The following is a 163,061-nucleotide window of genomic DNA, read 5'->3' on the forward strand; positions in this document are numbered from 1 at the left end:
CCCGCGTCCGGCTCGGAGAAACCCTGACAGAAGACGTACGCGCCGGACAGGATCGGCTCCAGGAAGCGTTGCTGCTGCTCGGGGCTGCCGTGCGAGACGATGGTCGGTCCCACCATGCCCAGGCCGATCACGTTGCCGTGGTCCGGCGCCTCCGCCAGCGCGCTCTCCTCGGCGTAGATGCCCTGGTAGGTCGGGGGCAGTCCGCGTCCGCCGTAGGCGGCCGGCCAGGTCAGCCCGGTGTAGCCGGCCGCGTGCAACGCCTTGGTCCAGTCGCCGGGTGCGCCGCCGTCGCGGTGTCGGGGCACGTGCTCGGCCAGCCAGGCGCGCAGGTCACGGCGGAAGGCGGCCTCCTGCGGGGTGTCGCGCAGGTGCATCCCTCAGCCCTCCCGCGCGGTGACGGCGCGCGCCGGGTCGCGGTAGGTGCTCACCCCGGCGCCGAAGTACCGTTCGCGCAGTGTCGTCTCCGCCGGGTCGTACGCGGTCCGGAACAGGCCCCGCCGTTGCAGCTCCGGCACCAGCAGGTCGCAGATGTCGTCGATGCCGTCCGAGGGCGGGCTGGGGATCAGGTTGAACCCGTCCACGTCGGCGACGGTCAGCCACTGCTCCATCCGGTCGGCGACCTGCTCGGGCGTGCCGAACAACGTCACCGGGGCGTCCACCCGGGGGCGGCGGGGACGCGAGACCAGATACTTCACGTCCCCGACGGTCCAGGTGCGGTCCGGGCTGAGCTTGCGCAGGAAGCCGAGGAACGAGTGGCTGGCCTGGCTGCGGATCTCGTCCACCGGGGTCTCGTCGGGGAAGGCGGCGAGGTCGATGTCCATCCAGCCGCACCACTTGGCGAGCTGTCCCTCGCTGCTCCACAGCGTGTTGTACGCCTCGGCCTTGGCCTTCGCCTCGGCCCGGTCCCGCCCGATCATGACCATGCCGCCCTGCAACGCCTTGACCATGCCCGGGTCCCGGCCGTGCCGGGCCGCCGCCGCGCGCAGGGCGGCCACCGGCTCCGCGCCCGAGGCGGGATCGGCCAGGGTCAGGAAGGCCACCTCGGCGTGCCGGGCGGCGAACTCGATGCCCCGGGGCGAGGAACCGGCCTGGTAGAGCACCGGTGTGCGCTGCGGTGACGGCTCGCACTGGTGCGGACCCCGGACGCTGAACCAGCGGCCCTCGTGGTCGATCTGGCGGACCCGGTCGGGGTCGGTGAAGATGTCGCGTTCGGCGTCGCGGACCACCGCGTCGGCGTCCCAGCTGTCCTCCCAGAGGGCCCGGGCGACCTGGACGTACTCGTCGGCCCGCTCGTAGCGCTCGTCGTGGTCGAGGTACTCCCCGAGGCCGTTGGCGGTGGCCGAGCGCAGGTAGGAGGTGACGATGTTCCAGCCGACCCGGCCACCGGTGAGGTGGTCCAGTGAGGAGAAGAGCCGGGCGCACTCGTAGGGGGAGTGGTAGGTGGTGGAGTAGGTGATCGCGAAGCCGAGGTGCCGGGTGGCCGCCGCCGCGGCCGACAGCAGCAGCGCCGGGTCGATCGAGGGGATCTGCACCGCGTGCCGTACCGCCGGTGCCCAGGAGCCCCGGTAGACGTCGTAGACGCCGTGGATGTCGGCGAAGAACAAGGCGTCGATGCAGGCCGCCTCCAGTTGCCGGGCGCGGGAGATCCAGTACTCCAGCGACCGGTATCCGGTGGCCGTACGGTCGCCGGGGAGCCGCCACATGCCCTTGAACTGCGGTGACGGCGAGCACTGGGTGAACACGTTCAGATGCATGCCCGGTTCCTCACATCCGTTCCGGCCCGGTACGGGCAGCGCGCTGCCAGGTGACGACACGCTACCGGTTGTCGACGACAACACGCCACACCCAAGATACAAGTGAAGCATCTATGATGCGTCATGTGCCTAAACTCAACGGCAGGAACCACGTCAACCTGACCGTCCGCGACCTGGATCGCAGCACCGAGTGGTACTGCCGGGTCATGGACTTCACGCCGGTACGCGACGCGACGCCGGCCGAGTCCGGGTTCACCTTCCGCACGTTGGTGCACCGGGGCTCGCTCTCCTCGATCGTGCTCGGCCAGGCCGTCGAGCCCGACCCGGCCCCCTTCGACGAACGCCGGGTGGGCCTGCACCACCTGGGCTACCACGTGCCCGAACTAGCCGACCTGGATCAGTGGGCCGCGCACCTGGACGCCGTCGGCGCCGAGCACTCCGGTGTCCGCGAGCTGTTCCTGGAGGCCGGTTACGGCATCTGGCTGCGCGACCCGGACAACATCTGGCTGGAGTTCTACTGGCTCAACGCCGACTACTTCATGAACCGGCTGCGCCAGCAGCACCGGGCCGATCGGGCGGCGCGGCTGGCCGCCGACCGGCAGTGATTGTCGGGTCTTGCCGAACACAACACACACTATGGATAGTGGGTGCGGACCGACGACTTGGAGAGCGACGTGGAAGAGACCCGGAACAGCGTCTACTGGCACGACACCGAGCCGGTCGAGGTCGGCGAGCCCCTCGACGGTGACGCGAGCTGCGACATCTGCATCGTCGGCGCCGGATACACCGGCCTGTGGGCGGCGCACTTCCTCGCCGAGGCCGAGCCCTCGGCCGACATCAAGGTGCTGGAGGCGCAGGCCGTGGGCGGCGGCGCGTCCAGCGCCAACGGCGGGTTCGTCGGGCTGACCGCGGGCAAGGTGCTGCGCCGTTTGCTCTGGTACTACGGCCGGGAGAAGGCCGCCGGTGTCTACCGCAGCGGCGCCCGGTCGATCATCGACATCGGGCGGTTCTGCCGCCAGTACGGCATCGACGCCGACTTCGCGATGAACGGCGTGCTCCAGGTGGTCACCGACCGCAAGCAACTGGCCCGGCTCGAACTCCAGGTCAAGCGCAGCGAGCGTACCGGCCTGCGGGGGTCGTTCAAGCTGCTGGACCGCGACGAGGCGCAGCAGCGCATCGGCTCCCCGCAGGTGCTCGGCGCGCTGCGCACCACCGGCGCGCTGGTCAACCCGCACCGGCTGGTGCAGGGCCTGGCCCGCGTCGTGCGCGAGCAGGGCGTGGACATCCACGAGCGGACCCCGGTCACCGAGGTCCGCAAGGTCGGCGGACGGTACCGCGTCACCACCCCCACCGGCACGATCACCGCCAACGAGGTCGTCCTGGCGACCAACGCCTGGCAGCACAGCTTCGCCCAGACCCACACCAAGGTCATGCCGGTGTGGAACTACCTGATGGTGACCGAACCGCTGACCGACGCGCAGCTCTCCCGGGTCGCCTGGCCCGGCCGGGAGGGGGTCAGCAACTCGCTGTCCTTCGCCCACGCCGCGCGCCTCACCGCCGACAACCGGGTGGTCTGGTCCGGCGGCCGGTGGTACTACTACGACCAGCGGGACACCGACCGCTCGCACCTGCGCAACGACGCCGCCCACGCCGCCCTGCGGGAGTCCTTCGCCCGCTTCTTCCCGGCCTGGCGGGACGTCCGGTTCAGCCACGCCTTCGGCGGCCCGATCGGCTGGAGCCGCACCTTCATCCCGCAGTTCGGCCGCACCGACGACGGCCTGGTGTACGGGCACGGCTACACCGGCAACGGGATCGCGCCCAGCCACACCGGCGGCAAGATCCTGCGGGACCTGGTGCTGCGGCGGGACACCGAGTACACCGACCTGGCGTACGTGACCGTCAACCAGCCGAAGTTCGCCAAGGGCGCGATGGGCGACAAGGGCGCGCACCTGTTCATCTGGCGGCAGGAGACCGGGGACCGGCTGCCGCTGATGCTGCCGCACCCGGCCGCGCTGGCGCCCCGGTCGTTCTTCGCCGGCCGTGCCGCACGCCGGGCCGCCGGCGCCAGCCGCTGATCCCGCGCACCGCACCCGCAGCGGCCCGGCCCGACGACCGGGAGCCACAGCGAACAGTCGGCCCGGCCGGTCACCACCGGCCGGGCCGACTGTTCAGCTCCGGTCGGTGGTGTCGAACAGCCGGCTCTGCCCGACCGCGAGGTCCCAGAGGGTGTCCGCTGGTCGGCCCGACTCGGCCCACGCCTTGCGGGCCAGCTCCACCGGGGCCAGCACCGGCTCGGCGGAGAGCGCGAAGGTGCCCCAGTGGATGGTGAGCATCCGTTCCGCGCCCAGGTCGCCGCAGGCGCGGACCGCCTCGGCCGGGTCCATGTGCAGCGGCTTCATGAACCAGCGCGGACGGAACGCGCCGACCGGCAGCAAGGCCACGTCGATGCCGGGGAAGCGCGCGCCGATCTCGGCGAAGGCCGGCCCGTACGCCGAGTCACCGGCGAAGAAGACCCGGTGGGTCGGTGCCTCCTCGCTGGTCATCAGCCACCCGCCCCAGAGGCTCTGGCAGGTGTCGAACAGGCCCCGCCGGCTCCAGTGGTGCGCCGGGGTGAAGTCGAACCGTACGCCGCCGACGACGGTCGACTCCCACCAGTCCAGCTCGACCACCCGGCGGAAACCCCGCGTCTGGAACCACCAGGCCAGCCCGGCCGGCACCAGCACCGGAGTATCCCGGGGCAGCCGGCGCACGGTGGGCTCGTCGAGGTGGTCGAAGTGGTTGTGGCTGATCACCACCGCGTCGATCGGCGGCAGCGACTCCCAGCGCACCCCGGGCGGGGTGTACCGGCGCGGCGTACCCGGGATCTTGTCGGCGAAGACCGGATCGGTCAGCACCGCCCGGCCGCCGATCTGCACCAGGCAGGTGGCGTGCCCGATCCAGGTCACCGCGGTCTGTCCGGCACCGACCCGGGGCACCGCCTCGTCCACCACCGGCACCCGGCCACCGGTCGCGCCGACCGGGTGGGTGCCGCGCTCGCGCATCAGCCGCAGCACCGCCGCCGGGCCGGGCACCGGGTGCGTGAGACGGTCGGTGAAACCACCGGGCCAGGTACGCCCCCGGGGCGCCCCGGTGAGCCGGGCGAGAGCGCGGTGCACGGCACGTGGTCGGTACACGGGTTCCTCCTCGGGTAATGGGGTCGGCACCGGCCGCCGGGCCGTGGCCTGCGCATCGGCGTCACCCCCGCCGGTGCGCGGTGAGCATCAGGTAGCCCAGGCAGGACTCGGCGACCGCCTGGAGGTCCAGGACCGCGTTGCCGAGCTGGCGCAACACCCGGGGCCCGTACGTGCCGGCGAGGCGCTCGCGCTCGCGCGCCACCGCCTCGCGGGTGGCCTCGTGCGAGCGGCGGACGTGAGCCCCGGCGTCGAAGACGTCGACCACCTCGAAGCCGGCCGCGCGGACCAGCTCGACGTAGTCCGGTGCGGTCGGCGGCGTCGACATCGGCATCCCCGACCAGATCCGTGCCTGCGCGTCGTCCATCGGCCGGACCAGGGTGAGTTCGGCGAGGACGAGCCGCCCGCCGGGGCGCAGCACCCGGTGCACCTGGCTCAACGCGGCGGCCTTGCCCGGCACGTGCACCAGCACCTCCAGCGCCAGCGCCGCGTCGAACCACCGGTCCGGGTACGGCAGGGCGGTGGCGTCGGCCCGGGTGAAGCGGACCCGGTCGGCCAGGCCCTCCTTCTCCGCGAGTTCCCCGGCGCGCTCGACCTGACGGCCGGAGAGCGAGACCCCGCTGACCTCGGCGCCGGTCACCCGGGCCACGTGGCGGCTCGGGCCGCCCGTGCCGCAGCCGATGTCCAGGACGTGGTCGCCGGGCCCGACCGCGAGCCGACCGGCGAGTTCGTCGTTGAGTCGTGCCTGGGCCTGCGCGACGCCTGCCGGGTCGTGCTCGTCGGACCAGTAGCCGTAGTGCAGGTTGTCGCCGTAGACGGCGTCGAGGAACGGGCCCATCAGGTCATAGAACAGACCGACCCGTTCGGCCCGTGTTTCTGGATCTTCGGTCACCTGCGACCTCCCCCGTGGATTGACGTTTCTCAGCATAGTGTCCGTCGTTTGCGACAAACACAACACTGTCTTTATGTAGCTTCTAGGCCGCCGGTGGTGTCTTCGTTAGGCTGTGCGCAGAACCCACACCGACTGACGACGGAACGGACGGTGGACCGACCGATGAGCAACTCTGCCAAGGTGCTGGACCGCGCGGAGCGCATCGCCGAGGAGGTGCTGTTCCCGGCGGCGGAGAAGGTCGACGCCGCCGACACGGTCCCGGGCACCCACCTCGACCTGCTCGCCGCCGAGGGCTTCTACGGCCTGGCCGGCCCGCCGCAGTTCAGCGAGATGGCCGCCGAGGAGACCGCCACCGCGGCCCGCGCGTTGGAGATCATCGCCAGCGGATGCCTCACCACGGCGTTCGTCTGGGCGCAACACCACAGCGCGGTGATGGCGGCGACGCACAGCCAACGGCCGGGCATCTCCGACCAGTGGCTGGAGCCGCTGTGCCGGGGCGAGCGACGCGCCGGGCTGGCCATCCTCTCCGCCACCCGGCCCGGCCCGGCGGCGGTACGCGCCGAAGCGGTCGACGGCGGCTGGCTGCTGCACGGCACCGCGTCCTGGGTGACCGGGTGGGGCCTGGTCGACACCCTGTTCACCGCCGCCCGGGACACCTCGGACACGCTGGTCTGGTCACTGCTGGACGCCACCGAGAGCGACACGCTCAGCGTCACGCCGGTCGACATGGTCGCGGTGTCGGCGAGCCGCACCGTGCAGGTCACCTTCACCGGCCACTTCGTGCCGGAGCACCGGGTCACCGGCGTCGTCCCGCACGAGGTCTATCTGCAACGCGACCCGGCGACCCTGCGGTTCAACGGGTCCCTGCCGCTGGGCGTGGCGACCCGCTGCGCCCGCCTGATCGGGCCGAGTCCGCTGGACGCGGCGATCGACGAGTGCCGGGCCGCCCTCGACGCCGCCGGCCCGCAGGAGCTGCCCTCGGCCCGGGGCGCGGCCGCCGCCCTGGCCCTGCGCGCCGCCGGACTGCTGGCCACCACCACCGGCAGCGCGGCCGTGCTGCGGCACCGCCCGGCCGAGCGGCTGATGCGGGAGGCGCTGTTCCTGCTGGTCTTCGGCACCCGCCCGGGCATCCGCGCCGACCTGCTCGACCGGCTGCACCGAGGCTGAACCACTCGCTGACCACGCGCCCGGGGTACGGATCCGTACCCCGGGCGTCTGTCGGTCAGGACGCGGTGAGGACGTCGGTCACCACGGCGGCGGTCGGGGTCACCGTGTCCGGGTCGGTCACCGCGAAGTGGTCGCCGGGCACCTGCCGACGGGTCGTCACGGCACCCTCGGGCAGCCGCTCGCCCAGCGGCACCAGATAGCCGCCGGCTGCGCCGCCCAGCGCGGTCCGGGCCTCCAGCAGGTGCACGTCGAGGCCGGGGGCCGCCGGGACCGGGTAGCGCACCAGCGCCCGGGTGTGCGCGGCGAAGACCTCGAACAGCCGCTCGGCCGAGTCCAGGCCCAGCGACGCCAGCGCCGGACGGGCGGCGGCCACCTGCGGCCACGCCGCCCGCAACGCCTCCACTCCGGAGGCGTCCGGGCCTACCGCGGCGTCGTCGGACACCTCGCCCCGGGTCACGTCGGTCAGGAACGCCCGGACCAGTTCGGCGGCGCTCGGCTCGGCGGGCGCACCGGGCGGACCGACCCAGGGGTCGATCAGCACCGCCGTGCAGGTGCGGCCCGCCTCGGTCAATTGCCGACCCACCTCGTACGCCAGCACCGCGCCGAGCGACCAGCCGACCAGGCGTACCGGGGCGTCCGCAGGCAGCGCGGCGGTCAGCTCGTCCCGGTAGGCGCGGGCCAGCTCGGTCAGGGTCGGCGGCACGGTGGCCGTACCGTCCAGCGCGGGCGACGCGACCCCCAGCACCGGCCAGCCCTCCGGCAGCCGCGCGACCAGCTCGCGGTAGCAGAGCAGGTCGCCGCCGACCGGGTGGATCAGCACGACCGGCGTGCCGTCGCCGGGGGCCAGCGACTGCACCGGCGAGGACCGGGCGACGCCGTCCCGTTCGTCGAGCAGGCGGGCCAGCTCGGCGACGGTCCGGTGCTGGTAGAGGGCGGCCAGCGGGAGCCGGCTGCCGAACTCCCGCTCGACCCGGTTCATCAGTTGCGCCGCCTGCAACGAGCTGCCGCCGAGGACGAAGAACGGGTCGTCGACGCCGACCGAGGGCAGGTCGAGCAGGTCCGACCAGAGCGTGGCCAGCCGCCGCTGGGTGGCGGTGTGCGGGGCGCGGAACCGCCCGCCGCTCGGTGCCAGCCCGGCCGCGTCCGCGACCAGGGCGGCCCGGTCCACCTTGCCGTTGCCGGTCAGCGGCAACGCCTCCCGCACCTCGATCACCGGCGGCACCAGGTACGCGGGCAGCGTCGCGCCGAGCGCCGCCCGGACCTCGTCGGCGAGGTCCGGCTTCGCCGCCTCGGCGGCCACGAAGGCGACCAGCGACGCACCCCGCTCGCCCCGGCGGGCGACCACCACGGCGTCGGTCACCCCCGGCTGCGCCACCAGCGCCGCCTCGATCTCGCCCAGCTCCACCCGAAAGCCGTTGATCTTCACCTGCGGGTCGTCGCGGCCGAGGAACTCGATCACCCCGTCCGGGCGGTACCGGCCCAGGTCGCCGGTGCGGTAGAGCCGCTCACCGGTGACCGGGTGGGTGACGAACGCGGCGGCGGTCAGCTCCGGCGCGTGCAGGTACCCGTCGGCCAGCCCCCGCCCGGCGATGTACAGGTCACCGGGTACCCAGTCCGGCCGGTGGGCGAGTCGGGAGTCCAGGACGTGGAAGCGCTGGTTGCGCAGCGGCCAGCCGTACGGGACGCTGGTCCACTCCGGGGGCACCCGGGCGGGCACGTCGAACCAGTTCGACCAGATCGACGCCTCGGTGGCCCCGCCGAGCGCCACGCACCGGGCCCTCGGGGCGATCTCGGCCAGCTCGCGACCGAGGGACAACGGCACCCAGTCGCCGCTGACCATCGCCGTCCGCAGCGCCTCCGGACGCTCCCGGTCCGCCGCTGCCCGGACGTAGTCGACGAACATCGCCAGGTAGGCCGGCACCGAGTTCCACACCGTCACGCCCGCCCGGACGGCCAGCTCGTGCAGGTGCACCACCTCGCGGGCCTGGCCCGGATCGGGGACGACCACGACGCCGCCGACGGCGAGCAGGCCGAAGACGTCGTACACGGACAGGTCGAAGGTGAACTCCGAGACGGCCAGCACACGGTCGGCGGCCCCGACACCGAAGCGGGTGTTCACGTCCACGATGGTGTTGGCCGCGCTCTGGTGACGGATCATCACGCCCTTCGGCGTGCCGGTGGTGCCGGACGTGAAGATCACGTATGCCAGCGCCTCCGGCTCGTCGGCGGCCTCGGCGTCGGGCAGGTCACCCGACGGCAGGTCGGCCAACCGCCACCGGAGCGCGTCGGCGGGCGCCCCGTCGAGATCGTCGTCGGTGTCGCCGAGCACCGCGGCCACGCCCGCCCCGGCGAGGATCTGCGCGCGGCGCGGCAGCGGCCAGGCCGGTGCCACCGGCACGTAGGCCGCGCCGGTCATCAGGACCCCGAGCAGCGCGGCGATCTGGTCCACGCCCCGGTCGGCGACGACCGCGACCAGGTCACCCGGGCCGCGTCCGGCGGCCCGCAGCGCGGCAGCCACCACACCCGCTCGCGCTCGCAGCTCCCGGTACGTCACGGTGCCGGCGGAGGTGACCACCGCGTCGGTGTCCGGGGTGCGGCGGGCCTGGGCGAGGAAGCCGCCGTGCAGGGTCTGCGCGGCCACCTCGGCGGCGGTGTCGTTGACCTGCGCCCGGACCGCGAGCTGCTGCGCCGGGGTGAGCCGGTCGCCCCGCGCCGTCGACCAGGCCGCGTCGTCGCCGCCCAGGTCGACCAGCAGGGCCCGGTACGCGGCGAACATCTCGTCGACCATGCCGGGCGGGTAGAGCCCGTCGGCGGTGTCCCAACTGAACACCATCTCGCCGTTACGCATGAACACCTGGTGGTCGAAGGCGACCTGTGGGGTACGGACCAGCGACTCGCGGCGCTGCCAACCGAGCAGCTCCAGGAAGACCGGGTCGGTGTCGGAGCCGAGCCCGAGCATGCTGGTGAACACCACCGGCATCCGAGCACCGGAGACCGTCCCGGAGCGGCGGTTCAGCTCCCGGATCACCGACACCCCACTGAACGCGCCGTGCGCCATGTCGCGCAGCATCCGGCCCCGCAACGCGGCGGCGTCGGCGGCGAAGTCGCTCTCCCCGCCGGCCGGTGAGCACTCCAGCAGCAGCGTGCTGGCGAAGCTGCCGATCAACTGGGACACGTCCGGGTGCAGATTGAGCCGCTCGCCGTACATGATGTTGACGGTGAACCGGTCCTGGCGGCTCCAGTGCCGCAGCACCCGGGCGAACGCGGCGGCCACCGCCATCGTCGGGGTGAGCCGACGGCGGCGCAGCGCGGCGGAGAACGCGTCGGTCACCGCGACCGGCAGCGTGAAGACGCGCCGGATGAGCGGGCCGTCGTGCCGTCCACCCCGGCGCAGCGGCAGCTCCGGCGCGCCGGGCAGGTCGTCGAGCCGGTCGGTCCAGTACCGGCGGGCCGCCGCGTACTCCGGGCCGTCGCGGCGCTGGTCCAGTTCCCGGCGGTACCGCTCGTAGGTGAAGTCCAGCGGCGCGAGGTCCCCACCGGCGAGCAGGGTGCGCAGCTCCTGGGCGAAGACCTCCCCGGACTGGCCGTCGAAGACGATCAGGCGCCCGGCCATCTGGACCAGGTACTCCCCGTCGTCGCACCAGACGAGCATCCGGAAGGCCGCCGGTCCGGTCAGCGGCGGCCCGTCGCCGGAGAGTTCCCGGCGGCCGGCGGCCAGCAGTTCGGCGCGGCGGTGGGCGGGTTCACCGCGCAGCGACCGGACCGACAGCGGGGACGGCGGGTCGTCCAGGATCCGCACCTGGCCGTCCTCGCCGACCGCGCAGCGCAGCATGGGATGCCGGCGGACCAGGGCCTGCACGGCCGTGGCGAACGCGTCGGTGTCGAAGGGAGGTGCGGCGTACTCCTCGTAGAACAGCGCGGGGCCGCCGAGCTGGAAGTCACCCAGCTCGCCGATCAGGTACGCCTGCTGGAGGTCGCTGAGTCCGAACCCGGTTGCCGTGAGCTGGTCCATCGTGCTCCTCGCTGGGGTGGCCGGCGGTCAGCCGACCGTGAGCTGTTCCCGTACGGCCGCGAGCAGTTCCGCGGGCGTCGGGCGGTCGAAGACCTCGAACAGGGGCAGCGAGACACCGAACTCCTCGGCCACGTGGTGCACGAGGGCGGCGGCGGCCATCGAGTCGCCGTCGAGATCGGTGAAGAAGTCGGCGTCGTCGGTGACCGACTGCTGGAAGATGAACTCCCAGACCTTGCGCATTCTCTGTAGGTCGTCCATGCCAGGCTCCTCGTCGCTGATCGGGGGCACAGCCGGTCGGGGGCTCACACGATGGCGCGTAGCGCGAGCCGGGCCAGGGGCGCCGTCCGGTCGATACGGTGCTCGTAGTGGTCGGCGCCGGTGGCGACCGCGCTCACGCCCCGCACGCCGATGAACCGCAACGGTTCCGGCTCCCACCGGCGGGACGCGTTGTCCACCCAGCAGAGTCGGGTCTCCGGGCGGCTGACCCCGGCCACCAGCGCGGCCAGCGACCGGGCGGCCAGGTTGCTCAGCGCGATGCCCTCGCCGCCGTAGCCGCCCGCGTGCCCGAGCCCGGTGTCCCGGTCGTAGACCACCTCGGGCTCGGTGTGCCGGTGCAGCCCGTACACCCCGCTCCACCGGTGCGACACCGGCACGTCGGCGAGGTCGGGCAGCAGCTCGGCCAGGGTGCGGCGCAGCCGGTCGTGCGCCCGACGGTCGGCGGTGCGGCCCCGGTCGGTGGCCGAGCCGAACCGGTAGTAGGCGCCCCGCCCGCCGAGCACCAGCCGGTCGTCGAGGGTGCGTTGCAGGTAGCCGAACTGGTAGCGGCCGTCGGCGACGGTCCGGTGGTCGGTCAGGCCCAGCCGCTGCCAGGTCGCCTCGTCGAGCGGCTCGGTGGCCAGCACGTACGAGTGCAGCGGCAACACCCGGCGGGCGTGTCCGGGCAGCCGGCCGGTGTACCCCTCGGTGGCGCAGAGCACCGACCGGGCGCGCACCGTGCCGCAGTCGGTGACCAGCAGACCCGGGGCGATCCGCAGGGCCCGGGTCTGCTCGGCGACGCGGACCCCGCGACGTTCGACGGCGGCGAGCAGGCCGCGCGCGATGCGGGCCGGCTGCACGGCGGCGCAGTGCGGCGTGTACGCGGTGGCGCGTACCCCGGTCAGTCCGATCTGCGCGGCGGCCGAGGGACCCACGGTGAGCGTGAGGCCGGTGATGCCGAGCTTGTCCCGCACCTCCTGCCAGCCGCGCAGCCGGTCGACCTGCGGCGCGCTGCGGGCGACGTAGAGCGAACCGTCGTGCCGCCAGTGCGCGTCGATCTCCTCCGCGGCGAACACCCGGCGCAGCTCGTCGAGCGTGCGTTGACCGGCCCGGTACAGCCGCATCGCGGCCATCGGCCCGTGCCGGCGGATCAGACCGGGCAGCAGCGCCGGCATCTCGGCGGTGCACCAGCCCCCGTTGCGGCCGGAGGCCCCGAACCCCGCCCGCCCCGCGTCGACGACCACGATGGACAGCTCGGGTCGGTGCACACTGAGGTAGTACGCGGTCCACAGGCCGGTGTACCCGGCGCCGACGATGGCCACGTCGGCGGTGGTGTCGCCGTCCAGCGGCGGGCGGGGGGCGAGCTGGTCGGCGGGCAGCCCGTCGAGCCAGAGCACCCGGTCGGCGGTGCCGGTGACCGACGGTGGGCGGGTCACGCCGCCGCCACCTCACGGGCCAGCGCCCGCCGGTCGATCTTCCCGACCGGCGTGTACGGCAGCGCGGGCGCGATGTGCAGCCGGTCGGGCAGCTTGAAGTCGGCGAGTCCGCGTTCACGCAGGAAGTCGTGCAGATCCCCGAGGCCGGGCGGGGTGTCCCGGGCGACGATCACCGCGCAGGTCTTCTCGCCGAGGCGCGCGTCCGGCACCGGCACCACGGCGGCGGTCCGCACCGCCGGATGCGCGATCAGGTGGGCCTCGACCTCGTCGACGGAGATCTTCTCGCCACCCCGGTTCACCACGTCCTTGATCCGACCGGTCACCACCAGCCGCCCGGCGGCGTCGCGGCGGACCAGGTCACCGGTGCGCAGGAACCCGTCGGCGGTGAAGACCGTGCGGTTGTGCTCGGGCACCGCGTAGTAGCCGCGCAGCGTGCACGGACCCCGGGCGAGCAGTTCGCCGACCTCGCCGTCGGGCACGTCGCGGTCGGCGTCGTCCACCACCCGCAGTTCGTCGGCGGGGCTCAGCGGGGTGCCCTGGCTGGTGGCGGCGGCCTCGTCGCCCTCGTCCGGGCGGGTGAAGCAGAGCACCCCCTCGGCCATCCCGAACCAGTGGGTCAGCGTGGCGCCGGTGGCCGGGCGCACCCGGCGGGCCACCTCCGGGCTGAGCGTGGCGCCACCCACCTCGATGACCAGCTTCGACAGGTCGGCGCCGAAGATGCCGGCGGTCTCGGTCCAGACCGGCAGCAGCGCCGGCATCAGCGTGGTCAGCGTGACCTGCTCGGCCGCGACCAGCGGGAACACCTCGTCCGGGGCCGGGCTCGCGGCGAGGACGGCCCGACCACCGGCCCGTAGCGCCCCCAGCACGCCGGGGCAGCCGAGCGCGGCGTTGTGCGCCACCGGCAGCGCGGCCAGGTACGCGCCGTTCTCGTCGAAGCCCATCGCCTCGGCGGTGGCGCGCAGTTGGAACGCGTAGTCGTCGTGGGTGCGCGGGATCAGCTTGGGCAGCCCGGTGGTGCCGCCGGAGAGGAGGAAGAACGCCACCTCCGACGGGTCGGGGGCGGGCAGGTCCACCGGCTCGGCGTCGACGTCGCGCAGCGCGGTCAGCTCCTGCGGCTCGCCGGCCACCAGCACGTGCCGAACCGAGGGCACCGCCCGGCGTACCGCCCGGGCCAGATCACGGTGGTCGGTGCCGGCCACCACGTCGGGCACCACCAGCGCCACCGCGTCGGCGTACTCGGCGAGATAGACCAGCTCGGCCCGGCGGTGGGCGGGCAGCGCCAGCACCGGCAGCGCGCCGAGTCGGAAAAGCGCCACACACGTCACTACGAAGTCGGGGGTGTTCGGCAGTTGCACGACCACCCGGTCACCCGGCCCGACGCCGAGCGCGACCAGGCCGGCGGCCAGCCGGTCGGCGCGGGTGTCCAGCTCGCGGTACGTGTGCCGGCCGTGCCGGGTCACCACCGCGATCCGGTCCGGGTCCCGTGCGGCCCAGGGTCGTAGCAGGTCACCCAGCACTTCGCCGCGCCAGATACCGTCGCGGCGGTAGCGCTGCGCGAACTCGTCGGGCCAGGGGACGCATCCGGTCAGCATGCTCGGCCTCCAGGACGTGCCATCGGGGAAGCTACCCGCCGGAGCGGACCGCCCGACGCTATGCGACGTTTCTTCTCTCGCGCAAGTGTCTGTTGTTTCTGGTCGGCGAATCCTACATGCGTCATCTATCGTGGGCGTGCCCCGGCCAACCCGAAGCGTGGGAGAAGACGATGTGGATAGTCGTGGACTACGACCGCTGTGACAGCCACGGGGTCTGCGCCGACAGTGCCCCGGAGGTGTTCGAGATCCGGGACGACGACTTGATGTACGTGCTGGTCGAGCAGCCGTCGGCGGAGCAGTTGCCGCAGGTCGAGACCGCGGTACGCGGCTGCCCGAAGCTCGCCCTGTCGTTGCGGGGGGAGTGAGCGCCGTGGCGGAGGCGGTGATCGTCGCGGCGGCGCGTACCCCGATCGGTCGGCGGGACGGATGGCTGCGCGGGCTCAAGGCGGTCGAGCTGCTGCGGACAGTGCAGCGGGAGGTGCTCGACCGGGTCGACCTGCCGGCCTCGGCGGTGGACCAGATCATCGGCGGATGCGTCACCCAGGTCGGCGAGCAGAGTCTGAACGTGACCCGCAACGCCTGGCTGAGCACCGGGCTGGACCCGGAGGTCGCCTGCACCACCGTGGACGTGTCCTGCGGCTCGGCGCAGCAGGCCAACCACCTGGTCTCCGCGCTGATCACCGCCGGGGCGATCGACGTCGGGATCGCCTGCGGGGTGGAGTCGATGACCCGGGTGCCGGTGGGCACCAACCTCTACCAGGGCCCCGGCCACTACAAGACCGACGACTACCCGTGGGACGACCCGCCCAAGGCGCAGTTCGGCGGCGCCGAGCGGATCGCCGCCAAGTACGGCGTCGACCGGGCCGCCGCCGACGCGTACGGGCTGCGGTCGCAACGGCGCGCGGCGGCGGCCTGGGCGCAGGGACGCTTCGACGCCGAGGTGGTCCCGGTCCGCGCCCCCGGCCCCGACGGCGACACCGTCGAGGTGACCCGGGACCAGGGACTGCGCGAGAGCACCCCGGACGGATTGGCCGCGCTGAGGCCCACCGTCGAGGGCGGCGTGCACACCGCGGGCACCACCTCGCAGATCTCCGACGGCGCGGCGGCGATCCTCTGGATGTCGGCCGAACGGGCCGCCGCGCTCGGGTTGCGCCCGCGCGCCCGCCTGTTGCACCAGGTGGTCACCGGCTCCGATCCGGCCCTGTTGCTGGAGGGGCCGGTGGTGGCCACCCGAAAGATCCTCGACCGGGCCGGGATGCGACTGTCCGACATCGACGTCGCCGAGGTCAACGAGGCGTTCGCGGCGGTGGTGCTCGGCTGGACGGCGGCACACGACGCCGACCCGGAACGGGTCAACGTCAACGGCGGCGCGATCGCGCTGGGTCACCCGCTGGGCGCCTCCGGCACCCGGTTGTTGGTCAGCGCGCTGCACGAGCTGGAACGCACCGATCGGGAACTGGCCCTGGTCACCATGTGCTGCGGTGGCGCGCTGGGCACCGCCTCGATCCTGCAGCGGATGTGAGCGCGGTGCACGGGCACGACGCCGGGGACTTCTATCGCGAGGCCCGCGACGATCTGGCCGGACCGCTGGACGGGATCCGGGTGTTGGACGTGACGAAGGTCTGGTCCGGCCCGCTGACCAGCGCGATCCTCGCCGACATGGGTGCCGACGTGATCCGGGTGGAGCTGCCGCACGGGCGCGACGGCGAGGTGCCGCCGCGGATTCCCGGCACCGGGCTGTCCTGGTTCCGGCAGACGGTCAACCGGAACAAACGCAGCGCCGGGCTCGACCTGCGCGAGACGGCCGGCCGGGAGACCTTTCTGCGGCTGGTCGCCACCGCCGACGTGGTGGTGGAGAACTACCGCCCCGGCACGCTGGACGGATGGGGGGTGGGCTGGGCGCAGTGCCGGGCCGTCCGCCCCGACCTGGTCTTCGTCTCGATCTCCGGCTGGGGCCAGTACGGCGAGCGGCGGACCGAGGCGGCCTACGACCCGATCATGCAGGCGGCCAGCGGGTGGATGGCGCTCAACGGGCCACCCGATGCCGGACCGGTCCGGGCGCCGACGTTCCTCGCCGACGAGTTGGCCGGCCTGCACGGGGCGATCGGCGCGCTGGCCGCCCTCTGGCACCGGGCGCGCACCGGCGAGGGGCAGCACGTGGACGTGGCGATGTTCGACGCCATGCTCGCCGGCAGCGCCGGCCTGCACACCCTCGCCGCCGCCGGGCGTCCACCCGAGCGGTGGGGCAACCAGACCGACTTCGTGGTGCCGTCCAACGTCTACGACTGCGCCGACGGGCAGATCTATCTCGCCGTCGCGCTGGACCGGCACTGGCGGGACCTGGCCGAGGCGATGGACCGCCCGGAGCTGGCCCGTGCCCCCGGCTTTGGGCGCGCGGCCGACCGGCTGGCCAACCGGGTCGAGGTGGACGCCGTGGTGGCCGGGTGGTGCCGGGGGCGGCCGGCGGACGCCGTGGTCGCCGAGCTGGTCGGGCGGGGTCTGACCGTCTCCCGGGTCCGCACCGTGGCCGAGGTGGCCGCCGATCCGTACCTGGCCCAGCGGGCGATGCTGCAACCCACCGTGCTCAGCGACGGCAGCACCGCTCCGATCGTCGGTCCGGCGGCGAAGTTCTCCCGCACTCCGACCCGGGTGCGACACGGTGCGCCGGCCCCGGGGCAGCACACCGCGCAGGTGCTCGACGAGCTCGGTCTGGTGCCCGTCGAGGTGGCAAAAAAAACATACGACACCACTTGCTGAGCCCGTTGCCGGTGGGTCAGTATGTTGGCGCGGAACAGATACAACATACGCGTCAGTGGAGTGTTGTATCGCGTTCGGTCGGCAGTCGTCCGACAGGGGAGGTTGGCTTGACCACTCAGCTTCGAGCTCTGGTGACCGGCGTCTCGCGGGGAATCGGGCGCGCGACGGCGCTGCGGCTCGCCGAACAGGGCTACGCGGTGGCCGGTTGCTACAGCACCGCCAGCGAGGCGGCGGCCAAGACCCGGGCCGAGGTCGCGGCGTTCGGGGTGCCGGTGCACTTCGCGCCCTGCGACGTGACCGACCTGGCCGCGGTGGAGGCGTTCGTCGGCGCCGCCGAGGACGCGCTCGGGCCGATCGACTGTCTGGTCAACAACGCCGGCATCACCCGGGACAGCCCGTTGGTGCTCTCCAAGGAGGAGGACTGGTCGGCGGTGATCTCGACCAACCTCACCGGCACCTGGAACTTCTGCCGCGCGATGACCTTCCGCTTCATGAAGCGTCGGGCCGGCGTGGTGGTCAACATGTCGTCGGTGGCCGGTGTCTACGGCAACACCGGCCAGACCGCGTACGCCGCCAGCAAGGCCGGGATCATCGGGCTGAGCCGCTCGCTGGCCAAGGAGGTGGCCCGGTACGACATCCGGGTCAACGTGGTCGCCCCCGGCTTCATCGAGACCGACATGACCGACGCGCTCTCCGGCAAACTGCGCGAACAGGCCCTCGGCCAGATCGCCCTCCGTCGCTTCGGCCGCGCCGAGGACGTCGCCGACCTGGTCGAGTTCCTCTGCTCGCCGCGCGCCGGGTACATCACCGGTCAGGTGTTCCAGGTCGACGGGGGGATCACGTTGTGAGCGCCCCGGCCGTCACCACCCGCCGCTGCCCGCCCGGCGCCGCGCCGTTGGCCGCCGTCGACGACCTCCAGGTCACCGCCGTCGGTGAGCACGTCGAGGTGATCGCCGCGGTGCCGGTCCGCCCGGACGACCCGAACCTGTGCGGTCACTTCCCCGGCTTCCCGGTCTTCCCGGGCGTGTTCGTCCTCGAGGCCCTGGCGCAGGCGGTCGACATCGCGTTGCGTGGCGCCGGCCGGCCCCGCCTGCGTACCCGGGCGGTCGAGGCCGTGCGGTTCCTGGCGCCGCTGCTGCCGCCGGACCGGTTGACCCTGGACATCAAGGCCGTCGCCGACGGGCCGGACCGGTGGGTGGTGACCGCCTCCGGCCGCCGCGACGACGGCACCGTGACCGTGACGATGCGCGCGCGCTTCGACGGCGGCGACCTGGTCGAGCCGACCGGGCCCGACCAGTCGGGCTCGCCCACCGTCAGCGGGGGAGGGCTCGGGCACCACCAGGTCCGGGCACTCCTGCCGCAGCGGTACCCGCTGCTGCTGGTCGACCGGGTGCTGGGGCTCGCGCCCGGTGACCGGATCGAGGCGGTCAAGACGGTCACCGCCACCGAGCCCTGCTACCGGGCGCTGACCGACGACGCGCCGCCCGGCGACTACGCCTATCCGGCGTCGCTGCTGGTGGAGTCGCTCGGGCAGACCGCCGCCCTGCTCTGGCTCACCGGGTCGAACACCCCGGTCGGCGACGAGCACGTGTTGATGTTCGTCGGGGCGCGCGACTTCACCTTCGACGGCGTCGCCTACCCGGGCGACGTGCTGCGTCACGTGGTCCACCTGGAACGGGTGATCGCCGACACCGCCTTCGCCACCGGCGAGACGTACGTCGGCGACCGCCGCATCGCCCGCGTCGGGACGCTGATGGCGGCCCGACGCCCGCGTACGGCGCTCACGGCCACGGCCGGCGCCGAGACCGCCACCTCGGGAACCGTCGGCGTCCCCACCGGCCGGGAATCCTCCCGGCCCGGGGTGCCGCCGGCTTCGTCAAACCTCCGCTGGAAAGGCTGACCTGTCATGACGCAGACCGACCCCCGCATGGCCGAACTCCGCGAGATCGTGGCGGAGGTGCTGGAGCTCGAGCCGGAGGAGCTCACCGAGACCGGCGACTTCGCCGAGGACTACGAGGCCGACTCGCTGCGGGCGATCGAGATCCTGGCGCGGATCGACAAGAAGTTCAAGATCGAGATTCCGCAGTCGGAGTTGCCGCAGCTCAACAACCTCAAAGCGGTCTACGACGCGGTGGTGCGTCACTCAGCCGACCAGGCCTGAGCATGAACCGGGTCGTGGTGACCGGGCTCGGCCCGGTGTCCAGCATCGGGATCGGCGTCTCCGCGTTCACCGACGGCCTGCGTGAAGGCCGATCCGGCATCTCGCCGATCCGCAGCTTCGACGCCAGCGGTTTCCCCCACCGCAACGCCGGTGAGGTACCCGGGTTCCGCCCGGAGGCGCTGCTGAACCGGATCGACGTGGCGCGGTGGGGGCGGTCCGCGCAGTTCGCGGCCGCCGCCGCACGCCTGGCCCTGGCCGACTCCGGTCTGGACCCAGCGGCGGTCGCGCCGGAGCGGGCCGGGGTGGTGGTCGGCACCACCAGCGGCGAGTCGGTGGTGGTCGAGGCGGTGACCGCCCAACAGGTCGAGTCCGGCTTCGAGGGCATGGACCCGGACCTGCTGCGGCAGGTGGCGGCGGGTCGGCTCGCGCACGCGGTGAGCACCGAACTGGATCTGGCGGGGGAGTCGCTGACTCTGGCCACCGCCTGCTCGGCCAGCAACTACGCGATCGGCTACGCGTACGACATGCTGGCCACCGGTGAGGCGGAGGTGATGTTCGCCGGTGGCGCCGACTCGGTCTGCCGCTGGGCGCACGCCGGCTTCTACCGTCTGGGGGCGCTCACCGCCGACGCCTGTTCGCCCTTCGACCGGGACCGCTCCGGCATCCTCACCGGCGAGGGCGGGGCGATCCTGATGCTGGAGACCCTCGACCACGCCCGTGCCCGGGGCGCACGGATCTATGCCGAGGTCCTCGGGTACGGCGTCAACTGCGACGCCAACCACCCCGTCGCGCCGGACCGGGGCAGCATCGCGGCCTGCATGCGCGCGGCCCACCGCAACGCCTCGGTCAAGCCGGCCGACGTGGACTACATCTGCGCCCACGGCACCGGCACCCCGGCCAACGACTCGGTGGAGGCCCAGGCCATCTTCGACGTCTTCGGTGACCGGGTGCCCCCGGTCAGCTCGATCAAGTCGATGATCGGACACACCATGGGCGCGGCGAGCGGCTTCGGGGCGATCGCCGGGACCCTCGCCATCGCGCACGGATTCCTGCCGCCCACGATCAACTGGGCCAATCCGGACCCGGCCCTGGCCGGGCTGGACCCGGTGCCGAACACCGCCCGGCAGGCCGGTGTCCGGGTGGTGCAGAACAACGGGTTCGCCTTCGGCGGCAACAACGCCATCGTCCTGATCGGAGCCGTCGAATGAGCGGGGTCGTGATCACCGGATGGAGCGCGGTCAGCCCGGCCGGGGTGGGCCGTACCGCGCTGGCCGAGCGCCTGGCCGCCGTCGCGGCGGGTGTCCCGGCCGGCGTACCGGGCGAGCCGCCCCGGGCCGAACCGGTCGACGTGACCACGCTGAGCGACGAGCCGTTGCCCACCCCGACCGGACACGCGCTGGTCGACTTCAACGTCCGCGACCACCTGGGCCGCAAGGGCACCAGCTTCTACGACCGGGCCACCGCGCTGTCCGTGGTGGCGTGCGGCGACGCGTTGCGCGACGCGGGCGTGGAACTGGACGACACCAATCGCGCCCGGCTCGGCCTGGTGCTCGGCACCTCGCTGGGCAGCTTCCGCTCCACCAGCGACTACACCCGGGAGACGCTGGTCCAGGAGAAGCCGTACCTGGTCAACCCGGTGCTGTTCCCCAACACCGTGATGAACTGCGCGGCCGGGCAGGCCGCCATCCGGCACGGCCTGCGCGGAGTCAACGCCACGGTGGCGACCGGTTCGCTGGCCTTCCTCGACGCGCTGCGCTACGGCAGCAACGCCATCGCCCGGGGCTACGTCGACGCGATGCTGGTCGGCGCGGTGGAGGAGTTCAGCCCGCACCGGGCCTGGACCACGTGGCTGACCGGGCGCCCCGAGCAGCCGGTGCCGACCGGGGAGGCCGCCGTGGTCTTCGTGCTCACCCGCGCCGAACAGCCCGCCTGGGCCGGCGTGCGCCGGGAGGCCGAGGTGCTCGCGCTGGCCACCGCGTACGGCCCGGGTGGCGGTCCGGCCGCCGACCGGGCGTTGACCGGATGCGTCTCCCGGGCGGTCCGTCGCGCCGGCGTCGACCCGGCCGAGGTGGACTACGTCCTGACCGGCGAGACCGCCGAGGACGACACCGACGAGTTCGACCCGGCCTGCGCGGCGCTCGGCCAGGTGCCGACCCGGATCCGGGCCAGCCGTCTCTTCGGGCGCTGCGATGCGGCCACCGGCGGGCTCGCGCTGGCCACCTTCCTCGCCACCGCACCGGCCGGCGACACGCCGCGCCTAGCGCTGATCACCTCGCGCAGCCCGGACGGCGGCACCGCTGCCGCCATCGTCAGGGGGTGGCCGGGTGCCGGCGCGTCTGACCGCTAGCGAGCTGCGTACCTGTCTCGGCGACGGGGACCGGACATTCGCCGGCCTGCTGGCCGGGACCAGCGGGATCGGTCCGCTGCGACACGGCGCACCGACTGCCCTGAACGTCGCCCACGGCTACCACATCGACGACGGCGCGGAGCGGGTCTTCGCGGCCAGCCGCTGGGTGGCCGAGTGCGCCGCCCGGGCGGTCGCCGCCGGTGCGCTGGACCCCCGGCGTCGCCGCGTGGTCGCCCTGGTCGGCACCGGCCTGCGGGAACTGGCCGCGGTGGAGGCGTACGCCACCGGCGGTGACGCGTTCGCCGCCCACCGGCTGCACTTCGGCGACGCGGTGCACGCGGCCGTGCCCGGCCTGCGGGAGGTGGTGACCGTCAGCAACGCGTGCAGCGCCGGTGGGCACGTCCTGGCCCTCGCCGAGGACCTGCTCATGCTCGGTGACGCCGACGCGGTGCTGGTCTGCGGCGTCGACGCGACCACCGAGTCGATGCTGGCGATGATCGGCCGCGTCGTCGACCACCCCACCGAGACGGTACGGCCCTTCGACGCCGACCGGCAGGGTGTCCTGCTCGGCGACGGCGCCGCCGCAGCCGTGCTGGTGCCCGACGACGACACCCGACCCGCGCTGGCCCGGGTGGTGGCCACCGGCCTGTCCTGCGACGCCCACCACGAGACCGCCCCGTCGGTGGCCGGGATCACCCGCGCGATGCGGGACGCGCTGGCCCGCGCCGGCCGGGAACCGGCCGAGGTCGACCTGGTCGTGGCGCACGGCACCGGCACCGCCCTCAACGACCCGGCCGAGTGCGAGGCGCTGCGGCAGGTGCTGGTGAGCGGCGGCGCGGACCCGCTGGTGACCGCCGTGAAGGGCGCCACCGGCCACACCTCCGGGGCCGCCGCGCTGGTCAACCTCGACGTGGCGCGCCGCTGCCTGAGCCAGGGCCGGGTGCCCCCGGTGGTGGGGTTGCGCCGTCCGCTGCCGGAGGGTGCCGGTCTGCGGTTTCCCACCGAGGCGACCGGGCACCCGGCCCGGCTGGTCCAGTCCGACGCGTTCGGCTTCGGCGGCGTCAACGCCGTCACCCTGGTGGAGGCCCCGTGACCAGCCCATTGATCGCCCCCGGCCCGACCCGCTCCACCGGCACCGCCGCCCCGGTGACGATGCGGGTGGCCGGGTGGAGCCTGCACCTGCCCGAGGCGGACGGTCTCGCCGCCGACCTGGCCGCCTGGTCCGACACGTCGGCGTCGCGGCTGACCGCCACCCTGGCCGACGCGGTGCCCGCCGACCGCGCCCACCAGGTCCTCGGCCGCAAGGGCCTGCTCTACAAGGAACCCGCCACCCGGCTCGCGCTCTGCGCGGTGCACCGCGCGCTCGGCCTGCCGCCCGGCCGCCACCCGCCCGACGGCGTCGACCCCCGGACCGCGGTGGTGGTCGCCGGCAACCTCGGCAACGTCGCCACCGTCGCCGACCTGGCCCGCACCGTGCACGCCGAGGGCGGTCGCGCGGTCAGCCCGCTGGCCGCCCCGAACGCGTCGAGCAACGTGGTGGCCAGCACCGTGGCGCTCTGGTTCGGTCTCGGCGCGGCCAACCTGATGGTCTGCTCCGGCGCCACCGCCGGCCTGGACGCGGTCCGCGCGGCGATGCTGCTGCTGCGCGCCGGACGGGCCGATCGGGTGCTGGTGGTGGGTGCCGAACCGGCCGACGAGGTGGCCACTGAACTGCACCAGGCGGGTCGCCCGGCTTTCCCGCTGCGCGCCGGTGCCGCCTGCCTGGTGCTCACCACCACCGCCGCACCCGGCACGGGACCCGTGCTCGGGCCGTCCGACGGGCGGGCCGCGTACCGCCGGATCGGGCCGGGCGGCTTCGACCCGGCGGCGTACTGGGGGGACTGCTACGGCGCGGCCGGCGTGGTGAACCTGGCGCTGGCCGCGACGCTGCTGGACGCCGGAGCGCCCGGCCCGGTCGCGGTCGCCTGCGGCGACGACACCGACGGCGTACGCGAACTGCTCCTCGACGCCGCCCCCGGAGCCGGCCGATGATCCCGGCCCCGAAGCGACACGAGCTGACCCCCGGCGCGCCCGGGGGAGACCTGGTGGTCCTCGCCCACGGCCTGGAGGACTCCTGGGAGTCGTGGCGGCCGCTGGCCCGGGCCTTCGACCCGCGCTGGCACGTGGTCGCCCTGGACCTGCCGTGGCGGGCCGGTAACGACTACCGGTGGCGTCGCCAGGGCAGCCCGGCGCAGTGGCTGGCCGCCGGGCTGGCCGGGCTGCCCCGCCCGGCGGACACCATCGTCGCGCACTCCTTCGGCGCGAACGCGACGCTGGAGCTGCTGGCCGGAGGCCAGCCGGCGGCCCGCGCGACGGTGCTGATCTGCCCGCTGTACTGCCCGCCCGAGCAACCGATCACCTGGCAGGTCTTCGACCGGGCCCGGCGTACCTTCGACCGGCACGTCCGCGACGGACTGCGGCTGCGCGTCGGCGCGCGACTGCGCAAGCTGGACGCCGCGTTGCTCGACGCGATGTTCGCCAAGGCCATCGACCGGATCGGGCCGGCCGGCTTCCTCACCGTCTTCGACCAGTTCGTCAGCAGCGGCGGGTTGGCACTGACCACGGTGGACATCCCGACGTTGATCCTGGCCGGCGGGGCCGACCCGACCCTGTCCCCGGCCGCCGCCGCCACGCTGGGCCGGGACATGCCCCGGGCCACCCTGCTGGTGCACGAGCACTACGACCACTTCTGCCACGTCCGCCACGCCGACGAGGTCGCGGAGCAGGCCGCCCGGTTCGTCGGTGAGGCGAACCGGGTGACGGTACGTCCCTGACGACAGGAGCAGCCACCATGACCAGTGCGCCCACCGCCCCGCTGACCGTCCTGGTCGGGCGACCCCGGTACGAGGGGGCCAACATCCGCACCTGGATCGGTTTCAAGCACTTCATCTATCTCGTCGAGGAGGCGGTGCTGCAGTGGCTGCGGGACCGTGGCCCCGGTGCCCGCGACCTGTTCCACTCCCATGGCCTGGGCGTCGAGATCGTCGACTGCTCGGTGCAGTTGCCGGCGGTGCTGGAGGTCGACGACGAGGTACGGGTGGAGGTCACCGGCGAGTCCGCCGATCGACTGGCGGTGCGGATGACCGTGTTCCGCGACGACCGCGAGCAGGTGGTGCTGCGCGGCAAGGTCCGGGTGGCGCTGGTCGTCGAGCCCGCCGCCACCACCTCCGCGCCCGCCCCCGCGCACCTGGCGGACCTGGTGGTGCCCACCCTCGGGGCCGCCGCCACGGTGACCCGCCCCGACCACCGGCCGATCCGTCCCGGCGAGACGGTCGCCGACGTACTCACCCCGGTCGGGTCCCGGTCGTTCCTCTGGAGCTGGCGGGCGCCCTACTTCTACTGCCACTTCTCCGACCGGGTGCAGCACTCCGGCTACGTCCGGGCGCTGGAGGAGGTGGTGGACCGCTTCCTGGCCGCCCGAGGCATCTCGGTGGGTCGGCTGGTCCGCGAGCGCTCCTGGATCCCGGTGGTCTCCCGGGCGCGGGTCCGGATGGTCGAGGCGGCCCGGATGGAGGAGGACGTGCACACCGTCCTCACCGTCACCGACGTGCTGCGCGGGGTCATGTTCGACGCCCGTATGGACTGCTACGTCCGGCGCGGCGAGCGGCTGGTGCACACCGCGACCGCGAGCATCCTGCACGGGTACGCGATCAGCGCCGGCCCGAACGCCGGCGAGCTGGCCGAGTTCGACGACGAGGTACTGCGCGCGCTGGCCGGCGGTGTGGCATGAAGAAACGGCCCCGGCTGTACTTCTCCTTCCGCAGCCCGTACAGCTGGCTGGCGGTGCACCGGCTGCGTGCCGAGGTGCCGGACCTGTTCGCGCAGGTCGACTGGTACCCGTACTGGGACCCGGACGAGAAGACCAACGCGGCACTGGCCGAGCGGGGCGCCGAGCTGCACTACGTGCAGATGAGCCGGGCCAAGCACCGCTACCTGCTGGTGGACACCAAGCGGCTGGCACAGCGGGCCGGGCTGCCGATGGCCTGGCCGATCGACGTGGACCCGTGGTGGGACCTGCCGCACCTGGCCTGGCTGCTGGCCCGCCGGGCCGGTCGGGCGGTGCCCTTCTACGACGCGCTGGTGGCGGCCCGCTGGGAGCGGGGCGAGGACATCTGCACCCCGGAGGTCGTCGCCCGGGCCGCCGTCGAGGCGGGCGTCGACCCGGTGGCCGCACAGAACGCCCCGCAGGACGAGACGCTGCGCGCGGAGGGGGTCGACTGCCTGGCCGCCGCGTACGACGACGACATCTTCGGCATCCCGTACCTGCGCGTCGGTCGGCACCGCTTCTGGGGCCTGGACCGGGTGGACCACTTCCTGGCCGAATGGCGACCGGAGAGCACGCCCACGGCGGACCCGAGCCCCGCCGTACCCACGGCGGTGCTGGCCGGTGCCGCCGTGCCGGCGGCGGTGCTCGACGGTGCCGCCTTCGACACCGACACCGCGGGAGGTTGCGGATGACCGGGCGTACGCCGGCCGAGGAACGCCTGCGTCGGCAGCGGCAACTGGCGGCGACCTGCCGACTCTTCGCCCGTTACGGGTTCGACGAGGGCGCCGGGGGCCACGTCACGGCCCGCGACCCGGAGGACCCGGACCGGTTCTGGATCAACCCGTTCGGGATGCACTTCGGACACGTGCGGGTCAGCGACCTGCTGCTGGTGGACGCGGGCGGGGAGGTGCTGGAGGGCACCGGGCGGATCAACCCGGCCGGGTACGTCATCCACTCGCACGTGCACGCCGCGCGTCCCGACGTGGTCGCCGCCGCGCACACCCACTCCACCCACGGGCGGGCCTGGTCGGCGCTGGGCCGGCCACTGGACCCGATCACCCAGGACGCCTGCGCCTTCTATCAGGACCACACCGTGTTCGCCGACTACACCGGCGTGGTGCTCGCCGACGAGGAGGGCAAGCGGATCGCCGACGCCCTCGGCGACACCAAGGCGGTGGTGCTGCGCAACCACGGGCTGCTGACCGTCGGCGGCTCGGTGGCGGAGGCGGCCTGGTGGTTCATCGCCATGGACCGCAGCGCCCAGGTGCAGTTGCTGGCCGAGGCGGCGGGCCGACCGATCCTGATCGGCCCGGACGAGGCCGCCGAGACCCGGCGCGTCATCGGCACCCCGGGGATCGCCCGGCTGAACTTCCGGCCGCTGTACGCCGACATCGTGCGGGCCCAGCCGGACCTGCTGGACTGACCCGGAGGGAACGCGATGGCCGTACTGCTGAGGGACCTGGCCGGGGCCACCGGTGCACCGGCACTGACCGACGCCGACGGTGAGCTGGACTGGACCGACCTGGACGCGCGGGTCAACCGGTGGATCCGGCTGCTGCGCGCCGAGGGGCTGCGGGTCGGCGACACCATGGCGGTGGTCTGCGGCAACCGGCGGGAGACGTTCGAGGCGCTGCTGGCCGCCCTGCACACCGGCGTGACGGTGGTGCCGGTCAACTGGCACCTGACCGCGCCGGAGATCGCGTACCTGCTGGCGGACTCGGAGAGCCGGCTGGTGCTGACCGAGCCGGCCTACGCGTCCGTGGTGGACCAGGCGGTGCGGACCGCGGCCGTGCGGGTACGGCAGCTCGTGACGGGGGAGCACGACGTCGGCGACGCGGTCGCGGTCGAGCCACGACTGGCGGTTCTGGCCGCCGACGAGCCGCCGGAGCAGGTGTGCGGCTCCACCATGCTCTACACCTCGGGCACCACGGGTGCGCCCAAGGGGGTCCGCAACGGACTGTTCCGCGCCGAGGCGCCGTTCGGGCGGGTGGAGCGGCTGCTGGCGTACGCCGGGCACGCCCTGCACGTGCCGGCGCGCGGCGCGGTGCTGCTGGTCGGCCCGTGGTATCACTCCGCGCAGCTGTTCTTCGCGCTGCTGCCGCTGCTGCGCGGCAGTCGGCTGGTGCTGCACGAGCGCTTCGACCCGCAGGCGTTCCTGGCCGCGGTGGCCGCGCACCGGATCACCGCCTGCCATCTGGTGCCGACCCAGTTCGTCCGGCTGCTGCGGCTGGACGAGGCGGTCCGGGCCGCCGCCGACGTGCGCAGCCTGCGGGTGGTGTGGCACGGCGGCGGGCCGTGTCCGGTCGAGGTGAAACGACAGATGATCGAGTGGTGGGGGCCGGTGGTGGTCGAGTACTACGCGGCGACCGAGGCGGGCGTGGTCACGCTCATCGGCGCCGAGGAGTGGCTGCGTCGGCCGGGCAGTGTCGGTCGACCGGTACCTCCCAACGAGGTGGTCATCCTTGACCCGGACGGGGTGGCGCTGCCGCCCGGCCGCCCGGGGCGGGTCTTCGTCCGCCGGGCCGGGGGGAAGACGTTCGAGTACCACAACGCCCCGGAGAAGACCCGCGACGCGCATCTGGGTCCCGGCGTCTTCACCTACGGCGAGACCGGTCACCTGGACGAGGAGGGTTACCTCTATCTGACCGGACGCGCCCGCGACCTGATCATTTCCGGTGGGGTGAACATCTACCCGGCCGAGGTGCAGGCGGTCCTGCAGGAGCACCCGGCGGTCCGGGACGCGGCGGTGACCGGGGAACCCGACGACGAGTACGGCGAGCGGGTGGTGGCTGTGGTCGAACTCGATCCGCACCGGCTCGACCCGGCCGCCGCCCCGCAGGTGCTGGAGGCGTTCTGCCGCCGTTCGCTGGCCGGGTTCAAGGTGCCCCGCCGGTGGCGGTTCGTCGCCGAGCTGCCGCGTGACGGCACCGGCAAGCTCCGCCACGACGTGCTGCGTGAGCTGCTGCGTCCGCAGACCACGGCGGGACGCTCGTGAGCCCGGTGACGCAGCGTCCGGACGTGGCGCACCCGGCCACGTACGGCGTCGAGGTGCCGCACACCGAGTTCGCCCGGATGCGTTGCGAGGAGCCGGTCTCCTGGGTGCCCGAGCCGGCGCTGTGGCGGCGGGGCGGCGGCGGCCGGATGCTCAGCCAGGGATCGGGCTTCTGGGCGGCCACCAGTCACGAGGCGGTGGTCGCCGCGTCCCGGCAGCCGGAGCTGTTCTCCTCAGGGCGCAAGGGGGCGTTCCTGCCCGACCCGCGAACCGCCGCCGACCTGGAGCAGGCCCGCCAGCTTCTGGTCAACATGGACGCGCCGCAGCACTCGCGGATCCGCCGGCTGGTCACCTCGGTGTTCACCCCACGGGCGGTGCGCGCACTGCACGACAGCGTCGCCGCCCACGCCCACGACCTGGTGCGGCGTGCGATCGCTGCGGACGAGTGCGACGTGGTTGCCGATCTCGCCGCCGAACTGCCCCTGCTGGTCCTCGCCGACCTGCTCGGCCTGCCACGCGAAGACCGGCACCTGCTCTACCGGTGGAGCAACAACCTGGTCGGCTTCGACGACCCGGAGTACGGCGGCGGCGACGTGGAGGCGTACCGCACCACCTTCGTCGAGGCGTTCCAGTACGCCCTCACGGTGGCCGGTGAGCGGCGTCGGTCGCCCAAGGACGACCTGATGACGCTGCTGGCGACCAGCGAGGTGGACGGCCGACGCCTGACCGACCGTGAGTTCTGTAGCTTCTGGCTGCTGCTCGTGGTGGCCGGTAACGAGACGACCCGACACCTCATCTCCGGTGGCGTGTCGGCACTGCTGGCCGCGCCGGCGCAGCGGGACCGGTTGGCGCGGGACATGTCGTTGTTGCCGACGGCGACGGAGGAGTTGTTGCGGTGGGTCACGCCGATCATGCAGTTCCGACGTACCGCCACTGAGGACACCGAGTTGTGCGGTCAGGCCGTCGCCGAGGGCGACAAGGTCGTGCTCTGGTACGTCTCGGCCAACCGCGACGGTGCCGTCTTCGACGACCCGGACGCCCTGCGGCTGGACCGGAATCCGAACCCGCACCTGTCGTTCGGCATGGGCCCGCATTTCTGTCTGGGCGCGCATCTGGCCCGGCTGGAGGCACAGGCGATGCTGCGGGAACTCGTGCCGCACCTGGCCCGCTTCGAGGTGACCGGACCCGCCGTCCGGCTGGAAAGCAACTTCGTGAACGGCCTCAAGTCATTGCCCGGACGCTTCATTCCGGACGGCTCCGCCGGGCCTGACAGAGCGTGAAGCAAGTGTTAACTACCGACGGTGATATCGTCATATGCCGGGTCGCTTCTGTGAGTAGGCCGCTCAATCCGCTAATCTGGTGTGAAGCGTTCAACCACCACACTGCCGGAGTGTGCAGTGTGATGTGACGAACAGCGGAGGGTGGCGATGAGTGACTACACAATCACGATCCGGGCCGAGGGTGCCGACACGGAAACCGTTATCTGTGTCGACATCGACGATGCCACGCCGCGCGTGGTCGAACTCGTGATGCGTGCCGGCAGCGGCATCTCGGCGCCGACGCTTCCCTCGTTCGACCTGAATCTCTTACTGCGCGCGCTGTTCCCGGCCGGCGGCGCGCCGGTGACTCCCGCCTCCGTCGTCGAGTCGCCCACCGAGGTCTCCGCCACCGAGCAGTCCTTCACCCCGGCCACCGGCAACCGGTCCGTGCGCTCCGGCGCCAACCGCGCCGGCTCCGGCACGACGCGACGCCGGACCGAGGCGGCGGTGCCGAAGGGGCGGGTCTACCGGCGCATGCCGGAGGACGTCGTCGAGGTCTTCAACCGCACCGGCACGGTCACCGCGGTGGCCGAGCACTACGGCGTGCCCCGGCACACCGCACAGGGCTGGATCGGCCGGCTGCGCCGCCGGGGCGGGTTCTCTGCCGCCTCCTGACACGTCCGTCCACCGGTGGCCGCGAGACGGGCCGCCGGTGGACGTGGGGCGTCGCCTCGGGCAGACCGTGCCGACTGCGCGCGGACTCAGACCGTGACGTGACCGGCGGGACTGCGCTGCGCCACCACCTCGGCGTCGACCTCCGCCGTCGCCAGGGCGGCCTGCCGCAACTGCGCCACGGCCTCGTCGAGGCTCTCGAAGATCGGGAACACCCCGTCGAGCTTCATGGTGTGCAGCACCGTGCGGATGAACCGCGACGGCGCGGCCAGGCACAGCCGTCCGCCCCGCTCGCGTACCTCCCGGTGGGCCCGCACCAGCAGACCGAGTCCGGCGGAGTCGATGACGTGTACGCCGTCCAGGTTCACCACGACCGTCCCGTGTACGTCGACCGCCTGCCGCAGCGCGACGCGCAGCGCGTCCTCGGGACCGGTCACGGCCTCGCCGCCGACGGCGACCACGGGCGCGTCGTCGGCACCGCCGAGGCCGATCGGCGTACGGTCGGCGCGCGGGGCCGGGCCGGCCGGCAGGGCACTGCACCGGGGGCAGCGGTGCGGACCGGTGGCGAACGGGGAACCGCTCCACCCGTGATCCGACACCAGCGTCCAGACCACCTCCGCGTCGGGCAGCACACACGCGGTGCCGGTGGTGGTGTCCCCGCAGACGTCGCAGATCAGGGTCATCAGGTTGTCGTCCGGTACGACGGTCATTCTGCTTCCTCTCCGGTGCCGCAGCCGTGCGGCTGGGACACGGACTCGGGGCGTCGGTGCGGTGCGCCGCCGCCGTACGGACTTCTCAGAGGGAGTCGGAACGTTCCTTGCCGGCGGTGGCAACCACGATCACCACGCCGACCGCGGCGAGACCGGCCTGCGCGACCAGCCCCAACAGGCTGAATCCGCGGAGGCCGGCGAGCCAGGCACTGATCGCGCCGAGCAGCGCGATGACCGCGCCGATGGTCATCGTGAGCCAGAGCGGCACGGCGGGACGGCCGGGGACGACGAGCCGGCCCACGGCACCGACGACGAGACCGACGACTAGGGCCGCGGCGATCCCGGCGATGGTCATGCTGCTCCTCGTACTCGCGATGTCGGTGCGTCGGCGACGGTGGGTCAGGTGCGTACGGTCACGGCCGCCCGGCCGTACCCGGCCGGCTGCGGTGTGACCTCCGGCGACGCGGGCTGCCGGGGCGGCACCACACCGGGTGCGGCCGGTGTGGTGCCGGTCGGTGTCCCGGCGTCGCCGCCCGGCTCCGGCGCGGTCCCGCCCGCGCCGTGCACCGGCAGGATCTGGTCCAGCCGGGCGGTCCGCAGGATGCGGGTGATGCGGGGGTTGGGGTTGCGGACCGCCAGCACCCCACCGAGGCGCACCATCCGTCGATGCACGTCGAGCAGCAGGCCGATGGCGGCGGCGTCGATGTGCCGGCAGCCGGCCAGGTCGATCACGACCTGCTGGGGGCGCAGGGCCAGTAACTGGTCGAAGACCGCGCCGGTCTCCGGCAGGCAGGCCAGGTCGAACTCGGTGATGGACACCTCGACCAGCGGCACCGCGCATTCGGGGCGTCGTGGCGTGGTCACGTCGAGGGCCCCCTTCCTGGTAACCCGAGGCCGGTTCTCACCCTGCCCAGCGGGCTTGGCGGGCACCGCGCGGACGTATGACAGTTGCGTGACAAAAGCCCCGCAGGTCGGTGGCGGTTGGCCGCCCGGTCAGGGCTTGGGGATGATGCCGGTATGACAGCGGTACTGGTGATCGAGGACGACGACCGGATCCGGTTGGCGCTGCTGCTCGCCCTGGAGGACGAGGGCTACGAGGCCCGGGGCGCGGCCACCGCCGAGGAGGGCCTGCGCTCGCAGCGCCGGGACCCGGCCGACTACGTCCTGGTCGACCTGATGCTGCCCGGCATCGACGGCTTCGAGGGCATCCGTCAGCTCCGCCGCGACGACGACGTGCCGATCGTGGTGGTCAGCGCCCGCGACGACACCCACGACATCGTCGCCGCGTTGGAGGCCGGCGCCGACGACTACGTGGTCAAGCCGGTGGCGATCAAGGAGCTGACCGCCCGGCTGCGGGCCCTGCGCCGCCGGGCCCGCACGGTGGCGCCGGTGGAGGCGTCGGTGCCGGTGCTCGCCTTCGGCGAGCTGGAGGTCAGCCCGGAGGCGGGGGAGGTACGCCGGTCCGGTGCCCCGGTCGCGGTCACCCGCACCGAGTTCCGGCTCCTCTGCGAGCTGGCCGAGCACGCCGGGCGGGTGCTCTCCCGGCAGCAGTTGCTCAGCCGGGTGTGGGGCTACGACACCGGCGACGAACGGCTCGTCGACGTGCACGTGGGTCGGCTCCGCCAGAAGATCGAACTCGACCCGGCCAACCCCCGGCACCTGGTGACGCTGCGCGGGCTCGGCTACAAGCTGCAGAGATGAGACCACGCCTCGGTCTGCGTGCCCGGGTCACCGCGGCGTTCGCCGTGGGCGCGCTGTCGCTGTCCGCCTCGATGGCCCTGGTGTCGTACGAGCTGACCCGCCGGACCCTGCTCGACGAGCGGGAACGCACCGTGCTGCGGGCGGCGTACTACGACGCGGAGGTGGTCCGGGCGGGCCTGGCCACCGACGAGCCGGACGTGGCGGAGGCGCTGCGCGCACTGGACACCGGCACCAGCCGACGGGCGGTGCTGTATTTCAACGGCGAGTGGTACGGCCGGCGGGCCGACACCGGCACCACCCCGGCCATCCCGCAGCGGTTGCAGGACCTGGTGATGGCCGGCGAGCCCGCCGTGCAGCGGGTCCGGGTCGCCGACCAGCCGGTGGTGCTGGTGGGGGTGCCGTTGTCGGACTCGGCGGCGTTCTACGAGATCGTCTCGCTGCGGGAGCTGGACCAGACCTTCCAGGTGCTCGCGCTGGCGCTCACCGCCGTCGCGATCGTGGTGGCCGGTTCCGGGGCGGCGCTCGGCTGGTACGCCACCCGGCACGGGCTGCGCCCGCTCACCGCCGTCGCCGACGCCGCCGAGCGGATCGCCGCGGGCGACTTCACCACCCGGCTCGCGCCGGACACCGACCCGGACCTGACCCGGCTCTCCACCTCGTTCAACCGGATGGTGGACGAGTTGGCCCGCCGCATCGACCGGGACCGGCGTTTCGCCGCCGACGTCAGCCACGAGCTGCGGTCGCCGTTGCAGACGCTCGCCGCGGCCGCCAGCGTGCTGAGCAAGCGGCGGGAGAACCAGGACGAGCGGACCACCACCGCCGCCCGGCTGGTGGCCGACGAGATCGCCCGGTTCCAGCAGCTCGTCAACGACCTGCTGGACCTGGCCCGCAGCGATCAGCCGACACATCGGGAGCCGGTCGACGTCGGCGCGCTGGCCCGGCAGGCCTGCCGGGACCGGGACCTGCCCGAGTCGATGGTGCACCTCGCCCCGGACACCCCGGCCACCTGGCAGGTGGACCGGCGACGTGTCGCGCAGGTGTTGACCAATCTGCTCGACAACGCCGAGAGCTACGGTGCCGGCCCGGTGGCGGTGTCGCTGTCCCGCGACGGTGACACCGGCGTGGTGGAGGTCGACGACGAGGGACCGGGGGTGCCGATGGAGGACCGGAAGGCGATCTTCGACCGCTTCGTGCGCGGCCGGGCGGCCAACTTCCGGGGTGGCGGCGACGGCACCGGCCTCGGCCTCGCGCTGGTGGCCCAGCACGCCGCCGCGCACGGCGGTGACGCCACGGTCAGCGACCGTCCCGAGGGCGGGGCGCGATTCCGGATCACGCTGCCGGGCAGCCTCGGATGAGGCGTACCGCCCGGCGGGTCTCGGCCGCCCTCGTGCTGACCCTGGTCGCCGCGTGCGGGGTACCCGCCGAGGACCAGCCCCGGACCGTGACGCCGCCGCCGGGCCCGTTCCCGTACACCGCGACGGCCGCCCCCACCTCGGCGGAGACCGGGGCCCTCACCGAGTTGCTCTACTTCTCGCGCGACGACCGGCTGGTGCCGGTGACCCGCCGGGTCGACCGGGTGCCCACCCCCGACGAGCAGCTCCGCGACCTGCTGGCCGGGCCGACGCCGGGGGAGCGGGACGACGGTGTCGGTAGCGCCCTGCCCGGGGCGCTGAGCACCGCCGTGGTGCAACTCGTCGGCGGGCAGGCCCGGGTGACGGTCACCCCCGCCGGCGCCGACACCGGCCGCAGCGACGAACTGCTCGCGTACGGGCAGATCGTCAGCACGCTCAGCGCCCGCCCCGACGTGTCGGCGGTGATCTTCCTGGACGGTGACGGCACCCCGCTGCGGGTGCCCCGGGCGGACGGCTCGCTCTCGGCGGATCCGCTCACCTCCGCCGACTACGCGGTGCTCGTCAGTCCTCGATGACGGGAGTTCCGCAGCTTCGTGACGGTTGCGTGACAAACGCCTCAGGCCCCGGGCGGTGGCGTTTGACCGGTATGGCGGCAGGGGCACCACGTCGTCACACCAAAAGCGCGAAGGGACGGCTCTCGTGGAAATCACCGGCTTCTTCATGGCCATCGTCATCGGTCTGGTCATCGGCGCGCTCGGTCGGCTCGTGGTGCCGGGCCGGCAGCGGATCCCGATCCTGTTGACGATCCTGATCGGTATCGTGGCCGCGATCCTCGGCACGGTGGTGGCCGGACTGCTGGGCGTGGACGACACCGCCGGCATCGACTGGATCGAGCTGTTCATCCAGGTGGCCTTCGCCGCGGTCGGCGTGTCGATCGTCGCCGGAGCGTACGGACGCCGACGCTGATCCTCCTCCTTCGTCGGCCCGTTCCGGGGTGTTCCCGGGGCGGGCCGACGGCGTTTGGCGATTCGGGTGACCACCGGACGCACGTACGTCATGACGGCTCGTATCCTTTGTGCGACCCGTCATGCGTACGACCGAGAGAGGACACGGCGTGAACGACCGGACCGAGACCTTGGAGTTCCAGGCCGAGGCGCGTCAACTGCTCCAGTTGATGGTCCACTCGATCTACTCGAACAAGGACGTGTTCCTCCGCGAGTTGATCTCCAACGCCTCGGACGCGCTGGACAAGCTGCGCCTGGCGTCGATGGTCGACAAGGATCTCGACGTCGACACCGGCGACCTGCACATCGCCCTCGACGTCGACCGGGACGCCCGCACCCTGACCGTCCGGGACAACGGCATCGGTATGACCCGCGACGAGGTCGTCTCCGTCATCGGGACGATCGCCAAGTCCGGCACCGCCGAGCTGCTGCGCCAGTTGCGCGAGAGCAAGGACGCCGGGGCGTCGCAGGACCTGATCGGCCAGTTCGGCGTCGGCTTCTACGCCGCCTTCATGGTGGCCGAGAAGGTCGAGCTGGTCACCCGGCGGGCCGGCGAGAGCGGCGGCACCCGCTGGGAGTCCGACGGCGGCGGCACGTACACGGTCGAGGCGCTCGACGACGCGCCCCAGGGCACCGCGGTGACGCTGCACCTTAAGCCCGTCGACACCGAGGACAACCTGCACGACTACACCGCCGAGTGGACCGTCCGCGAGATCGTCAAGCGGTACTCCGACTTCATCGCCCACCCGATCCGCACGACCGTCGAGCGGCCCGGCACGGACGACGCCCCGGCCACCACCGAGACGGTCACGCTGAACTCGATGAAGGCGCTGTGGGCCCGCCCGCGCAGCGAGGTCGAGCCGGCCGAGTACCACGAGTTCTACAAGCACGTCGGCCACGACTGGGCGGATCCTCTCGAGACCATCCACATGCGGGGCGAGGGCACCTTTGAGTACGACGCGCTGCTGTTCATCCCGTCGCACGCGCCGTTGGACCTCTTCGCCGCGCAGGGCCGTCGGGGCGTGCAGCTCTATGTCAAGCGCGTCTTCATCATGGACGACTGCGACGCGCTCATGCCCAACTACCTGCGCTTCGTCAAGGGCGTGGTGGACGCGCACGACCTGAGCCTGAACATCTCCCGGGAGATCCTCCAGCAGGACCGCCAGATCCGCGCGGTGCGTCGCCGCCTGGTCAAGAAGGTGCTGGCCACCGTCAAGGACCTCAAGGCCGGGCAGCCCGAGCGCTACCGCACCTTCTGGACCGAGTTCGGCGCGGCGGTCAAGGAGGGGCTGGTCGACGACACCGACAACCGGGACACCCTGCTGGAGATCCTCTCGGTCGCGTCCACCAACGACCCGGAGGAGCAGACCGACCTGGCCGGCTACGTGAGCCGGATGAAGGACGGCCAGACCGACATCTACTACGCCACCGGCGAGCACCGGGCCACCATCGAGAACTCTCCGCACATGGAGGCGTTCCGGGCCAAGGGCTACGAGGTGCTGCTGCTCACCGACCCGGTCGACGAGGTCTGGGTGGAGCGGGTCGGCAGCTACGACGGCAGGGAGCTGCGCTCGGTCGCCAAGGGCCAGGTCGACCTGGACACCGAGGAGGAGCGCACCGAGGCCGAGGCCGAGCGGGAGCGACAGCGCACCGAGTACGCCGCCCTGCTCGACTGGATGGGCGGGGTGCTGACCGAGTCGGTGAAGGAGGTCCGTCTCTCCTCGCGGCTGACCACGTCACCGGCCTGCGTGGTCGGCGACGCCCAAGACCTCACCCCGACGCTGGAGAAGATGTACCGGGCGATGGGCCACGAGGTGCCGAAGGTCAAGCGCACCCTGGAGCTGAACCCTGGACACCCGCTCGTCTCCGGCCTGCGCAAGGCCCACGAGCAGGGCGACAGCGAGACGTCCCTGGCCGAGACCGCCGAACTGTTGTACGGCACCGCCCTGCTCGCCGAGGGCGGCGACCTGGCGGACCCGTCCCGCTTCGCCCGGATCCTCGCCGACCGCCTCGCCCGCACGCTGTAGTCGGTCACCGGAACGCGGGCACCGGGCGTGTGCCCGCGTTCCGGTACGTCAGGTCTCCCGCCCGTGCGAGGCGGCACCCGTGTTCCCGCATGTCGGCGTCGGCGGACAGTTGGGGCCAGGCGTGGACTCTCGGGCGGCGGGGTATTGCGGCGGCCATGAGCGCGAGTGTGGTGGTGGACCCGGACCGTCCGCCGGCCCCCGACCTGGCGGTCGGCACGGTGGCGGTGGTGGCCCATCGGAAGAAGACGCTGGGCGGCGGCCTCGACGAACTGCGCGCCGCGCTGGTCGGCGCGGGAGTGCGGGACCTGCTCTGGTACGAGGTGCCCAAGAGCCGCAAGGCGCCGAAGAAGGTGCGCAAGGCCCTCGACCAGGGTGCCGAGCTGATCTTCGTCTGGGGCGGCGACGGGATGGTGCAGCGCTGCGCCGACACCCTTGCCGGCACGCAGACCCCGATGGCCATCCTGCCGGCCGGCACCGCCAACCTCTTCGCCGGCAACCTCGGCATCCCGGAGGACCTGCCGGAGGCGGTACGCATCGGCCTGCACGGTCGACGCTGCCGCCTCGACCTGGGACGGCTCAACGGGGAGCACTTCGCGGTGATGGCCGGGGCAGGGTTCGACGGTGACCTGATCCGGGAGGCGGACCGGGACATGAAGGGTCGGCTCGGCCGGCTCGCGTACGTCTGGACCGGCCTGCGTCACGTCCGTGGGGAACTGACCCGGACCCGAATCACCGTCGACGGGGACCTGTGGTTCGAGGGGGACGCGAGCTGTGTGCTCTTCGGCAACGTCGGCACCATCACCGGTGGCATACCCGCCTTCGACGACGCGCGCCCCGACAGCGGCTCGCTGGAGATCGGTGTCTCCACCGCCGGCGGTGCCGTCGACTGGGCGCGCACGCTCGGCAAGATGGCCACCGGCCGGTCCGAGGACTCGAAGTTCGTCCGGATCACCCGGGGTCGCAAGGTCAGGGTCCGCTTCGCCGAGCCGAAGACGTACGAGATGGACGGTGGCGCCCGGTCGCGGACGAAGCGTCTCAAGGTCAGGGCCGTACCCGCCGCACTGACCGTCTGCTGCCCCGACGAGGAGGCGGTGACCACGCCACAGTGAGGCGGCGTTCCTTGCACCACACGACGGCGGCGGCGACGAGGCAGACGGTGGCGGCGAGGACGAGCGGTGGCCGGCCGCCCAGCAGGACGGCGGCGGACCCGAGCGGGATCGCCGCCGCGATCGGTCCGAACATGATCGTGTTGGCGGTCGCGGCGGCCCGGCCCAGCAACTCGTCGGGGCTGTGCGTCTGCACGGCGGTGACGGCCGCGACGAGCGCCCACGGCAGGCCGACCCCGGCCACCACCGAGGCGACGACCACCGCCGGCCACCAGGGCAGACAACGGCCCAGACAGCTCGCGGCGAAGAGCGCCACGCCGCCGACGGCGACCGTGGTCGGGCCGAACTTGGCGATCAGCCGACCGGCGATCAGCCCTCCGACGATCGAGCCGAAGCCCTGCGTGCTGAGCAGGACGCCGAGGAAGGTCGCCGGCAGGCCGAGATCGTCGGTGACGACGGCGTACCCGGCGGCGGTGGTGAAGCCGGACGCGGCGATCGCCACGCCCGCGAGGATGACCGGCAGTCGCGTCGACGGCGACGCCCACAGGACCGCGAGGCCGGCCCGGACACCCGGGCGGCGGGACGCGGTTGCCGGTGCGGGACGCCGTAGCCGGAGCAGGGCGTACAGGGCGGCGACCAGGGCGGGCAGGAGTGCGGCGAGCAGCGCGACGAGGTGTCCGCCCTGCCAGGCGTACAGACCGGCGCCGGCCAGCGGGGCGACGAGTTTGACGCCCTCCTGGGCGCTGGACCGCCACCCGTTGACGTGACCGAGTTCGTCCGGTGACAGCGCGGCGGGCAGCAGCGCACTCTCGCCCGCGTCGACGAGCACGTACGCGACGCCGTACACCGTGGAGACGCAGAACAGGAGCCACACCTGCCCGGGTCCGCGTACGGCCAGCAGGGTCGGCAGGACGGCGGCCAGGGTCAGGTTGACCACGATGACGAGCGGTCGTCGGGGGAGCCGGTCGACCAGGGCACCGCACCAGGGTCCGGCGAGGGTGGGTGCGTAGACGCAGAGCCCGGCGAGCGCGGCGAGGCTGCTGGACCGGGTCAGGTCGAGGATCCAGATTCCGGAGACCAGGGCCATGGCGCTGCCACCGCAGCCGGAGATCACGGAGATCGTCACGAACAGGATCGCGTTGCGCCGCACATGCCGCTCCCGGATTGAGTCGAGGTGACTCATAGCCTCAACCCTTGAGTCGGCCAGGGGCAATAGCGTCGCGGGTCGTCAACGGGTCGTTGACAGCGCGGTGTCCAGGTGTCGCGCGATGGTGCGTACCGGGTTCGGCAGTCGACGCCCGGCCCGGCGGAGGTCGGCGGCGACGTGTCCGGCCAGGTCGTACAGGGCGCCGGGTGCGGCCTCCAGGGCCAGCGTCGTGGTGTGTCGGGTCAGCGTGGCTCCGGGAAATCGGCCGTCCCAGCGGCGATCGGCGTCGATCCAGCGCTGCAACCCGGTGAGCAGGGCGCGAAGCGCGGCGACCTCACTCGGCCAGCGCCGGTCGGACTCGACCCGCCGCGCCCGACGGCGGGCAGCCAACCGCTGGCGACGTTGCTCGGCGGCCTGCCGGCTACCCAGTCCGAGCGCCTCGGCGATCTGCTGCCAGGCCGCGCCGGACTGCCGGGCGCGGTCGATGAGATCCAGCTCTGCCTCGTCCAGTCGGTCACGGGCGGCCGGGACGCCGGCCAGGTCGCCGAGCGGATCCTGCACGTGTCAACGTTACCTTGACAGGCCGGTGCGGCGGGTCGCCCGGCGAGCGGTGCCGGGGCGACCCCCGCGCTCAGGCGGCGGCGGAATCGCGGCGCGCGCGCTCCGCGGCCCGACTCGGCAGTGCCGGCGACGTCGACCACCCGACCTGCTGCGTGGGTGCCTGTGGCGCGTCCGCCGCGCCGCCCTGGGCCAGGCTGAGGGCACGCTGGGCCTGCTGCCACGGCTCGCACGGCCACTCCCGGCCGGCGCAGAGCAGGTGGGCGCAGTCGCCGTCCTCGGCCGGTGCGTGCGCGTCGGCGACGTGTAGGGCGAGCCGCCACAGCAGCGGATCTGTGACGTGGTCGGGACGCTCGTCGGTGGCGTTCGGTCGGCCAGTGGTGTATTCGGACATGCGTGGTCCCCCCTCGTTGTCGAGCTTCCCGTTCCTGGTCTCCACTCTGCGCGCAGGTCAAACGCCCACCGGGCGAGAAGCATGTGACCAAGTCCGGCTCTCGGAACGATTGACACGCGTCGCTTGTTGCGTGAAAGTTGTGCGCAATCGATCACTCTCCACATTCGAGGTGTGACGCTGCGCAGTCGGTGACGCGGGCGGCGTCCACTCCGGACGCTCCGTGCTGGCCGCCGCCAGCGAGCCGAAGCTCGGGGCGAAGCCCACCCCATCACCTTCCGCGCGCCGAGAAGGGGCCACAAGCCTCATGTCTGAGTTCCGTACCCGTTCCCCGTGGCGACGCCGGATCGCCGTCTCCTCCGTGTTGGCGGCTGGCGCCGCGGTGCTGCTGGTCAGCCCCGCCGCCGCCATCGTCCCGCAGGCCACCGCCCCGACCGCCAGGACCGCCACCACGATCGACTCGGGCGCGTCGTCTCTGCCGCCTGTTCTGCAGTCGCGCTTTGCCGGAGCCGGCACCACATCGTCGTCCGACGGCTCGGAGGCGGTGCGGTCGACATCGGACCGTGCTGCGGCGCGCGACCGCATCGTCCGGCCGCTGCCCACCGTCTCACCGGGATCGCCCGGTGCGTACAAGGTGGTGACCGGCGAGCTGTATCCGCGCCACGTCGCCTTCGAGCAGGTCAAGGGCACGCCGGCCGGCCATTCGGTGTGGCGTGTCCTGTACGGCATGAAGTATGTGGGCGGACTCGTCGGTGAGACCGAGGACGTCGAGTTCCAGATCCTGGATCGCGAGGGCAACGGCACCATCGACAGTGCCGGAGTCTTCGCGGGCACGCTGGACGGGCTGGAGGGCGGGTTCGTCTTCGAGTCCGAGGGCAAGCAACTCGCCGACGGCACCTTCACGATGAACTTCGTCATCACGCCGGGTACCGGTTACGGCAAGCTCGCCGGGGTGAACGGAAGCTTCACGGTGGTGGCGACCCGCGACCACTGCGGACCGAGGGATACCCCGGAGACGTGCGAGACCATGGTCTCGTACAGCCTCGGTTACAGCCTTCCGTAACCCGGAAGCCGCGCCCGGCGCCGCGTTCGGCCCTTCCGCGACGGTGGGTCGGACGCGGCGTCCGTGCTCAGCGGGGGTACGCGGTGGCGATCGTCCATACTCCGGGACGATTGACAGATGACCTTCGCCAGGTGAGAGTGGTCCGCAACCTGATCACTCCTACCTCTCGATGTGTGACGCTGCGTAATCGGCGATGCGGGCGGTGTCCATGTCGGACGCACCTGGCCGTGGTTGTCACCGGAGCTGAGACAGCCCAGGACAGGTGCGAACCCCCACACCCCCACCGCACGCCGAGAAGGGGCCACGAGCCTCATGTCGGAGTTCAGTACCCGTTCCCGGTGGCGACGCCGGGTACCCTTCTCCGCCGCGCTGGCCGCCGGCACGGCCGTGCTGCTGCTGGTCAGTCCGGCCTCTGCCGTGGTGCCGCAGACCGCCGCGCCGGGCGCCGAGACCCCCGCCGACCTCGGCCGGCTGGCAGACGAGCAGACCAGCGTGATCGAGGTGGTGGTAGCCGACACCACCGAGCTGGACGCCCTGGTGGCTACCGGCGTCGACCTCGACCACCACGTCCACCACACCGACGACGGCATCGTGGTGCACGCCGTGGTGACCGGCAACGAGGTCGCCACGCTGACCCGGGCCGGCTTCACCTTCGGCAAGGTGCTGCACACCGAGGAGGACGCGCAGGACCGGATCGCCGAGCGGGAGGCGACCATCGCCGCCCACCTGGCCGACAACCGGGAGTTCTCCGGAGCCGCCGTCGCCGCCCGGTCCGCCGCCTCGGACGTCAAGATCATCCGTGCCGACTACTACACCTCGGGCACCACTGCGGTGCTGTCGGTGGAGGCGAAGTGGGCGCAGGGACAGACCGCCGCCACCGCGCTGACCGTCGAGCGGGACAGCGGGCCGGGCACCGAGTTCGGCTCCGGCGGTACGCAGAACATCACCCGGTTCGTCGACGCCGGGGTGTACCTCTACCACCGAGGTGCGGCGCAGGTGACCAGCCGCCCGGACTACGTACGGATCACCAGTCCGACCGGTGACGTGGCGGTCGCCAAGGTGCACGAGTGGCTGCCCATCCCGGACACCGACCCGGAGGGGCCCGGCTACCAGAAGGACTTCGTCACCAGCTACCTGACCCCCACCGAGCTCTACGACCGGATCAAGGCGATGTCCGCGCAGTACCCGGAGATCTCCGAGATCGTCGAGCTGCCGCACAAGACCAACGGCTACCGCCGCAAGGCGCAGGCCGTACTCGGCACCGCCAACGCCAGCCGCGTCGGCGTCGACTCGCTGGCCTGGGGGCACCAGGGCGGTAACGACATCACCGTCGAACTGGCGAACCCCGGCACCGCGAGCGCGTCCCTGACGGTGACCGTCACCGGCAACCAGGTCCGCGTCGGCCTCGCCACCGACGCCGCCGGCACCGTCACCAGCACCGCCGCCGAGGTGGCCGCCGCGCTCAACGCCCAGGCGGGCACGCTGCTCACCGCGTACACGTACCGCGGCAACGCGGGCACCGGTGTGGTGGCGCCGGCCGCGCCGACCGCGCTCTCCGACGGCCTGTCCGCGCCGACGACGGTCTCCCGTGACCCGCACGCGGTGTACGCCATCCGGATCGGCAAGCACCGCGACGGCTCCAAGATGGGCGTCCTGGCCTACGCGCAGGAACACGCGCGGGAGTGGGTGCCTCCGCTGGTGACCATCGAGACCGCCGAGCGGTTGCTGCGCAACTACGCGCACGACGCGAACACCCGCGAGCTGGTGGACAACCTCGACATCTGGATCGCGCCGTCGATCAACCCGGACGGCGGGCACTACTCGTTCTACGACTTCAACTCGCAGCGCAAGAACATGACCAACCACTGCACGCCGGAGACCTCCGGGGACTTCCTCGGCCGGACGTCCTGGGGTGTGGACAACAACCGCAACTACACCGAGTACAGCCTCTTCGACGGGTACTCGGGCGCGTCGACGAGCTGCACCAGCGGCACGTACGCCGGGCCGGACGAGCTGTCCGAGCCGGAGAGCCGCAACGTCGACTGGCTGGCCTCCCGGCCGAACGTCAAGTTCTCGATGAACCTGCACTCCTCGGGCAACTACTTCATGTGGTCGCCGGGCTCGTACGCCACTCCGGGCCGGGTCTCCGCCCCGCGTCCGACGCTGGCCGAGGAGTCGCTGTTCTGGGGTGCGTCGTCGCGGATCCTGACCTCCATCAAGCGGCACCGTAACCTCGCGGTCACCCCGGCGCGCACCGGCCCGATCGCCGACGTGCTCTACTCGGCGGCCGGCAACTCCGGTGACATGCTCTGGTACAAGTACGGCATCTACGCCTGGAACTTCGAGGTCGGCACCTCCTTCCAGCCGACCTGGACCTCGGCCCGCGAGGAGACGATGGAGTTCTCCAACGGCCTGGTCGAGATGCTGCGGGTGGCCCGCGACTTCGACACCGACGAGTCGGCGCCCACCAGCTCCGTCGAGGTGGCCACCAGCGCCACCGAGGGCTCGGTCGACGTGACGTTCTCCACCAGCGAACCGGCGGCGGTGTTCTACACCCTCGACGGCAGCCGGCCGACGTTCGAGTCCACCCTCTACGGCTCGGGAGGCATCCGGGAGGGCGGCGAGACGCTGACCGTCCCGGTCGGCACGACCGTGCACTGGTTCTCGGTAGACGCGGCGGGCAACGTGGAACGCGGCTACCAGCCCGACGGCCAGGACGACAACTACAACCGCAAGCGGCTGACCGACCCGAACGCCGAGCCCGAGGTGCCGGTGACGGTCACCGTGCAGGCGCGGTGTGTGGCCGGGAAGGCGTACGTGGCGGTGCAGGCGCGTAACGATCACGACGGTCCGGTGGACGTGGTGTTGGAGAGTGCGTACGGGCAGCGGTCGGTGTCGGCCGTGGCGTCGGGTGCGAGCGCGTTCCAGCAGTTCACGACCCGTGCCGCGTCGGTCCCGTCCGGCACCGCGACGGTCCGGGCCACCGGCACGGTCGACGGTGAGAGCGTCACCACCGTCGTCACCGCCGACCACGCCGCGGTCAACTGTGCCGCCGACCCCCGCCAAGCCCAGTGACCGCGAACGACACGGAGATGCAGATGAGAACAGACAATCGGAAGCGGTTGCTGGCGGCGGGTGCCGCTGGGGCCTTGCTGGTGGGGTCGGTGGCGATGGCCGCGCCGGTGTCGGCTGACCCGGGTGACAGCGGTGACGTGACGGTCACGGTGGAGATCGAGGAGTTGGTGGAGCCGGGTGTGTTGGCGATGTCGATCGCGGGTGATGCGGTGGCGTTGACCGAGGACGGGTCGACGTTGTTGGTGCGTCAGTTCGTCGGCGGGTTGCCGACGGTGACGGTGACCGACACGCGGACTGCTGACGAGGTGCCGGAGGGTGCGGCGTGGGCGGTGCTGGGTAGTGCGACGGACTTCACCGGTGGTGCGGGTCAGGAGCCGATCGGTGCCGGTCACCTGGGGTGGAAGCCGCGTCTGGTCGACGGTGGTGACACCGGTCTGGTCAGTGAGGGTGAAGAGGTCGTGACGGTGTTGGACGAGCCGACGCAGCCGGGTAACAACGTGGGTCTGGTCGACCAGGAGTTGCTGGTCTCGACGTTCGACTCCGGTGCGGTCGCGGGTGGGGCGTACTCGGTCGACGCGGACCTGTTCCTGCGGACCCCGGCCGACGTGGCCGCGGGTGAGTACACCTCGACGTTGACCCTGTCCCTGTTCGAGTGATCCGCTGAGGGCGGGGCCGCCGAGCCGTGGCGACCCCGCCCTCACCACTGCGGCCGTGACCTGGCCGAAGGGCGACCCCTGCGGCGACGGGGGAGCGGTAGGCGCGATGATGGACGGGTGAAGATCCTGTCGATCCAGTCCTCGGTCGCCTACGGCCACGTCGGCAACTCGGCCGCCGTGTTCCCGCTGCAACGGCTCGGGCACGAGGTCTGGCCGGTGCTGACCGTGCACTTCTCCAACCACACCGGGTACGGCGCCTGGCGCGGACCGCTGCTCGCGCCCGCCGACGTCGCCGAGGTGATCGCCGGCATCGCCGACCGTGGGGTGCTCGGCGACGCCGACGCGATCCTCTCCGGCTACCAGGGCGACCCGGCGATGGGCGCGGTGATCCTCGACGCCGTGACCCTGGTCAAGACCGCCAACCCGGACGCCGTCTACTGCTGCGACCCGGTGATGGGCGACGTCGGCCGAGGCATGTTCGTCCGGCCCGGCATCCCCGAGTACCTGCGCGACGTGGTGGTGCCCCGAGCCGACATCGTCACCCCGAACCAGTTCGAGCTGGAGTTCCTCGCCGGCCGGTCGACGCACTCGCTCGACGACGTGCTGGCGGCGGTCGACGTGGTACGCGCCACCGGACCCCGCCACGTCCTGGTCACCAGCGTGCTGCACGGCGACGCACCGCCCGACTCGCTGGAGGTGGTGGCCGTCTCCGACGAGGGCGCCTGGGCGGTGACCACGCCACTGCTCCCGATCAGCCCGAACGGCGGTGGCGACGTCACCGCCGCGCTCTATCTGGCGCACCTGCGCAGCACCGGATCGCCCGCGACGGCGCTGGAACGCACCACCGCCTCGATCTTCGCGGTGCTGGAGGCGACCCTGGCGGCCGGCACCCGCGAACTGCAACTGGTCGCCGCCCAGGAGGCGATCGCCGACCCACCGGCCCGGTTCCCCGCCCGCCGGTTGCGGTGACCCCAGCGCACCACTGCCGGTGACCGCAGCGCGCCGGTTGTGGTGACCCCAGCACCGGAGGCCACCTCCCCTGGCTCGTGGGGAGGTGGCCTCCGGCGGGACCGGGGCCGGGGGAGGACGGCCCCCGGTCCGCCTAACCGGCGCGGCAGGACGCCAGGACGCCCACCACGCCGACCCCCGGGTCACGCACCGGCAGTCGGGTGGACGCGGCCGGGCAGCGGGGGACCGTGAGGTCGTAGATGCCCCGACCGAACGTCGCCGCCGTGAGCTGCCGCGACGGCTCGTGGTACCGCAGGTACATCACCGCCGCCTTCGGCAGGGCGGTGCCGAGCGCGGCCCACTCGCCGCCGTTCCACGCCGACACGAACACGCCCACGTCGGTGCCGACCAGCAGCAGACCGTCGGCCGTCGGGATCACCGAGTTGACCGGCGCGTCGGGCAGGCCCCGTCCGATGTCGGTCCAGGTCCGGCCGCCGTCGCGGGTCATCATCACGTGCGCCCGGTCGCTGCCGGACCGGAAGGCGGAGAAGGTGGCGTACGCGACGTTCGCGTCCCGGGGGTTGACCGCCACCCGGGTGACCCAGGTGCCGGGCAACTGGGCCGGGTCGACCTGCTGCCAGGTCGCACCGAGGTCACGGGTCCACCAGAGCCGGCCGTCGTCGGTGCCCACATAGAGCGTGGCGCTGTCGCTCGGTGCGGCGGCGACGGTGGTGATCGTGCCCCACGGGTAGCCGGACGGGTCGTTGGGGCCGCCGCCGGTCAGGTCCGGGCTGATCGCCGTCCAGGTCCGGCCGTTGTCCGTCGACCGGTTCACGATGTTGCCGGCGTAGTACATGACGTTCGGATCGTTCGGGTCGAACTGGAGCGGGGTCAGCCAGTTGCGCCGCTGCGAGGTGGTCTGGCCCGTTCCGATCGACTGGCGCGGGGTGCCGCCCGCGTTCTCCGACCGGTAGCAGGCGCCGTACTGGCTGCACCCGAAGACGATGTTCGGGTTCTCCGGGTGGATCAGGGTCTGCAACCCGTCACCGCAGCCGATCGCGTTCCACGGGCCGCCGACGCCGTTGTAGCCCCGGTTGCAGCCGTTGTCCTGGGTGCCGCCGACCTTCAGGCTCGGATCGGTCTGCGCCACGTCGACGGTGTAGAACTGGGTGTACCGCTCGTCGACGGCCTTCACCCACCCGCCGGCGCCGTTGGTCTGGGAGCGGTAGACGCCACCGTCGTTGCCCAGATAGACCCGGTTCGGCACCTTCGGGTCCCAGCGCATCACGTGCTGGTCGGCGTGCACACCGCCGACGGAGGAGAAGCTCCGTGCGCCGTTGGTGGAGCGCATCAGGTTGACGCCCATCAGGAACACGTGGTCCGCGTCGCCCGGGTCGACGAAGATCTTGCCGAACCACCAGCTGAACGTCGACTGCGACGCCTGGCTGGTGCTGACCGGCGTCTGCGTCCAGGTGTCGCCGCCGTCGTCGGAGCGGTAGAACGCCCGGAACGGGCCGAGTGCGGTGCCCACGTACGCGTACAGGCGCTGCGGGTCGCTCGGTGCCAGGGTGAGTCCCCAGCGGCCCTGGTCGGCGTCGGTGGGCAGGCCGGTGGTCATCCGCGCCCAGGTCTCGCCGCCGTCGTCGGAGCGCCACAGGCTGGAGCCCGGACCCCCGTACGTGCGCTGGTGCGGCTCGCGCAGGTGGTCCCACATCGCGGCGTACACCCGGTCGGGATCGGTCGGGTCGATCACGACCTCGGTGGCGCCGGTGGTGTCGTTCGGCGGGGCGAGCACCTGCCGCCAGGTGTCCCCGCCGTCGTCGGTCAGGTAGACCCCGCGCTCGCCGCCGGGCACGAACAGGTTGCCGCTGGCCGCCGCGAAGACGCGGTCCTCGTCGCTCGGGTCGACGGCGAAGCGCCCGATGGCGTGGCTGTCGGCCAGGCCGACGCGTTGCCAGGTCGCGCCCCGGTCGGAGGAGCGGTAGACGCCGTCACCGCCGAAGGTGATCGACCCGCCGCCCGGCTGCGCCTCACCGGTGCCGGCGAACAGCACCCCGTCGCTGGTCATCGCGATCGCGCCGATGGCCTGCGCCCAGCCGTCCGGCCAGGCCGGGGTGAAGGTGGCCCCGGCGTCGGCGGAGCGCCACACCCCACCCGAGGCGGCGGCGACGAAGATCTGGTCCGGGACCTGCGGATCCACCGCGATGTCGACCACCCGGCCACCGATGTTGGCCGGGCCGAAGAAGGACCAGGGACGTTCGGCCAGCGGGCGGTAGGCGCTGCGGGTCCGGGTGGCGAGCCGGTCGGCCTCGCCGCGGGCCCGGGTGTACTTGACGACCGACAGGTCCCGGCTGCCGTCGCTCATCCGCTGGGCGGTCATCCACTCGTCGGGGACCTCCATCGGTCCGGTGGGATAGCTGGTGGCCAGCGACGGGGCGGCCGGTGGGACGGTGGCGGACGACGCCGTCAACGCGACCGTGGCGAGCAGCGCGACCAGCGCCGTCGCCGTCAGCCCGCGATGTCGCCGGACGAAGGTGGCCCTCATGTGGTCTCTCCCGATCCGAGCGCGGAAAGTGCTGTGTGCGCAGGCTAGACAGGAGATCGGCGAACGTCACCGAGCAGGTGTCGGGAAACGCGCCGTCCGGTTAGGACATCTGTCGAGGTCGATCAACCACCGCTGCGGAACTCGGGCAGTCCGGCGTCGTCGGAGTCCGGGCCGACCATCACGGTGAGCGTGCTGCCGTCGGCGCAGAGCGCCGAGGCCCGCAGGTACATCCGGCGCTGTTCGGCCCGGGTCAGCACCTCGGTCTCGAAGATCTCGTCCTCGATCTTCAGCAGGTCCACGTCGGCCCGCTGCTCGTAGTGCGCGCGGACGTCCAACGGCGACATCCGGACGGTCGCCTCCACCGTGGTCAGCACGCCCTGCCGCACCACGGCGGTGACCCGGGCGCCGTCGGGCAGCACCAGGCCGGGCACGTCCGCCTCGACCTCCGGGTCCTCGTCCAGCGGCACCCGGTCGCAGCCGGGCAGGTTGGCCAGCAGGTCCCGTGGTCCGCCGCCGGGCGTCTCGGCACCGCCGCAGGCGGCCAGCACCGGCAGCAGCACGACGGTGACGGCGAGGTGACGCAGTCTCACCGCAGCAGGATGCCAGCTCATCGGGGTACCCGCCAGCGGCGGACGGCGAGCAGCAGCCCGGTGATGATGGTCGCCGTGATCAGCATCAGCACGATGGTGACCAGCGAGCCGTACGCGAAACCGGAGAACTCGAACGCCTGGTCGAAGATGTAGACCGGCAGGTAGAGCGTGGCGTTGGCCGGTCGCCCGTCGGTGAGCACGTACGCCGGGACGAAGTTCACCTGGAGGGTGAGCACGATGTCCCGCACCGCCAACAGCACCAGCACCGGGGCCAGCAGTGGCAGGGTCAGTCGACGCAGTTGCCCGAACGGCCCGCACCCCTCCAACGCCGCCGCCTCGTACAACCGACCGGCGAGCAGCCGCCGGGCGGCCAGCACCACCACGAAGCCCTCGCCGATCGGGAACGCGAGCATCAGCACCACGCCCACCCGGGCCGTCGTCGGGTCGGCCAGCCAGTTGTAGCCGTCGTGCCCGAACAGCCCGAGCATCTGGTTCAACGGCCCGTACAGCGGGTTGAGCACCCAGAGGAACAACACCGCCAGCGCCACGTCCGGCACCACCGTGGGCAGGTACACGGCGGTCCGGAACCAGCGACCGCCGACGCGCGGGGCGGCGAGCAGCAGACCCAGCCCGACCGCCGCGACGAACCGCAGCGGCACGGCCAGCGACACGTGCACCAGCGACGCCTCCAGGCTGTCCAGCAGGAACCGGTCGTCGAGCAGTCGGCGGACGTTGGCCAACCCGACGAACTGCGGATCACGGGTCAGGCCGGTGTGGTCGGTGAACGCGTACCCGACGTTGAGCAGCGCCGGCACCGCGATCAGCAGGACCACCGCGACCGCGTACGGGGCGAGGAACACCCAGCCGGTCAACGACGTGCGGGTACGCCTCACCGGCGCCGCCCGTCGGCCGCGTCGAACAGGTGGCGTCGGTCGACCCGCAGCCGGATCTCGTCACCGGGCCCGACCCCGGGGCGGGGACCGGTGCGGACGGTCAGCCGGGTGCCGTCCGGGCAGCGGGTCAACAGGATCGCCTCGCTGCCCAGCGCCTCGACCGCCTCGACGGTGGCGACGACCGGTCCGGCGTCGTCGCGCACCAGGTCCTCCGGGCGTACGCCGACAGTCAGCGTCGGATCGCCGCCGAGCACACCGCCGCCGGGGACCAGGTTCATCGGCGGGCTGCCGAGGAACCCGGCGACGAAGGTGTCGGCCGGTGCGTCGTACACCTGCTGCGGCGGGCCGACCTGCCGGATTCGCCCGTCCGCCAGCACCACCACCCGGTCGCCGAGGGTCATCGCCTCGTGCTGGTCGTGCGTCACGTGCACGGTGGTGGTGCGCAACTCCCGGTGCAGGGCGAGCAGGTCCGCCCGGGTGGCGAACCGCAGCGGCGCGTCCAGGCTGGCCAGCGGCTCGTCCAGCAGATAGACGCTGGGGTCGCGCAGCAGCGCCCGGGCCAGCGCCACCCGTTGCCGCTGGCCGCCGGACATCTGGTCCGGGTAGCGGTCGAGCAGGTCGGCGATGCCAAACCGCTCGGCGGCGGCCCGGGCCCGCCGGTCCGCCTCGGCGCGCCGCACCCGCCGTACCCGCAGCCCGAAGGTGAGGTTGCCGTGCACGGTGAGGTGCGGGAACAGCGCGTAGTCCTGGAACACCATGGCCACCGCGCGGCGGTGCGGCGGCAGCGTGGCGACGTCGACCCCGTCGAGCAGGATCCGGCCGGCGTCCGGCCGGTCCAGCCCGGCGATCAGCCGCAGGATGGTGGACTTGCCCGAGCCGGAGGGCCCGACCAGGGTGAGCAGTTCCCCGGCCCGTACCTCCAGGTCGACACCGTCGACGGCGACGGTGCGCCCGTACGTGCGGGTCAGCTCCTCCAGCCGGATGACACCCTTCACTTACCCACCGGCAGGTCGAACAGCGGGCGGACGGTCTCCTCCAGCCGACGCAGCCCCTCCTCCCGCTCCACCCGGCCGTAGAACACCTCCTCCAGCAGGGTGTTCGTCTCCTTCTCCACCCGCGACCAGGTGCCGGTGCGGGGCGTGGCCCGCAGGTGCGGTTCGGCGTCGAGGAAGACCTGCGACGAGCGGGGCGCTCGGGCCGGATCGAGGAAGGCGGGGGAGTCGGCCACGTCGAGTCGGGACGGCACGGTCCGCCCCGACTCGGCCAGCACCCGCTGCCCGGTGGCGCCCATGGCGTACTCGATGAACCGCCACGCCGGCCGGTGGTCCGGCAGACCGGCGCTCATGCAGTACGCGTCGCTGTGCAGGATCGACGCCGGCACGCCACCGGGGGCCACCGGCAGTGGCGCGGCATCCCAGGTGAACCCGTCGATCGTCCGCAGGGTGGGCACGGCGACCCGGCTGTTGAGATACATGCCGAGCGTGCCGCGCAGGAAGCGGGCCTCGCTCGACTCGCTCTGCTCCTCCGCGTCCGGCGGCACGACGCCGTGTCGCAGTCGCAGGTCGAGGAACCAGTCCACGGCCGTACGGGCGGCCGGGTCGTCGCGCAGCGTCAGCCGGGTCGGCCGGTCCGGATGGTCGACCAGCTCGCCCCGGTTGGACCAGACGAACGGCGCCAGCCGCGCGACGGACGCCTCCACGCCCACCCCGTACCGGCCGTCGCGGGTCAGCGCCTTCCCGGCGGCGAGGAAGTCGTCCCACGTCCAGCCGGGGCGCGGGGTCGGCACACCGGCGGCGGCGAACAGGTCGGCGTTGTAGTAGACGACCAGCGAGGACAGGTTCTGCGGCAGGCAGGTCAACTCCTCGCCGTCGAACCGGAACGCGTCCAGGGCCCGGCTGCTGAAGTCGCTCTCCCGGATGGTGTCGCTGCCGTCCAGGTAGGACTGCGCGGGCTCGATCGCGCCCTGCGCCGCGAACTGCCCGTACCGGCGGTAGTTGAGCAGGAACACGTCCGGCGGGCGGCCCCCGGCGAACGAGGTGGTGAGTCGCGCCATCAGCTCGTCCTGGGTGGCGACGGGGGAGAGCGTGACCGGGACATCGGGGTTCGCCGCGGTGAAGCCGTCGACCAGGGTGTGGTAGCCGGCCACCTCCTCGGCGTCGCCGAACAGCACCACGGTGATGCCACGGCGTTCCGCCGCCCGCTCGCCGGCGGTACAGCCGGCGGCGACGAGCAGGACGGTGAGCAGGGCCGCACACGTGCGCCACCGGGTCGGGGTCATCGGCGTCCTTTCGGTCGAAGCGCCGCCAACGGGTCGTCGGCGAGCAGGACCCGCTGGGCGAGCAGGAAGACCAGCACGCACGGCGCGGTGGCGACCACGCTGCCGGCCATCAGCAGCGGCCAGTCCGTCGGGTTGAGCAGCAGCAGGAAGCGCAGCCCGAGCGGCCAGGTGTACCGGTCACCGCTGGTGAGATAGAGCAGCGGGTCGATGAAGTTGGACCAGTGGAAGGTGAATGCCAGCACCGAGACCGCCAGCGTGGCCGGTTTGACCTGTGGCAGCGCCAGCCGCCGCCAGATGGTCAGCCAGCCCGCCCCCTCCAGACGGGCGGCCTGCAACTGGCTGTCGGGGATCCCGCCGAAGCTCCACGCGTACAACAGCACGAGGAACGGGCTGACGGCCAGCGCCGCCGGCGCCAGCAACGGCAGGTACGTGTCGACCACCCCGGCCAGCCGGAACACCTCGAACCGCGTCGCCCAGACCGCGGTGACCGGCACCAGCAGCAGCACCAGCAGCCCGGTCACCGCCCGCCGCCGCCCGCCCCGGGACAGCAGCCGCAGCCCGAAGCCGCTCAGCGAGGCGACCAGCACGGTCAGCGGCACCGCCAGCGCCACCACCAGGGCGGAGTTCGCCAGATAGCGGAATATCGGGATCAGCTCCGGCAGGCGGGTGTACGCGGCCGTGGTCGGCGCGGCCGGCCACCACTCCAGCGAGCGCGGTGGCGGGGCGCCGGTGGGGCGCAGCGAGCCGACCACCATGAACCACAGCGGGGCGACGAACACCAACGCGACCAGGGTGGGCAGCAGGTACCGGCCGAGCCAGCGTGCCCTCACCGCGTCGCCCCCTCCCCGCCGTCGCACCGGACGCCCCGGGTCCCGCCGAACCTATGGACCGCCGCGTCGACCGGTCATCGGTCACCTGTCGGAGATCTCCGCCTCCGGTTGCTACGCCTGTCGGAGTCGACCGTCACTCCTCGCCGCCGTGCCGCTCCGCCAGCCGGGCCAGTTTCAGCGCCAGGTGCAGGCAGAGCCGCTCGCCGCCGTCCTTGAGGTCGGTGCCGGCAAGCTCCTCGATGCGTTGCAGCCGGTAGTAGAGCGTGGTCCGGTGCAGTCGCAGGTCGGCGGCGGTGGCGTGGGCGTTGCCGGCCCGGTCCAGGTAGTGCTCCAGGGTGGTCAGCAGCGTGCGGTGGCCCGGCGTGGACACCAGCCGGGCCAGCCCCGGGTGGACGTCGGCCACCGTGAGCTGCTGCTCGCCGAGCCGGGCCAGCACCCGGTAGACACCCAGGCCGGACCAGGCGACCACCCGGCCCAACGCCGGCAGTTGCGCACCGACCCGGGCGGCGTGCAGCGCCTCGACGTACGACTCGACGACGTCGGCCAGCCGTGGCCTGGTCCGGCCGACCCCGACCACCGTCCGCTCCACGGAACCCAGGCTGCGGGTCACCTGTTGCAGGTCGTCGTCGAGTTGCCGGGCGGCCACCTCCGGCGTCGGCCGACCGGCGGCGGGTTCGGCCGGCAGCAGGAGCACCCCGTGGTCGTGCCGGACCAGGTGCAGCGCCTCCCGCGTACCGGCCCGACGGCGCGCGGCCACCAGCGACTGTTCCAGCGCGATCCGGGCCCGTTCGTCCGGCTGCCGTTCCTCGGGGGCGACGAGCCGGGCGACCAGCGCGGTCCGTGGCCCGTCGGCGTTGATCATCCCGGCCTCCAGCAGCGCCCGGACCGCCTGGTCGCGGCTGCCCGGACTGTCGGCGAGCAGGGTCCGGGCCGCCTCGGTCTCGCTCTGCGCGGCCAGCTCGCCGAGCAGGTTCTCCCGGTACAGCGCCAGTGACAGCTCCTTGAGCAGGCCGGTGGCCGCCAGGTCGACCTCGGTCATGGTCCCGTCGGGGTCGATGAACCAGACGAAGCCGAGCAGCAGGTCGTGGTGACGCACCGGGACGCAGAGCCGGGGCAGCAGGTCCAGTTCCGGGCTGGCCGGGGTGCGTACCGCCCGGCGGGCGTCGGTGATGCCGAGGCCGCGCAGCCAGGCGATCACCTCCGGCGCGGTCTGCCGCCGCAGGATCGACGCGCGGCGGACCTCGTCCATCAACCCGGTCTGTTCGCTGTAGACGACGACGCGTTGCCGCCGGTCCTCGATCAGTGCGGGACGGCCGACGTGGGCGGCGACCGCGTCGACGATGCGTTGCAACTCGCCCCGCACCGCACCCCCTCTCCCACGCCGTTGCGCCGGTTCCGGCGCACGGCATGATCGAATCTTGTCTACACCGGTGGAGAGCGTCGGGCCAGGCCCATTCGTTACGGATGCGTTTCCGCCCGCGCCCACCTGGACCGGTCGCGGCACTAGCCTTACCGACTATGAGCATCAACGTGTGGAGCTACCTCACCGAGTACGAGGCGGAACGCGAAGAGCTGCTCGAAGCTGTCGACAAGGTGTTCAGATCGGGTCAACTGGTGCTCGGGGCGAGCGTGCGGTCCTTCGAGACGGCGTTTGCCGCGAAGCATCAGCGCAGCCACTGCGTCGGCGTCGACAACGGCACGAACGCGCTGGTGTTGGCGCTGCGCAGCCTCGGTGTCGGGCCGGGGGACGAGGTGATCACCGTGTCGAACACGGCCGCCCCCACGGTCGTCGCGATCGACGCCGTCGGTGCGACTCCGACCTTCGTCGACGTACGGCACGACACGCAACTGATGGACGTCGGGCAGTTGGCCGCCGCCGTCACCGACCGCACCCGCTGCATCCTGCCGGTGCACCTGTACGGCCAGGCGGTCGACATGCGGACGGTCAGCCGGGTCGCCCAGGAGCGGGGGCTGGCCGTCCTGGAGGACTGCGCCCAGGCCCACGGGGCCCGTCAGGACGGCCGGATCGTCGGGTCGTTCGGTGACGCGGCGGCGTTCTCGTTCTATCCCACCAAGGTGCTCGGCGCGTACGGTGACGGCGGCGCCGTAATCGTCGACGACGACCAGGTGGACGCCGCCCTGCGGCGACTGCGGTACTACGGCATGGCGGAGCGGTACTACGTCGTCGAGACGCCCGGGTTCAACAGTCGCCTCGACGAGGTGCAGGCCGAGATCCTGCTCCGGAAGCTCTCGCGGCTGGACCAGTACGTCTCGGCCCGGCGCGCGATCGCGGCCACCTACGACGAGGCGTTCGCCGGAACGGACCTCGGACTACCCACCGTGGTGCCCGGTAACGAGCACGTCTACTACCTGTACGTGGTGCGGCACCCCGCCCGCGACGAGATCATCCGACAGATGAAGGAGGCCGGGATCATGCTGAACGTCAGCTATCCGTGGCCGGTGCACACCATGAGCGGGTTCACGCACCTGGGACAGGAGGTCGGCTCGCTGCCGGTCACCGAACGACTGGCGAACGAGGTCTTCTCGTTGCCGATGTACCCGACGCTGTCGGCGTCGGACCAGGCCCGCGTGATCGACGAGCTGCGCACCGTCCTGTCCCGGCTGTGAACACCACCGGTCAGCTCACTGGTCGACTCGCTCGAAGACCGAGATGACGAGCGGGCTGTCCGACTCGACCGGGGTCCGCTCCCAGTCGCACCAGCGCTCACGCAACCGCAGCCCGGCGAGCCGAGCCATCAGGTCGAGTTCCGCGGGTGATACCCCACGGCCGTCGAACGGGACGACACGCATCAGGTTCTCGCCGTAGATGATCTCGCGGATGTGGAACTGCTGCGACAGCGGGTCGACCTGGTAGGCCCAGAGCACGGTGGCGTTCTCGCCCAGGTGCGCGGGCATCACCCCAAAGTCGCCGGGTGCGCGGGCGAAGGTCTCCAGTACCAGCAGACCGTCGTCGGTCAGCATCTCGGCGGCGTTCAGGACACACTGCGTCTGTGCGTCCTGGGTGGTCAGCAGCAGGAAGGTGTTGTCGAGACACGCGACGAGCCGGTACCGGCCGTCGACCGCGATCTGCGGCAGTTCGCTGAGCGCGGTCCGCACCGAGTCGCCGCCGGGCTTGCCGGCCAGGGTCTTCAGCATCGCCGTCGAACTGTCCACACCGGTCACGGCGAGCCCGCGAGCGGCGAGGGGGATCGCGACCCGGCCGGTACCGACGCCCAGTTCGAGGACGGGCCCGCCCTCGGCCAGGTCGGCGAGGGTCGTCACCATCGAGTCGGGCGCCTCGGCGCCGTAGACGAAGTCGAAGAGTTCGGCGTAGCCCTCTCCGTACGTTTCTGCTGCCATGTCGGCTCCTGCCAGTGAGGGGTCGGGATTGGAATGCCCCGTGCACACATCAGCACACCCGACGGACCCTCCACAAGGGGCTGACACCGATCACCCGGAAACCACGCGGGGCGCCCGGAAACCGATCCGTCGTGCGATCAGTTCCGAGTGCCCCGACCTGGTGAAACTGCCAGACGCGACGTCCGGCCACCATTCACACCCGTCAACGGGTGTCGTGCTGTGGTCCTATTCCGCCGGCGGCTCGTACTTCGGGTTCTCCCACACGAAGTTGACCTTGTTGCCGGCCGGGTCCACGATGTCGACCAGCTTGATGAAGTCGAAGTCCTGGATCTCGCCGGTGGGTACGCCCGCGCTCGCCAGGCTGGCGACATGGGCGTCGATGTCGTCCACACCGATCACGATGTTGGTCTTGCCGGTGGTCTCCGGATCCAGCGAGACCTGGATCCACGCGTTCTCCGCGATCTGCCACTCCGCGACGCCCTCCTGGGGCTCGACGTCGGGGTCGCGCCCGATCCACTGCTTGTACCAGGCGACCGCAGCGGCGTGATCGGAGACCGGCAGAACCGCCGTGACACTCTTCAGGTTCGGCACGTGGGGCTGTCCCTTCAGTTGATTGCTCGTCAATTCCTACGCCGCGCAAGACGGTAGGCGAAGGTGTACGTTAGCAGCGTTTCATGCATTTCGCCTGGGTCGCCGGACGACAATGTCGCGTGTCGCGACCGCGCGCAAACACGCACTGTCGACAGTGTCCGTACTGGTCGGACCGGCGATCTCGCACCCGTGACAGTGGGTGACCGCGAGCGCCGCCGCACCCGAGTACGGGGGTGCGGCGGCAACGTCGAGCGAACCTCTGCCCGGTGTCGGGTCAGTCCGTGACCACCCGGCGTAGGGCGGTCTCGGTGAATACCTTGATGGCGACGACCTCGTTGTCGGCGTTCGCCATCGGAACGAGGCCCTCCTGGAAGTAGGAGAAGCCGATCGGCGGGACCTTGTTGACCGTCGCGAACATGTGCGCCGCGTCCGGGTTGTGCAGCGTACCGATCGGCGTCTCGACGGCCAGGAAGATCATCTGGTGGCTGCGCACCGTGTCACCGGCGGCGAAGTCGATCCCGAGCGGGATCTCCAGACGGCCGACCGACGGCGGCAGGTTGACGTCGAACGACCGCCCGACGCCGAGGGCCACCTTCTGTCCGGGGAACAGCACCTGACTGGTCGCCTCGGCCCGGTAGGACTTGATCTCGAGGTCGAGCCGGAGGGCACCGTTGAGCGTGAGCACCGGGTCGTGGAGCTGGATGACGCAGGGCGACTCCGGGAACTCGAAACGCTCCCGCGGCATCGTCGTGTCGTTGGGGTCCTTGCCGGCGACGACCTCGATCGTGGTCTGTGCGATCGCGTGGTAGCCGCGGCTGCCGTCGGCGAAGGTGCGCCGAGGCGTCATGACCTCGAGCACCTGGCCGGCGCGGCCCCGCAGGGCGGCGGCCGGGTCGGCGATCTCGCTGGGGAGATCGCGGTCGAGCTCTTCGAGGAGCATGTCACCGATTTTGATCATCTCTTCGACCTTTCGTGCGAGTCGTCTTGACGGGTGTGATTGCTGCCGGCCGGCGGTTCGCTCGTAATCGCAACCCTAGGAGCGCATCGCGGAACCGGGCACCGGCTAATCACGCCAGTCGATCCGACAGGCACGCCAGAAAACGTGGCGCACCTGGGACGCCGACCGGCGCGGCTGCGACTCGGTCGGGGTGATCCACGACGGGCGCCAGGCTGAGCCGGTGGTCAGCGCCTAGCATCCGCTACATGCCTTGCAGAGCCTGTGGCGACGCGGTGACGCAGTTCCTGGATCTGGGCCGGCAACCGCTGTCCGACGCATTCCGAATTCCCGACGATCCCTCCGAAGAGTTCTGGCTCCACCTCAGGGCCGTGGTGTGCCACGGTTGTCACGTCGTCCAACTCGCCGACCCGGTCCCGGTCGAGCGGATGTTCCACGAGGAGTATCCGTTCCGCACCTCGTCGTCGCGGCGAATGGCGTCCCATTTCGCCGCGACCGCCGAACGCCTCGTCGCCGGGTTGACCTCCCCGGACCCCTTCGTCGTCGAGATCGGCAGCAACGACGGCACCATGCTCGCCACCATCGCCGATCGCGGCATCCGACACCTCGGCGTCGACCCGGCCGCCAACATGGTGGACGAAGCGGTGGCCCGCAGGGTCAACGCCCGGGCGGAATGGTTCGACGCCGCCACCGCCGACCGGATACGCGACGAGTTCGGCCCCGCCGACGTGGTGTACGCGGCGAACACGATGTGCCACATACCCGACCTGCACGGTGTCTTCACGGGCCTGGAGACGTTGTTGGCCACAGACGGTGTCGTCGTCTTCGAGGATCCCTATCTCGGTGACGTGTTGCGTCTCGGCTCGTTCGACCAGATCTACGACGAGCACTTCTATCTCTTCTCGGCCACCTCGGTCGCGCGCATCGCCGAGTCGCACGGGTTCGCGTTGGTGGACGTCGAGCACCTCGGGGTCCACGGTGGAGAACTGCGCTACACGCTCGCCCGGGACGGGCGGACCGCCGCGCCCACCGTCGGCGCGCTGATCGCCGCCGAGGAGCGGGACGGGACGCACGACCTGCCTCGGCTGGAGGCGTTCGCGGCCGGCGTCGCCGACCGCCGGGAGCAGCTCCGGGACGTACTCGTGGCGCAGCGGAAGGTCGGCCGGAGCGTCGCGGGGTACGCCGCGACCGCGAAGAGCGCCACGGTCCTGAACTACTGCGGCATCGGGCCGGAACTGCTTCCCGTCGTCTACGACACCACGCCGGAGAAGCAGGGCCGCACGACTCCCGGTTCCCGCATCCCGGTCGAGCCGTTCCCGCAGGATCTCGCCGACTACCCGGACACCTTCCTGCTCTTCGCCTGGAACCACGCCGACGAGATCGTCGCCAAGGAGCAGGAGTTCGTCGACCGGGGCGGCCGGTGGATCCGTTACGTGCCGGAGGTGCGGGTTGGTTGACCGTCGGGTGGCCACCCCGTCGCATCTCGTCGAGTCGCGTGCAGATCCGTCCCTGCTCGACGAGATACGACAGTGGCGAGAGGCGATGGGTCGCACCCGGTACGCGCGCCCGTCGAGACTTCCGCTCGATGCCGTACCGGGCTGGAACACCGGCGTCGGGGAGGCGGCGCTCACGCATCGCACCGGCCGGTTCTTCGCCGTCCGTGGGCACCGCGTGCGTACCGAGGACGGGCGGCACTCGTGGATGCAGCCGATGGTCGACCAGCCGGAGATCGGCCTGCTGGCGATCGCGGTGACACCGTCGGACCGGGGCTACGCGGCGCTCGTGCAGGCGAAGGCCGAGCCCGGCAACATCAACGGGATCCAACTGTCGCCGACCGTGCAGGCCACCCGGAGCAACCGGGAGCGGGTGCACGGCGGCCGACCGGTGCCGTACCTCGAACTCTTCGATCCCGCGACGGCCGACGTCATCGTCGACTCGCGGCAGTCCGAGCACGGCGGCGTCTTCTGGCGGAAGCGGAATCGGGTAATGATCGTCCGGACACCGCGCTTCGAGCCGGGTGTCGGCTTCCGCTGGATCGAGCTCGCCGACCTGCTGGCGTTGCTCCATGACGACGACCTCGTGCACGCCGACACCCGTGCCGTCCTGGGGTGTGCGCCGTGGACGCTGCCCGGTGAGTTCGCCGTGTCCGGGGCGCGGTTGCCGGTCCTGCCCCGGACCCTGGCCGGTGCCGCCAGGTGCGACGTCCGGCCGCTGGCGCGTTGGCTCTCGGCCGAACGCGCCCGGCAGTCGTCCGTCTCCGTCCGTGTCGCCCTGCCGGACCTTCAGGGCTGGCGCCGGAGCGCCGACGCGCTCCGGCGCGACGACGGTACGGGTTTCGAGGTCGTCGCCGTCAGCGTCGACGCGGCCGGACGCGAGGTCGACCAGTGGTGCCAGCCGATGGTCCGGCCGGTCGGTCTCGGTGTGGTGGGCCTCGCCGTCGCCGACCGCGACGGTGAACTCCACCTGCTCATGCAGGCCCGTCCCGAGCCCGGCCTCGTCGACGACGTGGAGTTGGGCCCGACCGTGCAGATCGCGGGCGGCGAGACGCCACGATCCGGCGCGGAGGCGGAGCTGCTGACCCTCCTGCTCGACAGCCCGGCGGAGGCGGTCCTGTTCGATGCCGTCCTCTCCGACGAGGGCGGACGCTTCCTGCACAGTCGCTGCCGGCATCTCGTCACGGTGGTCGACCACCACGACGCCCCGCCGGGCTTCCGGTGGTGCCCGGTCAGCGAGGTGATCGCCATGCTCGTGCACAGCCACCAGGTCAACATGCAGGCGCGCAGCGCGCTGGTGTGCCTGGTCGGCGCGGTCGCGGGGGAGTCGCTGTCGCGCCCGACCCCGCTGCGGCACCGGGCCGCGCGGACCGCCGCGTGACGCCGCGGAGCGGCTGACCGCCCGCAGCGCTGGGCTCGGCTGCGGTGCGGCCCCCTTCGCCCGCAGGGCCAGCCACGGCACGGCTCGGCCCGCCCACGGCGCTCGGGCACGATGTGGACGTCGGCCTCCGCGATCAGCCGGGCGTCACCGGCGGCTCGGGGCCGCCGACACGGTCGCGGGAGGCTGCCGGTCCACACGGTGCGCGGTGTCGGCCAGGACCGCCCGGGTTGCGGTGCCGTTGCGGACAGCGGACCGGCCGTCGTCTGCCGCACGCTGCCGCATGGCGTCCATGGAGCCGTCGAGGAGGCCGTGCCGCGCGGCGACCACCACGGCCTCGTGCCGGTTCGACACGCCGAGCGTGCGGTACAGCTCCTGGAGGTGCCGGAACATCGCCCGGGTCGAGAAGTTCTCGTGGCTGGCGAGGCGTTCGACACTCCATCCGCTGGCGAGTGCCGCGAGGCGCAGCACGTCGGACTCGTCCACCGACAGGTCCGCCTCGGTCCGTCCGGGGCGGCTGAGCAGGTCGACGGCGACCGCCCTGGGCAGCCGGACGGCACCGGCCCAGGTCGCTTCGAGCGCGGCCACGATCTCGTCCGGTGACGCCGCATAGTCGACGACACCCCAGGCACCGGCGTCGAGCGCGCGCCGGTAGTCGTCGGCGGCGGGGTCCACCAACAGGGCGAGCAGTGCCACCGCGTCGTCGTGCGCCCGTAGCGCCGCGAGCACCTCGATGTCGGACTCGCTGCGGATGGAGAGCAGCACCGCTAGGCGGTACTCGGTCGGGTGGGCCGCATGACGAAAACGCCGGATCCAGGCGTAGCAGTCGCCCGGCTCGGCCGTCTCGTAGCCGGCGTTGTCGAGTTCGCGTGCGATGCCCTGCCGGTAGGCCGGGATCGGATCGCGGATGGCGCAGACGTGCCGTGGCCTGCTCATGCCGATCGCTCCGGAACCGGGAGTTCGGTGCGCAGCCGATGCTGCCACGCCACGTAGCCGCCGTCGCGGCTGGTGTCCCGCCCGGGTGGCGCGAGGCACCGGTCGGTGACCGTGGTGACCCAGCCGGCGTCGGACCGGTCGAGCTGGTCGAGGAACCGCGCGAAGCTGCGGGGCGAGGCTTCCCGGCGCGCGGTCAGGCCGAACGCCAGGCCCTGGAGGAAGGCACGTCGCTCGCTCTCCTGATCCGACGGTGCCGCCGGGATACACCGCATCCGGCGCATTCCGGCGAAGGCGGTCGCCAGGCCGAGACCGGCGTGCAGCTCCGGACGGAGCGCAGGGGCCAACCGGGCGCTCTGGTCCTCGATGACCTCCGGTCGACCACCGGCGACGAACCAGAGCGCCCGACCGTAGCCCTGTGACCACAGCGTCCGGTACTCCGGCTCGGGGAAGGGGCAGGGCACGTCGAAACGCGGTGGCTTCGCCTTGAGGAAGCACGTCGCGAACGCCATGCCGTCGATGCCGAGGCCGGTGAAGAGACCGTCCTGCCGCCAGAGCGGACTGCGTCTCATCGCCCGCGCGGCGAAGGGCCGCACGGCGTACCACCATCCCCAGCCGGCGAAGATCAGATACCGGTGGCCGGGCAGCGTGGCGAGCAGGTGGTGATGCGCCGTACGCGCCCGACCCGGATAGAGCGTTCCCGCCGCAGCGAACGCCATCGCGGCGCCCTCGACGTAGAAGGGCGCGAGATAGTCGTCCGCCATGCCGTCGACCCGCGCGCTCACCGCCGCCGGATCGTACGTGCGCAGCGTGTCGTTGAAGCCGGCCGCGAACTCGCGGCTGATCGCCCGGACGAGGTCGCCCACGGCGGCGTCGACCGGCGTGAACAGCGCGAGCCGACGGTCCAGCCGCTCGTCGGTGAGTGCCATCCGGGCCGCGACGCGCGACCGTACCCGTTCGCCGGTGCCGGTCATCGGCGCGCGTTCTCGGCGTGGACCCGCTCGATGAACCCGACCGCCGCGTCGTCGATCGGCGGCACCGTCAGCGTCCGGGCCTGCAACCGGCGGGCCGCCCGCCGGTACGCCGGATCGCCGAGGACGGTGGTGGTCGCCGCCGCCACGTCCTCCGGGGTGAAGCTCGTCCAGTCCAACTGCACGCCCATGCCGTGCTGCGTGAACCGCTCGGCGATCTCGAACGCGTCGAAGAGCAGCGGCACCGCGACGACGGGCACACCGTTGACGATCGCCTGGCGGGCGGTGGCCGGGCCGGCGTGGGTGAGCAGCATGTCGATGGAGCGCATGAGCAGCGCCTGCGGCACCCACTCGACGACGCGGACGTTGTCGGGCACCGGGACGCCTTCGATGATCTCCTTACCGTGCCAGTCCAGCCCCTTGCCCGTGGAGACGATGACGTTCGCGTCGACGGCGCCCATGCCGGCGATCACCTTGGCCAGCGGCGGCCCGTAGGAGGGGATCGTCGAGGCCGCCGTGCCGAAACTGGCGTAGACCAGCGGGCGCCCGTCGTCGACCAGGTCCCCGATCCACTCCGGCAGCACCTCGCCGCGTCGGACGCCGTCCACCCGGACGGTGAACACGTTGGGCAGGTCGAGCTCTTCCGGCGCGAAGCTGGGAGACAGCATGTTGAGGTGTCCGTAGGCGTACTGCCGCAGGCCGTCCGGGTCCGGCGGCAGCCCGAACTGCTTACGGCGGCGGTCGAGCGCGGCGACGACACCCTTGCCGAGCATCATGCCGTTGAAGTCGAGGACACCGACGGTGACGTGCGGCAGCCCGGCCCGTTCAGCGGCGAGATATCCGCCGAGTTCGCCGGTGTCACGCAGCACGATGTCGGGATTCCAGTCCGCGATCGCTCTGGCGACGTCCTCGCCCATCGCGACACACGCCTCTCCGCAGAACAGTTCGGCCATGAAGTTCTGCGTGAAGTCCTCCATCTCCTCGGGGAGGACGTCACCGTCGAGGCTGTCGAGGAAGTCGCCGACCCAGTCCGGACCGGCGGTGATGTGCTCGATGCCAAGCGCCTCGACGGTGGCGGCGAAGCGCGCCGACACGGCGATGGCGACGTCGTGCCCGCACCGCTTCGCGGCCTCTGCGACGGGGATCATTTCCAGCAGGTGGTCGTGGGCCGGCAGACTGCAGAACAGCAACCTCATGGCGAGTCGTTCCTCCGTGGTGAGTGGTGCGGTGGGCGGTGGGCGGAGACGGGGCTCGTCATCGGCCGGCTCCGCCGCCCGCGAGACGAACGACGGCGAGATGCGCGGATTCCATCGCGCCGTCGAGGAAGGGATGGTCGATGACGTCGACACCGGCGACGGCGATCCGTCCGACACCGTCGGCGAGCCGACGCTTGTCCTCGGTCGCGGCACTGCCGTCGCCGGGACGGTCGCGCGAGGTGGCGTACCGCGCGTAGCCGTGCGGCCAGACCTCGACGCGGACGTCCACGATGTCGCGGTCGGCCACGAAACCACCGGGTGCGAGCGCCTCCGCCAGCAGGCTCCGCAGTTCGGTGGCCATCTCCCGGCGTGCCGTCGCAGCGCGTAGCCGTCGACGCCCGGCGGCCGCACCGGCGGCGGGCGCGGTACCGGCCTCGGTGAGCGCGCCGAGCGCGGTCGCGGTCGTGGGGTCGTCGGGCGACGCGGACGGTGCGCAGGCGCCGATGGTGACCGGGAACTCCAGCCCGGCGATCTGCCAGGTCGGGTGGCCGGGCCAGGAGAGCCGGGAGATGCCGAGCGACTGCCAGGCACGCCAGTTCCGCACCGCGACGGAGGCCGACACGATCGGGTACCGGCCGAGGCAGGCGGCGGTGGCCCGCTGCTCCGGCCCGAGTTCCGGGACGAGCCGCGCCGTGGCGTGGGCGGGGGCGGCGACGACGGCGGCGCGGGCCCGGTATGTGGTCGTGGCCGCACCGGCCGCTGTCACCTCGACCAGGACCGTGTCGGGACCGTCGTGGCGCAGCGCGGTGGCCGTGGCGTTCAGGCGGATCCGCACCTGATTGCCCGGCCGGTCCAGCGCGTCGACGGACATCTCGGCGGTCAGCCGGTCGTCGACGGTGTCGGCGTCGAACAGGTCGGGGACCAGGTGATGGGCGAGGGCCCGGGCGACGGTGGCGTTGCCGTCCGGGAACCGGAAGATCGGCGGGTCCAGGTGGGGGAAGAATCTCGCGCCGGTCCGGGTCAGCCCGGCCCACGGGACGCCGCCGGGGCGGACAGCGATCCCGTCCAGGCCCAGGTATCCGATCAGCGCGGCGTCCAGGGCGGGATGCTGGTCGAACGTCATGCCCGACTGCGCGGACGTGCTGTACCGCAGGAACCGGTGGGTGTCCTCGTCGAGCGCGGCGAAGTCGCGAAGCACCTCGTCACAGCTGCGCCCTCGGAGTGCGGCGAGCTTCTCGTCGTCGGTCCTTCCGACCAGCCAGTCGGTGGGTTCGTTGACGAGCGCGGCGACCTCCGGCCTGGCCCGTGGCGCGATCGGCGCGTCGGCGAAGTCGGCGGCGGCCGACGGGCCGTGGGCGACCAGGTGGCTTCGCCCCCAGATCGACGCGGCGAAGGCGAAGCCGTGCCCTCCGGCGCCCCGGTCGGTGTAGTGCGCCGCCACGGTGTCGGAGTGGAAGCGGTCGACGTCGACGCCGACGGTGGACAGGGCGGATCGTACGGCGGGGGCGAAGGCGGAGGGGAAGGTCAGTTCCTGTGCGCCGCCCGGCGAGACGAGTCGGCGGCCGTCGACGTCGAAGGTGTGCTGGATCGCGGGTCCGCCGAGCCGCGGACCGGCCTCGACGATCAGCACCCGCGCGTCCCGGTCGACCTCGGTGACCCAGTAGAAGGCGGCCGACAGTCCGGCGACGCCACCACCGACGACGATCAGGTCGACGTCGTGGGTGGGGTCGGTCGGCGACCCGGCGTCCGTGTTCGTCATGGTCAGCCTCCTGCTCGCGGCGCGACGACGGTCAGCGGCCGACCCGACGGGTCGAGAGTCCACCGGAGGCCGGCCGAGAACGTGCCCGGCGCCCGCTGCTCGGCCCACTGGTCGCCGACGAGGGTGGCGAGGTCGGACCGGTGCGGCGTCCAGTCGAGCACCGCGCCGGCCGGACCCAGGTCGCAGGCCGGTCGGTCGTTGACGTCGGCGCGTACCGGCAGATGTCGGCGCGGTACCCGCCGCCGGGTGACGTGTTCCACGGCCGCGATGACGGCGTCGATCGTGGACAACCGGCCGCTGCCGATCTCGACGGCCCGGTAGCCCGCGACCGGTCGGCGGGCGGCGCAGACGACCGCCCGCGCGGCGTCGAGGACGTGCAGGTAGTCGCGGCCCGACGACCCGTCGCCGTAGACGTCGAACGGCCGGTTCTCGTCGGCGGCCCGAAGCGCCGCCGCGACGATGCCCCGGTCGGTCGGCGTGCGCGGCCCGCCGAGCGCGTTGAACCGCAACGAAACCCCGCAGCCGTACGCCTCGACGAGGCCCTCGGCGATCAGCTTCGACTCGGCATAGGCGGCCCGGTCGGAGTGCCGTCTGGTGTCCGTCGGGCCCAGGCCGTTGACCATCGCGGTCGACGCGAACACGACCCGGCATCCGCTGGTGGCGGCGACGGCGTCGAGGAGCAGGCGCGTCGCGTCGACGTTGCACCGCGCGTAGGTGAGGTCGGTACGTCGGCCGGGCTGCAACGGCGTGGCGGCGGCGAGATGGCAGACGGCGTCGACCTCGGCCACCGCCCTGCGTAACGCCCGACCCGTTCCCGCCCCCGCCACGCCGAGTTCTCGCCCGGGAAAGGTGGTGACGTGGTCACCGAGTGCGGCGAACCCCTCGGCGACCCACCTGCCGAGGACACCCGTCGCCCCGGTGACCAGGACCCGCACCGGACGCGCGGCGGCCTCCGCCTCGACGGCCGGTACGCGACCGAGGCCATCCGGCGTCCGCAGCGCCCCCCGTCCGCTCACGGCGCGGCCTCGGCGGCGGCGACGGCCACCATCACCAGCTCGGGGCCGGCGGTGTTGACCTGGATCTCCGCGTCGATCCCGGCGGCGTCGAAGTGCGCCTGCCAGGCTGCCGCGGGATAGAAGCGGCTTCCCCGCCGACCGGCGTCGGCGGGCATCGGCAGGAGGTTGAAGATGAACTCCTGGTGCACGAGGTCGCCGGTGGCGCAGAGCGACTCGCTGAGCACCAGCGCGCCGCCGGGGCGGACCAGCGACCGGAGGTGGCGCAGTGTCGACGGGATGTCGGCGGCCACGTGCAGCGCGTTGACGGCGAGCACGACGTCGTGGCTTCCCGGAGCCAGGCCCTGGTCGTCGGCGAGGTCGAAGTCGAACCGGCGGAACTCCAGGCGTACGTGGGGCGGGGTGTTCCCGCTGTGCCTGCGGCGGGCGCCGACCAGGAGGCTGGCGCTCATGTCGGTGACGGTGTAGTCGTAGGCGCCGCGCAGGTCGTCGGGCCACTGCGCCAGCAGGTGCGCGGTCGCACCGCCGGTGCCGGCGCCCACCTCGAGGATCCGGGTGCCGCCACCGGTCCGCAGGGTGTGGCTGACCGCCGCGCCGGCGGCGGCGTTCAGCGGCCGGTACAGCAGGTTGTCGGACTGGAAGTAGCCGTGCCACAGCCGCATGCCCGGACCGGCGAGCAGGATCTTGCGGCCGGAGAAGGTGCCGTCCAGGAACCGGGGGTACGCGCCGGCGGCGTGGCGCAGCAGGTCGACCGTTGGCGCGTGGGCGTCCGTCGACGGGGCCGCCGCCGACGCGGGCCGGGCCAGTGTCCGGCGGTCGGCGGCCCGGCGTAGCCAGTCGACGCAGTGCCGCCGATGGTCGTCGGTGGGTTCCACCGTCTCGGGATCGAGCGTGTCCAGGATCGACTGTGCGAGGTCGCCGGTCACCTGCCACGCGTCGGCGCACGCGTCGAGGTACGCTTCGTCCACATAGGCGTCGACGTGGCCGGTCTGGGTCTGGGTCTGGGTCTGGTCGGGCATGTCAGATCGACTCCAGGACGATCGCGCCGTAGAACCCGCCGAAACCGACGGCGGACTTGACGGCGTACCGGACGTGTCTCGACTCCCAGGCGGTGGGGAGGTCGAGGCCGTGGGCGGACCCGGCGCCGGGCGTCCCGGGTACCCGCCGCTCCGCCATCGCCTTGAGCAGCAGGGCCGTCTCCAGCAGCGACGACCCGCCGAGGTTGTGCCCGACGTACGGCTTGAGCGGGAGGCACACCGGTTGCCGGCCCCGGTCCGGCCAGAGTCGCCGGATCGTCCTGGCCTCGTAGGTGTCGATCATCCGGATCCCGGTGCCGTGCGGCACGACCACGTCGACGTGCTCCGGGTCGAGGGCCGCCTCGCGCAGCGCCCGCCGGATGGACCGCTCCTGGTTGGCGCTCGCGGGGTGGGGTGCGCTGACCCGCCACCCGTCCTGGGTGAACCCGGCACCGCGCAGGCGACCGTAGATCCGGGCACCACGGCGTCGGGCGTGCTCCTCGTCCTCCAGGACGACGGCGGCGCCACCGTCGCCGAAGACGGTGCCGGAGGCTGCCGGGTCGAACGGCCGGGGGATACCGTCCGTCGCGTAGAGGTGCATGTCGGCGAACCACCGGAACTTGCCCGAGCTGAGCGGGTCGTCGGAGGCCACCGCGATGGCCAGCGGGTTGCGGCCCAGCCGGATCTGGGTGGCGGCGTTGTCGATCGCGGTGAGACCGGACGCGCACGCGGAGTTGACGAAGCCGCACTCGCCGCCGATGTGCAGCGCGCGAGCGACGAGGTAGGGCGCGAGGAACGTGTTCAGCGCGAAGATCTGCTCCGACAGGTCGGTGTAGTCGGCCTGCGCCGTGGCCTCGTCGGACACCGCCCCGTACAGCGTGCGGGCCAGACGCTCCACGCCCGGGTGTTCGTCGGCCACCACCAGCCCGACCTCCCGCAGGTCGAGGTCGGAAAAGGACCGCAGACCGGCGTCGTCGATGGCGAGTCCGGCTGCGGCGACCAGGTGTTTGATGTCGCGTTGCCGGTCGATGCCCTCGCGTTCGAGTTGGGCGCCGTCGACGTACGTCTCGGTGACGTCCGCGAGGCGGTAGTCCGGGGCCATGAAGACCTTGAACTTGCCGTCCTCCGGACGCGCGGAGGGCAGCTCGACAAGCTCGGCGCACGGCGGGTCGGCCTCGATGGTCCGCCAGGTCTGCTCGATGCCGATGCCACCGGCGCTGACGACGCCGAGTCCCGTGATCACCACTGGCCTGGTCATTCGCGCCTCCTATGCGGTCAGCCCACCGTCGACCACGAAGGTCTGCCCGGTGATGTATCGAGCGCCGTCCGAGACGAGAAAGCTCACCAGCGGGGCGATGTCCTCCGGCTCCGCGAAGCGCCGCAGCGGGATCCGGCTCAGATAGGCGCGCTTGACAGCGGACGGCAGGTCGGCGGTCATGGCGGACTCCACCAGGCCCGGCGCGACGCCGTTGATGGTGACGCCGAACTGCCCGAACTCGCGGGTCAACGCACGGATCATCGCCTCCATGCCGCCCTTGCTCGCGCCGTAGTTCGCCTGGCCCGCCACGCCGGCCCGCCCGGAGACGGACGAGATCAGGATGATCCGGCCGAACCCGGCGCGGACCATGTCCGCCCCGGCCAGCCGGACGAACTGCATCGCGCCCCGCAGATTGGTATCGAGGACGTCGGCCCAGTCCTCGTCGGCCATCTGCAACAGCGGCCGGTCGCGTCGGATCCCGGCACAGTAGACGAGGATGCCCGGCGGCCCGAGCGCCTCGACGAAGCTCTCGTAGGTCGCGCGGACGGCGCTCGGGCTCCGCGTGTCGCACCGGCTGCCGACGCTGTCCAGGCCCGCCTTGTCGGCGTGGGCCAGCAGGTCGCGCATCGCCTCCTCGTTCGCGTGGCAGGTGAGCGCGAGACGGTGGCCGGCGTCGACGAGGGTGGTGGCCACCGCTCGTCCGATGTCGCCGCTGGCACCGACGAGGAACGTGGTCGACCGCGTCGTCCGGCCCACGGTCGTCGCGTTCGTCTCGACCGCTGGAGGGGCCGTCATCGCGCGACCGCCCCGGCCGCGACCGCGTCCGAGACACCGACGACGCCGTCCGCCGTGCCCGCGACGTCCCCCGCCGTGCCTGTCGCGACGTCCCCCGCCGTGTCTGCGGCGACGGGCTGCGGGGCGAACGTGTTCGCGAACCCGACGAGGGCCGCCACACCGCCACCGTCGCCCCCCTCGGACGGTCCCGGCCGCGCCGCGACGCCGGCCCGGTGCAACTGCGTGGCCAGGGGCGCCAGGTGACTGCCCCCGAGGGCAGCCGGGTCCATGCTGAGAGCGATGAAGGCGGCGACGGTGCCGGTGCCGCCGTCCGAGAGCCGCTGCGACTCGAAGCCGCCGACGAACACGATGTCGGCGCTGCCGTCGACGAGCAGCGCGCGGGCCGTGTCGAGCGCCGACCACACCGAGTCGGTACCCGCGCTCACCACCACGCTCGGGCCACGGCACTGGGCGGCGATCGCCGCGTTGCCGGCGGCGGCGTTGTGCACGGTCATCGGGAAGAGCGCCGGGTTGACGAGGTGGTCACCCCGGCGGATCGACTCGTCGAGGAACGCGTCGATGTCCGGGCCCGCGCCGGTCTCGGTGCCGAGGGCGATGCCGCGACGCTCAGGGGCGGGCAGCTCGGCTCCGGCACGGTCGAGCCACGTCTGCAAAGCCTGGACCACGACGGCGGAACGCGCCGACCGGTATCGGCGGACGAGGGCGGGCAGATCGCTCGACGGCGCCGGGGCAGCGGTGAGCGGTGCGAACCGGCCGAGATCGAAGGTGGCGGCGACTGCCGCCCTGGCACAGTGGATCTCGTTCGTCATGCGGTGGCCTCCTCGTACGTGGGCCGCCGAAGGCCGACACAGGTGTTGTTGCCGCCGAAGGCGAACGCGTTGTTCAGCACCAGGTCGATCCGGGGCGCGTCGTCCTGACCGCCGGTCGCCGGCCGGACGCCGAGCGAGGTGCCGGCGTCGTCGAGGCCCCACTGCGGGATCGTCCGCTGGTGCGCGAGCACGAGCGCGCAGGCGACCGCCTCGATCGCGCTGGCGGCGCCGAGGGAGTGCCCGATGAGTGCCTTGATGGAGCTGATCGGCGGGTGGGACCCGGTGAAGACCTTGCGGTAGGCGGCCGCTTCGGCGGCGTCGTTCTGCGGTGTGCCGGTGCCGTGGGCGCACACGTACGCGACGTCGGAGGGGTCCGCGCCGGCGATCGCGGATCGCATCGCCCGGGCCACACCGTCGCCGGACAGGTCCGGTGCCGCCGGGTGTTTCGCGTCGCAGGTGAGGCCGTAACCGGTGATCGTCGCGCGCACCGGTACGCCACGGGCGACGGCGTGCGCGGCCGACTCCACGACCAGGACGGCGGCGCCCTCGCCGAGCAGCAGTCCGTCCCGGGCGTCGCTGAACGGGCGACAGCGCTCCTGCGCCATGCCGCGCATCCGCGAGAAGCCGGTGAAGGCCATCCGCGAGAGCGCCTCGGCCCCGCCGCACACCACGACGTCGGCGGAGCCGTCGGCGACGAGCTGTGCGGCACGGATCAGCGCCATGTTGCCGGCGGCGCACGCCGTGACGAACAGCTCCACCGGTACCGACCCGCCGAGGTGCCGCGCGATCCGGGTACGCAGTGACCCGTCCACGTCCAGCGATCCGGGCCGACCGGCGCCGCTGCGCACGACCTCGCGCCGTGCCCGCTCGTGGTCGGCGACGTCACCGACGGTCGTCCCGACCAGCACGCGGTCCGGCCGGACGTCGCCGAGCCGGGCATCGGCGATCGCCTGGTCCAGCGCCGCGAGCGCGAACGTCGCCGTGCGGTCGCCGTCGAGCCGGTCGGCGTCGACGGTCTCGAAGCCGGATGTCCAGGGCCCGATCTCGCCCGCGATGTGGTTCGGCAGGTCGTCGGTCGGGAACAGCGACACCGTACGGAATCGGGGTGTGCCCTGTTGCAGGCCCTGCCAGAAGTTCGTGGCACCGATGCCGGCGGCGCTGACGACGCCGAGACCGGTGACCACGGGTGTCCTGGCGGTCATGCGGCCGCCAGGGAATCGGCGAACTCGACGACCTCGTTGATGGTGTCCAGTTGTGGGGTCTGGTTCTCCGGCAGGATCTTGCCGAGGTGTTGTTCGACGTGGGCGATCAGCTCGAGGCGACCCAGCGAGTCGACCCCCAGTTCGGCGAAGGACGTGTCGAGTCCGATCTCGTCGGGCTCGGCCATGACCAACATCGCGACCGTCTCTCGAAGTGTCTCTGCGAGTTCCACTGTTTCTCCTTTCGGCCCGCCCACCAGCGCGTGAACGCCAGGACCAGGTGACGACGAACGCACTCGGGACCCGCTACGTCGCGTGGTTCGTGGCGATCTTCGGCGAGCTTCCATCGATGCGGGATTCGGTGGATGCGGTACGGGACGCACGCCGCGCTGTGATCCACAGACCGGCTCCGCGGCAGGCACTGACGATCGTGAGCGCGAAGAAGACGCCGAAGGCCACATGGAAGAGCATCAGCACGCCGTAGACCGCGGCGACCGAGAGGCCGAACGTGATCTGACCGGACGTGGATCTCGGCGTCGTACCAGGGTCGGTGATCATGTAAAGCGTGAAGAGCAGCAGCGCCATCCCGGTGAGCGGGGACATCGCGGCGGGGAAGGAGGTGTCGTCGGTGAACACCGCGCGCAGCGCCGCCTGGACGGTGAAGCCGCCGATCCAGGCGAAGATCAGCGGGAGCTTGCCGGTGAAGATGAAGTTGATGAACAGGCCCAGGCAGGCGAGGAAGGCGGGGAGTGCGATGTCGCCGAAGTGACCGAGGTTCTCGGTGAACTGGTACGGCGGCGCGATGCTGACGGTGCTCGCGTACAGCACCAGCATCACCGTGATGCCGAAGTTCGAGGGGTTGAAGAAGTGCTTGTCGCCCCGCCCGGTCCGGACCCGGAAGATGTACTTGCTGCTGATCGTGACGACCGCGGCGACGACGAACAGGTCGAGACGGTCGCTGATGAACAGCAGCATCGCCAGCGCGAATCCGCTGATGTGCGCCGGCAGGAGGAAGTTCACCAGCGACAGGACGCGCTCGCGTCGGGTGGGCGCCTCGGTACGCGCCAGGTACGCCGGCCGCCGCGCGTCCCGCCTGGCCACGAGCGTTTCGAGCGCGATCTCGGTCAGGTAGCACATCAGGACCACGAGGATCATCTGCGCGATGGTCTGCTCGAAGCCGAGGAACAGATGGCCGACGATGTTGAGGACCATGATCGCGACGGCGAACCGACGCAGCGCCGCGAGCCGCAGCTTCGCCGGGTCGGTGGGCCGCATCTTCGCGGGCAGGTCCCGAAGCCGGGTACGGGGTGGCGCCGTCGGAGTGGGGAGCGTCAAGGTCCCGGTCATGGCAGCACCACCGTGTGCCAGCCGCGGCCCACCCGCACCTCGGCGTTCTGGACCGTCCCGGTGGCGTCTCGCCAGGTCAGTGCCACGGTGTTCGTTTCACCCGCGTCGTCGCCGAGGCCGAAGTGGACATCGGTGCTGCTCTGCCCGCTGTGCCCGTTGCCGCCGTCGACGTAGGAGCGGAACGACGTGCCACTGGGGGTGGTGACGGTGGCCGTGGCGCCCATGGCGGCCGCGCCCCGCACCTCGTGCGTGGCCCGGAGACCCGCGAGCACCTGCGGCGTACCCGTCGAGGTGCTCTCGGTGCTCCGCAGGATCCGCAGGCCGATGAACCCGTCGCAGCCGTCGCAGTCGTTCACGACCAGCCGGGCGTCCGCCCACTGGTTCGCCTCGATCCAGTCCAGGTCGCCGTCGCCGTCGATGTCGGCCAGTGCGATGCCCCGCATCACGCCCCCATCGTCAAGGCCGGAGGATTCCGCGACGTTCGCGTACCGGCCGTCGTCTGTCGGTGTCATGACGACCCGAGGTGCCGCACCGCTGATGTCCGCGTCCCTCAGGTCGGGCCAGGCGCGGGGGTTGGCGATCAACGTGTCGTTGGAGAGTGCGAGTTCCTGGATCTCCGGCCACCGGTTCACCGGGCCGCGCACGAAGCCGGTCGCCTGCAGCAGCTCGACCCGTCCGTCGTTGTCGAGGTCACCGATCTTGTTGTCCCAGGAGAAGGCGGTGCGGGCGAGCCCGAGGGCTTCGGCTCCCGGCCGGAAGGTGGGTACGCCGTCGTTCTTCACGCCGTCGCCGAGGAAGAGCAGTTGGCTCTCGAACAGGCCGTACTCGTGGGTGATGTTGCTGACGTAGACGTCGTACTCGTTGTCGCGGTCGACGTCGGCGATCGTGACGCCCATGCCCTTGAAGGAATCCCGGCCGATCATCGTCGACCGTGGGTTGAGCAGTCCCTTGTTGCCGCCGTCGACGTTCTCGAACGCCAGCCTGCCGTCGACCGACCGGTTGACGAAGAAGCGGTCGGGGCCGAAGTCGTTCGCGACGTACAGCTCCGGTAGCGCGTCGCCGTTCATGTCGGCGGCGGCCACCGCCAACGTCCAGCCCCGCGAGTGATCGTCGGAGAAGGCGTCCGCGACGAGCTCGTACGAGACGGCGGGGAATCCGCCCCGGCCGAGCAGCACATAGTTCTTCCCGCCGTTCATCGCGCGGGACAGTGAGTCGTTCATGTCGACTCTCTTCGGCGACCCGGTGTCGAGGAGTTGCGCCCCGTCGGCGAAGTAGTTGCCGATGAAGATGTCCAGGACGCCGTCACCGTTGAGGTCGCTGAAGACCGCGGTGTTCGTGTACCAGTCGAGGTCGGCGCCCCCGTGGAGCACCTCGTGCGGCGCGAACGTCATGCCGCCGGAGTTCAGATAGGCGACCGGTCCGCGTCCCCAGAAATAGACCAGGGCGTCCGTCCAGCCGTTCCCGTCGAGGTCGGCGAGTCGACAGCCCATCGGGGCCTGGGTGTCCTTGTCGTAGGCGAGTCGCTGTCCGGCGGGGCCCGGTGCGATCCCGTCCTGGTCGAGCAGCGTCACCACGGGGCTGCTGGTCTTCGTGGTCCGGTCGATCTGGTGCACGCTGACGGAATCCGATCGTGGGTCGACCAGACAGACCTCGTTGGCGTACGCGTCACCGTCGAGATCGGCGACGGCGGCGCCGGCGCCGACCGAGCTGATCCACGGCGCGATGTGGTCGACGGAGGCATTGACCTGGCGGACCATCCGGAGCGGATCCACCGCCGGCGCAATAGGAGTGACACTGAGGGCAAAGGGTTCGGCGCTCGCCGAACTCGGGGCGGACGGGACGACGAATCCCAGCGTTATCGCGACGAGAGGAACCGCGACAAGCGCCGCTTGGTACATCGGTCGTCCCTGGAAACCTATCGGCATCGCACTCCCAGTTCTCAAGTGCCAGCCCACCTGCAGCGAGAAACCGGAGGAACTGCTGGCGTCGCGTTCGCTTGAGCGGAAGACAACGGTGGCGTCCTGGACGCGAAAAGCGACCACCGCAGCCATGACAATCAACCTTGACGGGACCGTCCACTGTGGGTGCCGCCGTCCTTCGGCGGAACTTCCACACTGGTGGTTATCCCACAGGTGAGACGGCCGGCGCAAGTGGGACGGAGCCTCCTGAGCATCGAGATGCGACTATCGTCAACCAAAATTCAGCCCCTCTGACCAGGGGAAACACAGCAGATGCAAGCGCTGAACGATCGTTTGCGAAGACGACACCCCGCACTGTCGAGTACCTTGTCCGCAGCGGCGAACCGCCTCCGTGTCCGGTCAGGCGAGGGGGCGGCGCTCGTCCGGCGTCGCGTGCCGGCCAGTACGCGACGGAGGCATCACTTCGTTTGCCCGCAGCCGATCGCCCCTTGCTTTCGGCCGCGCAAGTTGCTAAATCTCAGAGGCTCGATACGGCACCCTCCACTGAAGGGAGTCGATGGTGCCAGGGATCAGGACACAGGTCGTGTCAAGGCGCTTTACGTCGCCGAGATTCGTATGATCCGGCATCGGATCACCATTTCGGAAGCGCGGATCGGGGCACCATCCATATCGGTTTCGAGAACCGGGAATCACCCATCGACGGTGATGGGTCGTCATCTCGTCCACCTGGCGTCGCCCGTTCGTCAACCACCCCCGACCTCCGAGAACCCGTGAAGTGAGGACTCCGATGAATCGGCTCAACTCCCAGTACCACCGTCCGGCGCTGCTGCTCTTCCTCGTCATCGTGGTCGCGCACTGGGCCGAGCATCTCGTCCAGGCGTTCCAGATCTGGGGCCTGGGATGGACCCCTGCCGAGTCCCGTGGCGTCCTCGGGATGCCGTTCCCGTGGCTGGTCACGGAGGAGTGGATGCACTACGCCTACGCGCTGATCATGCTGGCCGGGTTCATCGCGCTGCGCCCCGGCTTTACCGGTACGGCGAAGACCTGGTGGACCGTCGCCCTGGGCATCCAGGTCTGGCACCACTTCGAACACCTGCTGTTGCTCATCCAGGTGCAGTCCGGCACCACGTTCTTCGGCCAGGCCGGGCCGGTGAGCATCGCCCAGCTCATCGTGCCCCGGGTCGAGCTGCATCTGTTCTACAACGGCATCGTCTTCCTGCCGATGGTCGTCGCCATGTTCCTGCACCGCCGCCCCGGGCCGGACGAGGCGGACGAGATGAACTGCACCTGCGCACCCCGCGAACTCACCGGCGCCGGCGTCTCATGAGATCGCGCCACCGGCGGTGGGGCCTCGCGGCGGGCGCGCTGATCGGCACCGTCGGGGTGGCGCTGGCGCTGCGTCAGGGCGAGCCGGGCGCACCACCGGTGGCGCCCTCGTCCGGTCACCAGCACGGTGCCCCGCCCGATCCGCTCACCAGCGCGGTGCTCGCCCTCAACGTGATGGTGCTGCTCGTGCTCGCGGTGCTGGCACGCTCGTGGCCGGCGGGCGTCCGCCGGACCGGTAAGACCCGATCGATGTGGCGCTACTCCGAGCAGGACCAGGAGACGCGGCCGGCCGACGAGGAGCCGTCGGCCGACCCGTCGACGACCTCGTCCCGATCGGAGCGACGATAGGGGCCGGGGCAGGATCGCACGGCACGGTCCGGGACACGGTCAGAGGTGGTCCCGGACCCAGCCGGCGAGCAGCCGCGCGCACTCGTCCACCGACTCCTTCCAGCTCCGGTCCGCCCCGGCACCGGCCTCGTCACTGACCTGCTTGACCAGCCGCACCGGGACGCCGAACCGCAGCGCCGTCGAGGCCACCGCGTAGCCCTCCATGTCCACCAACTGGGCGCGTGCGGCCAGTTCGGCGCGCGCCTCGTCGTCGGCGATGAACCGGTCGCCGGTCGCCAGCACCGGCCCGTCGCCGCCCAGCGCCAGCGGCGCCCCGACGCTCTGCCCGGTCAACCCGCGGAGGAACTCCGTGTCCAGGTCGTGCTGGAGCACACTGCCGACCTGGTGGGTGCCTGTCCAGTCGGGGTGCAACGCACCGGCCGTTCCGAGGTTGACTACCGCCGACGGCAGCGGGCCACGGGCCAGCGTCGCCGCCACCGCGACCGCCGCGTTCACCTTCCCCATCCCGGTGAGCAGCACCGGCAGGCGCGCATCGAGGTAGACGGCCTCCTCGGCGATGGCCAGGACGAGCAACGGACGGTCCGGGCTGATCGTTCCGCGAAGATCCATCCGGCGATGGTAGCGGCCGTCTGTGACCACCCCGTTGCCGGCGGCCACGGCCGGACGGGGAGCAGTCAGCGTGCCGCCACCGTGGCAGCGGCGGCGGCGAGCAGGGTCCGCAGCTCGGCGTGCGGAAACCCACCGGTTGCCGGGGCCCCACGGGTGCTGTAGAAGTCGCGCTTCTGCCCGTCCTCCTGGACGGCCCACCGATTGCCGGCCTCGTCGCTCTGCCAGAGCACGTGCTGACCACGGAAGTCCGCACCCTGGAGCCAGTCCGTCCCACGCGGCCAGTAGCCGTCCCACCCCGGCGGCCGCAACGAGGTGTACGCCGCCTCCACCGCCGCCACCGCCGCGTCCACGTCGTCGTCGGCGAAGACCGCGGCATACCGGCAGAGCAGCGCCAGCGGTGCCCCGGGATGCGAGTGGCCCGGATCGAGGGCGGCGATCGCCCGGCAGATCAGGTCGAGTTCCGACCAGCGCAGCGCGTACGGGTGCCAGTGCGCCAGATCGTCCCAGCCCAGCTCGGCCGGCTTGGCCGAGCCCGGCACGACGATCTCCAGACTGTGGAAGTCGATCCCGACGTCGGCGGTCAGCAGCAGGCGACATCCGTCGCCCACCTCGAACTCCGCGTCCGGGCTGTCGTCGTCCTCGTCGTCAGGTTCGTCATCGAGGTCGTCGTCGAGCAGGTCGCCGAGCCGGTCGGCGCCCGCGCCGTCCGCGTGGGCGAAGGTGTAACGAGCCCAGAACGAGGGACTGTGCAACGACTCGGACAGGGGTGCGGAGGTGGCCATCGCACGATTCTCGTCGAGCGGTACGACACGATGCGGGAGGGTGGTCACGCCACCGCGCGCAGCGCCCGAGCGAGTCGGCGGACGGCCTCGTCCATCACCTCGGGCGGGGCGGCGGCGTAGGTGAGGCGCAGGTGCGGCGCCGGTGGTTCCGCCGCGTACCAGGGGCGTCCGGGGAAGACGACGACCCCTTCGGCGGCGGCGGTCGCGGCCAGCGCCACGTCGTCGGTGCCGTCGGGCAGACGTACCCAGAGGTGCAGACCGCCGCGCGGCACGGGCTGCCCGGCCAGGTCCGGCAGGTGCCGACGCAGCGCGGCCAGCAGCGCTTCGCGACGGGTACGCAACGCGGTCCGCAGCGTCCGGCGGTGTCGCGCCCAGGCCGGTGCGGTGACGACCTCGATGGTGGCCTGCTGCAACGGCCCGGCGACGAAGAAGTCGTCGAGTAGTCGGGCCGCGCGCAGTCGGGCACCGGCCGGACCCCGTGCGCCGATCGCCGCGACCCGCAGACCGGGAGCGGCCGACTTGGTCAGCGACCGCAGATAGACGACGTGCCCGTGCGGGTCGTCGGCGGCCAACGGTGCCGGGGCCACCCCGTCGAGCGTGAGATCACGGGCGTAGTCGTCCTCGATCAGGAATGCTCCCGCGTCCCGTACCGCCTCGGCGACCGAGGTTCGCCGGTCGGCCGCCAACGTGGCACCGTGCGGGTTGGCGTGCAGTGGCTGGCAGTAGAACAGCCGCGCGCCGGTCCGGGCGAAGGCGGCGGCGAGCTGGTCGGTGCGTACGCCCTCGGTGTCGGCGGGCACCGGCACCACCCGCAGCCCGGCGGCCCGCGCGGCGGCCAGCGCACCCAGGTAGGTCGGCGACTCGACCAGCAGGGTGTCGCCGGGCGCGGCGAGCGCCCGCAACGCCGTCGACAACGCGGCCTGCCCGCCCGGACAGATCACCATGTCCTCGGCGCGCAACCCGGTGCCCGCCTCGCGGGCGAACCAGGCCCGCAGGTCCGCCCGCCCCTCGGTCGGACCGCGCTGCCACGCGGCGGGCTGCCGGGCGGCCCGCGCGAGCGCGGCACCGAGCGCGGCGGCTGGCTGCAACTCCGCGCCCAGGTACCCACCGGACAACGGGATCGCGCCATCCGGCGGTAACGCCAGTAACGCTTGCAACTCCTCCTCACCGGCCGGGCGAGGGCCGAGCGCCACCGTCTGCCAGGACAGGTCGGGTGTCGGTGGCTCGTCCGGTCGGGCGGCCACGAAGGTGCCTCGGCCGGACCGCGCCTCGATCAGCCCTTCGCCCACCAGCTGCCGGATGGCCTCGGCGACGGTGACCGGCGACGCGCGGTGCCGGGCGGTCAGCTCGCGCACCGACGGCAGCCGTGCGCCGGGCTCTGCGGTCGCCACCAGCCGCCGCAGGTCCAGGACAACGCGAGCGGATGCGTTATCGTGATCCATGAGAGCACAGAGTAGCGGTACTGTCCGCACGGCGATAACGGTGGACCGGCCGCTCGGCCTCGCCCTCGGCGCGCTCGGCGTCCTCGCCTTCTCCCTGTCACTGCCCGCGACCCGCGTCGCCGTGCAGCACCTCGACCCGTGGTTCGTCGCCTTCGGCCGGGCCGTCGGTGCCGCGCTGCTCGCCGGGGCGTACCTGCGACTCACCGCCGCCCCACCACCCACCCGCCGCCAGTGGCGACGCCTGGCGACCGTCGCCCTCGGCGTGGTCGTCGGGTTCCCGCTGTTCACCTCGCTGGCCCTGACCACCCAGACCGCCGCCCACGGTGCCGTCGTCGTCACCGTGCTGCCCGCGATGACCGCCGTGTTCGCGGTGCTGCGCGCCGGTGAACGCCCACCGAGGCGCTTCTGGCTCGCCGGTGCCGCCGGACTGCTCGCCGTCCTCGCCTTCCTCGTCGCCACCGGCACCGTGCACGGCGCCCTGTCCCTGGCCGACCTCTATCTGCTGGCCGCCGTCGTCCTCTGCGGCCTCGGCTACGCCGAAGGCGGCGCGCTCGCCCGCGAACTCGGCGGCGCCCGGACCATCTGCTGGGCCCTGCTGCTCGCGCTGCCGGTCACCCTGTCCGTCACCGCCGTCGCCGCCGTGACCCATCCGCCCACGGCCGACGCCGCCGCCTGGTCGGCCTTCGGCTACCTGACCACCGTCTCCATGTTCCTGGGCTTCTTCGCCTGGTACGCCGGACTGGCCCGGGGCGGCATCGCCCAGGTCGGCCAGATCCAACTCGCCCAGCCGGTGCTGACGTTGCTCTGGTCCGCACTGCTGCTCGCCGAGACCGTGAGCGCAGCGTCGATCCTCGCCGCGCTGGTCGTGCTGGTCTGTGTCGTGTGGACCCAACGCACCCGCGTCCCGGCCGGGTGAGCGGTCGTGGGCGGTCACGCAGCGGCCGGTGCCAACTCTGCCGGTGCTGTCTCTGTCGGGGGCACCGGCAGTGGCCTCGGTCGCGCGCCCATGCCACCGTGTCCGCGTCGGTTGCTGTCGAGCTGACCCGTTCGTGCTGTCGAAATCCAGGCCACACACTCCACATCGATCGGACCGAGGACCGCACGGCGGATGACCTCGTCCGGTCGCCATGCTGACCCCACCCGACGGGGACGAGGGCTTCGGCTGGATCCTGACCGGTGACACCGAACTGGCCGACCCTATCGGTCAGACCGAACGGGAACTGGCGGTCACGCTGGCCCGAGCCCTCGGCGTACGGGCGCTGGTCGACGACGTCGGCCCGCCTGACCGGGCCGACGTCAGCCGCTACCTCGGAGATTCAGCCAGACCCCCTGAACCGCCGCTGGCCGCGTCGATCTCGTCGGATTCGTACGTCGTCTCCACCGGACGTTGGATCTGGATCAGCGAGGCCAGGTAGTCGCGGGTCTCCGGGTCGGTGGAGTACAAGACGGTGCCCTTCATGCCGCGCGTCATGAGCACCTTGTAGGTGTTGCGGATCAGCCGGTCTGCCTCGTCGTCGGTGAGCGCCTTGCGGCTGCGGAACGCCGGGTCCTTCGACTCCACCCGATCGGTGACCAGGCGGCCGTCCCGAGCGACCAGATCCGGCCCGAGGATGACGCCCGACCACGCGTACTCGAAGCCCTGCGCCGTGTAGACGCAACCCACCTGGCCGAATCCGTTCGGATCGGTGGCCCAGAACGCGCTACCAGGTGCCTCGCCTACACTGCGGTCGCTCTTGACGTTCCACGGCCGCGCCCAGCCTCCGATCTGCACGTCCGCCACCAGGGAGTCGTCCGGGCGCGGGTCGCTCCACGGCCAGCAGTAGCCCGCCGACATGCGGGCGGTCTCCCCGGCGGCCTGGTGGCCGGACAGGAACGCCTCCATCTCCTCGGGTGACTCCGCCAGCCGCAGGTCGAACCGGCCGTCACCGGTCCAGACCGTGGGCGCTCCGCCGTCGAGGCCGAGCAGGTCGAGGACCCACTGCTCGTACGCGTCGCTGCCGCCGCACCGAAACTGGTCGTGCAGCCGAACGACCTCGACGTGCAGGTCGAGTTGCGCGGCGTACGCGGAGATGACCTCGACGTTGCCCAACTCGCCCGGCTTGACCACCTGGTGCTCGTCGAGCAGGAAGACCGGCACCCGTGCCGCCGCGATCAGCTCGTCGATCTGGGGGCGTGCCTTGTCCCGCTTGGCCTTGGGCGTGAACCGGTTGACCGACGTCTCCCGGATGCGGTGTGCCTCGTCGCAGATCAGGACGTCGAGCCCGTTGCGCTCGGCGGTCATGAAGCTGTTGAAGTAGCCGAACAGGTTCTTCAGTCGCGAGGAGCCCTTGCCGGCGTACTTGCGCAGGGTCTGGGTGAACGACCGGGAACCGGTGGCGTGCATGACCGACCGGCTCTGGCGGGCCAGCTCACCCAGGACCGACAGGGCGATCACGCTCTTCCCGCTGCCGGGACCGCCCGACACCACCACGACCGACTTGTGGTCCCCGGCACGGGATCGTTCCACGGCGTGCAGCACCAACTCGTACGCCAGACGCTGCTTGTCGATCAACGGGAAGTGCGACCGCTGCTTCAACTCGGCTGCCGCGTACGACAACAGGTGCTTGCTCGGTCGGACGGCGCTGGTGAGGAACCGGTCGGCGGCGGCCGCGCCCGACGTGGGGGCCAGGTGATTACGCAGGTAGTCGAGGAACTGGCCGCGCCGCTGCCTGGTGAAGATCCGGCTCTGCTCGGTGGGCCTGAGGCGGAACAGCTCCTCCACGTCCCGGTCGACGGCGTTGTGCAGGTACGCGGCACCCGCGATCGGGTTGCGTCTGCCGGAGAGCACGCCGAGGAAGTCGCCGAGGTACTCGCAGTAGCCACCGACCTGCACACCCGGATGCACACGCGGCTTGTGGACGTGCTCGACGAGCACCAGCCGGTCGGACCCCTCGAAGGACTCCGCCCGCGACCACTGCTTGAGTTCCACCACCACGTAGGAGTCTTCGTCGGTCTGTGGGTGCGTGCCGGCCAGGACCACGTCGACGCGCTTGCTGGTCAGTGGGAGTTGGTACTCGACGAGCATCTCGACCTGGCCGAGTCCGGCATCGACCAGATCCTGACCGAGCACCGGCAGGCTCCGCTCCCAGGATCTGCGTTCGGCTGCGCTCACCCTACGGCCGATCTGGTCGATGATGCGATCGGCGAGATCGCCGTTGGCGGCGTGACGGAGAAGCCCCTCGGCGGAGGTGCGGAACGTTGACAACACTTGCCCCCGGGCAGCACGAAATGATCGTGCGCATGGGGGGCGTGTCCGGTCGCCGCCGGAAGCCCGTCGTTACGCGCCTGTACGCGCCGGACTTTAGCGGAGAGATCATTTCTCCGCACGCACCGCTACCGCTTGGCCGCCGAACCCTTCGCCTCGCTGACGGGATAGCGGGTGGCGACCTCGGTGAGCTTGTCCCGGGCGGCGTCCTCCAGGTCGATGTCGAGGACGTCCGCGAGTCGCGTCAGGTAGATCATCACGTCGCCGATCTCCGCGCGTACGCGGGCACCCGCCTCGGCGTCGGCCATGACCACGCTCGCCTGCTCAGGGGTGAGCCACTGGAACTCGGCCAGCAACTCGCCGACCTCGCCCGCGAGGGCCATGGCGAGGTTCTTGGGCGTGTGGAACTGCTGCCAGTCCCGTTCGTCGGCGAAGGCACGTACCCGCTCGGTCAGGTCTTTCACCGAGGCATGCTCTCACGGCCGACCGCACGTAACAGGAACGCTTGACGACGAGCCCACACTTGTCTGGACCCATACCGTCGCCCCCCTACAGATCGACAAGGCCGCTTCGGAGGAGGATCGAGATGCGAGAGATCACCGTTCAGCTCAGAGGACGTGTTGAGCCCGAGCAGTACGCCGACATCGTCAATGCCATCTGGATGCAGTTAAAGGCGATCGATTGTGATTTCACCGTCACGCCAGATGACCAGGTTGACCCGGCTGAACTCGACGAACGCTGGGACGACTACAGCAAGGTGTCCTGGGAGAAGGGTGGTCGAGGCGGCACGCCGCAGGCCGTGTCGGCCGGGGCCGCCCAGACAGTCACCCGGACTTGTCGCACCCCGAGTAAGTAACGAAGCCGGTGCGAGCCAACAAGAGGGCGGGAACCAATGACCTGCCCATCGAACGCGCCTGTGTCAACTGCGGCCAGGCCGTCCACGGTCGGGCCAACTCGCGGCATCGTGGCCCCGACGTCGCCTGGTTCGTGCACTGCCACCCATGTGCTGCCCTGGTCGAAAACCAGATGGAACCGCTCGAAGTGCTGTCGGGGGGAGCCGTCGACATCCACCAGTGTCGTGCCTGCGGTTCTCAGCGCGTCTGCCGGAAGGGCTGGCGGACCCGGTGCCACGTCTGCTTGGACGAGCGGACGGCCGGCCCGGCCCTCGCGGCCGGTGAGCAGTTGTTGTCCCGGCTCCTGTACGAAACTGCCCTCGCGGACCAGGTTCGCCGGCTGTCTGACCTCAACGCGGCGGAGGTCATTTCCGTCCGGGTCGCTGCCGAGTTCCAGGCGGCGATCGCGCTCGGCGAAGAGCTTGATCGGTGTCGCCGTGACGGCTGGACCGATGTAACCGGAGATGTGCACGGCCTCCCATGGTTCGGCGGACGGCGAGGCACCTCCTCCCACGGAACTTGGGGCGTCCATGCCGGCTGTGGCGCATGGCAGCGTATTCGTGGACAGAGCTGTCCAGAGTGCCCACCGGAGCCGGGGGACCGATCGTTCGCTGCCCTGCGGGACACCTCCTACCTGCTATACCTAGTGCGGCATCGCGGGTTGCTGAAGTTCGGCGTCGGCGGCGCGCACCGGGTGCGGCAGCATCTGCTGGCGGGGGCGGAGGTGGTGGAGGTTGTCGAGGGTCGTCATGCTGATGTCATCATCGCCGAGGCAATTCTGAAGCGGCAGAAACGGGAGGCGGCGGTACCACTCAGGTTCTGGCGTACCCGGCGAATGCCGACCTCGTTCGGGGCTGGCACAGAGGTGGTACGGGCCAACACTGGTATCTGCCTCGCAGAGGTCCTGACGGGCGGCCGAGACGTCACCGACCGCTTCGCACGTCGTATCCGGTAGTGCATCGAGATAGGGCATCGACGATGCAATGCTTCGGGCGGGTGCCCCGCGCTACTCGTCGCTCGGGGCGGAATCAGGATGCCTTCCGGGACGTACGGACGAAGGCGTTCCAGGCGGCGGGGGAGAAGGTGAGGGCGGGCCCGGCCGGGTTCTTGGAGTCGCGTACGGCGACGAGGCCGGGGAGGTTGTCGGCCACCTCGACGCAGTCGCCGCCGTTGTCGCCGCTGCGGGTGCTCTTGCGCCATACGGCGCCGGTCAGGTCAGTCATGCCGCATCTCCCCGATGAGCCTCTTGATCATGTCCTTCGATTCTGCCTCGCCGAGGGTGAGGTCTACCAGACCTTTCCAGGTGTCCTCATAGGCCCGAAGTTCATCAGGCTTGTCGAGGTAGAGCGCCCCGGTGAGCGACTCGCTGTAGACGACCGACGGTTCGGGAAGAGTCCGGCCGTTGTTGGTCGCCGGGAAGTCCAGGATCACGAACGAGCCGGCCACTGCTCCGGGGTGCGGTCCGGCTGCCAGCGGAGCCACCCGCACGGAGACGTTCGGTAGCTCCGAGACATCGAGCAGGTGATTGAGTTGTCCACCCATCACCTCGCGGCTGACGACCATGCGGCGAAGCACTGCCTCGGAGAGCACCGCGTCCAGCCGTGGCGGCTGCGGCAGCCGGCGCTTGAGTAGGGCCTGTCGTTGCAAGCGAAGATCCACGGCTCGCTCGCGTTCTTCGGCGTTCAACCGGCTGCCAGGACGGTAGAGCCCGAGCGCATAGTCGCGCGTCTGGAGGATGCCGGGAACCAGGGATTCGTCGTAGCGGCGCAGGTGGGCGGCGGCGGATTCCAGGCCGACGTACAGCTCGAACCAGCTCGGCACCGCGTCGCCGTACGCGTGCCACCAGCCCTTGGACTTCGTCTCGGCGGCCAGCCCGCGCATCGCGTCGGTCATCTCCGGCGACACGCCGTACAGCTCGCACATGGCCTTGACGTCGAGGATCCGGACTGACCCCATGCCGCATTCGAGGCGCCAGATCTTCTGCCGGCTGTACTCCAGCGCCTCGGCGGCGGCGTCGAGGGTCACCCCGGCCTCGTTGCGGTACTGGCGCAGCAGTCGGCCGAGCTGGCGGCGCGGCACGGTTGATCCGATGTCCTCGGGCATTCGCACACTCCCTGGTTCCGGTACGCAACACTGCGTCACCCGTCTCTGTAACTCATAGGGGTTCCGACAAAGAAAGTCAATGCATAAGCGCGAAATCCAGCCTTGGAACGTTGCGAACCAATTGCGGAGTGTCGCAGGATGACCACAGCGCGGCGGCCGGACGATCCCCCCGGACGGCCGCCGCAGCGCACATCCCCCGTTGACCAGCCCTGGTGCCGTACTGCGCAGTGAAGCTGCGGTGTCAGGGCGGGGTGGGTCGCCCGCCGGGGTGGGTGGGCGACCCACTCCATCCAAGACGTGGAAAGGCAGGCGACATGCCGAATCAGCGACCCTTTCCGGCTGGTGGGGCGACCTATCGCTCCGCCGAGTACGCCGGTCTGTTGCCCTGGCAGGTGCGTGGGCGCCGATTCCGTCGCGCCCGGCTCGGGCGGCGTGGCCTGGCGGCTGACGAGGTGTATGCGTTCCTGGACCGCGTCGCCGGTGACCTGGGCGCCCTGCGCGACGCGCTCGCCGAGAGTCGCCGCGAGACCGCCCGAGTCAAGGGCGCACTGCGCGACTGGCAGTCCGCGCAGGCCCGGGCTCGGGGCTACGACCGGTGAGCCGGCGGTACGTCATCCACCTGCCCGTGGTCGCCGCCGACCTGCCCACCGCGCAGCGGTTGGCCCGGGTGATCGGCCGCTGGACACTGATCATGCCGTGGGCCGACCCGGCCGAGACCACCGTCTCGGCCGAGGACGCCCAGGGCGTACGCCATCGGGTCTTCTGCGACCTGCCGCTGCCCGGCGGCCGGCGTTGCCTGCTGCACGCCGACCACGACGGCCGCTGCGCCCGCCGCCTGCATCGGTAGGCGTCGACCTCATTCACAGTCGCGGGTCGAGGGCGCTCTGGTGAGTCGGGCGGCGATGGCCTGCGCCAAGGGTAGGCCGATGAGTACCAGCAGGCCGGCGGTCGGCGAGGCGAGCGCGGTCAGGGTGGCGGCGGCGAAGGTCACGCAGAGCGCGACCGGCGCGGCCAGGGTCCGCGCGCTCGACTGACTCTTCGGGGCGCGCAGGTGGGGGTGGCGGTCGACCCACCATGCCTGGGTCAGCGCGAGAAGGCTGATGAGCAACATGTTGCTGAGATAGAGCACCGCCGAGTCGGTGCGCAGGTGTGTCTCGACGAAGAGTCGCGCGGTGGGGAACGGCAGGAAGACCACTGCCATCAGCCATGCCGTGTTGAGCAGCACGAGGGGCTCGTCGTAGTCGACGAGCTGTTCGTAGAGGTGCCGGTGGGTTCGCCAGAACAGCGCGATGACCAGGAATGACACCGCGAAGGAGAGAATGTCTCCGAGGTGTGCGGCGAACAGTTCGGCCACCGACTGCCGAGCCGTGCTCGCGTCGGCGAAGTTGACCAGGGGGAGCGCCAGCAGGGTCAGCGCGATCGCCACGGCCCCGTCGGTGAAGGCGGCGGTGCGTTGGAGGGTGCGCTGCCGCCGTTCCCGGAAGTCGGGAACCTGCCGTGGGTCGGCGCAGCCGGCGTCCTCGTTCATGCCCTGATTGTGGCGAATCGGACATCCGTTGGTGTCGCGCTTCCTCGCCTTGCCGTGGCGGGAGCGCGGAATGCTTGGTGTGCGCAAGAGTGCGGTGACCGGTCGGGCGGGTGTTACCAACGGGCTACGTCGATGAAACACGCCACTGAGATCGTCGTCCATCGATCTGGCGAGGGAGGCGGCAATGACGACACCCACCACGCGACGGCAGTTCCTCCAAGCGGTCGGGGTCTCCGGCGGCGCCGGGGTGCTCTACGGGACGATGGGCGCGCTCGGGTTGGCACCCGCCGCGCAGGCCGCGCCGCCGTTCCGGGCGCCGAACCGGTCGGACTTCACGCTGACCGGCCGGTCCGCGACGTCCGTCGTCGTGCTCGGCGCGGGCATCGCCGGACTGACCACGGCGTACGAACTCGGCAAGGCGGGTTACCGGGTGACCGTGCTGGAGGCGCGGAGCCGCCCGGGTGGGCGTAACTGGACGGTGCGGGGTGGCACCAGCGAGACCGATCTCGACGGGCACACCCAGCGCGCCCGGTTCACCGGTGGGCAGTACATGAACGCCGGTCCGGCGCGGATCGCCCAGCACATGGTGACCATGGACTACTGCCGGGAACTGGGCGTCCCGGTCGAGATCTTCGGCAACCAGAACGCGGACGGCTACTACTACAACGAGGACGTCGGTCCGCTCTCCGGCACGCCGATCCGGCACCGTGAGGCGAAGGCGGACGTCTACGGGTACGTCTCCGAACTGCTCGCCAAGGCCACCGACCAGGGTGCGCTCGACGGGCAGCTCACCGCCGACGACAAGGAACGGCTGTTGGAGTTCCTGCGCGGGTTCGGTGCGATCGGCGGCCGGGTGGCGGGGAACCCGGCGGCGAGTTGGCGGTACGCGGGCACCAACCGCCGGGGCTACCTGGTGGAGCCGGGCGCGGGCAACGAGACGGGTACGCCGAAACTGACCCCGCACTCCCTGCCGGACGTGCTGGCCAGCGGCGTCGGACGGTACTTCTCCTTCGAGTTCGGTTACGACCAGGCGATGCTGATGTTCCAACCGGTCGGCGGCATGGACCGCATCGCGTACGCCCTGGAGGAGGCCGTGGGGCGCGGACGGATCAGCTACGGTGCGGAGGTGCGGTCGATCTCGAACACCGGCTCCGGTGTCTCGGTCGTCCACGCCGGACCCGGCGGTCGGGTGCGGACCGTCACCGCGGACTTCTGCGTCTGCACGATTCCGCCGCCGGTGCTGGCGAGGATCCCGTCGAACCTGTCCCCGCCGGTCCGGGCCGCCCTCGGCTACGCGGTGCCGACCGCCACCGGCAAGATCGGGTTGCAGTACCGGCGGCGCTGGTGGGAGCAGGACGAGAACATCTACGCCGGCATCACCAACACCAACCTGGACCTGTCCGCGATCTGGTACCCGTCCTACGGCTACCACGGCGCGAAGGGCCTGGTCATCGGCTACTACAACTTCGGTGCCAACGCCCAGTCGTACGCGGCCCTGCCGCCCGCCGAGCGGGAGGCCCGCGCCGTCGCCCAGGGGGTGAAGATCCACGGCGAGGCGTACCGCAGCGAGGTGGAGGCGTCGTTCTCGGTGGCCTGGGAGCGGACCCGCTACAGCGAGGGCGGCTGGATGTCCTGGCCCTCGCGGACCAGCGGCGGGCACTACGGGCGTCTGCTGGAGCCGGACGGTCGGGTCTACTTCGCCGGTGACCACCTCAGCCACTACATCGCCTGGCAGGCCGGTGCCTTCGAGTCGGCCCGCAAGGTGGTGTCCGACCTGCACGCCCGCGTGATGTCGAGCTGAGCTGTCCGACCCCTCCTCGTCAGCCCGCCGGGCGGACGAGTGCCGCGCCCGCCGGGCGGATCCTGTCGTACCCGGCGGGTATGACCGTCAGTGAACGGTCCGGCGTGGCAATCGGGGTTCATCGGACACGACAGGAGAATGGCGACATGGCCACACGACAAAGAACAACACACCAGGTCGGCACGAAGCGCCGGGGAGAGCCGCGATGACCGGTGTACGGGTGCTGGTCGGCACCCGCAAGGGCGCGTTCGTGCTCACCTCGGACGGTCGACGCGCCGACTGGACGGTCGACGGGCCACACTTCGGCGGCTGGGAGATCTTCCACCTCACCGGCTCACCGGCCGACCCGGACCGGCTCTACGCCTCGCAGTCCGGCGGCTGGTTCGGGCAGTTGATCCAGCGCTCCGACGACGGCGGCAAGACGTGGGCCACCGTCGGCAACGACTTCGCGTACACCGGCGAGGTCGGCGAGCACCTCTGGTACGACGGCACGCCGCGCCCGTGGGAGTTCAAGCGGATCTGGCACCTGGAGCCGTCCCGCGACGACCCGGACACGGTCTACGCCGGTGCCGAGGACGCCGCCCTCTACGTCTCAGCCGACGGCGGCCAGAAGTGGACCGAGCTGACCGCGTTGCGGACCCACCGGACCGGCCCGTCGTGGCAGCCGGGTGCGGGTGGCCTGTGCCTGCACACGATCATCCTGGACCCGGTGCACCCCGGCCGGATCTACACCGCCATCTCGGCGGCGGGCGCGTTCCGCAGCGACGACTCGGGCGCGAGCTGGCTGCCGATCAACAAGGGCCTGCGGTCGGGGGAGATCCCCGACACCGACGCCGAGGTGGGCCACTGCGTCCACCACATCACCCAGCACCCGTCGCGGCCGGACACGCTGTTCATGCAGAAGCACTGGGATGTGATGCGCAGCGACGACGCCGGTGCGAACTGGCGTGAGATCAGCGGCGACCTGCCGTCGGACTTCGGGTTTCCGATCGCGGTGCACGCGCACGAGCCGGAGACGATCTACGTCGTACCGATCAAGAGCGACTCCGAGCACTACCCGCCGGAGGGGCGGTTGCGGGTCTACCGCAGTCGCACCGGCGGCGACGAGTGGGAGCCGCTGACCGACGGGCTGCCGCAGTCCCACTGCTACGTCAACGTGCTGCGGGACGCGATGGCGGTCGACACGCTCGACGAGTGCGGCATCTACGTCGGCACCACCGGCGGACAGGTCTACCACTCGGCGGACAGCGGCGACACCTGGGCGCCGATCGTCCGGGACCTGCCACCGGTGCTCTCCGTGGAAGTCCAGGTGTTGCCGTGATCCGGGTCGTCCTCCCGGCCCACCTGAAGACCCTCGCCCGGGTCACCGGCGAGGTGCGCCTGGAGGTGGCCGGTCCGGACGGCGGGCCGGCCACCCAGCGGCTGGTGCTGGACGCGTTGGAGGCGCGCTACCCGATGCTGCTCGGCACCATCCGGGACCGGCACAGCGGCAAACGTCGCGCCTTCGTCCGCTTCTACGCCTGCGAGGAGGACCTCTCCCACTCCCCACCCGACGCACCGCTGCCCGAGGCGGTGCTCACCGGCGCGGAGCCGTACATCGTCCTGGGCGCGATGGCCGGGGGATAGCCGCCCTCCGCGATGACCGGGGGACAGCGGGGCTCACAGCCCACGGGCGAACAGCGCCAACCGTACCCGGTTGGGGCTGCCGGTCTTGGTCATCAGGCTGGTGATGTGGGTCTTCACCGTGGTCACACCGATGTGCAGGCGCTCGCCGATCTCCGCGTTGGACAGTCCCTCCGCGACCAGGTCCAGCACGTCCTGCTCCCGAGTGGTCAGGCCGTCGACCGGTGCCGGGGTCTCGGCGCGGGCGTGCACGGCCCGGGTCACCAGACGTCGCAGCACGTCCTGGCTGAACGGGCTGTCGCCGACGGCGGCCCGTCGGACGCCGTCCAGCAGTTCGGTGGGCGGTGCGTCCTTGAGCAGGAAACCGCAGGCACCGGCGGTGAGCGCCGGATAGAGATGGTCGTCGTCGCCGAACGTCGTCAGCACCAGCACCCGGGTGGCGGGCCGGTCGGCCAGGATGCGGCTGGTCGCGGTGATCCCGTCGACGCCTGGCATGCGCAGGTCCATCACCACCACGTCGGGCACCAGCCGCGCGGCCATCGTGATCGCCTCGCGGCCGTTGTCGGCCTCACCGACCACCTCGATGTCGGGCTGCGCGTCGCAGAGCATGCGCAACCCGGCGCGGATCAGATGCTGGTCGTCCACCAGCAGCACACGGATCATGACGCCTCCCTCGCCTGCGGCACGTCACGGTCCGGCGTGGCGGGCAGGACCGTACGGACCCGCCAGCCGCCGCCGGTCGGCCCGGCTTCCAGGTGGCCACCGAGGACCTCGACCCGTTCCCGCATCCCGGTGATGCCGTGGCCGCCGCCCGCCGGCACCGTGGTCGGCACCGCGCCGCGCCCGTTGTCCGTCACCTCCAGGTGCACCGCGCCGTCGACCACGCTGACGCTCAGCCGGGCCAGCGCGGCGGCACCGGCATGTTTGGCGACGTTGGTCAGCGACTCCTGGGTCAGTCGCAGCACCGCCAGACCCCGGACCGCGTCGAGTGCCGCGACCGCCGGGTCGACCTCCGCCTCCACCGTCACCCCGGCCTGACGGGCCCGGTCCACCGCCGCGCCGATGGCCGCCGGGACCGCCGACGGTTCGATCGCGGTGAGTGCCGCGTCGCCGCGTACGCCGTCCGGGTCGCGCAGCACCGCGACCAGTCGGCGCAGGTCGGCCAGGGCGGCGCTGCCGGTGCCGTGCACGTCGTCGAAGACCTCGTCCACCCGTGGATCCAGGTCGGTCAGCACGTGCCGGGCCACCCCGACCCGCAGCACCATCGACGCCACGTGGTGCGCGACGACGTCGTGCAGTTCCCGCGCGATGGCGCTGCGCTCGTCGGCCCGGGCGGCGCGGCTCTCCGACTCGCGCCGCCGCTGCTCCTCCTCGGCGCGTTGCTGCGCCTGCCGGCCCAGCTCCTGCGTGGTCCGGATGACCAGGCCCAGCAGCACCGGCACGCCGACGTCCACCAACAGCCCGGACGCCGCGGAGAGCAGCCACTCGACCGGTTCGCCCCGTACGCCGGTCAGGTCGACCAGGGCCAGCAGGCCGGTGCCCCACCAGACCGTGCGGGTCCGGCTCGCCCGCACGGTCAGCTCCAGCAACGCCCACCCGGCGCCCACCTGGTTGATCATCACGTCGTCGATGACGTGGATCGCGACCGCCAGCAGCGCCACCTGCACCAGCAGGTTGCCCACCAGCCGGCGGAACAGCAGCAGTCCGGCGGTGAAAGCGGCCACCGCGAGGACCAACTGCGTGGTGGTGGGCGTACCGGCGTGCAGCCCACCGAAGGAGAGGTAGAAGATGCCCGCGATGATGACCAGGGCCATCCGCACGCGGGCGTCCCGCGCGTCGAACAAGCGACCCAGCCATCCCACGGTGACCAAGCCTAGGCCCTGCTGTCCGACGGCGAGATCGGCCGTGTCCAGCGGGTACGCACCGCCAGATAGACGGCCAGCCCGATCGGCCCGAGCAGGATCGTCGACACCAGCACCGGCGCCATGACCAGCGTGGGCACCCGCCGCTCCCGGCTGTCCCGCCACGCCCACGCCCCGACGAACAGGTCGAACGCGATCATGTGCGCCCAGGCCGCCGCCGCACCGTCGTCGGTGCCGAGCAGGTCACGGATGCCCTCCAGGGTCGGCGAGGCCACCGCCGGCAGCACGTCGCCCAGCGCGGGGAGCACCAGCACCGTGTAGATCACCAGCACCGGTGCCACGATCAGTGGCGAGGCGATGATCCGGCTGGTCATGTGCCAGCGCGGCAGCAGGATCATCAGCGCCCAGAAGGGCGCGGCCAGCGCGAACGTCAGCGTGAACAGGGCGCCGGTCACACCGTCACCTCGACCCGCTCGGTGTCGGCCTGCTCCGGACCGTCGGCGGGCGCTGCCACCGGCTCGGGTCGACGTCGCCGCACGAGCACCGCACCGACGGCGACCACGGTCGCGGCCAGCAGCGCCACGGCAGCGCCCAGGGTCAGCGCGTCCGGATCCAGCAGCGGCTGCCCGCGCAGCGCCTGCCAGGCCAGCAGCAGCGTCCCCACGCCGTACGCCGCACCGGCGACCACCAGCAGCCGCACCTGGTCACGCTGATCCAGTCGCTCGTTGCGGAACCGACCCAGCAGCAGCGCCAGGACCGGCAGCACCTGCAACGCGTGCATGCCCACGAAGTGCGGGATCCGCAGGTCCCCACCGGTGGTGCTCCAGCCCAGGATCGGCAGACCGGGGCCGCCGTCCGGCACGCCGACACTGTGCGCCCCGGCGATCCCGGCGACAGCCGATTCCGCGCCGTTCATCGTCATCGGGACCGCAGTCAGCATGCCGAGCAGCGTCAGACCCAGACCCAGCCCCACCGCGTACCGGCCGACCCGGTCGGGGATCGGTCGCCGCAGCACCGCCACACCGATGACTATGTGCGCGACCATCAGCACGTTGATCGCTATCCCCATCGCCTGCCAGAGGGCGGCGTTCAGCGGGCTGCTCACGTTGAAGTGGCTGGTGGTGCCGCGCAGCACCTGCCCGACGATGATCGTCATCTCCACCACCCCCATGGCGACGATGACGGTGCCGGCCCATTCCGCGACCCGGCTGCGCCGGGGCAGCAGGGTGAGCATCCAGGCCAGGGTGGCGCCGTACAGCATCAACGAGACGGAGAACTTCAACGGCTTGAGCCAGATCGGCGCGCCGGTCAGGACCCGGGGATCGGCGAAGACACCGACGGCGCAGACGACGGCGAGGACCGCCATCGCCGAGACGAAGACCAACAGGGGACGGTGCCAGGGTGCCCGAAGGGGCATCGCGGGAGTCATGTCCTGATGCTGTTCGGGCGGCGACCCGGAAGCGCCCGACCAGCGGCCCCACCTGCGGCCGTCGGTCCGAGCGGCGTCTCCTACCCAGGTCGGAGGTGGCTCCCGTACCTCCGGCCAGAGCCGGGGGAGTGCCCCCTGCCGCGGACGCGATCCGCGTACGCTGCCGGGCATGGTCACCCGACCGGACGCCGCACCCCGCTTTCCGGCCCTGCGGGCGACGGGCCGGGGTCCGGCCTGGTACCGGGGCGACTGTCATCTGCACTCGACGCTCTCCCACGGCGCGGATCTGAGCGTGCCGCAGCTCGCGACGGCGGCCCGCGCGCTCGGGCTGGACTTCGTCGCCACCACCGAACACGACACGGTCCGTGGCCATGCGCAGTGGGCCCCACCCCACTCCGGCGACGATCTGCTGGTGATCCTCGGGCAGGAGGTCACCACCCGCACGGGCCACTGGCTGGCCCTCGGCCTCCCACCGGAGCAACACGTCGACTCCGGCTACGGCATCCGCGACGACACCATCGAGCGCCACCTGCACCGGGTACGCCGCACCGGCGGACTGTGCGTGCTGGCCCACCCGTACGCGCCGTACCCGTCGGGGACGTCTGCCTACCCGTACCGCTGGTTCGACGCGGTGGAGGTGTGGCACGGCCTCTGGTCCTCGGACCTGCCGTGGAACGCCGACAACGAGGCCGCCCTGGCCGAGTGGGGACGCACCCTGGCCCACGATGTCCACCGGGGACGTTGGCGCCCGGCGGTCGGCAACAGCGACACCCACCTCGCCGGCCAGCTCGGCACACCGCACACCGTCGTGTTCGCGCAGGATCTGAGCATCGAGGCGATCCTCGCCGGCCTCCGCCAGGGCCGCAGCTGGCTCGCCGAGTCGACGCGCGTCCACCTTGAGGTCGAGGCGTCGACCGCCGACCGCGTCGCCGCCGTCGGCGAACACCTACCCACCGGCGGTGAGCAGGTCACGGTACGCGTCCAGGTGTCCGGCGTACCCTCCGGTGTCGTCACCCTGCACACCGAACGCGGCACCGTGCACCGCGAGGCGCTGTCTCCCGACGGAACAGGTACGGCCCGGTGGCACACCACGGCGGACGAGGCCGGCTACGTCCGCGTCGAGATCCGCCACCCCACCCGCCAGATGGCCGCCCTCACCAACCCCATCATCCTGACCTGAGGCGCCATCGTTGCAAGCGCTCAGCACCGAACGCATGACGGCTTCGATGGTCACCCTTCACGGTGATGGCGGCTGACGAAAGGATTCCCAGAGGTCTCGGGCCTCGATATCCGGGGAGATCCCACCCGCGAAAACGCGATAGCCGATCTGGGAGTTCCACCCTGCGAGGAGTAGGTCGAGTCCTTGAAGCAGCAGTGCCGGCCACTGAATCTTCCCGGTCATCTCCTCGAACAGGTGCATGGCCTCATCGAGCTGGGCCTCGGGATCACGACCGGTGTACCCGACGTCCCAGACGAGGTGGTAACCATCGATCACGGATTCCTCGTCGGGATCCGTCAGTGGATATCCGTAGACATTGCGGTGGATTTCACCACCTATCCGACCGAGCCGTCCTCGGGACGCGGGCCTGCCCAAGAAGATGCGGCCACCGTCGTCGGTGGTCTGTTCGAGGTCGAGGAGGGTAGCGAGTGCGGCGGCCGCATCAGCGACCTCAAGGTCGGTCCGAAGGAAAATGTGTTCGAAGGTTGCCATGATCTGCCCGATCTCAGGGGAAAGTGATGACGCGGCCGTCGCCGAGGATCATGCGGACCTCAGCCGGCATCTGCTGCCCGTGAGCGCGAGCTTGTCCAGCAGCCCGACCGTAGCCCCGTCGTGCATCCTCCTCGGTCAGACCGACCTGCCGACCGTCCAACACCGCCACTCCGTCGGCTCCTGTCTGCTCGCCAGCCTCGATGATATTGCGACGGACACTGCCACTCCCGCTTCCGGCAAGTGTTTTGAACTCGGTGACCAATCCCGGGTCGAAAGGGTCCGCCCGCACCATGGCATCCGGGTTCTTGAGGTGGCGCACATCGTCAATGCGTTCCCGGGGATGAACCATGCTGCCGTCTTCGGCCAGACGGCCGGCGATCGACCGTTCTTTGTCCTCGAACAGTCCTTTGGGGTCGACAACTCCCGGCCGGAAATCGCTGCCGAGAGGGCCGTGATGCTGACCGGGGTCGAATGCCGTCGAACCGGGCTTCGGATCGTAAGCATGCATGCCACCCGGACCGGCTGGAGAGTTTGGCGAGCGCTGGTGCCCCAATCCGGTCCGAAGGCGGTCCAGGGCGCGCTTGAGGTGGTCGATGAGGTCGGCGAGGCGGCGGATGTGGGGGATGATCGCCCGGAGGCTGTTCAGCAGGCCGCGCAGCAGTTTCGCGATCCGGGCCGCCCAGGACGCGACAAGTGTGGTGACCTGCTCCACCACCAGCGGGGTGGCCAGTCCGGCGGTGGCGACGAGTTCGGCGGCGTACACGGTGAGGCGGGAGACGCAGGTGGCGATGGCGTCGCGGACCAGGAGCCGGACGGCGGCGACCAGGCCGGCGGTGCCCTCGGTGATGGCGGCCATCGTGTCGGCGCCCTGGGCCAGGCCGGTGACGGCCTGGTGTTGCTCGGCGGCCCAGGCGCGGTAGGCGTGCCCGGCGCTGCCGTCCCAGCCGGTCACCTGGGTGCGGACGGCGTCGGTGAGCCCGGTGGCCTCGGCGCGCAGCGACGCGGCGACGTTGCGCCAGGTCTGGGCGTGTGCGGTGATCTGCGCGGGGTCGCCGGCCAACCAGTCCAGTGCCTCGCTGAGCGGCTTGACGTGCTCGATGAGCCAGGCGACGCCGTACTGGAGGAGAGCGCCGACCGGGTCGGAGACGAAGGCGAGGGCGTCCAGGCCGGCGCTGACCACGCCGAGGCTGCCGTCGATCCAGCTTCCTTCGCGTACCCCCTTGGCGATGAGTTCGATGTCCTCGCAGATCCAGACGCCGGCCCAGGCGCTGGGCGTGACCGGCGTCGGGGCGGCGACGAGGGGGTTACCGGTCACGCCGGTCCCGCACCCGGTCGAGCCGGTGTCGGGCCCGTGCGTCGGCGGCCCGGTAGTGGTCGACGCCGGTGCGCAGGCGGGTGGCCGTGTCGCGGACCGAGGTGGTGGCGGTGCCGATCCCGTCGACCAACACCCGTTGCAGGCCGTCGAGCAGCGTGGGCATGATCGCGCAGAGCTGCCCGTACGCGCCGGTGTCGAGCCGGACCTGCTGCCCGGCGCGGCGGGCGGTGTCGAGGGTGTCGGCGTGCCGGTCGAGGCGCGTCGCGTGGGTGGTCAGGTCGTCCGGGTCGACCCGGAGCGGGTCATCGGTCGGCATCCGGGTGCCCTCGCCCGTCGCCCAGCCGCCGCCGGTAGGAGTCGACGACGGCCTGTCCCGCCGGGTCGTCGCCGCCGACTGTCTCGCGGGTCGTCGCGGCGACACGGCGCAGCAGGTCCGCGTGTGCGGCGCGGGTGGCGGCCACGATCAGGCGCGCGGTGTGGGCGGCGGGGTGCTGGCGTACGAGGTCGTCAAGCCGCAGGTCGACCAGGAGCCCGGCCGAGTCGACGGTCACGGTGACGGTGCGGTCCGGACTGTGCGCCGTGCCGGTGAGCGCCGCGACCCGGGCCGCCAGCGACTGGGCCCGCCGCGCCCGGTCGGCGACGGCGGACTCCCACTCGTCGAGGCGGCGCTGCGTGGCGTCCAAGGCCGCCTCGTCCGCCCACACGCGACCCTCCCCAAGGGACACCACCGCAGAACGCCGCCACGTTACCAACCGGTGGCGCTGCGTGCTGTCCCGCGTGGCTACCGGGCGGCGACGACCCGTTCGGCGAGGAACGCCTCCCAGGTCCGGGTACCGACGGTGGCGTCGCGCAGCGTCAGGTTCGCCCCGTCGCGGTAGGCGCGTCCCGCCTTTCCGGGCAGGCGGACCGGCAGGGTGAGCCGACGTTTCCCGCTGGCCCGCAGATAACCTCGGATCAGTTCGCCCGTGGTGTGCACCTGAGGGCCGACGATGTCGGGCACCAGACCCGCCGGGGTGCCCAGGGTCAGTTCGGCGAGTCGGTCGGCGACCTCGCGGCCGTCCACCGACTGCAACCGCAGGCCGGGCAGCGGGACCACCGGCAGGGCGGTCAGCTTCTGCGCCATGGTCAGCACCAGGTCGTGCAGTTGCGCGGCCCGCAGCACGGTCCAGGGTAGGCCGGAGCCGCCGATCGTCTCCTCGGCGTGCAGCTTGGTCCGCATCCAGGCGAGCGGGAGCCGGTCCGCGCCGACGACCGAGACGAGGACCAGATGCCGTACGTCCGCCTGCCGGGCGGCGTCGACCAGGGTACGGGCCAGCGTGTCGTCGCCCTGCTGGCCACCGGCCAGGTGCAGCACGGTGTCGACGCCGCGTACCGCCCTCTCCACGCCCTCGCCGGTCCGCAGGTCGGCGCGGACGTGCTCGATTCCGGGGACGCTGTGGCCACCTCGCCGGCTCAGCACGCGGACCGGCCGGCCGGCGTCGCGCAGCAGCGGGGTGACCAGGCGGCCCAGGGTGCCGGTACCGCCGGTGACCAGGATCGGTGGGTTCATCGTCTCTCCCTGCGTCGCGACCGCCCGTCGTGCGGTCGGCTACCGTTCGTGGCTTCACCGGGCTCGACCCCGCGCGGACGACGATGGTGACCGGGTGATCGGCGTCGTCACATCGGCGGGCTCGGCGGGGTCGAGTGGGTGGACCCGGAGGAGGGCGAACGATGATCGAGTCTGATCGGCTGGCCGCGCGGTTCGAGGAGCAGCGGCCGTACCTGCGGGCGGTGGCCTACCGGATGCTCGGCTCCCTGGGGGAGGCCGACGACGCGGTGCAGGAGGCGTGGTTGCGGCTGGCCCGTACGGACGCCGCCGCGCTGGACAACCTGCCCGCCTGGCTGACCACGGTGGTGGCGCGGGTCTGCCTGAACACCCTGCGGACCCGTCGGCGTCGCGGCGAGGAGCCGCTCGACGCCCGGGTGCCCGATCCGGTGGTCAGCCCGGAGGGCGCCGACGACCCGGAGCACGCCGCGGTGCTGGCCGACTCGGTGGGGCTGGCGCTGCTGGTGGTGCTCGACACGCTCGGCCCGGCCGAGCGGCTGGCGTTCGTCCTGCACGACATGTTCGCGGTGCCGTTCGACGAGATCGCCCCGATGATCGACCGGACGCCGACGGCCGCGCGTCAACTGGCCAGTCGGGCCCGTCGCCGGGTACGCGGGCAGTCGCCGTTGCCGGACACCGACCTCGCCCGTCAGCGCGAGGTGGTCGACGCGTTTCTGACCGCCGCCCGGGACGGCGACTTCGACGCCCTGGTCGCCGTGCTGCACCCGGAGGTGGTGCTGCGGTCGGACGGCGGTGCCGGTCGCGCCCGGTTCACCACCGTGATCAGGGGTGCCACCAGCGTCGCCGCCGAGGCCACGTCGTTCGGCCGGTTCTCGCCGTTCGCCCGGCCGGCGCTGGTCAACGGCACGGCCGGGGTGGTGGTGACCGCCGCCGGTCGACCGTTGTCGGTGATGGCCTTCACCGTCGTGGGCGGACGCATCGTCGAGATCGACGTGATCGCCGATCCGGAGCGCCTGGACGTGCTGGATCTCGCCGCGTTCACCGACTGACGCCGGGCGGTCAGCCGAAGCTCGCCAACCGGAAGGCCACGAACCCCACCAGCGCGAGCGGCACCGCCGTGGCCAGCGCGACCAGCCGCTGCCGGGCGGTACGGCCGACCAGGGCCACGACCAGGACGCCGAGTACCGCGTTGATCAGGGCGTTCCAGAGCGGTTCGATGCCGTAGCTCGGGTGGTTGATCCGTCGCGCCTGCACCAGCGCCTCGGCGAAGAGTACGGCGGCCGGCAGCGCCGTCCCGATCACCCGCCACCACCCCGATCCGCGTGCCCAGACACCGCCGACGCCGAAGATCACTCCGGCGAGTACGCCGAACGCCATCCAGATCAGCGAGGTGGTCGCCCACAACACGGCCCAGTCGTCGCCCTGGATGAGTGCCGCCGCGACGTAGTAACTGGGCACCGCGACGACGAGCCCGACGGCGGCGCCGACAGCCGCCCGGACCGGGCCGGAGCGGACCCAGAACCCGAAGGCGAACGCCGCCACCGCCCACACCGCGCTGGAGTTGCCCAGGTTGGCGAAGGGATACGGCACGTACTTGATCCACACGAAGTCGAGGAAGCCGAGCAGGAAGCCGCCGAGCACGGCGACGAGTGCCACGCGTCGGTGGTCGGGGGCGGGTCGCATGACGAGGGAGCATACCCGGTATGCAGCAGCCCGCCCCCGGGTGGGGAAGTGGTGCGGGCGCTGGTCAGCGCGGTGCGGCGTACGCCAGCGGCGCGCTGACGTCGTCCCAGGTGCCGATCAACGCGACCCCGGAGGCCGTCGCGCCCGCACCCGGGCGGCGGACCACGGTCAGCTCGACGCCGTCCGTGACGATCACGGCCAGATCGCCGTCCACGATCGACCGCACGGCACCGACCGGAGGCACCCCGGCCGCCGGAGCGTCGCTGGCGATCTCCATGTTCGGCGGGCGGACCTGCCGCCCGCCGTCCTCCTCGAAGTACTCCTCGGCCTGACCGGCGTCGGCGAGCACCGCGTCGGCGAGTGCGGCGGCGTACACCGGGTCGCCGCAGGCGTCGTAGACCCACCGCCGGCCCAGCGCCGAGTGCTCCATCGTGCCGACCAGCCAGTTCTCCGCGCCGGCCAGCGGCTCGCCGCGATAGGTGAGCGGCACCTGGTGCACCGGGCCGGTGCCGACGCGCACCAGCAGCGTCTCGATCCCGACCTCACCGGCCGGATCGTCGAAGCGGTACGCGCCCACGCGGACCACCTCGGCGTCGGCGTCCCCGCGATACCAGACGCGGCCGGGCAGCCACGTCGCCAACAGTTCCAGTTTGGTGGGGCGCAGTTCCGCCCGGTGCAGCAACGCCATGCCCGCATCGTACGGAGGCCCGCGCCGCTGATCGTGGCGGTGTGACTGCCCGCCACGCCGTCGCGCCCACAGCCACACCGCCACGATCAGGAGCCCCCACTCACCGTTGGTCGTTCCGCTCGGAAGTGGCGGTAGGGTGTCGAATCGACCTCCGAGTATCCGTAGGGGAAGATCATGCGCAGAACGGTTCCCGGGTCGGCCACGAACTGTGGAATGGGGACGTGAACCAGCCACTGCGCCCCGGTGACCCGGTGCGGCTCGGCGGGTACGACCTGCTCGGCCGGCTCGGTGAGGGCGGGATGGGTGAGGTGTTCCTGGCCCGGAACGAGCAGGGCCGGCAGGTGGCGATCAAGATGATCCGCCCGGATCTCTCCGACGACGGCGAGTTCCGGGCCCGGTTCCGCAGCGAGGTGAACCAGGCTCGTCTGGTGCCGCCGTTCTGCACCGCCGAGGTGCTGGACGCCGATCCGGATCACGATCCGCCGTACCTGGTGGTGGAGTACGTCGACGGGCCGAGCCTCGCCCAGGTGGTCCGGGCGCAGGGACCACTCGGTGCGGGCGCGCTGCACAGCATGGCCGTCGGGGTGGCGACGGCGCTGGCCGCGATCCACGGCGCAGGGGTGATCCACCGGGATCTCAAGCCGGCCAACGTCCTGGTCGCGTTGGGCGGCATCAAGGTCATCGACTTCGGTCTCGCCCGTGCCTTCGAGGCGACGAGTCAGCACACCCGGACGAACCACATGGTCGGCACCATCGCGTACATGGCACCGGAGCGGTTCGAGACCGGGCGGGACCGTACGGTCGGTCCGGCGGCGGACGTCTTCGCCTGGGGTGCGGTGGTCGCCTACGCGGCCACCGGGCGTACGCCGTTCGCGGCCGACTCGCCGGCCTCCACCGCGATGCGGATCCTCAGCCAGCCGCCGGACCTCACCGGCCTCGGCGGGCCGTTGCGCGGGTTGGTCGAGCGGGCGCTCGCAAAGGACCCGGCGGAACGTCCCACCGCCCGGGAACTGCTCGACGAACTGTTGACGACCGCACCGTCGTCGCGCGAGGCCGACCGCATGCTGGCCGCCGCGGCGTCGGCATCCGCCGTCTCGTCGGCATCCGCCGTCTCGTCGGTGTCGGCGGTGAACGACGGTGCAACGCCCGGCCGTGGGAGCGACGCCCCGGTGGCACCGAAGCCGGTGTTCGACGGTCGGGTGAGGAAGCGGCGGGGCCGGCTGGTCTTGGTCGCCACGGTGGTCGCGGCGACGCTGCTGGTGCCGGCCGTGCTGGTCGGCCCGCGTCTGGTGCGTGCCGTCCTCGGTGGTGCCGCGACCTCTCCCGGGCCGTCCGTCTCTAGGAGTCTGGACCCGGTGCCCGCCGGCTCGGGCAGGCCGAGGACGTCGTTGGATCCCGTAGAGGCCGCCCTGGGCATTCTCAACGGGCAGCGTCGGACCCTGCTGCATGTGGCGGAGATCGACCGCGACCTGTCGGTGGACGGCGACGGCAGGGTCCACGTCGGTGACGGCACAGGGCCGGAGGCCGTCTTCGTCCTTCAGCCGTTCGGCGTCGACTACATGATCAAATCCTTGAATCCCGAGATCGCCCACCGGCCCTGCCTCGGGGTGAAACGCCAGCCGAGCACGTCCTCCTCGCTGGTGGGCGCCGATTGTGTGGCGACCCAGGCGACCCTGTTCAGCATCAGGCCCCTCGAGGAGAGCAAGGACGATCAGGGGCGCCCCACCCACGTGCTGTACAACGAGGAGCACGGCTTCGTGCAGTGGAGCCGCAGCCGCAAGGTGATCTATGTGGAGTTCATCGGCGACGGCGAGGTCGACACCACGTTCAGCCTGGTCGACCGAGGGGCCGTCTGATCCGTCCGACCGGCCGGTCCGGACCGGTGGGGCGCGGTCGGCGTGGACATGCCGACCCGGGGTGGATCGGGTGGACCGCGCCGCCCCGGGTCGGTCCCGCTGCGGTCAGGCGGGCTCGGGCGTGGTGGTGAGCATCGGCTCGGGTTCGGGGGTGACCCCCTGCTCCCAGATCGAGGACATCTCCTCGAACGCGTGCTCCATGATCTGCACCATCGCCTCGCGCGCGGTCTCGCCGTCGTGGCGCTGGATCGACTGGGCGACGTCCGCGTGCAGTTGCAGTGCCTGCTCGTGGGGGTAGTGCGGCATCAGGTGGTAGTGGTGGCGTCCGATGAGGACCTCGGCGACCAGGTCCTGGAGCTTGACGAACATCTCGTTGCCGGAGGCGCGCAGCACCCGCTGGTGGAACTCGATGTCGAGGTCGAGGAAGCGCTTCTCGTCCCCGGCCTTGCCGGCGGCCCACAGCTTGGCGGCGAGGCCCACCAGGTCGCTGGCCTCGTCGTGGTCGACCCGGTGGGCGGCGAGCCAGGCGGCGTGCGGCTCCACCGCGGTCCGCAGCTCGGTGATCGACCGGATCTGGGCGATGCGGCCGACGGAGGCGAGTCGCCAGCGGATCACCTGGGGATCGAAGACGTTCCAGTGGTGGGCCGGACGGATCATGACACCGACCCGGCGGCGGGTCTCGATGAAGCCCATCGACGCCAGCACCCGGAGGACCTCCCGGATCACCGAGCGGGACACGGCGTAGCGGTCCACCAGGTCGTCGATGTTGAGCACCGCTCCGGAGGTCAGCTCACCGCCGCAGATGGCCGTACCGAGGTGGTCGAGGACACGGCCGTGCAGCCCGTTCTCGGTCCGGGTGGTTTGGGCGGGTGTCACCCCGGGTGAGGGAACCTTCACGGCTCGGATCATATCAGTTAGGTCTCCCCCTTGTATAAGTCTGCTTTTTCGGCCTAACATCCGGACGTTAAGCGGATGTAACAGCCCGAGGTCGCGCCCGTCCCCCCGAGGCGTCGGCCAGGACAGAAGGAGAGACGGACGTGGGACGTCGATCAATAGTTGGGACATCTCTGGCGGTCGTGGCCGCCATGACCCTCTCCGCCTGTGGCGGTGGTGGTGAGGACAGCGGCGCGTCGGACACCGTGCGCGTGACGCTGGTCAACCACGTCTGGACCGAGAACATCCGGAAGGCGCTGCCCGAGTTCGAGCAGCAGACCGGTCTCAAGGTCGAGGTCACCCAGCTCGGTGAGGACCAGCTGTCGGACCAGTACAACGTGAAGCTCAACGCGGGCTCGGACGACATCGACGTGATGATGTACCGGCCGCTGCAGGAAGGCCGGCTGTTCGCCAAGAACGGGTACCTGGCCGACCTGACCGACAAGGCCAAGGACAGCTCGGACTTCGACTTCGCCGACTTCCAGGACGCCCCGGTGAGCGCCACCACCTACGAGGAGAAGGTGGTGGGCATCCCGATCATCACCGAGCAGCAGGTGCTCTACTACCGCAAGGACTTGCTGGAGAAGTCCGGCTTCAGCGCCCCGCCGCAGACGCTCGACGAGCTCAAGGCGCAGGCGACCAAGATCCAGGCGGACAACCCGGGCGTGGCCGGCTTCGTGGCCCGGACCGGTAAGGCCGCCGCCGTCACCCAGTTCTCCAGCTTCCTCTACAGCTTCGGCGGCGACTTCGTCGACGAGGCCGGCAACTCCGCCGTCAACAGCGAGGCCGCCAAGCAGGCGTACGCCTTCTACGGCGGGCTGCTGCGCGAGCAGGGTCCGGCCAACATCAGCACCGACATGAGCTGGTCCGAGGCGATGGCCATCTTCACCCAGGGCCAGGCCGCCTTCTACCCGGAGGCCAACTCGCTCTACGCGAACGCCACCGACCCGAGCAAGTCGCGGGTCTCCGAGAACGTCGGGTTCGCGCCGTTCCCGGCCGGTCCGGCCGGCTCCAAGCCGTACAACATCCCCTCGTGGGGCCTGGCGATCAACGAGGCCTCGGGCAACCAGACCAACGCCTGGAAGTTCATCGAGTGGGCGGCCGGCAAGGAGCAGTCGCTGGAGCAGCAGAAGGCCGGCACCCCCGGCGCCCGCGCCTCCGTCTTCGAGAACCCGGAGGGCACCTCGACCTACCCGGAGGACATGGCGCAGGCGATCACCGTGAGCCTCGCCAACGGCGTGGGTCACGACCGGCCCGTGGTCGAGCGCGTGGCGCAGGCCCGGGAGATCGTCGGTCAGCCGATCGTTGACGCCATCACCGGTCGGGACGCCGCCGCCTCGGCGGACACCGCCCACGAGGCGTTCCAGAAGTTCCTGGACGACGAGGCCCGCTAGGTCCGAGCGCGGGGGTGGTGGGGCCGATCGCCCCGCCACCCCCGCCCGGCCTTCCCAACACGGAGATCTGATGTCAGCAGTCAGCGCCCCCGAGCGGGCGACCAGTAGCGCCTCTGTCATGCCCGACACGCCCGGGTGGGCGCGTTGGGCCAACGACCATCGCAAGTGGCTCTTCGCGGCCCCGGCCATGGCCTTCGTCGCCGCGCTGATCATCTTCCCGCTCGCCTGGACGGCGTACCTCAGCCTCACCGACTCCTCGGGGTCGGTCCGCGCCGAGTCGGAGTTCATCGGTTTCCGGAACTACGTCGACGTCCTCACCGACACCGACCGGTTCTGGCCCGCCGTGGCGCGTACCGGTGCCTTCACCGGCGTCGCGTTGCTCGTCGAGGTCGTGCTCGGCATGGCGATCGCCCTGCTGCTGTGGCGGCCGTTCCGGGGCGAGAAGTGGGTCCGCGTCGCCATCCTGCTGCCGCTGGTGGCCACCCCGGTCGCGGTCGGCATGATGTGGCGGCTCATCTTCGACCCGAACATCGGTCTGGCCAACCAGGCGCTCGGCTGGGTCGGCATCGGCCCGCAGCCGTGGCTCGCCGGTCAGCACACCGCGTTGCCCACCACGATCTTCATCGACATCTGGCAGTGGACGCCGATGGTCGTGCTGATCCTGCTCGCCGGGCTCACCTCGCTCTCCGACGAGCCGCAGGAAGCCGCGATGATCGACGGTGCCAGCGCCTGGCAGCGCTTCCGGCACGTCACCCTGCCGCTGCTGATGCCCACCGTGATCGTCGCGGTGCTGCTGCGCGGTATCGACGCGCTGAAGACCTTCGACATCCTGTACGCCACCAAGGGGCGCGGCGGCGGTTCGTTCAACGAGGTCGAGACGCTCAACGTGTACGCGTACGGCCTGAGCTTCGACTACAACGAGTACGGCCTGTCGTCGACCGTGTTGATCCTGTTCTTCCTGCTCATCATCGCCCTGATGTGGGTCCTCACCGCGCGCAAGAAGAAGGAGGAGGGCCGATGAAACCGGGTAAGGGTTTCAAGATCTTCCGGGTGGTCGCGCTGATCGTCGTGGTGCTGTCGCTGGTGGCGCCGCTGATCTGGATGGTCGCCGCGTCGTTCAAGACCAACGTCGACATCTACGACTCCAGCAAGGCCCTGGTCTTCACGCCCACGCTGGACAACTACAACACGGTCCTGCAGCAGGCCAACTACGTCCAGTTCATCGTCAACAGCCTCTGGGTGGCGTTCGCGGCGACGACGCTGTCGTTGCTGCTGGGCGTGCCGGCGGCGTACTCGATGAGCCGCTTCAACATGAAGAAGTCGGCGCTGGTCGTGCTGATGGCCCGGATCATCCCCGGCGTCTCGCTGCTGGTGCCGTGGTACTACGTCTTCTCGAACCTGCGCATGGTCGGCGGGTTCAGCGTGCTGATCCTGAGCCACATGTTCGTCTCGCTGCCACTCATCGTCTACATCATGATGGGCTACTTCGACGGCCTGCCGGAGGAGTTGGAGGAGGCCGCGCTGGTCGACGGGCTGACCCCGATCGGCGCGTTCCGGCGGATCACCCTGCCGCTGTCCGTCCCGGGCATCGCCACCGCCGGCATCCTGTCCTTCATCTTCTCCTGGAACAACTTCATGTTCGCGCTGGTGCTCTCCGGTGCGAGCACGAAGACCCTGCCGGTGGCGATCTTCGACTTCGTCGGGTACGCCAGCATCGACTGGGGCGGCCTGATGGCGGCGACCACGGTGGTCACCCTGCCGATCATGCTGATCGCCCTGTTCGTGCAGAAGTACGTGGTCTCCGGTCTCACCGCCGGTGCGACGAAGGGCTGACCCGATCATGACCACCATTGCCCGCGTCGAGACCTTCCTCGTCGCACCCCGCTGGCTGTTCGTCCGGGTGGAGACCACCGACGGCATCGTCGGCTGGGGCGAGGCCACCTGCGAGGGCCGCTCGGAGACCGTCCGCACCGCCGTCGAGCAGCTCTCCGAGCTGCTCGTCGGGCAGGACGCGCTGCGCATCGAGGACCACTGGCAGGTGATGACCAAGGGCTCCTTCTATCGCGGCGGGGCGATCCTGGCCAGCGCCGTCGCCGGCCTGGACCAGGCGCTGTGGGACATCGCCGGCAAGCGGTACGGTGCGCCCGTGCACCAGTTGCTCGGCGGACCCGTCCGGGACCGGATCCGGGTCTACGGCTGGGTCGGCGGTGACGAACCGAACGAGGTCCGGGACCACATCGCTGCCCGGGTCGAGTCCGGCCTGACCGCGGTCAAGATGAACGCGTCCGGGCGGATGAGCCCGCTCGCCTCCGTCGCCGAACTCGACGCGGTGGTGCAGCGCGTCGCCGCCGCCCGCGAGGTGCTCGGGGACGAGCGGGACGTGGCCGTGGACTTCCACGGCCGGTTCACCCTGGCCAACGCCCGCCGGGTCGCGCCGCTGCTGGAGCCGTTCCGGCCGCTGTTCCTGGAGGAGCCGGTGGTGCCGGAGAACTCCCACCTGATCGGCGAGTTCGTCCGCTCCACCAGCACGCCGGTCTCCACCGGGGAGCGGCTGTACAACCGGCAGGAGTTCCTGCCGGTGCTCCAGGCCGGTATCGCGGTCGCCCAGCCGGACCTGGCGCACGCCGGTGGCATCACCGAGGTACGCAAGATCGCCGCGCTGGCCGAGACGTTCGACGTGCAGCTCGCCCCGCACTGCCCGCTCGGGCCGATCGCGCTGGCCGCCTGCCTCCAGGTCGGCTTCGCCACGCCGAACTACCTGATCCAGGAGCAGAGCATCGGCATCCACTACAACCTCGGTGCCGAGGTGCTGGACTACTGCGTCGACCAGCAGCCGCTGACCTTCGTCGACGGGTACGTGCAGCGGCTCACCGCACCGGGGCTGGGCATCGAGATCGACGAGCAGGCGGTGCGGGCGGCCGACAAGCGCGGCCACGCGTGGCGCAGCCCGATGTTCCGGCACCCCGACGGCTCGTACGCGGAGTGGTGACCATGACCTTCGATCTCACCGCCGAACTCACCCGTTCCCGGGTGCTGGCCATCATCCGGGGCACCGACACCGCCGCCGCCATCGCCGCCGGCACCGCCCTGCTGGCCGAGGGCGTACGCGCGGTGGAGGTGGCGCTGACCACCCCGAATGCGCTCGATGCCATCGCGGCCATCCGGGCCGACGCCCCGGCCGACACGTTCGTCGGCGCCGGCACGGTGCTCACCGTGGCCGACGTGGCCGACGTGGCGGCGGCCGGCGCGCAGTTCGTGGTGACGCCGGCCGTGGTCGAGTCGATCGCCGAGGCGGCCCGGCGGGGCCTGCCGGTGGCGGCCGGCGCGCTGACCCCGACCGAGGCGTACACGGCGGTGCGGTCGGGGGCGAGCGTGGTCAAGCTCTTCCCGGCCTCGGTCGGCGGACCCGGGTACCTCAAGGCGCTCCGCGACCCGTTCCCGGACATCCCGTTCGTCGCGGTCGGCGGGGTCGGCCTGGCCGAGATGCCCGGCTACCTGGCGGTCGGCGCGATCGCCGTCGGCGTCGGCGGCCCGCTGGTGGGCGACGCCGCCTCCGGCGGCGACCTCGACGCCCTCCGCGACCGCGCCCGCCGCTACCTCGACGCGGTGCGTTGACATGGGCGAGCGGGGGCGGGATCTGCTCACCATCGGTGAGGCGCTGGTGTCGTTGCGGTCGTCCGGCCCGCTGGCGGCCGGCGGGCCGTTGACCATGCACCTGGCCGGTGCCGAGTCCAACGTGGCCATCGGGGTGGCGCGGCTCGGTCACCGGGCGGCCTGGGCCGGTCGGGTCAGCGACGACGAGCTGGGCGAGTTCGTGCTGCGGCAGTTGCGCGCCGAGGGCGTCGACACCACCGACGTACGGCGGGACCCGCAGCGCCCGCCCGGGGTGATGTTCCTGGAGCGGCGGACCGCCGACCTGTCCCGGGTGCGTTACCTCCGGGCCGGTTCGGCGGGCGCGGCGCTCGACGTCGACGACCTGCGTGCTCCGCTCGCCGCCGGGGCACGCCTGCTGCACCTGAGCGGGATCACCCCGGCCCTGTCCGAGGGCGCGCGGGCGGCGGCGAGCTGGGCGGTCCGCACCGCGGCCGAGTCCGACATCGCGGTCAGTCTGGACGTCAACTACCGGGCCGGGCTGTGGTCCCGGGAGGAGGCTCGGGCGACCCTGACCCCGCTGGCCGGGTACGCCTCGGTCGTGGTGGCCTCCACCGACGAGCTGGACCTGGTCGCCGAGGCCGGGGCCGACGAGCGCGACGCCGCCGCCGACCTGCTCCGGCGGGGCGTGTCGACGGTGCTGGTCAAGCTCGGCGCCGACGGCGTCCGCGCGTACACCGTGGACGGAGTGGAGCACGTGTCGGCGGTGCCGGTCACCGCCGTCGACACCGTCGGTGCGGGTGACGCGTTCACCGCCGGCTATCTTTCCGGGCATCTGGACGGGCTGGACCTGACCGACCGGCTCCGGCGCGCGGTGGCGCTCGGGGCGTTCGCGGTCGCCGGACACGGCGACTGGGAGGGCCTACCCCGCCGCGACGAGTTGTCCCTGATCACCGGCAGCGCCGCCGGCACCACCCTTCGCTGAGCATCACCTGCGAGAAAGGCACCCCTCGTGAAGATCGTCGCTGCAGACGTCATCGTCTCCAGTCCGGACCGCAACTTCGTCACCTTGAAGATCACAACCGAGGATGGCATCACCGGCCTGGGCGACGGCACACTCAACGGGCGTGAACTCTCGGTCGCCTCGTACCTGCGCGACCACGTCGTTCCGCTGCTGATCGGCCGGGACGCGCACCGCATCGAGGACGCCTGGCAGTTCCTCTACCGCTCGGCGTACTGGCGGCGGGGACCGGTGACCATGGCCGCCATCGCCGCGGTGGACGTGGCGCTCTGGGACATCAAGGCCAAGGCCGCCGGGATGCCGCTCTACCAGCTGCTCGGTGGCGCGTCCCGCACCGGCATCATGGCGTACGGGCACGCCTCGGGGCGGGACCTGCCGGAGCTGTTCGACTCCATCCGCGCCCACCTCGACGAGGGCTACCGGTCGATCCGGGTGCAGACGTCGGTGCCCGGCATCAACGCCGTGTACGGGGTCGCCGCGCAGCCCAGCACCGGCGGCAAGCGCTACGACTACGAGCCGGCCCAGCGCACCCCGCTGCCGGCCGAGGAGGACTGGGACACCCGCGCGTACATGCGTCACCTGCCCGGGGTCTTCGAGGCGGTCCGCAACGAGTTCGGTCCGGAATTGCCGCTGCTGCACGACGGCCACCACCGGATGACCCCGATCCAGGCCGCCAAGCTGGGCAAGTCCCTGGAGCCGTACGACCTGTTCTGGCTGGAGGACTGCACCCCGGCGGAGAACCAGGAGGCGCTGCGGTTGGTGCGTCACCACACCACCACGCCGCTGGCCATCGGCGAGATCTTCAACACCGTGTGGGACTACCAGACCCTGATCCGGGAGCAGCTCATCGACTACGTGCGCTCCGCCGTCACCCACACCGGTGGCATCACGGCGATGCGCAAGCTGCTCGACTTCGCGGCGCAGTACCAGATCAAGTCCGGCATCCACGGCCCGACCGACATCTCGCCGGTCGGCATGGCCGCCGCGCTGCACCTGGACCTGGCCATCCACAACTTCGGCATCCAGGAGTACATGCGCCACGGCCCGCTCACCAACGAGGTGTTCCGCCAGTCGTTCACCTTCGCCGACGGCTACCTGCACCCGGGCGAGCAGCCGGGCATCGGTGTCGAACTCGACGAGGAGGCCGCCGCGCGGTACCCGTACCAGCCGGCCTATCTGCCGTTCAACCGGCTGATGGACGGCACGGTCCATGACTGGTGATTCAGCGACCCGGCACATCGTGGTGATGGGGGTGTCGGGCGCGGGCAAGACCACCGTGGCCCAGGGCGTCGCCGCGCTGACCGGGCTGGTGTTCGCCGAGGCCGACGAGTTCCACTCCGAGGCCAACGTGGCGCGGATGCGGGCGGGCGTACCGCTCGACGACGACGCCCGGTGGCCGTGGTTGCGGGCCCTGGCCGGGTGGATGGCCGACCGGCACCGGGAGGGCGTGTCGACGGTGCTGGCCTGCTCGGCGTTGAAGCGTTCCTACCGCGATGTGCTGCGGCAGGGCCCGCCGAGCGTCGACTTCGTGCACCTGGACGGTCCGACCGAGACGATTCGGCAACGGATGTCGCTGCGGGCCGACCACTACATGCCGGCGAGTCTGCTGGACTCGCAGACCGCGACGCTGGAACCGCTCTGGCGCGACGAGCGCGGCGTGGTGCTCGACCTGCAACTGACCACCGGGGAACTGATCGAGGCGGCGGTACGGCGACTCGGCCTACCGGTGCGTGACCTGGCCGCCGGCGTACCTGCGGTGGCCGAGCCTCCGGCGTAACCCGTCGGACGGCGCGTGGGGGGCGGTGGTCCCGGCTTGTCCCGGCCGGGCCACCGCCGTCCGCGTTCCTCGGGCCGGTTCGCCGGGGCGGCCGGTCGGCGGCGCGAGGCGATAGCACGGGCCGGACGGCACGGGACGGGTTTTCGCGTTCCCAGGACCGGGCTCGGACCGCCCGGTCACCATCAGCCGGACGGGGACGCGACGGCAGGTGGGCGGACGTGCGGGAGACAGCGGTTGATCCGATCGTCGGCGGCGAGGACGGCAGCCTGGCCGACCGGGTGTGGCGCAACGCGGCAGAGGACCCGGACGGCGTGCAGTTCGTACGCCCCGACCCTGATCCTCGGTCCTGGCCGGTGCGGCGCTCCGGGCGCGGCGGCCCGCTGCCGGTGACCTGCCGGCAGTTCCGCGACGACGTGTCGGCGCTGGCCCGGGGTTTCCTCGCGGTCGGCATCGCGCACGGCGACCGGGTGGGGCTGCTCAGCCGGACCCGGTACGAGTGGACCGTGGTCGACTACGCGCTCTGGTCCATCGGCGCGGTGACCGTGCCCATCTACGACACCTCCAGCACCGACCAGATCCGCTGGATTCTGAGCAACTCCGGTGCGGTCGGCTGCGTGGTGGAAACCGCGGACCATGCCTCCACGGTGACCGGACTGCGGCCGGACCTGCCCGAGCTGCACCAGACCTGGCGCATCGACGCCGGCGACCTGATCACGTTGACGGCCCAGGGTCGCGCCGTGGAGGCCGACGAGGTGGACCGCCGCCGCGCGGCGGTGACCGGCCGGGACATCGCCACGATCGTCTACACCAGCGGCACCACCGGCGCGCCGAAGGGCTGCGTGCTGACCCACTGCAACATCTCCACCGACATCGGCAACGCCACCGCCGTACTGCCCGAACTGCTGCACCCAGGCGCGTCGACGCTGCTGTTCCTGCCGCTGGCGCACGCCTTCGCCCGGCTGATCCAGGTCGGCATGGTGCACAGCCGGGCCACCATGGTGCACAGCGCCGACATGTCCGGCGTGCTCGACCAGCTCCGCCGCTTCCGGCCCACGTTCATCCTCACCGTGCCCCGGATGTTCGAGAAGATGTACGACCAGGCGCGGCAGACGGCGCAGGACGGTCACCGGGGCGTGCTGTTCGCCCTCGCCGAGAAGGTGGCCGTTGGGTACAGCCGGGCCCTGGACCACCCGGGCGGGCCCGGACTGCCGCTGCGCCTGGCCCACCTGGTGTTCGACCTCGTCGCGTACCGCCGGCTGCGGGCCACCCTCGGCGGGCGGTGCCGGATGGCGATCGTCGGCGGGGCGCCGCTGGGGGAGCGGCTCGGACACTTCTTCCGGGGCGCGGGCATCACGGTGCTGGAGGGGTACGGGCTGACCGAGACCTCCCCGGCCCTCGCGGCCAACCTGCCGACCGCGATCCGGATCGGCACGGTCGGTCGGCCGCTGCCCGGGGTGCGCGTCCGCATTGCCGACGACGGGGAGATCCACGTCCGCAGCGATGTGGTGTTCCCGGGGTACTGGAACAATCCCGAGGCCACCCGGGAGGCGAAGACCGACGACGGCTGGCTGCGCACCGGTGACCTCGGTCGGCTCGACGACGACGGTTACCTGCGTATCACCGGCCGGACGAAGGAGATCATGGTGACCGCGGCGGGCAAGAACGTCGCGCCCGCGCCGATCGAGGAACTCATCCGCGCGCATCCGCTGGTGAGCCAGTCGATGCTGGTCGGCGACGGTCGCCCGTACGTCTCCGCGCTGGTCACCGTCGACCCGCAGGCGTGGCTCCGGTGGCGGGAGAGCCACGGGCACTCCGGCGCCTCGCTGGCGTCCCTGCGCGACGACCCGCGCCTGCGCGGCGAGATCCAGCACGCCATCGACAAGGCCAACCGCACGGTCTCCCGCGCCGAACAGGTCAAGACCTTCCGCATCCTGGTCCGGGACCTGACCGAGGCCGACGGCGAGCTGACCCCCACCCTCAAGATCAAAAGGAACGCCGTCGAGTCCCACTTCGCCGACGACATAGCCGCCCTCTACCCCCAGCCCTGACCCCCACCCCCAGCCCACTCCCGTCCCCGCCCCCCCCCAGCCCACTCCCGTCCCCGCCCCCCGCCCCGCTCTCGCCTCGTTGATCAAGGAGTTTTGGCCCTGTCGACGCGCGGATCGTGACCCAAACTCCTTGATCAACTCGGACGGGGGTGGGGTGGGGTGGGGCGGGGGGAGAGGGGAGGGGAGGGGGCGGGGGTTGAGGGGGGAGTTGTCAAGCGGCGGATGGACGGATTCGGTGTCGGTATCTGACAGCCGGATGATCGTTTTCGGCCTACGGTTCACGCACCCGCTGCCCCGGAGGAACCAGAGTGTGCGTCGACACGGCCATCCGCGCCGAGATCAGAGTCTCCATCCAGGACCGTCGTGCGACCGACCGGGCCGCCGGTCACCTCGCCGCCGGTGTGTTGATCGACGGCGATCAGGTGCTCGTACCCGACCCGCCGAAGTCGCTGCTCGACCCGCACGCCGACCTCGAAGTCGTGATCTTCCCCGCCGGACTGGCCGAACACCTGCCGATCGAGGTGGCGCCGGTGTGGAAGTGGCGGCGGTTCGGGCTGACCGACCGGGCGCCGCTGGCGCTCGTCGCCGCCCTCGGCCGGACCTCCGGCTATCGCACGCAGGTCGGTGCCGCCGACCCGGCCGCCCTGGCCGAGGCGATCGAGGCCGCCGGTGGTGACCTGTGGGAGGCGCTGCGTCGGCAGGAGATCGTCCGGGACGATATCCACCTGATCGACGACGACCTGCTCCGTCGGGCCGGTGAGCTGGAGCAGGCCCAACGCGAGCCGCGCCGCGCCGAGCACCGGTTCGACTCGCTGCGGGAACTGACCGGCGGCTTCTGCATCCTGTTCTGCTTCTGCCAGCCGCACGGCCCCCGATGACCACCCCACCCAGACCTCCGACCACCACCGGGTCCCCGCCCACGCAGGCAACCCCGGCACCCTCGGCCGTGGACCCGTCGGCTGGGACCCGCCGACCGGCCGGGCGGGACGTCCTGGTCGCCGCGGCGGTCTGGGCGCTCGACCTGGCGCTCTTCTCCACCGCCGGCTCCGACCTGGGTCGGGCCGGACCCGACGGTTCGACGCTCCTGCTGGTGGCGTTCGCGGCGCTCGCCCCGGCCGCCCTGCTCTGGCGTCGCCGGGCACCGGTCACCGTGTTCGCGCTGGTCTGGGCGCTCGGCCTGGTCGGCACCGCGGTGGTGCCCGGCTACCAGCCGGTGCTCGGCGTGCTGGTGGCCCTCTACGCGGTGGGCGCCCACGCAACGGCCGACCGCGCCTGGGCCACCGTCCCGGCGCTGGCGCCGTACCTGGTTATCGCCGCCAACGAGGCGTGGCTGGCGGGACGGGAGGACGCCGGTCGCCGTACCGCCGTCTTCGTCGGGCTCGCCCTGGTCTACGCCACGGTCGTCGCCGGGACGTGGGCGCTGGGTCGGTGGGCCGGCAGCAACCGGCGTCGGCTCGCCGCCGCCGAGCGGCTGCGGGTGGTCGAGGCGCAGCGGGCGGTGACCGACGAACGCGCCCGGATCTCCCGAGAGTTGCACGACATCGTCGCGCACAGCGTCACGGTGATGTTGTTGCAGGCCGGCGGCGCCCGCCGGATCGTGACGACCGACCCGGACCGGGCCGGTCAGGCGCTGGCCCACATCGAGCAGGCCGGTCGGCAGGCCGTGGAGGAACTGCGGCGGATGCTCGCCGTCATCGCGCCCGGTGACCCTCCGGCACCCGCCGAGGACCGGCATCCGGGGCCCGCCGAGGTCGACGAGCTGGTGGTCCGGATGCGGGACGCCGGACTGCCGGTCACCCTGACCGTCGACGGCTCACCGCGACCGGTGGACCCGAGCGTGGGCCTGGCCGCCTACCGGACGGTGCAGGAGGCGCTGACCAACACCGCCCGCTACGCCGGCCCGCAGGCCACCGCCACCGTGCGACTCACCTGGGGCGACGACCTGGAGGTCGAGGTCCGCGACACCGGCGGCACGGCGACCGGCGGACTGCCGTCCACCGGGCGGGGCCTGCTCGGCCTGCGCGAGCGGGTCGCCGTGGTCGGCGGCGAGCTGGCCGCCGGGCCGCTACCGGGCGAGGGCTTCCGGGTGTACGCGCGCCTGCCGCTGCGCGCCGCACCGACGGTGGCGGTGACCTCGTGATCCGGGTGCTGCTCGCCGACGACCAGCCACTGGTGCGGTCCGGGATCGCCATGCTGCTCGCCGCCGAGGCGGACATCGAGGTGGTCGGCGAGTGCGACGACGGTGCCGCCGCGGTCGAGCTGGCCCGCCGGATACGCCCCGACGTGGTGCTGATGGACGTGCGGATGCCGGGCACCGACGGGGTGGCCGCCACCCGCCAGATCACCGCCGACACGGCCGAGGTGCGGGTACTCGTCCTCACCACCTACCACGTGGACGACGCGGTCCGCGCCGCGCTGCGGGCCGGCGCGTCCGGGTTCCTGCTCAAGGACGCCGTACCCGACGAACTGACCCTGGCGGTCCGCGCGGTCGCGGCCGGGGAGGCGTGGCTGGACCCGGCGGTGACCCGGGCGTTGCTGACCGAGTTCGCGGCGCTCGGCGAGCACCGCGCGCCCACCACCGCCGAGCTGGGCCGGCTCACCGACCGGGAGCGGCAGGTGCTGGTGCAGATGGCGCACGGGCTGTCCAACGCCGAGATCGCCGCTCGGCTGCACATCGGCGACGCGACGGTGAAGACCCACGTCGGCCGGGTGCTGATGAAACTCGGACTGCGCGATCGTGCCCAGGCCGTCGCCGCCGCCTACCGGGGCGGGCTGATGCCGCCGGTCTGAGTGGACTCGTCGGCGCGCGCCGCCCAGCCCGTGGAGATCAGCAGCAGTGCCGCGCTGTAGGTCGTCATCACCAGCACCCCGTGTGCGGGCAGCGTGGTGCCGGCCGCTCCGAGGCCGATCAGCAGGTCCGAGACGAGGAACAGCGCGGCGCCGACCGCGACCCGGCGGTTGACGCCGGTCGCGGTCGCGGCCATCAGGCTCAGCGCCAGGCCGTACCCGAGCACCGGCCAGCGCAGGTCGCCGAGGCGCGGCCACAGCAGCGCGATCGCGCCCGCCCACAGCAGCAGGTATCCGGCCAGCGCGGGCACCGGCGGCCGCCGATGCCGGACGAACGCGGTGATCAGCGCCAGTTGCGTACCGAGGAAGCAGCCCATCCCCACCAGGAACGCGGCCTCGCCCGGCACCAGCAGCGCGATGTCACCGGCGGTGGCGAAGACCAGCGCGAGAGCGACCGGACCGGTCTGGCCGCGTACCCGCCACAGCCACACCAGCAGCAGCGGCGCGAGCAGCGGCTTGGCCAGCCACTGCACCACGGTCGCGTCGACCGCCACAGCGACCAGCTCCACGACCGCCACCACCAGGAACGCCCAGAGCCAGGGCGTGCCGCGCCGGGTACGCGCCACCCGGTCCACTCGGTGCGTCGGGCCGGTGGTGTCCGTCGGCCCGTTCCTGCGGCCAGCGGACGACCGAGTGGCGGGGCCGAATGCCATGCCGGGCAGTGTGCCCAGTGCACATCCACTCGTCAACTGGTGGGAGCAGTCCGCCCCAAGTGTCATTGTCGCGACACATCGAGCAGTCTGTGATCGGAGCATCGCTGTGGGTTAGTGTCGTTCGCGTTCGCCGGTCGTGACGTACGGCACCGACCTTCTCCGACGTCCGTGTCACCGAAGCGGACCGGCCCGACGACACAGGAGCCTCAGTGCAGGTCACCCCGCCGGTTCACCGCGCCCGCTGGAGCGACATCGACTGGATCGTCGACCTCGTCACCGCCGCCGTCGCGCCGACCGCCGCCGGGGCGTGGCTCGTACCCGATCGGCGACGGCGCCCCGCCGTCCTCGCCGCCGTGGCCCGGATCTGGGTCGAACACGCCCTCCTCTTCGGTGACGCGTTCCTGCTGGCGAACGGGGCAGCGGCCAGCGTCTGGTTCCACCGGTACCGGCCCATCCCGCCACCGCCGCGCTACGACGAGCGGCTCGACGACGCCTGCGGCGGGCACGCCGGACGCTTCCGCCGGTTCGACGAGGTTCTCGCCGCACGACGCCCCGAGGAACCCCACCAGCACCTGGCCCTGCTCGCCGCGCCGCCGGACGTCGACCGGGTGGGGCAGGCGGCCACGCTCCTCGCCGGGAGTCACCAGTGGATGGACACGCTCGGGCTGCCCACCTACGCCGAGGCGCACCACGGTGCCGACCGCCGCCTCTATCGCCGCGCCGGCTACCAGGAGCGGTGTCGCCTCGTCCGGGCCGACGGGCACCCGGTGACCGGGCTCTGGCGGCCCGCGCCGCAGGCTTACCACGACCGGCTCTCCGACGTCCGGTCCGGCGCGGGCATCGCCGCACCCCGCGCCAGCGCGCTCCCCGACGCGGACGCCCGGCTCGTCCGGTGACCGGGCTGTCGGCGGCTCGACCCGGTCACGGCACCGGTCCTCGGACCCGCCCGGCCCGCGCCGCCCGAGGTCAGGGGTCGGGCAGCAGCGGCATCTCCGGGCCGGTGTCGCGGCCGAGCAACGCGCCACGGGTCAGGGCGGTCGAGCCGAACCGGTCCCGGACCGCGTCGACCGCCGCGTCCAACTCCGCCGTGGGCGGCGCGGCGTGCCAGGGCAACGTGAGTTGTACGTGCCCGTCGCCGAGGTTGCCGACCGCCACGCCGATCAGCGTCACGCCGCGCCGCTCGATCTCGGGCAGCGCCGCCCGCAGCAACGCCCGTGCGGTGCCGAGCACCGTGACCGTGTCGGCGGTCGGCTTGGCGAGGGTGCGCGAGCGGGCCGCCCGGGTGTAGTCGGCGAACCGCAGCCGCAGCGTGACCGTCCGCCCGGTGCGGGTGCTCGATCGCATCCGTCGGGTAACCCGGTCGACCAGCCCGGCGAGGACGGCGTCCCACTCGGCCGGACCGTGCCCCGCCGCGCCCAGCGCGTGCTGCGCGCCCATCGAGCCGCGCCGTCGGCCCGCCTGCACCCGGCGTGGGTCGCGGTTGTGGGCCAGGGCGTGCAGGTGCCGACCGACGCCCGCGCCGAGCAGGGACACCAGGGTCGCCTCGCCGAGCCGGGCCACGTCGCCGACGGTCCGGATGCGGTGTCGGCGGAGCTTCGTGGCGGTCACCGGCCCGACTCCCCACAGCCGGTCGACCGGCAGCGGATGCAGGAAGGCCAGTTCCTCGGCCGGCGGCACGACCAGCAGCCCGTCCGGCTTGGCCACGCCGCTGGCCACCTTGGCCAGGAACTTCGTCCGCGCCACCCCGACCGTGATCGGCAGCCCGACCTGCTCCCGCACCACCTCGCGCAAGCGTGCCGCGATGTCGGCCGGTGCCCCGGCCAGTCGCCGCAGACCACCCACGTCGAGGAACGCCTCGTCGATCGAGAGCCCCTCGACCAGTGGGGTGGTCCGCCGGAAGATTTCGAACACCGCCCGGCTGGCCGCGGTGTAGGCCGCCATCCGGGGCGGCACCACGACCGCCTCCGGGCAGAGCCGGCGGGCCTGCGCCCCGCCCATGCCGCTGCGGACACCCCGGGCCTTGGCCTGATAGCTGGCGGCCAGCACCACGCCGCCTCCGACGAGCACCGCGCGACCCCGCAACCGAGGGTCGTCACGCTGCTCGACCGAGGCGTAGAACGCGTCCAGATCCGCGTGCAGGATGGTGGCGTCGACCGACACGCCGCCATCATCGCACACATGTACTAAAACAAGCGATGGCCTGCGGTGATGCGGTCGGTCAGAGCGCTCGGGAACTCATCTGCGGGCGGTGCGCGACGGGGGAGCGCTGCCGCCCTGGGGGGCCTCGGTGGACATCAGGTCCACGATCGCCTTCTGGTCGGCGGCCGAGGGCAGGCCCCAGTCGGGCTGGTAGCCGTACACCTCGCGTAGTGGGGTGGAGCTGGTGCGGCCGCCGAGGATCTCGACGGAGTCGGCGTCGATGAGACCGGGGTGTTCCACCCCGCAGGCCTCGGCCACCTTCATCAGGTCGCGCCGCAGGGTCTTGATGTAGTGCGCGGCGCGGTCGGCCTTCGACGTCGGGTCCAGGCCCCGGGCCAGCCAGGCGTTCTGGGTGGCAACCCCGGTCGGGCAGCTGTCGTCGTGGCACTTCTGCGCCTGGATGCAGCCGATGGCCAGCATCGCCTCCCGCCCGACGGCGAGCATGTCGCAACCGAGTGCGAACGCGACCACCGCGTTGTCGGGCAGGCCGAGCTTGCCGGCGCCGACGAAGACCACCTGCTCGTGCAGGCCACGCTCGGCGAAGATCGGATAGACCCGGGCGAAGCCCTGCTGGAACGGCAGCGACACGGAGTCGGTGAAGATCATCGGTGCGGCACCGGTGCCGCCCTCGCCGCCGTCGACGCTGACGAAGTCGACGCCCCGGTCGGTGTCCCGCATCAGGTCCGCCAGCTCGGTCCAGAACCCCAGGTCGCCGACGGCGGACTTGATGCCGACCGGCAGGCCGGTCTCGGCGGCCAGCAGCTCCACCCAGTCGAGCAGGCTGTCGCAGTCGGAGAACTCGGCGTGCCGGGACGGGCTCACGCAGTCCCGGCCGACCGGGATGCCCCGGGTCTCGGCGATCTCGGCGGAGACCTTCGCCGCCGGCAGCAGCCCGCCGAGGCTCGGCTTGGCGCCCTGGCTGAGCTTGATCTCCAACGCCCGGACCGGGTTGGCGGCCACCACGTCCTTGAGCCGGGCCAGGTCGAACCGGCCCCGGTCGTCACGGCACCCGAAGTACGCGGTGCCGATCTGGAGAATCAGCTCACCGCCGTTGCGGTGGTACGGGGACACCCCGCCCTCGCCGGTGTTGTGCAGGCAGCCGGCAAGGGCCGCGCCCCGGTTCAGTGCCTCGACGGCCCGGCCGGACAGCGAACCGAAGCTCATTCCGCTGATGGACACCACCGACTCGGGCCGGAAGGCGCGGGCGCGACCCCGGGCCGCGCCCAGCACCTTGGCGACCGGCAGCCGTACGTCGTGGCCCATGGTCGGGATCGACGGGGGGACCGTGCGTCCGAACGTGCGGTGCTTGATGATCGGATAACCGGCGGTGTACTCGATGTCGTTGTCGGTGCCGAACCCGAAGTAGTTGTTCTCCTGCTTCGCCGAGGCGTACACCCAACGACGCTGGTCACGGGTGAACGGGCGTTCCTCGTTGTTGCCGGCGACGATGTACTGCCGTAGTTCCGGCCCGATCGACTCCAGCAGGTAGCGTGCCCGGCCGAGCACCGGGAAGTTGCGACGCAGCGCGTGTTCGCGTTGGAGCAGATCGCGTGCGGCGAGCGCGGCGAGTGCGGCGACGGCGGCGGGTACGGCGTGACGAGCCCATCTCATCCCGCCACACTTTCCGGCTCCGGGCCAGGTCAAACGTCCCGGCTCAGTCACGGACCAGGGACTGCCGCACCACCCCGCCGACGATCGCGCACCAGGTGCCGGTGTCGACGGTGCCGGTGCGCGGCAGGCGGTGCAGCGCCTGGAGGTCGCGTACCGCCCGTCGGGTCGGGTCGTCGAGCACACCCGTCGGTGCCACGTCCGCGTACCCCTTGACGGCGAGCAGTTCCTGCGCGGCGGTGACCGGCCGCCCGACGACGCCTCGGCCCAGGTCCGGGGCGAGGGTCTCCCAGGTGGCGGCGGTCAGCGTGGCGTCCACGTCGACCGGGAGCCCCTGGCGGGCCTGCCAGTCCTGCACCGCCGCCACGGTGGCCGGGTCGAAGGTGCCGGTCGGCGCGACGGGGTAGCCGTGGTGGGCGAGCAGGTGCTGCGCCACGCGGACGGTGGGGGCGTTGGCGAAGCGCCACACGTCCGGCCAGCGGCGGCCCGGTATGTCGCGCCGTGGCGTGCCCAGGGCGTGGAAGACCCGGCGGCGCAGCGTCGGGAACTGTCGGTAGAAGGCCGCGCCGGGACACTGGGTGGTGCGGAAGTCCCAGTGTCCGAAGATGTCGTGCGCGTGCAGACGGTACCGGCGGCAGACGGCCACGCAGAGCCGCACCAACGAGTCGAGCAGCGCGGCCGGCGGGGTCTGGTCGACGTACGTGCCCTCGTTCTCGATGCCGATGGCCCGCCCGTTCTCCCCGGGGCAGTGGGCGGCGATCATCTGCCGGTCACCGGCTCGTAGTCGATCCAGACTGCCGTGCCGGCCCTCCAGGACGTGCCCGCCCCGGCTGACCGTGAAGTGCTGGCCGGTGTCCGACCAGCCGTTGCCGTCGACGTGCAGGTCCTGGCACTCCCGGGCGAGCGCGACCGCCCGTTCCCGCGAGTGGTCGGTGACGTTGGGGAAGGCCATGTGGTGCACGATGATCTTGTTGGTGGGTGTCGCGCTGACCGCCAGCGGGCCGGTCGGCGGGCGGGCGCCCCACTCGTCGCAGTCGATGATCCAGTCCAGGTCGTCGCCGGCCCGGGCCGGTGTGGGGCGGGCGAGGCCGGTCCCGACGACGGCGACCGTGGCGGCGCCCAGGCCCGCGCGCAGCATCGTCCGGCGGTCCCACTCGGTGTGCTCGGCAGGCATGGCGTCTCCTCCGGGATGGGCGCGGGTGTGAAAACCAGCGCCACGAGAAACTCCTGAGGTGGAGGATATTGCCGGAGCCGTGCCCGGCGCCAGAGGTCGACGGACGTCGACATCCGGACCCGCCGTGGCGATCGCGCCGGAGGTGTTGACCCGAGGTGCTACCTCTGACGGCGTGTCCGAGACCGACCATCGCGCGGCGACCGCCGGATCGTCCGGCGGCCACCTCGTCGATCGGACGAGCCGTCGGGCGGCCACCCGGCCGACGACGGCACCTGTCGGGCGGATGGTCCCGCCGCCACGGGCGGTCACAATGAGCAGCGTGCCCACCCTCACGCTGGGCGGAGCGCGGGGAGCGGCGACATGACCGGATGGCAGGTTCCCGGATACACCCTGGTCCGGCGGCTCGGTGCCGGCGCGTCCGGCACCGTCGACCTCGCCGTGCACGACGTCACCGGCACCCCGGTCGCGATCAAGTACCTGACCGGGCAGCTCCACGACGAGCTGTTCCGGTACGCCTTCCGGGACGAGGCCCGACTGCTGGCCGAGATCGACGACCCGTACGTCTGCCGCCTCTACGAGTACGTCGAGGCACCCGACGGCGCGGCCATCGTGATGGAGTTGGTGAACGGCGTCTCGCTGCGCCAGATGCTGCGCGCGCAGGGCCCCACGACACCCGAGTCGGCGCTCTGTGTCCTCAAGGGATCACTGGCCGGGCTGGCCGCCGCGCACGCGCACGGGGTGGTGCACCGCGACTACAAGCCGGAGAACGTGCTGGTCACCGCCGAGGGCACCAGCAAGTTGGCGGACTTCGGCATCGCCATGCCGGTCGGTGCCGACGCCGGTGGCAGCGTCACCGGCACCCCCCGCTACATGGCCCCCGAGCAGTGGACGGGCGCCCCGGCCGAACCGGCGTGCGACATCTACGCCGCCACCGCGACCTTCTTCGAGTGCCTGACCGGCCGCCCCCCGTACGACGGGGGCGACCTGGCCACCCTGCGCCGACAGCACGCGCGTGCGCCGATCCCCACCGACGGAGCCCCGCGACCGGTGCACGGGCTGCTGCGGCACGGCATGGCCAAACGTCCCGCCGACCGGCCACAGCCCGCCCGGGTCTTCCTCGCCGAACTGGAGGAGACGGCCGTCGGCGCGTACGGGGCGGAATGGGAGGAGCGCGGGCTGCGCGAGCTGGCCCAGCGGGCCGCGCTGCTGGCCGCCCTGTTTCCGTTCCCCGACGGCAGCGGTGGCACCGTCAGCGTGGCCACCACCACGCTCGGCGCGAGCACCGCCGACGACGGCTCCGGCCGCCGACCGACGTCGCGGCGGACCGGCCGGGCCCGGGCCGCGCTGGTCGGCGGTGGCCTGGTGGCGGCCATGCTGGTCGGCGGCGCCGGGCTCGGCTACGCGATGGAGGAGCCGCCGGTGCCGACCGGTGCGGCGTCCGAGGCGACCACCGACCTGACCGGTTCACCCGCGCCGACCGAGGCCACGCCGACCCCCACGCCGACGCCCGGACCCACCGCCACTCCCACCCCGACGTCCGTCACGCCCCCCACCCCGACCGGCGGCACCGCCACGGCCGACCCGACCGACTCGCCCGCCCCCACCGGCGAACCCACACCGTCCACGGCCGATCCGTCGCCGTCGACGAGCACCAGCCCGCCGCCGCCACCGGACGTCACCGCACCCACCGTCGGTCGGGTCGCCGCGAGCCCGACGACGCTCGATCCCGCCGGCTGCCCGTACGGGCCGACCGCGAGCACCGTCACCGCACTCGTCCAGGACGACCGCACGGACGCCGACGACCTGCGGGTCCGCGTCCGCTACACGATCGAGAAGCAGACGTACGAGCGGCGGATGGCCCCGGCCGGCGGCAACCGCTTCCAGGGCGTCCTCGCGGACCTGCCCCGCCCCGGGAACACCGCCCGGATTCCGGTGACGGTGGTGGCGACCGACGCTGCCGGCAACACCACCACCGGTGACCCGACGTACGTCACCCTCTACTCCTACTGCACGCCGGGCTGACCGGGCGCGTGCACCACCACGACCCGGGAGACCCGCCGTGACCCAGCCCGACGATCCGACCCACGCCCTGCCGCCCCAGCCGGTGTCACCGTCCGACGAACCGACGATCCGCTGGGCCGACGGCGATCCCACCCGTCTCGGCGTCACGGCACCGTGGGCCACCTCGGACCTCGACGCCACCCAGGGGGCGACCTACCCGCCGCCCGGCACGACCACTGCGTACCCGGCAGGGACCCCGACGGTGCGTACGAGTGCCGCGTGGGGTGGTGCGCTCGCGGCGCCGACCACCGGACCCGGTGGTGAACTGCGGTTCGGGCCCGGCGTGCCCGCTGCCCCGCCGTCGGCCCCCGCGTGGCCGACCCCCGGACCGGCACCGCGCCGCAGGTCCCGCTGGCGTCGCTCGGTGTCGGTGCTGTCTACGCTGCTCACCCTCGCGCTGCTGGCGGCGGTCGGGCTCTGGATCTGGCAGCGGCTGCACCCCCTGGAGATCAGTGGCGTCAGCGTGGCGGTGCCGCAGCCGGCGGGGCAGCGGTGCGACGTCACCGTCGACGTGGTCGCCACGGTACGCACCAACGGCCGCCCGGGCACCGTCGAGTACCAGTGGCTACGGTCCGGGAGCGCGCCGGGGGCCCTGCTGACCGAGCGGGTGGGCCCGGGGCAGCGGACCGTGGAGCTGACCCTGCGGTGGACGTTCAGCGGGGTGGGCAGCACCACCGAGACGGCCACCGTGAACGTCGTCTCGCCCTCGTCGGCGCAGGCGGTCACCGAGGTCGCGTACTCCTGTCCGGGCTGAGCGGCGGACACCCGCGACGTTTCTCGCGCGACGCCCGGGGGTAGGTCGGGCCGGACCGACCGACCGCCCGTGCAAAGGACCATTGGATGCGAGACAACTTCGGCGATGCGGTGGGGGACACCCTCCGCGCCATACTCCTCTTCCTTCCCAAAGCCGTCGCCTTCGTGGCGATCCTGGTGGCCGGCTGGCTGATCGCCAAGGCGGTGCTGAAGCTCGTCGGCCGGCTGCTGGAACGCGTCGGCTTCGACCGGGCGGTCGAACGTGGCGGCATCCGTCGGGCGCTGGCCCGCTCCCGGTACGACGCCAGCGACATCGTGGCGCGGCTCGCGTACTACGGGATCCTGCTGCTCACCCTCTACCTGGCGTTCGGCATCTGGGGGCCGAACCCGATCTCGGACCTGATCGCCGGAGTCATCGCCTGGCTGCCGAGGGCCTTCGTCGCCATCGTCATCGTGGTGGTCGCCGCCGCCATCGCCAGCGCCGTCAAGGACCTGATCTCGGGTGCCCTCGGAGGACTGTCGTACGGTCGGCTGCTGGCCACCATCGCCTCGGCGTTCATCCTCGGTCTCGGCATCATCGCGGCGCTGAACCAGATCGGCGTGGCCACCGCCGTCACCACTCCGGTGCTGATCGCGGTGCTCGCCACCGTCGGCGGCATCCTCGTCGTCGGGGTCGGCGGCGGGCTGATCCGTCCGATGCAGAACCGCTGGGAGTCCTGGCTGTCCCGCGCCGAGGCGGAGTCGCGGACCATCGCCGAGCACGCCCGCGCCTATTCCGCCGGCCGCCGCGAGCGCGAGGAGCAGGCCGCCCGGGAACGTGAGGCGGAGGCGGCCCGGGAACGTGAGGCGCAGGCCGCCCGCGAGCGCGAGGAGCAGCGGATCGCCGCCGAGCGGCGGCTGGCCGAGTCGGCGGCGGCGCCCGTACCGCCCGGTGGGGCGACCTTCGGCGCGCCGGCCGCCGACCCGCCGCCCGCCACGCCGGTGTTCGCGACCGGAACGTCGTCGGGCACGCCGGTGGTGGACGACCCGGAGGCGACCCAGGTCGTCACCCCGCCCCACGTCGGCTCCGACGCCACCACGGTGATGCCGCGTCAGTCCACGGCGGCCCCTGAGGACCCCGACGCCACCACCGCGTTCCCGCGTCAGTCGGTGGCGGACTCCGACGACCCGGAGGCCACCACGGCGTTCCCGCGCCAGTCCACGGCGGGCCACGACGACCCGGATGCCACGACCGCGTTCCCGCGCCAGTCCGCCGCGACGACCGACGACGCGGACACCACCCAGGTCACGTCGACCGGCCCGACCGTGCCGGCGCCGCGAACCTCGGCCGACGAGAGCGAGTCGACGATCATCCTGCCGAAGTCCGACGACCAGCCCGGTCGCTGAGCCGACGGCGTCACCTCGCGGGACGGGACCGACCGGTCCCGTCCCGCGACGCGTCCGGCAGTCCTCGTCTCCGGGCAAAGCCCCGCCGGAGCCCGCAACGGGGTGGCACCGGGTGGTGCCGCCGCCTACGATCACCGCATGACCTGGCGACATTGATGCCTTGACCGAGGCCGGGGGCCGCCCTCGGACGCCGTGCACACCGGTGTCCGTAATCGCCCCCACCCATCCGGACGGCCTCGATGACCCTCGCTTCCGCCGCCGGCCGTCGCCTGGCGGCCACTCTCTACGCGTACACGTTCCTCACCGACCTGATCCTGCTCTACCCGGTGTACGTGCTGCTCTTCTCCGACACCGGGCTGTCGGTCGGGCAGATCTCCTCGCTGTTCGTGATCTGGTCGCTGGCCGGTCTGGTGTTGGAGGTCCCCGCCGGTGCCTGGGCCGACGCGACCTCCCGACGCCTGGTGCTCGCCCTGGCACCGCTGTGCAGCGCCGTCGGCTTCGGCCTCTGGACGGTCCTGCCGTCCTATCCGGCGTTCGCCGTCGGGTTCGTGCTCTGGGGAGCCGGTGGTGCGCTCGCCTCCGGCGCGCTGGAGGCGCTGGTCTTCGACGAACTCGACCACGTCGGCGTCGCCGACCGGTACGCCCGGACCATCGGTCGTGCCCGGACCGCCGGCACCGCCGGGGTGCTCGGGTCGATTCTGCTCGCCGGTCCGGTGCTCGGGCTCGGCGGCTACCCGGCGGTCGGCGCGGCCAGCGTCGCGGCCTGCCTGCTGGCCGCCGCCGTCGCGACCCGACTCCCCGAACACCGGCGTCCCGCCGCCGAGCCTTCCGAACCGGACGAGCCCGGCTGGTGGCAGGGGCTACGGCTGGGCGTCGCCGAGGCGCGCGGCAACCGGCCCGTACGCGCGGCGGTGCTGCTGGTGGCGGTCGTCAGCGCGATCTGGGGCGCACTGGAGGAGTACCTCCCACTGGTGGCCCGGGACACCGGCGTCGCCCTGACCACCGTGCCGTTGTTGCTGCTGGTGGTCACTCTCGGGCAGATGGCCGGTGGGCTGCTCGCCCCGGCCGGGCAGCGGCTGCGCACCGGCGGGTACGCCCTGCTGCTGGCCGCCTCGGCGGTGGTGCTGGCGGCGGGGGCGCTGCTCCACCGACCGGTGGGGTTCCTGCTGGTCGCGGCTGCGTTCGCCGGTTTCCAACTCGCCTCGGTGCTGGCCGACGCCCGCCTTCAGGCCCGGATCAGCGGCCCGGCCCGGGCCACCGTCACCTCGTTGGCGGGCACGCTCACCGACCTGACCACGATCGCGGTGTACGTCGGCTTCGGCCTGCTCGCCACGGCCACGGACACCGCGTGGGCGTTCGCCCTGGCCGTCGTGCCGTACCTGCTCGTCGCGGCGGCACAGATGCTCCGCGCGGGTCGGACCCGACGCGCACCGGCCGACGACCCGTCCGCCCGGATCGACGCGTGAGCGTGCCCGGCTCAGGGCCGCTCGGCGTCCAGATAGACCCAGCGGCCGTTCTCCCGGACGAAGCGGCTGCGTTCGGTCACCGTGCCGGGATCGCGGCCCTCGCGGTAGTGGGCGCGGAACTCCACGGTCCCGGTGCTGTCGAACAGCCCGCCACCGCCGGTGCCGACGATCTCCAGCCCGGTCCACCGCTGCGCCGGGTCCAGGTGCAGGCGGGGTGGGCGGGTGCGGGAGTGCCAACTGCGCAGCAGGTAGTCCCGATCACCGACGGCGAACGCCGCGTACCGGGAGCGCATCAGCGCCTCGGCCGTCGGCGCGTCCGCCTCGCCACGGTGCAGCCGCCCGCAGCAGTCCGCGTACGGCATGCCCTGCCCGCATGGGCACGCCCCGGTCACCTCGGTCCGCCTGTTCCGCTTCGCCACCTCGTCATCCTCTCGGCACCGGACCCGACGGGTGACGCCGGGGGCGTGGCGCGTCCCGGACATCGGGGGAGGTGGATGGTATGGTGCGCCGATCGCGGTGCACGCCGCCGACATGCCGTACGCCGAGTCCGGCACTCCGCCGCCGAGGGATCCGACCGTCGCCGGTGCCCGGCTGTTCGGCCGCCTCGCCGGGGGCCGCTTCCCGGCCTTCGAGGTGGCGCAGCCGTTGACCGACGGGGACCTGCTCGATGTCGGCGGGGGACTGCGCGTCGTGCACACCCCCGGCCACTCGCCGGGACACGTGTCGCTGCTGCACGAGCCGACCCGGGTGCTGATCACCGGCGACGCGCTGTTCAACGTGGCGGGCATCCGGTGGCCGGTCAAGGCATTCTGCACCGACTTCGAGATGACCCAGCAGACCGCCCACGTACTCGGCGAGCTGGCGTACGACGCGGTCGCCTTCACCCACGGTCCGGAGATCACCGATCGGGCCCGCGAGCAGGTCCGGGGCTTCCTCAGCCGACTGTCCGACGGGTAACGCGCCGGTCAGCGGGTCCGTGCGCCGCGCCGGCTGCCGAACGACTCCATCGTGGTCGCCTTCCGTGTCGGCCTCGGCGCGCTCGCCGCCCGGGACCGCGCGGCGGTGGCCTGGCTGGCCGATGTCTTCCGGGTCGCCGCCTTCTTCGTGGCGGTCTTCGTGGCCGGTGCCCGACCACCGGTGGCCTTGCCCGCCGGTGCCTTCCTCGCCGCTGTCTTCTTCGCTGCGGGCGCCTTCTTCGCGACAGCGGCCTTCTTCGCGGCGGTCGCCTTCGCGGTGGGCCGCCGGGTCGGACCCGCGGTGGCGGAGACGGCCTTCTTCCGCGCCGTCCGGGCGGAGGTCGCCGCTGTCGTACCGGTCGTGGCCTTCCTGCCGGTGGCCTTACCGGCCGCCGCCCTGCTGGTCGTCGTCTTGCGGGTGGCTGTCGTGCTGGTGGCTGCCTTGCCGGTCGTGGCTCTGCCGCCGGTCGTCTTGGCGGTCGTCTTCCTGGCGGCTGCCGTCCCGGTGGACCGCTTCGCCGCCGTGCCTGCTCCGGTGCTCTTCCTGATCGCTGCCTGGGCCATCGTTGCTCCTCGGGTCTGCCGTGGACGCTCAGGTCTTCCCGGCGTCCGGATGGTCGAACGAGTGCCACCAGTCGCGCGGGCGCACACGGTGCGGGCGCACCGTGTCGGGCTCACGCGGTGCGGGTGGCGAAGACGATCACGTTGTCGGGGTACTCGCCGCGTGCCGGGTCGAACCGGCCGCCGCAGGTGATCAACCGCAGCCCGGCCAGGCCGCCGGGGCCGTAGACCAGGTCGGTGGGGAACCGCTCCTTCGGGTACGCCTCGACGGCGTCCACGGTGAAACGGGCCACCGTCGCGTCGACCCGGGCGATGTGGACGGTGTCGCCGGGACGCAACCGCCCCAACTCGAAGAAGACGGCCGGGCCGTCCCGGGAGTCGACGTGACCCACCAGGACCGCGTTGCCGATCTCACCCGGGCTGGCGCCCGGCCGGTACCACCCGGCGACCTGCGGGCGGTCCAGCGGCGGCACCTCCAACGCGCCCAAGGCGTCGGCGGCGACCGGCACCAGCGGTGCGCGTACGCCGATGGCCTCGATCCGCACCTCGACGGGGTCGGCACGCGGCAGCGGCGGCAGGCTCGGCGCGGTGCCCGCCCGCTGCGCAGCGCCGTCGGGCTGCGGCGGTCCGGCCGGCATCCGTCCGAGCCCCACGCCGACCAGCGCCACCCCGACGGCCGCGACCAGCGCGATTAGCACGCGTCCCCCGTGGTACGCCCGCACGGTCACCTCCGCTCACGGATGTCGGACGGTCGGCGGGACACCTGTTGTGCGGTGTCCCTCGGGTGCCCGCACCGTGGCGTACGGCGCGGGCACCCGTCGCAGGATGGATGGAGTGCTGGCGCGTCAGAGACGCGCGGCGGCCTCGGCGTGCCGGCGGCGACGGGCCAGGATGACGCCGCCACCGAGCGCGGTGGCGATCAGGGTCGCCCCGGTGGCCAGGGAGCCCAGTCCGTCGTCGCTCGTGCGGCCCCCGGCCTGGGCGCCACCGATCGGGGTGACCGTGAACGTGGTGCTGCCGTCCGAGGTGCCGTCCCCGCAGGTGGCGGCCACCGTGTACGTGCCGAGGGTGAAACCGGCGGTGAACAGTTCGGCGCTCAGGCCGCCGCCGGCCGCGGCGGTGGTGGAGCGGACGTTCTGGTCCCGGTCGGGGCCGGTGACGCGGAACAGCGCGTCTCCGGTGCTCGGGTTGCAGGTGGTCGCGGTGAGCACGACGGTCCCCCCGACCGGGGTCGTCGCCGGTGACACCGTGGTGTCCGCCCATGCGACTCCGGGCATGAGCAGCGCGCCCAAGGCGATGCTGCCCGCAGCCGGTACGAGAACTCTGGTTGCCTTCATACGCGTCTTCCCTCACTTTTCGTCCGCTGACTGCGTGGGACGTCGTTCGGGTGGCCAACTCCGCGACTAGCACCGGTGTGCCCAACACTAGGTGGGCTTGGGATCCGATCCGGTGAAAATGAGAAATCTTCGTTGCCGTCACGTGTCCGCCCCACCGACTCGGGCGTCGCGGAAGGTCCCGCCACGATCCTGGCGGGCACCTGCATCCGGTCGATGTCCGCCTGCCGCACGTCGTGACCGCTGGGCGGAAGGCGAGGTCGGCGCAGTGTCGCGCCGATCGTGGCACCCGTCCGTTTCCCCACCCGGCCCCCCACCCACCCGGCCCCCCACCCACCCGGCCCCCCACCCACGCGGCCCCCCACCCACGCGGACCCGCGCTCGCCGAGTTGATCAAGAGGTTTGATCCGTGGATCCTCCGGAATCCACGCCAAAACTTCTTGATCAACGGGGAGGGGTGGGGGACCGGGTGGGAGGGCTGCCGGCCCCGCCGGAAGCGGGGAGGGGGTCTGCGCCGTTCGTGGTCGTATGTCCGGTTCTCAGGTTCGGGTGGGCGGGTGCGGGGCGGAATCGGGGTGGGGTCGGTGGCGTTGTAACCCGGTGGCTGGCCGAGCAGGACCCCACCCCTGGCGGGTGGTGGGCGGAGGCCGGAATGGCCTGGCCCGGTCGGTCGTTGTACCTGGTCCCGACGCCGCAAGGGCCTCCCGGATATCCCCCCTCGGGGAATGGTTCGGCCCGGCAGGTGGTTGTGCATTGACCCGACGCAAGGTTCGGTGAATCCCCCTCGGATCTGGTGCGTCGATTCCCTCTTCTTCTTAGCGCCTGACGGCGTTCGCGTCGCCCTTCCTATCCCCCCTGGTGGGTGGCGTCTACCCCCGAATGGAGCTGTGTCATGAACTCGAAGCTGCTGCGTAAGAGTGTTCTGGGTGTTGCTGGTCTGGCGTTTGCTGGTGGTGTGTTCGCCGGCCCGATCGCGCAGGCTGACGCCGCCCCTGTCGCCACTTCGCCGGTGGCGGTGCAGGCCGACAAGCCGGATACCGGCACGCTGATCCCGCACGGTGTGCAGGGCGCCCAGTCCCGTATCGACCTGGATGATGAGCAGGTCGCGAACGCGAAGGCGATTATCGCGGCGACGAAGAAGGCCGGCATGGACGAGCGTGCCGCGGTCATCGCGATCGGTACGGCGTTCCAGGAGTCGAAGTTGGAGAACCTGGGTCACTTGGGTGACCGTAACGATCACGACTCGCAGGGTTTGTTCCAGCAGCGGCCGTCGTCGGGTTGGGGCACGGTGGAGCAGATCACCGACCCCGAGTACTCCACCCTGGCGTTCCTCAAGGGTTTGAAGCAGGTCGACGGGTGGCAGGACATGCCGCTGACCGTGGCCGCCCAGACGGTGCAGGTGTCGGCGTTCCCGGATCACTACGCCCAGTGGGAGCAGCAGGCCGCTGACCTGGTCGCCGAGCACTGGAACAGCTGACCGCAGACTTTCCTCGAACATGGGGGAGCAAGAACGCCGCCGGCCGGCACCCGCAACCTGGGGTGCCGGCCGGCGGCGTCTGCGTCTGCGGTGGGGGAGATGTTAGGAAGGGTCCCTTCCTATACACCAGGCGTTAGCAGGGGACCCCTCCTTACACGCAACCCCTATGCCGCAGCGGGGTGGGTGACCCAGCCGGTGACGAGGACGAGGTTCGTCGGTCGGTGTACGGCGACGAAGCCGAACGGTCGGTCGACGGTCAGACTGACCAGCCGTTTGCGTACGGTGACGGGCGGGCGCATCGCACCGGCCCGCATCGCGAACGCGGTCACCACGGCGGCGGAGAAGCCGGTGGCGTTGAAGGTGGCGGTGGCGTTCTGGACGGCCTGCGCCACGTACAGCCGCTCGGTGATCCCGGGGAAGTGGTCTCCACTGGCGTCGGTCGCCGCCGTCAGCCCGAACAGGCCGGGCTGTCGCAGCAGGTCGTGGGCGGCGTCGACGGTGAACGCGACGGTGGAGACCGTCAACTCCGGGGTGGCGTCCGAGGCGTCGACGATCTGCTCGGTCACGCCCGGCCCGGCGGTGAGCGGCAGGGCGGGGGCGTCCCCGTCGAGTGCGCCGATCGCGGCGGGCAGCACCTCGGCGGGACCGTGTCCGGCGGGACCGAGGGCGAGGACCACGTCGACGTCCTCGGCGCCCTCGACCGTCAGCAGGCTGACCGGCCCGGCGGCGGCGTCGACCACCCGCAAAGCGTTCAGGTCGCGGCCGCGTCGACGCAGGCCGGCGAGGTCCCGCCCGGCCCAGGGACCGTCGGTGGGCCGGCACCGCGTGTTGTCGAAGGGCTGCTTCCAGGTGGTGAGCACCGACAGCGCGCTGGCCAGGACCATCGCCGTCCCGCTGCTGGCGCGTACCGGCATGGCGGTGATCCGACCGTCGGTCTGCGTGGCCGCCCACGCGTCCAGCGCCGCCTGGTCGACGGCCTCGTCCCCGGTCAGCTCCCCGCGCAGGGCGGCCGGCACCTCGGTGCGCCACCGTTCGGACAGCAACAGGCCGCGTCGCGACCAGAAACCGAGCGCCATCCGGGTGCTCGGGGAGTCGCTGAGGTCCACGCCCGTCGGGTCGCCGACCACGGCCGACAGTTCGGCCCGGGCCGGCCCGTCCGCGTACCGGGCGAGCAGCGCCAGCAGCGGATGCACGCCCGCGCCGGAGAGCACGGTGGCCTCGTCGTCCAGGGTGGCGGTCCAGCGGGCGGTGAGCGCGTTCGCGGCGCGGGTACTCATGACGTCCTCCGGTGACGGCACGTGGCACGGTGACGCGCCGGTCCGGTGACCCTACCGACCGTCGCGCCGCTCCGGTTCGGGGCCTGACACCATCACGGCACGGTCGGTGTGACAGCGTGACCGGATGAGTTCCGCGCCGGTCGACGTCGACCTCGCCCTGGTCGGCGGGGGTGGTGCCGCCTCGCTGGTGCTGGCCGCGTTGGCTCGGCACGGCGTACGCGACCTGCGGATCGCCGTCGTCGACCCGGTGCACCGGCGCGGCCAGGACCGCACCTGGGCGTTCTGGGACGAGCCCGGCAACGACCTGGACGACCTGCTGACGGCGAGCTGGACGCAGGTCGAGGTGGTCACGCCCGGCACGCACCGCACCCTGGACCTGGCCCCCCTGCGGTACGCGATGCTGCGCTCCGGCCCGATCTACGACCGGGCCGCCGAGGCGGAACGGCGTCTCGGGGTACGCCGGATCGTCGCCGGTGCCGAGGAGGTGCACGACGAGGGTGACCGGGTGGTGGTGCGTACCGGCGACGGTCCGCTGCGCGCCGCCTGGGTGCTGGACTCCCGACCCCGGCCACCGCGTCGACCTGGTCGGACGAACTGGTTGCAGCACTTCCGTGGCTGGTGGCTGGCGGCGGACCGGCCGGTGTTCGACCCGGAACGGGCCGTTCTGATGGACTTCCGCACGCCGCAGCCGGCGCGGGGCGTCTCGTTCGGCTACGTGTTGCCGGTCGACAGCCGGTACGCGCTCATCGAGTACACCGAGTTCGGACCGGACCTGCTCACCTCGGCGGCGTACGACACGGCGCTGGCCGGTTATCGGGACCTGCTCGGGCTCGATCCGGCCCGGCTCACGGTGACCGAGGTGGAGAACGGCGTCATCCCGATGACCGACGGGCCGTTCGTGGCCCGCCCCTCGCCCCGGGTGGTCCGGCTCGGCACGGCCGGCGGCGCCACCCGACCGTCGACCGGTTTCACCTTCTCCGCCATGCACCGCCAGGCCGAGCAGGTGGCCCGCGCGGTGGCCGCCGGACGGGACCCGGTGCCGGCGTCGGCGTACCCGCCTCGGCACCGCTGGATGGACGCGGTGGCGTTGCGGGCCCTGGACCGGGACCTGGTCGGTGGTCCGGAGTTCTTCGGTCGGCTGTTCGACCGTAACCCGGCGTCCCGGGTGCTGCGGTTCCTCGACGGCGGCACCACCCGCGTCGAGGATCTGGCGGTGATGCGCTCCACCCGGACGCTGCCGATGGTGACCGCCGGCGTGGCCGACGCGGCCGGTCGGCTCCGCGACCGGCTCGCGCCGGGGCGCCGTCCCGCCTGGACCGTCCCGCCCGCCGTGGTCGGCCCGTCGGACGCGGAGGCCCCGCCGCACTGACCCGCCCGGTAGCGCCGACGTCCCGCCGCGCTCGCCCGCCCGGTAGCGCCCGACGCCTTGCCGCGCCCGCCCGGTCGCGCCGACGTCCCGCCGCGCTCGGCCGCCGCGCGGGTGCCTGTCGACCGGGGTGCCGGGCCCGGCCGCCGGGGGAGCCTTCGGTAGGTTTGCCCCATGGCGGACGAGGCGGCCGGTCGGGTGGTGCGGATCTGGACCGACGGCGCGTGCAGCGGCAATCCCGGCCCGGGCGGCTGGGGTGTCCTGCTGCGCTACGGCTCCCACGAGCGGGAGCTGTGCGGTGGTGAGGCGACGCCGACCACCAACAACCGGATGGAGCTGATGGCCGCCATCGAGGCTCTGGAGAGCCTGACCCGGCCGGTCACCGTCGAGTTGCACACCGACAGCACGTACGTCCGCAACGGCATCACCAGTTGGCTGGCCTCGTGGAAGCGCAACGGCTGGCGGACCGCGGCGAAGCAGCCGGTGAAGAACGCCGACCTGTGGCAGCGGCTGGAGGCGGCCTGCGCCCGGCACCAGGTCACCTGGCTGTGGGTCAAGGGCCACAACGGGCACCCGGAGAACGAGCGGGCCGACGCGCTGGCCAACCAGGGGATGACCGAGGCGCGGGCGGCCGTCGCCGCAACCCGCCGCTAGCGTCGCCTCGGCCGGCGGCCCGCCGGACGGGGGGTCAGCGACAGCGCCGACCAGTGCGCGGGTCGGGTCACCCGGTCCGGCAGCCGGGTCCGTCTGTCGCCGCGTGCGGCGTCGACCTGTGACTGGTGCAGGAACAGGGCACCGGTCAGGTCGGCTCCGTCCAGCGCCGCCCCGCGCAGGTCCGCGCCGGTCAGGTCGGCCCGGGTCAGGTCCGCCCCGCGCAGGTCCGCGCCGATCAGCACCGCGCCGCGCAGGTTCGCCCCCCGCAGGTCGGTCCGGCGCAGATCGCGGCCGACCAGCACGGCGCCGCGCAGGTCCGCGCCCGGCGGGCCGCCCCGGGCCCGGGTCAGGTCGCCGGTACGCGACAGCAGCCGGTTGACCTCCCCCCGGTGCGTCTCGACGTCGACGGCCAGCAGCTCCTGCGGGCTGCCCCCGGCGAGCCGATCGGTCTCGGCGAGCGCGGCGGACAGCTCCTCGCGCAGCGCGGCGGGTGGCCGCAGGGCCAACGCCTCGGTGAGGTACCAGAGCAGCTCGTGCAGCGGACGCATCACCGCGAAGACGTCGAACATCAGCGGTGCGGTCTCCGGGGCGGTCCGCCAGTCCCGGCCGCCGAAGGTCTCCTGCGCGACGCGCTGGCCGGCCCCGTGACAGTCGAAGACCGTGCAGCCCGGGAAGCCACGAGCACGCAGGTCGACGTGGATGTCGCAGGCGAAGTCGGTCCGCAGGTGACCGCAGGGCTGTCCGGCGGGCTTGTCGACCGCGAAGTCGGCCGACGCGGCGAACGCCGGGGCCACGCAGCAGAGCCCGAAGCATCGCGCACAGTCGGCCCGCAACCGGCTGTCGTCCGCGCCGTTGCGATGCGACTCCGCACCGGCCGTGGTCGACCCCGTGGACTGTGACACCCGACCTCCCCGCCTCGTCCGACAGCACGATTGTCCCCGCTCCCGTCGGTCGCTCCGTCACCGCATGGTGTCCGCCGGAGCGGGGACGACGTGCGAGGATGCCTGCCGGTGCCGACGGGGGAGGGACGACGGATGGAGATCGGGGTACGGCGGCTGGCGGCCGGCGAGGTGGCCGAGGCGGCGCGGACGCTGGCCGACGCGTTCGACGGGTACCCGTGGACCGCCTGGACGGTGGCGGCGGACCGGCACCGGGAGCGGCTGACCGAGCTGTTCGCCCTGACCGTCGAGTCGGTGGGCCTGCCGTACGGCGACGTGTGGGCGGCGGTCGAACCGGCCGGTCGGATCGTCGCGGTCGCGGTGTGGCTGGGACCGGACCGGCCGGTGCCGGACCAGGTCTGGGTCGACCTCGCCGCCCGGAACGCGGAGCTGGCCGGCGACCGGCACGAGGCCGCCGTGACCGCCGAGGTCGCGTGTGCCCCACTGCGCACTGCGGACCCGGCGTACCTGCTGGCCACGGTCGGCGTGCGCCGTGACCGGTGGGGCAGCGGTCTCGGCTCCCGGGTGCTCGGGCCGGGGCTGGCCGACGCGGCGCGGGCGCACCTCCCGGTGGTGCTGGAGACCTCGTCGGAGAGCAACGTCGGCTTCTACCGGCGGCTCGGTTTCGTGGTCACCGGTGAGGTGCGGGTGCCCGACGGCGGCCCCCGGGTGTGGGGGATGCGCCGGGCGCCCGCAGCCTGACGGAGACGGCCCCGCCGCCGGTCAGTGCGCGCCCAGGCGGGCGATCGGTTCGACCAGCTCCCGTTCCTCGTACGCCAGGTGCGACAGCAGCGTGTCGCTGAGCAGGTCCACGGCGGCACGCAGCTCGGCGGTCCCGTCCTGGGTGGCGACGAACGCGACCAGTGCCCGGTCCACACCTTCCAGCACGTCGTGGATGGCGTGGTGTTCCGCCTCCAACCGGTCGATCACCGGCGTGAGTCGCGGGTCGGTGCGGCGCAGGTGCGGGAAGAGCGCACGGTCTTCGAGGGTGTGGTGCGTGGTCACCACCCGGCAGTAGGACTCGCAGTAGGTGCCCAGCGTCCACTTGTTCTGCCGCATGGTCATGGTGTTGATGTGGGACCGGGCGGTGCCCACGTCGACCAGCCCGGCGGCGACCTGCTCGATCAGGTCCTGGATCTGGGCCAGCTCGCTGCGCAGGCCGTCGTGTACGTCGATCAGGTGTTGGGCGCCGGCCTGCTCGTGTGCCGTGTAGGTGCGCGTCGGGTCCGGTGCCGGGCCGGTGGGGCGGGCCGACTCGTCCCAGACCCGGACGTCGCTGCGGCGTACGCCGTCGTCGGGCGTCGGCACCACGGCGAAGGCGCTCGACCCGAGCACGGCCCGGGGGCGCGCCGGCCGACCGGTGGCGGCCGGGGTCGGATCAGGTGACGGATCGGTCCGGTCGGTCGGCGCGGGCGTGCCGCCGCCGCGACCTGAGGCCCGCTCGGCGGCGACCAGCTCCCGGGTGGCCGGAGCCACCTCGGCCGCGAACCGCCGCAGGTCGTCCGGGTCGTCGGTGCCGAGGATGAAGGTGCTGACGCCGTCGGTCAGGGCGAGGTCGGCCAGCTCCTCGGCCCACTGCTCGGCCGGGCCGTCCAGCGGCCCGCGACCGGTCGCCGCGAACCGCCCGTTGACGTTGAGTAGCCGTCGTACGTCGCCCGGTGACCGGCCGGCCTCGGTGGCCGCGTCGTCGATGATCGTGTTCCCCTTGGCCAGGTCCCCGGGTTGCAGGTAGGCCAGCGAGGGCAGCCAGCCGTCGGCCCGCCGCCCGGTCAGCGCGAGCATCCGGGGCTTGTACGCGCCGAGCCAGATGCCCACGTCGTGGGCGGGCGCCGGACCGCGTTTGGCGCCGGTCGCCCGGTGGAACTCGCCGTCGACCCGGACACCGCCACGGGCGTCGGCGTCCCAGATCTGGCGGATGATCTCGATCGCCTCCTCCAGGGCCCGGACGCCCTGGCCCGGGGTGAGACGTCGACCACCCATCGCCTCGATGGCGTCCCAGAACGCCCCGGCCCCCAGCCCGAGTTCGATCCGACCGGCGCTGAGCAGGTCGAGGCTGGCGACGCTGCGGGCGAGCACGGCGGGCGGTCGCAGCGGCAGGTTCGTCACGTTGGCGGCCAGCCGCACCCGTTCGGTACGCGCGGCGACGAAGCTGAGCAGCGTCCAGGTGTCCAGGAAGGCCGGCTGGTAGGGGTGGTCCTGGAAGGTGACCAGGTCCAGCCCGACCTGCTCGGAGAGCATGGCCAGGCCGACCGGCCCGGCCGGGTCGGCGTTGCCGGGCGTCAGGAACGACCCGAAGGTCAGGGGGTGCCCGTAGTCGCTCATGTCTCTGCGTTCCTTCCCGTCCACGGGGTGATCACCCCGTGCCACAGATGTTATTGCGGACAGAACATCTTTGCCCAACAAAATCTGTGATCTGGGTTAATCTGTGGGCATGACCGGTCCGCAGGCCAGTGATCCCCGCACCGCCCCGATCACCGACGACCTCGGGTGGATGCTCGGCGTCGTCTTTCGGGCCTACGTCCGCGCGGCCGACCACGTCGCCGGTGACCTGCCCGGCGGGCCGCGCGGCTATCAGGTGCTTGTCGCCGCCGACCGGAAGCCCGCCCGCAACCAGGGGGCCGTCGCCGAGGAGTTGGGCATCGACCGCACCGTCCTGACCTACCTGATCGACGACCTGGAGCGCGACGGGCTGGTGGTGCGTCGTCCCGACCCCGCCGACCGTCGCAGCCGCCTGATCACCCTCACCGACGCCGGACGCGACGCGGCCCGATGTCGGCGCGAGGCACTGGCGGATGTCGAGACGCGACTGCTCCGGGCGCTCACCCCCGCGCAGCGCGGCGACCTGCGGGACCTGCTCAGGCAGGTGGCCCGCGCGGCGCAGGCCGACGACCCGCTGGTGGACCTGTGCCAGGCGGTCGAGGCGGCAGCCGACGAACCGTCCGCCCGCCGACGCCGTCGCGGGACCACACCCGGCGGCCGATCCGCATAGCGTCACGTCGTGCGGATCACCAAGTACACCCACTCCTGCGTACGGCTCGAACACGACGGCGGCGTCCTGGTCGTCGACCCCGGCATCTGGAGCGAGCCGCGTGCCCTGGTCGGCGCGGACGCGGTGCTGGTCAGCCACGAGCACACCGAGGCGGAGCGGGTGGTGGCGATCCACGACGCGCAGCTCAACGAACGCGGTCTGGCCAGCGTGCACGGCTGGTTCAGTGAGACCGTCCCCGGCTACCGGTACCTCGCCCCCGGCGAGACCGCCTGACCGTCGGCGCGCTGCCCGCAGGCCCGCCGGCTCAACCCGACGTCGGCCCGGGTGTGCCGGCCAGGCGACCGTCGGCCGCCCGCTGACCGTCCTCGTCGCCGACCGACTCGCAGACCGCCGACGCGTCGATCCAGTGTCGGCGGGCGATGTCGTGGCGCTCCCGTGCGGCCTCCGCGTCGCCCAGGTGCAACAGCGTCCGCCCCAAGCCGGCGTCGACCCGGCCCCCCTCGCGCAACCGCAGGCTCTCGGTCAGCCACGCCGACGCCTGGTCGGCCTGGCCCGGTGTGGTGCCGAGCAGCGCCGCCCCGGCGTTGAGCAGCGCCGCCGCCCGGTTGGTCGGATCGCCGACCGTCTCGTACTCGCGCAGCGCAGCCCGCCACGCCTGGGCCGCGTCCAGGTACTCGCCCATCGCGGCGTGCACCAGGACGAGGTTGGTCAGCGCCGCCGCGTAGCCGCGCGAGTCGCCCAGCGAGCGGAATGTGTTCGCCGCCCGCACCAGCAGGTCGTGGGCGGTCTCCCGGTCGCCGCGCGCCAGCCGTGCCGCACCCAGCCCCAGGTCGCTGAGGGCCTGCCCGGCGCGGTCGCCGCCGGCCCGGTGCCGACGGGACAACTCCAGATGGGCGACGGCCTCGTCCAGCCGCCCCAGGTCCAGCAGGGCCAGGCCGAGGTTCATCCGGGCCTGGGCGGTGTCCCGGCGTCCCTGCGCGGTCACCGCCAGGCTCAGCTCGGCCATCGCGCCGTGCGGGTCGTGCCGGTGCCGCAGCACCACGCCCAGTTGGTTGTGGGCCCAACCGGCGATCTCCGGCCGCTGCCGGGCGGTCGGGTTGGCCAGCACCGTCCGGCACAGGTCCTCCCACTCGTCGCGCCGCTCGGCATGGGCGAGCCAACCGCACGACGCCACCGCCAACCGGAACCACCAGCCCCGGACCCGCCGGGGCAGCGCCTCCACCGCGCCGACCGGCACCTTGACCACGGCCAGCAGCAGGTCCTGGTGCAGGGTGAACCAGTCGTACGGGTCGACGGTGGGCAACCGCCGGTCCGCCTCCGTCGGGCCGGTCGCCGTCAGCGCGGTCACCTGCCGTTCGGCCCGGCGGGCCAGGTGCCGGGTCAGCCGCGCCTGGGCGTTCACCCGGCGGCGCACCGGCACCGTCGCCCGCAGGTGCATCCGGGCGTACGGGGCGAGCAGGTCCCGTACCTCGTACCGGTCGCCGGGCGCGGCGGCCACGAAGGCGCCGTCGGCCAGCTCGTCGATCAGCGCGGCGACCCGGTCCGGGCGGCGTCGGGCCAGAGCGGCGATGCTCGACCGGTCCAACGGCACCGGGCTGAGCGCCATCAGCCGCCACAGCCGCCGCGCCTCGTCGCCGAGCGCGTGGTACGCGGTGTCCTGCGCGACGACCAGCTCGGCCATCGGCGAGAAGTCGACCCGCTGGTGCGGCGGTGTGTCGGCGGCACGGCGCAGCGCGCGCAGCACGTCGGCGTGTCGCCAGCCGTGGTTGGTGGTCTGTCGACCCAGTGCGGTCACGGCACGGGGCTGACGGCCGCACAGCGCCACGATTGCGTGGACGTCGGGGTCCAGGCGCGGGTCGTCGCGCGGCGGTCGGTGCGCCCCGGCGGCGGCGACGGCGAACATCTCCACCGCGTCGTGCGCGGTGGGCTCCTCCAGCCCGTAGGGCGCCACCCCGTTGAGCGCGGCGAGCCGTCCGGTGCCGGCCAGCAGGAGCTGGCAGACCCGGGTGGTCGGCGGCAGCAGCGCGCGGACCTGAGCCGGGCTGTCCACGTTGTCCAGCACCAGCAGGATTTTGCGGCCGTCGACCTGGCCGCGCAGCGCGTCCGCGGCGTCGGCGAGGTCGTCGGCGTGTCCCGAGTCGGGTGCAGCGGTGCCGAGGATGCGGGCCAACGCGGTGAGGACCTCCCGGGGTGACCGTGCCCGCCCACCTCGGCGCAGGTCGAGGTAGTACTGCCCGTCGGGGAACCGGTCCTTGCACAGGTCGGCGGCCCTGATCGCGCACCAGGAGGTGCCGATGCCCCGCCGACCCACCACCGCCACCGCGTGCTTCGGGTCGAGCAGCGCGACCACCGCCTCCGCCTGTCCGGGGCGTCCGGTGAACCCGCCCGACCGGGGCAGGGTGGGGGCGTTGACGGTCGACGGGGTGACGGCGTGGTCGTCGGCCGGCGTCGGCGTCCGTTGCCGACGTCGCCACTCCACCAGGAAGGAGGCGGCCACGCCGAGCGCCGCCAGACCCAGGCTGGCCGAGCCGAGGGCGGTGACGGACAACTCGGAGAGCAGGTTGCCGGTGATGTTGCCGAGCAGCGCGCTGACCCCGGCGCCGAGCACCCCGCCGAGGGCCAGCAGCACGCTGAGCAGGCGAGGTCGCCGGGTGGGCCGGCTCGGGCCGGTCACCGTACGCCTCCGGCGACCAGTCCGGCGACGACGTGTCGACGGCCCAGCACGAACACCAGCACCGGCAGGATCGAGGCGAGCACCGATCCGGCCGAGAGCGTGCCGCTGGCGGTCACGAAACCCCGGGTCTGCTCGGCCAGGAACCAGCCGAGCGGGGTGGCGTCCGGGCCGCTGAACAGCAGACCCACCACCAGGTCGTTCCACACCTGGACGAACTCCAGCACGGCCACCGCCACCACGGCGGTGCGGTGGTGGCGGGCCAGCCGTCGCAGCGTGTCCCACAGGTGACGCCCGCCGAGGTGGGCGGCCCGGACCTGGTCGGCGGGCAGATCGGCGAAGGCGTTGCGCAGCACCAGCACGGCGAACGGAACCCCCAGCGCGATGTGCACCAGCGCCAGTCCGCGTGCGGTGCCGGAGGATTGCGCCACCCCGAGCACCTCGTTGATCGGCCCCGCGACGACCTGCACCGGCACCACCGCGGCGGCCAGCAGCACCAGTCCGACGGCCTGGGCGGGCGGCCCGGCCAGCCAGGCCAGCGGATACGCGGCCAACAGTGCCACGCAGAGCACGACGGCGGTGACGACCAGGGCCAGCACCAGCGTGAAGCCCAGGCTGCGCCACAGGCCCGCCCCGCCGAGCACCGCCCGGTACGAGTCGAGACCCGGTGGCCCGGACCACCAGGCGTCGGTGGCCGCCCGCACCGGGCTCTGCAACGAGGTGGCCGCGAGCACCCCGAGTGGCAGCAGCCACGCCACGGCGGCCCCCGCGGCGAGCAGGCGGACCAGTCGTCGCTGCGGTGGCGCGGGGGCGGGCGCGGCCGGCTGCGGTGGCGGGGGCCACGCCTGCCGGATGAACATCGCCACCACGAGCATGCCGGCGGTCACCGCGACCAGCCAGATCACCCCCAGGGCGGCACCCTGCCCGGTGGTCGTCGCCCCGGACGTCTGCCAGATCCGCAGCGCCAGCACCGACGCCTCGTCCCGTACCGAGCCGGGTGTCATCACCAGGATCAGGTCGAAGGTGCGGCTGGTGCCGACGGCGACCAGGGCGAAGACCACCGCCACCGTACGCAGCATCAACGGTCGCCACTGGGCGTCCCAGAACACGTCGCGCCGGGAGCCGCCGAAGGCGCGTACCGCGTCGACCAGGTCGGCGGGCACGGTGTCGAGTGCGGCCCGGAACACCAGCACGGCCAGCCCGACCCAGGCCCACACGAACGCCGACATCACCGCCACCGTCACCAGCCGTGGCCCGAGCAGGTGCGGCACCTGCTCGGGTGTGCCGGTCAGCCGGGCCAGCAGCAGGGTGACCGGACCCCGCTGCGGGTCCGGGTCGTAGAGCAGCCGGAACGTGACCCCGGTGACCACCAGCGGCAAGGCGGTCGGCACCACCAGAATGAACCGGACCAGCCAGCCCTCCTGGGAACGGCGTGAGGCGGCGGCGAGCAGGTACCCCAGGACGGTGACCACGGTCGGCACCAGCAGCGCCCAGAGCACGGTCCGCCCCACCGCGGCACCGGCACCGGGCGCGGTGAGGGCGGCCCGGTAGTGCTCGGCGCCCACCCACCGCCCGTCGGTGGTGACGCTGGCCTGCACCGTCCGCAGCACCGGCCAGGCCAGCAGCCCACCGAGCAGGAGCCCGGCCGGGGCGAGCAGCGCCCAGGTGGCGCCGGTCGCCGGGTACGCGCGCCCGCGCCGGGGCGGTCCCACGTCGTCGAGCAGGGCGAGTTGACCGAGCAGGGGTTCCCGGCTCATCGTCCGCTCCTCGCCGCCCGGGCCGCCTCGGCGAGCTGCCCGGTGGCCCGTCGGACCGCCTCCCGGGCGGCCACCCCGTCGGTCACGTCCATGAAGAAGTCCTGCATGATGCGCCAGATCCCGACGCCGTCGGTGCCGGTGAAGGTGCCCGGCAGCCGGTCGGAGAGGTCGTAGCGCAGCGCCTCGACGGCACGGAACTCCGCAGCCAGCCGCCGACGCAGCGGGTCGCGGTAACCGTCCACCGGCACCACCAGGTTGGGGGAGAGGTAGCCGCCGGCCTCCAACCAGGGCCGGAACGCCGCCGCGTCGCTGAGCCAGCGCACCAGCTCCACCCCGGAGGTCGAGCCGGCGAAGGCGACCGCCGCGTCTCCGCCGACGATCAGCGGCTGGTCGGCCACCCGCGAACCGGGGAACCGGAAGGTGACCAACGGCTCGGTGCCGCGCCGGAAGCGGGCGGCCACGCCGTCGACGAAGTCGGCCTCGAACACCATGACGGCGGCCCGGTGGTGCGCCACCTGGATCACCGACTCCTCGAACTGGGTGAGCAGGGCGCGTCGACCGCCGCCGGGGAACGCGCCGTCGACGCTCCACAGCTCGGCGAGCCGGTCGAGGGCGTCGCGTACCGGCCGGTCCTGCCAGTCGGCCTCGCCCCGGGCCAGCGCCTCGTAACGGCCGGGAGTGGCGATGTCGGCGAGTGAGTTCTCGAACCAGTCGGTGAGCACCCACCCGTCGGCGGCACCGATCGCCAGCGGCGCCGGGCCCTCGTCGGCCCGGTGCCGTGCCCCGAGCCGACGGGTCGTCTCGACCAGCTCGTCCCAGGTGCGGGGCGGCTCCGTCAGCGTCGACGGGAAGTGCCAGAACAGCGACTTGTGCGCAGCCTTGATCCACAGGCCGTACCGGTGCCCGTCGACGGTGAGCAGGTCGGCCATCCCGGTCGGCGCCAGGTAGCTGCTGGCCGGGGCGACCCGGTCGAGCCACCCCCGGCGGGCGTACTCGACGATCAGCCCCGGCCGGGGCAGGATCGCCACGTCGGGGCTGGTGCCGGCGAGCATCCGGGCGGTCAGGAAGGCGTCGATGTCGTTGCCCACCCCGATCACCCGGACCGGGTCGGGGAAGCCGTCGACCACCTCGCGGAACCGAGCCAGCTCGGTGCCGCTCCATACCACCGCCACCTGCACCGGGCGAGGGCCTCGCGCGCAGCCGGCGGCGCCGGCCACGGTCGCCGTCACGGCGGCCCGCAGCAGGGTACGACGGCGCAGCCGCCCGGCCGGGTTCACGCCGGTGCCTCGTCGGCGGCCACCACCCGGACCTGTGCGGACACCTCGGTCAGCACCTCGGGGTGCCCCGTGCAGAGCAGCACGGTGACGCCGGGGGAGTCCGGTGGGGACAGTCGGTCGAGCAGCGGGGTGAGGCGCACCCCGTCGACCGGGGTGGGCAGGTCGACCACCAGCACCTCGGGCAGACACGCCATGGCCCGCGCGAGGGCGACCCGGAACCGCTGCGCCTGGGAGACCTGGTGCGGGCGCAGCCCCAGCGTCGGGGCGAGTTCGAGCCGTCTGACCAGGGTGGATGCCCAGTCGTCGGCGACGTCGCGGACCCGCTGGCGGCGGCGCTGACCGTAGGAGATGTTGCCGGCGACGGTCAGGTGCGGCAGCAGGGCGCCGCCGGCCGGCACGTACCCGATGCGCCGACGCGGCGGCGGCAGATCGGTGACGTCCCGCTCGCCGACCAGGATTCGGCCGCTGATCGGCGCGACCAGGCCGACCACCACCCGGGCCAGGGCGGTGCCCACGCCGGGCTCGGCGACCAGCGCCGTCGTCGTCCCGATCGGCACCTCGACGTCGAGCGGTGGGACGTCCGGCACGGCGACGAGGCCCTGCGTGCGTAACGTAACCATCACCTCCGGATACCGTCGCCGTTCAGAGTGACACAGGTCGACCACGCACGGTGTCCCCGGCGATCCACCATGGAGCGGTGTGCCGACGGGCTACCGTCGCTGTCGTGACGGACCCGACCCCACTGGCCTCCGGCCGGGAAGCCGACGTGTTCGCGCTGGACTCCGCGCGGGTGCTGCGCCGCTACCGGGACGGCGGCGACGTGACCGTCGAGGCCCGGTTCATGGCCCACCTGTACGCGGCCGGCTTCCCGGTGCCCCGGGTGCACCACGCCGACGGCACCGACCTGGTCATGCGGCGGGTGTCCGGCCCGACCATGCGGCACGCCCTGCTCACCGGTGGGATCGACGTCGAGGCGGCCGCCGAGGTCCTGGCCGACCTGCACCGTCGCCTGCACGCCGTCGCGCCACTGCCCGACGCGGCAGCCGGCGCACGGATCCTGCACCTGGACCTGCATCCGGACAACGTCGTCCTCGACCCGTCCGGGCCGGTGCTCATCGACTGGCGCAACGTGCGGCACGGCGCGCCGGGGCTGGACGTGGCGATGACCGCCCTGATCCTCGCCCAGGTCGCCGTGGACCGGGACCAGCCGGTGGCCGCCGAGGCCGCCGACCTGCTGCACGCCTACCTGCGCGCGATCCACGGTCACGCCGTACCGCTGGTCGACGCGGCCGTGGCGCGACGCCGCGCCGACCCCACCCAGAGCGCCACCGAACGGGCCCTGCTCGTCCCGGCCGCGGCGCTGCTCGCCGCTGCCGGACGGTAGCCGACCAGCGGCACCCCCGAGGCCGGGCACGCCGCCCGGTAGGGTCCGGGGCACCAGCAGGCCAGCGGGAGGCGAGCCGATGTCCGACCATGTCGACGTGCTCATCGTGGGCGCCGGGCTCTCCGGCATCGGCGCCGCCTGCCACCTGCGCCGTCGCTGCCCGGACAAGACGTACGCCGTGCTGGAGGCCCGCGACGACCTCGGCGGCACCTGGGACCTGTTCCGTTACCCCGGGGTGCGCTCGGACTCCGACATGTTCACCCTCGGCTACTCCTTCGCGCCGTGGACCGCCCCGACGGCGATCGCCGAGGGCGGCACGATCCTCGACTACCTGCGGCGCACCGCCGACGCGTACGACGTGACCCGGCACATCCGCTTCCGGCACCGGGTCGTCCGCGCCGAGTGGGACAGCGAGCAGGCCCGCTGGACGGTGCACGTGCAGCGCGCCGACACCGCCGACACCACGGTGCTCACCTGCGACTTCCTGTACGCCTGCACCGGCTACTACCGCTACGACGCCGGACACGCACCGCACTTCCCGGGGCAGGAGCGGTTCGCCGGGCGGATCGTGCACCCGCAGCACTGGCCGGCCGACCTCGACCACTCGGGTCGTACCGTGGTGGTGATCGGCAGCGGCGCCACCGCCGTCACGCTGGTCCCGGCGCTGGCGCGGCGGGCCGCCCACGTGACCATGCTGCAACGGTCCCCGACGTACGTGCTGGCGCTGCCCGCCCGCGACGCGTTCGCCGACACGCTGCGACGACGCCTGCCCGCCCACCTGGCGTACCCGCTGATCCGGTCGAAGAACGTGCTGGCCACCGCCGCCACCTACCAGCTCAGCCGGCGTGCGCCCGGGCTGGTCCGCGCGCTGCTGCGGCGGGCCGTGACCCGACGGCTGCCGGCCGGGTACGACGTCGACCGCCACTTCACGCCGAGCTACGACCCGTGGGACCAGCGGCTCTGCGTGGTGCCCGACGGGGACCTGTTCGACGCCCTGTCCGCCGGGCGGGCCAGCGTGGTGACCGACACCGTCGAGACGTTCACCGCGCACGGCGTCCGGCTCACCGGCGGCGCGGAACTGGCGGCCGACGTGGTGGTCACCGCCACCGGGCTCGACCTGCTCGCGCTCGGCGGCATGACGCTGCGGGTCGACGGCGCCGACGTGGACCTGCCGACCACCGTCGCCTACAAGGGCATGATGCTCTCCGGCGTGCCGAACTTCGCCATGACGCTCGGCTACACCAACGCCTCCTGGACGCTCAAGTCCGACCTGGTCGCCGAGTACGTGTGCCGGCTGCTGCGTCACCTGGACCGCACCGGGACCCGGGTGGTCACCCCGCTCGCCCCGCCCGACGGGCGGCGGGCGCCGCTGATCGACCTGACCTCCGGGTACGTCCGCCGTGGCCTGGCGCACCTGCCGTCGCAGGGGCACCGCCCACCCTGGCGGCTGCACCAGAACTATCCGCGTGACCTGCTGATGCTGCGCTACGGGCGGGTCACCGACGCCGGGGTCCGCTTCGACGCGGCCGGCGCGCCACGGGGGAGTGCCGTCGATGCGTAGGTTCGACTTCACCGACGGCACCGCCGTGGTGACCGGCGCGGCCGGCGGCATCGGTGCGGCGCTGGCCCACGGCCTGGCCCGGCGCGGCGCGGCACTGGTCCTGCTGGACCGCGACGCCGCCGGGCTCGACGCGGTGGCCGACTCCGTCCGCGCCACACATCCCGGACGGGCGGTCGACACGTACGTGGTGGACCTGGCCGACGCGGCGGCCACCGGGGCGGTCGCCGAACAGGTCAGGGACCGGCATCCGGCGATCCGACTGCTGGTCAACAACGCCGGGGTGGCGCTCGGCGGGCGCTTCGACGAGGTGACCTTCGACGAGTTCAGCTGGGTGATGGAGGTCAACTTCCGAGCTGTCGCGCAACTGACCCACGCCCTGCTGCCCGCGCTGAAGGCCGCGCCCGGGGCGCACCTGGTCACCGTGTCCAGCCTCTTCGGCCTGATCGCGCCGCCCGGGCAGGTCGCCTACGCGGCCAGCAAGTTCGCCGTGCGCGGCTTCACCGAGGCGCTGCGCCACGAACTCGCCGCCGACGGCATCGGCGTGACCTGCGTGCACCCCGGCGGCATCCGCACCCGCATCGCCCGCGACGCCCGGGTGGGCAGCGGCGTCGACCGGGCCGAGTACGAGGTGGGTCGGCAGCGGTTCGAGCGGCTGCTCACCATCGCCCCGCAGACCGCCGCCGAGGCGGTGCTGCGTGGGGTCGCCCGCCGCCGGGGGCGGGTCCTGATCGGCTGGTCGGCCCGGCTGCCGGACCTGATGGCCCGGGTCGCGCCGGCCGGTCACGGCCGCCTGCTGACCGCCCTCGGCACCCGGGGCCGGACCGCCCGCACTAGCGCGGTGTCCGCGCCGACGGCCACCGGGTCACCGCCACCAGGCTGACCAGCAGCAGCGCCACCAGGTACACCGAGGCCGGGACCAGCGGGGTCAGCAGCACCGCCGTCGCGGTCACCGGGATCGCCACCCGGACCGTCCGCCGCCGGTACGCCAGGATCCGCAACCCCCAGAGCACCAGCAGGACCACCGCCACCGGTACGGCCACCGCGTACCCGGTCAGCAGCCCGTCGACCTGGTCGGGGTGGCGGCGGTGGTCGACCGTCACCGCCAGGCCCGCGCCCACCGCGGCGAGCCCGGCGAACACGACGTAGTGCCCGTAGCCCCAGGACAGTGCGAGGCGCAGCCGGGTGGGCACGTCCACCGGCCGGTCGAAGTAGAGCCACCAGAGCGCGAAGACGATCGCGGCGCCCGCAGCCGCCACCGGCCACAGACCGTCGTCACCGGCGTCCACCCCGGTCTGCACCGCCACGGTGACGGCCAGCACCACCTCGCCGAGCACGATCAGGGTGAACAGCCCGTACCGTTCGGCGATGTGCCGGGGGTGCCACGGGGTCGTCCCGGTGCGCTCGGCCAGCGCCGGCACCAGCAACTCGGCGAGGATCAACAGCAGGAACGACGGCAGACCCAGCTCGGGCGGCACGAGCAGCCGAACCAGCCAGCCGACCTGCACCACGGTGACCCCGGTCGCGTACCGCAGGGCGCTGCGCCGGTGGGCCGGGTCGCCCCCGGCGGCCCGCAGCCAGTTCCCGACGGCGGCCAGCCGCAGCACCACGTACCCGACGGTCACGGTCGCGAAGTCGGCCGACGCGAACGCCTCGGGCACTCCGGCCGCGAGGATCAGCGCACCGGCGATCTGCACCAGGATGGTGAGCCGGTAGACGTCGTCGTCGGTGTCGTAGGCCGAGGCGAACCAGGTGACGTTCATCCAGGCCCACCAGATGGCGAAGAACACCAGCAGGTAGGCGAGCACCGCGTGACCGGTCCGGCCCTCGGCCAGCGCGTCGTGCAGCGCGCCCGCGGCCTGCGTCACCGCGACCACGAAGCAGAGGTCGAAGAAGAGCTCCAGGTTGGTGGCCGCGCGGTGTGGCTCGTCGCGGCGGCGGGGCCGCATCGGGCGGTACCACGGTCGGACGGACGGGCTGGCGGTGACCACGGGCGCTCTCCCTCGCGGCGTCCTCAGCCACACCATAGGTGCGTCGCGCACCGACCCGGGTCCGGTTGGCGAAGCCCGCGCCGGCACCCCGGTCGCATCGAGGACGGTCGAGAAACGCATGATAGATACATGACGCATCCCTCGGTGGCCGGTCGAGTCACCGCGCCGTCCGCCGCCGAACGGGCCTACCACCATCTGAAACGCGCCATCCTGGAGCAGTTGCACCCCGGCGGTGCCCTGGTCAGCGAGGGCGAGATCGCCGAGGCGACCGGCGTGTCGCGGACTCCGGTCCGGGAGGCGCTGCTGCGCCTGGAGACCGAAGGGCTGGTCCGCCTCTATCCCAAGCGGGGCGCGTTGATCCTGCCGGTGTCCGCCCGCGAGATCGCCGACGTGGTGGAGGCCCGTCGACTGGTCGAGGTGCACGCCGCCGAGCGGATCTGGCCCCGGCGCGCCGAGATCCGTGACCGGTTGGCCGAACGGCTCGCCGAGATGCGCGTCGCGCACGCCGCCGGTGACCTGACCGCCCTGATGGCCGCCGACCGGGCGTTCCACGCCACCGTGGTCGACGCCGCCGGCAACGAGATCCTCGCCGAGCTGTACCAACGGCTGCGGGACCGGCAGGTCCGCATGGGCGAGGCGAGCTTCCGGCTCTCGCCCCGCTGGGCCGAGGCGGCCCTGACCGAGCACGCCGCACAACTCGCCGCCCTCGACGGCGACGACCCGCAGGCGTGGGTGGCCGCCGTGGCCGCGCACATCGACACCTCCGCACGCGTGTTCCTGGGTCCCCGGTGAGCGCGTGATCGTCGCTTCGCCTCCGTGCACCGGTACCTCCTCGTGAGCGCGTCCAGCATCGGGCCGGCCCCGCTTCCGGCGCCGCCCGGTCGAGCCGTGCTGGTCTGGGCGGTGGCGCTCAGCGCGTACATCGCGTCGATCTTCCACCGCACCTCCCTCGGCGTGACCGGGGTGGAGGCGGCGCAGCGCTTCGACATCAGCGCCGCCACCCTGGCCACCCTCACCGTGGCCCAACTCGCCGTGTACGCGGTGATGCAGGTGCCGGTCGGAATGCTCCTCGACCGGTACGGCTCGCGCCGGCTCCTGATCACCGGCGGCGTCCTGATGGTCGCCGGTCAGCTCGCCTTCGCCCTGGTCACCGACGTACGCCTGGCCGTGGCGGCCCGCGTCCTGATCGGTCTCGGCGACGCGATGAGCTTCATCAGCGTGCTGCGCCTGATCGCGTTCTGGTTCCCGGGCCGCCGCAACCCGCTGCTGGTCCAGTTGACCGGCACGCTCGGCCAGCTCGGCGCGGTCCTCGCCGCCGTACCGCTGGTGACGCTGCTGCACCACACCGGCTGGACCACCGCCTTCCTCACCGCCGCCGGCGGCGGCGCGGCCGTGCTGCTGGTGACGGTCGCCGCCGTCCGGGACACCCCGCACCGGCCCGCCGTACCCACCCCCGCCCCCGGCGGTGGGCGGCTCGCCGCCGCCTGGGCGCACCCGGGCACCCGGCTCGGGCTCTGGACCCACTTCGTCACCCAGTTCTCCGGCACCGTCTTCGCCCTGCTCTGGGGCTTCCCGTTCCTGGTGCAGGGGCAGGGGCTCAGCCCGACCGCGGCGGCCTCCCTGCTCACCGTCCTGACGTTGGGGATGCTGCTGACCGCGCCGCTGGTCGCGCACCTGTGCGCCCGCCACCCGCAGCACCGCTCGGTGCTGGTCTTCACCATCGTCGGCGTCACCGCCACCGTCTGGACGGTGCTGCTCGCCTGGCCGGGTCGGGCACCTGGCTGGCTGCTCGTCACGCTGGTGCTGGTGCTGGCCCTCAGCGGCCCCGGCTCGATGATCGGCCTCGACTACGCCCGGACCTTCAACCCGGTCAGCCGCCTCGGCAGCGCCGCCGGGATCGTCAACGTCGGCGGCTTCGTCGCCTCGATCACGCTGGTGCTCACCGTCGGGGTGGTGCTGGACCTGGTCACCCCGGCGGGCCAGGCCGCACCCGACCTGACCGCGTACCGCTGGGCCTTCTCGACGCAGTACGTGCTCTGGGCGCTCGGCGTGGTGCAGGTGGTGCGCTGGCGCAACGCCGCCCGCCGTGACCAGGGCGGGCACCGACCGACGGCAACCCGCGCCGAAGCTGTGCCGACCCGCTCGCCCACCGGTAGGTTCGCCAGCGGAAGTGATCGCGGGCGTCGCCGTCCCACCGGCGACGTCGCGGCGCAACGGCGGCGGCGCTTCGCGTCGGTGCGGACGAGGAGGAGAGCGTGAGCCAGCAGGTCAAGGGAGTCATCTCGCGCAGCAAGGGCGCGCCCGTCGAGGTCACCGACATCGTCGTACCCGACCCGGGGCCCGGCGAGGCGGTGGTACGCGTGCAGTCCTGCGGGGTCTGCCACACCGACCTGCACTACCGCGAGGGCGGCATCAACGACGACTACCCGTTCCTGCTCGGCCACGAGGCGGCGGGCATCGTCGAACAGGTCGGTGCCGGAGTCGACGCGGTCGCGCCGGGCGATTTCGTGGTCCTCAACTGGCGGGCCGTCTGCGGCGTGTGTCGGGCCTGCCGGCGCGGCCGCCCCTGGTACTGCTTCGCCACCCACAACGCCGCCCAGAAGATGACCCTGGTCGACGGCACCGAACTCGCCCCGGCCCTGGGCATCGGCGCGTTCGCGGAGAAGACGCTGGTGCACGCCGGCCAGTGCACCAAGGTGGACCCGGCGGCCCGGCCGGCCGCCGTCGGGCTGCTCGGCTGCGGCGTGATGGCCGGTCTCGGCGCGGCCATGAACACCGGCAACGTGACCCGGGGCGACTCGGTGGCCGTGATCGGCTGCGGTGGCGTCGGGGACGCGGCGGTCGCCGGTGCGGCCCTGGCCGGCGCGACGACGATCATCGCGGTGGACACCGACTCCCGCAAGCTCGACTGGGCCCGCCGCTTCGGCGCCACCCACACCGTCAACGCCTCCGAGTCCGACCCGGTGGCCGAGATCCAGGCCGCCACCGGCGGCTTCGGCGCCGACGTGGTGATCGACGCCGTCGGCCGTCCGGAGACCTGGAAGCAGGCCTTCTACGCCCGCGACCTGGCCGGCACCGTCGTGCTGGTCGGCGTACCCACGCCCGACATGCGGATCGAGCTGCCCCTGCTGGACGTCTTCGGCCGGGGCGGGGCGCTGAAGTCGAGCTGGTACGGCGACTGCCTGCCCAGCCGCGACTTCCCGATGCTGACCGAACTCTATCTCCAGGGCCGCCTCGACCTGGACGCCTTCGTCACCGAGGAGATCCCGCTCGACGGCGTCGAGGAGGCGTTCGCCCGGATGCACCGCGGCGACGTCCTCCGCTCGGTGGTGGTCTTCTGATGGCCGCCCGGATCGACCACACCGTCACCTCCGGCACCTTCTCCCTGGACGGGCAGACCTTCGACGTCGACAACAACGTCTGGGTCGTCGGCGACGACACCGAGTGCGTCGTCGTCGACGCCCCGCACGACGTGGACGCGATCCTCGCCGTGGTGGCCGGACGCCGGGTCACCGCGATCATCGCCACCCACGCCCACGACGACCACGTCCGCGTCGCCCCGGAGCTGTCCCGCGTCACCGGCGCGCCCGTGCTGCTGCACCCCGCCGACCGGGTGCTCTGGGACATGGTGCACCCCGACGAGGCACCCGGCGGTGCGCTCGCCGACGGCGAGGCGATCACGGTGGGCGGCACCACGCTGACCGTGCTGCACACCCCCGGGCACAGCCCCGGCGCCTGCTGCCTGTACGCCGCCGACCTCGGCGTGGTGTTCACCGGCGACACCCTGTTCGCCGGTGGACCGGGCGCCACCGGCCGCTCGTACAGCGACTTCGGCACCATCGTCGACTCGATCCGGGACCGGCTGCTCACGCTGCCGCCACAGACCGTGGTGCACACCGGCCACGGCGACAGCACCACCATCGGCGCGGAGGCCCCGCAGCTACCCGAGTGGCTGGCCCGGGGCCACTGACCTGACGGCCGCAGGGGCGTCCTCGCCGCCCCTGCGGCCGGTTACGGGTTGGCGGCGGGCCGTCGGCCTGGCCACACTCGGCGGATGTCCGTCCCGCGAGCCGCGCTGACCGCCGCCCAGAGTGCGGCGCTGCGCCACGTCCGGCAGGTGGCGTTGGGCGACCGTCCCGCGGCGTTGGCCCGGATCGGTCGGGCGCTGGCCGGCAGCGGCGTCCGGCACGATCCGGAACGCCTGGTGGCCGGGTTCGGCCGGGCCGGGCGCGTGACGCTCAACTTCCACCCCGACCGACTGCTCGCCGGCGGGCGGACGGTGGCCGAGGCGCTCGCCACCGAGGGCGTCTACCGCAGCCAGTTCGAGACGGGCATCTCCAACGGCGGGCTCAGCGCGTACCCGGGCGGCGACCGGGACCGCTGGGAACGGCGACTGTTCGGCGGCGCGTACCAGCGACCGGGTGTGAGCCCGGCGGACCGCCCGAAGTACGGCGGCCTGAACCTGCTCGACCACCCGGACGGCGCGTGCCCGCGCTTCGGCTCGTGCCACCTGCGGCTGCGCCCCGAGGTGCTGACCCGCACCACGTTCTGTCTCGGCGACAGCCACCTCGCCCCACGGGACGTCGGCACCGTCGACGTGGTCGAACCGGTGCTGGCGGCGCTGCTCACGGCGACCGCCGACACCGGCATCACGCTGGGGCGGCCGGGCACGGACGTGCTGACCCTGGTCGAGGAGTTGCTGCGCCGCCGCGGGGACGCCGACACCGTGTCCCGCAGCGCCGGCCGGGCGTTGGACGACTACGTCGAGGCGCAGGTGCACGGGCCGGTCACGTTGGCCCGGGACGTGTGCGAACTGGTGGTCGACCCCTCGTTCCGGGGCACCGCGACCGGCGTCACCCTCGCGTCCGCCGCCGAGCGGTACGGCTTCCCGCTGCGCTGGCACGCGGGGTTCGCCCTGCCGGTGGACCGGGTCGACGCCGGGTTCCGGGGGCCGGCCATCCCGCCGCTGGCCGCGCGGGTGCACGCCGAGTTCGCCGGGTCGGGGGAGCCGGTGCACGCCGCGCTGATCGGTCGGGCCGCCGCCTCGGTGGTCACCGACCCCGGCCGCTGGGCCGATCGCGGGTCCACGGCCGAGACGCTGCAACACCTCAAGCAGCTCTGGCACGTCCTGGTCCGCTTCGGCACCCCGTACGAGCTCTGAGTCTTCTGTTCGGTTCTGGCACCGGAGGTCGGGTCTCGCGCGTGACCCGGGTCACGCCGTCGGGCATCTCAGTCATGCCCGGAATGACCGACACGTCGGGCGAGTTGTGTTCCCCATAGCGCCGGCATCCACACCCCGACCGGCGGCAGTTCCCCCGAGAGCGGCTCACCCCGAGCGGCTCGTACGATCGAAAGGGCAACCATCGTGAAGCTGGACTTCACTCGATGGCTCCCGGCCATCGCGACGAACCCGAACCGGAAGACCACTCTGAGCGTGGTGGGGGTGACCGCCCTCGCCGGGCTGGCCCTCGGCCCCACCGCCGTGGCCGCGCCGATCACCTCCGGCCCGCACCAGGGCGCCGTGGCCGCCATCGACAAGGCCACCGGCCGCAACTCCAGCGGCGTCACCGTCGAGTCCGGCCTGACCACCGGCGGCACCACCGACAAGCCCCGGGCCGGAAAGCCCAGCCGCGACGACCTCATCCCGCACGGAGTGCAGGGCGCCCAGTCGCGGGTCCCGCTGGACAACGCGCAGCGTGAGAACGCCAAGACCATCATCGAGGTCGCCAAGGAGACCGGCGTCGGCGAGCGGGGCGCGGTCATCGGCATCGCCACCGCACTCCAGGAGTCGAAGCTTTACAACCTCGGCCACCTGGGCGCGTACAACGACCACGACTCCCAGGGCCTGTTCCAGCAGCGCCCGTCCACCGGCTGGGGCAGCGTGGACCAGATCACCGACCCCGAGTACTCCTCGACGGTGTTCTTCGAGGCCCTCAAGAACGTCGGCGGCTGGGAGGATCTGCCGCTGACCACTGCCGCTCAGACGGTGCAGGTGTCGGCGTACCCGTTCCACTACGCGCAGTGGGAGGAGCAGTCGGCGGACATCGTCACCCAACTCTGGTGACCCCCTCCGACACCCCGGCCGGCCCCACCAAGGGGCCGGCCGCCTCCCGCGCCCGCGATCGCCCCGTTGATCAAGAAGTTTGAGTCGGGATGTGTGTCGTGTCCGCACTAATACCTCTTGGTCAACCAGGAGGGCGGCGGGGCGGCAGATCGAGCCGCTACCCGGGAAGCTGAGGCTAGGTTCGTCCCGGATGTGACCGGATGTCCGATTGTCGGGTCCGGGTGGGCGGGTGCGGGGCGGAATCGGGGTGGGGTCGGTGGCGTTGTAACCCGGTGGCTGACCGAGGAGGACCTCACCCACTGGCGGGTGGATGTCGGATATGACCTGGCTCGGTAGGTCGTTATACCTGGTCCCGGCGCCGTGAGGGCTTGCGGTTGGGCCCGGGAATGATGCGGGCTGGCGGGTGGTTGTGATCCCGACGCCGCAAGGGCCTCCCGGATATCCCCCCCCTCGGGGAATGGTTCGGCCCGGCAGGTGGTTGTGCATTGACCCGACGCAAGGTTCGGTGAATCCCCCTCGGATCTGGTGCGTCGATTCCCTCTTCTTCTTAGCGCCTGACGGCGTTCGCGTCGCCCTTCCTATCCCCCCTGGTGGGTGGCGTCTACCCCCGAATGGAGCTGTGTCATGAACTCGAAGCTGCTGCGTAAGAGTGTTCTGGGTGTTGCTGGTCTGGCGTTTGCTGGTGGTGTGTTCGCCGGCCCGATCGCGCAGGCTGACGCCGCCCCTGTCGCCACTTCGCCGGTGGCGGTGCAGGCCGACAAGCCGGATACCGGCACGCTGATCCCGCACGGTGTGCAGGGCGCCCAGTCCCGCATCGACCTGGACGATGAGCAGGTCGCGAACGCGAAGGCGATTATCGCGGCGACGAAGAAGGCCGGTATGGATGAGCGTGCCGCGGTCATCGCGATCGGTACGGCGTTTCAGGAGTCGAAGTTGGAGAACCTGGGTCACTTGGGTGACCGTAACGATCACGACTCGCAGGGTTTGTTCCAGCAGCGGCCGTCGTCGGGTTGGGGCACGGTGGAGCAGATCACCGACCCCGAGTACTCCACCCTGGCGTTCCTCAAGGGTTTGAAGCAGGTCGACGGGTGGCAGGACATGCCGCTGACCGTGGCCGCCCAGACGGTGCAGGTGTCGGCGTTCCCGGATCACTACGCCCAGTGGGAGCAGCAGGCCGCCGACCTGGTCGCCGCACACTGGAACAGCTGACCCCCACACCACACACAGACTTTCCTCGAACATGGGGGAGCAAGAACGCCGCCGGCCGGCACCAACACCAGGGTGCCGGCCGGTGGCGTCTGCCGTGCGCCGGATCCGTTGCTCGGCATGCGGCGTGTTGCGGGGTGGGATGTTAGGAGGGGTCCCTTCCTATACACCAGGCGTTAGCAGGGGACCCCTCCTTACACACCACCTCCTTACACACCACTCCCTTACACACCACTCCCTTACACCGAACCCCGATGACGGTGGTGGCGGGCGATGTCGACGAGGGCTACGACCAGCGCTAGGGCGATGATGCCGGCGGACACCAGCAGAGACCGCTCGAAGGCTTTCGACCAGGCGTCGTTCCCGCTGGCCACGACCGAGAAGAAGACCGCGCCGACGGCGGCGATTCCGGCCGCCGAGCCGATGCGCTGACCGGTCTGGAGCATGCCCGCGCCGCTGCCTGCCTGCGGGACCGGCACCTGCGACAGGGTCAGCGTCTGGTTGGGGGCGATCACCAGACCGCTGCCCAGCCCCGCCAGCAGCAGCGGCGCCGCGGTCACCCAGGGCACGGGCGCGTGCGGCGCCAGTTGGATGGCGAGCGCGACCAGACCGAGCCCGACCACCACGGCGAGCAGCCCGACGGCGACCAACGGTCGACCGAAGCGGTTGACGATCCGCCCGCCGACGGCGGAGGCGACGGCCGACCCGAGGGCAAACGGTGTGATCGCCAGACCGGCGATCAGTGCGCTGTAGCCGCGTCCGTTCTGCAGGTACAGCGTGAAGATGAAGAAGATCGCGGTGAAGCCACCGAAGTAGATCAACGCGATCAGCGAACCCAGCGCGTACGACTGGCGGGTGAACAGGCGTACGTCGAACAGGGGTGGGCCCTGGCGTGCGTACCGCCGCTCCCAGAGTGCGAAGCCGACCAGGGTGACCAGGCCGGCGGGGAGCAGCAGCCACTTGGCCGGGCCGTGCCACTGTTCCCGCTGCACCAGCGGCAGCAGCACCAGGGTCACGCCGACGCCGAGCAGCACCACGCCGACCGGGTCTGGTCGACGGCGTACCACCTGGCCGATCGGGTGGCGGGGCAGCAGCCGCCAGCCGAGGATGACCGCGACGATGCCGACCGGCACGTTGACGAAGAAGACCCACCGCCAGCCGTGTTCGGGGCCACCGGCGGCGATCAGCAGGCCGCCGAGCAGCGGTCCGACCGCGGTGGAGATGCCGATGGTGGCACCGAGCAGTCCGAACGGCCGGGCCCGTTCCGGTCCCTGGAACAGTTGCTGGATGAGGCCGGTCACCTGCGGGTTCACCAGACCGGCGGCGGCGCCCTGGAGTAGTCGGGCGGCGACCAGCCAGCCGGGTGACTGGGCGAGTCCGGCGAGGGCGCTGGTCACGGTGAACAGGGCGATGCCGAACACGAAGGCGTTGCGCCGGCCGTGCACGTCGCCGAACCGGCCGGCCGGCACCAGCACCAGACCGAAGGTCAACGCGTACCCGGAGAGCACCCACTGCAGGTCGCTCGGCCCGGCGTTCAGGGCCCGGTCCAGCGACGGGATGGCCACGTTGACGATGCTGATGTCGAGCAGCGTCATGAACGCCGCGACCAGCCCGACGCCCAGGGCCTGCCACCGTCGCCGGTCGTCGTACGTGTCGGTGCCGGTGGCGCTCATCGCCCCCCTGTCCCGATCGGCGTCGTCCGGCGCGGCCCCGGTACGGGACCCACGACGTCAGGTGAGCTGCTGGGCGCAGAAGCGCGGGCCGAAGTCGAGCCCGGCCATCGGCGAGTCCTCCCGGTGCAGCAGGTTCTTTTCGGTGAGCAGGTGCAGCGGGGTCTGCAACTCCTCCTCGGTGAGGCCGCACTCCTGGGCGATCAGGTCGGGGTAGGGGACCTGTCCGCGTACCTCCAGGGCCGCCACCGCGTCGTACACCCGAGCCTCGACGTCCGACAGCTGGACCTGCTGCATGGTTTCCTCCTTGGGCTCCACCGCCGGTCACGGGCGGTCTGCGTCGGGCGCTTACCCGGCGCGGCGACGAAGATGCACCCCGGACGGGGGGTGGCGCGCCGCCCCCCACACGGCGTCGCGGCTGACCTAGGCTGCTGCGGTGACCGTCTGGGAACTCGTGGTGATCGGCGGCGGTCCCGCCGGCCTCTCCGCCGCCTACGCCGCCGCCCGGCGAGGGGTCCGCACCCTGGTCCTCGAACGGGCCGCGCACCCCCGGTACAAGACGTGCGGCGGTGGCTTGACGGGTGTCTCGCTCGCCGCCGTGGCCGGTCGGATCGAGGTACCCGCCCACGACGTCGTCGACCGGGTCACCTTCACCCTGGACGGGCGACGCGCGCTCACCCGCCGACACCGGGACGGTCCGCTGGTGAGCATGGTGCGCCGGGAGGAGTTCGACGACCGGTTGCGGGCCGCCGCGGTGGCCGTCGGCGCGGAGGTCCGCGAGCGGGTCGCGGTCCGCGCGCTCGACCAGACCCCCGAGGTGGTACGCCTGCGGCTGGCCGACGGCGACACGGTGCTGGCCCGGACCGTGGTCGGCGCCGACGGCTCCTCGGGTGTCAGCGGCCGGCACGTCGGGGTGCGGCACCGGCAGGTGGACCTCGGGTTGGAGCTGGAGTTGCCGGTGCCGCCGCCGCAACAGGAGCAGTGGCGGCACCGGGTGCTACTCGACTGGGGTCCGCTGCCCGGGTCGTACGGCTGGGTCTTCCCCAAGGGCGATCGGCTGACGGTCGGGGTGATCGCCGGTCGCGGCGAGGGGGACCGGACCCGTGAGTACCTCCGCCGGTTCGTGGACCGGCTCGGCCTGGCCGGGATCCGTCCGGCGCACGACTCGGGGCACCTGACCCGCTGCCGGGCGGAGGACTCGCCGTTGCGGCGCGGGCGGGTGCTGGTCGCCGGGGACGCCGCCGGCCTGCTGGAACCCTGGACCCGGGAGGGGATCAGCTACGCACTGCGCTCCGGCGAGCTGGCCGGTGACGCGGTCGTCGACGGGGATCTGGTCGGCTACGAACGGGCGGTGGCCCAGCGGCTGGTGCCGTCCATGCGGGCCGGGTACCGCCTGCTCGACGCGTTCGCCCGACGGCCGGAGATCCTGCACGCGGCGATCGCGACGCCACCGGGCTGGCGCGCCTTCACCCGGTTCTGCTCCGGGCAGGCCGGTTTCGACGAGTTGGTCGCCCAGGCGCCGGTGCGGTTGGCCCTGGCGGCGGCCGCCCGGCTGCCCCGACCGCGCACCCTCGCCGCTCAGACCGCCTCCTGACCCCTCGCCTACCAGGATCCTAGGATGCTCTAGCGGTGGTGGCCGCCGTCGCGCCGGAGCAGCGCCCCGAGAAGCACGCCAGTCTCACGAGTGCCCGGCTGTTTCCGGCCACCGACGTCGGGTAGGGCGATCGGTGAGGGCATCCGTCAGCGCACCGAGGAGACACCCGTGAGCCAGCACCAGCACACCCCGCAGGACCCGACCGAGCAGTACGGCCAGCAGTCGGGTCAGCCGAGCCAGCAGCAGTCGCCGCCGGGGCGGACCGACGAGATGGCGCCCGAGCCGGACCACGGCGAGAAGACGTACCGGGGCACCGGCAAGCTCGACGGCAAGAAGGCGGTGATCACCGGCGGTGACTCCGGTATCGGGCGGGCGGTGGCGATCGCCTACGCCCGCGAGGGCGCGGACGTGCTGATCTCGTACCTCGGCGAGGAGGAGGACGCCGACGCCCGGGAGACCGTACGGCTGATCGAGGCCGCCGGCCGCAGGGGGATCGCGATCCGCGGCGACATCGCCGACGAACGCAACTGCGAGACGCTGATCGAGCGGGCCGTCAGCGACCTCGGCGGCATCGACATCCTGGTCAACAACGCGGCGTACCAGATGGCCCAGGAGAAGGGCATCGCGGGCATCAGCACCGAGCAGTTCGACCGGGTCTTCAAGACCAACCTGTACGCGATGTTCTGGCTGTGCAAGGCGGCCCTGCCGCACATGGGCGACGGCGCGACGATCATCAACACCTCGTCGATCCAGGCGTTCGACCCGTCACCGCAACTGCTGGACTACGCCACCACCAAGGCGGCGATCGCGAACTTCACCAAGGCGCTCGCCGCCGACGTGGTGGACCGGGGCATCCGGGTGAACGCGGTCGCGCCGGGGCCGATCTGGACCCCGTTGATCCCGGCGACCATGCCGGAGGAGAAGGTGAAGCAGTTCGGCCAGGACACGCCGGTCGGCCGGCCCGGTCAGCCCGCCGAGTTGGCGCCCGCATACGTCTTCTTCGCCTCGCAGGAGTCGAGCTTCATCACCGGCGAGATCCTCGGCGTCACGGGCGGCCGCTTCACCAAGTGAGGTGCAAGGAAGGGTCCCCTGCTAACGCCTCGTGCATAGCAGGGGACCCTTCCTAACACGAAACCCCGACGCCGGAGGCGGCCACCGCCCGCTGGGCACGGCGCGGACGTCGGGTGAGTCAGCGGGGCCAGGCGGCCAGGTGTCGGCGGATCCGGTCGATGTCCGCCGGGCCGAGGCCGTACCGGGCGAACCGCTCGTCCGGGATCCGGTCGAGGTAGCGCCCCGCCTCCCGTACGTCTTCGTCGTCGAGCGCCGGGTCGAGTTGCCGGGCCAACCCCAGCAGCTCGCCGACTGAGCGGTGCTCCAACGCGGAGGCGACATCGATGTAGTCGCGTACCTCCCGCCGGTTGACCAGGGCGGCGGTCTTGTTGGCGATCAGGTCGCGGACGTCCATCACCGGCCCGAACTCCATCACCACCGGACTGCGGTGTCGGTCCAGCCGGGCCAGGCTGAGCCGGATCTGCCGGCCGTCCCGGGCGACCACGAAGTCCCGCATGTCCCGGTCGAAGCCCTCGAAGAGGCCGCCGAGGTCACTGTCCGGGTCCGCGTCGGCCACCTCGAACCCGGCCGCCTCCAGCGCCTCCCGTACCCCGGTCGCCGCAGCCGCCGCCGCGCCCTCCACGTCCGCGAACAGGTCGACGTCCTCGGTGGGGCGGGTGACCAGCCCGTACGCGGCCCACGCGACCCCGCCGCCGAGGACGAAGCGGTGTGGCCCGGCGACGTCCAGCGCCACCCGGGCCACCTCGCGGTAGAACTCGTGCGGGTGCGGTCGTCCGGTCACGCCGATCGGAGACCCCGGTGCCGGGTCTCCCAGGCCAGCCGTACGCCCCGTGGCAGGTTCAACTGTCGCCACACGCGCCGCAACGTCCAGCCGTCGACGAGACTGCGCAGGTCGTCGACGTTCGTGGTCTCCCGCAGGACGTTCTCGTACATCCAGAGCAACTGGTCGTGGTCGGCCAGGTCGAAGGCGCGGTCGGCGCACCACATCAGGCGGACCGGCAGCTCGACCACGCCCCGGGTGGGTCCGCGCAGCTCGGTCAACGTCCCGGTCACCAGGGTGGGACGACCGGGTCGGGCCAGAAAGGCCACGCCGGACGTGGTGGGGGAGACCGCCTGCATGGTGTCAGGGTAACCCCAGCCGATCCCGTACCGAACCCACGAGCTTCACCCACCTGCCGGAACGTCCGTTCACCCGGTCCGTGCGGCACCCTCGAAAGGCAGGGGGTACGGGTGCTCCGAGGCGGTACGGATGCCGTGGATGGGTATGCCTGTCTCTGCCTCGGCGCGTCGAATGTCCGAATCTCGGGTACGCCAGGGCGGAATCGGGGTCGGGCCGGTGGCGTTGTAACCGGGTGGCTGACCGAGGAGTACCCCGCCCTGGCAGGTGGCCGGCTGATGTCGGAATGACCTGGGCCGGTCGGTCGTTGTA

The 163,061-nt window shown here is 72.4% G+C and carries 157 protein-coding genes and 2 pseudogenes (1 of these 159 running past the window's edge); 83 read left to right on the forward strand and 76 right to left on the reverse strand.

Annotated features, from left to right (window positions below):
* Together ACZ31C_RS12550 and ACZ31C_RS12555 are read right to left on the reverse strand one after the other, a co-directional pair.
* Positions 1-374, reverse strand: partial view of an acyl-CoA dehydrogenase family protein gene (locus ACZ31C_RS12550; RefSeq protein ID WP_465795353.1) — the start only. Its footprint begins 763 nt before the window's first position; 374 of the gene's 1,137 nt are visible here — the first part of the coding sequence; it begins with the start codon at positions 372-374; the stop codon falls past the left edge of the window.
* Between the two features lie 3 nt (positions 375-377).
* Positions 378-1,754 (reverse strand): NtaA/DmoA family FMN-dependent monooxygenase, encoded by a 1,377-nt coding sequence (locus tag ACZ31C_RS12555; protein WP_396750981.1) that lies wholly within the window; start codon positions 1,752-1,754, stop codon positions 378-380.
* A 116-nt stretch (positions 1,755-1,870) separates the two neighbouring features.
* Here ACZ31C_RS12555 and ACZ31C_RS12560 point away from each other — a divergent pair, with 116 nt between their 5' ends.
* Positions 1,871-2,359 carry a VOC family protein gene (locus ACZ31C_RS12560; RefSeq protein WP_465795354.1) on the forward strand — a complete coding sequence of 163 codons (489 nt, stop codon included), beginning with the start codon at positions 1,871-1,873 and terminating at the stop codon, positions 2,357-2,359.
* A gap of 42 nt (positions 2,360-2,401) precedes the next feature.
* Positions 2,402-3,829: an NAD(P)/FAD-dependent oxidoreductase gene (locus ACZ31C_RS12565; RefSeq protein ID WP_396750985.1), complete on the forward strand. Its 1,428-nt coding sequence runs from the start codon at positions 2,402-2,404 to the stop codon at positions 3,827-3,829.
* A 93-nt stretch (positions 3,830-3,922) separates the two neighbouring features.
* Here ACZ31C_RS12565 and ACZ31C_RS12570 read toward each other — a convergent pair whose 3' ends face one another.
* The gene (locus tag ACZ31C_RS12570) at positions 3,923-4,927 is read right to left on the reverse strand and encodes an MBL fold metallo-hydrolase (protein ID WP_465795355.1); all 1,005 of its coding nucleotides are present in this window, start codon (positions 4,925-4,927) and stop codon (positions 3,923-3,925) included.
* Positions 4,928-4,988: 61 nt separating this feature from the next.
* Complete coding sequence (locus ACZ31C_RS12575; protein ID WP_465795356.1) at positions 4,989-5,816, reverse strand: SAM-dependent methyltransferase; 828 nt, start codon at positions 5,814-5,816, stop codon at positions 4,989-4,991.
* Between the two features lie 162 nt (positions 5,817-5,978).
* Between ACZ31C_RS12575 and ACZ31C_RS12580 the strand changes: the two genes are divergently transcribed.
* The gene (locus tag ACZ31C_RS12580; RefSeq protein ID WP_465795357.1) at positions 5,979-6,983 is read left to right on the forward strand and encodes an acyl-CoA dehydrogenase family protein; all 1,005 of its coding nucleotides are present in this window, start codon (positions 5,979-5,981) and stop codon (positions 6,981-6,983) included.
* 55 nt (positions 6,984-7,038) lie between these two features.
* Here ACZ31C_RS12580 and ACZ31C_RS12585 read toward each other — a convergent pair whose 3' ends face one another.
* Genes ACZ31C_RS12585 through ACZ31C_RS12600 form a run of 4 tightly spaced genes read right to left on the reverse strand, consistent with a single transcriptional unit; the run spans position 7,039 to position 14,278 of the window.
* Positions 7,039-10,995 (reverse strand): non-ribosomal peptide synthetase, encoded by a 3,957-nt coding sequence (locus ACZ31C_RS12585; protein ID WP_465795358.1) that lies wholly within the window; start codon positions 10,993-10,995, stop codon positions 7,039-7,041.
* A gap of 27 nt (positions 10,996-11,022) precedes the next feature.
* Positions 11,023-11,253: an acyl carrier protein gene (locus ACZ31C_RS12590; RefSeq protein WP_350694643.1), complete on the reverse strand. Its 231-nt coding sequence runs from the start codon at positions 11,251-11,253 to the stop codon at positions 11,023-11,025.
* Positions 11,254-11,297: 44 nt separating this feature from the next.
* Complete coding sequence (locus ACZ31C_RS12595; RefSeq protein WP_465795359.1) at positions 11,298-12,686, reverse strand: NAD(P)/FAD-dependent oxidoreductase; 1,389 nt, start codon at positions 12,684-12,686, stop codon at positions 11,298-11,300.
* A complete protein-coding gene (locus ACZ31C_RS12600) occupies positions 12,683-14,278 on the reverse strand; it encodes a (2,3-dihydroxybenzoyl)adenylate synthase (RefSeq protein ID WP_465795360.1) in 1,596 nt (531 codons plus the stop codon). Before ACZ31C_RS12600 ends, ACZ31C_RS12595 begins: the two co-directional genes overlap by 4 nt.
* A gap of 170 nt (positions 14,279-14,448) precedes the next feature.
* Between ACZ31C_RS12600 and ACZ31C_RS12605 the strand changes: the two genes are divergently transcribed.
* From ACZ31C_RS12605 to ACZ31C_RS12685, 17 genes are all read left to right on the forward strand, one after another.
* Complete coding sequence (locus ACZ31C_RS12605; RefSeq protein WP_350694639.1) at positions 14,449-14,643, forward strand: ferredoxin; 195 nt, start codon at positions 14,449-14,451, stop codon at positions 14,641-14,643.
* Positions 14,644-14,648: 5 nt separating this feature from the next.
* Entirely contained in the window at positions 14,649-15,800 is a 1,152-nt protein-coding gene (locus ACZ31C_RS12610; protein ID WP_465795361.1) for a steroid 3-ketoacyl-CoA thiolase, read from the forward strand.
* Positions 15,797-17,035 carry a CaiB/BaiF CoA transferase family protein gene (locus ACZ31C_RS12615; RefSeq protein WP_465795362.1) on the forward strand — a complete coding sequence of 413 codons (1,239 nt, stop codon included), beginning with the start codon at positions 15,797-15,799 and terminating at the stop codon, positions 17,033-17,035. Before ACZ31C_RS12610 ends, ACZ31C_RS12615 begins: the two co-directional genes overlap by 4 nt.
* Positions 17,036-17,142: 107 nt before the next feature.
* The gene (gene fabG, locus ACZ31C_RS12620; RefSeq protein ID WP_350694635.1) at positions 17,143-17,883 is read left to right on the forward strand and encodes a 3-oxoacyl-[acyl-carrier-protein] reductase; all 741 of its coding nucleotides are present in this window, start codon (positions 17,143-17,145) and stop codon (positions 17,881-17,883) included.
* Positions 17,880-18,935, forward strand: coding sequence for a 3-hydroxyacyl-ACP dehydratase FabZ family protein (locus ACZ31C_RS12625; RefSeq protein ID WP_465795363.1), 1,056 nt, complete (start codon positions 17,880-17,882; stop codon positions 18,933-18,935). Before fabG (ACZ31C_RS12620) ends, ACZ31C_RS12625 begins: the two co-directional genes overlap by 4 nt.
* 6 nt (positions 18,936-18,941) lie before the next feature.
* Entirely contained in the window at positions 18,942-19,196 is a 255-nt protein-coding gene (locus ACZ31C_RS12630) for an acyl carrier protein (RefSeq protein ID WP_117227778.1), read from the forward strand.
* A 2-nt stretch (positions 19,197-19,198) separates the two neighbouring features.
* Positions 19,199-20,404: a beta-ketoacyl-[acyl-carrier-protein] synthase family protein gene (locus ACZ31C_RS12635; protein ID WP_465795364.1), complete on the forward strand. Its 1,206-nt coding sequence runs from the start codon at positions 19,199-19,201 to the stop codon at positions 20,402-20,404.
* Positions 20,401-21,543: a beta-ketoacyl synthase N-terminal-like domain-containing protein gene (locus ACZ31C_RS12640; RefSeq protein WP_465795365.1), complete on the forward strand. Its 1,143-nt coding sequence runs from the start codon at positions 20,401-20,403 to the stop codon at positions 21,541-21,543. The genes ACZ31C_RS12635 and ACZ31C_RS12640 overlap by 4 nt, the downstream gene beginning before the upstream one ends.
* Positions 21,521-22,636, forward strand: coding sequence for a beta-ketoacyl synthase N-terminal-like domain-containing protein (locus ACZ31C_RS12645; protein ID WP_465795366.1), 1,116 nt, complete (start codon positions 21,521-21,523; stop codon positions 22,634-22,636). Before ACZ31C_RS12640 ends, ACZ31C_RS12645 begins: the two co-directional genes overlap by 23 nt.
* Complete coding sequence (locus ACZ31C_RS12650; protein WP_465795367.1) at positions 22,633-23,574, forward strand: beta-ketoacyl synthase N-terminal-like domain-containing protein; 942 nt, start codon at positions 22,633-22,635, stop codon at positions 23,572-23,574. Before ACZ31C_RS12645 ends, ACZ31C_RS12650 begins: the two co-directional genes overlap by 4 nt.
* Positions 23,571-24,356: an alpha/beta fold hydrolase gene (locus tag ACZ31C_RS12655; protein WP_465795368.1), complete on the forward strand. Its 786-nt coding sequence runs from the start codon at positions 23,571-23,573 to the stop codon at positions 24,354-24,356. Before ACZ31C_RS12650 ends, ACZ31C_RS12655 begins: the two co-directional genes overlap by 4 nt.
* Before the next feature lie 17 nt (positions 24,357-24,373).
* Positions 24,374-25,312 (forward strand): thioesterase family protein, encoded by a 939-nt coding sequence (locus ACZ31C_RS12660; protein WP_396751013.1) that lies wholly within the window; start codon positions 24,374-24,376, stop codon positions 25,310-25,312.
* Entirely contained in the window at positions 25,309-26,040 is a 732-nt protein-coding gene (locus ACZ31C_RS12665) for a DsbA family protein (protein WP_465795369.1), read from the forward strand. Before ACZ31C_RS12660 ends, ACZ31C_RS12665 begins: the two co-directional genes overlap by 4 nt.
* On the forward strand, positions 26,037-26,771 hold the full coding sequence (locus ACZ31C_RS12670) for a class II aldolase/adducin family protein (protein ID WP_117227770.1): 735 nt from the start codon (positions 26,037-26,039) through the stop codon (positions 26,769-26,771). Before ACZ31C_RS12665 ends, ACZ31C_RS12670 begins: the two co-directional genes overlap by 4 nt.
* A gap of 15 nt (positions 26,772-26,786) precedes the next feature.
* Positions 26,787-28,343, forward strand: a complete 1,557-nt coding sequence (locus tag ACZ31C_RS12675; protein WP_465795370.1) for an AMP-binding protein — start codon at positions 26,787-26,789, stop codon at positions 28,341-28,343.
* Between the two features lie 5 nt (positions 28,344-28,348).
* Positions 28,349-29,620, forward strand: a complete 1,272-nt coding sequence (locus ACZ31C_RS12680) for a cytochrome P450 (protein ID WP_465795371.1) — start codon at positions 28,349-28,351, stop codon at positions 29,618-29,620.
* 147 nt (positions 29,621-29,767) lie between these two features.
* Entirely contained in the window at positions 29,768-30,274 is a 507-nt protein-coding gene (locus tag ACZ31C_RS12685) for a hypothetical protein (RefSeq protein WP_465795372.1), read from the forward strand.
* Between the two features lie 86 nt (positions 30,275-30,360).
* Here the strand turns inward: ACZ31C_RS12685 and ACZ31C_RS12690 are convergent, their stop codons facing one another.
* The 3 genes from ACZ31C_RS12690 to ACZ31C_RS12700 form a co-directional block, all read right to left on the reverse strand.
* Positions 30,361-30,981: an STAS domain-containing protein gene (locus ACZ31C_RS12690; protein ID WP_396751021.1), complete on the reverse strand. Its 621-nt coding sequence runs from the start codon at positions 30,979-30,981 to the stop codon at positions 30,361-30,363.
* Between the two features lie 85 nt (positions 30,982-31,066).
* Entirely contained in the window at positions 31,067-31,336 is a 270-nt protein-coding gene (locus tag ACZ31C_RS12695; protein ID WP_117227765.1) for a GlsB/YeaQ/YmgE family stress response membrane protein, read from the reverse strand.
* 44 nt (positions 31,337-31,380) lie between these two features.
* Entirely contained in the window at positions 31,381-31,845 is a 465-nt protein-coding gene (locus ACZ31C_RS12700) for an STAS domain-containing protein (RefSeq protein ID WP_465795373.1), read from the reverse strand.
* A gap of 153 nt (positions 31,846-31,998) precedes the next feature.
* On the opposite strand from ACZ31C_RS12700, the gene ACZ31C_RS12705 reads away from it, so the two are divergent.
* The 6 genes from ACZ31C_RS12705 to ACZ31C_RS12730 all read left to right on the forward strand — a co-directional run bounded on the left by ACZ31C_RS12705 (position 31,999) and on the right by ACZ31C_RS12730 (position 38,174).
* Positions 31,999-32,682 (forward strand): response regulator transcription factor, encoded by a 684-nt coding sequence (locus tag ACZ31C_RS12705; protein WP_465795374.1) that lies wholly within the window; start codon positions 31,999-32,001, stop codon positions 32,680-32,682.
* The gene (locus ACZ31C_RS12710; protein WP_465795375.1) at positions 32,679-34,037 is read left to right on the forward strand and encodes a sensor histidine kinase; all 1,359 of its coding nucleotides are present in this window, start codon (positions 32,679-32,681) and stop codon (positions 34,035-34,037) included. The genes ACZ31C_RS12705 and ACZ31C_RS12710 overlap by 4 nt, the downstream gene beginning before the upstream one ends.
* Positions 34,034-34,609 (forward strand): GerMN domain-containing protein, encoded by a 576-nt coding sequence (locus ACZ31C_RS12715; protein WP_465795376.1) that lies wholly within the window; start codon positions 34,034-34,036, stop codon positions 34,607-34,609. The genes ACZ31C_RS12710 and ACZ31C_RS12715 overlap by 4 nt, the downstream gene beginning before the upstream one ends.
* A gap of 124 nt (positions 34,610-34,733) precedes the next feature.
* The gene (locus ACZ31C_RS12720; protein ID WP_350694605.1) at positions 34,734-35,000 is read left to right on the forward strand and encodes a GlsB/YeaQ/YmgE family stress response membrane protein; all 267 of its coding nucleotides are present in this window, start codon (positions 34,734-34,736) and stop codon (positions 34,998-35,000) included.
* 121 nt (positions 35,001-35,121) lie between these two features.
* The gene (gene htpG, locus ACZ31C_RS12725) at positions 35,122-37,065 is read left to right on the forward strand and encodes a molecular chaperone HtpG (protein WP_465795377.1); all 1,944 of its coding nucleotides are present in this window, start codon (positions 35,122-35,124) and stop codon (positions 37,063-37,065) included.
* A gap of 155 nt (positions 37,066-37,220) precedes the next feature.
* Positions 37,221-38,174 (forward strand): diacylglycerol/lipid kinase family protein, encoded by a 954-nt coding sequence (locus ACZ31C_RS12730; protein WP_465795378.1) that lies wholly within the window; start codon positions 37,221-37,223, stop codon positions 38,172-38,174.
* On the opposite strand, the gene ACZ31C_RS12735 is transcribed toward ACZ31C_RS12730, so the two are convergent.
* From ACZ31C_RS12735 to ACZ31C_RS12745, 3 genes are all read right to left on the reverse strand, one after another.
* Complete coding sequence (locus ACZ31C_RS12735) at positions 38,107-39,321, reverse strand: MFS transporter (RefSeq protein WP_465795492.1); 1,215 nt, start codon at positions 39,319-39,321, stop codon at positions 38,107-38,109. The two genes, ACZ31C_RS12730 and ACZ31C_RS12735, sit on opposite strands and share 68 nt — an antisense overlap.
* Before the next feature lie 78 nt (positions 39,322-39,399).
* Positions 39,400-39,879: a hypothetical protein gene (locus ACZ31C_RS12740; RefSeq protein ID WP_465795379.1), complete on the reverse strand. Its 480-nt coding sequence runs from the start codon at positions 39,877-39,879 to the stop codon at positions 39,400-39,402.
* Between the two features lie 70 nt (positions 39,880-39,949).
* Complete coding sequence (locus ACZ31C_RS12745; protein WP_465795380.1) at positions 39,950-40,270, reverse strand: hypothetical protein; 321 nt, start codon at positions 40,268-40,270, stop codon at positions 39,950-39,952.
* A gap of 304 nt (positions 40,271-40,574) precedes the next feature.
* Here ACZ31C_RS12745 and ACZ31C_RS12750 point away from each other — a divergent pair, with 304 nt between their 5' ends.
* The 4 genes from ACZ31C_RS12750 to pdxY all read left to right on the forward strand — a co-directional run bounded on the left by ACZ31C_RS12750 (position 40,575) and on the right by pdxY (position 46,030).
* Positions 40,575-41,330 carry a DUF3224 domain-containing protein gene (locus tag ACZ31C_RS12750; RefSeq protein WP_465795381.1) on the forward strand — a complete coding sequence of 252 codons (756 nt, stop codon included), beginning with the start codon at positions 40,575-40,577 and terminating at the stop codon, positions 41,328-41,330.
* A gap of 312 nt (positions 41,331-41,642) precedes the next feature.
* Positions 41,643-44,405: a M14 family metallopeptidase gene (locus ACZ31C_RS12755; RefSeq protein ID WP_465795382.1), complete on the forward strand. Its 2,763-nt coding sequence runs from the start codon at positions 41,643-41,645 to the stop codon at positions 44,403-44,405.
* A gap of 23 nt (positions 44,406-44,428) precedes the next feature.
* Positions 44,429-45,061, forward strand: coding sequence for a hypothetical protein (locus ACZ31C_RS12760; RefSeq protein ID WP_465795383.1), 633 nt, complete (start codon positions 44,429-44,431; stop codon positions 45,059-45,061).
* 117 nt (positions 45,062-45,178) lie between these two features.
* Positions 45,179-46,030, forward strand: coding sequence for a pyridoxal kinase PdxY (pdxY, locus tag ACZ31C_RS12765; protein ID WP_350694592.1), 852 nt, complete (start codon positions 45,179-45,181; stop codon positions 46,028-46,030).
* Positions 46,031-46,163: 133 nt separating this feature from the next.
* Here pdxY and ACZ31C_RS12770 read toward each other — a convergent pair whose 3' ends face one another.
* From ACZ31C_RS12770 to ACZ31C_RS12800, 7 genes are all read right to left on the reverse strand, one after another.
* On the reverse strand, positions 46,164-48,554 hold the full coding sequence (locus ACZ31C_RS12770; RefSeq protein ID WP_465795384.1) for a WD40/YVTN/BNR-like repeat-containing protein: 2,391 nt from the start codon (positions 48,552-48,554) through the stop codon (positions 46,164-46,166).
* Positions 48,555-48,676: 122 nt separating this feature from the next.
* On the reverse strand, positions 48,677-49,144 hold the full coding sequence (locus ACZ31C_RS12775; RefSeq protein WP_465795385.1) for a hypothetical protein: 468 nt from the start codon (positions 49,142-49,144) through the stop codon (positions 48,677-48,679).
* A 17-nt stretch (positions 49,145-49,161) separates the two neighbouring features.
* Entirely contained in the window at positions 49,162-50,037 is an 876-nt protein-coding gene (locus ACZ31C_RS12780) for a carbohydrate ABC transporter permease (RefSeq protein ID WP_465795386.1), read from the reverse strand.
* A complete protein-coding gene (locus ACZ31C_RS12785; protein ID WP_465795387.1) occupies positions 50,034-51,032 on the reverse strand; it encodes an ABC transporter ATP-binding protein in 999 nt (332 codons plus the stop codon). Before ACZ31C_RS12785 ends, ACZ31C_RS12780 begins: the two co-directional genes overlap by 4 nt.
* A complete protein-coding gene (locus tag ACZ31C_RS12790) occupies positions 51,029-52,315 on the reverse strand; it encodes an ABC transporter substrate-binding protein (RefSeq protein ID WP_465795388.1) in 1,287 nt (428 codons plus the stop codon). The genes ACZ31C_RS12785 and ACZ31C_RS12790 overlap by 4 nt, the downstream gene beginning before the upstream one ends.
* Complete coding sequence (locus tag ACZ31C_RS12795) at positions 52,312-53,145, reverse strand: carbohydrate ABC transporter permease (protein WP_465795389.1); 834 nt, start codon at positions 53,143-53,145, stop codon at positions 52,312-52,314. Before ACZ31C_RS12795 ends, ACZ31C_RS12790 begins: the two co-directional genes overlap by 4 nt.
* 133 nt (positions 53,146-53,278) lie before the next feature.
* Positions 53,279-54,508, reverse strand: a complete 1,230-nt coding sequence (locus ACZ31C_RS12800; RefSeq protein ID WP_396750731.1) for a PucR family transcriptional regulator — start codon at positions 54,506-54,508, stop codon at positions 53,279-53,281.
* Positions 54,509-54,663: 155 nt separating this feature from the next.
* On the opposite strand from ACZ31C_RS12800, the gene ACZ31C_RS12805 reads away from it, so the two are divergent.
* Complete coding sequence (locus ACZ31C_RS12805) at positions 54,664-55,773, forward strand: DegT/DnrJ/EryC1/StrS family aminotransferase (RefSeq protein WP_465795390.1); 1,110 nt, start codon at positions 54,664-54,666, stop codon at positions 55,771-55,773.
* Between the two features lie 15 nt (positions 55,774-55,788).
* On the opposite strand, the gene ACZ31C_RS12810 is transcribed toward ACZ31C_RS12805, so the two are convergent.
* The 3 genes from ACZ31C_RS12810 to ACZ31C_RS12820 all read right to left on the reverse strand — a co-directional run bounded on the left by ACZ31C_RS12810 (position 55,789) and on the right by ACZ31C_RS12820 (position 58,036).
* Positions 55,789-56,505, reverse strand: a complete 717-nt coding sequence (locus tag ACZ31C_RS12810) for a class I SAM-dependent DNA methyltransferase (protein WP_465795391.1) — start codon at positions 56,503-56,505, stop codon at positions 55,789-55,791.
* Positions 56,506-56,730: 225 nt separating this feature from the next.
* The gene (locus tag ACZ31C_RS12815) at positions 56,731-57,096 is read right to left on the reverse strand and encodes a VOC family protein (RefSeq protein ID WP_350694576.1); all 366 of its coding nucleotides are present in this window, start codon (positions 57,094-57,096) and stop codon (positions 56,731-56,733) included.
* A gap of 274 nt (positions 57,097-57,370) precedes the next feature.
* Entirely contained in the window at positions 57,371-58,036 is a 666-nt protein-coding gene (locus ACZ31C_RS12820; protein ID WP_191088645.1) for a hypothetical protein, read from the reverse strand.
* A 263-nt stretch (positions 58,037-58,299) separates the two neighbouring features.
* Between ACZ31C_RS12820 and ACZ31C_RS12825 the strand changes: the two genes are divergently transcribed.
* Both ACZ31C_RS12825 and ACZ31C_RS12830 read left to right on the forward strand, forming a co-directional pair.
* Entirely contained in the window at positions 58,300-59,508 is a 1,209-nt protein-coding gene (locus ACZ31C_RS12825) for a methyltransferase domain-containing protein (RefSeq protein ID WP_465795392.1), read from the forward strand.
* 7 nt (positions 59,509-59,515) lie between these two features.
* Positions 59,516-60,925: an NDP-hexose 2,3-dehydratase family protein gene (locus ACZ31C_RS12830; RefSeq protein WP_465795493.1), complete on the forward strand. Its 1,410-nt coding sequence runs from the start codon at positions 59,516-59,518 to the stop codon at positions 60,923-60,925.
* Positions 60,926-61,069: 144 nt separating this feature from the next.
* On the opposite strand, the gene ACZ31C_RS12835 is transcribed toward ACZ31C_RS12830, so the two are convergent.
* From ACZ31C_RS12835 to ACZ31C_RS12895, 13 genes are all read right to left on the reverse strand, one after another.
* Positions 61,070-61,858: a response regulator transcription factor gene (locus tag ACZ31C_RS12835; RefSeq protein WP_465795393.1), complete on the reverse strand. Its 789-nt coding sequence runs from the start codon at positions 61,856-61,858 to the stop codon at positions 61,070-61,072.
* Entirely contained in the window at positions 61,855-62,829 is a 975-nt protein-coding gene (locus ACZ31C_RS12840; RefSeq protein ID WP_465795394.1) for a DUF1702 family protein, read from the reverse strand. Before ACZ31C_RS12840 ends, ACZ31C_RS12835 begins: the two co-directional genes overlap by 4 nt.
* Complete coding sequence (locus tag ACZ31C_RS12845) at positions 62,826-64,022, reverse strand: glycosyltransferase (RefSeq protein ID WP_396750715.1); 1,197 nt, start codon at positions 64,020-64,022, stop codon at positions 62,826-62,828. The genes ACZ31C_RS12840 and ACZ31C_RS12845 overlap by 4 nt, the downstream gene beginning before the upstream one ends.
* Before the next feature lie 58 nt (positions 64,023-64,080).
* Positions 64,081-65,781 (reverse strand): FAD-dependent oxidoreductase, encoded by a 1,701-nt coding sequence (locus tag ACZ31C_RS12850; RefSeq protein WP_465795395.1) that lies wholly within the window; start codon positions 65,779-65,781, stop codon positions 64,081-64,083.
* A 2-nt stretch (positions 65,782-65,783) separates the two neighbouring features.
* Complete coding sequence (locus tag ACZ31C_RS12855; protein WP_465795396.1) at positions 65,784-66,797, reverse strand: NAD-dependent epimerase/dehydratase family protein; 1,014 nt, start codon at positions 66,795-66,797, stop codon at positions 65,784-65,786.
* A complete protein-coding gene (locus ACZ31C_RS12860; protein WP_465795397.1) occupies positions 66,794-67,813 on the reverse strand; it encodes a class I SAM-dependent methyltransferase in 1,020 nt (339 codons plus the stop codon). The genes ACZ31C_RS12855 and ACZ31C_RS12860 overlap by 4 nt, the downstream gene beginning before the upstream one ends.
* A 1-nt stretch (position 67,814) precedes the next feature.
* A complete protein-coding gene (locus ACZ31C_RS12865; RefSeq protein ID WP_465795398.1) occupies positions 67,815-69,068 on the reverse strand; it encodes a beta-ketoacyl-[acyl-carrier-protein] synthase family protein in 1,254 nt (417 codons plus the stop codon).
* A gap of 9 nt (positions 69,069-69,077) precedes the next feature.
* On the reverse strand, positions 69,078-69,863 hold the full coding sequence (gene fabG, locus ACZ31C_RS12870) for a 3-oxoacyl-ACP reductase FabG (RefSeq protein ID WP_465795399.1): 786 nt from the start codon (positions 69,861-69,863) through the stop codon (positions 69,078-69,080).
* Complete coding sequence (locus ACZ31C_RS12875) at positions 69,860-70,672, reverse strand: beta-ketoacyl synthase chain length factor (RefSeq protein ID WP_465795400.1); 813 nt, start codon at positions 70,670-70,672, stop codon at positions 69,860-69,862. The genes fabG (ACZ31C_RS12870) and ACZ31C_RS12875 overlap by 4 nt, the downstream gene beginning before the upstream one ends.
* Positions 70,669-71,874, reverse strand: a complete 1,206-nt coding sequence (locus ACZ31C_RS12880; protein WP_465795401.1) for a beta-ketoacyl-[acyl-carrier-protein] synthase family protein — start codon at positions 71,872-71,874, stop codon at positions 70,669-70,671. Before ACZ31C_RS12880 ends, ACZ31C_RS12875 begins: the two co-directional genes overlap by 4 nt.
* Positions 71,871-72,104 carry an acyl carrier protein gene (locus ACZ31C_RS12885; protein ID WP_396750699.1) on the reverse strand — a complete coding sequence of 78 codons (234 nt, stop codon included), beginning with the start codon at positions 72,102-72,104 and terminating at the stop codon, positions 71,871-71,873. Before ACZ31C_RS12885 ends, ACZ31C_RS12880 begins: the two co-directional genes overlap by 4 nt.
* 73 nt (positions 72,105-72,177) lie before the next feature.
* A complete protein-coding gene (locus ACZ31C_RS12890) occupies positions 72,178-73,218 on the reverse strand; it encodes an enediyne biosynthesis protein UnbU (protein WP_465795402.1) in 1,041 nt (346 codons plus the stop codon).
* On the reverse strand, positions 73,215-74,990 hold the full coding sequence (locus tag ACZ31C_RS12895) for a CRTAC1 family protein (protein ID WP_465795403.1): 1,776 nt from the start codon (positions 74,988-74,990) through the stop codon (positions 73,215-73,217). The genes ACZ31C_RS12890 and ACZ31C_RS12895 overlap by 4 nt, the downstream gene beginning before the upstream one ends.
* A 934-nt stretch (positions 74,991-75,924) precedes the next feature.
* Between ACZ31C_RS12895 and ACZ31C_RS12900 the strand changes: the two genes are divergently transcribed.
* Both ACZ31C_RS12900 and ACZ31C_RS12905 read left to right on the forward strand, forming a co-directional pair.
* Positions 75,925-76,464 (forward strand): hypothetical protein, encoded by a 540-nt coding sequence (locus ACZ31C_RS12900; RefSeq protein WP_465795404.1) that lies wholly within the window; start codon positions 75,925-75,927, stop codon positions 76,462-76,464.
* Positions 76,461-76,811 (forward strand): hypothetical protein, encoded by a 351-nt coding sequence (locus tag ACZ31C_RS12905; protein ID WP_465795405.1) that lies wholly within the window; start codon positions 76,461-76,463, stop codon positions 76,809-76,811. Before ACZ31C_RS12900 ends, ACZ31C_RS12905 begins: the two co-directional genes overlap by 4 nt.
* A gap of 39 nt (positions 76,812-76,850) precedes the next feature.
* Here the strand turns inward: ACZ31C_RS12905 and ACZ31C_RS12910 are convergent, their stop codons facing one another.
* The 3 genes from ACZ31C_RS12910 to ACZ31C_RS12920 form a co-directional block, all read right to left on the reverse strand.
* Positions 76,851-77,420, reverse strand: coding sequence for a nucleosidase (locus ACZ31C_RS12910; protein ID WP_465795406.1), 570 nt, complete (start codon positions 77,418-77,420; stop codon positions 76,851-76,853).
* A gap of 65 nt (positions 77,421-77,485) precedes the next feature.
* Complete coding sequence (locus ACZ31C_RS12915) at positions 77,486-78,202, reverse strand: hypothetical protein (protein ID WP_465795407.1); 717 nt, start codon at positions 78,200-78,202, stop codon at positions 77,486-77,488.
* 44 nt (positions 78,203-78,246) lie between these two features.
* Positions 78,247-79,644 carry an aminotransferase-like domain-containing protein gene (locus tag ACZ31C_RS12920; protein ID WP_465795408.1) on the reverse strand — a complete coding sequence of 466 codons (1,398 nt, stop codon included), beginning with the start codon at positions 79,642-79,644 and terminating at the stop codon, positions 78,247-78,249.
* On the opposite strand from ACZ31C_RS12920, the gene ACZ31C_RS12925 reads away from it, so the two are divergent.
* On the forward strand, positions 79,643-80,560 hold the full coding sequence (locus ACZ31C_RS12925) for a DMT family transporter (protein ID WP_465795409.1): 918 nt from the start codon (positions 79,643-79,645) through the stop codon (positions 80,558-80,560). The genes ACZ31C_RS12920 and ACZ31C_RS12925 overlap by 2 nt on opposite strands.
* A gap of 387 nt (positions 80,561-80,947) precedes the next feature.
* On the opposite strand, the gene ACZ31C_RS12930 is transcribed toward ACZ31C_RS12925, so the two are convergent.
* Positions 80,948-82,795: a DNA/RNA helicase domain-containing protein gene (locus ACZ31C_RS12930; RefSeq protein ID WP_465795410.1), complete on the reverse strand. Its 1,848-nt coding sequence runs from the start codon at positions 82,793-82,795 to the stop codon at positions 80,948-80,950.
* 221 nt (positions 82,796-83,016) lie between these two features.
* A complete protein-coding gene (locus tag ACZ31C_RS12935; RefSeq protein ID WP_465795411.1) occupies positions 83,017-83,352 on the reverse strand; it encodes a nucleotide pyrophosphohydrolase in 336 nt (111 codons plus the stop codon).
* Between the two features lie 122 nt (positions 83,353-83,474).
* Here ACZ31C_RS12935 and ACZ31C_RS12940 point away from each other — a divergent pair, with 122 nt between their 5' ends.
* On the forward strand, positions 83,475-83,744 hold the full coding sequence (locus tag ACZ31C_RS12940) for a hypothetical protein (RefSeq protein WP_465795412.1): 270 nt from the start codon (positions 83,475-83,477) through the stop codon (positions 83,742-83,744).
* 170 nt (positions 83,745-83,914) lie between these two features.
* Positions 83,915-84,736 (forward strand): hypothetical protein, encoded by an 822-nt coding sequence (locus tag ACZ31C_RS12945; protein ID WP_465795413.1) that lies wholly within the window; start codon positions 83,915-83,917, stop codon positions 84,734-84,736.
* Positions 84,737-84,809: 73 nt separating this feature from the next.
* Here the strand turns inward: ACZ31C_RS12945 and ACZ31C_RS12950 are convergent, their stop codons facing one another.
* Positions 84,810-85,004, reverse strand: coding sequence for a DUF397 domain-containing protein (locus tag ACZ31C_RS12950; RefSeq protein WP_465795414.1), 195 nt, complete (start codon positions 85,002-85,004; stop codon positions 84,810-84,812).
* Entirely contained in the window at positions 84,997-85,884 is an 888-nt protein-coding gene (locus ACZ31C_RS12955) for a helix-turn-helix domain-containing protein (protein ID WP_465795415.1), read from the reverse strand. Before ACZ31C_RS12955 ends, ACZ31C_RS12950 begins: the two co-directional genes overlap by 8 nt.
* 314 nt (positions 85,885-86,198) lie before the next feature.
* Between ACZ31C_RS12955 and ACZ31C_RS12960 the strand changes: the two genes are divergently transcribed.
* Both ACZ31C_RS12960 and ACZ31C_RS12965 read left to right on the forward strand, forming a co-directional pair.
* Complete coding sequence (locus tag ACZ31C_RS12960; protein ID WP_465795416.1) at positions 86,199-86,483, forward strand: DivIVA domain-containing protein; 285 nt, start codon at positions 86,199-86,201, stop codon at positions 86,481-86,483.
* A complete protein-coding gene (locus tag ACZ31C_RS12965) occupies positions 86,480-86,731 on the forward strand; it encodes a hypothetical protein (RefSeq protein ID WP_465795417.1) in 252 nt (83 codons plus the stop codon). Before ACZ31C_RS12960 ends, ACZ31C_RS12965 begins: the two co-directional genes overlap by 4 nt.
* A gap of 9 nt (positions 86,732-86,740) precedes the next feature.
* Here the strand turns inward: ACZ31C_RS12965 and ACZ31C_RS12970 are convergent, their stop codons facing one another.
* Positions 86,741-87,412, reverse strand: a complete 672-nt coding sequence (locus ACZ31C_RS12970) for a TMEM175 family protein (RefSeq protein ID WP_465795418.1) — start codon at positions 87,410-87,412, stop codon at positions 86,741-86,743.
* 184 nt (positions 87,413-87,596) lie between these two features.
* Between ACZ31C_RS12970 and ACZ31C_RS12975 the strand changes: the two genes are divergently transcribed.
* The 3 genes from ACZ31C_RS12975 to ACZ31C_RS12985 all read left to right on the forward strand — a co-directional run bounded on the left by ACZ31C_RS12975 (position 87,597) and on the right by ACZ31C_RS12985 (position 90,839).
* The gene (locus tag ACZ31C_RS12975) at positions 87,597-89,213 is read left to right on the forward strand and encodes a flavin monoamine oxidase family protein (RefSeq protein WP_465795419.1); all 1,617 of its coding nucleotides are present in this window, start codon (positions 87,597-87,599) and stop codon (positions 89,211-89,213) included.
* Positions 89,214-89,418: 205 nt separating this feature from the next.
* A complete protein-coding gene (locus tag ACZ31C_RS12980) occupies positions 89,419-90,534 on the forward strand; it encodes a WD40/YVTN/BNR-like repeat-containing protein (protein WP_465795420.1) in 1,116 nt (371 codons plus the stop codon).
* Positions 90,531-90,839 carry a MoaD/ThiS family protein gene (locus tag ACZ31C_RS12985; protein ID WP_465795421.1) on the forward strand — a complete coding sequence of 103 codons (309 nt, stop codon included), beginning with the start codon at positions 90,531-90,533 and terminating at the stop codon, positions 90,837-90,839. Before ACZ31C_RS12980 ends, ACZ31C_RS12985 begins: the two co-directional genes overlap by 4 nt.
* A 33-nt stretch (positions 90,840-90,872) precedes the next feature.
* On the opposite strand, the gene ACZ31C_RS12990 is transcribed toward ACZ31C_RS12985, so the two are convergent.
* The 4 genes from ACZ31C_RS12990 to ACZ31C_RS13005 are packed head-to-tail and all read right to left on the reverse strand — an operon-like array spanning position 90,873 to position 94,127.
* Positions 90,873-91,499 (reverse strand): response regulator transcription factor, encoded by a 627-nt coding sequence (locus ACZ31C_RS12990; RefSeq protein ID WP_350694505.1) that lies wholly within the window; start codon positions 91,497-91,499, stop codon positions 90,873-90,875.
* Positions 91,496-92,698 (reverse strand): sensor histidine kinase, encoded by a 1,203-nt coding sequence (locus tag ACZ31C_RS12995; RefSeq protein WP_465795422.1) that lies wholly within the window; start codon positions 92,696-92,698, stop codon positions 91,496-91,498. The genes ACZ31C_RS12990 and ACZ31C_RS12995 overlap by 4 nt, the downstream gene beginning before the upstream one ends.
* A gap of 11 nt (positions 92,699-92,709) precedes the next feature.
* Positions 92,710-93,153: an ABA4-like family protein gene (locus ACZ31C_RS13000; RefSeq protein ID WP_465795423.1), complete on the reverse strand. Its 444-nt coding sequence runs from the start codon at positions 93,151-93,153 to the stop codon at positions 92,710-92,712.
* The gene (locus tag ACZ31C_RS13005) at positions 93,150-94,127 is read right to left on the reverse strand and encodes a hypothetical protein (RefSeq protein ID WP_465795424.1); all 978 of its coding nucleotides are present in this window, start codon (positions 94,125-94,127) and stop codon (positions 93,150-93,152) included. The genes ACZ31C_RS13000 and ACZ31C_RS13005 overlap by 4 nt, the downstream gene beginning before the upstream one ends.
* A 169-nt stretch (positions 94,128-94,296) precedes the next feature.
* Here ACZ31C_RS13005 and ACZ31C_RS13010 point away from each other — a divergent pair, with 169 nt between their 5' ends.
* Both ACZ31C_RS13010 and ACZ31C_RS13015 read left to right on the forward strand, forming a co-directional pair.
* Entirely contained in the window at positions 94,297-95,307 is a 1,011-nt protein-coding gene (locus ACZ31C_RS13010) for a CehA/McbA family metallohydrolase (RefSeq protein WP_465795425.1), read from the forward strand.
* Positions 95,308-95,490: 183 nt separating this feature from the next.
* Positions 95,491-95,865 (forward strand): hypothetical protein, encoded by a 375-nt coding sequence (locus ACZ31C_RS13015; RefSeq protein ID WP_465795426.1) that lies wholly within the window; start codon positions 95,491-95,493, stop codon positions 95,863-95,865.
* Here the strand turns inward: ACZ31C_RS13015 and ACZ31C_RS13020 are convergent.
* The 4 genes from ACZ31C_RS13020 to ACZ31C_RS13035 all read right to left on the reverse strand — a co-directional run bounded on the left by ACZ31C_RS13020 (position 95,852) and on the right by ACZ31C_RS13035 (position 98,702).
* Complete coding sequence (locus tag ACZ31C_RS13020) at positions 95,852-97,153, reverse strand: WXG100-like domain-containing protein (RefSeq protein ID WP_465795427.1); 1,302 nt, start codon at positions 97,151-97,153, stop codon at positions 95,852-95,854. The genes ACZ31C_RS13015 and ACZ31C_RS13020 overlap by 14 nt on opposite strands.
* Positions 97,143-97,469: a type VII secretion target gene (locus ACZ31C_RS13025; protein ID WP_465795428.1), complete on the reverse strand. Its 327-nt coding sequence runs from the start codon at positions 97,467-97,469 to the stop codon at positions 97,143-97,145. The genes ACZ31C_RS13020 and ACZ31C_RS13025 overlap by 11 nt, the downstream gene beginning before the upstream one ends.
* Positions 97,456-97,857, reverse strand: a complete 402-nt coding sequence (locus ACZ31C_RS13030; RefSeq protein WP_465795429.1) for a YbaB/EbfC family nucleoid-associated protein — start codon at positions 97,855-97,857, stop codon at positions 97,456-97,458. The genes ACZ31C_RS13025 and ACZ31C_RS13030 overlap by 14 nt, the downstream gene beginning before the upstream one ends.
* Positions 97,858-97,934: 77 nt before the next feature.
* Positions 97,935-98,702, reverse strand: a complete 768-nt coding sequence (locus ACZ31C_RS13035; protein WP_465795430.1) for an SDR family oxidoreductase — start codon at positions 98,700-98,702, stop codon at positions 97,935-97,937.
* 161 nt (positions 98,703-98,863) lie between these two features.
* Between ACZ31C_RS13035 and sigJ the strand changes: the two genes are divergently transcribed.
* Entirely contained in the window at positions 98,864-99,748 is an 885-nt protein-coding gene (gene sigJ, locus ACZ31C_RS13040; RefSeq protein ID WP_465795431.1) for an RNA polymerase sigma factor SigJ, read from the forward strand.
* A 10-nt stretch (positions 99,749-99,758) separates the two neighbouring features.
* On the opposite strand, the gene ACZ31C_RS13045 is transcribed toward sigJ, so the two are convergent.
* Positions 99,759-100,382, reverse strand: coding sequence for a DUF6518 family protein (locus ACZ31C_RS13045; protein ID WP_465795432.1), 624 nt, complete (start codon positions 100,380-100,382; stop codon positions 99,759-99,761).
* Between the two features lie 64 nt (positions 100,383-100,446).
* Complete coding sequence (locus ACZ31C_RS13050) at positions 100,447-101,070, reverse strand: CG0192-related protein (RefSeq protein WP_465795433.1); 624 nt, start codon at positions 101,068-101,070, stop codon at positions 100,447-100,449.
* A 221-nt stretch (positions 101,071-101,291) separates the two neighbouring features.
* Here ACZ31C_RS13050 and ACZ31C_RS13055 point away from each other — a divergent pair, with 221 nt between their 5' ends.
* Entirely contained in the window at positions 101,292-102,926 is a 1,635-nt protein-coding gene (locus ACZ31C_RS13055; RefSeq protein ID WP_465795434.1) for a serine/threonine-protein kinase, read from the forward strand.
* 105 nt (positions 102,927-103,031) lie between these two features.
* Here ACZ31C_RS13055 and ACZ31C_RS13060 read toward each other — a convergent pair whose 3' ends face one another.
* Positions 103,032-103,823: a FadR/GntR family transcriptional regulator gene (locus ACZ31C_RS13060; RefSeq protein WP_465795435.1), complete on the reverse strand. Its 792-nt coding sequence runs from the start codon at positions 103,821-103,823 to the stop codon at positions 103,032-103,034.
* A gap of 188 nt (positions 103,824-104,011) precedes the next feature.
* Here ACZ31C_RS13060 and ACZ31C_RS13065 point away from each other — a divergent pair, with 188 nt between their 5' ends.
* The 12 genes from ACZ31C_RS13065 (at position 104,012) to ACZ31C_RS13120 (ending at position 116,480) form a co-directional block, all read left to right on the forward strand.
* Entirely contained in the window at positions 104,012-105,253 is a 1,242-nt protein-coding gene (locus tag ACZ31C_RS13065; protein ID WP_396750599.1) for an ABC transporter substrate-binding protein, read from the forward strand.
* A gap of 70 nt (positions 105,254-105,323) precedes the next feature.
* Positions 105,324-106,274, forward strand: coding sequence for a carbohydrate ABC transporter permease (locus tag ACZ31C_RS13070; protein ID WP_350694482.1), 951 nt, complete (start codon positions 105,324-105,326; stop codon positions 106,272-106,274).
* On the forward strand, positions 106,271-107,086 hold the full coding sequence (locus tag ACZ31C_RS13075) for a carbohydrate ABC transporter permease (RefSeq protein ID WP_350694480.1): 816 nt from the start codon (positions 106,271-106,273) through the stop codon (positions 107,084-107,086). Before ACZ31C_RS13070 ends, ACZ31C_RS13075 begins: the two co-directional genes overlap by 4 nt.
* 7 nt (positions 107,087-107,093) lie before the next feature.
* Positions 107,094-108,242 carry a galactonate dehydratase gene (gene dgoD / locus ACZ31C_RS13080; protein WP_350694479.1) on the forward strand — a complete coding sequence of 383 codons (1,149 nt, stop codon included), beginning with the start codon at positions 107,094-107,096 and terminating at the stop codon, positions 108,240-108,242.
* Between the two features lie 2 nt (positions 108,243-108,244).
* Positions 108,245-108,868: a bifunctional 4-hydroxy-2-oxoglutarate aldolase/2-dehydro-3-deoxy-phosphogluconate aldolase gene (locus tag ACZ31C_RS13085; RefSeq protein WP_465795436.1), complete on the forward strand. Its 624-nt coding sequence runs from the start codon at positions 108,245-108,247 to the stop codon at positions 108,866-108,868.
* 1 nt (position 108,869) lies between these two features.
* Positions 108,870-109,829, forward strand: coding sequence for a sugar kinase (locus ACZ31C_RS13090; RefSeq protein WP_465795437.1), 960 nt, complete (start codon positions 108,870-108,872; stop codon positions 109,827-109,829).
* A 27-nt stretch (positions 109,830-109,856) separates the two neighbouring features.
* Complete coding sequence (gene manD, locus ACZ31C_RS13095; protein ID WP_465795438.1) at positions 109,857-111,086, forward strand: D-mannonate dehydratase ManD; 1,230 nt, start codon at positions 109,857-109,859, stop codon at positions 111,084-111,086.
* Positions 111,076-111,642, forward strand: coding sequence for a gluconokinase (locus ACZ31C_RS13100; RefSeq protein ID WP_350694472.1), 567 nt, complete (start codon positions 111,076-111,078; stop codon positions 111,640-111,642). Before manD ends, ACZ31C_RS13100 begins: the two co-directional genes overlap by 11 nt.
* Positions 111,643-111,860: 218 nt before the next feature.
* Positions 111,861-113,690, forward strand: a complete 1,830-nt coding sequence (locus ACZ31C_RS13105; protein WP_465795439.1) for an AMP-dependent synthetase/ligase — start codon at positions 111,861-111,863, stop codon at positions 113,688-113,690.
* A gap of 308 nt (positions 113,691-113,998) precedes the next feature.
* Positions 113,999-114,568 carry a hypothetical protein gene (locus ACZ31C_RS13110; protein WP_465795440.1) on the forward strand — a complete coding sequence of 190 codons (570 nt, stop codon included), beginning with the start codon at positions 113,999-114,001 and terminating at the stop codon, positions 114,566-114,568.
* A 68-nt stretch (positions 114,569-114,636) separates the two neighbouring features.
* On the forward strand, positions 114,637-115,830 hold the full coding sequence (locus tag ACZ31C_RS13115; RefSeq protein ID WP_465795441.1) for a sensor histidine kinase: 1,194 nt from the start codon (positions 114,637-114,639) through the stop codon (positions 115,828-115,830).
* Positions 115,827-116,480, forward strand: a complete 654-nt coding sequence (locus ACZ31C_RS13120) for a response regulator (protein WP_465795442.1) — start codon at positions 115,827-115,829, stop codon at positions 116,478-116,480. The genes ACZ31C_RS13115 and ACZ31C_RS13120 overlap by 4 nt, the downstream gene beginning before the upstream one ends.
* Here ACZ31C_RS13120 and ACZ31C_RS13125 read toward each other — a convergent pair.
* Entirely contained in the window at positions 116,450-117,190 is a 741-nt protein-coding gene (locus ACZ31C_RS13125) for a lysoplasmalogenase (protein ID WP_465795443.1), read from the reverse strand. The genes ACZ31C_RS13120 and ACZ31C_RS13125 overlap by 31 nt on opposite strands.
* Positions 117,191-117,399: 209 nt before the next feature.
* On the opposite strand from ACZ31C_RS13125, the gene ACZ31C_RS13130 reads away from it, so the two are divergent.
* Positions 117,400-118,086 carry a hypothetical protein gene (locus ACZ31C_RS13130; protein WP_465795444.1) on the forward strand — a complete coding sequence of 229 codons (687 nt, stop codon included), beginning with the start codon at positions 117,400-117,402 and terminating at the stop codon, positions 118,084-118,086.
* Between the two features lie 70 nt (positions 118,087-118,156).
* On the opposite strand, the gene dinB is transcribed toward ACZ31C_RS13130, so the two are convergent.
* From dinB to ACZ31C_RS13145, 3 genes are all read right to left on the reverse strand, one after another.
* On the reverse strand, positions 118,157-119,350 hold the full coding sequence (gene dinB, locus ACZ31C_RS13135) for a DNA polymerase IV (protein ID WP_465795445.1): 1,194 nt from the start codon (positions 119,348-119,350) through the stop codon (positions 118,157-118,159).
* A 75-nt stretch (positions 119,351-119,425) separates the two neighbouring features.
* Complete coding sequence (locus ACZ31C_RS13140; RefSeq protein WP_465795446.1) at positions 119,426-121,000, reverse strand: glutamate synthase-related protein; 1,575 nt, start codon at positions 120,998-121,000, stop codon at positions 119,426-119,428.
* A gap of 43 nt (positions 121,001-121,043) precedes the next feature.
* A complete protein-coding gene (locus ACZ31C_RS13145) occupies positions 121,044-122,171 on the reverse strand; it encodes a peptidoglycan recognition protein family protein (RefSeq protein WP_465795447.1) in 1,128 nt (375 codons plus the stop codon).
* Positions 122,172-122,531: 360 nt separating this feature from the next.
* On the opposite strand from ACZ31C_RS13145, the gene ACZ31C_RS13150 reads away from it, so the two are divergent.
* From ACZ31C_RS13150 to ACZ31C_RS13165, 4 genes and pseudogenes are all read left to right on the forward strand, one after another.
* Positions 122,532-124,193, forward strand: coding sequence for a serine/threonine-protein kinase (locus tag ACZ31C_RS13150; protein WP_465795448.1), 1,662 nt, complete (start codon positions 122,532-122,534; stop codon positions 124,191-124,193).
* 37 nt (positions 124,194-124,230) lie between these two features.
* Positions 124,231-124,986 carry a hypothetical protein gene (locus ACZ31C_RS13155; RefSeq protein WP_465795449.1) on the forward strand — a complete coding sequence of 252 codons (756 nt, stop codon included), beginning with the start codon at positions 124,231-124,233 and terminating at the stop codon, positions 124,984-124,986.
* Between the two features lie 86 nt (positions 124,987-125,072).
* A pseudogene (locus tag ACZ31C_RS13160) lies at positions 125,073-125,843 on the forward strand (membrane protein); the annotation flags it as partial.
* 767 nt (positions 125,844-126,610) lie between these two features.
* Positions 126,611-127,837 (forward strand): MFS transporter, encoded by a 1,227-nt coding sequence (locus ACZ31C_RS13165; protein ID WP_465795450.1) that lies wholly within the window; start codon positions 126,611-126,613, stop codon positions 127,835-127,837.
* A gap of 11 nt (positions 127,838-127,848) precedes the next feature.
* On the opposite strand, the gene ACZ31C_RS13170 is transcribed toward ACZ31C_RS13165, so the two are convergent.
* The gene (locus ACZ31C_RS13170; RefSeq protein WP_465795494.1) at positions 127,849-128,199 is read right to left on the reverse strand and encodes a YchJ family protein; all 351 of its coding nucleotides are present in this window, start codon (positions 128,197-128,199) and stop codon (positions 127,849-127,851) included.
* A gap of 154 nt (positions 128,200-128,353) precedes the next feature.
* Here ACZ31C_RS13170 and ACZ31C_RS13175 point away from each other — a divergent pair, with 154 nt between their 5' ends.
* Positions 128,354-128,794 carry an MBL fold metallo-hydrolase gene (locus ACZ31C_RS13175; RefSeq protein ID WP_465795451.1) on the forward strand — a complete coding sequence of 147 codons (441 nt, stop codon included), beginning with the start codon at positions 128,354-128,356 and terminating at the stop codon, positions 128,792-128,794.
* A gap of 8 nt (positions 128,795-128,802) precedes the next feature.
* Here the strand turns inward: ACZ31C_RS13175 and ACZ31C_RS13180 are convergent, their stop codons facing one another.
* The 3 genes from ACZ31C_RS13180 to ACZ31C_RS13190 all read right to left on the reverse strand — a co-directional run bounded on the left by ACZ31C_RS13180 (position 128,803) and on the right by ACZ31C_RS13190 (position 130,691).
* Positions 128,803-129,357, reverse strand: coding sequence for a hypothetical protein (locus ACZ31C_RS13180; RefSeq protein WP_465795452.1), 555 nt, complete (start codon positions 129,355-129,357; stop codon positions 128,803-128,805).
* Positions 129,358-129,467: 110 nt separating this feature from the next.
* Positions 129,468-130,052 carry a class F sortase gene (locus ACZ31C_RS13185; RefSeq protein WP_465795453.1) on the reverse strand — a complete coding sequence of 195 codons (585 nt, stop codon included), beginning with the start codon at positions 130,050-130,052 and terminating at the stop codon, positions 129,468-129,470.
* 147 nt (positions 130,053-130,199) lie between these two features.
* Entirely contained in the window at positions 130,200-130,691 is a 492-nt protein-coding gene (locus ACZ31C_RS13190) for a hypothetical protein (protein WP_465795454.1), read from the reverse strand.
* 889 nt (positions 130,692-131,580) lie between these two features.
* Between ACZ31C_RS13190 and ACZ31C_RS13195 the strand changes: the two genes are divergently transcribed.
* The gene (locus ACZ31C_RS13195; protein WP_465795455.1) at positions 131,581-132,165 is read left to right on the forward strand and encodes a hypothetical protein; all 585 of its coding nucleotides are present in this window, start codon (positions 131,581-131,583) and stop codon (positions 132,163-132,165) included.
* A gap of 164 nt (positions 132,166-132,329) precedes the next feature.
* Here ACZ31C_RS13195 and ACZ31C_RS13200 read toward each other — a convergent pair whose 3' ends face one another.
* Positions 132,330-133,442, reverse strand: coding sequence for a serpin family protein (locus ACZ31C_RS13200; RefSeq protein WP_465795456.1), 1,113 nt, complete (start codon positions 133,440-133,442; stop codon positions 132,330-132,332).
* A gap of 124 nt (positions 133,443-133,566) precedes the next feature.
* Here ACZ31C_RS13200 and ACZ31C_RS13205 point away from each other — a divergent pair, with 124 nt between their 5' ends.
* A complete protein-coding gene (locus ACZ31C_RS13205) occupies positions 133,567-134,811 on the forward strand; it encodes a lycopene cyclase family protein (protein WP_465795457.1) in 1,245 nt (414 codons plus the stop codon).
* Positions 134,812-134,982: 171 nt separating this feature from the next.
* The gene (rnhA, locus tag ACZ31C_RS13210; RefSeq protein ID WP_465795458.1) at positions 134,983-135,462 is read left to right on the forward strand and encodes a ribonuclease HI; all 480 of its coding nucleotides are present in this window, start codon (positions 134,983-134,985) and stop codon (positions 135,460-135,462) included.
* Here rnhA and ACZ31C_RS13215 read toward each other — a convergent pair.
* Positions 135,459-136,295: a pentapeptide repeat-containing protein gene (locus ACZ31C_RS13215; protein ID WP_465795495.1), complete on the reverse strand. Its 837-nt coding sequence runs from the start codon at positions 136,293-136,295 to the stop codon at positions 135,459-135,461. The genes rnhA and ACZ31C_RS13215 overlap by 4 nt on opposite strands.
* A 201-nt stretch (positions 136,296-136,496) precedes the next feature.
* Between ACZ31C_RS13215 and ACZ31C_RS13220 the strand changes: the two genes are divergently transcribed.
* Complete coding sequence (locus ACZ31C_RS13220) at positions 136,497-137,102, forward strand: GNAT family N-acetyltransferase (protein ID WP_465795496.1); 606 nt, start codon at positions 136,497-136,499, stop codon at positions 137,100-137,102.
* 21 nt (positions 137,103-137,123) lie between these two features.
* Here ACZ31C_RS13220 and ACZ31C_RS13225 read toward each other — a convergent pair whose 3' ends face one another.
* Positions 137,124-138,722: an LLM class flavin-dependent oxidoreductase gene (locus ACZ31C_RS13225; protein WP_465795459.1), complete on the reverse strand. Its 1,599-nt coding sequence runs from the start codon at positions 138,720-138,722 to the stop codon at positions 137,124-137,126.
* Between the two features lie 109 nt (positions 138,723-138,831).
* Between ACZ31C_RS13225 and ACZ31C_RS13230 the strand changes: the two genes are divergently transcribed.
* Positions 138,832-139,389 (forward strand): MarR family winged helix-turn-helix transcriptional regulator, encoded by a 558-nt coding sequence (locus ACZ31C_RS13230; protein WP_465795460.1) that lies wholly within the window; start codon positions 138,832-138,834, stop codon positions 139,387-139,389.
* Positions 139,390-139,398: 9 nt separating this feature from the next.
* Positions 139,399-139,537 (forward strand): annotated as a pseudogene (locus tag ACZ31C_RS13235) (MBL fold metallo-hydrolase); the annotation flags it as partial.
* 156 nt (positions 139,538-139,693) lie between these two features.
* Here ACZ31C_RS13235 and ACZ31C_RS13240 read toward each other — a convergent pair.
* The 4 genes from ACZ31C_RS13240 to ACZ31C_RS13255 are packed head-to-tail and all read right to left on the reverse strand — an operon-like array spanning position 139,694 to position 145,714.
* Positions 139,694-142,063, reverse strand: a complete 2,370-nt coding sequence (locus ACZ31C_RS13240) for a hypothetical protein (protein WP_465795461.1) — start codon at positions 142,061-142,063, stop codon at positions 139,694-139,696.
* The gene (locus ACZ31C_RS13245) at positions 142,060-143,817 is read right to left on the reverse strand and encodes an ABC transporter permease (RefSeq protein WP_465795462.1); all 1,758 of its coding nucleotides are present in this window, start codon (positions 143,815-143,817) and stop codon (positions 142,060-142,062) included. The genes ACZ31C_RS13240 and ACZ31C_RS13245 overlap by 4 nt, the downstream gene beginning before the upstream one ends.
* Complete coding sequence (locus ACZ31C_RS13250; protein ID WP_465795463.1) at positions 143,814-145,094, reverse strand: extracellular solute-binding protein; 1,281 nt, start codon at positions 145,092-145,094, stop codon at positions 143,814-143,816. The genes ACZ31C_RS13245 and ACZ31C_RS13250 overlap by 4 nt, the downstream gene beginning before the upstream one ends.
* On the reverse strand, positions 145,091-145,714 hold the full coding sequence (locus tag ACZ31C_RS13255) for an ATP-binding cassette domain-containing protein (RefSeq protein WP_465795464.1): 624 nt from the start codon (positions 145,712-145,714) through the stop codon (positions 145,091-145,093). The genes ACZ31C_RS13250 and ACZ31C_RS13255 overlap by 4 nt, the downstream gene beginning before the upstream one ends.
* A gap of 104 nt (positions 145,715-145,818) precedes the next feature.
* Between ACZ31C_RS13255 and ACZ31C_RS13260 the strand changes: the two genes are divergently transcribed.
* The 3 genes from ACZ31C_RS13260 (at position 145,819) to ACZ31C_RS13270 (ending at position 148,919) form a co-directional block, all read left to right on the forward strand.
* Positions 145,819-146,478 (forward strand): phosphotransferase, encoded by a 660-nt coding sequence (locus ACZ31C_RS13260; RefSeq protein WP_465795465.1) that lies wholly within the window; start codon positions 145,819-145,821, stop codon positions 146,476-146,478.
* Between the two features lie 79 nt (positions 146,479-146,557).
* On the forward strand, positions 146,558-148,039 hold the full coding sequence (locus tag ACZ31C_RS13265) for a flavin-containing monooxygenase (RefSeq protein ID WP_465795466.1): 1,482 nt from the start codon (positions 146,558-146,560) through the stop codon (positions 148,037-148,039).
* Positions 148,032-148,919 (forward strand): SDR family NAD(P)-dependent oxidoreductase, encoded by an 888-nt coding sequence (locus ACZ31C_RS13270; protein ID WP_465795467.1) that lies wholly within the window; start codon positions 148,032-148,034, stop codon positions 148,917-148,919. The genes ACZ31C_RS13265 and ACZ31C_RS13270 overlap by 8 nt, the downstream gene beginning before the upstream one ends.
* On the opposite strand, the gene ACZ31C_RS13275 is transcribed toward ACZ31C_RS13270, so the two are convergent.
* Positions 148,870-150,027, reverse strand: coding sequence for a low temperature requirement protein A (locus ACZ31C_RS13275; protein ID WP_465795468.1), 1,158 nt, complete (start codon positions 150,025-150,027; stop codon positions 148,870-148,872). The two genes, ACZ31C_RS13270 and ACZ31C_RS13275, sit on opposite strands and share 50 nt — an antisense overlap.
* Before the next feature lie 129 nt (positions 150,028-150,156).
* On the opposite strand from ACZ31C_RS13275, the gene ACZ31C_RS13280 reads away from it, so the two are divergent.
* The 7 genes from ACZ31C_RS13280 to ACZ31C_RS13310 all read left to right on the forward strand — a co-directional run bounded on the left by ACZ31C_RS13280 (position 150,157) and on the right by ACZ31C_RS13310 (position 157,300).
* Complete coding sequence (locus ACZ31C_RS13280; protein WP_396752648.1) at positions 150,157-150,819, forward strand: GntR family transcriptional regulator; 663 nt, start codon at positions 150,157-150,159, stop codon at positions 150,817-150,819.
* A gap of 42 nt (positions 150,820-150,861) precedes the next feature.
* Positions 150,862-152,286 (forward strand): MFS transporter, encoded by a 1,425-nt coding sequence (locus tag ACZ31C_RS13285; RefSeq protein ID WP_465795469.1) that lies wholly within the window; start codon positions 150,862-150,864, stop codon positions 152,284-152,286.
* Positions 152,283-153,368 (forward strand): S-(hydroxymethyl)mycothiol dehydrogenase, encoded by a 1,086-nt coding sequence (locus ACZ31C_RS13290; protein WP_396752652.1) that lies wholly within the window; start codon positions 152,283-152,285, stop codon positions 153,366-153,368. The genes ACZ31C_RS13285 and ACZ31C_RS13290 overlap by 4 nt, the downstream gene beginning before the upstream one ends.
* A complete protein-coding gene (locus ACZ31C_RS13295; protein ID WP_465795470.1) occupies positions 153,368-153,997 on the forward strand; it encodes an MBL fold metallo-hydrolase in 630 nt (209 codons plus the stop codon). Before ACZ31C_RS13290 ends, ACZ31C_RS13295 begins: the two co-directional genes overlap by 1 nt.
* A gap of 84 nt (positions 153,998-154,081) precedes the next feature.
* The gene (locus ACZ31C_RS13300; RefSeq protein WP_465795471.1) at positions 154,082-155,188 is read left to right on the forward strand and encodes a DUF3626 domain-containing protein; all 1,107 of its coding nucleotides are present in this window, start codon (positions 154,082-154,084) and stop codon (positions 155,186-155,188) included.
* 204 nt (positions 155,189-155,392) lie between these two features.
* Positions 155,393-156,091 (forward strand): hypothetical protein, encoded by a 699-nt coding sequence (locus tag ACZ31C_RS13305; protein ID WP_465795472.1) that lies wholly within the window; start codon positions 155,393-155,395, stop codon positions 156,089-156,091.
* 624 nt (positions 156,092-156,715) lie between these two features.
* Positions 156,716-157,300, forward strand: coding sequence for a hypothetical protein (locus tag ACZ31C_RS13310; RefSeq protein ID WP_465795473.1), 585 nt, complete (start codon positions 156,716-156,718; stop codon positions 157,298-157,300).
* Between the two features lie 236 nt (positions 157,301-157,536).
* Here the strand turns inward: ACZ31C_RS13310 and ACZ31C_RS13315 are convergent, their stop codons facing one another.
* Together ACZ31C_RS13315 and ACZ31C_RS13320 are read right to left on the reverse strand one after the other, a co-directional pair.
* Entirely contained in the window at positions 157,537-158,970 is a 1,434-nt protein-coding gene (locus ACZ31C_RS13315) for an MFS transporter (RefSeq protein WP_465795474.1), read from the reverse strand.
* Between the two features lie 57 nt (positions 158,971-159,027).
* Complete coding sequence (locus ACZ31C_RS13320) at positions 159,028-159,264, reverse strand: hypothetical protein (protein WP_350694415.1); 237 nt, start codon at positions 159,262-159,264, stop codon at positions 159,028-159,030.
* Between the two features lie 139 nt (positions 159,265-159,403).
* On the opposite strand from ACZ31C_RS13320, the gene ACZ31C_RS13325 reads away from it, so the two are divergent.
* Both ACZ31C_RS13325 and ACZ31C_RS13330 read left to right on the forward strand, forming a co-directional pair.
* Positions 159,404-160,561 carry a geranylgeranyl reductase family protein gene (locus ACZ31C_RS13325; protein ID WP_465795475.1) on the forward strand — a complete coding sequence of 386 codons (1,158 nt, stop codon included), beginning with the start codon at positions 159,404-159,406 and terminating at the stop codon, positions 160,559-160,561.
* 168 nt (positions 160,562-160,729) lie between these two features.
* Positions 160,730-161,632 carry an SDR family oxidoreductase gene (locus ACZ31C_RS13330; protein ID WP_465795476.1) on the forward strand — a complete coding sequence of 301 codons (903 nt, stop codon included), beginning with the start codon at positions 160,730-160,732 and terminating at the stop codon, positions 161,630-161,632.
* Positions 161,633-161,750: 118 nt separating this feature from the next.
* On the opposite strand, the gene ACZ31C_RS13335 is transcribed toward ACZ31C_RS13330, so the two are convergent.
* Positions 161,751-162,413, reverse strand: coding sequence for a nucleotidyl transferase AbiEii/AbiGii toxin family protein (locus ACZ31C_RS13335; protein ID WP_465795477.1), 663 nt, complete (start codon positions 162,411-162,413; stop codon positions 161,751-161,753).
* Positions 162,410-162,751, reverse strand: coding sequence for a hypothetical protein (locus ACZ31C_RS13340; RefSeq protein WP_350694409.1), 342 nt, complete (start codon positions 162,749-162,751; stop codon positions 162,410-162,412). Before ACZ31C_RS13340 ends, ACZ31C_RS13335 begins: the two co-directional genes overlap by 4 nt.
* Positions 162,752-163,061: the final 310 nt, after the last annotated feature.

This window comes from Micromonospora sp. NPDC023869 (assembly GCF_055559695.1).

Coding starts and splice junctions, on each gene's coding strand:
- ACZ31C_RS12555 (WP_396750981.1), bottom strand. CDS start 1,754: ATGCATCTGAACGTGTTCACCCAGTGCTCGCCGTCACCGCAGTTCAAG.
- ACZ31C_RS12560 (WP_465795354.1), top strand. CDS start 1,871: ATGCGTCATGTGCCTAAACTCAACGGCAGGAACCACGTCAACCTGACC.
- ACZ31C_RS12580 (WP_465795357.1), top strand. CDS start 5,979: ATGAGCAACTCTGCCAAGGTGCTGGACCGCGCGGAGCGCATCGCCGAG.
- ACZ31C_RS12585 (WP_465795358.1), bottom strand. CDS start 10,995: ATGGACCAGCTCACGGCAACCGGGTTCGGACTCAGCGACCTCCAGCAG.
- ACZ31C_RS12590 (WP_350694643.1), bottom strand. CDS start 11,253: ATGGACGACCTACAGAGAATGCGCAAGGTCTGGGAGTTCATCTTCCAG.
- ACZ31C_RS12600 (WP_465795360.1), bottom strand. CDS start 14,278: ATGCTGACCGGATGCGTCCCCTGGCCCGACGAGTTCGCGCAGCGCTAC.
- ACZ31C_RS12605 (WP_350694639.1), top strand. CDS start 14,449: ATGTGGATAGTCGTGGACTACGACCGCTGTGACAGCCACGGGGTCTGC.
- ACZ31C_RS12630 (WP_117227778.1), top strand. CDS start 18,942: ATGACGCAGACCGACCCCCGCATGGCCGAACTCCGCGAGATCGTGGCG.
- ACZ31C_RS12635 (WP_465795364.1), top strand. CDS start 19,199: ATGAACCGGGTCGTGGTGACCGGGCTCGGCCCGGTGTCCAGCATCGGG.
- ACZ31C_RS12640 (WP_465795365.1), top strand. CDS start 20,401: ATGAGCGGGGTCGTGATCACCGGATGGAGCGCGGTCAGCCCGGCCGGG.
- ACZ31C_RS12655 (WP_465795368.1), top strand. CDS start 23,571: ATGATCCCGGCCCCGAAGCGACACGAGCTGACCCCCGGCGCGCCCGGG.
- ACZ31C_RS12660 (WP_396751013.1), top strand. CDS start 24,374: ATGACCAGTGCGCCCACCGCCCCGCTGACCGTCCTGGTCGGGCGACCC.
- ACZ31C_RS12665 (WP_465795369.1), top strand. CDS start 25,309: ATGAAGAAACGGCCCCGGCTGTACTTCTCCTTCCGCAGCCCGTACAGC.
- ACZ31C_RS12670 (WP_117227770.1), top strand. CDS start 26,037: ATGACCGGGCGTACGCCGGCCGAGGAACGCCTGCGTCGGCAGCGGCAA.
- ACZ31C_RS12675 (WP_465795370.1), top strand. CDS start 26,787: ATGGCCGTACTGCTGAGGGACCTGGCCGGGGCCACCGGTGCACCGGCA.
- ACZ31C_RS12685 (WP_465795372.1), top strand. CDS start 29,768: ATGAGTGACTACACAATCACGATCCGGGCCGAGGGTGCCGACACGGAA.
- ACZ31C_RS12690 (WP_396751021.1), bottom strand. CDS start 30,981: ATGACCGTCGTACCGGACGACAACCTGATGACCCTGATCTGCGACGTC.
- ACZ31C_RS12695 (WP_117227765.1), bottom strand. CDS start 31,336: ATGACCATCGCCGGGATCGCCGCGGCCCTAGTCGTCGGTCTCGTCGTC.
- ACZ31C_RS12705 (WP_465795374.1), top strand. CDS start 31,999: ATGACAGCGGTACTGGTGATCGAGGACGACGACCGGATCCGGTTGGCG.
- ACZ31C_RS12710 (WP_465795375.1), top strand. CDS start 32,679: ATGAGACCACGCCTCGGTCTGCGTGCCCGGGTCACCGCGGCGTTCGCC.
- ACZ31C_RS12715 (WP_465795376.1), top strand. CDS start 34,034: ATGAGGCGTACCGCCCGGCGGGTCTCGGCCGCCCTCGTGCTGACCCTG.
- htpG (WP_465795377.1), top strand. CDS start 35,122: ATGCGTACGACCGAGAGAGGACACGGCGTGAACGACCGGACCGAGACC.
- ACZ31C_RS12730 (WP_465795378.1), top strand. CDS start 37,221: ATGAGCGCGAGTGTGGTGGTGGACCCGGACCGTCCGCCGGCCCCCGAC.
- ACZ31C_RS12745 (WP_465795380.1), bottom strand. CDS start 40,270: ATGTCCGAATACACCACTGGCCGACCGAACGCCACCGACGAGCGTCCC.
- ACZ31C_RS12750 (WP_465795381.1), top strand. CDS start 40,575: ATGTCTGAGTTCCGTACCCGTTCCCCGTGGCGACGCCGGATCGCCGTC.
- ACZ31C_RS12755 (WP_465795382.1), top strand. CDS start 41,643: ATGTCGGAGTTCAGTACCCGTTCCCGGTGGCGACGCCGGGTACCCTTC.
- ACZ31C_RS12760 (WP_465795383.1), top strand. CDS start 44,429: ATGAGAACAGACAATCGGAAGCGGTTGCTGGCGGCGGGTGCCGCTGGG.
- ACZ31C_RS12770 (WP_465795384.1), bottom strand. CDS start 48,554: ATGAGGGCCACCTTCGTCCGGCGACATCGCGGGCTGACGGCGACGGCG.
- ACZ31C_RS12790 (WP_465795388.1), bottom strand. CDS start 52,315: ATGACCCCGACCCGGTGGCGCACGTGTGCGGCCCTGCTCACCGTCCTG.
- ACZ31C_RS12805 (WP_465795390.1), top strand. CDS start 54,664: ATGAGCATCAACGTGTGGAGCTACCTCACCGAGTACGAGGCGGAACGC.
- ACZ31C_RS12810 (WP_465795391.1), bottom strand. CDS start 56,505: ATGGCAGCAGAAACGTACGGAGAGGGCTACGCCGAACTCTTCGACTTC.
- ACZ31C_RS12820 (WP_191088645.1), bottom strand. CDS start 58,036: ATGCTCCTCGAAGAGCTCGACCGCGATCTCCCCAGCGAGATCGCCGAC.
- ACZ31C_RS12825 (WP_465795392.1), top strand. CDS start 58,300: ATGCCTTGCAGAGCCTGTGGCGACGCGGTGACGCAGTTCCTGGATCTG.
- ACZ31C_RS12835 (WP_465795393.1), bottom strand. CDS start 61,858: ATGAGCAGGCCACGGCACGTCTGCGCCATCCGCGATCCGATCCCGGCC.
- ACZ31C_RS12840 (WP_465795394.1), bottom strand. CDS start 62,829: ATGACCGGCACCGGCGAACGGGTACGGTCGCGCGTCGCGGCCCGGATG.
- ACZ31C_RS12845 (WP_396750715.1), bottom strand. CDS start 64,022: ATGAGGTTGCTGTTCTGCAGTCTGCCGGCCCACGACCACCTGCTGGAA.
- ACZ31C_RS12850 (WP_465795395.1), bottom strand. CDS start 65,781: ATGACGAACACGGACGCCGGGTCGCCGACCGACCCCACCCACGACGTC.
- ACZ31C_RS12860 (WP_465795397.1), bottom strand. CDS start 67,813: ATGCCCGACCAGACCCAGACCCAGACCCAGACCGGCCACGTCGACGCC.
- ACZ31C_RS12865 (WP_465795398.1), bottom strand. CDS start 69,068: ATGACCAGGCCAGTGGTGATCACGGGACTCGGCGTCGTCAGCGCCGGT.
- fabG (WP_465795399.1), bottom strand. CDS start 69,863: ATGACGGCCCCTCCAGCGGTCGAGACGAACGCGACGACCGTGGGCCGG.
- ACZ31C_RS12875 (WP_465795400.1), bottom strand. CDS start 70,672: ATGACGAACGAGATCCACTGTGCCAGGGCGGCAGTCGCCGCCACCTTC.
- ACZ31C_RS12880 (WP_465795401.1), bottom strand. CDS start 71,874: ATGACCGCCAGGACACCCGTGGTCACCGGTCTCGGCGTCGTCAGCGCC.
- ACZ31C_RS12890 (WP_465795402.1), bottom strand. CDS start 73,218: ATGACCGGGACCTTGACGCTCCCCACTCCGACGGCGCCACCCCGTACC.
- ACZ31C_RS12900 (WP_465795404.1), top strand. CDS start 75,925: ATGAATCGGCTCAACTCCCAGTACCACCGTCCGGCGCTGCTGCTCTTC.
- ACZ31C_RS12905 (WP_465795405.1), top strand. CDS start 76,461: ATGAGATCGCGCCACCGGCGGTGGGGCCTCGCGGCGGGCGCGCTGATC.
- ACZ31C_RS12910 (WP_465795406.1), bottom strand. CDS start 77,420: ATGGATCTTCGCGGAACGATCAGCCCGGACCGTCCGTTGCTCGTCCTG.
- ACZ31C_RS12915 (WP_465795407.1), bottom strand. CDS start 78,202: ATGGCCACCTCCGCACCCCTGTCCGAGTCGTTGCACAGTCCCTCGTTC.
- ACZ31C_RS12925 (WP_465795409.1), top strand. CDS start 79,643: ATGAGAGCACAGAGTAGCGGTACTGTCCGCACGGCGATAACGGTGGAC.
- ACZ31C_RS12920 (WP_465795408.1), bottom strand. CDS start 79,644: ATGGATCACGATAACGCATCCGCTCGCGTTGTCCTGGACCTGCGGCGG.
- ACZ31C_RS12940 (WP_465795412.1), top strand. CDS start 83,475: ATGCGAGAGATCACCGTTCAGCTCAGAGGACGTGTTGAGCCCGAGCAG.
- ACZ31C_RS12945 (WP_465795413.1), top strand. CDS start 83,915: ATGGAACCGCTCGAAGTGCTGTCGGGGGGAGCCGTCGACATCCACCAG.
- ACZ31C_RS12950 (WP_465795414.1), bottom strand. CDS start 85,004: ATGACTGACCTGACCGGCGCCGTATGGCGCAAGAGCACCCGCAGCGGC.
- ACZ31C_RS12955 (WP_465795415.1), bottom strand. CDS start 85,884: ATGCCCGAGGACATCGGATCAACCGTGCCGCGCCGCCAGCTCGGCCGA.
- ACZ31C_RS12960 (WP_465795416.1), top strand. CDS start 86,199: ATGCCGAATCAGCGACCCTTTCCGGCTGGTGGGGCGACCTATCGCTCC.
- ACZ31C_RS12970 (WP_465795418.1), bottom strand. CDS start 87,412: ATGAACGAGGACGCCGGCTGCGCCGACCCACGGCAGGTTCCCGACTTC.
- ACZ31C_RS12975 (WP_465795419.1), top strand. CDS start 87,597: ATGACGACACCCACCACGCGACGGCAGTTCCTCCAAGCGGTCGGGGTC.
- ACZ31C_RS12980 (WP_465795420.1), top strand. CDS start 89,419: ATGACCGGTGTACGGGTGCTGGTCGGCACCCGCAAGGGCGCGTTCGTG.
- ACZ31C_RS12990 (WP_350694505.1), bottom strand. CDS start 91,499: ATGATCCGTGTGCTGCTGGTGGACGACCAGCATCTGATCCGCGCCGGG.
- ACZ31C_RS13005 (WP_465795424.1), bottom strand. CDS start 94,127: ATGACTCCCGCGATGCCCCTTCGGGCACCCTGGCACCGTCCCCTGTTG.
- ACZ31C_RS13010 (WP_465795425.1), top strand. CDS start 94,297: ATGGTCACCCGACCGGACGCCGCACCCCGCTTTCCGGCCCTGCGGGCG.
- ACZ31C_RS13025 (WP_465795428.1), bottom strand. CDS start 97,469: ATGCCGACCGATGACCCGCTCCGGGTCGACCCGGACGACCTGACCACC.
- ACZ31C_RS13035 (WP_465795430.1), bottom strand. CDS start 98,702: ATGAACCCACCGATCCTGGTCACCGGCGGTACCGGCACCCTGGGCCGC.
- sigJ (WP_465795431.1), top strand. CDS start 98,864: ATGATCGAGTCTGATCGGCTGGCCGCGCGGTTCGAGGAGCAGCGGCCG.
- ACZ31C_RS13045 (WP_465795432.1), bottom strand. CDS start 100,382: ATGCGACCCGCCCCCGACCACCGACGCGTGGCACTCGTCGCCGTGCTC.
- ACZ31C_RS13050 (WP_465795433.1), bottom strand. CDS start 101,070: ATGGCGTTGCTGCACCGGGCGGAACTGCGCCCCACCAAACTGGAACTG.
- ACZ31C_RS13065 (WP_396750599.1), top strand. CDS start 104,012: ATGACCCTCTCCGCCTGTGGCGGTGGTGGTGAGGACAGCGGCGCGTCG.
- ACZ31C_RS13070 (WP_350694482.1), top strand. CDS start 105,324: ATGTCAGCAGTCAGCGCCCCCGAGCGGGCGACCAGTAGCGCCTCTGTC.
- ACZ31C_RS13075 (WP_350694480.1), top strand. CDS start 106,271: ATGAAACCGGGTAAGGGTTTCAAGATCTTCCGGGTGGTCGCGCTGATC.
- dgoD (WP_350694479.1), top strand. CDS start 107,094: ATGACCACCATTGCCCGCGTCGAGACCTTCCTCGTCGCACCCCGCTGG.
- ACZ31C_RS13085 (WP_465795436.1), top strand. CDS start 108,245: ATGACCTTCGATCTCACCGCCGAACTCACCCGTTCCCGGGTGCTGGCC.
- ACZ31C_RS13090 (WP_465795437.1), top strand. CDS start 108,870: ATGGGCGAGCGGGGGCGGGATCTGCTCACCATCGGTGAGGCGCTGGTG.
- ACZ31C_RS13100 (WP_350694472.1), top strand. CDS start 111,076: ATGACTGGTGATTCAGCGACCCGGCACATCGTGGTGATGGGGGTGTCG.
- ACZ31C_RS13125 (WP_465795443.1), bottom strand. CDS start 117,190: ATGGCATTCGGCCCCGCCACTCGGTCGTCCGCTGGCCGCAGGAACGGG.
- ACZ31C_RS13140 (WP_465795446.1), bottom strand. CDS start 121,000: ATGAGATGGGCTCGTCACGCCGTACCCGCCGCCGTCGCCGCACTCGCC.
- ACZ31C_RS13145 (WP_465795447.1), bottom strand. CDS start 122,171: ATGCCTGCCGAGCACACCGAGTGGGACCGCCGGACGATGCTGCGCGCG.
- ACZ31C_RS13150 (WP_465795448.1), top strand. CDS start 122,532: ATGACCGGATGGCAGGTTCCCGGATACACCCTGGTCCGGCGGCTCGGT.
- ACZ31C_RS13165 (WP_465795450.1), top strand. CDS start 126,611: ATGACCCTCGCTTCCGCCGCCGGCCGTCGCCTGGCGGCCACTCTCTAC.
- ACZ31C_RS13170 (WP_465795494.1), bottom strand. CDS start 128,199: ATGCCGTACGCGGACTGCTGCGGGCGGCTGCACCGTGGCGAGGCGGAC.
- ACZ31C_RS13180 (WP_465795452.1), bottom strand. CDS start 129,357: ATGGCCCAGGCAGCGATCAGGAAGAGCACCGGAGCAGGCACGGCGGCG.
- ACZ31C_RS13190 (WP_465795454.1), bottom strand. CDS start 130,691: ATGAAGGCAACCAGAGTTCTCGTACCGGCTGCGGGCAGCATCGCCTTG.
- ACZ31C_RS13195 (WP_465795455.1), top strand. CDS start 131,581: ATGAACTCGAAGCTGCTGCGTAAGAGTGTTCTGGGTGTTGCTGGTCTG.
- ACZ31C_RS13200 (WP_465795456.1), bottom strand. CDS start 133,442: ATGAGTACCCGCGCCGCGAACGCGCTCACCGCCCGCTGGACCGCCACC.
- ACZ31C_RS13205 (WP_465795457.1), top strand. CDS start 133,567: ATGAGTTCCGCGCCGGTCGACGTCGACCTCGCCCTGGTCGGCGGGGGT.
- rnhA (WP_465795458.1), top strand. CDS start 134,983: ATGGCGGACGAGGCGGCCGGTCGGGTGGTGCGGATCTGGACCGACGGC.
- ACZ31C_RS13220 (WP_465795496.1), top strand. CDS start 136,497: ATGGAGATCGGGGTACGGCGGCTGGCGGCCGGCGAGGTGGCCGAGGCG.
- ACZ31C_RS13225 (WP_465795459.1), bottom strand. CDS start 138,722: ATGAGCGACTACGGGCACCCCCTGACCTTCGGGTCGTTCCTGACGCCC.
- ACZ31C_RS13230 (WP_465795460.1), top strand. CDS start 138,832: ATGACCGGTCCGCAGGCCAGTGATCCCCGCACCGCCCCGATCACCGAC.
- ACZ31C_RS13245 (WP_465795462.1), bottom strand. CDS start 143,817: ATGAGCCGGGAACCCCTGCTCGGTCAACTCGCCCTGCTCGACGACGTG.
- ACZ31C_RS13255 (WP_465795464.1), bottom strand. CDS start 145,714: ATGGTTACGTTACGCACGCAGGGCCTCGTCGCCGTGCCGGACGTCCCA.
- ACZ31C_RS13265 (WP_465795466.1), top strand. CDS start 146,558: ATGTCCGACCATGTCGACGTGCTCATCGTGGGCGCCGGGCTCTCCGGC.
- ACZ31C_RS13270 (WP_465795467.1), top strand. CDS start 148,032: ATGCGTAGGTTCGACTTCACCGACGGCACCGCCGTGGTGACCGGCGCG.
- ACZ31C_RS13280 (WP_396752648.1), top strand. CDS start 150,157: ATGACGCATCCCTCGGTGGCCGGTCGAGTCACCGCGCCGTCCGCCGCC.
- ACZ31C_RS13295 (WP_465795470.1), top strand. CDS start 153,368: ATGGCCGCCCGGATCGACCACACCGTCACCTCCGGCACCTTCTCCCTG.
- ACZ31C_RS13300 (WP_465795471.1), top strand. CDS start 154,082: ATGTCCGTCCCGCGAGCCGCGCTGACCGCCGCCCAGAGTGCGGCGCTG.
- ACZ31C_RS13310 (WP_465795473.1), top strand. CDS start 156,716: ATGAACTCGAAGCTGCTGCGTAAGAGTGTTCTGGGTGTTGCTGGTCTG.
- ACZ31C_RS13315 (WP_465795474.1), bottom strand. CDS start 158,970: ATGAGCGCCACCGGCACCGACACGTACGACGACCGGCGACGGTGGCAG.
- ACZ31C_RS13320 (WP_350694415.1), bottom strand. CDS start 159,264: ATGCAGCAGGTCCAGCTGTCGGACGTCGAGGCTCGGGTGTACGACGCG.
- ACZ31C_RS13340 (WP_350694409.1), bottom strand. CDS start 162,751: ATGCAGGCGGTCTCCCCCACCACGTCCGGCGTGGCCTTTCTGGCCCGA.